The organism is Geovibrio ferrireducens (assembly GCF_026226615.1).
Classification (GTDB): domain Bacteria; phylum Chrysiogenota; class Deferribacteres; order Deferribacterales; family Geovibrionaceae; genus Geovibrio; species Geovibrio ferrireducens.
In genome coordinates this window covers 1-230,686 of the sequence record NZ_JAJAPB010000004.1, presented here as the reverse complement: position 1 = coordinate 230,686, position 230,686 = coordinate 1, and the positions used below count along the sequence as shown (strand labels likewise).

The 230,686-nt window shown below is 48.7% G+C and carries 213 protein-coding genes and 4 tRNA genes (1 of these 217 cut by a window edge); 142 read left to right on the top strand and 75 right to left on the bottom strand.

Annotation, left to right across the window (positions count from 1 at the left end; translation table 11 throughout):
- The 4 genes from OSQ85_RS06380 to OSQ85_RS06365 form a co-directional block, all read left to right on the top strand.
- On the top strand, nucleotides 1–319 hold the 3' end of the coding sequence (locus tag OSQ85_RS06380; protein WP_265822007.1) for an S-methyl-5'-thioinosine phosphorylase. Its footprint begins 467 nt before the window's first position; only the last 319 of its 786 coding nucleotides appear in the window; its start codon lies beyond the left edge, outside the window; the stop codon is at nucleotides 317–319.
- Nucleotides 316–1,176: a UDP-N-acetylmuramate dehydrogenase gene (gene murB / locus OSQ85_RS06375; RefSeq protein WP_265822006.1), complete on the top strand. Its 861-nt coding sequence runs from the start codon at nucleotides 316–318 to the stop codon at nucleotides 1,174–1,176. Before OSQ85_RS06380 ends, murB begins: the two co-directional genes overlap by 4 nt.
- A gap of 30 nt (nucleotides 1,177–1,206) precedes the next feature.
- A complete protein-coding gene (locus OSQ85_RS06370) occupies nucleotides 1,207–1,539 on the top strand; it encodes a hypothetical protein (RefSeq protein WP_265822005.1) in 333 nt (110 codons plus the stop codon).
- 197 nt (nucleotides 1,540–1,736) lie between these two features.
- On the top strand, nucleotides 1,737–2,621 hold the full coding sequence (locus tag OSQ85_RS06365; protein ID WP_265822004.1) for a hypothetical protein: 885 nt from the start codon (nucleotides 1,737–1,739) through the stop codon (nucleotides 2,619–2,621).
- On the opposite strand, the gene OSQ85_RS06360 is transcribed toward OSQ85_RS06365, so the two are convergent.
- The 8 genes from OSQ85_RS06360 to gspG are packed head-to-tail and all read right to left on the bottom strand — an operon-like array spanning nucleotide 2,614 to nucleotide 7,398.
- On the bottom strand, nucleotides 2,614–3,318 hold the full coding sequence (locus tag OSQ85_RS06360) for a hypothetical protein (protein ID WP_265822003.1): 705 nt from the start codon (nucleotides 3,316–3,318) through the stop codon (nucleotides 2,614–2,616). The genes OSQ85_RS06365 and OSQ85_RS06360 overlap by 8 nt on opposite strands.
- Nucleotides 3,315–3,797: a hypothetical protein gene (locus tag OSQ85_RS06355; protein WP_265822002.1), complete on the bottom strand. Its 483-nt coding sequence runs from the start codon at nucleotides 3,795–3,797 to the stop codon at nucleotides 3,315–3,317. Before OSQ85_RS06355 ends, OSQ85_RS06360 begins: the two co-directional genes overlap by 4 nt.
- Nucleotides 3,794–4,795 carry a hypothetical protein gene (locus OSQ85_RS06350; RefSeq protein WP_265822001.1) on the bottom strand — a complete coding sequence of 334 codons (1,002 nt, stop codon included), beginning with the start codon at nucleotides 4,793–4,795 and terminating at the stop codon, nucleotides 3,794–3,796. The genes OSQ85_RS06355 and OSQ85_RS06350 overlap by 4 nt, the downstream gene beginning before the upstream one ends.
- A complete protein-coding gene (locus OSQ85_RS06345) occupies nucleotides 4,779–5,687 on the bottom strand; it encodes a type II secretion system minor pseudopilin (protein WP_265822000.1) in 909 nt (302 codons plus the stop codon). Before OSQ85_RS06345 ends, OSQ85_RS06350 begins: the two co-directional genes overlap by 17 nt.
- A complete protein-coding gene (locus OSQ85_RS06340) occupies nucleotides 5,684–6,235 on the bottom strand; it encodes a PulJ/GspJ family protein (protein WP_265821999.1) in 552 nt (183 codons plus the stop codon). Before OSQ85_RS06340 ends, OSQ85_RS06345 begins: the two co-directional genes overlap by 4 nt.
- Entirely contained in the window at nucleotides 6,225–6,551 is a 327-nt protein-coding gene (locus tag OSQ85_RS06335) for a type IV pilus modification PilV family protein (protein WP_265821998.1), read from the bottom strand. The genes OSQ85_RS06340 and OSQ85_RS06335 overlap by 11 nt, the downstream gene beginning before the upstream one ends.
- Nucleotides 6,548–6,964, bottom strand: coding sequence for a prepilin-type N-terminal cleavage/methylation domain-containing protein (locus OSQ85_RS06330; protein WP_265821997.1), 417 nt, complete (start codon nucleotides 6,962–6,964; stop codon nucleotides 6,548–6,550). The genes OSQ85_RS06335 and OSQ85_RS06330 overlap by 4 nt, the downstream gene beginning before the upstream one ends.
- Nucleotides 6,964–7,398 carry a type II secretion system major pseudopilin GspG gene (gene gspG, locus OSQ85_RS06325; RefSeq protein WP_265821996.1) on the bottom strand — a complete coding sequence of 145 codons (435 nt, stop codon included), beginning with the start codon at nucleotides 7,396–7,398 and terminating at the stop codon, nucleotides 6,964–6,966. Before gspG ends, OSQ85_RS06330 begins: the two co-directional genes overlap by 1 nt.
- 166 nt (nucleotides 7,399–7,564) lie before the next feature.
- Here gspG and mrtJ point away from each other — a divergent pair, with 166 nt between their 5' ends.
- The 25 genes from mrtJ (at nucleotide 7,565) to pseB (ending at nucleotide 34,287) form a co-directional block, all read left to right on the top strand.
- Nucleotides 7,565–7,963, top strand: a complete 399-nt coding sequence (gene mrtJ, locus OSQ85_RS06320) for a JDVT-CTERM system glutamic-type intramembrane protease MrtJ (RefSeq protein WP_265821995.1) — start codon at nucleotides 7,565–7,567, stop codon at nucleotides 7,961–7,963.
- A gap of 64 nt (nucleotides 7,964–8,027) precedes the next feature.
- Nucleotides 8,028–8,897: a hypothetical protein gene (locus OSQ85_RS06315; RefSeq protein ID WP_265821994.1), complete on the top strand. Its 870-nt coding sequence runs from the start codon at nucleotides 8,028–8,030 to the stop codon at nucleotides 8,895–8,897.
- Nucleotides 8,898–8,904: 7 nt separating this feature from the next.
- Nucleotides 8,905–10,740, top strand: a complete 1,836-nt coding sequence (gene gspD, locus OSQ85_RS06310) for a type II secretion system secretin GspD (RefSeq protein ID WP_265821993.1) — start codon at nucleotides 8,905–8,907, stop codon at nucleotides 10,738–10,740.
- Nucleotides 10,737–12,194, top strand: coding sequence for a GspE/PulE family protein (locus OSQ85_RS06305; protein ID WP_265821992.1), 1,458 nt, complete (start codon nucleotides 10,737–10,739; stop codon nucleotides 12,192–12,194). Before gspD ends, OSQ85_RS06305 begins: the two co-directional genes overlap by 4 nt.
- The gene (locus OSQ85_RS06300) at nucleotides 12,194–13,390 is read left to right on the top strand and encodes a type II secretion system F family protein (RefSeq protein WP_265821991.1); all 1,197 of its coding nucleotides are present in this window, start codon (nucleotides 12,194–12,196) and stop codon (nucleotides 13,388–13,390) included. The genes OSQ85_RS06305 and OSQ85_RS06300 overlap by 1 nt, the downstream gene beginning before the upstream one ends.
- Before the next feature lie 167 nt (nucleotides 13,391–13,557).
- The gene (gene lepA, locus OSQ85_RS06295; RefSeq protein ID WP_265821990.1) at nucleotides 13,558–15,360 is read left to right on the top strand and encodes a translation elongation factor 4; all 1,803 of its coding nucleotides are present in this window, start codon (nucleotides 13,558–13,560) and stop codon (nucleotides 15,358–15,360) included.
- Between the two features lies 1 nt (nucleotide 15,361).
- Nucleotides 15,362–16,033 (top strand): signal peptidase I, encoded by a 672-nt coding sequence (gene lepB / locus OSQ85_RS06290; RefSeq protein ID WP_265821989.1) that lies wholly within the window; start codon nucleotides 15,362–15,364, stop codon nucleotides 16,031–16,033.
- A 91-nt stretch (nucleotides 16,034–16,124) separates the two neighbouring features.
- The gene (locus tag OSQ85_RS06285; RefSeq protein ID WP_265821988.1) at nucleotides 16,125–16,448 is read left to right on the top strand and encodes a hypothetical protein; all 324 of its coding nucleotides are present in this window, start codon (nucleotides 16,125–16,127) and stop codon (nucleotides 16,446–16,448) included.
- Nucleotides 16,448–17,170, top strand: a complete 723-nt coding sequence (gene pyrH / locus OSQ85_RS06280; protein WP_265821987.1) for a UMP kinase — start codon at nucleotides 16,448–16,450, stop codon at nucleotides 17,168–17,170. Before OSQ85_RS06285 ends, pyrH begins: the two co-directional genes overlap by 1 nt.
- Nucleotides 17,163–17,720, top strand: a complete 558-nt coding sequence (gene frr, locus OSQ85_RS06275) for a ribosome recycling factor (RefSeq protein ID WP_265821986.1) — start codon at nucleotides 17,163–17,165, stop codon at nucleotides 17,718–17,720. Before pyrH ends, frr begins: the two co-directional genes overlap by 8 nt.
- Entirely contained in the window at nucleotides 17,720–18,442 is a 723-nt protein-coding gene (locus OSQ85_RS06270) for an isoprenyl transferase (RefSeq protein WP_265821985.1), read from the top strand. The genes frr and OSQ85_RS06270 overlap by 1 nt, the downstream gene beginning before the upstream one ends.
- Before the next feature lie 130 nt (nucleotides 18,443–18,572).
- Nucleotides 18,573–19,367 carry a phosphatidate cytidylyltransferase gene (locus tag OSQ85_RS06265; protein ID WP_265821984.1) on the top strand — a complete coding sequence of 265 codons (795 nt, stop codon included), beginning with the start codon at nucleotides 18,573–18,575 and terminating at the stop codon, nucleotides 19,365–19,367.
- Nucleotide 19,368: 1 nt separating this feature from the next.
- A complete protein-coding gene (dxr, locus tag OSQ85_RS06260) occupies nucleotides 19,369–20,472 on the top strand; it encodes a 1-deoxy-D-xylulose-5-phosphate reductoisomerase (protein WP_265821983.1) in 1,104 nt (367 codons plus the stop codon).
- 7 nt (nucleotides 20,473–20,479) lie between these two features.
- Entirely contained in the window at nucleotides 20,480–21,550 is a 1,071-nt protein-coding gene (gene rseP, locus OSQ85_RS06255) for an RIP metalloprotease RseP (RefSeq protein WP_265821982.1), read from the top strand.
- 207 nt (nucleotides 21,551–21,757) lie between these two features.
- Nucleotides 21,758–24,163, top strand: a complete 2,406-nt coding sequence (locus OSQ85_RS14060) for a flagellin N-terminal helical domain-containing protein (RefSeq protein ID WP_322874087.1) — start codon at nucleotides 21,758–21,760, stop codon at nucleotides 24,161–24,163.
- Between the two features lie 45 nt (nucleotides 24,164–24,208).
- Complete coding sequence (locus OSQ85_RS06240) at nucleotides 24,209–24,376, top strand: hypothetical protein (RefSeq protein WP_164885376.1); 168 nt, start codon at nucleotides 24,209–24,211, stop codon at nucleotides 24,374–24,376.
- 548 nt (nucleotides 24,377–24,924) lie between these two features.
- The gene (phsA, locus tag OSQ85_RS06235; protein ID WP_265821981.1) at nucleotides 24,925–27,201 is read left to right on the top strand and encodes a thiosulfate reductase PhsA; all 2,277 of its coding nucleotides are present in this window, start codon (nucleotides 24,925–24,927) and stop codon (nucleotides 27,199–27,201) included.
- 12 nt (nucleotides 27,202–27,213) lie between these two features.
- Complete coding sequence (locus tag OSQ85_RS06230; RefSeq protein ID WP_322874086.1) at nucleotides 27,214–27,753, top strand: 4Fe-4S dicluster domain-containing protein; 540 nt, start codon at nucleotides 27,214–27,216, stop codon at nucleotides 27,751–27,753.
- An 11-nt stretch (nucleotides 27,754–27,764) separates the two neighbouring features.
- The gene (phsC, locus tag OSQ85_RS06225) at nucleotides 27,765–28,517 is read left to right on the top strand and encodes a thiosulfate reductase cytochrome B subunit (RefSeq protein ID WP_265821980.1); all 753 of its coding nucleotides are present in this window, start codon (nucleotides 27,765–27,767) and stop codon (nucleotides 28,515–28,517) included.
- A 179-nt stretch (nucleotides 28,518–28,696) separates the two neighbouring features.
- Nucleotides 28,697–29,845 (top strand): UDP-4-amino-4,6-dideoxy-N-acetyl-beta-L-altrosamine transaminase, encoded by a 1,149-nt coding sequence (pseC, locus tag OSQ85_RS06220; RefSeq protein WP_265821979.1) that lies wholly within the window; start codon nucleotides 28,697–28,699, stop codon nucleotides 29,843–29,845.
- The gene (locus OSQ85_RS06215; protein WP_265821978.1) at nucleotides 29,830–30,648 is read left to right on the top strand and encodes a glycosyltransferase family protein; all 819 of its coding nucleotides are present in this window, start codon (nucleotides 29,830–29,832) and stop codon (nucleotides 30,646–30,648) included. Before pseC ends, OSQ85_RS06215 begins: the two co-directional genes overlap by 16 nt.
- Nucleotides 30,645–31,586 (top strand): PseG/SpsG family protein, encoded by a 942-nt coding sequence (locus OSQ85_RS06210; protein ID WP_265821977.1) that lies wholly within the window; start codon nucleotides 30,645–30,647, stop codon nucleotides 31,584–31,586. Before OSQ85_RS06215 ends, OSQ85_RS06210 begins: the two co-directional genes overlap by 4 nt.
- Entirely contained in the window at nucleotides 31,583–32,173 is a 591-nt protein-coding gene (locus tag OSQ85_RS06205) for a formyltransferase family protein (RefSeq protein WP_265821976.1), read from the top strand. Before OSQ85_RS06210 ends, OSQ85_RS06205 begins: the two co-directional genes overlap by 4 nt.
- Entirely contained in the window at nucleotides 32,170–33,225 is a 1,056-nt protein-coding gene (gene pseI, locus OSQ85_RS06200) for a pseudaminic acid synthase (RefSeq protein WP_265821975.1), read from the top strand. The genes OSQ85_RS06205 and pseI overlap by 4 nt, the downstream gene beginning before the upstream one ends.
- 60 nt (nucleotides 33,226–33,285) lie before the next feature.
- Nucleotides 33,286–34,287 (top strand): UDP-N-acetylglucosamine 4,6-dehydratase (inverting), encoded by a 1,002-nt coding sequence (gene pseB, locus OSQ85_RS06195; RefSeq protein WP_265821974.1) that lies wholly within the window; start codon nucleotides 33,286–33,288, stop codon nucleotides 34,285–34,287.
- A gap of 11 nt (nucleotides 34,288–34,298) precedes the next feature.
- Here pseB and OSQ85_RS06190 read toward each other — a convergent pair whose 3' ends face one another.
- Nucleotides 34,299–36,218, bottom strand: coding sequence for a motility associated factor glycosyltransferase family protein (locus OSQ85_RS06190; RefSeq protein ID WP_265821973.1), 1,920 nt, complete (start codon nucleotides 36,216–36,218; stop codon nucleotides 34,299–34,301).
- Nucleotides 36,219–36,821: 603 nt separating this feature from the next.
- Here OSQ85_RS06190 and OSQ85_RS14055 point away from each other — a divergent pair.
- The 3 genes from OSQ85_RS14055 (at nucleotide 36,822) to OSQ85_RS06170 (ending at nucleotide 42,506) form a co-directional block, all read left to right on the top strand.
- The gene (locus OSQ85_RS14055) at nucleotides 36,822–39,206 is read left to right on the top strand and encodes a flagellin N-terminal helical domain-containing protein (RefSeq protein ID WP_322874085.1); all 2,385 of its coding nucleotides are present in this window, start codon (nucleotides 36,822–36,824) and stop codon (nucleotides 39,204–39,206) included.
- Between the two features lie 61 nt (nucleotides 39,207–39,267).
- Nucleotides 39,268–39,657, top strand: a complete 390-nt coding sequence (locus OSQ85_RS06175) for a flagellar protein FlaG (RefSeq protein ID WP_265821972.1) — start codon at nucleotides 39,268–39,270, stop codon at nucleotides 39,655–39,657.
- A gap of 464 nt (nucleotides 39,658–40,121) precedes the next feature.
- Nucleotides 40,122–42,506 (top strand): flagellin N-terminal helical domain-containing protein, encoded by a 2,385-nt coding sequence (locus OSQ85_RS06170; RefSeq protein ID WP_265821971.1) that lies wholly within the window; start codon nucleotides 40,122–40,124, stop codon nucleotides 42,504–42,506.
- Between the two features lie 114 nt (nucleotides 42,507–42,620).
- Here the strand turns inward: OSQ85_RS06170 and argJ are convergent, their stop codons facing one another.
- Together argJ and argC are read right to left on the bottom strand one after the other, a co-directional pair.
- Nucleotides 42,621–43,820, bottom strand: a complete 1,200-nt coding sequence (argJ, locus tag OSQ85_RS06165; RefSeq protein WP_265821970.1) for a bifunctional glutamate N-acetyltransferase/amino-acid acetyltransferase ArgJ — start codon at nucleotides 43,818–43,820, stop codon at nucleotides 42,621–42,623.
- Between the two features lie 379 nt (nucleotides 43,821–44,199).
- Complete coding sequence (argC, locus tag OSQ85_RS06160; RefSeq protein WP_265821969.1) at nucleotides 44,200–45,204, bottom strand: N-acetyl-gamma-glutamyl-phosphate reductase; 1,005 nt, start codon at nucleotides 45,202–45,204, stop codon at nucleotides 44,200–44,202.
- 103 nt (nucleotides 45,205–45,307) lie between these two features.
- Here argC and OSQ85_RS06155 point away from each other — a divergent pair, with 103 nt between their 5' ends.
- A complete protein-coding gene (locus tag OSQ85_RS06155; protein ID WP_265821968.1) occupies nucleotides 45,308–45,574 on the top strand; it encodes a DUF167 domain-containing protein in 267 nt (88 codons plus the stop codon).
- Here OSQ85_RS06155 and OSQ85_RS06150 read toward each other — a convergent pair.
- Nucleotides 45,555–46,475 carry an AEC family transporter gene (locus OSQ85_RS06150; RefSeq protein WP_265821967.1) on the bottom strand — a complete coding sequence of 307 codons (921 nt, stop codon included), beginning with the start codon at nucleotides 46,473–46,475 and terminating at the stop codon, nucleotides 45,555–45,557. The two genes, OSQ85_RS06155 and OSQ85_RS06150, sit on opposite strands and share 20 nt — an antisense overlap.
- Before the next feature lie 169 nt (nucleotides 46,476–46,644).
- On the opposite strand from OSQ85_RS06150, the gene OSQ85_RS06145 reads away from it, so the two are divergent.
- The 3 genes from OSQ85_RS06145 (at nucleotide 46,645) to OSQ85_RS06135 (ending at nucleotide 50,904) form a co-directional block, all read left to right on the top strand.
- Nucleotides 46,645–46,896, top strand: coding sequence for a hypothetical protein (locus OSQ85_RS06145; protein ID WP_265821966.1), 252 nt, complete (start codon nucleotides 46,645–46,647; stop codon nucleotides 46,894–46,896).
- A gap of 61 nt (nucleotides 46,897–46,957) precedes the next feature.
- Nucleotides 46,958–48,760, top strand: a complete 1,803-nt coding sequence (recJ, locus tag OSQ85_RS06140; RefSeq protein WP_265821965.1) for a single-stranded-DNA-specific exonuclease RecJ — start codon at nucleotides 46,958–46,960, stop codon at nucleotides 48,758–48,760.
- Nucleotides 48,757–50,904: a RelA/SpoT family protein gene (locus OSQ85_RS06135; protein WP_265821964.1), complete on the top strand. Its 2,148-nt coding sequence runs from the start codon at nucleotides 48,757–48,759 to the stop codon at nucleotides 50,902–50,904. The genes recJ and OSQ85_RS06135 overlap by 4 nt, the downstream gene beginning before the upstream one ends.
- A gap of 179 nt (nucleotides 50,905–51,083) precedes the next feature.
- Here the strand turns inward: OSQ85_RS06135 and rpmB are convergent, their stop codons facing one another.
- On the bottom strand, nucleotides 51,084–51,272 hold the full coding sequence (gene rpmB / locus OSQ85_RS06130; protein ID WP_265821963.1) for a 50S ribosomal protein L28: 189 nt from the start codon (nucleotides 51,270–51,272) through the stop codon (nucleotides 51,084–51,086).
- 575 nt (nucleotides 51,273–51,847) lie between these two features.
- Here rpmB and OSQ85_RS06125 point away from each other — a divergent pair.
- The 4 genes from OSQ85_RS06125 (at nucleotide 51,848) to OSQ85_RS06110 (ending at nucleotide 54,316) form a co-directional block, all read left to right on the top strand.
- Nucleotides 51,848–52,054 (top strand): DUF1858 domain-containing protein, encoded by a 207-nt coding sequence (locus OSQ85_RS06125; RefSeq protein WP_265821962.1) that lies wholly within the window; start codon nucleotides 51,848–51,850, stop codon nucleotides 52,052–52,054.
- Between the two features lie 82 nt (nucleotides 52,055–52,136).
- Nucleotides 52,137–52,823 (top strand): tRNA (guanosine(46)-N7)-methyltransferase TrmB, encoded by a 687-nt coding sequence (trmB, locus tag OSQ85_RS06120; RefSeq protein ID WP_265821961.1) that lies wholly within the window; start codon nucleotides 52,137–52,139, stop codon nucleotides 52,821–52,823.
- A 16-nt stretch (nucleotides 52,824–52,839) separates the two neighbouring features.
- A complete protein-coding gene (locus OSQ85_RS06115) occupies nucleotides 52,840–54,072 on the top strand; it encodes an NfeD family protein (protein ID WP_265821960.1) in 1,233 nt (410 codons plus the stop codon).
- Complete coding sequence (locus OSQ85_RS06110) at nucleotides 54,056–54,316, top strand: HP0495 family protein (RefSeq protein WP_265821959.1); 261 nt, start codon at nucleotides 54,056–54,058, stop codon at nucleotides 54,314–54,316. The genes OSQ85_RS06115 and OSQ85_RS06110 overlap by 17 nt, the downstream gene beginning before the upstream one ends.
- 35 nt (nucleotides 54,317–54,351) lie before the next feature.
- On the opposite strand, the gene OSQ85_RS06105 is transcribed toward OSQ85_RS06110, so the two are convergent.
- Nucleotides 54,352–55,443 carry an NADH:flavin oxidoreductase gene (locus OSQ85_RS06105; RefSeq protein ID WP_265821958.1) on the bottom strand — a complete coding sequence of 364 codons (1,092 nt, stop codon included), beginning with the start codon at nucleotides 55,441–55,443 and terminating at the stop codon, nucleotides 54,352–54,354.
- Nucleotides 55,444–55,714: 271 nt separating this feature from the next.
- Between OSQ85_RS06105 and OSQ85_RS06100 the strand changes: the two genes are divergently transcribed.
- Nucleotides 55,715–57,511 (top strand): methyl-accepting chemotaxis protein, encoded by a 1,797-nt coding sequence (locus OSQ85_RS06100; RefSeq protein ID WP_265821957.1) that lies wholly within the window; start codon nucleotides 55,715–55,717, stop codon nucleotides 57,509–57,511.
- Here the strand turns inward: OSQ85_RS06100 and OSQ85_RS06095 are convergent.
- From OSQ85_RS06095 to OSQ85_RS06080, 4 genes are read right to left on the bottom strand one after another with little or no spacing between them, the layout of a single operon-like run.
- Nucleotides 57,474–58,067, bottom strand: a complete 594-nt coding sequence (locus tag OSQ85_RS06095; protein ID WP_265821956.1) for a D-glycero-alpha-D-manno-heptose-1,7-bisphosphate 7-phosphatase — start codon at nucleotides 58,065–58,067, stop codon at nucleotides 57,474–57,476. The two genes, OSQ85_RS06100 and OSQ85_RS06095, sit on opposite strands and share 38 nt — an antisense overlap.
- Complete coding sequence (locus OSQ85_RS06090; RefSeq protein ID WP_265821955.1) at nucleotides 58,039–58,914, bottom strand: lysophospholipid acyltransferase family protein; 876 nt, start codon at nucleotides 58,912–58,914, stop codon at nucleotides 58,039–58,041. Before OSQ85_RS06090 ends, OSQ85_RS06095 begins: the two co-directional genes overlap by 29 nt.
- Nucleotides 58,898–60,121: a 3-deoxy-D-manno-octulosonic acid transferase gene (locus OSQ85_RS06085; protein ID WP_265821954.1), complete on the bottom strand. Its 1,224-nt coding sequence runs from the start codon at nucleotides 60,119–60,121 to the stop codon at nucleotides 58,898–58,900. Before OSQ85_RS06085 ends, OSQ85_RS06090 begins: the two co-directional genes overlap by 17 nt.
- The gene (locus OSQ85_RS06080) at nucleotides 60,096–60,740 is read right to left on the bottom strand and encodes a lysophospholipid acyltransferase family protein (protein ID WP_265821953.1); all 645 of its coding nucleotides are present in this window, start codon (nucleotides 60,738–60,740) and stop codon (nucleotides 60,096–60,098) included. Before OSQ85_RS06080 ends, OSQ85_RS06085 begins: the two co-directional genes overlap by 26 nt.
- 225 nt (nucleotides 60,741–60,965) lie before the next feature.
- On the opposite strand from OSQ85_RS06080, the gene hslV reads away from it, so the two are divergent.
- The 10 genes from hslV to OSQ85_RS06030 all read left to right on the top strand — a co-directional run bounded on the left by hslV (nucleotide 60,966) and on the right by OSQ85_RS06030 (nucleotide 75,515).
- Nucleotides 60,966–61,496 carry an ATP-dependent protease subunit HslV gene (gene hslV / locus OSQ85_RS06075; protein ID WP_265821952.1) on the top strand — a complete coding sequence of 177 codons (531 nt, stop codon included), beginning with the start codon at nucleotides 60,966–60,968 and terminating at the stop codon, nucleotides 61,494–61,496.
- A gap of 2 nt (nucleotides 61,497–61,498) precedes the next feature.
- Entirely contained in the window at nucleotides 61,499–62,854 is a 1,356-nt protein-coding gene (gene hslU, locus OSQ85_RS06070; protein ID WP_265821951.1) for an ATP-dependent protease ATPase subunit HslU, read from the top strand.
- A gap of 8 nt (nucleotides 62,855–62,862) precedes the next feature.
- Entirely contained in the window at nucleotides 62,863–64,467 is a 1,605-nt protein-coding gene (locus OSQ85_RS06065; protein WP_265821950.1) for a hypothetical protein, read from the top strand.
- 651 nt (nucleotides 64,468–65,118) lie between these two features.
- Nucleotides 65,119–66,372, top strand: a complete 1,254-nt coding sequence (locus OSQ85_RS06060; protein ID WP_265821949.1) for a hypothetical protein — start codon at nucleotides 65,119–65,121, stop codon at nucleotides 66,370–66,372.
- Between the two features lie 597 nt (nucleotides 66,373–66,969).
- The gene (locus OSQ85_RS06055) at nucleotides 66,970–70,341 is read left to right on the top strand and encodes an SLBB domain-containing protein (RefSeq protein WP_265821948.1); all 3,372 of its coding nucleotides are present in this window, start codon (nucleotides 66,970–66,972) and stop codon (nucleotides 70,339–70,341) included.
- A gap of 9 nt (nucleotides 70,342–70,350) precedes the next feature.
- Nucleotides 70,351–71,877, top strand: a complete 1,527-nt coding sequence (locus OSQ85_RS06050; RefSeq protein ID WP_265821947.1) for a capsule assembly Wzi family protein — start codon at nucleotides 70,351–70,353, stop codon at nucleotides 71,875–71,877.
- A gap of 278 nt (nucleotides 71,878–72,155) precedes the next feature.
- Nucleotides 72,156–73,145: a glycosyltransferase family 4 protein gene (locus tag OSQ85_RS06045; RefSeq protein ID WP_265821946.1), complete on the top strand. Its 990-nt coding sequence runs from the start codon at nucleotides 72,156–72,158 to the stop codon at nucleotides 73,143–73,145.
- Nucleotides 73,146–73,389: 244 nt separating this feature from the next.
- Nucleotides 73,390–74,127 carry a nitrilase-related carbon-nitrogen hydrolase gene (locus tag OSQ85_RS06040; protein ID WP_265821945.1) on the top strand — a complete coding sequence of 246 codons (738 nt, stop codon included), beginning with the start codon at nucleotides 73,390–73,392 and terminating at the stop codon, nucleotides 74,125–74,127.
- Between the two features lie 4 nt (nucleotides 74,128–74,131).
- Nucleotides 74,132–75,094, top strand: a complete 963-nt coding sequence (gene galE / locus OSQ85_RS06035; protein ID WP_265821944.1) for a UDP-glucose 4-epimerase GalE — start codon at nucleotides 74,132–74,134, stop codon at nucleotides 75,092–75,094.
- Nucleotides 75,095–75,104: 10 nt separating this feature from the next.
- A complete protein-coding gene (locus tag OSQ85_RS06030) occupies nucleotides 75,105–75,515 on the top strand; it encodes a hypothetical protein (protein ID WP_265821943.1) in 411 nt (136 codons plus the stop codon).
- Between the two features lie 22 nt (nucleotides 75,516–75,537).
- Here the strand turns inward: OSQ85_RS06030 and OSQ85_RS06025 are convergent, their stop codons facing one another.
- Nucleotides 75,538–76,371 carry a DUF4405 domain-containing protein gene (locus OSQ85_RS06025; RefSeq protein WP_265821942.1) on the bottom strand — a complete coding sequence of 278 codons (834 nt, stop codon included), beginning with the start codon at nucleotides 76,369–76,371 and terminating at the stop codon, nucleotides 75,538–75,540.
- Between the two features lie 215 nt (nucleotides 76,372–76,586).
- Here OSQ85_RS06025 and OSQ85_RS06020 point away from each other — a divergent pair, with 215 nt between their 5' ends.
- The 7 genes from OSQ85_RS06020 (at nucleotide 76,587) to OSQ85_RS05990 (ending at nucleotide 79,593) form a co-directional block, all read left to right on the top strand.
- On the top strand, nucleotides 76,587–77,150 hold the full coding sequence (locus OSQ85_RS06020; protein ID WP_265821941.1) for a response regulator: 564 nt from the start codon (nucleotides 76,587–76,589) through the stop codon (nucleotides 77,148–77,150).
- Nucleotides 77,151–77,837: an RluA family pseudouridine synthase gene (locus tag OSQ85_RS06015; protein WP_265821940.1), complete on the top strand. Its 687-nt coding sequence runs from the start codon at nucleotides 77,151–77,153 to the stop codon at nucleotides 77,835–77,837.
- A gap of 12 nt (nucleotides 77,838–77,849) precedes the next feature.
- A tRNA-Ser gene (locus OSQ85_RS06010) sits at nucleotides 77,850–77,938 on the top strand.
- Nucleotides 77,939–77,955: 17 nt separating this feature from the next.
- A tRNA-Ser gene (locus tag OSQ85_RS06005) sits at nucleotides 77,956–78,048 on the top strand.
- A gap of 26 nt (nucleotides 78,049–78,074) precedes the next feature.
- Nucleotides 78,075–78,305 carry a hypothetical protein gene (locus OSQ85_RS06000; RefSeq protein ID WP_265821939.1) on the top strand — a complete coding sequence of 77 codons (231 nt, stop codon included), beginning with the start codon at nucleotides 78,075–78,077 and terminating at the stop codon, nucleotides 78,303–78,305.
- A 29-nt stretch (nucleotides 78,306–78,334) separates the two neighbouring features.
- Nucleotides 78,335–78,868, top strand: coding sequence for a hypothetical protein (locus OSQ85_RS05995; protein WP_265821938.1), 534 nt, complete (start codon nucleotides 78,335–78,337; stop codon nucleotides 78,866–78,868).
- Between the two features lie 278 nt (nucleotides 78,869–79,146).
- Nucleotides 79,147–79,593, top strand: coding sequence for a hypothetical protein (locus tag OSQ85_RS05990; protein ID WP_265821937.1), 447 nt, complete (start codon nucleotides 79,147–79,149; stop codon nucleotides 79,591–79,593).
- A 143-nt stretch (nucleotides 79,594–79,736) separates the two neighbouring features.
- Here OSQ85_RS05990 and OSQ85_RS05985 read toward each other — a convergent pair whose 3' ends face one another.
- Both OSQ85_RS05985 and OSQ85_RS05980 read right to left on the bottom strand, forming a co-directional pair.
- Complete coding sequence (locus tag OSQ85_RS05985) at nucleotides 79,737–80,318, bottom strand: FumA C-terminus/TtdB family hydratase beta subunit (protein WP_265821936.1); 582 nt, start codon at nucleotides 80,316–80,318, stop codon at nucleotides 79,737–79,739.
- Nucleotides 80,311–81,177 (bottom strand): fumarate hydratase, encoded by an 867-nt coding sequence (locus tag OSQ85_RS05980; protein ID WP_265821935.1) that lies wholly within the window; start codon nucleotides 81,175–81,177, stop codon nucleotides 80,311–80,313. The genes OSQ85_RS05985 and OSQ85_RS05980 overlap by 8 nt, the downstream gene beginning before the upstream one ends.
- A gap of 279 nt (nucleotides 81,178–81,456) precedes the next feature.
- On the opposite strand from OSQ85_RS05980, the gene fumC reads away from it, so the two are divergent.
- A complete protein-coding gene (gene fumC / locus OSQ85_RS05975; protein WP_265821934.1) occupies nucleotides 81,457–82,848 on the top strand; it encodes a class II fumarate hydratase in 1,392 nt (463 codons plus the stop codon).
- Nucleotides 82,849–82,881: 33 nt separating this feature from the next.
- Here the strand turns inward: fumC and OSQ85_RS05970 are convergent, their stop codons facing one another.
- The 3 genes from OSQ85_RS05970 to OSQ85_RS05960 all read right to left on the bottom strand — a co-directional run bounded on the left by OSQ85_RS05970 (nucleotide 82,882) and on the right by OSQ85_RS05960 (nucleotide 85,917).
- On the bottom strand, nucleotides 82,882–83,241 hold the full coding sequence (locus OSQ85_RS05970; protein ID WP_265821933.1) for a response regulator transcription factor: 360 nt from the start codon (nucleotides 83,239–83,241) through the stop codon (nucleotides 82,882–82,884).
- Nucleotides 83,242–83,336: 95 nt separating this feature from the next.
- Nucleotides 83,337–85,493: a S8 family peptidase gene (locus OSQ85_RS05965; RefSeq protein WP_265821932.1), complete on the bottom strand. Its 2,157-nt coding sequence runs from the start codon at nucleotides 85,491–85,493 to the stop codon at nucleotides 83,337–83,339.
- A 43-nt stretch (nucleotides 85,494–85,536) separates the two neighbouring features.
- Nucleotides 85,537–85,917 carry a helix-turn-helix domain-containing protein gene (locus OSQ85_RS05960; RefSeq protein ID WP_265821931.1) on the bottom strand — a complete coding sequence of 127 codons (381 nt, stop codon included), beginning with the start codon at nucleotides 85,915–85,917 and terminating at the stop codon, nucleotides 85,537–85,539.
- 107 nt (nucleotides 85,918–86,024) lie between these two features.
- On the opposite strand from OSQ85_RS05960, the gene OSQ85_RS05955 reads away from it, so the two are divergent.
- Complete coding sequence (locus OSQ85_RS05955) at nucleotides 86,025–86,282, top strand: helix-turn-helix domain-containing protein (protein WP_128467472.1); 258 nt, start codon at nucleotides 86,025–86,027, stop codon at nucleotides 86,280–86,282.
- A gap of 319 nt (nucleotides 86,283–86,601) precedes the next feature.
- Here OSQ85_RS05955 and OSQ85_RS05950 read toward each other — a convergent pair whose 3' ends face one another.
- Both OSQ85_RS05950 and OSQ85_RS05945 read right to left on the bottom strand, forming a co-directional pair.
- A complete protein-coding gene (locus OSQ85_RS05950; RefSeq protein WP_265821930.1) occupies nucleotides 86,602–88,719 on the bottom strand; it encodes a carboxypeptidase-like regulatory domain-containing protein in 2,118 nt (705 codons plus the stop codon).
- A 26-nt stretch (nucleotides 88,720–88,745) separates the two neighbouring features.
- Nucleotides 88,746–89,444, bottom strand: coding sequence for a Crp/Fnr family transcriptional regulator (locus OSQ85_RS05945; protein ID WP_128467470.1), 699 nt, complete (start codon nucleotides 89,442–89,444; stop codon nucleotides 88,746–88,748).
- 781 nt (nucleotides 89,445–90,225) lie between these two features.
- On the opposite strand from OSQ85_RS05945, the gene acnB reads away from it, so the two are divergent.
- The 9 genes from acnB (at nucleotide 90,226) to OSQ85_RS05900 (ending at nucleotide 101,719) form a co-directional block, all read left to right on the top strand.
- The gene (acnB, locus tag OSQ85_RS05940; protein ID WP_265821929.1) at nucleotides 90,226–92,781 is read left to right on the top strand and encodes a bifunctional aconitate hydratase 2/2-methylisocitrate dehydratase; all 2,556 of its coding nucleotides are present in this window, start codon (nucleotides 90,226–90,228) and stop codon (nucleotides 92,779–92,781) included.
- Between the two features lie 989 nt (nucleotides 92,782–93,770).
- Entirely contained in the window at nucleotides 93,771–94,745 is a 975-nt protein-coding gene (gene mdh, locus OSQ85_RS05935) for a malate dehydrogenase (protein WP_265821928.1), read from the top strand.
- Nucleotides 94,746–94,872: 127 nt separating this feature from the next.
- Nucleotides 94,873–96,090: an ADP-forming succinate--CoA ligase subunit beta gene (gene sucC, locus OSQ85_RS05930; RefSeq protein WP_265821927.1), complete on the top strand. Its 1,218-nt coding sequence runs from the start codon at nucleotides 94,873–94,875 to the stop codon at nucleotides 96,088–96,090.
- Nucleotides 96,087–96,968 (top strand): succinate--CoA ligase subunit alpha, encoded by an 882-nt coding sequence (gene sucD / locus OSQ85_RS05925; protein WP_265821926.1) that lies wholly within the window; start codon nucleotides 96,087–96,089, stop codon nucleotides 96,966–96,968. The genes sucC and sucD overlap by 4 nt, the downstream gene beginning before the upstream one ends.
- A 151-nt stretch (nucleotides 96,969–97,119) precedes the next feature.
- Entirely contained in the window at nucleotides 97,120–97,317 is a 198-nt protein-coding gene (locus OSQ85_RS05920) for a 4Fe-4S binding protein (RefSeq protein ID WP_128467465.1), read from the top strand.
- Nucleotides 97,318–97,329: 12 nt separating this feature from the next.
- Nucleotides 97,330–98,463 carry a 2-oxoacid:acceptor oxidoreductase subunit alpha gene (locus tag OSQ85_RS05915; RefSeq protein ID WP_265821925.1) on the top strand — a complete coding sequence of 378 codons (1,134 nt, stop codon included), beginning with the start codon at nucleotides 97,330–97,332 and terminating at the stop codon, nucleotides 98,461–98,463.
- Nucleotides 98,463–99,269, top strand: coding sequence for a 2-oxoacid:ferredoxin oxidoreductase subunit beta (locus OSQ85_RS05910; protein ID WP_265821924.1), 807 nt, complete (start codon nucleotides 98,463–98,465; stop codon nucleotides 99,267–99,269). Before OSQ85_RS05915 ends, OSQ85_RS05910 begins: the two co-directional genes overlap by 1 nt.
- A 13-nt stretch (nucleotides 99,270–99,282) precedes the next feature.
- Nucleotides 99,283–99,825, top strand: a complete 543-nt coding sequence (locus OSQ85_RS05905; protein ID WP_265821923.1) for a 2-oxoacid:acceptor oxidoreductase family protein — start codon at nucleotides 99,283–99,285, stop codon at nucleotides 99,823–99,825.
- Nucleotides 99,826–100,084: 259 nt separating this feature from the next.
- Entirely contained in the window at nucleotides 100,085–101,719 is a 1,635-nt protein-coding gene (locus OSQ85_RS05900) for a PAS domain-containing sensor histidine kinase (protein WP_265821922.1), read from the top strand.
- On the opposite strand, the gene OSQ85_RS05895 is transcribed toward OSQ85_RS05900, so the two are convergent.
- Nucleotides 101,694–102,791: a Fic family protein gene (locus OSQ85_RS05895; RefSeq protein WP_265821921.1), complete on the bottom strand. Its 1,098-nt coding sequence runs from the start codon at nucleotides 102,789–102,791 to the stop codon at nucleotides 101,694–101,696. The genes OSQ85_RS05900 and OSQ85_RS05895 overlap by 26 nt on opposite strands.
- Nucleotides 102,792–102,839: 48 nt before the next feature.
- Complete coding sequence (locus OSQ85_RS05890) at nucleotides 102,840–105,179, bottom strand: PAS domain S-box protein (RefSeq protein WP_265821920.1); 2,340 nt, start codon at nucleotides 105,177–105,179, stop codon at nucleotides 102,840–102,842.
- Between the two features lie 581 nt (nucleotides 105,180–105,760).
- On the opposite strand from OSQ85_RS05890, the gene OSQ85_RS05885 reads away from it, so the two are divergent.
- Nucleotides 105,761–107,236, top strand: coding sequence for a DEAD/DEAH box helicase (locus OSQ85_RS05885; RefSeq protein ID WP_407649326.1), 1,476 nt, complete (start codon nucleotides 105,761–105,763; stop codon nucleotides 107,234–107,236).
- Here OSQ85_RS05885 and OSQ85_RS05880 read toward each other — a convergent pair.
- Together OSQ85_RS05880 and OSQ85_RS05875 are read right to left on the bottom strand one after the other, a co-directional pair.
- Entirely contained in the window at nucleotides 107,226–110,579 is a 3,354-nt protein-coding gene (locus OSQ85_RS05880; protein ID WP_265821918.1) for an AAA family ATPase, read from the bottom strand. The two genes, OSQ85_RS05885 and OSQ85_RS05880, sit on opposite strands and share 11 nt — an antisense overlap.
- A gap of 65 nt (nucleotides 110,580–110,644) precedes the next feature.
- Nucleotides 110,645–112,597 carry a methyl-accepting chemotaxis protein gene (locus OSQ85_RS05875; RefSeq protein ID WP_265821917.1) on the bottom strand — a complete coding sequence of 651 codons (1,953 nt, stop codon included), beginning with the start codon at nucleotides 112,595–112,597 and terminating at the stop codon, nucleotides 110,645–110,647.
- A gap of 225 nt (nucleotides 112,598–112,822) precedes the next feature.
- Here OSQ85_RS05875 and ftsY point away from each other — a divergent pair, with 225 nt between their 5' ends.
- Genes ftsY through OSQ85_RS05855 form a run of 4 tightly spaced genes read left to right on the top strand, consistent with a single transcriptional unit; the run spans nucleotide 112,823 to nucleotide 116,507 of the window.
- On the top strand, nucleotides 112,823–113,860 hold the full coding sequence (gene ftsY / locus OSQ85_RS05870; protein WP_265821916.1) for a signal recognition particle-docking protein FtsY: 1,038 nt from the start codon (nucleotides 112,823–112,825) through the stop codon (nucleotides 113,858–113,860).
- Nucleotides 113,841–114,623 (top strand): hypothetical protein, encoded by a 783-nt coding sequence (locus tag OSQ85_RS05865; protein WP_265821915.1) that lies wholly within the window; start codon nucleotides 113,841–113,843, stop codon nucleotides 114,621–114,623. The genes ftsY and OSQ85_RS05865 overlap by 20 nt, the downstream gene beginning before the upstream one ends.
- Nucleotides 114,610–115,635, top strand: a complete 1,026-nt coding sequence (locus OSQ85_RS05860) for an SPL family radical SAM protein (protein ID WP_265821914.1) — start codon at nucleotides 114,610–114,612, stop codon at nucleotides 115,633–115,635. Before OSQ85_RS05865 ends, OSQ85_RS05860 begins: the two co-directional genes overlap by 14 nt.
- The gene (locus tag OSQ85_RS05855) at nucleotides 115,635–116,507 is read left to right on the top strand and encodes an ROK family protein (protein ID WP_265821913.1); all 873 of its coding nucleotides are present in this window, start codon (nucleotides 115,635–115,637) and stop codon (nucleotides 116,505–116,507) included. The genes OSQ85_RS05860 and OSQ85_RS05855 overlap by 1 nt, the downstream gene beginning before the upstream one ends.
- Here OSQ85_RS05855 and OSQ85_RS05850 read toward each other — a convergent pair.
- The gene (locus tag OSQ85_RS05850) at nucleotides 116,504–118,360 is read right to left on the bottom strand and encodes a sensor domain-containing diguanylate cyclase (protein ID WP_265821912.1); all 1,857 of its coding nucleotides are present in this window, start codon (nucleotides 118,358–118,360) and stop codon (nucleotides 116,504–116,506) included. The genes OSQ85_RS05855 and OSQ85_RS05850 overlap by 4 nt on opposite strands.
- A gap of 209 nt (nucleotides 118,361–118,569) precedes the next feature.
- On the opposite strand from OSQ85_RS05850, the gene OSQ85_RS05845 reads away from it, so the two are divergent.
- The 10 genes from OSQ85_RS05845 (at nucleotide 118,570) to OSQ85_RS05800 (ending at nucleotide 131,734) form a co-directional block, all read left to right on the top strand.
- The gene (locus OSQ85_RS05845; protein ID WP_265821911.1) at nucleotides 118,570–121,374 is read left to right on the top strand and encodes a ChaN family lipoprotein; all 2,805 of its coding nucleotides are present in this window, start codon (nucleotides 118,570–118,572) and stop codon (nucleotides 121,372–121,374) included.
- Complete coding sequence (locus OSQ85_RS05840; RefSeq protein WP_265821910.1) at nucleotides 121,374–122,318, top strand: transglutaminase-like domain-containing protein; 945 nt, start codon at nucleotides 121,374–121,376, stop codon at nucleotides 122,316–122,318. The genes OSQ85_RS05845 and OSQ85_RS05840 overlap by 1 nt, the downstream gene beginning before the upstream one ends.
- A 7-nt stretch (nucleotides 122,319–122,325) precedes the next feature.
- Entirely contained in the window at nucleotides 122,326–123,942 is a 1,617-nt protein-coding gene (locus tag OSQ85_RS05835; RefSeq protein WP_265821909.1) for a molybdopterin dinucleotide binding domain-containing protein, read from the top strand.
- A gap of 58 nt (nucleotides 123,943–124,000) precedes the next feature.
- Nucleotides 124,001–126,073, top strand: coding sequence for a sensor histidine kinase (locus OSQ85_RS05830; RefSeq protein ID WP_265821908.1), 2,073 nt, complete (start codon nucleotides 124,001–124,003; stop codon nucleotides 126,071–126,073).
- Complete coding sequence (locus OSQ85_RS05825; protein WP_265821907.1) at nucleotides 126,070–127,899, top strand: sensor histidine kinase; 1,830 nt, start codon at nucleotides 126,070–126,072, stop codon at nucleotides 127,897–127,899. The genes OSQ85_RS05830 and OSQ85_RS05825 overlap by 4 nt, the downstream gene beginning before the upstream one ends.
- Nucleotides 127,900–127,988: 89 nt before the next feature.
- Nucleotides 127,989–128,408 carry a hypothetical protein gene (locus tag OSQ85_RS05820; protein ID WP_265821906.1) on the top strand — a complete coding sequence of 140 codons (420 nt, stop codon included), beginning with the start codon at nucleotides 127,989–127,991 and terminating at the stop codon, nucleotides 128,406–128,408.
- Nucleotides 128,398–129,780, top strand: a complete 1,383-nt coding sequence (gene terL / locus OSQ85_RS05815; protein WP_265821905.1) for a phage terminase large subunit — start codon at nucleotides 128,398–128,400, stop codon at nucleotides 129,778–129,780. The genes OSQ85_RS05820 and terL overlap by 11 nt, the downstream gene beginning before the upstream one ends.
- A gap of 13 nt (nucleotides 129,781–129,793) precedes the next feature.
- Nucleotides 129,794–130,909: a phage portal protein family protein gene (locus OSQ85_RS05810; RefSeq protein WP_265821904.1), complete on the top strand. Its 1,116-nt coding sequence runs from the start codon at nucleotides 129,794–129,796 to the stop codon at nucleotides 130,907–130,909.
- 69 nt (nucleotides 130,910–130,978) lie between these two features.
- The gene (locus OSQ85_RS05805; RefSeq protein ID WP_265821903.1) at nucleotides 130,979–131,299 is read left to right on the top strand and encodes a hypothetical protein; all 321 of its coding nucleotides are present in this window, start codon (nucleotides 130,979–130,981) and stop codon (nucleotides 131,297–131,299) included.
- 63 nt (nucleotides 131,300–131,362) lie between these two features.
- On the top strand, nucleotides 131,363–131,734 hold the full coding sequence (locus OSQ85_RS05800; RefSeq protein WP_265821902.1) for a PilZ domain-containing protein: 372 nt from the start codon (nucleotides 131,363–131,365) through the stop codon (nucleotides 131,732–131,734).
- On the opposite strand, the gene OSQ85_RS05795 is transcribed toward OSQ85_RS05800, so the two are convergent.
- Together OSQ85_RS05795 and OSQ85_RS05790 are read right to left on the bottom strand one after the other, a co-directional pair.
- The gene (locus OSQ85_RS05795; protein ID WP_265821901.1) at nucleotides 131,731–132,252 is read right to left on the bottom strand and encodes a helix-turn-helix domain-containing protein; all 522 of its coding nucleotides are present in this window, start codon (nucleotides 132,250–132,252) and stop codon (nucleotides 131,731–131,733) included. The two genes, OSQ85_RS05800 and OSQ85_RS05795, sit on opposite strands and share 4 nt — an antisense overlap.
- 98 nt (nucleotides 132,253–132,350) lie before the next feature.
- A complete protein-coding gene (locus OSQ85_RS05790) occupies nucleotides 132,351–133,160 on the bottom strand; it encodes a helix-turn-helix domain-containing protein (protein WP_265821900.1) in 810 nt (269 codons plus the stop codon).
- A gap of 229 nt (nucleotides 133,161–133,389) precedes the next feature.
- Here OSQ85_RS05790 and OSQ85_RS05785 point away from each other — a divergent pair.
- From OSQ85_RS05785 to OSQ85_RS05765, 5 genes are all read left to right on the top strand, one after another.
- A tRNA-Pro gene (locus OSQ85_RS05785) sits at nucleotides 133,390–133,463 on the top strand.
- 241 nt (nucleotides 133,464–133,704) lie between these two features.
- Complete coding sequence (locus OSQ85_RS05780) at nucleotides 133,705–134,304, top strand: LexA family transcriptional regulator (protein ID WP_265821899.1); 600 nt, start codon at nucleotides 133,705–133,707, stop codon at nucleotides 134,302–134,304.
- Between the two features lie 99 nt (nucleotides 134,305–134,403).
- Nucleotides 134,404–134,832, top strand: a complete 429-nt coding sequence (locus tag OSQ85_RS05775) for a DUF2062 domain-containing protein (RefSeq protein WP_265821898.1) — start codon at nucleotides 134,404–134,406, stop codon at nucleotides 134,830–134,832.
- A 22-nt stretch (nucleotides 134,833–134,854) separates the two neighbouring features.
- Nucleotides 134,855–135,739 (top strand): P-loop NTPase, encoded by an 885-nt coding sequence (locus OSQ85_RS05770; RefSeq protein ID WP_265821897.1) that lies wholly within the window; start codon nucleotides 134,855–134,857, stop codon nucleotides 135,737–135,739.
- Between the two features lie 11 nt (nucleotides 135,740–135,750).
- A complete protein-coding gene (locus tag OSQ85_RS05765) occupies nucleotides 135,751–137,637 on the top strand; it encodes a chemotaxis protein CheW (protein ID WP_265821896.1) in 1,887 nt (628 codons plus the stop codon).
- A gap of 1,277 nt (nucleotides 137,638–138,914) precedes the next feature.
- Here the strand turns inward: OSQ85_RS05765 and rpsI are convergent.
- The 9 genes from rpsI to OSQ85_RS05720 form a co-directional block, all read right to left on the bottom strand.
- The gene (gene rpsI / locus OSQ85_RS05760) at nucleotides 138,915–139,304 is read right to left on the bottom strand and encodes a 30S ribosomal protein S9 (RefSeq protein WP_265821895.1); all 390 of its coding nucleotides are present in this window, start codon (nucleotides 139,302–139,304) and stop codon (nucleotides 138,915–138,917) included.
- Between the two features lie 10 nt (nucleotides 139,305–139,314).
- Nucleotides 139,315–139,743 carry a 50S ribosomal protein L13 gene (rplM, locus tag OSQ85_RS05755; RefSeq protein ID WP_265821894.1) on the bottom strand — a complete coding sequence of 143 codons (429 nt, stop codon included), beginning with the start codon at nucleotides 139,741–139,743 and terminating at the stop codon, nucleotides 139,315–139,317.
- 84 nt (nucleotides 139,744–139,827) lie between these two features.
- On the bottom strand, nucleotides 139,828–140,184 hold the full coding sequence (gene rplS / locus OSQ85_RS05750; protein WP_265821893.1) for a 50S ribosomal protein L19: 357 nt from the start codon (nucleotides 140,182–140,184) through the stop codon (nucleotides 139,828–139,830).
- Nucleotides 140,181–141,485: a tRNA (guanosine(37)-N1)-methyltransferase TrmD gene (trmD, locus tag OSQ85_RS05745; protein WP_265821892.1), complete on the bottom strand. Its 1,305-nt coding sequence runs from the start codon at nucleotides 141,483–141,485 to the stop codon at nucleotides 140,181–140,183. The genes rplS and trmD overlap by 4 nt, the downstream gene beginning before the upstream one ends.
- The gene (gene rimM, locus OSQ85_RS05740) at nucleotides 141,472–141,984 is read right to left on the bottom strand and encodes a ribosome maturation factor RimM (protein WP_265821891.1); all 513 of its coding nucleotides are present in this window, start codon (nucleotides 141,982–141,984) and stop codon (nucleotides 141,472–141,474) included. The genes trmD and rimM overlap by 14 nt, the downstream gene beginning before the upstream one ends.
- Nucleotides 141,985–142,158: 174 nt before the next feature.
- Complete coding sequence (locus OSQ85_RS05735) at nucleotides 142,159–142,392, bottom strand: KH domain-containing protein (protein ID WP_128467429.1); 234 nt, start codon at nucleotides 142,390–142,392, stop codon at nucleotides 142,159–142,161.
- Nucleotides 142,393–142,420: 28 nt separating this feature from the next.
- Nucleotides 142,421–142,687, bottom strand: a complete 267-nt coding sequence (gene rpsP / locus OSQ85_RS05730) for a 30S ribosomal protein S16 (RefSeq protein WP_265821890.1) — start codon at nucleotides 142,685–142,687, stop codon at nucleotides 142,421–142,423.
- 18 nt (nucleotides 142,688–142,705) lie between these two features.
- The gene (gene ffh / locus OSQ85_RS05725; RefSeq protein WP_265821889.1) at nucleotides 142,706–144,055 is read right to left on the bottom strand and encodes a signal recognition particle protein; all 1,350 of its coding nucleotides are present in this window, start codon (nucleotides 144,053–144,055) and stop codon (nucleotides 142,706–142,708) included.
- Between the two features lie 154 nt (nucleotides 144,056–144,209).
- Nucleotides 144,210–145,877, bottom strand: coding sequence for a SulP family inorganic anion transporter (locus OSQ85_RS05720; RefSeq protein ID WP_265821888.1), 1,668 nt, complete (start codon nucleotides 145,875–145,877; stop codon nucleotides 144,210–144,212).
- A 195-nt stretch (nucleotides 145,878–146,072) separates the two neighbouring features.
- Here OSQ85_RS05720 and OSQ85_RS05715 point away from each other — a divergent pair, with 195 nt between their 5' ends.
- The 3 genes from OSQ85_RS05715 to OSQ85_RS05705 all read left to right on the top strand — a co-directional run bounded on the left by OSQ85_RS05715 (nucleotide 146,073) and on the right by OSQ85_RS05705 (nucleotide 148,276).
- Entirely contained in the window at nucleotides 146,073–146,414 is a 342-nt protein-coding gene (locus tag OSQ85_RS05715) for a hypothetical protein (protein WP_265821887.1), read from the top strand.
- Between the two features lie 166 nt (nucleotides 146,415–146,580).
- Nucleotides 146,581–146,919 carry a P-II family nitrogen regulator gene (locus OSQ85_RS05710; RefSeq protein WP_128467424.1) on the top strand — a complete coding sequence of 113 codons (339 nt, stop codon included), beginning with the start codon at nucleotides 146,581–146,583 and terminating at the stop codon, nucleotides 146,917–146,919.
- A gap of 28 nt (nucleotides 146,920–146,947) precedes the next feature.
- Nucleotides 146,948–148,276: an ammonium transporter gene (locus OSQ85_RS05705; protein WP_265821886.1), complete on the top strand. Its 1,329-nt coding sequence runs from the start codon at nucleotides 146,948–146,950 to the stop codon at nucleotides 148,274–148,276.
- Between the two features lie 92 nt (nucleotides 148,277–148,368).
- Here OSQ85_RS05705 and OSQ85_RS05700 read toward each other — a convergent pair whose 3' ends face one another.
- On the bottom strand, nucleotides 148,369–149,511 hold the full coding sequence (locus tag OSQ85_RS05700; RefSeq protein WP_265821885.1) for a sensor histidine kinase: 1,143 nt from the start codon (nucleotides 149,509–149,511) through the stop codon (nucleotides 148,369–148,371).
- A gap of 227 nt (nucleotides 149,512–149,738) precedes the next feature.
- Between OSQ85_RS05700 and OSQ85_RS05695 the strand changes: the two genes are divergently transcribed.
- Nucleotides 149,739–150,182 carry an Hsp20/alpha crystallin family protein gene (locus OSQ85_RS05695; RefSeq protein ID WP_265821884.1) on the top strand — a complete coding sequence of 148 codons (444 nt, stop codon included), beginning with the start codon at nucleotides 149,739–149,741 and terminating at the stop codon, nucleotides 150,180–150,182.
- 141 nt (nucleotides 150,183–150,323) lie between these two features.
- On the opposite strand, the gene lon is transcribed toward OSQ85_RS05695, so the two are convergent.
- The 7 genes from lon to OSQ85_RS05660 form a co-directional block, all read right to left on the bottom strand.
- Nucleotides 150,324–152,741, bottom strand: coding sequence for an endopeptidase La (gene lon, locus OSQ85_RS05690; protein ID WP_265821883.1), 2,418 nt, complete (start codon nucleotides 152,739–152,741; stop codon nucleotides 150,324–150,326).
- Between the two features lie 18 nt (nucleotides 152,742–152,759).
- A complete protein-coding gene (locus tag OSQ85_RS05685) occupies nucleotides 152,760–153,170 on the bottom strand; it encodes an Hsp20/alpha crystallin family protein (protein WP_265821882.1) in 411 nt (136 codons plus the stop codon).
- A gap of 4 nt (nucleotides 153,171–153,174) precedes the next feature.
- Nucleotides 153,175–154,044 (bottom strand): UTP--glucose-1-phosphate uridylyltransferase GalU, encoded by an 870-nt coding sequence (galU, locus tag OSQ85_RS05680; protein ID WP_265821881.1) that lies wholly within the window; start codon nucleotides 154,042–154,044, stop codon nucleotides 153,175–153,177.
- Nucleotides 154,045–154,059: 15 nt separating this feature from the next.
- Nucleotides 154,060–154,851 (bottom strand): AmmeMemoRadiSam system protein B, encoded by a 792-nt coding sequence (gene amrB / locus OSQ85_RS05675; RefSeq protein WP_265821880.1) that lies wholly within the window; start codon nucleotides 154,849–154,851, stop codon nucleotides 154,060–154,062.
- Nucleotides 154,830–155,645, bottom strand: coding sequence for a hypothetical protein (locus OSQ85_RS05670; protein ID WP_265821879.1), 816 nt, complete (start codon nucleotides 155,643–155,645; stop codon nucleotides 154,830–154,832). Before OSQ85_RS05670 ends, amrB begins: the two co-directional genes overlap by 22 nt.
- Nucleotides 155,646–155,647: 2 nt before the next feature.
- Entirely contained in the window at nucleotides 155,648–156,649 is a 1,002-nt protein-coding gene (mqnE, locus tag OSQ85_RS05665) for an aminofutalosine synthase MqnE (RefSeq protein ID WP_265821878.1), read from the bottom strand.
- 88 nt (nucleotides 156,650–156,737) lie between these two features.
- Entirely contained in the window at nucleotides 156,738–157,694 is a 957-nt protein-coding gene (locus OSQ85_RS05660) for a tetratricopeptide repeat protein (RefSeq protein ID WP_265821877.1), read from the bottom strand.
- Nucleotides 157,695–157,856: 162 nt separating this feature from the next.
- Here OSQ85_RS05660 and OSQ85_RS05655 point away from each other — a divergent pair, with 162 nt between their 5' ends.
- From OSQ85_RS05655 to OSQ85_RS05575, 17 genes are read left to right on the top strand one after another with little or no spacing between them, the layout of a single operon-like run.
- Nucleotides 157,857–158,540: a hypothetical protein gene (locus OSQ85_RS05655; RefSeq protein ID WP_265821876.1), complete on the top strand. Its 684-nt coding sequence runs from the start codon at nucleotides 157,857–157,859 to the stop codon at nucleotides 158,538–158,540.
- A gap of 12 nt (nucleotides 158,541–158,552) precedes the next feature.
- Complete coding sequence (locus OSQ85_RS05650; RefSeq protein WP_265821875.1) at nucleotides 158,553–158,915, top strand: hypothetical protein; 363 nt, start codon at nucleotides 158,553–158,555, stop codon at nucleotides 158,913–158,915.
- Between the two features lie 13 nt (nucleotides 158,916–158,928).
- A complete protein-coding gene (locus tag OSQ85_RS05645; protein ID WP_265821874.1) occupies nucleotides 158,929–159,915 on the top strand; it encodes a major capsid protein in 987 nt (328 codons plus the stop codon).
- Between the two features lie 4 nt (nucleotides 159,916–159,919).
- The gene (locus OSQ85_RS05640) at nucleotides 159,920–160,264 is read left to right on the top strand and encodes a hypothetical protein (protein ID WP_265821873.1); all 345 of its coding nucleotides are present in this window, start codon (nucleotides 159,920–159,922) and stop codon (nucleotides 160,262–160,264) included.
- 13 nt (nucleotides 160,265–160,277) lie between these two features.
- Nucleotides 160,278–160,667, top strand: a complete 390-nt coding sequence (locus OSQ85_RS05635) for a hypothetical protein (RefSeq protein WP_265821872.1) — start codon at nucleotides 160,278–160,280, stop codon at nucleotides 160,665–160,667.
- Nucleotides 160,668–160,671: 4 nt separating this feature from the next.
- Nucleotides 160,672–161,328, top strand: a complete 657-nt coding sequence (locus OSQ85_RS05630; RefSeq protein ID WP_265821871.1) for a hypothetical protein — start codon at nucleotides 160,672–160,674, stop codon at nucleotides 161,326–161,328.
- Nucleotides 161,329–161,338: 10 nt separating this feature from the next.
- A complete protein-coding gene (locus OSQ85_RS05625) occupies nucleotides 161,339–161,713 on the top strand; it encodes a hypothetical protein (RefSeq protein WP_265821870.1) in 375 nt (124 codons plus the stop codon).
- 8 nt (nucleotides 161,714–161,721) lie between these two features.
- A complete protein-coding gene (locus OSQ85_RS05620) occupies nucleotides 161,722–162,681 on the top strand; it encodes a hypothetical protein (RefSeq protein ID WP_265821869.1) in 960 nt (319 codons plus the stop codon).
- A 3-nt stretch (nucleotides 162,682–162,684) separates the two neighbouring features.
- Nucleotides 162,685–164,355, top strand: a complete 1,671-nt coding sequence (locus tag OSQ85_RS05615; RefSeq protein ID WP_265821868.1) for a hypothetical protein — start codon at nucleotides 162,685–162,687, stop codon at nucleotides 164,353–164,355.
- Nucleotides 164,356–164,859 carry a hypothetical protein gene (locus tag OSQ85_RS05610; RefSeq protein ID WP_265821867.1) on the top strand — a complete coding sequence of 168 codons (504 nt, stop codon included), beginning with the start codon at nucleotides 164,356–164,358 and terminating at the stop codon, nucleotides 164,857–164,859.
- Nucleotides 164,860–164,862: 3 nt separating this feature from the next.
- Nucleotides 164,863–165,579 (top strand): hypothetical protein, encoded by a 717-nt coding sequence (locus OSQ85_RS05605; RefSeq protein ID WP_265821866.1) that lies wholly within the window; start codon nucleotides 164,863–164,865, stop codon nucleotides 165,577–165,579.
- Nucleotides 165,579–166,454 (top strand): hypothetical protein, encoded by an 876-nt coding sequence (locus OSQ85_RS05600; protein ID WP_265821865.1) that lies wholly within the window; start codon nucleotides 165,579–165,581, stop codon nucleotides 166,452–166,454. The genes OSQ85_RS05605 and OSQ85_RS05600 overlap by 1 nt, the downstream gene beginning before the upstream one ends.
- The gene (locus OSQ85_RS05595) at nucleotides 166,454–167,467 is read left to right on the top strand and encodes a hypothetical protein (protein ID WP_265821864.1); all 1,014 of its coding nucleotides are present in this window, start codon (nucleotides 166,454–166,456) and stop codon (nucleotides 167,465–167,467) included. The genes OSQ85_RS05600 and OSQ85_RS05595 overlap by 1 nt, the downstream gene beginning before the upstream one ends.
- Nucleotides 167,448–167,876, top strand: a complete 429-nt coding sequence (locus OSQ85_RS05590) for a D-Ala-D-Ala carboxypeptidase family metallohydrolase (protein WP_265821863.1) — start codon at nucleotides 167,448–167,450, stop codon at nucleotides 167,874–167,876. The genes OSQ85_RS05595 and OSQ85_RS05590 overlap by 20 nt, the downstream gene beginning before the upstream one ends.
- Nucleotides 167,873–168,082, top strand: a complete 210-nt coding sequence (locus tag OSQ85_RS05585) for a hypothetical protein (protein WP_265821862.1) — start codon at nucleotides 167,873–167,875, stop codon at nucleotides 168,080–168,082. Before OSQ85_RS05590 ends, OSQ85_RS05585 begins: the two co-directional genes overlap by 4 nt.
- An 11-nt stretch (nucleotides 168,083–168,093) precedes the next feature.
- Nucleotides 168,094–169,272, top strand: coding sequence for an NHL repeat-containing protein (locus OSQ85_RS05580; RefSeq protein WP_265821861.1), 1,179 nt, complete (start codon nucleotides 168,094–168,096; stop codon nucleotides 169,270–169,272).
- A gap of 8 nt (nucleotides 169,273–169,280) precedes the next feature.
- Nucleotides 169,281–169,559, top strand: coding sequence for a hypothetical protein (locus OSQ85_RS05575; protein WP_265821860.1), 279 nt, complete (start codon nucleotides 169,281–169,283; stop codon nucleotides 169,557–169,559).
- 70 nt (nucleotides 169,560–169,629) lie between these two features.
- On the opposite strand, the gene OSQ85_RS05570 is transcribed toward OSQ85_RS05575, so the two are convergent.
- The 18 genes from OSQ85_RS05570 to OSQ85_RS05485 all read right to left on the bottom strand — a co-directional run bounded on the left by OSQ85_RS05570 (nucleotide 169,630) and on the right by OSQ85_RS05485 (nucleotide 188,940).
- Nucleotides 169,630–169,714, bottom strand: a tRNA-Leu gene (locus tag OSQ85_RS05570).
- 151 nt (nucleotides 169,715–169,865) lie between these two features.
- On the bottom strand, nucleotides 169,866–171,503 hold the full coding sequence (locus OSQ85_RS05565; protein WP_265821859.1) for a bacteriohemerythrin: 1,638 nt from the start codon (nucleotides 171,501–171,503) through the stop codon (nucleotides 169,866–169,868).
- 191 nt (nucleotides 171,504–171,694) lie between these two features.
- Complete coding sequence (locus tag OSQ85_RS05560; RefSeq protein WP_265821858.1) at nucleotides 171,695–172,747, bottom strand: glycosyltransferase; 1,053 nt, start codon at nucleotides 172,745–172,747, stop codon at nucleotides 171,695–171,697.
- A 15-nt stretch (nucleotides 172,748–172,762) separates the two neighbouring features.
- Nucleotides 172,763–173,899, bottom strand: coding sequence for a cell division protein FtsZ (gene ftsZ, locus OSQ85_RS05555; protein WP_265821857.1), 1,137 nt, complete (start codon nucleotides 173,897–173,899; stop codon nucleotides 172,763–172,765).
- 18 nt (nucleotides 173,900–173,917) lie between these two features.
- The gene (ftsA, locus tag OSQ85_RS05550; protein WP_265821856.1) at nucleotides 173,918–175,153 is read right to left on the bottom strand and encodes a cell division protein FtsA; all 1,236 of its coding nucleotides are present in this window, start codon (nucleotides 175,151–175,153) and stop codon (nucleotides 173,918–173,920) included.
- The gene (locus OSQ85_RS05545; protein ID WP_265821855.1) at nucleotides 175,140–175,829 is read right to left on the bottom strand and encodes a cell division protein FtsQ/DivIB; all 690 of its coding nucleotides are present in this window, start codon (nucleotides 175,827–175,829) and stop codon (nucleotides 175,140–175,142) included. Before OSQ85_RS05545 ends, ftsA begins: the two co-directional genes overlap by 14 nt.
- 4 nt (nucleotides 175,830–175,833) lie before the next feature.
- Complete coding sequence (locus OSQ85_RS05540; protein ID WP_265821854.1) at nucleotides 175,834–176,721, bottom strand: D-alanine--D-alanine ligase; 888 nt, start codon at nucleotides 176,719–176,721, stop codon at nucleotides 175,834–175,836.
- On the bottom strand, nucleotides 176,711–178,105 hold the full coding sequence (gene murC, locus OSQ85_RS05535; protein ID WP_265821853.1) for a UDP-N-acetylmuramate--L-alanine ligase: 1,395 nt from the start codon (nucleotides 178,103–178,105) through the stop codon (nucleotides 176,711–176,713). The genes OSQ85_RS05540 and murC overlap by 11 nt, the downstream gene beginning before the upstream one ends.
- Nucleotides 178,098–179,135, bottom strand: coding sequence for a UDP-N-acetylglucosamine--N-acetylmuramyl-(pentapeptide) pyrophosphoryl-undecaprenol N-acetylglucosamine transferase (locus tag OSQ85_RS05530; RefSeq protein WP_265821852.1), 1,038 nt, complete (start codon nucleotides 179,133–179,135; stop codon nucleotides 178,098–178,100). Before OSQ85_RS05530 ends, murC begins: the two co-directional genes overlap by 8 nt.
- Before the next feature lie 127 nt (nucleotides 179,136–179,262).
- Nucleotides 179,263–180,348 (bottom strand): putative lipid II flippase FtsW, encoded by a 1,086-nt coding sequence (gene ftsW, locus OSQ85_RS05525; RefSeq protein WP_265821851.1) that lies wholly within the window; start codon nucleotides 180,346–180,348, stop codon nucleotides 179,263–179,265.
- A 1-nt stretch (nucleotide 180,349) separates the two neighbouring features.
- Complete coding sequence (gene murD / locus OSQ85_RS05520) at nucleotides 180,350–181,609, bottom strand: UDP-N-acetylmuramoyl-L-alanine--D-glutamate ligase (protein ID WP_265821850.1); 1,260 nt, start codon at nucleotides 181,607–181,609, stop codon at nucleotides 180,350–180,352.
- A gap of 6 nt (nucleotides 181,610–181,615) precedes the next feature.
- Nucleotides 181,616–182,701 (bottom strand): phospho-N-acetylmuramoyl-pentapeptide-transferase, encoded by a 1,086-nt coding sequence (gene mraY / locus OSQ85_RS05515; RefSeq protein WP_265821849.1) that lies wholly within the window; start codon nucleotides 182,699–182,701, stop codon nucleotides 181,616–181,618.
- Nucleotides 182,691–184,046, bottom strand: coding sequence for a UDP-N-acetylmuramoyl-tripeptide--D-alanyl-D-alanine ligase (locus OSQ85_RS05510; RefSeq protein WP_265821848.1), 1,356 nt, complete (start codon nucleotides 184,044–184,046; stop codon nucleotides 182,691–182,693). Before OSQ85_RS05510 ends, mraY begins: the two co-directional genes overlap by 11 nt.
- A 20-nt stretch (nucleotides 184,047–184,066) precedes the next feature.
- Nucleotides 184,067–185,518 (bottom strand): UDP-N-acetylmuramoyl-L-alanyl-D-glutamate--2,6-diaminopimelate ligase, encoded by a 1,452-nt coding sequence (locus OSQ85_RS05505; protein ID WP_265821847.1) that lies wholly within the window; start codon nucleotides 185,516–185,518, stop codon nucleotides 184,067–184,069.
- On the bottom strand, nucleotides 185,499–187,178 hold the full coding sequence (locus OSQ85_RS05500; RefSeq protein ID WP_265821846.1) for a peptidoglycan D,D-transpeptidase FtsI family protein: 1,680 nt from the start codon (nucleotides 187,176–187,178) through the stop codon (nucleotides 185,499–185,501). The genes OSQ85_RS05505 and OSQ85_RS05500 overlap by 20 nt, the downstream gene beginning before the upstream one ends.
- On the bottom strand, nucleotides 187,168–187,479 hold the full coding sequence (locus OSQ85_RS05495; RefSeq protein ID WP_265821845.1) for a hypothetical protein: 312 nt from the start codon (nucleotides 187,477–187,479) through the stop codon (nucleotides 187,168–187,170). Before OSQ85_RS05495 ends, OSQ85_RS05500 begins: the two co-directional genes overlap by 11 nt.
- A gap of 75 nt (nucleotides 187,480–187,554) precedes the next feature.
- The gene (gene rsmH, locus OSQ85_RS05490; protein WP_265821844.1) at nucleotides 187,555–188,487 is read right to left on the bottom strand and encodes a 16S rRNA (cytosine(1402)-N(4))-methyltransferase RsmH; all 933 of its coding nucleotides are present in this window, start codon (nucleotides 188,485–188,487) and stop codon (nucleotides 187,555–187,557) included.
- 12 nt (nucleotides 188,488–188,499) lie between these two features.
- Nucleotides 188,500–188,940: a division/cell wall cluster transcriptional repressor MraZ gene (locus OSQ85_RS05485; protein ID WP_265821843.1), complete on the bottom strand. Its 441-nt coding sequence runs from the start codon at nucleotides 188,938–188,940 to the stop codon at nucleotides 188,500–188,502.
- Between the two features lie 275 nt (nucleotides 188,941–189,215).
- Between OSQ85_RS05485 and OSQ85_RS05480 the strand changes: the two genes are divergently transcribed.
- Nucleotides 189,216–189,938 carry an acyl-[acyl-carrier-protein] thioesterase gene (locus OSQ85_RS05480; RefSeq protein WP_265821842.1) on the top strand — a complete coding sequence of 241 codons (723 nt, stop codon included), beginning with the start codon at nucleotides 189,216–189,218 and terminating at the stop codon, nucleotides 189,936–189,938.
- Nucleotides 189,939–189,942: 4 nt separating this feature from the next.
- Here OSQ85_RS05480 and OSQ85_RS05475 read toward each other — a convergent pair whose 3' ends face one another.
- Both OSQ85_RS05475 and mazG read right to left on the bottom strand, forming a co-directional pair.
- On the bottom strand, nucleotides 189,943–191,046 hold the full coding sequence (locus tag OSQ85_RS05475) for a Fic family protein (RefSeq protein WP_265821841.1): 1,104 nt from the start codon (nucleotides 191,044–191,046) through the stop codon (nucleotides 189,943–189,945).
- 32 nt (nucleotides 191,047–191,078) lie between these two features.
- Nucleotides 191,079–191,861: a nucleoside triphosphate pyrophosphohydrolase gene (gene mazG, locus OSQ85_RS05470; RefSeq protein WP_265821840.1), complete on the bottom strand. Its 783-nt coding sequence runs from the start codon at nucleotides 191,859–191,861 to the stop codon at nucleotides 191,079–191,081.
- A 287-nt stretch (nucleotides 191,862–192,148) separates the two neighbouring features.
- Here mazG and OSQ85_RS05465 point away from each other — a divergent pair, with 287 nt between their 5' ends.
- The gene (locus OSQ85_RS05465; RefSeq protein WP_265821839.1) at nucleotides 192,149–195,412 is read left to right on the top strand and encodes a PAS domain-containing sensor histidine kinase; all 3,264 of its coding nucleotides are present in this window, start codon (nucleotides 192,149–192,151) and stop codon (nucleotides 195,410–195,412) included.
- Here OSQ85_RS05465 and OSQ85_RS05460 read toward each other — a convergent pair.
- Both OSQ85_RS05460 and OSQ85_RS05455 read right to left on the bottom strand, forming a co-directional pair.
- A complete protein-coding gene (locus tag OSQ85_RS05460; RefSeq protein ID WP_265821838.1) occupies nucleotides 195,388–195,552 on the bottom strand; it encodes a hypothetical protein in 165 nt (54 codons plus the stop codon). The two genes, OSQ85_RS05465 and OSQ85_RS05460, sit on opposite strands and share 25 nt — an antisense overlap.
- A gap of 179 nt (nucleotides 195,553–195,731) precedes the next feature.
- Complete coding sequence (locus OSQ85_RS05455; RefSeq protein ID WP_265821837.1) at nucleotides 195,732–196,451, bottom strand: response regulator; 720 nt, start codon at nucleotides 196,449–196,451, stop codon at nucleotides 195,732–195,734.
- 105 nt (nucleotides 196,452–196,556) lie between these two features.
- Between OSQ85_RS05455 and OSQ85_RS05450 the strand changes: the two genes are divergently transcribed.
- Genes OSQ85_RS05450 through OSQ85_RS05440 form a run of 3 tightly spaced genes read left to right on the top strand, consistent with a single transcriptional unit; the run spans nucleotide 196,557 to nucleotide 198,422 of the window.
- On the top strand, nucleotides 196,557–196,991 hold the full coding sequence (locus OSQ85_RS05450) for a C-GCAxxG-C-C family protein (RefSeq protein WP_265821836.1): 435 nt from the start codon (nucleotides 196,557–196,559) through the stop codon (nucleotides 196,989–196,991).
- Nucleotides 196,988–197,473 carry a DUF523 domain-containing protein gene (locus OSQ85_RS05445; RefSeq protein WP_265821835.1) on the top strand — a complete coding sequence of 162 codons (486 nt, stop codon included), beginning with the start codon at nucleotides 196,988–196,990 and terminating at the stop codon, nucleotides 197,471–197,473. Before OSQ85_RS05450 ends, OSQ85_RS05445 begins: the two co-directional genes overlap by 4 nt.
- 4 nt (nucleotides 197,474–197,477) lie before the next feature.
- Nucleotides 197,478–198,422, top strand: coding sequence for an AEC family transporter (locus OSQ85_RS05440; protein WP_265821834.1), 945 nt, complete (start codon nucleotides 197,478–197,480; stop codon nucleotides 198,420–198,422).
- A gap of 653 nt (nucleotides 198,423–199,075) precedes the next feature.
- Here the strand turns inward: OSQ85_RS05440 and OSQ85_RS05435 are convergent.
- From OSQ85_RS05435 to OSQ85_RS05425, 3 genes are read right to left on the bottom strand one after another with little or no spacing between them, the layout of a single operon-like run.
- A complete protein-coding gene (locus tag OSQ85_RS05435; RefSeq protein WP_265821833.1) occupies nucleotides 199,076–200,515 on the bottom strand; it encodes a sigma-54-dependent transcriptional regulator in 1,440 nt (479 codons plus the stop codon).
- 7 nt (nucleotides 200,516–200,522) lie between these two features.
- Nucleotides 200,523–201,656 (bottom strand): sensor histidine kinase, encoded by a 1,134-nt coding sequence (locus tag OSQ85_RS05430; RefSeq protein ID WP_265821832.1) that lies wholly within the window; start codon nucleotides 201,654–201,656, stop codon nucleotides 200,523–200,525.
- Complete coding sequence (locus tag OSQ85_RS05425; protein WP_265821831.1) at nucleotides 201,632–204,253, bottom strand: tetratricopeptide repeat protein; 2,622 nt, start codon at nucleotides 204,251–204,253, stop codon at nucleotides 201,632–201,634. The genes OSQ85_RS05430 and OSQ85_RS05425 overlap by 25 nt, the downstream gene beginning before the upstream one ends.
- A 177-nt stretch (nucleotides 204,254–204,430) precedes the next feature.
- On the opposite strand from OSQ85_RS05425, the gene OSQ85_RS05420 reads away from it, so the two are divergent.
- The 27 genes from OSQ85_RS05420 to prfA all read left to right on the top strand — a co-directional run bounded on the left by OSQ85_RS05420 (nucleotide 204,431) and on the right by prfA (nucleotide 230,525).
- Nucleotides 204,431–205,318, top strand: coding sequence for a chemotaxis protein CheV (locus tag OSQ85_RS05420; protein ID WP_265821830.1), 888 nt, complete (start codon nucleotides 204,431–204,433; stop codon nucleotides 205,316–205,318).
- A gap of 14 nt (nucleotides 205,319–205,332) precedes the next feature.
- Complete coding sequence (ybgF, locus tag OSQ85_RS05415; protein ID WP_265821829.1) at nucleotides 205,333–206,076, top strand: tol-pal system protein YbgF; 744 nt, start codon at nucleotides 205,333–205,335, stop codon at nucleotides 206,074–206,076.
- A 1-nt stretch (nucleotide 206,077) separates the two neighbouring features.
- Complete coding sequence (locus OSQ85_RS05410; RefSeq protein WP_265821828.1) at nucleotides 206,078–207,067, top strand: LysM peptidoglycan-binding domain-containing protein; 990 nt, start codon at nucleotides 206,078–206,080, stop codon at nucleotides 207,065–207,067.
- A 337-nt stretch (nucleotides 207,068–207,404) separates the two neighbouring features.
- Nucleotides 207,405–208,595 carry a branched-chain amino acid ABC transporter substrate-binding protein gene (locus OSQ85_RS05405; RefSeq protein ID WP_265821827.1) on the top strand — a complete coding sequence of 397 codons (1,191 nt, stop codon included), beginning with the start codon at nucleotides 207,405–207,407 and terminating at the stop codon, nucleotides 208,593–208,595.
- An 85-nt stretch (nucleotides 208,596–208,680) separates the two neighbouring features.
- Nucleotides 208,681–209,583: a branched-chain amino acid ABC transporter permease gene (locus tag OSQ85_RS05400; RefSeq protein ID WP_265821826.1), complete on the top strand. Its 903-nt coding sequence runs from the start codon at nucleotides 208,681–208,683 to the stop codon at nucleotides 209,581–209,583.
- Nucleotides 209,584–209,587: 4 nt separating this feature from the next.
- A complete protein-coding gene (locus OSQ85_RS05395) occupies nucleotides 209,588–210,814 on the top strand; it encodes an ABC transporter permease subunit (protein WP_407649325.1) in 1,227 nt (408 codons plus the stop codon).
- Nucleotides 210,801–211,604 carry an ABC transporter ATP-binding protein gene (locus OSQ85_RS05390; protein ID WP_265821824.1) on the top strand — a complete coding sequence of 268 codons (804 nt, stop codon included), beginning with the start codon at nucleotides 210,801–210,803 and terminating at the stop codon, nucleotides 211,602–211,604. The genes OSQ85_RS05395 and OSQ85_RS05390 overlap by 14 nt, the downstream gene beginning before the upstream one ends.
- The gene (locus tag OSQ85_RS05385; RefSeq protein ID WP_265821823.1) at nucleotides 211,597–212,304 is read left to right on the top strand and encodes an ABC transporter ATP-binding protein; all 708 of its coding nucleotides are present in this window, start codon (nucleotides 211,597–211,599) and stop codon (nucleotides 212,302–212,304) included. Before OSQ85_RS05390 ends, OSQ85_RS05385 begins: the two co-directional genes overlap by 8 nt.
- Nucleotides 212,305–212,313: 9 nt before the next feature.
- A complete protein-coding gene (locus OSQ85_RS05380; protein ID WP_265821822.1) occupies nucleotides 212,314–213,072 on the top strand; it encodes an NlpC/P60 family protein in 759 nt (252 codons plus the stop codon).
- 75 nt (nucleotides 213,073–213,147) lie between these two features.
- A complete protein-coding gene (gene flgB, locus OSQ85_RS05375) occupies nucleotides 213,148–213,555 on the top strand; it encodes a flagellar basal body rod protein FlgB (protein WP_265821821.1) in 408 nt (135 codons plus the stop codon).
- Between the two features lie 7 nt (nucleotides 213,556–213,562).
- Nucleotides 213,563–213,967 carry a flagellar basal body rod protein FlgC gene (gene flgC, locus OSQ85_RS05370; RefSeq protein ID WP_265821820.1) on the top strand — a complete coding sequence of 135 codons (405 nt, stop codon included), beginning with the start codon at nucleotides 213,563–213,565 and terminating at the stop codon, nucleotides 213,965–213,967.
- A gap of 433 nt (nucleotides 213,968–214,400) precedes the next feature.
- Complete coding sequence (gene fliE / locus OSQ85_RS05365; protein WP_265821819.1) at nucleotides 214,401–214,712, top strand: flagellar hook-basal body complex protein FliE; 312 nt, start codon at nucleotides 214,401–214,403, stop codon at nucleotides 214,710–214,712.
- 12 nt (nucleotides 214,713–214,724) lie between these two features.
- Nucleotides 214,725–216,389: a flagellar basal-body MS-ring/collar protein FliF gene (fliF, locus tag OSQ85_RS05360; RefSeq protein ID WP_265821818.1), complete on the top strand. Its 1,665-nt coding sequence runs from the start codon at nucleotides 214,725–214,727 to the stop codon at nucleotides 216,387–216,389.
- A 1-nt stretch (nucleotide 216,390) separates the two neighbouring features.
- Nucleotides 216,391–217,392 (top strand): flagellar motor switch protein FliG, encoded by a 1,002-nt coding sequence (fliG, locus tag OSQ85_RS05355; RefSeq protein WP_265821817.1) that lies wholly within the window; start codon nucleotides 216,391–216,393, stop codon nucleotides 217,390–217,392.
- A gap of 21 nt (nucleotides 217,393–217,413) precedes the next feature.
- Nucleotides 217,414–218,298 (top strand): FliH/SctL family protein, encoded by an 885-nt coding sequence (locus OSQ85_RS05350; RefSeq protein WP_265821816.1) that lies wholly within the window; start codon nucleotides 217,414–217,416, stop codon nucleotides 218,296–218,298.
- A complete protein-coding gene (gene fliI / locus OSQ85_RS05345) occupies nucleotides 218,261–219,568 on the top strand; it encodes a flagellar protein export ATPase FliI (protein WP_265821815.1) in 1,308 nt (435 codons plus the stop codon). Before OSQ85_RS05350 ends, fliI begins: the two co-directional genes overlap by 38 nt.
- Before the next feature lies 1 nt (nucleotide 219,569).
- Complete coding sequence (fliJ, locus tag OSQ85_RS05340; protein ID WP_265821814.1) at nucleotides 219,570–220,007, top strand: flagellar export protein FliJ; 438 nt, start codon at nucleotides 219,570–219,572, stop codon at nucleotides 220,005–220,007.
- On the top strand, nucleotides 220,000–220,482 hold the full coding sequence (locus tag OSQ85_RS05335; protein WP_265821813.1) for a MotE family protein: 483 nt from the start codon (nucleotides 220,000–220,002) through the stop codon (nucleotides 220,480–220,482). Before fliJ ends, OSQ85_RS05335 begins: the two co-directional genes overlap by 8 nt.
- On the top strand, nucleotides 220,483–221,109 hold the full coding sequence (locus OSQ85_RS05330) for an O-methyltransferase (RefSeq protein WP_265821812.1): 627 nt from the start codon (nucleotides 220,483–220,485) through the stop codon (nucleotides 221,107–221,109).
- Nucleotides 221,110–221,493: 384 nt separating this feature from the next.
- Nucleotides 221,494–222,687: a peptidase U32 family protein gene (locus OSQ85_RS05325; RefSeq protein WP_265821811.1), complete on the top strand. Its 1,194-nt coding sequence runs from the start codon at nucleotides 221,494–221,496 to the stop codon at nucleotides 222,685–222,687.
- Nucleotides 222,675–224,642, top strand: coding sequence for an NAD-dependent DNA ligase LigA (gene ligA, locus OSQ85_RS05320; RefSeq protein WP_265821810.1), 1,968 nt, complete (start codon nucleotides 222,675–222,677; stop codon nucleotides 224,640–224,642). Before OSQ85_RS05325 ends, ligA begins: the two co-directional genes overlap by 13 nt.
- A 2-nt stretch (nucleotides 224,643–224,644) precedes the next feature.
- Complete coding sequence (locus OSQ85_RS05315; protein WP_265821809.1) at nucleotides 224,645–225,451, top strand: pyruvate, water dikinase regulatory protein; 807 nt, start codon at nucleotides 224,645–224,647, stop codon at nucleotides 225,449–225,451.
- A gap of 209 nt (nucleotides 225,452–225,660) precedes the next feature.
- Complete coding sequence (rho, locus tag OSQ85_RS05310; RefSeq protein WP_265821808.1) at nucleotides 225,661–226,902, top strand: transcription termination factor Rho; 1,242 nt, start codon at nucleotides 225,661–225,663, stop codon at nucleotides 226,900–226,902.
- Nucleotides 226,903–227,332: 430 nt separating this feature from the next.
- Entirely contained in the window at nucleotides 227,333–227,545 is a 213-nt protein-coding gene (gene rpmE / locus OSQ85_RS05305; protein WP_265821807.1) for a 50S ribosomal protein L31, read from the top strand.
- 53 nt (nucleotides 227,546–227,598) lie between these two features.
- Nucleotides 227,599–228,306, top strand: a complete 708-nt coding sequence (gene thyX / locus OSQ85_RS05300; protein ID WP_407649324.1) for an FAD-dependent thymidylate synthase — start codon at nucleotides 227,599–227,601, stop codon at nucleotides 228,304–228,306.
- 74 nt (nucleotides 228,307–228,380) lie between these two features.
- Nucleotides 228,381–229,277 carry a DUF1385 domain-containing protein gene (locus OSQ85_RS05295; protein ID WP_265821805.1) on the top strand — a complete coding sequence of 299 codons (897 nt, stop codon included), beginning with the start codon at nucleotides 228,381–228,383 and terminating at the stop codon, nucleotides 229,275–229,277.
- 177 nt (nucleotides 229,278–229,454) lie between these two features.
- On the top strand, nucleotides 229,455–230,525 hold the full coding sequence (prfA, locus tag OSQ85_RS05290; protein WP_265821804.1) for a peptide chain release factor 1: 1,071 nt from the start codon (nucleotides 229,455–229,457) through the stop codon (nucleotides 230,523–230,525).
- Nucleotides 230,526–230,686: the final 161 nt, after the last annotated feature.

Here is a 230,686-nt window from a genome sequence, read left to right as displayed (position 1 = left end):
CACTAACGGTCCCAGACTTGAAACGGCAGCGGAGATAAAATACTTTGCTTCCATAGGCGGCGATACGGTGGGGATGACGCTCTTCCCGGAGGCTCCTCTGGCGCGTGAGAAGGAGATATGCTACGCCAATGTGAGCATTATCACCAATTACGCCGCAGGCACATCAGATGCCAAGTTAACAACGGTGGAAGTGGTGGAGACCATGAAGGGAGCGACAGAGAGGATCAAGGCGATCGTCAGTGCTCTGCCCGATTCATACACAGTGAACAGAAAATGCTTCTGCAAAGATGCCCTTGAAGGAACAAAGATCAGCAAATGAGAATCCGAGAAAACGTATCACTTAAAAATTACTCAAGCTACCGCACCGGAGGTACGGCAAAATTTCTTGCCGAACCGTCCACAACTGAAGAATTAGTTGAATGTCTCGATTGGGCGAAAAAAAAATCGGTTGAACATTTTATAATGGGCGGCGGCTGTAACCTGTTGATCTCAGATCAAATTTTGGATCATCTTGTAATAGTTCTCAGTAATCTTAATCGGCACATTTTAAAGAAACATAAGAAAATTTATGCAGGGGCAGGAGTTCTTCTTGACTCAATGATCGTTTATACGATAAGATCTTACATGACCGGAGCCGAGAATATGAGCGGCATTCCCGGCACTGTGGGCGGTGCTCTTGCTATGAACGCAGGTGCATTTGGAACTGAAATCGGGATGTTAACTGACGAGATAGATCTCCTCGGTTCTGACGGTTCGGTTTTCACAGTGAAGGGTGCTGAGGCCGGTTTCTCATACCGCAGAACCGCGGCAGTGAGCGGAAGCATAGTTCTCGGCGGAAAATTCCTCCTTGAAGAAGGGGACAGGACGGAAAGCGAGCGTATAAGGAAGGAGATTCTCCGTAAAAGGGTGCAGAAGCAGCCTCTGGAATACCCCTCCTGCGGTTCTGTTTTCAAACGGCCTGAAGGTCACTACGCCGGAGAACTCATAGAGCGGTGCGGGTTAAAGGGAAAACGCATCGGCGGTGCTATGGTTTCTGCGAAGCACGCCAATTTTATTGTTAATGTCGGCGGCGCTACCGGTTCAGATATTAAGAACCTGATTGAAGAAGTTAAGTTAATTGTTTTGAAAGAAACGGGCGTTCAGCTTGAGGAAGAGGTGAAATACCTCGGCTTCTGACGGCGTTAATGTGCGTCCGGGGGAATTTAGGTGGAAAGAAGAGACTGCGAACTCACTTTTGATGAACGTAAGGCGCTGGAAACGGAAGTATTTTCGAAACTATGCTGCCCCGGCTGGATAATCAGATTCCTGAAACTAGTCATCCCCTCACTTGCTCTTGTCATCTCCTGCACAACCGCCGCACCCGTACAGCAGGCTGCTGTAACTCAGAAAAATCTCTTCACAGGCAGCAGCTACATTCAGGAGCTTAAGGCGGAGCTTCACGCATCCGACAGCACGGCGGAGTTTGAAGCGGCAATGCCTCAGAGCGGCTTGCTTCTCGGTGCGCTTGTGAGCTTTGATAAAAAAAAACATCAGGGGTAATCGCGCAGAATGTAAGGGACTTTGTCTATGAAGACGGGCTTATTGCTGTCCTTACAGATACTTCTGTCAATATCTCCACCTCTGAGTGCCCCTCCCTTATTTCCGATAATTACACATCAATAAAACTTAAAGGCGGCTTCCTGCTTGCTGAGAATGAGAAAGGCATAAGCATTTTCAGCCTGTCCTCCTGCGCTGAGGTGACGGGCACAAACAACAAACCGGGCAAGCCTGCTTTTTATCCTCCGTATTTTGCTTTTGCAGAAGGCAGATCGTTCAGGGTGTACCGCATAGATTCCAATGACGAGGTAATATCCGGCCAGCTTAAGGAAACCATACGTGATGTTTTTCTGGATGACGGATTTGCAGTATTTATCCTTGATGAGAAGTTAGTAACCCTCGATTTTGCTCAGAGACGCTTCACCGGGCTCAGCCCGCTGCCTGTGGACTTCTCATCGCCGTATATAGCGGGAGGAAGGCTCAACGGCTACGGAAGGGACAGGTTTTACAGCATAAACTATCAGGATGTCAACAGGGGCGGTGCTCCTGAGATACTGGACTTTCCTGCGGATAATATGACTGACTGTGTGGCGGTTTCCGGCAGTGCTGATGCTTACTGCGGCGGCAGGTTCGTGAGAGCCGGAATATACAGCGGTCTGCCTTCGGAAAAAGCAGCCGTGGCGGACGGCTTTACCCTGCACCTTGAAGACGGTGCATTGACGGCGCTCTCAACTGAGGATTCGTTTAACAAAGAGATTTTCATAAACCGCGATGAGTTGAAATTCTGCTCTGCCGGCAGAAGAGTCTGCTATACGGATTTTGACGGAAGGAAATACTGCACCGAGAACAATGTCACTCTGGAAATGAAAGGCTTCCCTGACAACTGCGTCCCGAAAGAACTCAGACACGGCAAGATTGTTGACAATGAAGAAAACGTTCTTCTGGATTTTGCAGAAGAGGTTAATTCCTCGGCAAATCACATTATGCTGAAAAGAGAGCATGAGGGCGGGGTGTATTACTTCTTTATGCCGAAGACACCGGAAGAGACGGAGCAGGGGACAGAGCCCGCCCCGGCTGTTAATTGACGGTTATTCTGGGCTCCATAACAGTTCCTGTGATGGTTATCCGTTTGTTCATTCCTGCCACACCCAGAGTTCCCGTGAGTGCGATTACGCTTTTGCCTGCGTTCACCTGATTTATTCTGATATTGCCGTTGAGCTTAATTTTTGCTGCGCCCTGTGATGTAAGGTTGCTTATGCCTATCATCTGTTTTTCAATCAGCAGGTCACCTGTTACATCGTTAAAGGTAATGGGCCCCAGTTCGGAAGGGATGATGAGTTTGGGTGCGGAGATTTTCCCGGCTCCCTTCCAGTCCTTGACAGCCAGATCAAATGCCACTTCGCCGCCCATGCCGCTTTCCGTTATCTGCGGTATTTTATCAAGCTCAATCATAGCCTTTGCCTTAACTTCGCCGCCGCTGTGGCTTGCTTCGCCTGTGATGATCTCTGAGTTGATTTTGGCAGAGACTGAATGCGTTAAGACGGAGAGGGGGGTATAGCCGAGCACCAGCTTGTCCGCGGTGAATTCGCTGAGTTTTATGGAGGCGAGTTCCGCTCCGAAAGGCCCTGCGTCCGCAGAACCGATTGAAAGGGTCACATTTGCTTTTGCCGCGGCCTTTTCCGCATAAAATTCAAGCACTTTTGCATAGGGAAAGAATACAAACAGGAAAAGAACAGAGCATCCAACGAATATTGCCGCATTTATTAAAATATTTCTTATCATCTGTTTTTCACAAGCTCCAGTGTTATATCTGCCAGTGTGGGGTCATCAAATCTCTTTTTAAGTGAGAAGTTTTTGATTGTCAGGTTCTGGTAGCCCTCCACAAGACCAAGAAAAGAGTTGAGCTCGTTAAGATTAAGCGCCTGAATACGCAGTGAAACAACCTCAGCGCCGGATGCATTGGAAACGGGCTTAAGGTCGAGAATGCGTCCTGCGATACCTGTTCTTGCCGCAGTGTTCTGTATGAATGAGAGAAGCCCGCTCTCAACCCTTTTGGTGGAGTTGGCGCCGCTTGATACTTCCGATATGAGTTCGGCTGTTTTGGCTATCTGCTCAGTGTATGATTTCTGGCGCTGGGTATATGAGTTTGCTCTGGAAGCGAACAGCATATGTGTCCAGTAAAAGAGAAAAAACACGGCGAAGAACGCAACGAACCATATGAGTATTTTTTCTTTCAGTGCCTGATCCACTTTTATGTTCATAAGCCGAACCTCACTGAAAATTTGATTATTTCACCCTGTTTGTTTGTGTCTTCTATATTAACCCTCTGGGCTCCGGCTTCCTGAAGCTTCTGTTTGAACTCCTCAACAGCCTGAAAATCTGTTGAGGTTCCGGTACAGTTTATCGTAGTGTCCCTGACTGTTACGTCTTCCAGCTTTATTTTGCCTTTGTCAGCAGCTTTGCTCAGTGTTTCAAAAACATTGAGAATGCTTATTCCCTGAGATGTTTCCCTGCCGCCTCTGGCTTTGAAAAGCAGTGTGCCGTAAGGGTCGTTAGAGCCGCTGACTCCTCCGAGGGTGTAAAGCTCCTGCAGCTTATTTTCCCTGAGTTTGAGTGCGGAAGCATATCCCTTGAGCCGCAGGTATTCCCCGCCTATGAAAACAAGGTAACACACTGCTAGAACAATCGCCGGAACCTTAAACGCTGAGGGGATGAAGGATTCCTTCTCCACTCCTTTAATGCTCATGGAGATTTTTGCAGGAATTACCCTGTTCAGAACCTTTTCCGCCGTGTATGCGTCTTCAGGTTCATCAAAAAGCTGGTGTATCTCGCCGCCGGAAACAGAGTAGCACTTGTTTCCGTCAGAGTAGTCAAATGAGGCTTCCCTCACGAACATTTCTATGAAAGGGGTTGTTATCTTCGAAGCTTTCTTAAGCAGCGGAAGGTTTTCCGCAACAAATGATGCAAATTCTCCCGTGGGGAGGTAGATAAGCGCCGAGCCGCCATGGAGAACAAATCCGAAATTTTCCGTCATGTATTCAGGGAAAAGTGTGCTCAGATAGTTGTTTATGAACCCTTTGGCCTTTTTCCTGTTTGATGAGGGGAGATCCATGGACAGATAAAAGAACATCGAATCATCCAGAAAAAGCGTGTAAGCTCCGGTCTGTTCGGTGCTGGCAGGGAAATCCGCCCGCCCGTTTTCAACATTGTAAAGCCTGTTGTTTTTAATAAATAAATTTTTGTCAGAAGAAGATGCCATCGTTCCCTTCTATATATTTCACTACGGATGTGCGCGAACCGTTTCTTTCCAGAAGTACATGGTAAAAACGGGACTTGTCATTCAAACTTACTTCAGTCTTTACATAAAATAAAGAACTTTTTACCGTGAGATAGTCCAGCGACGTATTGTATATATCCTGCGGAATGCTTGCTGCGTTCATTATATTTGACACGTCTTTGTATGTGTTTTTCGTTCTGTACTCTATTATGCTGTCCGCGTATGAGGCAATTCCCGGAACCAGCCCGATGAGCGCTTCCTTGGTCACGAAGTTCAGGTTCAGCTTGCCGTCCCCCTGATTGGTGAAGTGCTGGGCAAGCACATCATAATGATCCTTGGCTCCGTTTATGAAGCTGAGTTCCCTGAGGGTTTCCAGCGAGCCGTTTTTGGTGGAGTAGGTTTTTCCGTCAATATTATAGTCTACATTTTCTTCACCCAGGTCTGAAACCTCGCCATCGGTGTCTATCCAGTCTTTTATGACGGAGCAGATCGATTCCTGAAGCTCAAGCTCTTTCAGCGTGTTCCTGCATCCGGTCACGTAGGCGGCGGATTTGTTGTCCCCGTCCATCATGTTCAGCGGTATGCGGCCGTTGGTGGGGGTTACTGTGATGGATATGAACCCCATGGGAACGGGAAAAGGGGGTATAATCGCCCATGATTCCCCGTCATAGTCGTAATTATTGTCATCATCCTCAAGAACTTCCCTTATGGCTTCTATGGCTGACATGGCATAAATAGATGACTGATATTCAAACTGGAGCCCTGCGCTGTCCGCCAGAGAGTTGCCCGCCCGCTGATGCATAAAGGTCACTATGCCGATGGTGAAGGCGACAAATATAAGCACGAAAACAAGAACGCTCCCCTTATTGTTCATTCGCCTATCCCCAGTGAGTTGAACATTGCGTTCTGGTGGTAGCTTCCTGCAATTGCCTCAACCTGTATGCCTGATGTATTGAGCTTAACTTTTATCATGTTTGTTCCGAGGATAGTTCTGTCGTGGTATTCGCCCGCTTCATAGAAAAGCACGGTGAAATTGTCCGCATCGGGAAGGATCTGCATCCTCTGCTCAAAGTCCATGAGCGGCAGTTTCTCCTCCCTGAACAGGTATTTGTCTTCAATATAGTAAAGAACTTCCACAGGCATTGCCCCCTGAAAATAGAGGGAGTTGTGGGTAAGCAGCCTGAGAGCCACCCTGTCGCTCAGAGACTGTATTTCAGCGGTATTTCTCACCGCCTGTCTGAAATCGGCAGAGAGCAGAGAGGCAAGCTTCGCGTTTACAGTCACTGCGTCCCCAGCCCTGACGGAGACATCCCGCGAGGTGATTATTGTATTGAATATTGCGTATGCTCCGGTGAGCACTATCCCGGCCAGAGCAACCGCAATTATTAATTCCGCCAGTGTAAAGCCTTTGTTATCTTTCATAATAAAACAGAGTCATCTCCGCTGTTCCGTCAGACACTCTCAGCTCGCAGGCTTTGATGCCGGCCAGTCCGGTGTCCTTCTTTTCCAGCTTATAGGTGTATGTTGTGCCGTTGTCGCTTATTATCTCTTCAAGGGTTTTGCGCTCCGCCAGTGTGAGTATCACTCTTTCGTACCCTCTGCCCAGCAGATCAAGCTTCCTCTTGGCGTAGTCGTTCATATCCAGCGATTGCCTGACAAGGGTGAAAATGCCCATCATGCCGATGGAAAGGACAACCATTGCTATAAGAAGCTCAAGGAGGGTGAAGCCTTTTTTCATTTCAGCCTCGTCTGCATCAGGAGTGGGATTGATTCTATGATTTCCGTGTCTGATACCCGTAAAAGAAAATGATCGCAGATTCCCTTGGGGTAAACCATGATCACATAGTCAAGTCCGGACTGTTCCTCGTCATTGATTCTGGCTGAAAGAACACCTGATATGCCGGGGATTTTAACTGTTTCACCGCCATGGAGAAAAAGAGAGTTTGAACCTTTCACCCCCAGTATGGGAAGGGCTCTGCCCAGTTCCGCCGCCTCATCCGCGGTTTTCCTGAGCAGATCATTCAAAAAGGCTGTTTCTTCCGGTTCTCCCGTGGCTTTTTCAATCATGACAGGGGCTACAGTCATAAAGCCTATGCCGATGATAAGGAGAACAATAATAAGTTCTACAAGAGTAAAGCCTCTGGCAGACATTATCTTATTTCATAGCTCTTGATGTCTGAGTTGAAGTCTTCCCCGCCTTCCACACCGTCGGCTCCGAGGGAGATTATTTCATAGTCTCTGTCGTTTTCGCCGGGGCTTCTGTAGATGAAGTCGCGATCCCACGGGTCAAGGGGCTTTTTGGAAGTGTCCAGATAGCCGCCTTTGCGGTAGTTTTTGGGGATGGGCTCAATTGTGGGCGCCTGAATAAGGGACTCAAGCCCCTGCTCTGTGGTGGGGTAGTAGCCGTTGTCAAGCTTGTACATCTTAAGAGCGGATTCAATGGCAAGTATATCGTTCTTTGCCTTGGCTACCCTCGCCTCATCAGGCTTGCCCATTATTTTAGGGACCATGAAAGTGGCAAGAAGGCCGAGGATAACGATAACCACCAGCACTTCGATGATAGTGAAACCTTTGCTGTTCATCATATCTGCTCCATGAAATAAATTTTGCAGGGATTATAAGACAACATGACCCGCCTGCACAACAGTTAATACATGAAATCATCAAATCATATATATTTCCCTTAATCTGATGACATCCGGCGGATGCAAAGGTTTGTTTTTTTCTCCCTTACGTGGTATTTTTTCCGGTATGGACAGAAAACATCTCATTCTTCTTGCCGCTTTTGTTCTGGGCAGTCTTTATTTCTCCCTGAGAATACTGTTTTTCGGAAGGAGCGTGGTTTTTGACTCCTCGCTGGTGTTCAGGTATCTGATCCTTGCGCCGCTGGCGGAGGAGCTCTTTTTCAGGGGAGTGGTTCAGGAGTGGCTTGAAAGGCGTAAATGGCCGTCTTTTTATTCTGTTTCCGCGGCGAATATCGCAGTTTCCGTGCTGTTTGCTGTTTTTCACCTCTGGGGGAGCGGGCCGGCACAGGCTTTTCCGGTGTTTTTCCCTTCCGTGGTGTTCGGGTGTCTGTACACGGAATACAGGTCAGTGCTGCCCTGCGTGCTCTGCCATTCCTTTTACAATCTCAATGTGATGATAGTGTAAATATTACCTCCGCTGTCCCTGATTTTAATTTGATTTTTCCTTTATTCATGCTATTTCTATTCTCATGAATACTATAAAGATTCCATGGTTTATTTATCCGGTTCTTGCGGCTTTTTCCTTTGCATGGCTGATTACGGGGTTTATCTCATACAAACACACCCCGACTGTGATGGAGGGGATTAAGCTGGGCGGCAAAAAATCCGCGGCAGTGAAAACTGCGGATATTGCAATTATTACTGAAAAGAACATCTTTTCCCTCAAAACCGCATCAGCCGCACCTTCCTCTGAAACACTCGTCACGGAGAGCGGAGAAATCATAACCGCCCCTCCTCCAAGAAATATAAAACTGATCGGCATACTTTTAGGTCACCGTCATAAGTCCTACGCTTTTTTTGATCTGGACGGCGAAAAGGTGCTCCTTGCCGTCGGTGAAACCTTCTCCGGCGTGAAGCTTGAAAGCCTTGATAAAACCAGCGGAACTGTTGTTACCGCCACGGGTAAGACAAAGCTTGAGCTTTACAGCGCAGGCTCCGTTCTCCAGTCCTCCCAGCCGGGCGCTGCTCCCGCAGGGGATGAATCAGGGGACGATGCCGAACCGGGGGACATGACCCCCACAGAAAAAGTCAGCATGACCCGCGCTGATTTCGTAACCAACCTCGGAGATATAAACAACATAATAAAGTCGGTTCTTATGCGCCCCTATGAAAAAGAAGGGCATATAGTGGGCTTCCGTCTCTCCCGCATGACGAAGGATTCGGTGCTGCGCAGTCTGGGGCTTAAAAACGGCGATGCTATTATGCGTATAAACGGGGAGGAGCTGAAAAGCCCCGAAGTCCTTTTCAGCATGCTGAGCTCAGTTGAAAATGTTTCAGCGGTGACTCTGGATCTGGAAAGAGCAGGACAGAAAAAAACAATATTCGTGGAAATAAATTAGGTGTGAGATGAAGCGTTTTATAGTTATAGTTTTATTATTAGTCTCCTTTAATTCGTATGCGCAGTACGATGTGAACTTCAATAATATGTCCATGAAGGACTTTGTTAAATTCACGGCAGAATTTACCGGGAAAAACTTTGTCTACGATGAAAACGATCTGAGGGGACAGGTTACGGTTCAGACCGGAATGAAGATGAACTCCAAGGACGTTATGGACATCTTCTACGCCACGCTCGAACTGAACGGGCTTACTGCTGTTGACAAACAGCGCTACATCCAGATTGTAAAAAGCGGTGATGTGAAGTTCTACGGCGACAATTACATAAACAACATGACCGGCAAGGAGAACGGGTTTCTCACCACCGTTGTTTCCCCGAAAAACTTCAATGTGCGCATGCTTGTTTCAGTGCTCAAAAACCTCAGTTCCAGAAGCGGCAACGCAGATATACTGGTGGGGATGAACGCCATAGTTATCCGTGATTCGGCAGACCGCATCCAGAAAATTATGAGCATTCTCGACACCCTTGAGAGAGAGGCTGCCGGATACACTGTAAAAAGCATAGTGATCAAAAACGGACTTGCCTCAAATGTGGAGAAAATCGTCTCCAAACTTTATGCGGAGCTCCAGAAAAACTTCATGACCGCCGCCGACCCGGTAATAGTCGCGGATGACTATTCCAACGTGCTTGTAATCGCGGCCAAAGAAGGCGACTTTGAAAGAATAAACTACATCATAAATCAGGTTGACAGTTCAGCTTCGTCAGCCCATAGCCAGCCCAAAGTTTTTTATCTCAACAATGCCAACGCGGAGGATGTGGAAAAAGTGATGAACAAGCTCCTCTCCTCTGTTACAGACGCAAAAACTCAGGCTGTAGTGAAGTCTCAGGTTGCGGCGGACAAGGCTACTAACTCCATAATAGTTGTGGGTGATCAGGAGCTTTACCAGAAGGTTGAAGGGCTGATCGAAAAGCTCGACATACCCAGAAGACAGGTTTATGTGGAAGCGCTTATTATAGAAACCACTCTGGACAGCGGCAACAAGTTCGGTGTTGAGTGGCAGACAGCTTTGGGCGGCAAGAACGGCGTGGGCACTGTGGGTTTCGTCAATGACAACGGCGGACTCAACAGCTTTCAGAGTGCTGTGCTCGGCGACGGCAACACTCCTTCACTGGCGGGCGGCTTCAACTTGGGTATTCTTGGAGACATCATCAAGTATGACGGAGTGAGTTTTCCCTCTCTCAGCCTCCTTGTGAATGCCATCAAATCAGCATCCGGCGTGAATATTCTCTCAAACCCGCAGATACTTACTCTTGATAATGAAGAGGCGGAAATCTTTGCCGGTGAGAACAGGCCCTTCCTCACAAGTACAAAATATGACTCCAACAACAACCCCGTACAGTCTTATGACTACCGTGATGTGGGTGTTAAGCTGAAAATTCAGCCCCAGATATCCGCTAACGACTATGTTACTCTCTCCATAGAGCAGGAAGTCAAGAAGGTAAGTTCTGCAACCTTTGATTCCACTCAGCCTGTTACACTCACTCGTAACACCAAAACGAAGGTTAAGCTGAAAGATGGCTCAATGGTGGTTATCAGCGGCCTCATGAAGGACGACTCCTCGGAAGACCGTTCCGCAGTTCCCGGACTCTCAAAGATTCCGCTTATCGGATGGCTGTTTAAAAACACCAGCAAGTCTTATGAGAAAACAAACCTCATGGTGTTTATTAACGCGCAGATTATAAGCAGCCATGAAGAAGCAGAAGAGCTTTCCGAAAGGAAAAGACAGGAATCAGTAGACTTTAAAAACGAATCGAAGAAAACAATAGATAAGAGCTTTAAATGACAGCCTACGAAAAGGTACTTGAGCATTACCTTAAATTTCCAGACAGAAGCGACTTTGTGCCCGTTGCGGGCGGCGAAGACGAAGTGTCTCTTTTATACAGCGGAAGCTCCGGACTTGCAAAAGCCCGCTTCCTTACATTTCACCTCGGCGTGAACGCAAAGCTGGTATCTTCCGAGAAAGAGAAGATATTCGAGATTCTCGAAACCCTCGGCGGTGATGTCAGCGGCGAGGAATACGGCAGTGCGGAAGAAATTCTGGAGGACGCTGAGGGGAACATTCTCTCCGCGTCATATGACGATGCGCCCATCATCAAGCTGGTTAACCAGCTTATGATTCAGGCTGTTAAGAACGGAGCCAGCGACATTCACTTCGAAGGCAAGGACAACGCCTTTGCGGTGCGTTTCAGGGTGGACGGCAAGCTCAGCACAATCCGCCAGTTCCCTAAAAAAATGCAGGATTCCGTGATTGCACGTATAAAGGTTATTTCATCCCTTGACGTTGCAGAAACAAGGAAACCGCAGGACGGCAGGATAAACATGAAAATAGGCAACCGCACCATTGACGTGCGCGTTTCCACCGTCCCTTCCGTTACCGGCGAGAAGGCCGTTCTCCGTATCCTTGAGCGTTCAAAAAGCATGGCCACCCTTGAAAAAGTCGGCATGAGCGGACATAATCTGGAAATTTACAGGTCTGCCCTCAAACGCCCCAACGGGATTATACTTGTCACCGGACCCACCGGTTCCGGTAAAACCACAACGCTTTATGCCTCGCTCCTTGAGCTTGTTTCAGATGACACCAACATAGTCACAATAGAAGATCCGGTGGAATACCAGATGGAGAAGATAACACAGGTTCAGGTGAACCCGGCGGTTAATATAACATTCGCCAATGCTATCCGCTCCTTCCTCCGTCAGGACCCGGACATTATACTCGTGGGCGAGATCAGGGATGAGGAGACGGCGCAGGCCGCTGTTCAGGCCTCTCTCACGGGACACCTTGTGCTCTCAACTCTCCACACTAACGATGCGCCTACGGCTGTTGCCAGGCTCATAGATATGAATGTGGAGCCGTTCCTTATTTCGTCATCACTCCTCTGCACCATGGGGCAGAGGCTTGTGCGTAAAATATGCCCCAACTGCAAAACCGAGGTTGAGTCTGACGACTATGTTAAAAACTACTTCGCGGCAGAGGGCTTCAAACTGCCTAAGCACTATATGGGCAAAGGCTGTGACCAGTGCTTCAACACAGGCTATAAAGGCCGTACAGGTATATTTGAAATTATGACCGTGAATGACCCGCTCCGCAAAATGATCAATGACCGCGCCTCATCCACCGACCTGATGAAGGAGGCCAAGAAGCACGGCTACCAGCGCATGTTTGACTACGGCTACAGTCTGGTTAAGGAAGGGGTCACCACTCCGTGGGAGCTTATCGCTGTAACAAGGATTGATTAATGCCTACTTTCACATACACGGGCGTAAACAAAAGCGGAAAGAAGGTCAAAGGCGTTCTGGAAGGGGACACGAAAAACTCCGCCGTGGCGAGGCTCATGGCGGAAGGGGTTCTTGTTTCAGAAATCCGTTCAGTGCGCGATAAAAAGGGCTTTCTCTCGTCATTCCAGCTTTTCAGCGGCAAAGGCGCCGTGCCTGATATTTTCTTCCAGCTTTCCCTGCTGCTTAAAAGCGGCATTGCCCTTGTTCATGCCCTGAAAGTAATGGCAGGCTCCTCCGCAAGGGGGCGCATGCGCAATGTGGTCATGGATGTTGCGGGAACAGTTTCGGAAGGTAAAAGATTTTCCGATGCCCTCGCAAAATATCCGGACACTTTTGAGGAAATGTACATAAACCTCATCAGAACGGCGGAAGAGGTGGGCAGGCTGCCCGAAGTCCTCATGGATATTGCCCGTTTTGAAGAGGAAAAGAAAAAGGTGAAAGGCAAGCTCACCAGCGCGCTCATGTATCCTATGGCGGTTCTCATAATGGGCTTGGGTGTTGTGGGCTTCCTGCTCAGTTATGTCGTCCCCAAGCTTGAGGGGATCTTCGCTGCCGCAGGGTCGGACATTCCGGGAAGCACCAAGGCGCTGATAGCCATCTCCTCCGTGCTCCAGTCGTACGGTATTTTCATATTCATACTGATACTGGCCGCTGCCGTCGGCGTGCGCTGGTATTACCGCAACAACATTAAATTCAGAATGAAGGTGGATTCAAGACTGCTTGAAATCCAGTTTATAAACCATGTGCTCATCGCCCGCTTTGCCCATGTAGTGGCGTTTCAGGTCAGTGAGGGGCTTCCGCTTACCGAGGCTCTGGATAACGCTGCCAAGGTTTCTTGGAACAGGGCTTTCACTGCCAAGGTGGACGCTGTGGCGGATAAAGTGCGTTCCGGGGACAGGTTCTCGGATGCGGTCAAAAGGGTCGGCGGTTTTACTGAGCTTTTTGAAGCGGCTGCCACAACAGGGGAGCAGTCCGGAAATGTCGCCGAGCTCCTCGAAAGGGTAAGCTCATTCTTCGGCAAAAAGTCAGAGGAACTCACATCAAGGTTCGTATCAATTATCGAGCCTCTGTTTATAATGTTCATAGGTGTGATAATCGGATTCATCGTGATTTCGATAATGGATCCGCTGTTTTCGCTTAACACCCTCGTCAGATAATTTTTTACATTTGCACAGTTTTGTAGTATGAACATATTCGTTTGAATGAAGGTGTGTTCTGCTTTCATTTAAAGATGCAGCCCCGGCGGAACAAATCCTGCCTGCTCGGACGGGAAATTTTTCCGACTTTGAATAAGAAATTAAAAATACCCATATAAAAGGTTTAGATGAAAAAAGAGCTTATACGCAATTTCAGCATTGTAGCCCACATTGACCACGGCAAGTCCACCATTGCCGACCGTCTCATTGAGTTCACCGGCGGTCTTGACAAGAGGAACATGAAGGAACAGGTTCTGGACAGCATGGACATTGAGCGTGAGCGCGGAATTACAATCAAGGCGCAGACCGTGCGTCTCTTTTATAAAGCCGATGACGGCATAACATACCAGCTTAACCTGATCGACACTCCGGGGCATGTGGATTTCACATATGAGGTATCCAGAAGCCTTGCCGCATGCGACGGCGGCCTGCTTGTGGTGGATGCGGCACAGGGTGTGGAGGCGCAGACCATCGCTAACGCCTATATGGCGATAGATCAGGATCTTGAGCTTATCCCCGTGCTGAACAAGATAGACCTCCCCAGCGCTGACCCTGAAAGGGTCAAAAAGGAGGTTGAGGATATAGTGGGGATAGATGCCAGTGATGCAGTGCTGTCCAGCGCTAAGGATGGCATAGGGATCAAGGAGATCCTTGAAGCTGTGGTCAGGCGCATTCCCATCCCCAAAGGGGATGAAAACGCCCCGCTGAAGGCCATGATATTCGACTCATGGTACGACAGCTATCAGGGTGTCGTGGTGCTTATCAGGATAATTGACGGCACAGTGAAAGCGGGCGATAAAATAAAGTTTATGTCCACAAACCAGCACTACCTTATAGACAAGGTAGGGGTGTTCACTCCGAAACCACTTATGGTTAATGACCTTTCAGTGGGTGAGGTGGGTTTCTTCACCGCAGCCATAAAGGATATAAATGATGTAAACATCGGGGACACAGTTACTCTGGCACACAACCCCACTAAGGAGCCCTTTCCCGGCTTCAAAACTGTAAAGCCGGTGGTGTTCTGTGGCCTTTACCCTGTGGATTCGGCAGATTTTGAGGATGTGCGTGACGCTCTGGATAAGCTGAGGCTGAACGACAGCTCCATCACCTATGAAGCTGAGAGCTCTGTTGCTCTTGGCTTCGGCTTCCGCTGCGGCTTCCTCGGTCTGCTCCATATGGAGATCATTCAGGAAAGGCTTGAGCGCGAGTTCAACCTTGATCTGGTTACCACAGCCCCCACGGTTGTTTTCAAGGTGATGAAGACAAACGGAGAGATGATAGAGGTGGACAACCCTGCGGATCTGCCCGAACCTTCTGAGATAGATTTCATAGAGGAGCCTATAATAGCGGCGACCGTTATTCTGCCTGAGACGTATGTGGGCGGGATAATCCAGCTGATGGTTTCAAAACGAGGCACTCAGAAGAATATGCGCTACCTCACGCAGGGCAGGGTAATTCTGGAGTATGAACTCCCCCTCGGCGAAGTTGTCATGGACTTTTACGATAAGCTTAAATCGATTTCCAGAGGCTACGCCTCCTTCGACTATGAGTTTGCAGGTTACAGACAGGCAAACCTTGTTAAGCTTGATATACTTATAAACGGCGAGGCAGTGGACGCACTGAGCATCATAGTCCACAGGGATCATTCTTTCTACAAGGGGCGTGATCTGGTGGAGAAGCTGAAAGAGGTTATCCACAGGCAGATGTTCGATATAGCTATTCAGGCTGCGATAGGGAACAAAATCCTTGCCCGCTCAACAGTCAAGGCGTTCAGGAAAAACGTTATCGCAAAATGCTACGGCGGCGATATAAGCCGTAAACGCAAGCTTCTTGAAAAACAGAAGGCAGGTAAAAAACGTATGAAGCAGGTTGGCAATGTGGAGATTCCGCAGGAGGCCTTCCTCGCAGTTCTTAAGATAGGACAGGATTAAGATGGCAGAAAAAGAAGAAGTAAAGAACGCGCCGGAAACTACTGAAGAAAAACCTAAGAAGAAAAAGGACGGTTTTTTTGACTCCCTTGTTGTGGCGGTGGTCATTGCTCTGTTCATAAAAACTTTTCTTATACAGACATATACAATCCCGTCAGGCTCAATGCTGGACACTCTTCTCATAGGCGACTACATAATAGTGAACAGGCTTGCCTATAAGTTCGGCGATCCCGAAAGAGGGGATGTCATGGTTTTCGAATATCCTCTTGAGCCTGCAAAAAGCTTCATAAAAAGAGTTATAGGCGTCCCCGGCGACAGAGTGACGATCAGGGACAAACAGGTGTTCATTAACGGTGAACCCTATAACGAGGACTACAAGCAGATTAAGGACGATGCCTACTTCCCCTCAGAGCTCACCAGCAGGGACAATATAGATGAATTTACAGTGCCCGAAGGCAAATACTTCATGATGGGCGACAACAGGGATGCCAGTTATGACGCCCGCTTCTGGGGCTTTATATCGAAGGATATGATCAAGGGCAAGGCGCTTCTGATCTACTGGTCCCTCGAAACTCCGGAGTACGGTTCCCCTTGGTCTAAAATGCCTCTAAAGGCGCTGAGATTTCTCAACCCCAAGTATGACCGCTTCGACAGGGTCTTTAAACTCATTCATTGAATTTGAGTATGTTTCATGCAATAATCATTAGGATGGAAAGCGCCCGCACAGCGGTACTTTACGCCCGAAATGCGCATGAGGCGGTGAAGGTATGGGAACTTTTATAAGGGTTATTATTTTTATCATCGTGCTTTACGTGGGAGCAGCGGCGGCCTTGCCCTGGGTCAAATATAAAATGTTTGAAAACGCGTTTAATAACGCCGTGGATTCCTCCAAGCTGGAAAATATTCCGGTAAACATTTTAAAAGCTGCCGAGGACGCAGGCATCCCAATCACTCAGGATGATGTCATCATTGAAGAATATGTTGATAAACGCAAGTATTCCGTAACCTATGAGGCTGAGGCGGAGCTTCCGTTTAAAACACTTAGATTTACATATACTGTAGAAGGCTATAAAAATATCGAGGCTGAATAATGGAGCTTAAATACAAACGGGTGCTGCTTAAACTGAGCGGCGAAGCCCTCATGGGCGAAGGCGAATACGGAATAGATGTCGATACGGTGAATTTTATCGCCCGTGAGGTAAAAGAGGTTCAGGAACTCGGTGTAAAGGTCGGCATAGTTGTCGGCGGCGGCAACATTTTCAGAGGCGTTTCAGAGGCTTCCAAATCAATGGACAGAGTCACTGCTGACTATATGGGAATGCTCGCCACGGTGATCAATGCCCTTGCATTACAGGATGCCCTCGAAAACCACGGCTGCGCAACCCGTGTGCAGACCTCAATAGAAATGAGACAGATAGCCGAACCCTTCATCCGCCGCAGAGCTATGCGCCATCTGGAAAAAGACAGAGTGGTGATTTTCGCTGCGGGAACCGGCAACCCGTATTTCACGACTGATACGGCGGCAACCCTGCGCTCCTCGGAGATCAATGCGGAAGTCGTGCTTAAGGCAACCAAGGTTGACGGCATATACGACAGCGACCCGAAGAAAAACCCGTGCGCTGTGAAATACGAAAGCATAAACTACCTTCAGGTGCTCAACGAAGGGCTCAAGGTAATGGATTCCACAGCGATTTCCATGTGCATGGATAACGCTATGCCCATAATAGTTTTTGACATATACGGCAAAGGAAACATGAAAAAGATAATAACAGGCGAAAAGATAGGAACAATAGTGGAGGTTGATAATGCTTAACAAAGCGCTTAACGAAGCATCATCTAAAATGGAGAAGGCTCTTAACCATCTTAAGGATGAGTTTAAGGCAGTGAGAACAGGCAGAGCCTCCGTTTCCGTTTTTGACAACGTAAAGGTTGACTACTACGGAACACCCACACCCTTAAGCGGTGTAGCTACCTTAAGTGCGCCCGAACCCAGACTTATCCTCATCCAGCCTTGGGACGCAAGCCTTATCCCTGCTATAGAGAAAGCGATTATGGCCAGCAACCTCGGCTACAACCCCCAGAACGACGGTAAAGTAGTGCGCATCCCCATCCCCCAGCTTACGGAAGAACGCAGAAAGGAATTTGTAAAGCTGGTCAAAAAAATGGGGGAGGACACCAAGGTTGCAGTGCGCAACATCCGCCGCGATGCCAATGACGAGCTGAAAAAGCTGGAAAAAGATAAAGCCATCTCCGAGGACGACTGCAAAAAAGGGCAGGATAAGGTTCAGGAAATCACAAACGATTTCGTTAAGAAAATTGATGCCGCTCTTGATCACAAAGAAAAAGAGATAATGGAGATCTGATGCCCGACATACTGCCCGTTCATCTTGCGATAATCATGGACGGAAACGGCAGATGGGCCAAGCAGCGGAAAATGCCCCGCATAATGGGGCATAAAAAAGGGGTGGATGTTGTCAACAAGGTAGTGCGCCACGCCTCAAAACTCGGTATAAAATACCTCTCCCTGTTTGCCTTCAGCATGGAAAACTGGCAGCGCCCCGGCGATGAGGTCAGCTTTCTTATGCGCCTTCTTGATGAATATATCGAAAAAGAGCTCAATACCATACTGAGAGAGAATATCCGTTTCACCGTAACAGGGAACATGGAGATGATACCCGAAGGAACCCGGAACAAGCTTATGAATGCCTCGGACAGATCTGCGGATAATACAGGCATGACACTGAACCTTGCCCTCAGTTACGGCGGCAGGGCTGAGATAGCAGATGCTGCGCGGCAGATAGCCAGACTTGCAGCGTCAGGAAAACTCAGGCCGGATGACATAAACGAGGATAACTTCCTCCAGTTTATGTATCATCCGGAAATACCCGATGTGGATCTGCTGATCCGCACCAGCGGCGAACTGCGCATAAGCAACTTTATGCTCTGGCGCATAGCCTACAGCGAGCTGTACTTCACAGGCAAGCTCTGGCCGGACATCACGGAAGAGGACATAGACGAAGCCATAGAGGACTTCGCCGGACGTACCCGCCGTTTCGGCAAAACTGACGATCAGGTAGATATTTAACGGCTTCCGTGCCGTGCGCAGCGAAGGGCGGTTTATCCGCCCGCGAGTGTGTGCGTTAATCCGACAGGATGTACGGATTAACGCTATCAGGATAGACTGTTTTATTTTTTTTTAAACAAGGTAGGTTTTAGTGAGCAACAGGCTGACACGTATTTTAACGGCACTTGCCGTTATGCCCCCTGTGATAGCGGGCATAATATGGCTTAATGATATAATGTTTTTTCTCATACTCCTTCTGCTGATTATGGGCGGAACATGGGAGTTTTACAAGCTGCTCACAGCAGACGGAAAGCCGCTTCTCGCCTTTCCTGTGATGACCGGAGCGGTGCTTATCCCCACGGGGTTCTTCCTCGGCGGGACATCAGGCGCGCTCTTCGGGCTTTACCTCGCCTCTGCCATGGTGTTCGTTATCAAGCTGTTCGGCAGGGCTCCCCTTGACGACACATACGAACACCTTTCAGTCTCCATGATCGCAATAATGTATTATCCGTTTTTTATGTCTTTCTTCATCCCTCTCAGGGAAATAGATTTCCACTGGCTTTTTTATCTCTGTGCAATAATCTGGTTCAGTGATTCCTTCGCCTACTTTGTCGGTGTTATGTTCGGCAAAAGGAAGATGTACGAGCTGATCAGCCCCAAAAAAAGCATGGAAGGGCTTGCCGGTGGTTTTGCCGGGGGCATAGCCGGTGCGTTTCTTTACACCCGCTTCTTTATGGAAGTTCCTTTTATCCATGTGCTGGTATCCTCTGTTCTCCTCACAGGGGCCGGTGTGGTTGGTGACTTAGTGGAGTCCATGTTCAAACGCAAAAGCGGAATCAAAGACAGCGGCACTGTTTTCCCCGGTCACGGCGGAATATTGGACAGGACGGATTCCATAGCCTTCGCAGCACCGATCCTTTATTTTTATGTGATACTGGCGGTGTAGTGTGAAAAGGATTGCGGTAATAGGTTCCACAGGGTCGGTTGGCAGGCAGACTCTGGATGTTGTCCGCCGCAACAGGGAGCTTTTTGATGTGGTTCTGCTTTCGGCAAACTCCAACAAAGAGCTTCTTGATTCCCAGTGTGCCGAATTCGGCGCGAAGAAATCATGCCTCACACAGGGAAACAGCGAAGGGCTTGTCGCCCTGCTGAACGAAACGGAGGCGGATCTTGTTCTCATCGCCGCTGTGGGCGCTGCGGGGATATTACCCGCATATGAAACAGTGAAGAAGGGGACTGATATAGCCCTCGCAAATAAAGAGTCCATAGTAGCCGCGGGCAGACTGATTCTGAACGCTGCCAAAAAAAGCGGTGCAAGGGTCATCCCCGTTGACAGCGAGCATTCAGCCATTTACCAGTGCCTCATGGGGCAGAAGAAGGAGCATGTGGCGAAGATTATTCTCACTGCTTCCGGAGGTGCTTTCCGCAAGACTCCCAATGATGCCCTTGAGTTTATGGGGGTTGAGGAAGCGCTCAGACACCCCAACTGGAGCATGGGCAGCAAGATCACTGTGGATTCCGCAACAATGATGAACAAAGGGCTTGAGCTTATCGAAGCCCGCTACCTTTTTGATATAGAGCCGGACAGGCTGGATGTGGTGATACACCCTCAGAGCATTGTCCACTCCGCAGTGAGCTACACCGACGGCAGCATGCTGGCGCAGATGGGCTATCCGGATATGCGCACCCCCATCTCCTTTGCTCTGGGTCTGCCGGAGAGGATAGAGAGCGGGGTCAGGCAGCTTGATCTGTGTGAAATATCCCGGCTTGATTTCTTCAAGCCCGATCCGGATAAATACGGATGCCTCAGAATTGCGTTTCAGGTATTGAAAAAGGATATGAACGGTCCTATGATTGTAATGAACGCGGCAAATGAAATTGCTGTTGAACATTTTCTGCGCAAATCAATCAGTTTCATAGACATAGCTCCGGTTATAGAAAATGTGCTGGACTCCTTCGGCGAATGCACAGCGGAAGGTATGGATGAAATACTGGATCTGGACGGAGCCGCCAGACGCAGGTGCAGTGATTTAATAACGGCTCGGAGATAATTGCGAAATGATTCAGGCGATAATACTTTTGGGACTGCTCATTTTCTTTCATGAGCTTGGCCACTTTCTGGTTGCGAAATACTTTAAGGTATATGTTGAGAAGTTTTCCATAGGTTTCGGCCCCAAGCTTTTCTCATGGAAAAGGGGCGAGACAGAATACATGCTTTCAGCTATCCCGCTGGGCGGTTACGTTAAAATGTACGGCGACGGACCGGACTATAATTCAGAAGGCGACACGGAAGGCGCACCTGAAATGAAAGCGAGAGCATTCAACAACAAGCCTCTTTACGCCCGCGCCCTTATTGTTTTTGCAGGGCCGCTTGCCAACTTTCTTCTGGCTGCCGTGGTTTATGCGCTGATCTTTATGGCGGGTGTTCCCCGCTCCACCGCTGTCATAGGCGAAATAATGCCTGATATGCCCGCGGCTGAGGCCGGGCTTCTGGAAGGGGACAAGGTTGTCTCAGTGGACGGAAACCCTGTGGTCTTCTGGGATGAAATGAGCTCTTACGTTGTGGAGCGTCCCGGAAGGGAGATAGTTTTCGAAATCCAGAGGAACGGGGAGCGTATGGAAATCGTCGTTACCCCGAAAGAGAGCATGCAGAAAAATGTTTTCGGTGAGGATGTGAAGGTTGGGCTGGTCGGTGTCAGGGTATCCGGCGATTATATAAGGGTCAACTACGGCTTCTTCCCCTCACTTAAGATGGGTGTGGAGAAAACAGCGGAAGTCACAGGGCTGATCATCACAGGTGTTGTTAAAATATTCCAGAAATCCGTTCCGGCTGATTCCATAGGAGGTCCTATCATGATCCTCCAGATGGCAAAAACGTCAGCGGATGAAGGGGTGCTTATGCTTCTGGGGCTTATGGCCGCCATAAGTGTCAACCTTGCCATACTGAACCTGCTGCCTATCCCTGTGCTGGACGGAGGCCATCTTCTTTTCTACGCAGTCGAGGCTGTCACCAGAAGACCCGTGAGCATAAAAATCAGGGAATATGCCAATATGGCGGGGATGATGCTGATATTCGGGCTGATGTTCTTCGCCTTCTATAATGACATAGTCCGCATAATAAAAAGCTGACAAAACCGCAGAGCGGTAAATATATTTTAAAGGGCGGGGGTTTTCCTCCGCCTTTTTTTGTATAGAAAAACGATTGCGGTTCAGTCACTTACAAAAAATATTATTTTTTATGAGTTTTTTTTCTAAAGATCTGATCAACTCTGTACGATTGTGAATATGCGCAAGGAAGCGCGAGATGCCTCTATTGAAAGAATCAAGGAGGATGACATGGCACTCACAATTTATCAGAACGTGATGTCTCTGAATACGCAGAGATACCTCGGACAAACTCAGAACCAACTCAGTAAGTCTCTTGAGAGACTCTCATCAGGTCTGCGAATCAACCACGCAGCGGACGATGCTTCCGGCCTGGCGATATCCGAAAAACTCAGAGGACAGATTACCGGTCTCAAAAGAGCGTCAATGAACGCTCAGGACGGTATATCAATGCTCCAGACCGCAGAAGGCGCCCTCGGCGAAGTAAGCTCCATGCTTCAGCGCATGAGAGAACTCGCTGTTCAGGCCGCGAACGGTACGTACACTTCAAACGACAGGATCGAAATCCAGAAAGAGGTTGATCAGCTTAAAGACGAGATCGACAGGATCTCCACATCAACCGAATTCAACACCAAGAAACTTCTCAACGGTGACGGAACCGCTCTCTGGTCTTCAAGCAGCGACAAGATCAAAGCTATCATCAGAGACAACGTAGCCGAAGGGAACTACAAAATCGAGCTTAACACTCAGGCCGGACAGAACCAGGTTTTCAAAACCGATATTATGACCCTGAAAGACGGGATAATCGGCGCTGAAATAGTAACCTCAGGCGCATCCGGCGGAAACCTGACAAACGTATCTTTTGTCAGCGATCCCGAAACTATGCCCACTACAGGCACTGCGTACTTCAGTGTTGTAATCAGCGGCAACGGAGTTGTAGCAACATCATCAAGCACAGTCCAGACTCTGGCATACTACGGACAACCCGGCTCTTCCTTCCTTGTGAGCAACGTAACGGCAGCCTCTACAGGCGGCAGAAGCGGTTATATCGAAGTTGAATTCACCTCCGGCGCAGAAGCGGGTGATACAGCGAGTGTAACCCTTAATGTAAGATTCATTGATGCCCTCACAGGCACAGTGGGTCAGTGGGTCAAAGTAACCGCAGCCTACACGGCGCTCACATCATCAACATATACTGTGGACACAGCCGCAGCGGGTCTTCAGAACTCAGCCGGCAACACCATAGACATAGACTTCAGCTTCACTCTTTCAGCCAGCGGCTCAGTGCAGACTGGAGATAAGGTTCTTTTCTCCCTCTCCGGCGGTGTCGCGGCAGACGGCAACTATGCGGGCTCAGGCGGCGGTTCTATTCAGATTACCGGCGGCCCCGTAGGGCAGAACGGCCCGACTATTTACTTTACAGCTCAGAACTCGCTTACGCCTCCCGATAACGGCGATACCATTACCGACTATAATCAGGTTAAGGTTTATTATGCTCAGCTTAACACGCAGACAGGCAACCTTGACCTCGGTAATATCACGCTGAACTTCAAAGAGCTCTCAAACGATCAGGCGACCCCGAACGGGCGCACCATGACGGATGCCTTTGACCTTGATGTCACAGGTGCGGGTGAAGCAGCCACAACCACTACCAAGCTGAAAGACATAAGCGTCTTCACTGATGCCGACGGCAATAATATTTTCAGCAACAAGCAGGAACTTACCCTGTGGGGCAATGGCAAAAGCACCACCATATACCTCCAGGGCGATGATACAATAGCCGACCTTGAAAAGAAACTTGAGGAAGCTATTGTTAAACTCGGAATGGGTTCCGATTCCGCCAGTGTAAACAGCCACCTCGTGGATTATGTTTCCATGCCCTCAAACAGCGGCCCCAGAAGTGTTAAGGGTACATTCATAATCCAGACCGCTCTCACGGGCGAGCAGGGTGAACTGGCTTTCAGCGGCGATCAGGCTCTTATAGACGCTTTTTCTCTCGCTCAGATTCAGGAATCCAAAAACAACACAACAACTGTGACAGTGAAAGATGCTCACACAGGAAAGCTCATCGGTGTTGATGAAACCAGTGACGACAGGGTTTACGGTATAATCGACGGAGTGGAAATCGTTATAGATTCCCGTGCCGGCGTGACAGAAGTATGGAACCCCGTTACACAGAAAATCGAATTTGCGACCGACACCAGTGCCGCCGCGAAGGAACATTTCCTCCATGTTGTTGATAACTCCACCGATCTCCAGATCGGAGCGAATCAGGGACAGGCTCTCTCTGTTTCCATTCCCCAGCTTGATGTAGTGGGGCTTGGAATTGAGAATATTACCCTTGTTTCCCAGTCGCTTGCGCAGAGAGCTATACCCGATATAGATGCCGCTCTTAACAAAGTGGTTACTGTAAGGGCTACAATCGGTGCGCAGATCAACAGACTTGAATACACCATCACGAACCTTGATACGGCAAGAGAGAACATGACTGCCGCCGAATCACGCATACGCGACCTTGACGTTGCGGATGAAATGGCGACATTCACAAGGTATCAGATCCTCAGCCAGTCAGGCACAGCAATGCTTGCACAGGCTAACCAGATACCCCAGATGGCTCTTCAGCTTCTTCAGGGTTAGTCATTGAAAACATGGATGTAGTTTCTTAAAACATGGAGGTGTGCTATGGCTGCAGTGAGTGTGCAGAAAACAAAGGGTGAAAATTCTCAGCTTAATCAGCTTCAGGAACTCTTGAGAGAGATGTTCCAGAGTAACTTCTACGGATCGGTGGAAGTGAAGTTTGAAGGCGGAAAAGTCACTATAGTTAAAAAGACTCAGTCATTGAAAATATAGTAAATTAACAGCAGGGGGATGCATTGTGCTCCCCCTGCTTTATTTTTGTTTATTCATCTTTCACCGGATTATCAATCAATAAAATTGAACATAATATTCAGTCTTTTGTTTTATTTTTAAATTTAAGTGTCTTAGAACCCTTTCCGGTAAAGGGTTATTTTCATATGCTCATTTTTGCACTGTAAACAGGCAAAAGCGTTATATTTTGACTAATTTAACGCAATGTGTCCGGCGTATAGGAAATGTCACATTATTTTACAGATAAAATATATAACTTTTGTTCACTACAGATAAAACATATTAAATGACTATGAATTTCAGAAGACATTGATATGAAAGATAACTCACATATTCCCTCCCTTAAATCCTGAAAAATAAGCCTGTAAATTAAGTCTATAAGGCATTGTAAGCGTTACCTAAATTTTACAAATACCGTTGACATGATAAACCATGTCAATATAGCCTTTCCAATAAAGATTATCGGTTTATTAAATAGTCATGAGACTATGTTCATTAACAAAGAGTAAATATCTAAAACGAGGGAATCTATGAAAGTAACTCGTAGACGTTTTATGCAGGGTGCTGCTGCCGCCTGTGCCGCCAGCACATTACCGCTTGGGGCTGTTGCCTTTCAGGATAATATCAAGGTTGAGGGTGTAACGCCTGAGACTAATACAACCTGTGAGATGTGTTCTTACAGGTGTCCTGTCAGGGTGCATGATCTGGGAGGCGGTAAAATCTTTATCGAAGGGAATAAAAATGCCGGGCATCAGAAAACAAGAATCTGTGCCAGAGGCAGCAGCGGCTACAGCCTCCTGAATGACCCGAACCGTATTGTTAAGCCTATGAAAAGGAATGGAGAAAGAGGTGCGGGCGAATGGGAGGTTATAAGCTGGGAGCAGGCCTACAGCGAAATAGCCGCAAAAATGAATGAGCTTAAAAGCAAGTTCGGCCCTGAGACAGTGGCTTTTTCTGCCAAGTCAGGCTCTCTTTACAGCCAGTTCACTCATTTTGCGAAGGCCTTCGGCTCTCCTAACACCTTTTCTCACTCCACAATGTGTCCGGGTGGCAGATACGTCACTGCGGACATTATGCTCGGAGATGACATGGTGTGGGATCTCAAGAATACTAAATATCTGATAGTATTCGGCCACAACCTGTTTGAGGGTGTTGAGGTGGGCGATACTTACAGAACTGCGGATCTCCAGAGTAAAGGCGGCAAGCTGGTAAGCTTTGACCCCCGTATGTCCGTGGTGTCCAGCAAGGCTGATGAATATTTCTACATAAAGCCCGGAACGGATATTGTTGTTGCTCTTGCGATGTGTAATGAGCTCATAAAAAATGAGTTGTATGACAAAGAGTTTATAGCGCAATACGCCATAGGCTTCGATGAGTTCGCAAGAAGCATAGAGAACATAACCCCCGAATTTGCGGAGATGTATTCCGGTGTGAATGCCGGGGCAATAAGGCGCATAACAAGGGAATTTGCCGCTGCTGCTCCTGCTGCGGTTGTTTCTCCCGGCCACAGAACGACTTACTCATTTGAGGAGTTTGACACACGCAGAGCTCTTTTTGCGCTCAATGCGCTTGTGGGGAACTTTGAGCGCAAAGGCGGACTTTACAGCAAGAGGAGCCCGGAAGCTTATAACAAGCTTGCCGGTGTTCAGGTTGCTCCTGAGCTGAAAAAGATCAAGATCGAATACCCCAAAGCTGCTCCCAGACTGGATGCTCTGGACGGCGAAAGATTTAAATACAGCATAAAAAGAGGCGGAATCTACCAGAGAATCCTTGATACCGCCCTCACCGAAAAGCCGTACCCTGTAAAAGGCTGGGTAATGACAAGAACAAACCCCATGCAGACTCTGGCGGACTATCCGAAAATGGCAGAGGCCATGAAGGCCATGGAACTGGTCGTTGTCTGTGATGTGTACATGACTGACACTGCCGCTTTTGCAGATTATTTCCTGCCGGAAGTCACATATCTAGAAAGGTTTGAGCCCATCGAAAACAGATCCGGACAATCCCCTGCGTATTCACTCCGTCAGCCGACTGTCAAAACAATCGGTGATGCGAAATCCAGTGCCGAAATATGGTACGGTCTTGCTGAGAAACTCGGTCTTGCGGAGTATTATCCCTGGGGCGGGAGCATGGAGAAATATATCGAAATGCAGACAGCGGGGAATCCTGAATTTCTTAAGGAAATCAAGGAAAAAGGCTTTGTTTCATACGGAGTGTCCTTCCTGCTGAGAGAGCCCTCCATGATCGAAAAATTTGTTGAAAAATATCCCGAAGCGGCAGCCAGCCTTGACCCTGACGGAACCTTTGCCAGTCATATGAAGTTTAAGACAAAAAGCGGCAAAATCGAGTTCTTCTCCGAAGATGTTGAGCAGCTCTGGCCGGGCTACGGCGTACCCAGATTCAGAAATATCAAAATAGCAGGTTCAAATGAGCTCCTGTTTATTCAGGCAAAAGCGGCTGTCCACACCAATGCTGCCACAGCTTTTGTTCCCTCGCTTTCTGCTCTTATGTCCGAGAACCCCGTGTGGATCAACACAGAGACAGCCAAAACCCACGGAATAAAGCACGGAGACAGAATATCTCTCGAAAACGCCACAGGAAAAGAGACAGGAACAGCCCATGTTACGGACGGTATCCGCCCGGACACTGTGTTCACTTACATGGCGGGCTTCGGCGTGAAAAACGGCTACAGGCAGACAGCAGCAGCTTCCAACGGAATAATGTGCTCAAACCTGCTCCCTCATGCGGTTAATGATGTAACAGGCATGGCGGTTCATACCAGCGCCGTAAAAATTTCCAAGGCTTAGGGGGTTTTGATTATGAAATCTAACTACGTGATGTTTCACGATGAAAAAAAATGCATAGGATGTCAGGCCTGTACAGTGGGATGCGCCAATGTGAACGATGTCCCCGCAGGGTTCGGACGTGTTCAGGTGCAGATCAAACAGGACAAGGACAGGTATCAGTTTTACAGAGTTTCATGCCAGCACTGCGAAAAAGCCCCCTGCGTGGGCGTATGCCCCACCGGAGCTTCATATGTTGACGCTGAGGGAATAGTTAAGGTCAATAATGCAAGGTGCATAGCCTGTTCATACTGTCAGTCCGCCTGTCCTTACAGCGTGCGCTATATGGACCCGGACACCCGCTGCCCCGATAAGTGCGACTTCTGCGCGGAATCAAGGCTCGCCAAAGGGGAGCTGCCCGTTTGTGTGGCAGTATGCCCCACCGATGCGCTTTCTCTGGTGAAGGCGGATTCCGGGGAAGCTGCCGAATGGATTGAGAAACACCCTGAAGCATACAGGGAATCAAAAGGCGGGGCAGGGCTTGCCAGCGTTTACCGCCGTAAAGAAATACACTAAGGAGTTCAGGCATGATCAATATTTGGGGTTCCGATATAAATTACACACCGGATTACTGGCCTCTGTGGCTTGTTATCCTTGCAGTGCTTGCAGCTCTTACACTTGCAGGTGTTGCGGGGCATTTTATGCTGAGAAAGGTATTAGCGCCGAAGCGTGAGGCAGCTGGAGAGCATAAGCTTTATCTCTACAGCCTTCCCGTCCGTGTGTGGCACTGGCTTAACGCTCTGCTGTTTGCGGTGCTTCTTGCCACAGGGCTTACAAACCATTTCGGCCCTTCGCCCATGCTGGTGAAAATACACCACATCGCAGGACAGGTTTTTGTTGCGGTATGGATATACTTCATAGTCATAAACATATTTACAGGCAACGGAAAGCACTACCTGATACAGCTCAGCGGCTTCACAGGCAGAATCATCAGACAGGGTATGTTCTATCTTTTCGGAATAATGAAGGGTGAACCGCATCCTTTTCATTCCTCGGAAACATGCAAGTTCAACCCGCTCCAGCAGGTTGCCTACGCAGGTGTGGTATATGTGCTTATGCCCATTCTTGCCGTAAGCGGACTTCTTGCTCTTTATCCTGAGTTCATGGGGCTTGCCGGAATGAAAGGGATGGCGGTCAGGGTGCACCTTGCTTTCGGCGTAATTTCGCTGATATTCATCATAGCACACCTCTACCTCTGCACATGCGGCGGGTATATGACACAGCTTCTCAAAGGCATGATAGACGGTTACCACAGGGAAGACAGTTCAGAGAAACACTGATGCTCTCTCCGGAGTAATACTCCTTCATAAATGTACCAAGCTCCCCTCCGGAGGTGTAGCCGCAGGGGAGCCTTGGTTCTTTGTCTATGCGTTTCTGCTTTCTTCCGAATCATTACATCACTGGACATTTCCCTTTCTTGAAGCTATACAGATCATATAAGTAACTTCAGGTGAATACAGTGTCCCTAAAAAGAATCATCCCCTACGGAAGACAGGAAATCACGGAAGAAGATATAAAAGCCGTGGCAGAAACCCTCCGCTCGGACTACCTCACTCAGGGGCCGAAAGTTGCCGAGTTTGAGGAAAAGCTTGCATCATACTGCGGTGCAAAGTTCGCTGTGGCTTTCTCCAACGGAACAGCAGCTCTCCACGGCGCATATTACGCCGCAGGGCTGAGAAAAGGCGACAGCTTCATCACCTCCCCCATGACATTCGCAGCAACAGCAAACGCAGGGCTTTACCTCGGCGCTTCCCCTGTATTCTGCGATATAGAGCCTGACACAGGCAATATCGATTCAGACCGAATCCCCGCCCTTATCAATAAATCAGTTAAACTCATCGCCCCTGTCCATTACTCCGGCATGCCTGCTGATATGGCTGAGATACGCGCCATAGCAGATGAAAGGAAACTCATGGTGATTGAGGACGCATGCCATGCTCTGGGCGCAGTATACAAGGGTGAAAGAATAGGGAACTGCGCTTATTCGGATATGGCGGTTTTCAGCTTCCACCCGGTAAAGCATGTTGCAACCGGTGAGGGGGGAGCCGTTCTCACTAATAATAAAAATCTGCGTGATACGCTCCTTATTTTCCGCAGCCACGGAATCACAAGGGATAATCTGATAAACGAACCCCACGGCGGCTGGTATCACGAGATGCAGGAACTGGGCTACAACTACCGCATGACGGATATTCAGTGCGCACTGGGAATAAGCCAGCTTTCAAGAGCCGAAAGCTCTTTGGGGAAGCGCAGACTCATGGCAGCAAAATACGATGCCGTTTTCAGTGATGTTAAAGGGGTGAAAACCCCTCCTCACAGGGAAGGCAGACAGAACGCATACCACCTTTATCCGCTTCGTATGGAGCATGGGCGTAAAGAGGTTTACGACCTGCTCCGGGAAAAGGGGGTACACGCTCAGGTGCATTATCTGCCGGTGTATATGCACCCGTACTACAGGGCGAACGGATTTGAAAATTTCACTCTGCCGGAGGCGGAAAAATTCTATAAATCAGAGCTCAGCATACCCATGTTTCCGTCACTCACGGATGAAGAGCAGGACTATGTAACAGAATCTGTCAGGGAGGCGCTGAAATGCGTCTTGGGATAATAATTCAGGCACGCATGGGCTCAAGCAGGCTGCCCGGCAAGATACTTAAAAAACTGCCCGAAAAAGGCGGCAGAACAGCCCTTGAGCATGTGGTGCGCCGCTGCCTTATGGTTAAGGAAGCATCGGAAGTAATAGTGGCAACCACCACCGAAGAGGCTGATCTCATGGTGGTGAACGAAGCTGCAAGGCTTGGAGTCCGCTCCTTCCGGGGGAGCGAGGATGATGTTCTGGAACGCTACTATCTTGCGGCAAAGGCGGCAGGGCTGGAGGCTGTTATGCGCATAACCTCAGACTGCCCGTGCCATGACCCCGAAGTGCTGGGTGATATGGTAAGGAAGTTCACCGGAAGCCGGGCGGATTATGCTTCAAACACCGTAACCCGCTCTTACCCCCACGGGCTGGATGCGGAGGTGTTCACCTTTGAGGCTCTTGAAAAGGCGTATAAAGAGGCGGAGCTTAAACAGTACCGTGAGCATGTGACGCCCTATCTGTATAAATCAGGCATATTTAAGACTGTACAGCTTGTTCAGGATAAAAATACATCAGACATAAGAGTAACTCTGGACACACCGGAGGACTACGCCCTTCTGACAGCGGTTTTCGAGTTTCTTGGGGATGATTTCGGACTCCGGGAGCTTGAGGAGCTCTTTGCTGAGAAGCCGTGGCTCTCATATATCACTAAGCCTGTTGTGCAGAAGGCGGTTTTCTCAGGTGAGAAGGAAGAACTGGAAGCCGCGGTCAGGCTCCTTGAAAAGCAGGATATGTTCAGGGCGGCGGCTGTTATTAAAAGAGAGATAAATTGAAAACAGGAATCTTTACCTCCGCAGGAAAAGGGATAGGCTACGGCCACTACGGCAGATGCCGCGCGCTGAAAGAAGGCTTCGCGGAAAAGAGCATTGATGCGGATCTGTTCATTCATGGAGAATGCGACAGAGGCATAGCGGGTGAAGATTCCGTCATAACCGACTGGATAAAGGATGTAAGCCTCTGCAAGGGCTATGATGTCTGCATTGTGGATTCATACCTCACAACGGAGGAGCAGCTTAATAAAATCGCCTCATACGGTGCATTGTGCGTATTTATTGACGACTGCATGCGGCTTGACTATCCGGAAGGGATAGTGCTCAACGGCTCTGTTTATGCGGAACAGCTTCCCTATGCTGGCAAGCCGTCCCAGATGATCCTTGCAGGAAGCAGATACGCCATGCTCCGCAGACCATTCTGGGATTTTGATGACTACGGTGAGAACAGAAGCGGAATATTCTTAAGTGCGGGCGGCTCCGGAGCAGAGGAAATTTCCGCTCATATATGCAGATTGCTCCTTGATAACACAGACGCGGATATATTTATTATAAGCGGGAGCAAGCCTGTGGATTCACCCCGCGTCCATGCATTTTTCGGTCTCAGCGCCGCAGAGATGGCGGATTTGATGTCCGCCCGGCTGTTTGCGGTTTCCGCAGCGGGGCAGACATCATACGAGCTGGCGCGCACTGCGGTTCCTTCTGTTCTGTTCGGGTTTGCCGAAAACCAGAGGATTAATCTGGAAAACTGGGAGAAAACAGGCTTCGCTTTATCAGTGGGCTTTTACGGGAATAAAAATTTTGATAATATTATGAAACGGGCACTCACGGATATACAAGATACGGACAAAAACCGCGCTATGTCGGCCCTCGGTCCTCTTTATGTAGACGGGCAGGGGGTGCGCAGGGTGGTCAGTATGATTGCGGAGGTGACGCAGTGAAGGTTGCCGTTCTTACAAATAATGAGGTTTCAAGACCGCTTATAGACTGGCTCAGGGAAACAGGCGAGGATGTGGAGGTGATCAGCGAAAAGATCGATCTCCACATGCTGGAAAGGATACAGCCTGATCTCATAGTGAGCTACAGCTACAGATACATAATCGGGGAGGATGTGATCAGCGCCATGAACGGCGGGATCATAAACCTGCATATATCTTACCTGCCGTGGAACAAGGGGGCAGACCCCAATATATGGAGCTTTCTGGAAAACACCCCGAAGGGTGTGACCATACATAAAATAGACGAAGGTCTGGACACGGGCGAAATCCTTGTTCAGGAGGAGCTGGTGTTCAACGAGGCGGAGGAGACCCTTGCCAGCTCATACGAAAAGCTGCATGAGGCCATGCTGGATATGTTCAGGGCAAACTGGAAATACCTGCGGGAAAAAAGGATCATCCCCGCCAGACAGAAAAAGGGCGGCTCCTGCCATAAATCAGCAGACCTTGATAAATACAGGCATATAATAGCTGAGCATGGGTACACAATCCCTGTGAAAGAGTTTAAGAGACTCTGTGCGGAGATAAAATGAACAAGGCTGTAAACATAGGCGGACACACAATATCTGAGGACAGTCCGGCTTTTATCATAGCGGAGCTTTCCTGCAATCACCTCCAGAACTATGCTCTTGCGGAAAAAACAATCATAGCGATCAGGGAAGCCGGAGCGGATGCTGTTAAGCTCCAGACCTACACGCCGGATACCATAACCCTTAAGTGCTCTGATGACATTTTCCGCATATCCCACGGAACACTGTGGGACTCTAAAACCTTCTACGAACTCTACGGGGAGGCTTACACCCCTTGGGAATGGCAGCCGAAGCTGAAAAAGCTTGCGGATGAACTGGGGATGGTGTGCTTCTCCAGCCCGTTTGACTTTACCGCGGTGGACTTTCTGGAGAAGATGGATGTTCCGGCGTATAAAATCGCTTCTTTTGAAATAAACGATATACCCCTTCTGGAATATGTGGCTTCAAAAGGCAAGCCTGTCATAATATCCACGGGGATAGCTCACCTGGATGACATAGAGCTTGCTGTCAATACGGTGCGCAATGCGGGCAATGAGCAGATAATACTGCTGAAATGCACCAGCGCATACCCCGCAAAGCCTGAGGAGGCCAACCTGCTCACCATGCCGGACATGGCTTCCCGTTTCGGTGTCATAGCAGGTGTCAGCGACCACTCGGAGGGTTCCCTTGTGCCTGTGGTATCAGTGAGCCTCGGCGCTAAGGTGATAGAGAAGCACTTCATTCTGGACAGAAAGCTCGGAGGGCCTGACGCGGCTTTTTCCATGGAGCCTCAGGAGTTTAAAAAGATGGTGCAGGATGTGCGCACCGCTGAGGCCTCCCTTGGCAGGGCGGACTACGTGCTCACGGAGAAGGCGGAAAAAAACCGTATTTTCTCCCGCTCACTCTTCATAGCGGAGGATGTGAAAAAAGGTGAGGAGATCACCCCCCGGAACCTCCGTTCCGTCAGACCTTCAAACGGGCTGCACACTAAGCACTACAAAGAGCTTTTGGGGAAAAAAGCTGCAAAGGACATCAGGAAAGGCACTCCCGCATCATTTGACCTTTTTACCGGGTAGGCGTGGAATATTATTTGCTAAATTACAGGCATAAGGTAAATTTTTCTCACCGGAGAGATTATGAACATTGACGGCAAAACGGTTCTTGTAACCGGAGGAACAGGTTCCTTCGGTAAAAAGTTTATAAGGTATATTCTCGAAAACCATAGTCCCAGAAAGGTTATTGTATATTCCAGAGACGAGTATAAACAGTATGTCATGCAGGGTGACTTCGCCTCGCATCTATCCAAAATGCGCTTTTTCATAGGCGATGTGCGGGACAGGGAAAGGATGTACCGTGCCTTTGACGGTGTGGATATTGTTGTTCATGCTGCCGCACTGAAACAGGTTCCCGCTGCCGAATATAACCCTATGGAAGCAATAAAGACCAATATAACCGGAGCAGAAAACGTTATTGATGCCGCAATTGACAGAGGCGTGGAGAAAGTTATTGCTCTTTCCACGGACAAGGCTGTCCACCCGGTCAACCTTTACGGAGCGACCAAGCTTGTGTCTGACAAACTGTTTACATCAGCCAACGCTTATGCGGGCTCAAAAAAAACCAAGTTCAGCGTTGTGCGCTACGGAAATGTAGCTGGCAGCCGCGGCTCGGTTATTCCCTTTTTCAAAAAGCTCATAGAGAGCGGCGAAAAGACCCTCCCAATAACCGACTTCCGTATGACCCGCTTCTGGATCACCCTTGAAGAAGGGGTGCAGATGGTTATGCGCGGAATAGAAGAGGCGAAGGGGGGTGAGGTTTATGTGGCTAAGATCCCCTCTTTCAATGTCACTGATCTGGCAAAGGCTATGCTGCCCGGCGCTCAGCTTAAGGAGATCGGCATACGCGAAGGGGAGAAGATGCATGAGGAGATGATAACCGTTGAGGACGCTCCCATGACTTACGAATACGGAAACTACTACATTATATATCCCAACTATTCATGGTGGTCGCTGGAAAGGCACTTCACGGAAGGCGGGAAAAGAGTTCAGCCTGAGTTTTTCTACAAGTCAGACACCAATGTGCATTTCCTCTCCGTTGAGGAACTCAGTGAGTGGACTGCGAAAATAGGCACAGTGGACTGATAGAGGGAGGCTTATGCCTCCCCGTTTTCTTCCTTCATCTTTTTCAGGTTGGATTCAAGGAGAGCCTTAAGAACATAAAGCATGTTCAGCATCTTTTTAATCAGCTCCACCATAACAGCCAGCATATCCTTCATAACAATCATGATTGCGTTGTTTTTATCCTCCGCCTTGTCATGGTTAGCCCGAATACCCTGAACCTCCACCATAGCCCTGATGTAGTAGGCCTGCACATAGTGCATAAGTATGTAAAAGAACTGTCTTTCGGAGAATATGGAGTTCAGCGATTCCGTCTGTTTGATGAGGGGAAATCCCTTTTCGCTGTCGTAAATTCCGCTCTCTTTATAGGGATCGGCGATTTTTTCCTTATATTCCACACACAACAAATAGCCGTCGTAGAATCTCTTCATGGCGCTTTCACAGTAGTCTATACTTTCCTGAACCTTGGCGAGTGTTTTTTCATAGTAGCCCGTAGCCTCAGCCTTATCAGGCTTGTGGAGAAACCCTCTGATCAGTGATGGTATATCGGCAGGCTGAACATCCTTTATATGCCTGTCTATGGCCTCTGCAAAGGTCATAAGCTCAGCGCCGTGAATTTTGGCTCCGCCCTCTGTGGCGTTTATGACCTTGCCTTTGAATCCGGCGATGTCCTTCATGTAGAACTTACGGAAAGCATCCCACACATTTGTGGTCTTTATCTGGGGAATATAGTTTCCTTCCACCATAAGGTTCTTTCTCTGAGTGAGGTACTGCTGCTCCTTTTCTCCGTATGTGCTGCCCGTGGCGTGGGTTATATCATCCTCGCCGAAGGCGAGATCCTGCCCGATGAGAATAATCGGGTTGCAGCCGAGGTGCTCCAGAACCTTAAATGCCATATTTGCGGATGATGGGCCAATATTAAGCGTTCCCTTCGGTATATTAAGCCATTCAAATGTGGAGAAGTTCCTGTAAACAACTATCCGATCCCCTTTGAAGTTTTCATAGGTCAGCGGGTGAATTACCGGGCAGGCGGCAAGGAACACATCCTTCACGTCCTCTTCGCTGAGGCCTTCAAACAGCCTGCTGGTAGCCTCAACCCTTTCAAGTGATGTGGTGAGGTGGGGTTTGAATCCGTGTTTTTTCATTACCCGGACAGATGCATCCACCGCGCAGATAACCGCCTTGTCATAAAGTCCGTCCAGAAGATGAATATTTTTGTTAAGCGACGGCCCCGTGGCGACTACAATGCCCGGCCTTCCGCTGAATTTTCCCGCAAGGTCGTCAATGCCCGGATATTCTATTATTTCTTTGATATTTACGAAGGTGTGGTCAATACCTATGAGTGAATCGAGGGGGTCGTTTCCGTAAAAAAGCATTACTTCTTTAACCGCATCATTCATTGTGCGTACTGCGCCAAGGTAGTAGTCCTTTGCGGAAACAAATGCCACAGGTTCTTCTATATAGTTTATTGCTTTTGCGAAAAACTTGTTGCTGCCTATGTTCATCAGCGAGTTCATTATAGGGTAAAGCTCCTCCGGTCTCTTTCCTATAACAAGATAGACGCGCTCATCGCGGATGTATTTTTCAAAGTCAATGTACTCTATAACAAGCGCAAAAAGCTCCGGGTCTTTCTCTATCACAATTAAGCAGGAGTCCGGCTGCGCTGCGAACATGTCCATATAGTTCATCAGGTTGTACAAAAGCCCCATGCCGAGAAAAACAGCAAGGTTAGGCACATTTATCCTTTTGTCGGCTATGAGTTTTCTGGAGCCTGCCAGCGGGTCCTTGTTGTCATAGAAAATCATCCCTTTTTCACTGAATATAAGGTTGGGATAGCGTTTCTGGTGCTCGGAATGTATCAGTTTGTATTTAGATGACTGGGAAGTGTTCATCACAAGGTTGTAAAGTTCGGGGCGGCGTTCTTTGAGCGCCTGCATATTTTTTTGTTTTATCATTAAGTTTACCCCCGTCAATGTTAAACGATTCTACCTAAAAAGAACCCGTGAGTCAACGGAGCATGGGGGCTCTCAACCGCCTGCGTATGATAAAAAAAATATGCTTTTTCTGTAACTTTCCGTAACTGTCTGATGCTGATCACAAAATAAATGAAGCATGACACGGGCGTACAGCTTTTTTATTTGTTTGGGTTTATGGCTGAATAGTATTGTCAAATAACAATAAATTTTTTGGTATATGCGTCAGGGAATAAATTTTTAAAAAAAGATCTTAAAATAATTAAAGTGCGGCAAATTTTTTCCGATAAAGACATCAGTGGATTCTAATCAGAATCCGGAAGACGAATAATTAGAATAGAAATAAATGAATCGGTACTGAAATAATCGGGCCGGCGGAATCAGAAAATGATACCGTCGGCCTTTTTGTTTTGAGGAGGTGGCAGAGAGGCTGTTTTGAACAATTTTTAAAATCTTTCGACGCAAAAGGAAGATAACAAAACACTTTCGACGCAGAAATGAAAGCCCCTTTCGACGCAGGAAAAAGGCTTTCAGGAACCACCCCGCAGGCAGGGAAGCCTGGGGTATGCCAACAAGGAGGACAGTATGGCAATGTATATCAATACTAATGTTCCGTCTCTCACCGCGCAGAGATATCTGGGACAGACAAACAACGACATCTCAAAATCTCTTGAAAGACTCTCAAGCGGTCTTAGAATCAACTCGGCATCGGACGACGCATCCGGTCTTGCCATTTCTGAGAAATTAAGGGGACAGATAAGCGGCCTCAAAAGAGCCTCGCTGAACGCCCAGGACGGTATTTCACTTCTTCAGACCGCAGAAGGCGGTTTGCAGAACATTCAGGACATGCTTCAGAGAATGAGAGAGCTCGCTGTTCAGGCGGGCAACGGTGTTTACACCACGAACGACAGAGCTGAGATCCAGAAAGAGGTTGACCAGCTCAAGGAAGAGATCAACAGAATATCCTCTTCTACGGAGTTCAACACCAAGAAGCTTCTTAACGGAAACTCAACTGCTCTCTGGTCTTCAGACAGCTCTTCACTGAATGCCATTGTTAAGGGTGCAGTCGCCGAAGGCAACTACAATCTTAACGTCACTGTAGACCCCGGTAAAAACTATGTCTACAAGTCAGACGTTATGACCCTTAACGAAGACGCTATAGGAGCGGAAATTGTAACTGCAGGCGGAAACGCCAACGGAACCAACGTGGGTTTTGTAAGTGATCCCAACACACTTGCCTCCACAGGCACAGCTTACTACACAGTAACAGTGGGCGCGGGTGCGGACACAGGCTCTGCTGTGGTTACTCTCAGCGCGTACAGGCAGGCTGGCTCTAACTTCAGCACAGCAACCACGTGGGCAACTGGCGGTGGTACAGTGGGCGATTCCGGTTACCTCCTGCTTGAAGCCAAAACAAACTTCACCGTGTCAGGTACTACAGCGAACTACACCTTTAAAGCCACCTTCATCAATGCGAAGACAGGTGCTGAAACTTCGGTTGAAATTCAGGGCGGAGATGACGGTGCGGGCAACCTTGTTTTTGATCTTGCCGACATCACAGGTGCAGGTTTCTCAGGCGAACTTTCCTTCGCAATAGGAACAGATGCCAAGTTCCAGTCCGGGGACAAAATACTCCTCAGCACAACAGAGGCAGTTGATACTTCAACTACTTCCGGCGGCGGTACTATCCAGCTTTCCGGCGGCGCTGCGGGGACAACAGGACCGACTCTGTCCTACGGCAATAATGAACTGACTAAGGCCGACAACGGCGACACCACAATAGACTACAACAGCGTAACAATTTATCACGCCGTTCTCAACGAGACCACAGGCAATCTTGATGTGGGCAACCTGACTCTCAACTTCAGAGAGAACACAGGAACACTGACAGCTTACGGTTCAACCGATGCCGGAACTTTTGACCTTCAGATTCTCGGAGGCGGCGAGGCTGCTGCGAGCACCACAAAGCTGAAAGATATAGCCAGATTCACAACTGATGACGGTGTTAATATCTTTGCAGCCGGTCCTCAGGAACTGACAATTTACGGTAACGGCAAATCAGCTACCATTTATATCGAAGGTGATGACACAATCTCCGATTTTGAAACAAAGCTTTCAGAAGCTATAGTGAACGGTCTCGGCATGGGTGCAACATCAAGCACAAGTGATGAAGCCACAACCGTAAACAACAACCTCGTGAACTATGTTTCAACCGGGGATGACACTGCCAACACTAATGAAGCTCTTGAAGGAACTTTCGTTATTCAGACTGCACGTCTGGGTGAAGAGAGCAAGCTTTCCTTCATCGGCGACCAGAACTTCATTAATGCCCTTTCGCTTGCCACAATCCAGAAAGGTGAAAACAGCGAAATGACAATTAAAGTCACTGATGCACACACAGGCAAGTTCATCGGCTCCGATAAGGTTAATGACGGAACTCTCAGAGGAGTTATTCAGGGTGTTGATGTCAAAGTGGACAGCAATGTAGGTGTGGATATAAGCTGGGATTCAACCAAAAAAGAACTTAGCTTTACGGCAACAGGCGAAAGCGAGGACATCAAGCTCCATCTTGTTGATAACGCCATGAAAATGCAGATCGGTGCTAACGAAGGGCAGACTATCCTTGCGAACATACCGCAGATAAATACTACCTCTCTCGGTATAGATGACATTCTCATGGTTGATCAGGATCTTGCTCAGAAAGCTATCACTAAGCTGGACAAGGCTCTCGGCAATGTTTCCGGTGTCAGGGCGACGATCGGTGCTCAGATCAACAGGCTTGAATACACTATGACAGGCCTTGACACAACAAGAGAAAACCTGACAGCAGCTGAATCAAGGATACGCGACCTTGACATAGCTGATGAGATGGCCAGGTTCACTAAAAACCAGATTCTGGCTCAGTCGAACATTGCCATGCTTTCGCAGGCTAATGCTCTTCCGCAGATGGCTCTTTCGCTTATAGGGTAATAAATCAATTTCCTAAGAGGTGGTGAAAGCCGTCTCTTAGGATGCTATTTAAGGTGTAGTCATGATTGAATTTGTAAAGAACGTTCAAACTGGTACACCCGATGCGGGCAGCGGAGCAAAAGTACAGGCTACTCAGAGTGTTTCGCAGTCAATAAAACTGGTTAATGAAAAACTCTTCGGCAACGCTGCCGAAAAGGTGGACACTGAGAAGGAAAAGAAACAGGTAAAACAAGAGGAAGTTGAGTCTGCTGTCGAAAAGCTTAACGAAAGTCTCAAAAGTATGGACGTTAAGCGTGAGTTCAGTGTTGAGAAACAGCTTAATGCTGTGATAGTGAAACTCATAGACAGAGAAAAGGGCAGTGTAATCAAGCAGATCCCGTCTGAGGAGGCCGTCAGGCTTTCCCGGAACATCAAAGAGATGGTGGGGCTTATGCTGGATGAAAAGTTCTGAAAGATTCAGTAAGTAAATTATAACAGAGTTCAGTATATTTCCGGAGGGCGGCTGAGTTCGCCCTCCTTCATCCGGAACGGGTTTCTTAAGGAAGAGGATGAAATTACTCCTTTTCCCTCAATGAACTAGTGCCTTCTTTCGATCTTTTTTAAATTTTTTTTCTAAAGATCTCTTTTGTATTTTCGATACTACATTCATGCAGAGGAAGACACCAAAGGCGACATATAAAATGAGCCTCATCTTCCCATAAATGCCGAAGTTAAAACTTAATAGGAATTGGTACTGAAATACTCAGGCCGATGTCAGGTTTAATCCTGTCATCGGCCTTTTTTTTTCGAAAAATTTCAGCCCCTCTTCTTAAAAGCTGACCACAAAACTCCCGTCAGGGAGCCGCTGGAACTTTCGGTAAAAAACAAGAGTAAAAACGGCAAGGATGCCGGCCATGAAAACACGGAGGTATTACAATGGCAATGTATATCAACACGAACGTCCCTTCTCTGACGGCTCAGAGATACCTGGGACAGACAAACAACGCGGTAGCTAAGTCACTTGAAAGACTCTCAAGCGGTCTTAGAATCAACTCGGCATCGGACGACGCATCCGGTCTTGCAATTTCCGAGAAATTAAGAGGCCAGATAAGCGGTCTCAAAAGAGCTTCACTCAACGCCCAGGACGGTATATCACTTCTTCAGACTGCTGAAGGCGGCCTGCAGAACATTCAGGACATGCTTCAGAGAATGAGAGAGCTTGCTGTTCAGGCGGGTAACGGTGTTTACACCACGAACGACAGGGCTGAGATCCAGAAAGAGGTTGACCAGCTCAAGGAAGAGATCAACAGAATAGCTTCCTCAACAGAGTTCAACACCAAGAAGCTTCTTAACGGAGATGCAACCGCTCTGTGGTCTTCCGACAGTTCAGACCTCAGCGTTATTGTTAAGAGTGCAGTGGCCGAAGGCAACTACAACCTTAACGTTACTGTAGACCCCGGTAAAAACTATGTCTACAAATCAGACGTTATGACCCTGAACGAAGATGCTATCGGAGCCGAAATTGTTACCGCAGGCGGAAACGTTAACAACACTAACGTTGGTTTCGTAACAGACCCCAACACACTTGCCTCCACAGGCACAGCTTACTACACCGTAACAGTAGGCGCAGGTGCGGACACAGATTCTGATGTTTTAACAATGAGTGTGTACAGACAGGCCGGTTCTAACTTTGGCTCCGCCGCGACATGGGCACCTGGCGGTACTGTGGCTGAGTCCGGTTACCTTCTGCTTGAAGCACAGGAAAATTTCACCGTGTCAGCAGGTACTCCAGCGAACTACGCTTTCAAAGCAACCTTTGTTGATGCGAAAACAGGCGAGAAGTCAACTTATTCAATTCAGGGTGGATATGACGGTGCAGACAACCTTGTTTTTGACCTCTCAGGCATGACCGGCTCAGGTTTCTCAGGCGAAGTTTCCATCGCTATCGGAACAGATGCCAACATGCAGTCCGGAGACAAAATACTCCTCAGCACAACAGAGGCAGTTAATACTTCAACTACTTCCGGCGGCGGTACAATTGCTATCTCCGGCGGGACAGCAGGCACAACCGGGCCCACTCTGTCTTACGGCAACAACGAACTGACCAAAGCCGACAACGGCGATACCACTATCGATTACAACAGCGTAACTGTTTACCATGCTGCTCTTAATGTTGAAACAGGCAACCTTGACGTTGGTAACATGACACTCAACTTCAGAGAGAACACAGCAACAAGCGGCGCTACAATAGGAGCAACAAAGTATGGTTCTTTTGACCTTCTTGTTGCGGGCGGCGGCGAAGCTGCAACCAGTACAACGAAACTCAAAGACATCGCAAGATTCACAACTGACGACGGCGTAAACATTTTTGCAGCCGGTCCTCAGGAACTGACTATCTTCGGTAACGGAAGCTCAGCTACCATCTACCTTGAAGGGGATGATACAGTCTCCGAATTTGAGAAAAAACTTACCAGTGCTATACTTGAACTCGGCATGGGTGCTACAGCCGGAACCAGTGATGAGTCCGCAACTGTAAACAACAACCTCGTGAACTATGTTTCAACAGGTGACGTGACCGACAATTCAAACGAAGCGCTTGCAGGTACTTTCGTAATCCAGACCGCACGTCTTGGCGACGACAGCAAACTGTCCTTCATCGGCGACCAGAACCTTATAAACGCCCTCTCTCTTGCTACTATACAGAAAGGAGAGAACAGTGAGACAACAATTAAAGTTACTGACGCTCACACAGGCAAGTTCATAGGTTCCGACTCCGTTAACGACTCAACCCTCAGAGGAGTAATTCAGGGTGTTGACGTTAAGATAGACAGCGATGTCGGCGTAAGCATAAGCTGGAACTCCACTAAGAAAACAATGGAGTTCTCCGCAACAGGCGAAAGCAAAGACATCAAGCTTCACCTTGTTGACAACGCCATGAAAATGCAGATAGGTGCTAACGAAGGCCAGACTATCCTTGCGAACATACCGCAGGTTAACACTGCTGCCCTCGGTATAGACGATGTTCTGATGGTTGATCAGGATCTTGCCCAGAGCTCAATCACCAAGCTTGACAAAGCTCTGGAAACAGTGTCCGGCGTGAGAGCCACAATAGGTGCTCAGATCAACAGGCTTGAATACACCATGACAGGCCTCGACACTACAAGAGAAAACCTGACAGCAGCAGAATCAAGGATACGTGACCTTGACATAGCAGACGAGATGGCTAAGTTCACTAAGAACCAGATTCTTATGCAGTCAAACATCGGTATGCTTGCTCAGGCAAACAGCCTTCCGCAGATGGCTCTTTCACTTCTCGGTTAAGGAAACGTACAACCATAAAACAAAAAGGCGGTGGTTTAACCACCGCCTTTTTTTATCTGAACGGATATTGAAAACTGTCTGAACCCTCACGGGATAAAGACTCTCAGCAATTTCCTAGCTTCTGTAATCCGCGTTGATGGATATGTACTCCTTCGTGAAGTCGCAGGTGTAAACCGTTTTCGAAGCCGAGCCCTCTTTCAGATCCACAGTGATCTCTATATCCTTCTTTTTCATGATCGCAGCAGCCTTCGGTTCAAGGGCATAGTCCACTATCACGCCGTTTGTCGCATATTTCAGGTCTTCAAAATACAGATCAACATTGTCCTGTCTGCACGCTATGCCGCATGCACCCACCGTTGCGAAAATTCTTCCCCAGTTCGGGTCTTCCCCGTGGAGCATGGTTTTCACCAGAGGCGAATTGGCAAGGGCAAAGGCACACTTCTTCGCATCCTCTTCTGTTGCCGCGTTCACGACCTTAAACGTGCAGAACTTGGTAGCGCCTTCGCCGTCCCTCACGATCATTTTTGCAAGTTCAACACACACGGTCTTCACCGCCTCGAAGAACTCCTCCCTGTTAGGGATGATGCCGCTCATGCCGTTTGCAAACAGGAATACCGTATCATTGGTGCTCATGTCCCCGTCAACGGTGATGCAGTTGAAGCTGTCAGCCACTGCGTAATTCAGCGCTTCCTGCAATGCGTCTGTCTTCACCGCCGCATCTGTTGTGATAAAGCCGAGCATAGTGGCCATGGACGGGGCAATCATCCCCGCACCCTTCGCCGCACCCGCAACAACATAAGCGCCGTTCTGCGTCTCCACCAGCACGGCATATTCCTTTTTCACCGCATCAGTAGTCATGATCGCTTCCGCAAACTCATTCGAGTTTGAGGAATCAAGCTCGTCTATCAGCTCAGCCGCCTTAGCCGTCATTTTTCCCGCAGGAAGCTGAACGCCGATTACACCCGTGGACGAAATAAGCACAGCCCTTTCATCAATCCCAAGCTCAGAGGCAAAAGACTTCGTTATCTCACCGCAGGCCGCAAGCCCCTTCTCACCTGTACAGGCATTGGCGTTGCCGCTGTTTACAACTATCGCGCTGAATTTACCCTTCTTCCCGATAAGCTCCCGCCCATGAATAACCGGAGCAGCACAAAATTTGTTGGATGTGAAAACAGCCGCCGCATTAAACGGAACCTCGGAATAAAGAAGAGCCATGTCCTTCCTCCCCCTGCCGTTCCCCTTAATATCCGCAACCGCACTCGATGCCGAAAATCCCAAAGGTGCGCATACTCCTGCGCCTTTTATATGTTCCATGATAAATTCTCCTTAATCTGTAATTTGTAATGCGCACCTTTTAAGTTCCCATGGATGGAAACACGCCGTGCGAAGCGAAGGGCGGTTTACCCGCCCGCGAGCATGTGGCGAGGAATTACACGGATGTGAAATCCGAGCCGGTAAAACAAGAGCCGCATACTCCTGCGCCTTTTATATGTTCCATGATAAATTCTCCTTAAATATATTTTTATTATGATTTTCTTAGGGAAACTTTTTAGGAACAAAGTATCCCTAAACCCCTTCAAAAACTCACTTGTTTCTCAACACAAATTCAGTTTCTTTGGGAGAGAGTTTGAGAGAACCCGTTCTTTTCTGTTAAAGAAAGGGTTCTTTCAATTATAAAAGAAAAAACCGAAACTTATATCAGTCCTGTTGTTTCATCCAGTCCGCACATTACGTTCATGGTCTGCACTGCGGCTCCGCTTGCGCCTTTCACGAGGTTATCAATGGCGGAGGTAATGACGAGTTTATCTGCTTTTTTAAACAGTGCGATGTCTATGAAGTTGGTATCGCGGACATTTGCTGTGGCGGCGACGTTCCCGAAGTCGAGTATTCGGACGAATCTCCTGCCTTTGTAGAATGTTTTGAGGCATTCAGCGAGTTGGAATATATCTGTGTGTGACCGTGCGTATATGGTGCTTTCGATACCTTTATTTATAGGTGCGAGGTGGGGTGTGAAGGTTACGTCCACGGGTTTGCCCGCTTTGCCGAGAATGAAGTTAATTTCGGGGTTGTGCCTGTGGCTGAGTACGCCGTATGCCTGAAAGTTTTCCTGCACATTGCAGAAGTGTGTTTTTTCTGAGGGTGTCTTGCCTGCGCCGGTTATGCCGGATTTGCTGTCCGCAACTATGAACTCTCCGTCTATAAGTCCTTCTTTCAGAAGGGGAAACAGGGGCATAATCACTGAAGTGGGATAACAGCCGGGTATGGCTGCCAGTTTTGCGGTTTTAAGCTGCTCACCAAATATTTCGGGCATGCCGTAAACGGCTTCTGCGAAGAGTTCCTCTTTTTTGTGTGGCACTTTGTACACAAACTCGTACAGGTCTTTGCTACCCAGCCTGAAATCGGCGCTGAGGTCAGCTACTTTTTTCCCTTTGGAGAGGAAGAAGGCAGCCGCTTCCTGACTTGCCGTGTGGGGCAGGCAGAGGAATACCGCATCGATTTTCTGAGCGCATTTTTCATAGTCATCGGCTTCTATGATGTTATCGACAACGCCTCGGAGCTGGGGATAAACTGAGGAATAGGGCGTACCTGCAAGGGTGGTGCTGGTAAGTGCCGTTATTTCAAATTCAGGGTGTTTCGCAAGAATTTTCACCAGTTCAAATCCGGTGTACCCGGTGGCTCCGATAATTCCGATTTTCAAAATAGACCTCCGAAGGCTTGTCAGTGCAGGATATTAGCACCCGTTATATTAAATGTAAAGATACCTGTTTTATCCGCAAGGGGTGATGATGTATTATATTTGTATGAAATTTCATGTTTATATCCAGCCCGGCGCGAAGAAGAGCGGGTATGCCGGGGAGTTTGACGGAAAGGCGAAGATAAAGGTCGCAGCACCGCCTGTTGAGGGTGCGGCGAATGAGGCGGTGGTTCAGTTTTTCGCTAAGGCGCTGAAGCTGCCCAAGTCATCGGTGAGGATATGCGCGGGCGGGCTTTCACGGCATAAGACCATTGAGATAGATGCTGATTTGACTGACGGGGATGTTCTGGAGGCTATACGCCGACTATCATAATCCACATGATGAATGTGAGGATAGAGAAGCTGTGTGTGGTGACTATGGTGCTTGCGGTGAGGCGTGTGTTACCCCCCATTGCTGCGGCGAACACGTAGTTTACCGTTCCGGAAGGGGAGGAGAGCAGAACCACTAGTGCCTTAGCGCCGATGGTCATCTCAATCCCCCATGCTTTCAGCATGAAGAAGGCTATGGCGGGTCCGACGAGCATTTTGAAGAACGAGCTCAGGGAGCTGAGGAAAAAGTCATTCTTCATTGATTCCAGCGTGATTGTGGAGCCCACGCAGAACAGTGCGAGGGGGAGCGTAACGTCACTGATAATGGAGATGGACTTGTTGATGAATGCGGGCATGGGTATGCCGATGTATGAATAGAGCAGTCCGCCCATACAGGCAATGGCGAGGGGGTTCAGCACCGCGTTTTTCATCATGGGGGCTATCTTGGTTCTGTCGCCGGAGGTGAGGCTGAGGCCGATTATCGCCAGCATGCTTACATAAGGCACAATGAACGCCATGAGGACACTGGCGTACATAAGTCCTTCCTGCCCGAAGACATAAAAGAACACGGGCAGCCCCATGTTCGCGTAATTGCCGCGGAAGTTGTTCATGGCGAATGTGCCTGTTATATCCGGGCTGAGGCGGAGGATTTTTGCCGTGATAAAGCTCAGAACGGCAACAAGGAAGACAGATGCGAAAATTATTGCCACAAGCCGCCAGTCAAACACAGCCTTGAGGTTTGAGCGGGAAATGCTGAGAAAAAGAAGTGCGGGGAGTGTGACCTTGAAGATAAGCGTATTGGACGAGGCTATGAACCTGTCGTCAACTATCTTCATTCTTTTAAGCAGGTTTCCGGTTGCAAGCACTATAAAAACCGGAAGCACGAGAAAGAAAATTTCGCTCATAAATATATATAACCCGATTCCTGTATTAAACACAATGATGGTTTAACGGTGAAATAATTAATATATAAACGGTAAACCGCGGTTCATTTGAAATTAAACTCCCTAACCATACTTGTATTTTTACTTTCATTGAAGTATAAATAAAGTATTAAATTTCGGCGGTGGAATAATGCCTGAATTAAGGGATATTTTCGGCGGAGCCAGCATGAAGTACTGGTACGTCGCATTTATAATCAGTATGGCATGGCTTGTGGCATCCCTTGTGAACAGCGCTGCTGTCAGTCAGTATGAACTGACTCTGTATGACAGCGAGGGAAAGGTTATCGAAACCAAAATAGTTGACAAATACAGACTTCAGACACCTGAAAGCCTTCCTGTTACCAAGTCATACAAGCCGATAAAGCCGGTGAGCTTCCTTTAGGCACGTTCTTCTGTTCGGAAAGTGTTTTTTCCTGCAATGATATGCAGGGGTCGCAGGCGAGTTGATTAAACGTCTGAGCACGGAGATGCTTTTGAACCCGAACAGTTTTGAAACCTACATGAGTTCTAAGTATAAGTGGATCTACAAAAGGGCGGATACTCTTCCGCACCTTGAGGTTCTGCGAAGAATCGGGGTTCCGGACTGTCTCTGCGAAGTCTTTGTCAAAAAACATCTTACTGATGACTCAACCATAGAATGCTTTCTGGAAACACCCCTTCGGGAGCTCAACAGCCCCTTTAACCTTAAGGGGATGAAAATCGCTGTGGAGCGTATACGCATTGCCCTGGCAAAGGGTGAGCGGATATGCATTTACGGTGATTATGATGTGGACGGCGTTACCTCTGTTTCGCTGATGTTCCTTTTCCTGACCGAAATAGGAGCTAATGCGGATTACTATATTCCCAACAGGCTTGAGGAGGGCTACGGCCTCAACTGCGAAGCCATGGACGAGATAGCCTCAAGGGGAACCAAACTCATAATAACAGTGGACTGCGGCATAAACGCCGTGAATGAGGTGGCCTATGCCGCCTCTCTCGGAATGGATGTCATAGTAACTGACCACCATCAGCCCGCTGAGGTCATGCCTGAAAAAGCCTTGTGTATAATCAACCCTCTCCAGCCCGGAGATAATTACGAGTTTAAAGAGCTTGCCGGGGTAGGTGTAGCTTTCAAACTTGTAATGGGTCTGCGCTACTACCTGCGGGAACAGGGGTGCTTCGGCAAGGGCGCTCCTAACATAAAAAAATACCTTGATCTTGTAACCCTCGGCACTGTGGCGGATGTTGTGCCCATTGTGGGGGAGAACAGAATTTTTGTACGCCACGGGCTTGAGCTTCTGTCTCAGAAATCCACAAGGCCGGGTGTCAGCGAGCTTAAAAAAATCACCGGACTGGACGGCTCCCGCGTGGGTACGTCACAGGTGGGTTTTGCCCTTGCGCCGCGCATAAATGCCGTGGGCAGAATGGGCAGCAGCGACAAAGGGCTCCGTCTTCTCATAACAGATAACAGGGATGAAGCACGTTACCTCGCCCGCGAGCTTGATCAGGAGAACAGATACCGCCAGACCATAGAGCGAGAAATTATCCTTGAGTCATACCACATGATAGAAACAGAGCAGCTTAACGAGAGATACAAAGGGCTTGTGCTCTACTCCGAAAGCTGGCATCAGGGCGTGATAGGGATAGTCGCCTCAAGGGTGGTGGAAAAATTTCATAAACCCACCATCATAATCACTTCCGAAAACGGTGTGGGCAAAGGCTCCGCCCGCAGTATTCCCGCATTTCATCTTTATGAAGGGCTCAAAAAGGTCGAGAGCCTGCTCATAACCTTCGGCGGGCATAAATACGCCGCCGGGCTCAAGGTTCAGATGGATAATATTTCCGAATTGAGAGAAAAATTCAACGAAGCTGTTGACACTTTGCTTTCTGAGAATGATTATATACCGGAGCTGGTTATTGACGCTTTTCTGGAACCGGAGGACGTTAATAAGGAACTCCTCGGCTGGCTGGACAGGATGCAGCCTTTCGGAGCGGGCAATAAGGAGCCCGTGTTCTGTATGAGGAATCTGAGGAAATCCCAGCCCTTCTCCTACGTGGGCAAGGAGAAAACACATCTTAAGATATATCTTGAGAAAAACGGCAGAGTATTTGACTGCATAGGCTATAACATGAAGGATTCTGAGGAGATGCTAAGTTCCTCCAGCTCATTTGATATAGTTTTCACCCCCGTTCTCAACGGGTGGTACGGCGGCAAGTTCATTCAGCTTAATCTCAAGGATATTCGCCCCGCGGATGAAAATATATGACACACAAGAAAATTATTCGCCTGATGGATATTCAGGACAAAATGATAAAAAACGGTGTCACAACCGGGCTTGAAAAAGTGCACAAGGCATATGTCTATGCCGCGCAGAAGCACAGGGGGCAGTTACGCCACAGCGGCGAACCCTACCTTTCCCACCCGCTGAACGTTGCCTACATCCTCGCAGAGATGAACATGGATGTGGACACGGTGATAGGCGGTCTTCTCCATGATACTCTTGAAGATACGGACGCAACCTATGAAGAGGTGGCCTCGCTGTTCGGGGAGGATGTGGCGTTTATCGTCAATGGTGTCTCCAAGATAGGGCAGATCGAGTTTAAATCCAAAGAGGAGAAGCAGGCGGAAAACTTCCGCAAGATGCTGGTCTCCATGTCAAAAGATGTCCGCGTAATACTCATCAAACTGGCCGACAGGCTTCACAATATAAGCACAATAGACTCCCTGAGACAGGAAAAACAGGAACGCATAGCTCAGGAAACCATGGATATTTATGCGCCCCTTGCCCACAGGCTGGGTATAGCCTGGATCAAGTGGGAGCTTGAGGACCGCTGCTTCCGCATCCTGAACCCCAAGATGTATTATGAGATCTACGAGAAGGTTAAGTACAAACGCGGTGAGCGTGAGCAGTACCTCCTTGAAGTAATGCAGAAAGTGATGAAGGAGCTTGAGGTAAACGGCATAAGAGCCGAGATTCAGGGTAGACCGAAGCATTTTTACAGCATTTACAATAAAATGGTGAAAAAGGGCGCAAGCTTTGAGGAGATATATGACCTTCTCGCCCTGCGCATTATGGTGGATAACGTTCCCCAGTGCTACGCTGTCATGGGCATAATCCATAATCTGTGGATGCCTATACAGTCAAGGTTTAAGGACTACATCGCAATGCAGAAGTCCAACCTTTACCAGTCGCTCCACACAACAGTTGTGGGGCCGAAGGGTATGGCAGTGGAGTTCCAGATCAGAACCCACGAAATGCACAAAGTGGCAGAGGAAGGGATCGCCGCCCACTGGAAATATAAAGAGGGCAAGGTCTTCGACCCGCAGGAGGATAAGACCTTCCGCTGGCTCAGGGGGCTTCTTGAGCAGCATGATCTCAAACGTCCCATTGACCTTGTGGAGGCGCTGAAGGAGGACATCCTTCCCACACAGATCTATGTTTTCACCCCGAAGGGGGATGTGGTGGAGCTTCCGGTCGGTTCAACGCCCATAGATTTTGCTTACTCCATCCACACTGACATAGGGAATATGTGCACCGGAGCGAAGGTTGACGGCCGCATGGTTCCGCTGAAATACCGCCTGCGCAACGGTGACAGGGTAACGGTTCTCACCTCGCCCAACCACAAACCCAGCCGTGACTGGCTCGGCTTTGTAAAAACAAGCAGGGCAAAGGTCAGAATACGCAACTTCATCAGGAAGGAAGAGCGTGACCGCGCACTGGCGCAGGGTATCGACTTTCTGGACAGGGAGTTCAAACAGTATTTTATGGACTACCGGGAGATCTTCAATAAGGAGGCCAATGTCCGGAAGATCGCTTCCCAGTATAAGCTTAAGGATCTTGAGGATATATATGTCGCCGTAGGGTTCGGCAGGGTATCGCCGAGACAGATAGTTCATAACTTTACAGAAATTAAGGATAAAAAGAAGGACGCTGTTGAAAGCATGGAGGCTCCGGCTCCGAAGAAGAGCGAGGAGCCCTTTGTAATTGACGGTATAGATGATGTGCTGGTGAAGGTCGCCAAATGCTGCATGCCGCTTCCCGGAGACGATATTATCGGTTATATCTCAAGGGGCAGGGGTATTGTCATCCATAAAAAGGACTGCGAAAACATCCTGAACGGCAGCATAAACGAGGAGAGACTCACTCCTGTTCAGTGGAGCGATAAAAAGGTGTTCAGAATGCCTGTTGCCATAAAAACAGTGGTTATCGACCGTCCCGGCGTTCTTTTTGATATTGCAAATATCATGAAGGAGATGGGCATAAATATCTCAAACCTTTCATCCGGCAAGGCGCCGGACGGACTGTCCAAGCAGGACTTTACCATCGAGGTTCAGGATAAAAAAGAGCTTAAGACTGTCATCAACAAGCTTCTCAATATAGACGGTGTTCAGGAAGTACGCAGCAACTGATTTGATAAGATCAGTCGGCGCAGCAGTTGTCTGCGTCATTGCGAACGCATGGGCGCAAAAATATCCGCTGAAAAATTTTTGAGAAAAAATCTTTTGAAAGTCCGGATTTTTAGAATGAAGAAAGGGACAAAACCGCCTGCGGACTAAAAAAGCCGCAGGCAGGGTTCAATGTCTGTTGATTAGGCTTTCTGAACTTTGCCTGCTTTAAGGCATTTTGTGCAGACTTTTTTTCTGACAACCTGTCCGTCTTCAATAACTCTCATCTTGTGCACGTTAGGAAGGAAAACCCTTCTTGTAACGTTGTGAGCGTGGCTTATGTTGTGACCGAACATCGGTCCTTTACCGCAAACCTCACATCTTCTGGCCATGTTAATCCTCCGAATGTATGATAATTCTAAACCTTTACAATGTTCAATAGTCTTGATCTAAAGAGCTTGAAATGCTAACATAACCCATATACCTGATCAAGAGTTTTTTTGCTTAGACCTTCTTTTTTCGTGGAAGAGGTAAACGCTCCCATGGAAGGGAACACGCCGTGCGCAGCGTAGCCGAACTTGTTTCGGCGTGAGCGTGTAAGTGAAAAACACAGGATGTGGTTTTTCACTTGGTAAGTCGGCTCAAGAGTTTTTTTGCTTAGGCTCTCTTTTTTCATGGGAACACGCCGATCTGCGTCACTCTGAGCCTCAGGCGAAGAGTCTCTGATTAATCCTCCCCGACTCTCCTTTGCCAAAGGAGGGTGGGCGGGCTTCCCCCTTTAGGAAAGGGGGACAGAGGGGGATTTATGAACGCTGTCCGGGATGCTTCACTGTGTTCAGCATGACGGGTATATAACCGGACAGTTCCCACGTACGGAAAATTCTGGATAGTAAAAATGGAAGGCAGGCTCTTCCTGCCGCAAGTGTACAACAGTATTTATTTTAAATCAGCAATGAGGTTAAATATTATGGAAATAACAGCAAAAACAATAATAGCGGATGTTCTGAAGGCCTGTCCGGCTTCGGTGGAAGTTTTTGATAAATTCAACATGGGCTGCATGAGCTGCATGGGCGTTGCCAATGAAAGCATTGAAAAGGGTTCACGCATGCACGGACTTGATCCCGAAGAGGTTCTGACGGAACTGAGGAAGTTTGTTGCCGGCAGCAAAGCTTAACAAATACAGTATCTTACAGTTATAGACAGAGCACATGCGCACCCCCTTAACCGGGGGTGTTTGCGCTGAATGCGCATTATTTTTGTCAGGGAGGTTTCTTATTAAAAAGTTAGAGCTTAATTTTCAGGAAGATATATACATATACGCCAAAGACCTGCGCCCGCAGGTCGAAAGATTTCAGAAATTTTCCCACGGAGGCGGGTTTGAGGGGTATGAAAGGCTCACCCCATCGGACTTTTTTGAGAAGACCGCTCCGTTTAATGTGGAGATAGGCATAGGCAACGGCGAGTTTATAAGCGCTTTCGCCACAAAACATCCGGAGCAGAATTATCTGGGCTTTGAGGTAATGAAGCGTATTTTCGACAGGGCGATAAGAAAAGTGCGCACCGCTGAGGTGAAAAACGCAAAGATAATCCATTTCGATGCCACTTTTTTCATAAGCCTGTTCAAAGACGGCAGTGTGGACAACTTTTACGTGAATTTCCCCGATCCGTGGCCGAAGAAAAAGCACAATAAGCGCAGGCTGCTTAAAACATCCTTTATAGAAATTCTCACCTCCAAGCTTAAGAAGGGGGGCAGTCTGTACATGGCGACAGATCAGGTCGACTACGCCGAAGAGATTGTCCTGAACCTGAAACCAGTGGAAAATTTGAAGAGTGCGTACGATACTGTATTTATAAACGAACTGGTGGATTACCACGAAACAAAATATTATCGTAAGTTTTCGCCTGAGTTGGGCGTTTACTTTTTCAGGATGATAAAACAGTAGCCTGACGGAGGTACTGATGAGGTTTTTGCTTGCTTTTCTGATGCTGTTTGCTTCCGTTGCCGCAGATGCAAAGGAGTATTTTTTCGTTGAGATAGACGGCGTAATCAGCGGCTATACCGAGAAATATATAGAACAGTCCCTTGACAAAGCTTCCGGTGCGGACGGTGTGCTGGTTATTAAGCTTGATACTCCGGGCGGTGTGCTTGATTCCACAAGGAAGATAGTCCAGCTTATACTCGAAAGCGAAACCCCGGTAGTCACCTTCGTTTCCCCGCAGGGAGCCAGAGCTGGTTCCGCGGGCACATTCATCACCCTCGCCTCCCATTACGCAGCAATGGCAGAGGGGAGCAACATAGGCGCCGCCCACCCGGTCAATATTACCGGGCAGAACATAGAGGGCGAGATGGGTAAAAAGATAGAGAACGATACCGTGGCCTTCATCCGCTCCATAGCTGAGAAAAGGGGCAGAAACCTTGATATATCAGTGCAGATGGTCACAAACTCACTGAGCCTTACCGCTCAGGAAGCCCTTGAGGCAAACCTGATAGACTCTGTTGTGAACAGTGATGACGGCCTTGTTGCCCTGCTGGCTGAGAAGTACGGTGAACAGACGGCAAGGACTTATCTCGAACCCACGGTTCTGCAGAGGGTGGCATTTTTCTTAAGCGATCCCAATGTGCTGATGCTGATGCTTTTTATCGGGATAGGCGCCATTTTCCTAGAATTTAAGATGCCCGGCACGTTTGTTTTTGCCGGAATAGGCATATGTGCCATTCTGCTTTTCCTCATGGGTATTAATATAATACCTGTAAACTGGCTCGGTCTGCTGCTGATCATCGCGGGCTTTGCGCTTATGTTTGCCGAGGTCTTTATTCCAAGCTTCGGTCTTTTGACCCTTGGCGCGGTTGTGGCATTGGGCTTTGGAATGTATCTGCTTTTCAGCAGGGAAGGGAACGTGGGCATAAGCGTTTCATGGGGAATGATAATCGGTGTTCTGGCTGTGGTTATCCTCGTTGTCGGGCTCATAGGCAGGCTGCTTGTAAGGGATTTTCTCGCAAAACCTGCCACAGGGGCGGAGGGGATGATAGGCGAAACAGGCACTGTCATGTCATGGAACGGTTCAGCGGGCAAGGTATTTGTCCACGGGGAAATATGGAGCGCTGAATCCGGCTCGGCATTTGAAAAGGACGATAAGGTCAAAGTCACGGAAATTAAGGGGATGGTGATAAAAATTGAGCGAGCAGAATAGTTTTACGGAAATGATATACCCCGCCAGATTCACATACAAGATGATGGGGGACGATACGGACTCTTTCAGAGACAGCGTGAAGGCTGTTTTTGTACTGAAAGAGGTCATTGACATTCAGGAAAGAAGGAGCAGCAGCGGAAAGTATGTTTCGATCTCCATTACTGTGGATGTGGAAAACTACAATGAGCTGAGAAGCTTTTACGAAATGATAAGCCGTATAGACGGGCTTAAATACCATCTTTAGAAAAAAGTGCGCCCCGCATCCGGCGGGGCATCTGCCTATTTATTGATAACGCACCTGATCAGCCCGTCTTTCAGTCCGGGTTTGAAACATCCGTTGCATGAAATGCAGTCCGAAGGCGCTGTGTTTCCGCTTTCCCATCTTTTTATGATTGAGGGCTCCTTTATAAGCGGCCTAGAGAGTGAGACAAAGTCCATGCCTGCTTCAAGCGCCCTGAGGCATTCCCCATAGCTTCTGTATCCGCCCACTGTCATCAGGGGCAGAGAGACGGCAGCGCGTATTCTTTTAGCGTATTCAAGGTTATAAGCCTCTCCTGCACCGGCTTTAACCCCTGTGCGTACTGGTGCGCCGTCTTTGCCGGAGGCAGGGGTTCCTGCGCTTATTTCGATAGCATCAGCGCCCGCTTTTTCAAGGAGGACTGCCGCCTGAACCGCATCCTCAATATCAAGCCCGCCCTCCAGATTGTCTGAACCGTTAAGTTTTACCATCACAGGGAAATCCGCCCCAGCGGAGATTTTCACTTCCGCAAGAACTTCAAGCATGAAGCGGGCTCTGTTTTCAAGGGTTCCACCGTATTGATCCGTGCGCTTGTTCAGTGCAGGGGAGAGAAACTGATTCATCAGATACCCGTGGGCGGCGTGAAGCTGCACAGCGTCAAACCCTGCCTCTTTGCAGAACCTTGCGGTTTCTGCGAAAGCCGATTTTATCCTGATTATTTCCTCAGTGCTCAGCTCTTCCGGTACTGCGGAGTACTGCGGAGCCTCCACTGCTGAGGGGGCAAGGGGTTTTCTGCCCGCCATGCGCTCAGAGGACTGTCCGCCGCAGTGTACAAGCTGCCCTGCAATTTTTGCTCCGGAAGCATGCACTGCGTCAGTGAGCTTTCTGTAGACTTCCACAGCTGCCTCATCTTTCAGCATCATCTGTCCGGGGGTCTGCCTTCCGTCAGTGCAGGGAACTATGTACCCGGTTATTATCAGGCCTGTTTCGCCCTCCGCCAGTTCTTTATATAAATTTATCTGCTTATCAGAGGGGATTCCGTCCGCATCCGCGCCGCCTTCCCATGTTGCGGATCTCACAGCTTTGTTTTTGAGTACGAGTGACTTGATATTGGATTTCTGAAATAATGTCATTGATGAACCTCATGCTATTTCGGGTAATTATGGGAAGTATCAGCTATTTGTCCAGTATTTAATTTACTTCTTTACTGAAAGATGTTGTTTTGAAAAACAAAAATTAAGGATTGCGGATAAAAAATATCCTATGTTTTATTATTGATACATGCTCTTAGTTGAAAAATTTTCTGTTTTACCGCAATTTATAAATATTTTTATTGACTTGCAAAAAAATTCAAAAAATTTTATTTTACACAATGGTTATTTTATAAAAGTGTTATGGTGAGCTATGGCTATTTTCTACAACATATACAAGTGGCTGGAAAAGAATATTTTCAACAGCCTGACCAAAAAAATCTTCGGTAATATACTGGGCATCGTCTGTTTTCAGATTCTGCTTATGACGGCGTTCTCTTTTTATCAGCGCAGAAGTATAAGCGGTCTTATCTCGGCAAAGGACCCTGCACTGGCAGAGAGTATCGGCGGTGCAATAATGAGCCAGAGCCTCTGGAATATTGTTTTCTTTGCAGTATTTTCAGTCACAGCGGCTGTTCTGACAGCCATTTTTATGCGTATGCTTATTGTCAGGCCGGTGAAAAGGCTCTCAATTCTTCTTGAAGAGGTAAGCGAAGGGGAGGGGGATCTCTCTCTGGATATGCCCCAGCTTACATATGATGAAATGAGCGAACTTGCCGGAAACTTTAACAGATTCATGGAAAAGCTCCGGGATATTATAAGGCAGGTTCGGGTTCTTGGAGTGAATATAGGGGTGGAATCAGCAAAGGTTGTGAAAAATGTGGATGCCGCCTCTAAAGATGCCAAAACTCAGGATGTGCTCGCCAATACGGTTTTCGAAGCCAGTGAGCGGGTTACGGATGCCATAGAGACAGTGGCTGCAAACTCAGTGCAGATAAGCACCACAACGGTGAACAACCTTTCCCACGCGCGTGATTCCTACAGAGAGCTTGAAAATGTAACGGAGAAAATACAGGAAGTTAGCCTGATGATAGGCTCATTCCTCACCACCGTGAACGGGCTTGCGGAAAACTCCAGACATATCAGAACCGTTGTGTCGCTCATAGAGGATATTTCCGACCAGACAAACCTGCTTGCGCTGAATGCGGCTATTGAAGCAGCCAGAGCGGGTGAAGCCGGAAGAGGCTTCGCCGTGGTGGCGGACGAGGTGCGCAAGCTGGCGGAAAGAGTGAAGACGGCGACGGAGGAAATATCCAAAAACATAGACAGCATAGTCGGTCAGGTGCAGAATACCGCAACTCAGACCGAAACCATAAACCAGCATATGGGGCTCACCAAGGATGTTGTTGAGCGTACATCTGTCAAGTTCATGTCCATGGTGACTGATTTTGAACAGACATCAGCCGGGCTCCAGAATATCACAAGCTCCCTTGATGATCTCACAAAAGTCAATGACCGGATCAATGAGAATGTTTCTGACATACACCGTATAGCTAACGAAGTAACACACCGGATGGGTGATTCCAAGTACTCAACGGATGATCTCAACGGCAAAATCGAGATAATTCAGGAGCTTGTTTCCCGTTTCAAAATAGGGAAGGGTACTTTTGAGCAGATAATTTTGAAAGCGGATGATTATAAAAGTGCCTTTGAGTCAAAGCTGACCGCTTACGCCGCTCAGGGTGTTAATGTTTTTGACAGGAACTACCGCCCCGTTAAAGGAACAGATCCTCAGAAATATTCAACCGATTACGACAAGAGGGTGGAGGGTGAGTTTCAGAAAATGTATGACGAAGCCCTGAAAACTGTGAAAGGGTGTATTTTTGCCCTGTGTGTTGATGCCAACGGCTATGCGCCGACTCACAACAGCAAGTTTGCCAAACCTCTCACGGGGAACCATGATGCTGACATGCTCACCAGCAGGGATAAAAGGATTTTTAATGATCACACAGGCATAAGAGCGGCGAAAAACACCAAGAAGTTCCTGCTTCAGGCCTATGTGCGTGATACGGGCGAGGTGGTGAACGACCTCTCGCTCCCCGTATATGTCAACGGGAAGCATTGGGGTGCTTTCAGGCTGGGGTTTGATCCGGCTGTGCTTGCTGACTGATTTTCAGAATATCCAGAACGGCGGAAAGGATATTATCAGTTATGACATCCGCACCGCCGGGGTTTTTCTCGGCCTCTCTGAGGCCGTAGCCGGTTTTTACAAGGTATGTGCGGCAGCCTGTTTTCCTGCCGAGCTTAATATCGCTCATTTTGTCACCGATGATGAACATCCTTCCGGTGTCCACGGGCAGTTCGCTTAATGCTTTGTCAATCATCCCTGTCCGGGGCTTCCGGCAGTTGCAGTCCACTGCGTATTTCGGGTCTTTGGATGAGGTGTGGTGGGGGCAGTAGTATACGGCATCAAGCCTTGCTCCGCCTTTACTGAGTTCGGAGCGCATTTTTGAGTGGAGGGTTTCCACATTATCCTCCCCGAAATAGCCTCTGCCCACTCCGGCCTGATTAGTGAGGACAATGACAAGGAATCCGTGAGTGTTGAGAAGGCGCACTGCCTGCGGAACAAACGGGTACAGATTGAAGTTGTCCGGGTGGTCAATATATCCGGCCTCGATGTTCATTGTGCCGTCCCGGTCAATAAAAACTGCGGGAAACTTTTCCATTCTCATCCTCTGTCTTTTTAAACCGTTTATGGAGCAGATACCACTGTTCGGGGTTCTGTTTTATCACTTCTTCAAAGGCGCTGTTGATTCTCACAGCAATATCATTTATGCGTTCTTTGGGTTTCAGGTTAGGATCAGGCAGAATCTGCTCAAGAAAAATCAGTTCAGCTCCGTCTTCAGTCCTTTTCATAAACGCAGGACGTATTGGGATATTCCTGCGGACTGCTATCATAGGCAACCCTTTGTTAAAAGTGGTTTTGATACCGAAGAAGGGAATGAAGATCGAATCCTTTTCCGTAGAAGCATGATCCAGAAGGGCTGCTATGTGGGCGTTTGAGGCCAGAAGTCTGTTGACTTCATCCGCACAGTCCCTGTGGTGCAGGTATATGAGCTTGTCGGAAAAGCCGCGTCTTTTTTTAACAAAATCATCGATCTTGGGGTCTTTCATTTTTCTTGCCAGAAGCCCTATTTTAAGCGGACTTATCAGGGCAAGCACAGGTGCTGCAAGCTCCCAACAGCCGAAATGAGCTGAAACTATAATCTCCCCTGAAACGGGTTCCGGTTTTATTCCGCGGCAGGAAATTTTAATATGCTTATCCATAAACGCCTGATCCACTCTGCCTATGCAGAATGCTTCCATGTAGCTCATGAATGTATGGCGGAATGATTCGCGGGCGCATTTCACAGGGTCTTTTGCCCCGATAATTTCCGCGTTTACGATTGCCGTTTTCCGTCTGGAGGGCAGAATATACCAGAAAACTGAGCCCAGCAGCCAGCCGATACGTCTGAGGAATTTCAGGCTCCGCTTTCCGAAAAGAAAATAAAAAAACTTAATCAGCAAGTGCAACTTTTATTGCCTCCAGGAACTTAGACAGTCTCTCATCGGCGGAAGCCTGCACCTCCGCCCTGAAATCTCCGAAGCTGCCCTCCGGTTCAGGTGCGGCAAAAAATGCGGCAAGCTCTTCTTCGCCTTTCACTGTTGTTACGAGGTTGTATTTAATGGCAAGTTCATAAATTTCTCTGAAATTCTGCATATTGGGCCCAACTGCAACATGGCGTCCGAAGCGCAGAGCCTCAAAAATGTTGTGTCCGCCGACATTTGCGATTGAACCGCCGATGAAGATTCTGTCTGCGGTTCTGTAAAGCGCTTCGAGCTGGCCGAAAACATTTACAACAACAGCATCACAGTCCGGATTAAACTCTGTCAGGGTGCATGCCCTCAGGCCGGAGCTTTTCAGGAGCGCGAGGCATTCGTCAGTGCGGTTAAGGTGTCTGGGTGCTATGATAAGCCTTCCTGCAAAGCCGCTTTTTCTGAAAGCCTTTACCGCTGCTTCCTCTTCGCTTTTGTGAGTGCTGGCTGCGGCGATGAAGGGTCTGTCATTGAGCGGTTTTATCACTGAAAGATCCGGCTCACCGTCAAATTCGCTGAATTTTATATTTCCGAGGGTGGATATTCCCTCCGAACTGCCCTTGAGTGCGGCAAATCGTGCGGTATCCTCTTCGCTTTTGGTAAAGATATGCTCAAATTTATGGAGAAGCGGGGATATAACCCTGCGTATCTTCATGTATCCGCCCAGGCTGCGGTCTGATATTCTTGCGTTTACAAGGAAAAGCGGAGCATGCTTTGAGGTGCTTGATATGAAGTTCGGCCAGAGCTCCGTGTCTATAATCACTGTTGCTTTCACATTCATGCAGTACAGAATGTAGGAAATGGCAATGGGGTTTTCTATGGGGAGCAGAAAAGCGAAATAGGGCTTGAGCTCCTTTTCCGCGATGGCTTTTCCTGTTGCTGTGGTGGTGCTTATCATGAACTCCGCATCGGGATAGCGTCTGCGGAAGGCGTTTATAAGCTGCTTAAGGCTGCGTACTTCTCCCACGCTTGCGCAGTGAAACCATACGGTTTTCGCGGGCGGCTCAGGGAAGGTTATGAAGCCGAACCGCTGAAAATAGTCCGCATCCTCCTTTTTTCTGAGCGCAATGAGAAACCCAATAGGCACGGCAAAGGGAATAAGTATAATTATAAACAGGTTATACAATATTCGGAGAATAAACAAGCGTCTGCTCCATTGTGGATTTCTCTATTTCGGCCATTTCTGCTTTCATGGTTTCCGGTGATGTGTCTTCCGAAACATAAACAGGGTCACAGTAATGGACATCTATCCTCGCAAAGGGGTAAGGAAGGATGAATCCGTCCCAGCTTGCGAAGCGTTTAAAGCTTTTGCAGTCAAATATGACAGGCATCATAACGCCGTGGGTGTTTTTCGCAAGGAAAAGCGCACCGGGCTTCATTTTATATTTAGGCCCTTTGGGACCGTCCACGGCAATGGCGGCGTGCCATGTGCCGTTCATCAGTTTTTTTATCTCAAGGAGAGCCTTGGAGCCGTTGCGGCTGGATGAGCCTCTCACGGCTCTGTAGCCGAAAGATTCCGCCACATGCGCCATAATGTCTCCGTCCTTACTGCTGGAAATTATTATGGCGAGGTTAACCCCTTTGTGAAAGTGGAGTATGGGGAAAATCTGATTGTGCCATGTGAAAAACACGACACTTCTGCCGCTGTTGAAAAGTTCATCAAGTTTTTCTTTCCCGGTTACGCGGTAGCGGAAAGTGTTTCCGTACAGCATCATAAATTTACCGAAGAGCCACAGGGCAAAGGGGAAAAGTCTTTTTTTCATTATCCGACCGTAAAAGCGCGCATTTATACCGCATCTCCTCAAACCCTAACTATACTTTTATTCATGTTGAAAGTAAACCGCTGATTTCAGACGGATTCTGAACATAAATGCTGCCCAAATTTCCTATATTGTATATAACGGCTTGTCATAAGATGCGGTTTTTTGTACCTTATTAGGGCTTGTCAAAATCTCAGGAACAGCTTTTAACTCAGCAGGGAACGGATTATGGAAATTAGAGGAACAACGGTCATAGCGGTCAGAAAAAACGGCAGAACCGCCATAGGTGCAGACGGACAGGTCACTTTCGGAAACACCGTGATGAAGCACAATGCGAAGAAGGTAAGAAGAGTCTATAACGATAAAGTGCTGTGCGGTTTCGCAGGCTCCACGGCGGACGCTTTCACTCTTATGGAGCGTTTCGAGGCTAAGCTTGAGACATTCGGCGGTCAGCTTCTGCGCGCAGCAGTGGAACTCGCCAAGGACTGGCGCACGGACAGATACCTCCGCAGGCTGGAGGCGATGATGGTTGTCGCCGGAGGGGACGCAGTGTACATAATCACCGGCAACGGCGATGTTGTGGAACCGAATAACGGTGTGGCTGCCATCGGCTCAGGCGGGCCTTTCGCACAGTCCGCAGCCGTTGCGCTCACGGAAAACACGGAACTTTCCGCCGCGGAAATAGTCAGGAAGTCATTGGAGATAGCGGGCGACATCTGCATCTACACCAACAGGAACATAATAGTTGAGGAATTATAGATATGAAAACCGATCAGAGTCTGATGGCAGCGCAGGGTGCGCTTACGCCGAAACAGATTGTGGAAGAGCTTGATAAATACGTAGTCGGCCAGAAAAACGCCAAAAAGGCCGTGGCTGTTGCCCTGCGCAACAGATGGCGCAGGCTTCAGCTTCCTGATAAGCTTCAGGAGGAGATTTCACCGAAAAATATAATCCTCATCGGCCCCACAGGTGTGGGTAAGACCGAGGTCGCCAGAAGGCTTGCCAAGCTTGCCGGAGCACCGTTTATGAAGATCGAGGCCAGCAAGTTCACCGAGGTGGGCTATGTGGGGCGTGATGTTGAGAGCATGGTGCGCGATCTGGTTGAGATAGCCATCGCCATGGTAAAGGCTGAGAAAAAGGACGCAGTTCTGGAAAAGGCCAGGCGCAACGCAGAGGAGCGGCTCCTTGACATTCTCCTGCCCAAAAAGCCCGGCTTCTCGGAGGAAAGCTCAGATTCATCCACCCGCGAGAAATTCCGCAGAATGCTGGCTGCGGGCGAGCTTGACGAACGCGAGATCGAAGCTGATGTGGAGGAGCAGGGCCCGCAGGTGGAAGTGCTCACTAACATGGGCATGGACGAGCTTGGGATGAATATAGGGGACATGATGAAAAACATGTTCCCGAACAGGAAGAAAAAACGCAAAATGAAGGTTAAGGAAGCCAGAACCGTTATCGAAATGGAAGAGGCGGCCAGGCTTATAGATATGGAAGATGTGAAAAAGGATGCCCTGCGCCGTGTGGAGCAGACGGGCATTATCTTCCTTGATGAAATAGACAAGATCTGTGCCCGCGAAGGGGCTGCCCACAAAGGGGGCGATGTCTCCCGCGAGGGTGTGCAGAGGGACCTGCTCCCTATTGTCGAGGGCTCCACAGTGAACACCAAACACGGCATGGTCAACACCTCTCACATACTTTTCATCGCAGCGGGAGCTTTCCACATGGCGAAACCTTCCGACCTTATCCCTGAGCTTCAGGGGCGCTTTCCCATAAGGGTTGAGATGGATTCACTGGAAATGGAGGACTTCATCCGCATACTGAAAGAACCGGAAAATGCCCTCACAAGGCAGTATGAGGCGCTGCTCAGGGCGGACGGAGTGAGTGTTGAGTTTGCGGATTCCGGCATAATGAAAATAGCTGAGATAGCCACTGAGGTCAACCGCTCACTGGAGAACATCGGCGCCAGAAGGCTCCACACCATACTTGAAAAGCTTCTGGAGGAGATCTCCTTCGAAGCTCCGGACACATCGGAAAAAGATATAATGATAGACGACACATATGTTGAGAATCACCTCAGGGGTATAGTCGAAGACAGGGATCTCAGCAAATACGTTTTATAGGATAACTCATGAGAAAATTACTGGTACTTATTCTTATCCTCTTACCCTTAGCCGCTCAGGCAAGGTTTGAGAAAGTCGCCTCGGATGTAAATTCGCTTTTCAGCAGGATGGGCGGATATGTGGTCAGCGTTGACGGCAGCGTGATCTATTCGGATCTGGGCTCTGCCTCAAACGTTTATCCGGGGCTTGTCCTGAAAGTTTACAGAGAAGGCGAGGAGATAACGCACCCTATAACCAAGCAGGTTCTTGGCAGGAAAAAAGTCCTGATCAGCGATGCGGTTGTGAAAAACGTGTTTGAAGGCTACTCCGAGCTGGAGCTTTCCGATAAAAAAGCAGTGGTAAAAGTCGGCGATGCCGCAGTGCTTAATCCTCCGGTTGAGGTTGCCGTAAAAACGGTAAATATTCCCACCCGTATCGAGCTCCTGCTTAAGGAGGATGTGGCGAAGGTTCCTAATATCACCCTTAAGGATTCCGCAGCGATAGCTCTTGTATTCACTCAGGATGAAAAAGGCGGCATATCCCTTGAAGCGAGGGACACGAAATCCGGAACCCTGATAGCAAGCGCCTACTACGCTGATATTGAGGCGGCTGATTCCGGCAGACTCACCAGAGACTCCTTCCAGAGCGAGTTTCTGGAGGCGGAATATGACACCATGACAGTCGGTCATATGATTAACAAGGAAGAGATATTCGCCGCTGTTTCGAGTAAGACTCAGGTGGATTTCTATAAATTCACCGGAAAAGCCTTTGAGAAAAAGGCAGAACTCAAGCCCGCAGGGATAACTTTCATTGTTTCTGTGGACAGTGCGGATCTGGACGGCAACGGCATAGAGGAAGTGCTGGTTTCATGGCTTGAGTATGACAAGTTTGCGAAAACAAACGTTTATGAGTATGACGGCGCAAGGTTTGTTCTGAAAGCAGAGAAGCTCCCCTTCTTTTCCAGAGTCAGCTACGACAAGGGCAAAAAGGTTGTCCTCACACAGAGACTCGCTACCGACGGAACATTTGTCGGACAGATTCAGAAGCTTGAGTATAAAGGCAGCTACGTGAGAGGCGAGTCAATCCCTGATTCGGCGAATAAAAAGCTTTTCGGCTTTGGTTACGCGGATGTCAACAGGGACGGCAGTGTCAACCCTGTATATATTAATGATGATTATAAGGTTGTTGTGGAGAAGGACGGTGAAGAGGTTTTTGAAAGCGTTGAGCAGTTCAGTCAGACCCCGAAGTTCATCAATCTTCAGGAAGAGCAGGAAAACAGGAAGGTCAATCAGAAGATCAAGGATATAGACGCTTTTGAGGTTATGGAGCAGAGGCAGCATCTTAAAGGGCGCATCTTTGTAAATACCGACGGACGGCTGTATCTTATAAAAAACCAGTCTATGTCCAACATGCTGCCGAACACCTTTTCATACAAGGGCTCCGCTTTCGCGGTCTACGGCTGGGAAGGCAAAACCATGTCAAAAGTATGGGAATCAGACCTGAAAGAGCCCGTTATTGTGGATTATTACATGTATGAGGAATACGGAAGGACATATCTCTTCATGCTCCGAAACATCGCTGGCGGAGTTTTCCGCAAGGCTACCAGCCAGATAGAGTATATAGAAACAAAGTAGCAATTTTTAATAAATCCCCCTCAGTCCCCCTTTGTTAAAGGGGGAAGTTTTTGGTAATAAAGCTAAAACCCCCTCCTTTAATAAAAGGAGGGTCGGGGAGGATTTGTTCAGGACTCTTCGCTGTCGCTCAGAGTGACGGTTGACTCCGGTCATCCTGATTCGCACCGCCAAGTCATCCTGAACGCAGTGAAGGATCCCCTGTTTGCCAGCCACAAACTGCACATCCTGTCAGTTTAAGGCACACTCTCGCGGCTTGCAAAGCAAGCCTTCGCTTCGCACGGCGCGGCTCCATCCGTGGAGCCGTGACAGTTTCATCCTGAGCGCAGTGAAGGATCTTCTGTATATTTTCTCTAAAGAATCAAATATCCCTGCCGAAGTGTATCAAAGCGGTTTAACACTGTGTTCAACAATAGACACTGCAACTTCACATTAATTTGAATTGTGGGAGACTTAAGTTTGGGCTAAACTCCCCTGTAAACGTGTCCTGACCAAAAAAACGTTGACTTACAAACAGCGTATGTGGTAGTTCTTGTTAGTGTTGACATTACTCAAATGCTGTGCTAGTTTTTAACAGTATTTGAGTTTGAGTTAATGGTGTGGAAGTAAAAAGGGTAACCTTTTAAACAGTAAAAACCTACAGGAGGAAAAAGAATGAGGAAACTTTTAGTAGTTCTCATGGTTGTGGCTTTTGCCGCAACAGCATTCGCAGCCGATGTCAAACTCAGCGGCTACATGGAAGTAAAGGGTATCTACGTTGAAAACGGCGGAGCTAACGAAGACTCACTCGGTGAGAAATCATGGTGGGAGCAGGACGGTAACGTTCAGGCTAAATTCATCGTTGACAAAGGCACAGCCTTCACAGTAAGAGGCGATTTCCACGATGGTACTTGGGGCGATCCCGAAATGAAAGCCAAAACAACCGGTGACGGCGAAGCTGGCTTCACTATCCAGAGAGCCTTCCTTGAGCACGACTTCGGTAAAGCAGCTATCCATGCTGGTCTTATGGCTACTGGCGGCTGGGGTACAGCTTTCGGCAACGACGTTGAAGGCAACTACAGAGTTAAACTTATAGTTCCTGTTGCAACCGGTAAACTTACTTTCCAGACAACTAAAAACTACGAAGCTGGCGATTACGAAGTTGAAGATTCTGAAAAAGATGACAACGACGGTTACGGCGTTGACTTCGTAGGCAAAACCGGCGCTTTCACTTACGGTGCTAACCTTACTTACGCTAATAACTCTTATGTAACAAACAGCGGCGGCGTTCAGTATCCTAGTACTGTTAATAACAGTGATGGTACTCAGCAGGTTAAACTTGAAGTTATGCTTAAGGGCGACCTTGGCATGTTCGGCTTCGAGTCTGAATTTGCTTATGCTGATGTAACAAGCGACATACTTGTTTCCGAGTCTGCTACTGCTAGTCAGGACTACAACCTTTTCGGTGCATATGTTAACGGTTTTGCTAAGCTTGGCAAAACAACTGCGGGTCTTGTGTTCCTTTACGGTTCCACTGACGAAGATGCTAACAAAGGTTACGCTTTTGCTGACGACTTCGATACTACTTACATAGTTGACGAACTTGGCGGCAACGCTCTTGCACCCGGAAAAGGACATGATGACCTTACTGGTTACACTGCTTTCAAACTGTATGCTGACTATGCTCACAGCGATGCTCTTACTCTTGGTGCAGCTTTCGTTTACGCATTCTCCAACTGGGATGATGCTGATTATGAAGACATTAACCTGTACGAACTTGATGCGTATGTTTCATACCAGATCAACAAAGCTCTTAACTACACAGTTAAAGCAGCTTACCTTCAGGTTAACGAAATCGGTTCAGGCGCTGATCAGTACGATGCAGACCCCATCTATTATGCTTCTCACATGCTTAGTGTAGCTTTCTAATCTACTCTGAACTGAGAAAAGCTTAAAAATTACCCAAGCCCGCCGGGGAAATCCGGCGGGCTTTTTTCGTTTCCAGTCATGCTGAACGTTGCGTTTATCTTGAGACTCTTCGCTTCCGCTCAGAGTGACGGTGTTCATTGCGTCATTCTGAGGCGTAGCCGAAGAATCTTCTTGTTTGCCAGCCTCAAACCGTACATCCTGTCAGTTTGAGGCACACGCTCGCGGCTTGCAAAGCAAGCCTTCGCTTCGCACGGCGCGGCATCTTGTCTTAACAATCTAAAATCCTCCATCCATGGGAATTTTAGATACACGCTCGCGGCTTGCAAAGCAAACCTTCGCTTCGCACGGCGCGGCTCCTTCCGTGGAGCCGTGGGAAAATTCCGGTCTGAACATTGCTTTATCTTGAGACTCTTCGCTTCCGCTCAGAGTGACTTTGCTTTTGCATCACTTCATTTGCAGTACGAGAGTTATAATCCTGTTCCCATTCTCATGAATTTAATACATCATTCTTGTCCCACTATTGTTTATCACCATTTTCAGTTGTATTAAGGTAGTTTATGGGCTAAAAATGAGTTATTGCTTATTTTCGGAGGAACCATGACAGCCAGACTTTTAAAATCATTTGTTCTTATTTGCGTGTCTATTGTCTGCTTCACTAATGCTTATGCTTTGGATATGGCGGATGTCAGCCCCGAAACCCTCGAAATTATGCGCAATAACCCCAGCTTGCTGGAGAAATATCAGGAGCAGTTAAACAGCGGCAAAACTCAGACTGATAACAAAAGCAGCAAAACAAACGCTTCCGACAGAAATAACCAGATAAAGAACAGCCAGCTTCCGAAGAACATGGACAACCTGACTGAAGAAGACTACAGGCGTAATCCGCACCTCCGCAATCTTCCGAGATATGACAACGGAACTATCTTCCCTCTGCAGGATAATGCAACATCAATCTTTCCGCCTAAGCCCCCGGTTTCCGATCCTTTTGTCAAAAAACAGCTCAGATACATGAGTGACAATGAGACAAAAACAATAGGTGTGTTCGGTTTTGTTAAGTATCCTAATAAATATAAAGTGGATAAAAACTTTAATATCCTTGATTCAGTGGCGGAAGCCGGCGGCCCCCTTGAACTTGAAAAGCTCCAGAAGATCTCAGTTTACCGCAGAGGCGCTGAGGTTGCCGACTTCACCTATACACCCAAGAACACCTACCGCATGTCACAGTATCAGCTGCTTGATAATGACACGGTAATCCTTGAAGGCAGATACGAAGACCTGACTGATAATAAAACAGAAGAGATTAAACCTCTTGAAAACTTCGGGCATAACATATTCAACAGCACGGAAAACTTCATCCCCGATCAGAATGCTGTAAACTTCTCTGAATATGTTCTGGGGCCGGGCGACAGACTCCAGGTATATATCTGGGGAAGGTTAACTAAAACGCTGAGCCTGCCTGTTAATGCCGACGGCTCTGTCATTTCACAGGAAACAGGAAGAGTACAGGTTTCCGGCAAAAGGTTTGAAGAGGTTCAGTACATAATAAAAGGCATACTCGAAAGCATGGAAGGCGTTTACGCCGAAGTGCTTGTTGAAAATGTCCGCAGCATCAGGGTGCTTGTTCTGGGCGAGGTTGCCCGTCCGGGATATTACACCGTCAGCAGTTTTAATAATATTTCCAGCGCCATAGTTATGGCCGGGGGGCTTACCGACCGTGCCAGCATCAGGAATGTTCAGGTTAAAAACGGCGGAAACACTGTTGGGAATATAGATTTCTACAACCTTATAATACACGGCGACAGTTCGGGCGATTTCCTGCTCCGTCCCGGTGATACGGTCTTCGTGCCGCGCACAGCAATGCGTGTCACCCTTGAGGGCAAGGTGCGCACTCCTGCATTTTTCGACATGAAAAGCGGGGAAAGTCTGTCCGATCTGATTCGCTTTGCAGGCGGAATAGAGGCCAGCGGCTATAAAAAGAATATATTTTTAAGAAGCTTCGCAGATGACGGAAAGGTCGTCACAAAATCATACGTTTACGGAACAGCACTCAAAAATGCAAAACTGAGGGACGGCGACAAGGTTTTTGTTATGGAATCAGACATTCCTGATTCAAACTCGGTTGAGCTTAAAGGGAATGTTTATTTCACCGGGATGTACTCCATTGAAAAAGGGATGAGACTGTCAGACATTCTCAGCAACAGAGATATGCTCAAACGCAATACAGCCCTTGAATACGGATATATAGAGCGCTACACAGGCGAAGGAAAGACAAAGCAGATAATAGGTTTCAACCTCGGCGAGGTGCTTAAAACCCCGCAGAATCACGGAAACAACGTGGAAGTTCAGCCTATGGATGTAATAAACATTCTCACGGCAGAGCAGGTTAAGGCGCAGAATTTTGTCAGTGTCAGCGGTGAGGTAAATGCGGCCGGCAAATACAAAATGCCCGAAATAGCAAATGTTATGGATGCGATAATGAAGGCCGGAGGTTTTGCGGTCGATGCATCAATGGAAAATATTGAGGTTGTCCGTAAAATAGGCGGCAAGTTCTACACAAGGTTTATAGATGCGGAAGCAGCAAGAAAGCTTGAACTCAATGCTGATGACAGTGTGGTTGTTCATTCCAAGTACGCCGATTCGCCCAAAGGCTATATAGAGGTGGACGGCGAGGTCAACAACTCAGGCTCCTACCTCCTGAGCGAAAACCTCACGGTGAACGAACTCATAAAGAAAGCAGGCGGACTGAAAAAAGAAGCATACAGAGACATTGCCCATCTCTTCCGCATTAAAGACGAAAGCTTTAACTATGCGCTCACCAGAATCTCCCTTGCTGATGCCATGAACGGAAATTCTGAGAGCAACCTGATACTTAGAGACGGTGATAAGCTTTTTGTGCACTCTGTTTTTGAGTTTAATCCCAAAAAGACAATCAGCATAAACGGTGCTGTCAACGTGCCCGGAAAATACATATACGCAACAGACATGAACATAAAAGATCTGATAATCTCCTCCGGAAACCTCAAGGACAACGCCTACTATGATTCCGCTGAGATAGTCCGCATGGAAATTGTTGACGGGGTAACCAGATACAGCGTTATTGATGTCAATCTCAATGAAGTGATGAAGGATCGCTACAGCGTTAAGCTGCAGCCGTATGATCAGGTTTATATCAAGGAAGTAGCCGGGTTCAGGGAAAACATGCTTGTTAAAGTTACCGGCGAGGTGCTTTTCCCCGGAGAGTATGCGATTACCAAAGGCGAAAGGCTGTCAAACCTCCTGAGAAGGGCGGGCGGAACAACAGATTACGCTTACCTGAACGGGATGAAGTTCCTGCGCGAATCCACCAGACAGATTGAGGAAGAGAATCTCAGGGAAATGAAAATGAGGCTGGAGAGCATGATTGCAGCCATGTCCTCGCAGGAGATAGCTTCATCTCTCTCTGCTCAGGATATAGCAGCTAACGAGAGCCTCAGTAAGAACCTTGAGAATACCATCAAAAAGCTGGATGAGCTTAAGCCTGAGGGAAGAGTGGTTATTGATGCGGTAAATATTGATGAACTGAAAAAGAGCAACTATGACTTTGAGCTCGAAAACGGCGATGAACTGTTTATACCTGCCAGAAAGTCAACAATCACAGTTGTCGGAGAAGTATTCCGCGCCACCAGCTTCGCTTATGACAAAGATAAAAATAAAGTGGCGGACTATCTCAACCGCTCCGGCGGCATGACAGAGTCTGCTGATAAGAATAATATTTACGTTGTCAGGGCAAACGGCAGCGTGGTCTCAAACCAGTTTGTAAAAAGTAATTTCTGGTGGAAGGACATTCATGACGTAAAACTGAACGCCGGGGATGTTGTGGTTGTTCCGAGAAGGCTGAAATTCCCCAGTTATATGCGTGATATAAAAGATGTGACGCAGATTCTGTACCAGATAGCGACAACGTTCGCCGTCACAAAACTGATGTTTTAGGAAACTGCCATGAAGAGATCCGCTCTGCTCCTTGCCTTTGTGCTTGTTCTGTTTTCATTGCCCGCATTCGGTGCAGGGCGCTACGCAACATCAGACATACCGCTGACAAACAGGTATTTCTACCGCCTTGCGGAAAGAAGCATGGCAGTAAATCCCAGCATACATTACACGGATAACTTTAAGCCTGTCTCAGTGCGGGAGGCCGAGGTTCTTTTCAGCAACAGCAAGGAGATGCGCGATCTTTTCGGAAATGAGGAAGATACGGAGGAATTTGCTCGGAAGGCTGGAAAATACTATGGAACAGACGAATTCGGCAAGAGCGGGTTCAGATTCATACCTGTGAGGGAGATAACCCTCAAAAACAGGTATGTCTCCGATGAGGGAATGCAGGTTACAGGCGATTTCGGCGAGGATACAGGGGACGATGTATTTAACCGTGCCAGCCTCAGCGGCAGTGTGTATCTGACCAACTTTCTCTCAGCTGATTATACTCTGGGAGTTTACAGAAACTCGGATGAAACTGAGGTGGAGATCGAAAGGGCAAAGTTTAAGCTTGCCGGAAAGCATAACGCCTATGTAGGCGCGATAGATAACCTCCAGATAGGTCCCGGCTATTTCGGCCAGCTTATCATGAGCGACAACATCCGCCCGCAGAAATTTGCTATGATAAAAACCGAATTACCCTATAACTGGGGCTTTCTGGGACAGTTCAGGTATTACATATTCAATTTCTGGTTTGACGATGATGACCGCAAAAATAAAGATCCGCAGCTTATCGGGATCAGATTTTCATTAAAACCTGCGGACTGGCTTGAACTGGCAGTCAGCAGGGCAAGCTTTTACGGGGGCAGTGAGATGCCTTCATACGGCCTGTCCGATTACTGGGATATGCTCACAGCGAAGGATGAAAACAGCGGAACAGAGCACGACACAGACCAGTTTCTGGGTGCTGAGATGTCTGTTTACCTGCCGTTATTAAAAAAGACGGGGATACTCAAAGGCGGAAAGCTTTATGTGGAGTACAACTGGAATGATATTGTTGCGCCGTGGCAGACAGAGGATAAGGGCAAAAGCCTCAAACTCCTCGGCGAATCATACATTTACGGACTGTTTCTCACAACAGGGAAGACTGATTTCCGGTTTGAAACAGCAAGAATATCAAGGTCAACCTACCTCCACGTAAACTACATACCGGAAGGCTACAGCGTTGAGGACTATATAATAGGTCACCAGCTTGGTAAAGACAATGAAGGTTATTATTTTGAAATTTATACAGAACTGAACGATAAGGTTCATCCTTATTTTAAGGCATCTTATGTGAAGAAAGGGACAAGGAACAGCGCTGTCAAACAGAAGGAGCAGCAGTACTCCGCAGGGGCTGAGGTCTTCATCGGCAGTGATTATGAACTTAATGCTTTTGTCCGCTATATCAAACAGGATAAGGAAGATATGGATGACAGATTATTTTATTATGATTTTTCAGGCAGTTCCGTTAAAAACTATATTGCGGGATTTGATTTAAAATATATCTTTTAATCGGTAGTTATTAGCTCAGGCAAACTTATATTTGCTGACTTATGTTCAGAAAGCTTGCGGTAAAATTTTTTCTTTTTACAAGTCCGAATGGTAATAATTACTTTCTGTGCTCACTAAATAGTTGTATATAGTGAGTATAGACAACTGGATGCTTGTGACAACAAAGTTGTTTTTTGAAAAGGACATACCGGACATGTCACTTAAAAGCGTAAAAACCTCATGCAGAAAACGGGTTTTGATTAATGCGCACAATTTACGGGTAACGTATGAAATATTTTATGGTCTTTTTAATTTCGCTGGCAGTAAATATGGTTATTATTGTGCTGGCCAGAAAATATCAGTTTATGATGGATTGTGAGAACAGCACTAAGCCGCAGAAGTTCCATTTTGCGGCTACACCCAGAGTAGGCGGAGTGAGCATTATGGCCGCCGCTCTTTTTATGCTTTCAGACCCTTTGGGAAGAATGATTCTGCTTGCTTCGTCACCGATATTTCTCATCGGACTGTTTGAGGATATTTCAGGCGCTGTTTCCCCTAAAATCCGGCTGCTTTTTATGATAATAGGTTCCATCATCGCAGTGATGACTCTTGATGTTCTGATAAGCCAGATAGATTTTCTGAAATTTCCTTATTATATAGCAATGTTATTCACGTTGTTTTCCCTTGTCGGGGTTACAAATTCCATCAATATTATCGACGGGCTTCACGGTCTGGCATCCGGGGCATCTATAGTTGCGCTGTTTGCTCTTTTCACTGTTGCTTATAATGTCGGCGATGTTCAGCTCAGCAGGCTTATTGCCATAATAATTATAGGTGTCTGCGGCTTTTTTGTCTGGGTTTATCCATGGGGCAAAATATTTCTCGGTGACGGCGGCGCGTATTTTCTGGGTTTTATGCTCGCTGTTTTCTCCACCCTGCTTGTTAACAGAAATGAGGAAGTTTCAGTTTGGTTTCCCCTTGCAGTACTCATTTTCCCGATATGGGAAGTCATCTTTTCGATTTTCCGCCGTAAGGTAATAAGAAAAGGGGATGCCTTAAGTGCGGACAGGCTTCATCTGCATTCTCTGCTTTATAAAAGAACAAGATTTTCCAACTCTGTGGCTTCCGGCATACTTCTGCTTATTTATATCGCATACCAGCTTCTCACAGTTCACTTTTATAAGTCATCACCGGTGCTTGTGCTTTTCATTATTGCTTTTATCATAGGCTATCACTTTTCATATATAAAGCTGGTAAGATTCGGATTTTCACTGAAAAGCACAAAGTAGCAATAAGAGAGCGGCTGTATTGTCTGCCCGGCAGAATTAGTGTTTTCCATAATAATGCAGACAGCTTTACCTGCCTTTTATTGAGCAGGTCTGTGAACACTCCGGGAAAAGCTGTTTACTATTAGTCAGGAAAAAGCTAACCTTGTCTGAACTATGTTAACGGACCTGTAATTGGGTGCTGTGCCTGGCTTCTGCTGAAAGACAGCGCAGCAAAATAAAAAGACTGCCGCGGAAGAAGCTTAATATGAAAATCTCCCTCGTCCAGCCTGATATGTGCTGGGAAGATAAACCTGCAACAAAAAAACGGATAGAGGCCCTTCTGAGTGCCGCCGATATTGATGCGGATCTGATGATATTTCCCGAAATGACTCTTACCGGATTTTCCATGGACAGTGCGAAGACAGGCTGTGACGAAGCGGACAGAGACTTTTTTGCCGCCATAGCAAACCGCTTTTCCTGCGCCGTGACATATGGCTCAGTCGAAAACGGCTTTAACTGCCAGCACACTTTGGACAAAAACGGAAACGACATTGCCTGCTACAGAAAAATCCATCTTTTCAGCTTTGCCGGTGAGGATAAGTTTTACTCAAAAGGGGGCGAAACCCTGACTTTTGAGCTTAACGGAGCAAGGATAACACCGTTCATATGCTATGATCTCCGATTTGCTTACCTATTCTGGGATAAGGCTGCGGAAACAGATATATTTCTGGTAAATGCAAGCTGGCCAGCTTCAAGAAGCCTCCACTGGAAAAGCCTTCTGCGCGCCAGAGCCATAGAAAATCAGGCCTTTGTCATAGGTGTGAACAGAACGGGCAGCGATCCGAAAGCGTCATACTCCGGCGATTCTGCCGTTTACAGCCCTCTGGGTGAGGCTGTGCTTGAATGCGGAAGCGCCGAAGGGGTATTCAGCACCGACATTGACTTTGCAGCAGCAGCCGAAACAAGAAGCTTTTTCCCTTTCGGACGTGACAGGCTGAGGTAATCCTATGCAGAATATAATTGTTGCCGGAGGAGCAGGCTACATAGGCTCTCACATGGTGAAGATGCTCAGCAGCGCAGGGTTTAATCCTGTTACCGTGGATAATCTTTCCACCGGACACCGTGATTCGGTTCTGTACGGCGATTTTGAGGAGTGCGATATAGCCGATTCGGTGCGGATGGGCAGAATATTCGAGGAATACAATCCGGCCGCGGTGATCCATTTTGCCGCATTTTCCCTTGTGGGTGAATCTGTAAGCAAGCCTGATAAATATTACCGGAATAACGTATCCGGCACTCTGAGCCTTCTGGATACAATGCGCAGACACGCCTGTGACAGATTTATATTCAGCTCCACAGCGGCAGTTTTCGGAAACCCCGAATACCTGCCCATAGACGAACTGCACCCGAAAACCCCTGTCAACCCATACGGCAGAACCAAGCTGATGACAGAGCAGGCGCTGGGTGACTATGCTGAGGCTTACGGGCTCAGGTATGTGATATTCAGATACTTTAACGCCGCCGGACATGATGAGTCAGGTGATCTTAAGGAACGGCACAGCCCGGAAACCCACCTGTTGCCTCTTGTGGTTCAGGCTGCCAAGGGTGAGAGAAGCCATATAGCTCTTTACGGTGACGACTACGATACGCCGGACGGAACCTGTGTGCGCGACTATATACACGTAAATGACCTCTGCGCAGCCCATCTGGCAGGGATAAAATATCTTGAGAACGGCGGGGAACCGGCGGATTTCAACCTCGGAAACGGTAACGGGTTTTCGGTCAAAGAGATTATAGATAAAGTTAGGCTTGTCAGCGGCACGGATTTTGAAGTAAAAACCGAAGGCAGAAGAGCGGGCGATCCGGCTTCGCTGGTAGCGGACAGCTCCAAGGCCAGACATGTTTTAGGCTGGCAGCCGGAATATACCGATATTGAAGATATAATAAAAACTGTTTGGAAAACGGTTTAACGGGGGATAAATGCAGGGAGCGGATGTTACACAGTTTACACTGGGCTTTTTTATTATTCAGGCTCTTACGGTTTTAATGGCGGCGTGGTTTTTTGTTTTCTTTTTATTGAGAAGCAGAAGGCGCAGAACAGAAACTCTCAGGCTTTTTACGAAACTTATTGCGAACTGCGGGGATGATGCCGGGCTTGATTCTCTGGTGAACGACTACACAGACAAGGCTCTTAAGTATATGGAATCTCTGGTTTCGCCCGGTATTGACGTAAAGTATGAAGAGGAGCTTCTCGCATCCTTAGCGGCGCTTGATGCGTATATCAAATCCAGAGGCTACACTCCTTTCATAAGCCCTTCTCTGGCGGATAAAGGCAAGCTGTATAAGTCAACCCTGCTTATGAAACAGATATACCACGCTAAAGCGGGATAGCCGCCCCGGAGGGCGGCGGCCCTTACATATTTTCTTTCAGATAATCATAAACATCCATAGGCAGCATGCCAGCTTTTTCGGCTATATCTTTTACCTTTTCATCAGCCGAGGCCTCAATACCTTTTACTTTAAGAAGTTCCACAGCCTTTTCCGGGGACATGCCCATCTTGTTTGCCAGAGTGCCAAGCCCCATTCTGCCCAGCCCCGACAGAGGTTCCTCCTGCGCAGGCTGAGGTTCGGTGCTGTTCTGCTCTTTCTTTGTTGTTTTGATTATTCCGTAAATTTTCGCAGGGCTTACCCTGTTTTCCGCTGCAATCTTTTTGAGAGTCGATGAAGGGCTTTCAACTTTTATCCCTTCCTTCTCAAGAAGTATGAGTGACTGCTCCTGATCAAAGCCCATTCTGTTAATCAGGCCGTCAAGGGGGGCAAGCTCCGCGTGACCGAACGGAGGATTTTCTATGGTGTCCTCATAGTGATCCAGATAATTTTCCAGCGCCAGAAAACCTGTGCTGAAAGGCGGCAGGTAGGCAAGTGTGCCCCATATGACAAATGCCGTGAGGACAAGGGAGAACAGAAGCTCCCCGCTGGCTTTTACGGCGCTTCTGCCTTTGATATATGCCCATATGGACTTCCAGTTAAGCCAGATGTGCAGAATCATGGTGATAATAAAGAGACAGGCGGCAGCAAGGTGTATATTAGTGTGCTGCTCCTTTGTGAGACCCAGCACCCGCCAGACTGCCCACTCTGCCAGACGCCCCGGAGGGGTTAGCATAATCACTGTTCCGCTGAATGCCACAATAATGAATGAAAATAAAGCTGTTAATGAAACCGTTTTCCGCAGTACCTTTTTAAACATAAGAACATTCTCCTTAAAGTTTCTGTAGCATATTAAAAGCAAAAACTGTGCACAGAACAGAATCGTTTATCTATTAACAATTTTACATCAGGTTATAAAAAATTAACTGTGAAATGATGTGACAAGTGAGAAAAAGCTGCTCACTGCCTTAAGTTATATTTGTAATTTTAATATCCATAGACTATTTTATGGATAATTCAGAAAAGCGGTGAAGAATGTACGAAGTGAGCGACCTTCTGGAAGAAATGAACGAGCGCAAGCCCCTTGTGCTTATTGTGGATGATGTCCCGAAAAATATTCAGCTTCTCAGCCTGATTCTTTCGCGGAAGAATTACGAAATAGCCTTCGCGGTCAGCGGTGAACAGGCCCTTGAAATGCTTGAGAGCATAAGCCCGGAGCTTATACTCCTTGATATAGTTATGCCCGGTATGGACGGCTTCGAGGTATGCGAGAAGATCAAGGCGAACCCGGTGACAGAAGGGATTCCTATTATTTTTCTTACCGGCCGCGCAGCCGCTGAGGATATAAAAAAGGGCTTCCAGACCGGAGCGGTTGACTATATTTCAAAGCCATTCAACTCCGAGGAGCTCCTCGCCAGAGTGAAAACCCATATAGAACTCAAGCGGAATCAGGATGTTAAGGATGCGCTGATAGCGCTGCTCCAGAAAACTGTGGCGCGCTTCCGTGATATAGCGGACATAGTGCCCGGTGCTCCGGCGGCTTCCGGAACTGATGAGATAGCCTTGATAATCGAAAAGTTTGTCAGAGAAAAAATATAGATGATTGATTTCAGTACGGACATCATAGCTGAAACGGAAAACTGGGTGGCGGTGAGCAAACCCCACGGCCTCCACGTTCTTCCGGACAGATATGACAGTTCGATTCCGACAGTTCACGATATTCTCCATGAGCGTTACGGAAAGCTCTACACTGTCCACAGGATCGATTCCGGCACAGGCGGGATTCTGCTTCTTGCAAAGAATGCAGCCGCCCACCGTTATCTTAACATTCAAATGGAAGAGAGCAGGGTGGATAAAGCGTATTTAGCCATTACCAAAGGAATATTCCCGCATCCTGTCTCACTGATGCTGCCCATCGCTGCCAAAAATCAGAAAGGGCGCTACCGCATCAATTTTAAAAGCGGCCGCAGCGCCAGAACTTCCTTCTTCCCTCTGGGGAATGGCGGCGGAGCCTCGCTTGTCGCTGCGCAGCTTCACACCGGGAGAACCCACCAGATCAGGGTGCATCTCAGGGCGCACGGGCATCCTCTGGCATCTGACTGGCTCTACGGAGACAGGTCTGACGACAGACAGCTGACTCTTTTTGCAAAATATATGAATTTTATTGACATAGACGGCACTCGTGTTATCCTATACGCCGAACTTAGCCGATTTATGACAGATACCTTAAAAAAATTCGGGATCGATAAAGATACCGCTTGCAAAATAAGGGAAGTTGTCTTATAAAGCTTGTTCTTTGGAGGAGTGTCCGAGTCTGGCTTAAGGAGGCGGTCTTGAAAACCGTTGATGGTGTGAGCCATCCGTGGGTTCGAATCCTACCTCCTCCGTTTTGTACGTAAGGAAAGGAGTGGTGGCCGAGTTAGGTCGAAGGCGCTCGCCTGCTAAGCGAGTGTACGGTGTTTATACCGTACCGAGGGTTCAAATCCCTCCCCCTCCGTTACTTTAATAAAGGAGAGAGAAACTATGTTGAAAGCAGTCTATGTACTACTCATTTCGGCTGTTATCTTCGCTTGCTCACAGAAAGCCGAAGAAACAAAAACTGAGGAGCCGGCAGCTCCCGCAGTAACTCAGGAACAGGTTGCAGATAACTACACTGCAGTTGACAACCTTACCGTTGAGGAACCTGCTATGGCAGACAACGCTTCAGAGGGAATGGCTGTAGAAGCACCCGCTGATAACGCTTCTGCTAACTAATTCTTGAATTAGCATAAGAGGGAAAAACTATGTTAAAAGCACTCTATCTGGTACTCGTTTCTTTTGTCATCTTCGCTTGCTCACAGGGTGTTGTTGATGAGAAAAAAGAAACCGGCGCTCCTATGGCGCAGGGACAGCAGTCTGAAAACGGCAGCACAGGCATGCCGGCTGACGCAGATCACGGCATAAAAGTTTCCAAGGATAAGAAAGTATCTATTCCTAAAGAAATTGCTGACAAGTTCAAAAGCGTCATTATCGGCGTAAAGAACGAGAAACAAGGTATAGATGTGCAGACGGAAGTCCTCATCGGTCAGAAATCCGAAATTCAGGGAACTCCCTTTACCATCCTTGTTGAACATTACATGCCCGAATTCGTCATTGACGCGGACGGCACGTACACAACAAGATCCGGCGAAGAGAACAACCCCGCTGTGAAGATTAAGGTTTTTGAAGGCGAGCAGGAAGTTTTCGACGGCATGCTTTACAAAAATTTCCCCGATATGCACGGTTCATTTGCACATCCCGATTATGTGCTGACCCTTATCAAATCCGTAGTAAAGTAAGTTAACATTCATTTGTTAACCCAGAGGGGTGCTAAACCCCTTTTATATATGGAAACCCCCCGTCTCTGCCGAGGCGGGGGTTTTTTTTATCTGTAAATCTGTTCTTTTGAGCTTTTTCTGTGTTTTATCTTGATTATCAGGCATTTATCCGGTTTCTTTTGACATCCGCCCGCCGCCTGCTATAATCAGATACCCGCAAGTCTGCACGCTTACGGGACGATGTTTGAAAACCCGTAAAATCGGCAGAACCCGGAGTAACAGGTGTCAGGAGGTGGACATTGGGTTTGCTGACAAGTATTGGCGGAATGCTCTTGATGATAGTGGTAATGGGTTTTATTTTTGTGTATTTGTACAGCAATGTTCTGCTTATCTGCAAACTTTGCAGGAAGCTTTGCAGCTTTGAGCCGGACAAATACGCAGCTTTCAGAAAGATAACCCTCACAGCAGGCGGAATATACGTGGCCGGAGCCACCGCCGCCCACTATTTCAAAAAGCATTTCGCAGGTGAGGAAGTTTCGGAATACGCAGTGAAAGGGGTGATGTTTTTGACTTTCTGTCTGCTTATTCCGGTCGGGGGATGGATATACGGCAGGGCATTCAGCCGTGATGAGACTTCATCTCCCATCGGTTTCAGCAAGGGACTGACAATTTTTGCGGTTCATTTTGCTTATGTTATTGCAGTGGTTATCCCCATAACCATAGTGACGGTGCGTTTTTCATCATAAGCCGTCAGTTATCATACGGTTATAGGTATAACCAGACAAAGGATTGGCGGGTTCTTTCATTATGAAGAACCCGTTTTTTCCGTAAAAAAAGCCCTGCTCAGGTAAACTTAAGCAGGGCTTTGCAGTATATCTTCCGCTGATTTTTATTTTTCCATGAGTTCTTTGGCTATGCTGCCGGACATTTCCATAATGTCTTTGTGGAGGCTGCCGCCATGGGAGTCCATAGTCACAACGCAGGGGAAGTCCTCAACCTGAATAACCCAGAAGGCCTCAGGTGTTCCGAATTCCTCAAGTTTGTAAACAGTGTCAACGCTGGTAACTTTCTTAGCGATAAGAGAACCCGCGCCGCCCACTGCGTGGAGATAAACAGCGCCTGTTTTTTTGAGGCCGTCTGCTGTTTTGGGGCCCATACCGCCCTTGCCTATTACGGCGCGGACTTTGTATTCCTCTATAACATCAGCCTGATAAGGCTCTTCCCTTGAAGAAGTGGTGGGACCTGCCGCTACGAATGAGTAGCTGCCTTTCTCATCTTTTTTCACAACAGGGCCGCAGTGATAGATAACGGAGCCGAAAAGATGCTCTCTTATGAAATCGGGTCTTTCCTCAACCATGAGTTTGTGTGCGGCGTCTCTTGCTGTAACTATTGTTCCGGTGAGAAGAACCTCATCGCCGACTTTGAGGCTTCTTGCCGTTTCCTCAGAAATAGGAGTTTTCAGCTTAATCATAGCTCACCTCGCTTCCTTTGATAATCATGGTTTTCCTGCGGTAAGCCCAACAGGTGTATGATATTGCAACGTAGTAGGTGGCGGGGTGTCTGTGCTGAAGGCCTATGTTTACTCCGAGAACCGTTGTTTTGCCGCCGAAGCCCATGGGGCCGATTTTCAGCTTATTCAGATCCTCAAGGAGGCCTTCCTCAAGCTTGGCGAGTTCGGGGTTATCGCTCTTTTCGCCGAGTGTGCGGAAAAACTGTTCTTTTGAGAGGGCATAGCTTGTCACCCTGTCGCCGCCGATTCCGACACCGATTATTCCGGGTGCGCAGCCGTAGCCTTGTGCTTTGTGAACTGCGTCGATGATTACTTTGCGAACGCCTTTAAGGTCGCGGCCTGCTTTAAGCGCAGCATCCGGCAGCCTGTACTGAGCGCCCACGTTTTCGGAGCCGCCGCCTTTGAGCATTACTCTCACTCTTACTTCTGGTTTGTCCCACTGGTGAAAGTGCATGTAGGGGGCGTTTATGCCGATGTTGTTGCCTGTGTTTTTGCCTGTGATGGGATCAACCGCATTGGGGCGGAGGTACTGAAGCTTGGTAGCCTCAATTGCTGCCCACTCAAGAGCCTCACGGTATTTCTTTTCGCTTTCGCCAATGGGAAAGTCAACATAACAGATTATCGAACCCGTGTCCTGACAGAGGGGCGTGGATGCTTCCCTTGCCAGTTCGATGTTTTCGACGATAGTGCCGAAAACGTTTTTCGCGGATGTTCCCTCGTCCTCATTTTTGTAGGCCTGCCTGATCGCTTTCTCCACATCCGGTGCAAGGTCAGTGGAGGCTCTGCGGAGCAGTTCCAGCATAGCGTTTTTAAGTTCCATAGCCACCTCATTATTTAGCTATTGAAAAAATTAATAGCATTATTTTGCGCTTATACTCATATGTAACCCAAAAAATGTTATATTTCAAGAACGGCTTTAATCAGGTATTAATTTATATTATAAACATAGTGCTCATAAAGCGCATACAAGCTTTTAAAACAATGCTTTTTATTGTGTTAGAGGAAACTAAGTGTGATAAAATTCATGTATGGCAGATAAGTATTGTTTTATGCGGAAACAGGTATCAGATTTTTTATAATAAAACATCGGAGGAAAACAATGAGCTTCAGAATCGAAAAAGATACAATGGGAGAAATCAAAGTTGCCAATGAAAATTACTGGGCAGCGCAGACTCAGAGAAGCCTTCAGAATTTCCGTATAGGCACGGAAAAGATGCCCGCGGAACTTATAAAGGCTTTCGCTGTTCTGAAAAGATCTCTGGCAGTGGTGAACAACAAGCTGGGCAAGCTGGATGATGAAAAAACAATGGCGATTGTTAAAACCTGCGATGAAATACTGGAAGGAAAGCTCGCAGACCAGTTCCCCCTTGCTGTATGGCAGACAGGCAGCGGAACACAGACGAATATGAATCTTAACGAAGTCATAGCCAGCAGGGCAACGGAGATCCTCGGCGGCGATTTCCGCACTAAAAGGCTGATCCACCCCAATGACCATGTAAACATGTCCCAGAGTTCCAATGATACCTTCCCCACAGCCATGCACATTGCTGCGGTTGCTGAGGTTGAGGATCTGCTTCTTCCTGCTGTCAGACGGCTGACAGAGACTCTGGCGAAGAAGAGGGATGAATTCGCGGGGATTGTGAAAATCGGCCGTACCCACCTTCAGGACGCTACACCTCTCACCCTTGGGCAGGAGTTCAGCGGTTATGTGGCCATGCTTGAAACCAACTACACGCAGATTGAGCGTTCGCTGGAATATGTCCGTGAGCTTGCGATAGGCGGAACAGCGGTGGGAACAGGGATCAATGCTCACCCGAAACTCGGCGTGATGGCATCCGAGGAGATAAGCTCATTCACGGGAAGGCGCTTCGTCTCCGCACCGAACAAGTTTCAGGCGCTCACATCCCACGATGCCCTTGTTTATGCCAGCGGTGCGGCAAAGTCTCTGGCTGCAAACCTCATGAAGATAGCGAATGACATCCGCTGGCTTGCCTCCGGCCCCAGATGCGGAATCGGAGAACTGACAATACCCGAAAACGAGCCGGGAAGCTCAATAATGCCCGGCAAGGTGAACCCCACTCAGTCGGAAGCAGTGACTATGGTTGCGTGCCAGGTATTCGGTAATGATGCTGCCATAGCCTTCGGCGCAAGTCAGGGGAACTTTGAGCTTAATGTATTCAAACCTGTGATAATTTATAACTTCCTCCAGTCTGTGAGGCTGCTTGCGGACAGTATGGACTCCTTCAACGAGCATTGCGCTGTGGGGATAGAGGCTAATAAAGGGGTTATAGACAGCTATCTGAAAAACTCGCTGATGCTTGTGACCGCCCTTAATCCGTACATAGGGTATGAGAACGCGGCTAAGATCGCAAAAACTGCTTATAAGGAGAACTCAACTCTGAAAGAAACAGCTGTTAAGCTTGGTCTTCTGACCGCAGAGGAGTTTGATAAGTACGTTATACCGGAAGAGATGGTTACGCCGAAGGAATAAACACAGCAGGGGGGGGGGCAGACCCCCCTGATTTTATTTTGAACAGTGCTCGATTTTTTCGAAGAGAGTGTCTTTGATAACAGGTTTGACTATGGAATCGCTCACGGTGCAGTCACTGTTGTCGTACTCATAGGCGGATATGACAATAATGGGCACGGACGGAGCAACCTTGCGTATCTCCGAAATCATTTCCCAGCCGTCCATAACGGGCATCTGGAGATCTGTCAGCACCATATCCGGCCTGTGCTCCAGAAACATGGAGAGCCCCTCTTTTCCGTCCTTGGCGGGGTAGATACTCCCCACACGCTTTTGCAGGACACGGGTAACCGCCATCCTTGTGACGGATTCATCTTCGACATAAAGTATGCTCAGGTTTGATAAGTCTTTTACCATCCATCACTCCAAGTGATATGTTTCACAATTGTAATATGGAAATACGAATATATCAACGATATTGCAACAGAGCCCTGTCTTTTATATTAATACTATTATATCCCTAAAAATGAAAAATCGTCAGTGTTCTCTTCCATGATTTTTTTAAACCTGGGGTAATTCTGCTTGCTGCCGCATATGAAAGAGATCACAGCGGCATAAGGAACGGCTGAGGTCTCTTTCCAGAAATCGCGCCTTGATGCTGATATTCTCAGGAACAGTTTGTCAGAAGCACAGGCTGTGTTCAGCTCGGCCTGATAGTCCTTCAGCGGCAGCCAGAGAAAATCAGCCCTGCTTTTCGCCTCCTCCGGAGCGAATTTCATATCCTTGTCAGTTATGAGGCCTGTCCATCTGCCGTTTTTGTAGAAGCCGAGGGATGCCCGCAGGTTCATGCATGTATAATAGCCTGAGAAGCTAATGCTCACCGGAGGCCGGTAGGAAAGGGTGATTCGCACTGTTCCGGTAAGGCGGCCGTTCAGCATCATCTCCGGGGGTACGGGGACAGGTTGGGTCTCAATGTGGCTGCCTTTTTCGTATGTTCCTGTGTGTATTATGGTAATTGTGCCATCGTCAGTTCTCATCATCTCTTCCGGTGTTTCCGGCAGCCCCCAGCCTGTGTATATGCCGTCGCCGAAACCGCCGTATGCCTTGTGTATAATCAGCGCTTTTACCGCATCCACACTGGCCGCCCTGCCCAGAAGCTGATAAAGCTTTGCAGCAATCCCGGCTATGACGGGGGCTGCATGGCTTGTTCCCGTATCTTCCGCAATTTCATTATTCTTCCCTATCGAGAAAACGCCTTTGGGTATGCTGCGTCCGAATTTCAGTTCATGGGTTCCTCCGTAATACACAAGCTCAGGCTTCACGGAGGAGAAGGCTCCCCTGCCCCTGCGTGTGAAGAGGGAAGGGCTGTGAAGCGGCGTGAGGTTGGTGTCCATATGACTTACGGAGCCTATTGTGAGTGCCAGCAGGCTCTCCGCGGGGACGGTGATTAAATCATCCGTCTGCAGTTCATCCGTACTCCATGTGCGCAGAGGGAAGCAGTTGCCGGCAGGCAGCACAAACAGCACATCCTGCTCCCGCTGAATACAGTCCAGCAGATAGGCAAACAGGCTGATGTTCTCTCCTGCCCGTATGTTCGTCCCCAGAGAGAGGTTCCATATTTTTATCTTATTCCTGTATTTGGGGATCACAATGCGCAGTATTTCTGCAAGCCGTGCCAGATCCGGCGGAGTACCCGCCCGTCCCGGCATAACGGTTACATCAAGAAATTCCGTGCCGCCGAAACATTCCCCGCTGGCAAGGGCGCGTCCGGTTACGAAGGTTCCGTGGGCTGTGTCCAGAAACGCAGGCTCCACAAAAAGCTCACGTCCGGTTTCCCACCTGCGCAGAAAGGAATTTTCCGCTACGCCGGAATCTATTATCCCCACAGCCGGATATGCCGTGCCGGCGGATTTTTCCATTACGCAGTCTGCAAACAGATCTTCATGGCGCAGGTAATGCTCTGTTATTTCGACAGTTTCCGGTTCAGAAACCTCGCTTATATAGCTGTGGTTCAGTATGGCGGTGAGTTTGGGTTTGTAGTCGCTGAGGTATGCCTCTATGAAGACCGAATCGGTTACGAAGGGGTGTACCCTCACGGAGGAAGCACCGAGATTATTGAGGAAACAGGCGACTTTTTCCGCTGTGTCATGGAAAGGGAAGCATCGCAGGCGTATAAGCCTGCCGGGAGATTTGTCAAATACCGCCTTCTGAACAAAGCTGCGGGAAAGCTCCAGCTTTTCGTTCGGGTAAAATCCGCCGATGCTTTCAATATGGGTAAGGGACGCCTCAAGGGATTTGCTCCTGCTGAACCGGAGCACAGTGCATATTCTCGAAAGTTCGGAATCATCCGCAACAGGGAAAAGGAAGCCTGACTGCCCGACTGAGCCTATGAGAGAGATTTTTGCTGTTTCCAGAAAACTGTAGCGAAGGGATTTTGCCAGTGAGTTTTCCCGCAGCACAAACTTTTCCACAACAGGCAGACCCCTGTTGTACTCAAAATTTCTGTAAAAACCGAACCCTTCCTCCATCATACGGACAATGGTTCCCCTGCTCAGGGGCGGATGCCCGGATGTTCTCGGCTTAAGAGGAACACCGGAGGCAGGGCGTGTTTTTACAAAGTTTTCAGAAAACTCCATGAATAGTATGGGGTTTTTGAAGATGTTCCCCATTATTCGGACTCCGGCAAAAATGCGGCTTCAAAGCGGCCGGGTTTTATTCTTTTGAACCCTCAAAGACTTCCACCAAAGGTACTATAACTTTTTCTATGTTTTTTATATTGGCGTAGCTCAGGCGGCTTATCCGTTCCAGAAGACTGTCCCAGCCTGCGGGTACAACAGGGCCGCCGGAGGCTGAAAGCTGGCGGACTGCCTGTCTGTTGGAGTTGAGATAGTACTCCAGAGGCGCTTTTTCGTAAAAAAACTTTATATCCAGACCGAAGTGGTCTGCCAGCACCTCAAGCTTCGCGGCATCGATATTGCCGGACTTTTCATAGTGAGATACAGCCTGCTGACGCACTGAGAGTATGTCTCCAATATCGGACTGGGAAATCTTGAAATGTCTTCTGAGGGTTTTTAATCTTTCTGCTAAATCCATAAAAATTAAGATACATGAAATTTGCGTAAAATTATAACAAAAAATTATTGTTGATTTTTACGCACAATTTGTGTAATAACAAATATTATTTGTGATTATGGAGGCGGATGGTGTACAGGGAGCTTGAGTGGGAGGAAAAAAGTATAAAAGAGGAACTGGCGAAGATACCGCACGGTTTTTTATCTGTGTCACAGGCGGCTGAGATTCTTCAGGTGAACCCCCTTACTGTTAAAAGATGGATCTGGCGGGTGGAGCTTCCTGCTTGGAATACACGGACAGATGGCAAGGGGCACTGGCGCATAGCGAAACAGAGCATAGCGGAGTTTGTGCAGAAAAGGAATTCAATGAATATAGATTTTTACTGACTTACCGCTTAAAATTTGCCTTCCATGGAAATTTTGTATATACGCTCACGCCCTGTAAGACAGGTCTTCGCTCCGCACGGCGCAGTGTCTTGTCTTGATAATCCAAAATTTGCCTTCCATGGAAATTTTGTATATACGCTCACGCCCTGCAAGACAGGTCTTCGCTCCGCACGGCGCAGCTCCATCCGTGGAGTTGCTATGTCAGAGAGCTGTGAACGTCGCTGTGTCTTTCTGAATCTCATACTTAACATCACACTGTGCATAAGGTAATAAAAGGCGCGCTGCCCGAAGGAGGGCGGACAGCGCGTAAATTTAGGTTTTATTTAAGATAATAACGGCTGCTTTTATGGCATTTACCGCATGAGGTTGGCATTACACTGCTCCATCTCGTGAGAGGTGCGGCCTTTTTCTCTTCCACTCCTCTGAACATGGAATACACATCGGCAGGACACACCACATCACCCACATGAGACACGACATCTCCCTCAATCATTGCTCTTGAGGAGTTCGTCTTATCATCATCATAAGTATAGTCGCCCATCATACCCGTATTCGGCATGTGACAGCTCTGGCATCTGCCCACAGGATTGGACTCATCTAAAGGGTTATAGGCGGCAGTGACCATGCCTGCCTTATCCTTCATATGTTTGATTACCGCTGCGGCAGTCTTGTTCTGCGCCTTGCCTATTCCTGCTGCGCCGACTTCGTAGAGAGGCTTGGCATCACCGTTTAGGAACGTGGGCTGACCGTATCCTGCGCTGAGCAGGGCAATGTCATTTTTGGAGAGGGATGCAAAGCTGCCTGATTCCGCATGACAGGCGAGGCATACCGTATTATTATTAAATTTGGTGTTGCGATAGTTATATTCCTTTCCGTCTATTGACATTTCCCGTCTGTTTTCAGGTCCCTGATAGAGACTGTGCGAGGAGTGACAGGCTGTGCATGTCAGAGGTCTGGTTGTGTTGTTTACATGTACGGAGAGCTCAAACTCATATGACTGCTGCTTGTGGTGTCTGCCGTGCACTCCGTCCCAGCTGAAGAAACCTTTTCCGTTTTCCCACCCGGGCATAAAATCAGCGAGCTTATGGATTCCGGCTATGAAGTTGCCGTGACCCACGGAACCTGCGTATTTATCATTCCACGGATAAAGGAGAGCATTGGCGGGGCTGGCGCTGGCGGGCAGAGCGAGTCCGTGGCAGCGGGCGCATATCTCTCTTTCATCAGTTGCAGTGAGTGCTGCGGGATTGATTATGTGTTTGCTTTTTCCGGGATCTTCAGTGTGCTGTGAGCCGGGTCCGTGACAGTTTTCGCAGCCGACACCGAATTCAAGGAAGTCAAATTCGGAGGTGTAGACCCCTTTTTCCCCGCCGGTTTTTATCTTAATGCCGAGAACATGGCACCCCGCACATGCCTGTGAATACTGCTGCCCCTGATCAACCCATGCGTTCCGGAGATTGCCTGTTCCTTTGGCACGGAAGGCTTGTACAGCGTCGTTCTGGACTGCTTTGGCCGCACCGCCGGCACGTACTGCGCGGAAGGGCTTGAATTTCGGTGAATCAGTTCCAGACTGAGCCACATAAAGCGGAAGCATTATAAAATCCTTATCTGCGCCCGGATAAGGATACATTTCCCAGCTGGAGGTAGCCGGAACATCCTTGAGTTTGGCGAGATAGTGCTGTTTGAATACTCCTACATTCGTGTGCATCTCGTCTGTCCCGGGCATAATGTATTTATCACCCTGTCCGCCGACTGTGGCGGCTATGGGTATAAAAACACCTGTAACACAAGGGTTCTTTCCATTTCCGCCGAACGCGAAGCCTTTGATTCCTTTTTTGGTACATGCGGTTACCGGCACAGGGTCATTGTCGCTGCCGTCAGGGGGAGATGCCGAAACGCCTGTTTTTTTACCGAGCGGATCATTATCCGCTCCCCAGCCGCTCATTGGTTCAATGACATCTTTCTGACCGGGCATTATGATTCGCATATGTGCGGATGCTGAGTGACCGGATGCCATATCGTGGCTTTTATCCATGTCCATATGGCAATCCATGCAGATTTTATTTCCCACATATTCCGCCTTGTCACCCGGTCTGCCGGAAAGCTGAATGTTTCTGAGGGAAGCGGTGTTTATTCCGGCTTCCACCGACATTCTCAGCCCGCCGCGTATGTATTTGCCGTCTGCGGATTTGTCTGTCTGTACAAAGTACTTTGTTCCGGACATAATATTTTTGAAGGTGTAGTTTCCGTTTTTGTCTGTCATTGCTGAGGCAGCAACGGAGTTATCTTTGGCATTAATCAGCTTTACTGTGATTTTTTCAATAGGCTCTCCCGCTGTGTTGACCACTTTGCCCGCTATGGGGTACTGTGCCGCGTAAACGTCAGATGAAAAAATAAAAAGTGCTGCTACGATCAGAATGAAAGCTTTCAGTTTGAACATGCGTAACCTCCTGTTCAGAGAAAAAATTAACTTCGGTAAACATAAAGAGTTTTACCTTCTTTTTTAACCAATCCTGTTTTTCTCAAAGCTTTCATTGTTTTGGTAATGCTTACACGGTGAGCGCCGAGCAGAAATCCAAGCTCTTCGTGGCTGAGATGTATATTGATCTCAAAATGATCACTGTGATTTGTTCCGTGCTCGTTTCCTATATTCAGAAGCAGGTTGTAAAGCTTCTCCTTCAAATCCCTGATCAGCAGATAGCAGTTTCTTGAGCTTAGAAATTCGATATGCTTGCTGAGGTTTTTAACAACATTAAGCCCGATGTTAGGGTTACTCAGCACCAGCTTTTCAAAAGCGTTCTTTGAAAAAGTGCATATGAACGAGTCTTCCACACAGACCGCCGTTCCGGGGTACTCAAAATCGTCCCAGAATATCTGCTCACCCATGAAGTCACCCATTTTTCTTATATCAAGTATCATCTCACTGCCGTTTTCAGAGACCTTGGAGATCTTCACGAGCCCGGCTTTAATCAGGAACATCTGATCCGCAGTATCCCCCTGAGAAAAAACGACTTCGCCCTTTTTGTACTCCTTTCTCACGGCGAAGGAAGCGAGAGAGGATTTCTCATCAGGAGAGAGATTCTGAAAAATCCATGTGCTGCCGATACATGCTTTACTGTGACTGTGGTAACCGGAAATAAAATTGTTGCAAATACAACCTGCCATAAATGAATGCTCCTTAATAAATATGTCTGCTTATCTAATATTTCACTATGTTTGAAATAATCAAATACTTTCTACCTCCTTAAATATACGCAGACAGAGCTTTTTTACAGGTTGCTGCTGTTTAAAGAGAAACATTTTACTGTTTCTCTTTGCAGGCAGAGCTAGTTTTCACGGTTAACCTGTATAAAAATGAAAGCTTTTGAGATGTGCATTTTAAATAAAGTGCAGAAAATTATAGTAGCTTGGACTACAAATTCAAAAATTTTATTATGAATAAAATTTCTCTAATAAAATCCGGTAAAAATTATAAACGCACTATCTTTTTCTTTGTTAAAATACCTGAATGGTTTTAAAATATAATATAAGGCGGTAATTGTTTTACAATTAAAAGGAAAGATGTCGCGAATACTGTTTATCTCCGTTGATGTTCGGTCTGTTTATGAACAATAGGCTCTCATTTCTTCTGATAGTTATTGCAGGTTAAATATGCGTCGTTGTACAAGTAACCGCAGTTTTCATTTGCGTGTGCCCGGTAACGCCTTATATTAAAGGGTTTCGCATTGTATTTACTGGGAGTCTGATTTATGCTTAAGCTTATATATGGCGCATACGAAAATATGTTCTAAAATATTTTGACAAAAAGCGCTCAAAATTGTATACAGAATACAATCTTAAATTATGAACGGTTCCGCTCCGAAAGCTTGCGGGTTCGGAATCATTAATATGAAAATGAGCGGAGCTGAGGCTGCGCAGAGAATACCTCTACTAAGGAGAAATATTTATGATGCAAGACTATCTTAAGCATGTTGAAGAAAGAAAGGCTCAGGGGATACCTCCTCTTCCTCTGTCGCCCGAATTTACCGCAGAAGTGTGTAAAATGCTGGAAAATCCGGCGAAGGAGCAGGCGGATTTCCTTAAGGAACTTATAGTTAACCGTGTTTCTCCCGGTGTTGACCCCGCTGCGGAAGTCAAGGCAGCTTGGCTTGAAAGAGTCGCCAAAGGCGCTGTGAAATGCCCCGTAATCACAAAAAAAGATGCTGTGTTCTTCCTCGGAACAATGCTCGGCGGCTACAACGTAAAACCCCTTGTGGATCTTCTCACTGACGCCGAACTCGGTGCTGATGCCGCCGAAGCTCTTAAACAGACCATACTCATTTACGGCTCTTTTGAAGATGTGCTTGCTCTTTCCAAGTCCAACGCCAATGCCAAGGCTGTTATTCAGTCATGGGCGGATGCTGAGTGGTTCACATCCAAGCCCGAATTTCCCAGATCATTCAAGTTGAAAATATTTAAAGCAGACGGCGAAACAAACACGGACGATTTTTCCCCCGCTAAACACGCGTGGAGCCGTCCGGACATTCCGCTGCATGCTCTCGCCATGGGTGAAACCTCATGGCCTCAGGGGAACGCCACCATTGACAAATTCCGTGCGGAAGGCTTTGAAGTCGGCTTCGTGGGCGATGTTGTGGGTACTGGTTCATCCAGAAAATCCGCATGCAACTCTGTTATGTGGAAAATCGGTCAGGATATACCCTTTGTTCCCAATAAAAGGCGCGGCGGCGTAATACTCGGCGGCGTAATAGCCCCCATTTTCTTCAACACCACTGAGGATTCCGGCGGTCTGCCCATCACCTGCGATGTGAACAGCATCAAAACAGGCGACCTTATAACTGTTGATACAGAAAAATGCGAAGTCAGGGACGAGGCCGGCAAGGTTATTTCCACCTTTAAGCTTACCCCCTCCACTATAAAAGACGAGTACAGGGCGGGCGGACGTCTTAACCTTATAATCGGCCGCCAGCTTACCGCAAAAGCCCGCAAAGCACTCGGTCTTCCTGAAAGCACAGTCTTCACCGCAACGGTAAATCCTGTTCCCAAAAAAGGTCAGGGCTTCACGCTTGCGCAGAAAATTATCGGAAAAGCATGCGGAGTGGAAGGCGTTCTTCCCGGAACCGCTTGCGAGCCCGTAATGACAACTGTCGGCTCTCAGGACACCACCGGACCGATGACAAGGGATGAAATCACAGAGCTTGCCTGCCTTGAGTTTCAGGCGTCTATGTTCATGCAGTCCTTCTGCCACACTGCCGCTTACCCCAAGAAAGCCGATGTGGCTATGCACAAATCTCTCCCCGATTTCGTCACCTTAAGAAAAGGCGTGGCGCTTCGCCCCGGTGACGGTGTTATCCACTCATGGCTTAACAGGCTTCTTCTTCCCGATACTCTGGGAACAGGCGGCGACTCTCACACACGCTTCCCTATAGGGCTTTCTCTCCCTGCGGGCTCAGGTCTTGTCGCTTTTGCGGGCGCTCTCGGCTTTATGCCTCTTGATGTTCCCGAATCCGTGCTTGTGAAGTTCAAGGGCAAGTTCAACCCCGGCATAACTCTCAGGGACGCAGTAAACGCTATCCCCTACTGGGCGATCAAGCAGGGGCTGCTTACTGTTCCCAAGCAGAATAAAAAGAACATTTTCAACGGACGCATTCTTGAGATGGAAGGTCTGCCGGATCTTACAGTTGAGCAGGCGTTTGAACTCACTGATGCTACAGCGGAAAGATCAGCCGCCGGCGGTACGATAAAGCTCAGCGAGAAGTCTGTTTCCGGTTTTCTCAGAAGCAACATAGCGCTGATGAAAAAGATGATTGCGGCAGGGTACAGGCATGCGGACACGCTGAAAAAACGCATTGAGGACGCTGAAAAATGGCTTGCCAATCCCGTTCTTCTTGAAAGAGACGAAAACGCCGAATATGCGGCTGTTATAGAAATCGACCTTGCCGAAATCACTGAGCCGATTCTCGCATGCCCCAACGACCCTGACGATGTTAAGCTTCTCAGCGAAGTCGCGGGGAACAAAATAGATGAGATCTTTATCGGTTCCTGCATGACTAACATAGGTCACTTCCGCGCCGCAGGTAAAATCTGGGAAGGCGCAGCTTATCCCAAAACAAAAATATGGCTCACTCCTCCGACACTTATGGATCAGATGCAGCTTATGGAAGAGGGCTACTACTCAATCTACGCCAGCGTGGGCGCAAGAACGGAGATTCCCGGCTGCTCACTCTGCATGGGCAATCAGGGGCGTGTACAGCCCAAGGCTCATGTTCTTTCAACATCAACAAGGAACTTCCCCAACCGTATAGGGGATGAGTCTCAGGTTTACCTCGGATCTGCGGAACTTACGGCAGTGACCGCTCTTATGGGCGAGCTTCCCACCCCGGCGGAATACCTCATGCTGTATAAAAGCAAAATTGAGCCGAAACAGGCTGAGGTGTACAAATACCTCGAATTCGACAAAATGGGGGATTTTGAACTCTCATACATCGAAAGAGTGGCATTCTAAAAGGATTTTGATACAGGGGGCTCTTGGGAGCCCCCTTTTTTTTGCGGCACAAAACAGTGATGCGTCACTCTGAGCAGAGCGAAGAGTCTCAGGTTCTGTTAAATGAGAGATTCTTCACTGCGTTCAGAATGACCGCAGGGGGAATCGTTTTTCCATCTTTTTGGGTGTGTATTTTGTGTCTTGCCGCATGGCGCAGTAATGCTGTCAGCGTCACTCTGAGCAGAGCGAAGAGTCTCAATGTTCTGTTTAATGATAGATTCTTCACTGCGTTCAGAATGACCTCCGGGAAAACATGTGTATTTTGTGCTTTTTTCTTATGGCGCAGTGATGTTGTGATGCGTCACTCTGAGCAGAGCGAAGAGTCTCAATATTCTGTTAAATGAGAGATTCTTCACTGCGTTCAGAATGACGGCAGGGGGAGTCGTTTTGTTATTTCGTTATGCTTCAAATGCATTTATGTTCATAAAATAGTGTTTGATAAATTCGATAGATAAAAGTGATATGCGTATTTGAATAATCAATCAGCAGATCGGTGAAAGCAATCCTAAGCCCGCTAACAGAATGCGGCGGAGGTCATCTGGAAATTTTTAAACCGATATATCGAAAAATAAGCAAAAAGGCACTCCTGTGCTATTTGTTCTGAAAAAGCGTATTTTCAAGGGTTCTGAAATGTCGTGAACCATGAGCTATTTTTTTTGTCACTTATTATATGCAAAAAAATCTATTTTTAGCTTTATCAAATTTAAAAAATGTTTTATTATCGGCGTTGCCAATAATACTTGACAAAAATCCGTGTATAATTATAACTGTATACAGTATACATCAGAAAGGGGTTCTAAAAACGCTTTTCCGGTGTGAGTGCGCGGTAACGAAAACGGACTTTTATAGGGCAGGTTCAGAAAAACTGCTGATTATAGTCTTAAAAGCGTGTACTATGAAGAGATTGGAGCTTCGATGCTCTGAAATTATAACTTAAACAGGAGTTTGATATGTGCTTTACCAGACCTAAAATAGCCCTCATAGGCGGCGGCCAGATCGGCGGCGTTCTCGCTCAGCTCAGCGCTCTTAAAGAGCTCGGTGATGTTGTTCTCTTCGATATAGTTGAGGACATGCCTCAGGGTAAAACCCTTGATATAGCTGAAGCTTCCAGAGTGGATGGCTTTGATGCATGCCTCATGGGAACAAACGACTACAAAGACATAGCAGGCGCAAACATAGTTATCGTTACCGCAGGCCTCCCCAGAAAACCCGGAATGAGCAGAGACGACCTGCTTACAACAAACGCTAACATCATCAAAAGCGTTGCCGAAAACATCAAAAAATATGCTCCCGATTCATATGTAATAGTTATCTCCAACCCGCTTGACGCTATGGTCACTCTTATGCAGAAAGTGACAGGTTTCCCCGCAGAAAGAGTTATCGGCCAGGCCGGTGTTCTTGACTCCTCAAGGTTTGCTTCCTTCATCGCATGGGAACTCGGCGTATCCGTTAAAGACGTAAACGCCATGGTTCTCGGCGGTCACGGCGACACAATGGTTCCCCTTGTTCGCTATGCAAACGTAAACGGCTGCCCCGTTATGGAGCTCCTTGAGAAAAAATACAACGACAAAGCCAAAGCCAAAGAAGTTATGGTTGCAATGGTTGAAAGAACAAAACAGGCTGGCGGCGAAGTCGTGAAACTTCTTAAAACAGGTTCAGCGTTCTATTCTCCCGCTTCCTCTGCAATCCAGATGGCAGAAGCCATTCTGAAAGATGAGAAAAGAGTTCTGCCCGTATGCGCACTTCTCAAAGGCGAATACAGCGTGGATAACCTCTATGTGGGCGTGCCTGTTGTTCTCGGCAAAAACGGCGTTGAAAAAATTATCGAACTCGATCTTGATGCTGAAGAGCAGGCTCTGATGGATAATTCTGTCAATGCAGTAAAAGATCTTGTTGAGGCTATGACACGCCTCGGTTTCCTTTAGAATAACTGTTATATTTTAAGGCTATATTAACATGGCTCACCAATTAAGGCTTGAAGTTAGCATTGGTTTGGAATACTATTTTCGTGTTTTAAGCCCGAAGTAAAACAAAACAGCTGGAAGGTGAGCCATGTATTTACACGAATTTCAGGCTAAGGGTCTTCTCCGCGAGTACGGTCTTCCCGTACCGGACGGAGGAGTAGCATCCACAGCCAGCGACGCGCTTCGCGTTGCAAAAGAGTTGAAAGGAGAAAAATGGGTCATTAAGGCTCAGGTACACGCAGGCGGAAGGGGAAAAGCCGGCGGTGTTAAGATTGTTCAGTCATTCTCGGATGTCTATGATGAGGCAACCCACATGCTCGGTATGAAGCTGGTTACACACCAGACCGGGGAAGAGGGTAAAATCGTCCGCAGGATTCTCGTTGAGAAGGCGACTAACATCAAACAGGAAATCTACCTGAGCTTCATGGTCGACAGAGATAACGAGCAGCACATCTTAATAGCAAGCGCAGAAGGCGGAACAGAGATTGAAACTCTCGCTGAAAGCAGACCGGACGCTATTATAAAGGAGAAACTCTCCGCTATAAAAGCCATGGGCTTCTATCAGGGAAGGAAAATTGCCAAAAAACTTGGGCTTAAAGGCAATCTTCTCAATAAGTTTTCCGCGGTTGTGGTTAAGCTGCATCAGGTCTTCATGGATTATGACTGCATGCTGCTTGAGATAAACCCCCTTGTTGTAAACAGTGACAATGAAATCGTCTGCCTTGACGCAAAAATCACTGTGGACGACAACGCACTCTTCCGTCACTCCAAGATAGAAGAGATGAAGGACTACGGCGAAATGGAGCCTCAGGAAGTAAGGGCATCCATTTACGACCTGTCATACGTGAGCATGGAAGGCAATATCGGCTGCATGGTAAACGGAGCCGGTCTTGCTATGGCCACTATGGACATCATCAAGTCCTTCGGCGGACAACCCGCAAACTTCCTGGACGTTGGCGGCGGAGCGGACGAAAACAAGGTAAGGGAGGCTTTCAGAATCATCCTTACCGACCCGAATGTGAAGGTTATCTTCGTGAATATTTTCGGTGGTATTGTCCGCTGCGACTTAATAGCCAAAGGCGTTCTTAAGGCAGCAAACGAGGTTCCGGGCGATAAGCACGTGGTACTCAGACTTGACGGCACAAACGTTGCTGAAGGCAAAAAAATCATCAACGAAGAAGCCAAAGCATCAGGACTGAATATCTACGCCGCAGACACGATGGCAGACGCCGCCCAGCTTGCCGTCAAACTTGCGAACGAACCCGCACCCGATGCTCCTGCAAGGAAGAAAGGGGGTAACAAATGAGCATACTTATAAATAACAGAACCAAGGTGATTGTACAGGGCCTTACAGGCAGTCAGGGAAGATTCCACGCAGCCAAAATGAAAGAATACGGAACCAACATCGTAGCCGGTGTCGTTCCGGGCAAAGGCGGAGAAAGTGTAGACGGCACTCCGGTGTTTGACACCATAGAAGAAGCGGTGAGAGCAACAGGAGCCAATGCGTCTATCATCTATGTTCCGCCCGCGTATGCTGCTGACTCCATTATGGAAGCGGTGGATGCGAACCTTGATGTTTGTGTGTGCATTACCGAAGGCATACCCGTGAGGGACATGCTTGCGGTTAAGAGAATGATAAAAACCACAGGTTCAAGGACAATGCTCATAGGCCCCAACTGCCCCGGTGTAATCACACCCGGCGAATGCAAGATGGGGATTATGCCCGGTGAAATACATACTCCCGGAACAGTGGGAATTATTTCAAAATCAGGCACACTGACTTACGAAGCCGTTAAGCAGGTAAGCGCATACGGTCTCGGTCAGTCAACTTGTGTGGGAATAGGCGGAGATCCTGTTATAGGTCTTAAATATATCGACCTGCTGGAAATGTTTGAGTACGACGCGCAGACGGAGCTTGTGGTTCTGATCGGCGAAATCGGCGGCCAGGCAGAAGTTAAGGCAGGGGAATGGATTAAAAACAACTTTACGAAGCCCGTAGTCAGCTTCATAGCCGGACAGACCGCGCCCAAAGGTAAAAGAATGGGACACGCGGGAGCAATAATCTCCGGCGGAGACGACACGGCGGCCTCCAAAATGAAAAGGCTTGCCGAGTGCGGTGTTCATGTTGTGGAGTTACCTTCGGACATCGGTAAAAAAGTTGCTGAGGTTCTTGGAAAAATTTAGAAATAAAAGGCCGTCCGTATGGGGTATGCGGACGGCCTAAATATAAAAGTAGAGGATACGTACCGGAACCCGATCTCAGCGGCTCAGGGAAGGCTGCGTATTCTGAATGCGGCAGATTGATAAGTTGCCGCAATTACAAAAGGAGAAGTTAATGGGTAAGGCAGAAAGCATTAACATTATTGTAGAGTACTGCAAAGGTTGCGAAATCTGCGTGGAACTCTGTCCTACCAAAGTCCTTGATATGAAGGACTTTAAAGCGCATGTCGCCGACCTTGACAAGTGCATAGCTTGCATGCAGTGCGAGCTTAGGTGTCCCGACTTTGCAATCGAAGTTTATAAAAAAGGCTAACAGGAGGAATTTGTGGCTAGAGAAATTAGATTCCTTCAAGGAAACGAAGCAGTATGTGAAGGTGCCCTTTATGCGGGCTGCAGATTTTATGCAGGCTACCCTATTACGCCTTCAACCGAAATTGCAGAAGGTCTTTCGGCTTCACTGCCCAAGGTAGGCGGACGCTTCATCCAGATGGAAGACGAACTTGCTGCTATGGCAGCGACAATAGGCGGCTCAATCGCAGGTAAAAAATCACTGACGGCAACATCAGGCCCCGGTATGTCCCTTAAAATGGAAAACCTCGGCTATGCGTATCTTACAGAGGTGCCCTGTGTTATCGTTAACGTTATGAGAGGCGGCCCTTCAACAGGTCTTCCCACAGGACCCGGTCAGTCCGACGTTATGCAGGCTAAATGGGGAACTCACGGAGACCACCCCGCAATAGTCCTCACTCCTTCAACAGTACAGGAGCAGCTTAACGAAACAGTGCGCGCATTCAACCTCTCAGAAAAGTACAGAATGCCCGTAATCGTTCTCACTGATGAAATTATCGGTCACATGAGGGAAGCCATCGAAATTCCCGAACCCGGCGAGCTTGAGGTCATTGACCGCAAGAGACCCACATGCGATCCGAAAGACTATAAACCCTACAGACCCGACGCAGACCTCGTACCCCCGATGGCTGATTTCGGCTCAGGCTACAGATACCACATCACCGGTCTTAACCACGCTGAAGACGGTTTCCCCTCCAACAACGGTAAAATGGCTCAGGCCGATGAAATCCGTCAGGAAAACAAAGTAATGCACCACTATGACGACATAGTGAAGGTAGAAGAGTTTGAGTGCTCAGATGCGGAAATCATCATTTTCGCATACGGCAGCTCAGCCCGTTCCGCTAAAGAAGCCGTTATCAAGGCAAGAGCCGAAGGCATAAAAGCCGGTCTTTTCAGACCCCTTACCCTGTGGCCTTTCCCTGAGAAACATCTTGAGAAATATGTCGGCAAAGCCAAAAAGTTCATCGTTCCTGAGCTCAACCTCGGTATGATGAAGTTTGAGGTCGACAGAGTCGTGAAAGGACAGGCGAATGTTGTGGGAATCAATAAAATTGACTCCGACCCGATTACGCCCGTTGAGATCATCGATGAAATCAGGAGGGCTAAGTAATGGCTTACGATTACAGCAAATACCTCAGATCAGGTAAAATCCCCCATATATGGTGCCCCGGCTGCGGCTACGGCATAATTATGAAGTCCCTCATCAGGGCGATAGATGCCACAGGTCTCAACAAGGACGAAATAGTCCTTACCTCAGGCATAGGCTGCGCAAGCCGTCTCCCCGGCTACATGGACTTCAACACCCTGCACACAACACACGGACGCTCACTGGCTTTCGCCACAGGCGTGAAAGTGGCAAACCCCAAGCTGAAAGTTATCGCTCTCGGCGGTGACGGCGACATGACAGCCATAGGCGGAAACCACTTTATCCATGCGTGCAGAAGAAACATTGACATAACATGCTTTGTTTTCAACAACTATATATACGGAATGACAGGCGGTCAGTACTCACCTACCACGCCTAAAAACTCCAGAGCTACAACCGCACCTTACGGCAACGCGGACAACCAGTTTGATATAGCACAGCTCGCAATAGGCGCAGGCGCAACCTTCGTTGCAAGAACGACTACTTACCACGCTGTTCCTATGGAAAAGCTTATCAAACAGGCTCTTGACCACAAAGGCTTCAGCGTTGTGGAAATCATGGCCGGCTGCCCCACAGGCTACGGACGTAAAAACAAACAGGGCTCACCCGCAAACATGATCCTCTGGCAGAAAGAGAACGCGATTCCCGCTAACAAAGCCAAGGAAATGAGCGCGGAAGAGATGGAAGGCAAATTCGCCATCGGTGTTCTGCATGAAGTTCAGAAACCTGAGTACGTCGAAGCTTACGACGCTCAGGTCGGTTTGAAGTAAGGAGTGATTGAAAATGGCTAGAAGTGAGATAAGACTTAGCGGTTCCGGCGGACAGGGTATGATTACTGCCGGTATTATCCTTGCCATGGCTGCTTCCGTTTACGAAGGCAAAAAAGCCATTCAGTCCCAGTCATACGGACCTGAAGCAAGAGGCGGAGCAAGCAAGGCAGAGGTTATCATCAGTGATGATGCGATATACTACCCCAAAGTAATGTACCCTGATGTTGTAGTGGCTCTGACTCAGGAAGCTGCTGATAAATACTGCAAAGACCTGAAAGACACCGGTCTTCTCATAGTAGACAACCTTATGGTTAAAAAGGCTCCCGAAGGGAAGTTCAAAGTTGTCGGCCTCGATATAATCGTGACCGCTGCTGAGAAAGTCGGCAAAGCTATGGTTGCAAACGTTGTAACCCTCGGCGCGCTTAACACTTTCTGCAACCTTGTTGACCCTGCTACCCTTGAGAAAGCGGTTCTCAGCCGTGTTCCCAAAGGAACAGAAGAGCTTAACAGAAAAGCACTCGCTGCGGGCGCAGAACTCGCCAAAGCGGCAATGTAAAATTACACAGGCTCATGCCTTAAGAGGGGTGTCTTCGGACACCCCTCTTTTTTTCTTGAAATTCCGGACTCATCTCTTATTTTGTAATCGGCATGCATTCTTTTCATTTCTGTTTTAATTTGAAATCGGAATTACCTCCTTGTCATAAAATGTTTTTATGAAGTACAAAAAATTCATTATATGCAATTGAAAAACCTGTACATCAGGTATAATGTTGTTATAATAATGTGAAATCAGCTTTCGGGAAGGATCATTTTTAATGATTGGTGAAAATTGTTCTTCAGGCAGCAATGCTGCTCTGCTTATTTCTATACTTGATTCAATAGGTAAGGGTATCCTTGTTTTTAACGGCAGGGTTATTTACTCCAACTCCATTGCCGAAACTTCTCTGGGTTATCCTGCCGGAAGCCTTGAGGGCAAAGACCCCAGCGAAATTTTCCCTGTAGATTCAAAACTTTTGAGTTCATGCCTTTTCGAGGAGATCTATGACTGTGAGATGGCAGGCGAGTTCAATTTTCAGACCGCTTCCGGCGCTCTTATTGCTCTTAAAGGTGAGATCAAAAGCATAGATTTCGAAGGAAAGAATGCCTGTATGGTGATATTCGACCCTAATACTTCTCTGGACAGGCAGGTTAAAAAACTTGCGGAAACTGAGCAGCTTTTCCGCATTCTGACCGAAAATTCATTCGCCGGAATCTACATTTATAAAGATAAGTATATCTACGCCAACCCTGAATACCTCTCCAAGACAGGCTACACGATGGAAGAACTCAAGCAGATGACTCCGTGGGAGATTGTGCATGAGGACGACAGGCGGTTTGTTAAGGAAAATGTTCTCCGCAGACTGGCCGGAGAGGTTTTTGATCAGAAGTATCACGAACGCAAAATAATTACAAAATCAGGTGAAATCCGCACTGTCCGCGTAGCTACCAACACCGTTATGATTGACGGCGAGTTCGCGGGGATAGGCAGCACAATAGATATATCAGACCTTAAAGAACTCCAGAACAGCCTTGAGGAAAAGGTAAGGGAAGAGACCATCAAACGTTACGAGCAGGAACAGCTTCTTGTTCAGCAGTCAAAACTGGCGGAGATGGGCGCTATGCTCCGTTCCATCGCACACCAGTGGAAACAGCCTCTCAGTGCTGTCAGCATGCTTTTGCAGGATCTGGTGCGTACATACGATGCCGGAGGGCTGGATAAGGAATATATCGACTGGGTGCATAATACTTCCACTGAGCAAATCTCCTATATGACGGAAACTGTTAAGGATTTTATGGATTTCCTCCGCCCGTCGAAGGAGAGGAGCCTGTTTACCATTGAGGATGCCCTCTGGCCGACATTGAAAATTTTCTCGCATCAGGCTATTTCCCATGACCTCCGTATAGAGATGAAGTGCGACTGGAAAAAAGGGAAAAACGGCTCAGATGTGAAGCACGTGAAGAATATCGGCAGCCCCAACGTGCTTATAGATTGTGAGAACTGCGGACGCAGCGATGTGCACATAGAGGGTTACAGAAATGAGTTTATGCAGGTTCTGCTGAATATATTCAACAATGCAAAGGATGCCATAGAATCATCAAAAAAACAGGGCAGGCTCACTGAAAGCGGCAGAATATGCGTACACATAGGCGACAGTAACGGGCGTATCTCCATAGATATAGAAGACAACGGCGGCGGAATCCCTGAGCATCTTCTCAATAAAATATTTGATCCTTACTTCACCACCAAAAGCTCCGAACACGGCTCAGGAATCGGGCTGTACATGGTGCGGGCAATTGTGGAGAACAGCATGGGGGGAAAAGTCTGTGTGCGTAACGGAGAGTCAGGCGCTGTTTTCAGCATCATACTGGACAGACACGCGAAGTCTATCTCTGCGGCAGGTTCCTGTTAAGCTCAAAGCCGCCTTCGAGCCTGAAAATTATTCCTGTATCAGCGAGATTCCTTAAATCTCCCTCTCTCTCCTCCGCTGAGTCGGTTTCGTAGAGCCCGGAGAAAATCCTGTTTCTGAAAAGCTCCTCCTCTGAGACAGTTCTGTCCGCTTCCAGAAGTGCGTGAAGCAGTCGGTACTGGCGCTCTGTAATTTTATTTTCAGATTTAAGCCATTCAAAGAAGTCCTTCACGGCGCTTATTCTTAATCCGGCAAGCAGAATATCGGTCACTGTCACAAATGATCTGCAAACCCCTTCCAGAAAAAAGCATATAAACGGCGTAAGGTCAAAGCCGCCTGTCTTTTCGCTTTTGCGGAAGCTGCGGTAATATTCGGTTCTGTTCTCTTTGTAGTAAATGCCTATGGAGCGGTAAAGGTATCTGTAGCCGGCTTTTTTAAGAATCGCAGCCTCAACGCTGCGCGCAGTGCGGCCGTTTCCGTCACCGAACGGGTGAATAAGGCTGAGGTGGTAATGAGCCAGACATGCGCGTATGAGCGGGTGAACTGATTTCTGCTCTGTATTGAACCAGTCGCAGAACTCCTTTACCAATCGGGCAATATCCCTTTCCGGCGGCGCAAAGTACTTAATGTCCGCCGCCTTGGTCCTGAAACTGCCCGGAATATTCCCTTCGGTGCGCACATCAAATGTGATGTGCATGTGCAGACGCTTTATGAAGTCCGGGGTGAGTATAAAAGGCTCAGGGGAGGGGACAATTGAGTCAATCAGCCCGTAGACTATCCGCAGGTTGGCAAGTGCTTTTTCCGCTGCGGGGCGGTGGTAGCTGTCCTGAAGGATGCGCAGAAGGTGGAGTGCATCCTCGCTTTTGATGTTGTTCTTCTGCACAGTGAGGGATGAGTAAATGCATCTGCCGCAAAGGTCGTCCAGAAAAGGGTATGCATATGGCGTGACAGGCAGTCCGCTGAGAACGGCAAAGCGTGCGTCAGCCTCTTTCAGCAGGGGAGCTGCGGCCTTCTCATCATATTTCCCGCTGAAAGTTATACGCTCAAACCGTTCGGTTATTATCTGCCTTATCATCCGCCCCCCGTGTAAATGAGTACAAGTCTCTAATTATAACAGAAAAAACTAAACTTCCCGCGAGGCTTTTTTCAGGCGCAGGGTGAAAACTGCGCCGCTGTCTTCATTATCAGCGTATATGCTGCCGTGCATGTGGGTTTCTGTGATTAATTTCGATATATAAAGCCCTATGCCTGTTCCGCTGTTCCCTTTTGTGGTGAAGTATGATTTGAAAATACTGTCCTTAACATTTTCCGGTATGCCGCCGCCGTTGTCTTTTATTCTGATGATCACTTCCTGAGCGGTTTCCGCGCAGCTTACATGAATCAAGCCTCCGGAAGCCCCTCCTGAATGGGCAGTAATGGCATCCTTTGCATTGGCAAGAAGATTGAGTATAACCTGCTTAAACTCATTTCTGGAGCCGTGGACGGGGGTGTCAGCGGCGCAGGTGAGTTGGTGACGTATTTCGATTCTGCTGTTGGCGTAATGCACAGAGACGAGGTCTATTATCTCCTCCAGAGCGGAGACAGGCTCAAATCTGTCATCAGTGCGGCCGGGTTTGAAAAAGTTCCGGAAATCCTTCTCTGTCTGAGACATGAAATCAAGCTGGCTCATTATGGCCGCTGTGTACTCACGCAGGTTTTCAGCGTTCAGATCACTGCTTTTAAATTCCGATTCGATAAGCTGGCTGAACATCCCCACAGCGTTCAGCGGCTGCTGCCACTGGTGGGTTATTACCCCTATCATTTCACCGAGAGCAGCCATTTTTGACTGCTGAATGAGCATCGCCTCCTGCTCAATCTGTTTGTTGTGGAGTTCACTGAGCTCAGTAATATCAGACGCGGTGATAAGTGTTACCGGATCATGGTCTGTCTTGGGCACGGCAACGCTGATGGTGAGTATTTTTTCCCTGCCGGAAGGGAGTGTAAATCTGTATTCCATTCTTGTCGTAGGCGTTTTTGATCTTAAGGCATCACAGAGGGCTTCAGCATCGCTGCTGTTTAAAATCTCAGGATAGGCATCCGTAAAAAGACTGCCTGCGCCTGTTGTCCTGCGTCCGAATATTTTCTCGAACTCAGGGTTCACCATCTCAACCCGGCAGTCGCCGTCCAGAACGCATATACCGACATTAGCCGAAAGCAGTATGGAGCTGAGAAGTTTTTCATGCTTTTCTATGCGTTCTGCCGTGCGGATCTTTTCTGTCTGGTCGTGGTGTATGCCGTTTATTCTGTATGGTTTTCCGTTTGAGTCAAAATCGTATGAATATATGGAGGTGATGATCCGCTCCTCACCGCCGGGCTGTATTATTCTGAAACTGAATTCCCTTTCCGGGGTATATCCGAACAGGGCTTCAAGCCATTCTCTCACCTTATCGCGGTCTTCCGGATGGGTGGCGGTGAGAATTTCCTTTACAGTCGGTGCTTCCGGTCTGCGCTCTATTCCGAAGATGGCAAACGCCTCATCAGTCCAGTAGCCGCGTCTGGTTCGCATATCACGCATCCAGCCGCCCATTCTGGCGACTTTCTGCGTTTTTTTAAGCAGGTCTCTGTTCTCTTTGAGGCGGATGTAGGCTGTACGGAGCTTCTCCGTACGTTTGCGCACTGTGGCCTCAAGCGCCTGATTGGATTCCTCCAGAAGCTCATGCAGACGTTCCTGTTCGGTTATGTCTGTTTTAATGCCGATGTAGCGTACTATTTCACCGTTTTCAATTATTGGGGCAATTTTGGCATCTTCTATGTATTTGGAGCCGTCTTTCTTTTTATTGATGAACTTGCCTGTCCACACCCTGCCGCTTCTGATCGTCTGCCAGAGATCCTTATAAAACTCTCTGTCATGCTCGCCGGATTTGAGTGCATTAAATCCGAGGCCTATTATCTCCTCCCGTGAAAATCCGGTAAGCTCTTTGAAAAACGGGTTAACATATTCTATGGTTCCGTTTCTGTCTGTAACTGCAATTGATATAGGGCTCTGTTCGACAGTGGCGTAAAATGTACGGAGCATGCGGACATTGTCGCAGTACAGGTCGGAGTGAGCAGCACTGACCAGATTGTCCGCAAGGCATCCCTGAGTGAGGGTGGAGACATAAGCGGCAGCGGATTTAAGTCTGCCCGGTTCAATATCGCTTTCGGAGTAAACAGCAGAGAAGATTTTCGGAAAATTATCAATTTCTGTGGAATTTATGGCGAATATCCCGCCGTTTTTTGTCCGCAGAATACCTTTTATTATGTTATCCGCCCCGGCCTTCGCAAAAACTGCCGGGAGCATTTCGGCAAATGTATTACCGTCAGCTTTTACGAGGATTTCCCCGTCAGCACCGTGTACGCTGGCAGGGAAGCCTGAAAAATCCGAAAACTGCTCCAGCTGCTTTTTCAGTTTGTCCGTATTCACAAGTTCATTTAAATTAGCCATTCAACATCGCAGAAATTGGTTATTTTTTTGATAGATATAGTTCAGAACTATTAGTTTAGGAAGTTATTTATTTTTTTAAAGGGTATATTTGTAAAAGTTATCGTACTGCGGATCGTATAAAATCCTTTGCTTTTTCTTCATATAGTTTTACACTCCTGCTGGATTATTTTGTTATTTGAAGTCTGCGGTCTCCTGACGGCGGGCTGCGGCATAAACCGGGATCGGGAATACGATTTATATAAGCTCACAAACTTCCATGGAAGGAAGTCCGCCGTGCGAAGCTGGAACTTGCCTGATGTGCATGGAGGCACACGCGGAGTGCGTACCGCAGCGTATGCGGGAGCAGCAAACGTAACAGAGAACGGAATACGATTATATATAGGCTCACAAACTTCCATGGAAGGAAGTTCGCCGTGCGAAGCGCAGCCGTGTTCATCACGGCGCGAGCGTGTGGCGAGTGTTTCCATGGACGGTAAACACGAGCAGTAAAGTAGAGGTGGCATTTGCTAAGACGTTTAAAACAAAAAATCCGCTCCCTTTTCGGAAGAAAGAAGGCAGCGGCGATCCGCGTGAGAGAAATCATGCCGGATGCGAAAAAAGAAGTGCAGCAGTATCATAAACCTGCTGTAAAACCGACAAGGGAGAAGGTGAGAACTGCGCCTCCTAAGGAAAAAATCAGGGTTGTACAGGCTCAGCCTAAGCCCAAAAAAGAGCCCAAGGTATTTGAACCGTGGGATCCTTCGTCATTCACTGTGGAATCTGCTGAAGGAAAAGTCCGCTTCCATGATCTGGACATTTCTGAACAGCTTTTAAGAGCTATTTATGATCAGGGCTTCAAGTACTGCACGGACATTCAGGCGGAAATACTCCCGCAGGCTTTCGAGGGCAGGGACGTAAGCGGAAAAGCGCAGACAGGAACAGGCAAAACAGCCGCATTCCTCCTTTCGGCTCTCAGGCACATCCAGAAAAACCCCATCGAAAACCGCAAGCCCGGAAACCCCAGAGTGCTTGTGCTCGCACCCACAAGGGAGCTTGTGCTGCAGATAGAGAAGGATGCTCTCGGCCTTTCCAAATATACCGACATCGAGGTTCTGGCTGTATTCGGCGGTATGGGGTATGAAAAACAGAAAAGAGCCCTTGAGGAAAAGCTTGTGGATATAGTTGTGGCCACACCCGGCAGGCTCCTTGATTTTCGCCAGAACAGCAAGGTTAATCTCTCCAAAGTGGAGATACTTATCATTGATGAGGCGGACAGAATGCTGGATATGGGCTTTATTCCGGACATCCGCAGGATAATCAACTACCTTCCCCAGAAAGAGAACAGGCAGACAATGCTTTTCAGCGCAACTCTCACCCCCGTGGTGGCGGAACTTGCTTCCAGATGGACCAAGGAACCTTTCACAGTGGAGATAGAGCCTGAAAACGTGACCAACATCAGGATAGAGCAGCTTGCCTACATAATCGAAAGCGATGACAAGTTCAAGGTGCTTTACAACTATATCAGACACTACGACCTCAAAAGCGTCATAGTGTTCTGCAACAGAAGGGATCAGACCCGCAACCTCACAGACAAGCTTTATTCTCTTGGGCTTGAGTGCAGAATGCTTTCCGGTGATGTCAGCCAGACAAAGAGGATCAACACCCTTGAAGAATTCAGAACCGGCAAAATACAGGTTCTGGTGGCGACTGATGTTGCTGCGAGGGGAATCCATGTCGAAGGCGTTACCCATGTCTTTAACTACAACCTGCCTGAGGACCCTGACAGCTATGTGCACAGAATAGGCCGTACAGCAAGGGCTGGAGCATCCGGCATATCCGTTATATTCGCCTGTGAAGAGGAATCAATGCTTATTCCCGCTCTGGAAGAACATACGGGCGTTAAAATGAACTACATCTACCCTGATGAGGAACTTCTGGCGGAACTGCCTGAACAGGTAAGGAAACCGGAGAAAAAAGAAAGACCTGTCATAAAAACTTCCGGCAGAGCAGGGAACAAGCCCACTAAGCCCGGCGGAAGAAAACCCCGCAGAAAAAACGCGGGAGAGGCTAAAGCTTAAGGTCGCTGAGGCGCACCGAGAGCATTTTTGAGACACCCGGTTCCTGCATCGTCACTCCGTAGAGGCTGTCCGCCTCGGCCATTGTCTTCTGACTGTGGGTGATTATGACAAACTGGGTGTCCCCCGAAAGGGTTTTAACCACCTTCATGAATTTATCTATGTTAGCCTCGTCCAGAGGCGCATCTATCTCATCCAGGAAGCAGAAAGGCGTAGGTTTGTAAAGGAACAGAGCAAAAAGGAGTGTGCACGCGCTCATCGCCTTTTCTCCCCCTGAAAGAAGGTTCATATTCACAAGTTTTTTGCCCGGCGGCTGAACAAAGATCTCCACACCGCTGGTGAGGAAGTTGTCCGGCTCGCTGAGGCGGAGTTCCGCCCTGCCGTCGCCGAAGAGAATGTCGAAAACCTTCTTGAAGTTGTCGCGCACTCCTTCAAATGTATCCCTGAAAAGGGCTGCCGTGCTGTCGTCTATTTCGCTTATAAGTTCATGTATGCTGGCTATGGCATCCTCAAGGTCGGTTCTCTGCTGGGTGAGAAATTCATTTCGCTTGCATACTTCGTCATGTTCCTGCTCAGCGGCCATGTTCAGCGGCCCCAGCTCATCAATGAGCTTAGTAACGGCGTCCAGCTCGGCTTTTGCCTTGTTCGGCTGAAATGAGGAAAGATCAGGCTTTTCGGTGTTAATATCCGCCTCGAACTTCTCGGTGAAGTTTTCGGACAGGCTCTGCATCTCAGCTAAAACACGCTCACGCTTAATTTCGGAATCGGTGACCACGCTGCGGAGCTTCTCAACCTCACGGTTGGCTTTCTCTATCTCTTTCTTGAGAGTTTCAAGCTCCTTTTCCTGCTCAGCCACTTCCCTGTCAGTGTTTAATGCGCTTGAGCGGAGCTCCTGCTGCTGTTTCATAAGTGAGGCGTACTCGCTCTTTTTAGCCTCCAGCCGCTCGCGGAAGTTGATTATATCAACAGTGAGCAGCTTGCTGAGGCGCTGCTTGGCTTCGCCTGTTTTCTGTGTGGTTTCGCTTATTTCCCTGTCAGTGAAGTGAAGCTCGCGGGTGAGGGCGCTGATCTGTTCGGTGAAGCCCCTTTCTTCTATTTTAAGAGCGTTAAGCTCATCCTTTGCATCTTCATAGAGGGTATTCACATCTTCAAGACGTTCATCCAGAAGCTGTTTCTCATCCTCTTTCTCTCTCTGCTCCTCCGCGGTTTTCTCACGCTGTTCTCTGAGGGATGTGAGCTCTTTTTCCATGCGCTCAAGCTCACGGGCAACGAACTCTGTCTCCTTGTCGATTATCTCGCCCCGGCGGGAGAGCTTTTCCTTCACCGCCACAGCCTCGTCAAGCATGCGTGATGTGTTTTTCGCCTCGGTTTCAAGGGTGGACTTGCGGGTCTCTTTTTCTGAAAGAATCTCAGCGGTCTCGGCAGTTTTGGCGGCGAGACCTTCGTATCTGGCTTCCGCATCCTCAAAATCAGCCGTGACAGTTTCCAGCTTATCTTCGGCTGTTTTAAGCTCGGTCTTGAGCTTAAGGATCACCACGCCTTTGTCATCGTCACCTATCTTCCGGTAGAGGCTGCCTGTCTTTATGATGTTTTCTGTTATTTTTTCCTGTTCTGTGAGTTCGTTAATCAGTTCATCCGCACTGTCTGAAAAGGTGAAGCGGAGTGAGCCGGTCATCTCCCTGACAGTCGCCAGAACCATGGATTTCTGCTCCGCCCTGAAAACAAGTATGTCTGCGGCGTGCATGGGCGGTTCGGCGGATTCATCAATCATATCAATAAGAAGTGATGATTCAAATCTCTTGAGGTATTCCCCGCTGTCCCCCACTGCGGCGTTTTCTATCTGCTCTTTCAGGACAGCGGTTCTGCTTTCAAGGGAGTTTTTCTCAAGGCGCAGTCCGTCAGTTTCAGCCTTGGCATCCGCTTCAAGGGTCTTTATTTCGCTGAGTTCCGCCCTGATTGATTTTATCTCGTCTGTCAGGTGCTTAAGTGCGTCTCTCGTTTCCTCGAATTCTCTTTGAGCGTCTTCGGCTCTCTGAACGGCTTTGGCTATCTCAGCCTCAAGGTCATCCTTTTCAAGGGTAAAGCGTTTCCTGTCGGCCTCAAGGCGGTTGATGGTTGTCTCTTTTTCGAATACGGAATTGTTGATGGATGTAAGCTTCTGCGTAAGCTCAAGGTATTCGTCCTCAAGCCCGTCAATATCGTATTTCAGGTCGTCCCGCATGCGGGTATATTCTTCGATTTTCTCTTCGAGTTCCTCAAGGCTCTCCCTGAGTTTGGCCTTGTTTTTCTCTGTTTCTTCCTTTGATGAAAGTATTCTCACGCGGGAGGAGGTAAGCTCCCTGAACTTGCGTTCAAAGTCCTCTATCTCCCTGTGAAGGCGCTCTTTTGTGCTTTCTGCCCCGGCTATTTCACTTTCCAGAAGCCGCACATCGCCTGAGATATTCGCTATGGAATCACCGAGGAAGAGCATTTTTTCATTTGTTTCCCTGAAACTGCCGCGGAGGGAGTTGAGCTTTCTTTCCTTTTCGGTTTCGGTTTTTACAAGGTTTTCAAATTCGGCGATTATGCCCGCCATGCCCACCTTTTCGCGGTTTATCTCTTCCGTGAGGGCGGATGAATCTTCTTTAAGCTTTATGTATTTGTAAAGGATGATGTTTTTGTCAAGTTCAGTCTTCCGCCCTGCAAACTCACGGAACTTCTTAACGGTTTCCACCTGTCTGGTGAGTGTGTCTATATGGCTGCGGATTTCGCTGATTATGTCGTTTACGCGTCCGAGGTTATCCTTTGTCTGATGAAGTCTGCGCTCGGCTTCCTTCTTGCGTTCCTTGAACCGCACCACACCTGCGGTTTCTTCCAGAAAGAGGCGTAGTTCCTCCGGGGTGGCCTGAATAATTTTCTCCACTTTCCCCTGTTCGATTATGGATATGCTTCTGGCTCCCATGCCTGTATCGTAAAAAATTTCACGGATGTCTTTAAGGCGGCACTTGCGGTTGTTGATTTTGTATTCACGCTCGCCTGTGCGGTAAAACTTTCTTGTTACAGTAACTTCGGAGAGGGTTCCCCATTTTGCCGTCACACTCTCCGGCAGGTCGCTCACCGTCAGGGACACTTCTGCGAAGCCGGATGCCTTGCGCTTGGCGGAGCCGCCGAAGATAACATCTTCCATGTCATTCCCGCGGAGCTCTTTGGGGCTCTGCTCGCCGAAAACCCAGCGTATGGCATCCATTATGTTGCTTTTGCCGGAGCCGTTCGGCCCAACAACGCAGGTAATGCCGTCGGGGAAATCCACGGCGGTCTTGTCGACAAATGATTTAAAACCTTGGAGTGTGATGGATTTAAAGCGCATAGAGAGATTGTAGAGTATATTGCGTTAAATTCAAACTGTTTTCACACTTGGAGTCCGTTGCTCTGCTAAACCTTAAACCTTGCTATAAGCATTGTGAGGTTCTCAGTCTGAATCTGAAGGTTATTCACCGTCTGGGTGACTTCTGCAAAGGCTGCTGAACTCTGCTCCACTGCTGTCGCCACACCCTGAAGGCTCTCATTTACGTTCATTGTGGAGCCGGTCTGACGCTGAACAAGCTCCATGACTGATGAAGTTTCGTGGTGAATCTGCTCCGCTGCGGTGACGATTTCATCAAATACGTGCCTTGTCTCCTCAGCCGCGCCGATTCCCTGATCAACGCTTTTCTCAGCCTGCTGCATGCCCGCTTCCGCCATTTCGGTTTCTTTCTGGAGTGAGGCTATTATATCACCCACTTCCTTTGTGGCGTTCTGTGTGCGTTCAGCGAGTTTGCGCACTTCATCCGCAACAACGGCAAAGCCTCTTCCCGCTTCACCTGCTCTTGCTGCCTCTATTGCGGCATTAAGGGCAAGCAGGTTGGTTTGGTCTGCTATATCGTTTATCACACTGATAATGTTCCCAATCTCCTCGGATGATTTGCCAAGTTTTGATATTGTTTCGGAGAGTCCCGCTGTTGTTGTTTTTATGCCTGATATTCTGCGCACTGTCTGCTGAACAAATTCTTTTCCTTTTTCAGTGACAACAAGTGCTTCCTCAACCTTCTTGCCGGTGGTTTCAACATGGAAAACCACTTCCTCCGCGGAATGTGTAACATCTCTCATGCCGTTTGCTATATCGCCCACCTGTGCCGACTGGGAGTTTGCTGTGGCGGAGAGTTCCTCCGCTGTGCTGGAAAGCTCATTAGTGGCCGAGGCAACGGTGTTCGTTGCATCTTTGACGCTGAGCATGGTTTCACGTATATTATCCACGAAGATGTTAAATTCACGGGCAACAGTGCCTATCTCATCGGTGGATTTCACCATGATTTTCTTAGTGAGATCCCCTTCGGCTATCTCTCTGAAAACTGTGACGAAACCGAGCAGCGGCCGGGTTATTGTGGAGGCGGCGAAGTAGCTGGTAAGGATGAAAAGCGCCAGAATGATGGGCGTTTCTATCATTATCATATTCCTCATGCGGATAAGGGGGGCCTCAAGCTCCTCTATGTAACTTCCGGCGGCTATTATCCAGTCGACTTCGGGTATGTATTTGTAAATAACTATTTTGTCTCTTGCGTTGGTCTCGTTCGGGTTTTTCCAAGGGTAAACTATTTTGCCGCTTTTATTGGTCACTATCTCTTTTATAAACATTCTGCCGTCTGAGTCCCTGCTGTCTATGAGGTTTTTGCCTTCAAGGGCGGGGTGAACCATCAGGGTTCCTTCTGCGTCAAGCACATAACCGTAGCCGGTGTCGCCTATTTTTACAGAGAGGATATAGTCTCTGAAATCTCTGGGGTTGAGCATTGTTTTAAAGTCTGAAACAGGTACTGTTCCCAGTACTATCCATCCCCACTCTTCAAAGTAACCTGCCGCGCCCAGTGACGGGACACCGTTCAGTGTTACGTGCGCATAGCCGCTGCGCTCTTTTATCAGTTCTGCAAATCCTTCAGCGTTTGAAAGGTTTTTGCCGATTTCATCCCTTTTTCTGTCGTAAATGACAACTCCCTCACTGTTGAGGATTATGAAGTAGCCATGCTCAAGTATATCCTGCTCCAGAAGAGCCTGTGAAGCGTCATACATAGCCACTTTTTCGCTGTAGCCGCCTCTGAGTGAGTTCATGTAGGTGAGGTTTATGGTGTTCAGCCCGGAATCCACAGCCCCTTCGATGTAGCCTTTTGCAGACGCGTTTATGGATGCCAGAACGATGGAGGCAAAAGTGTCTGTGGTGTGTTTGAGGTCGTTTTCAATCATGGAGTATGACATTTTCTTTGCGTTGCTGTAGGTTGTGATGGCCAGAAAAAGAATTGTAACGAGCGAAAGAAGGCTGAACGCAACGATTATCTTGTATTTTATAGTAAGTTTCATATGCACACTCCATCGGCTGTGTTATCTATAAATTATGAATAATATTTCAGTTCAGGCAACAGAAATCGGGCATATTATACCCCGGTCGGTCTTATTTATAAACAATTAATATTTAAGAAAACATCATTTTTCAACTGACTATTGAACCAATAAATCATATTGACAAAAAACTGGCAACAGTTTTTACTTGTGTGGCTTGAAAAAAAGTCTGCGGAGCATTAATTAATGGCATTTTTTGATATATTCAGGAAGAAAAAAAACAGCACACCGGAAACGGAAGCACCATCAGTGCCGGAAGCAGCCCCGGTGGCAGAGGCGGAATCATCCCAAAGCTTTCTGGGCAAGCTTAAAGCCGGGCTTTCCAAAACATCCGATAAATTCACAGGCGGACTTGAGAACATTTTTCTGGGCCGTAAGACAATAGATGAAGATCTGCTGGAAGAGCTTGAAGAGCTCCTCATAACCTCCGACATGGGTGTTCAGACTTCCATGAAGATAATAGAGAGCGTCCGTGAAGAGGTTTCCAGAAAAACACTGAAAGACCCGGCGGAACTGAGAAACAGCCTGAAAAGGAAGATTCTGGAAATCATCAGCATGGACAACAGCCTGAATCAGGTGGAAGAAAAGCCTTACATGGTCATAGTTGTAGGCGTGAACGGAACCGGGAAAACCACAAGCATAGCCAAACTTGCGAAAATGTTTAAGGACTCAGGCCTTAAGACTGTCCTTGCTGCCGGTGACACATTCCGTGCGGCGGCGGTGGATCAGCTTGCTGTCTGGGCGGAAAGGGCAGGTGTGCCCATAATCCGTCAGGCAGAGGGTTCTGACCCGGCGGCAGTTATATACGATGCTGTGCAGTCGGCAAAGGCAAAGGGTTTTGATGTGCTCATAGCGGACACGGCAGGCAGGCTCCATAATAAGTTCAACCTTATGAAGGAGCTTGAGAAAATATTCAGAGTAATCAGAAAGGAGATGCCCTCAGCGCCCCACGAGGTGCTTCTGGTGCTGGATGCCACAAGCGGTCAGAACGCTCTTGCACAGGCCAAGAAGTTCCACGAGGAGGTCGGGATTACCGGCATAATCCTCACCAAGCTGGACGGAACAGCCAAGGGCGGGGCTATTATAGGCATTGTGGATGAGCTCAGGATTCCCGTCAAGTTCATCGGCTTCGGCGAAGGCATGGACGACTTGCGTCCGTTTGATGCCGAAAGCTTTGTGGAAGCGCTCTTCCGCACGGACAGTGATGAAGCTGATAAAGGCTGATTATAAAACGGCCGATTTCCGCTGGAAGGACAGAGAGCAGGAAAGCCCGTTTCCCCCTGTCACGGCTGAGATAAACGGCGTGATGTACAGACTGAGCGGATTCGGCAGAGAGGCTGATGCGTTTTTTCATGCGGGATTGCTGAATATCAACGAAGCCTTTGATCTTTCCCTCAGTCTCCACGGCGAGCCTGATATTGCTGATCTGGGGCGCATGATTATCCTTGCCGAGGGCTTCAGTCAGCCTGATAAAATCAAAGCAGTGTCAGACCGGGTAAAGGGCGCGAAAAATGCCTCATCCCTGAAAATATTATGCAGCGCGCCGGAAACCTTCCTTGAGTATGTAAGAGCGAAGGAGCCGTCCATGAAAACAGCCGGAATGTATGCCTCGCTGCCTGAATCCCATAAAGAGTTCCTTCATATTTTTTCCAAGTCCCAGCCTTCCGTATCCGCATTCAGGACAGCGGCGGAGATCCTGACTGACTACGCGGACAGGGACATTGACCCTTCCGATATGTCACTGATAAACAAGCTCGAAACAGAACGCAGAAGCCTGAGAACAGGCTTTGAGGAAAAGTTCCGCGGGCTGGCTTCGGGTTTAGGCGCAGAGGCCTCAAGCCGCTGCGGCTTTGAAACACCGGAAATAACCTTCACCTTCACAGCCTCCTCCTTCGGCGAGTATGCTGAAAAATGCGAAAGGCTCTTTGAAAACAGAGCTAAGGCGGATGAGCTTTTTAAGTTCCTGAAAGATAATGATATATATTGAGAAATCAGCAGAAAACCTGCCCCTTGCCCGTAAAATCGCGCGGGAAAATGAAGTGGTTTCAGTTGAGGACGGCTTCATCCCGGATGACAGCAAGAAGAATATCCTCATATCTTCCTCCCGCAATAATTACGTGCACAGATGCCCCGCCACCAAGATATACCGATGCTGCAATTATTACGTCACGGATGCGGCGGAGGGCTGCCCGTTCGACTGTTCATACTGCATACTCCAGTCATATCTTAATCACTCGTACATAAAGGTTTACGGGGACACTGATGCCATAGTGTCTGAAATAAGAGATCTCGGAGCGAAGGGTGAGCGGGTGCGCCTCGGCACGGGTGAGCTTTCGGACAGTCTCGCACTGGACAATGTGCTTGGACTGAGCGAAATTCTTGTGCCTGTGGTGAATGAGTATGACAACATACAGTTTGAGCTTAAGACCAAGTCCGCAAATGTTTCAAAACTCTTTAACTTAAACCCGAAGAATATTGTGGTAAGCTGGAGTCTGAACCCTGAGCATGTGATAAAGCTTGAGGAACACGGGGCAGCGCCTCTGAAAGCGCGGCTCAGTGCGGCAAGGGATCTTTCCGCATACGGCTACAGGGTTTCCTTTCACTTTGACCCGGTGATATATTACGAAGGGTTTGAAAAGGATTATGACGCACTCGCTGAACAGCTTGCCGGATATGTTGATGAGTCTGCCGTGCAGTTCATAAGCGTTTCCACATTCCGCTTCATGCCGGAACTCCTCCCGACAGTGCGGGATAAGTTCGGCGGCAGCATGCTGCTCAAAGGGGACTACACAAAGGGGCTGGACGGCAAGATGCGCTATTTCAAACCTCTTAGGGCGCATATGCTTGAAAGTGTGGTAGGATCTTTAAGGAAGAGATGGAAAAATGTTTTCATATACTTCTGCATGGAGCATTCATCTCTCTGGGAAAAACTCATGGGCTTTGACCCCGGCGAAAGGGAGGAGCTTGAATCCCTCTTTCCGTTTATCAGGATGAAATAATGAAATACGCTTGCTTTGATATAGGCGCCACAAACCTTAAAATGGGCGTGGTGGACGAGAACGGAATCTTCCTTGAATATGAGTCCGAAAAAACACCCCAGACCTATGAAGAGCTCATAAAAGCTATCCGGGATTTTTCCCTCGGCAACTCCTGCTCCGCTGTGGGCATAGGCATTCCCGGCAATGTCAGTGACGGCAGCGCATACTGCCCTAATCTCCCGGTTCTGAACGGGCATCCCCTTGAGGCGGATATAGCCGCCCTCACTGAGCTTCCGGTGAGTATAGAAAACGATGCGAACCTTGCCGCTCTGGGCGAATATATCTTCTTTGAGACCGAAAGCACCGGAAACATGATACTGCTCACGCTGGGAACAGGTGTCGGCGGCGGGCTGATACTGGACGGAACCCTTGTTACATCAGAGTCTGCGGCATTTGAGGTGGGGCACATCACCCTTAATTTCAACGGCGAGAAATGCGGCTGCGGCAAGCGCGGCTGCTTTGAGTATTACTGCAGCATGAGCGGCCTTGTGCGCAGCTACAACGAACTCAGCGCTGATGTGAAGTTCCTCAAGGCGGCAGATGTGTATAAGCAGTTTAAGATGGGTGACAAGGTGGCGGAGCTGGCCTTTGAAAAATATGCAAACAGCCTTGCCCACGGGATGGCGAGCATTGCCAATCTGTTTGCCCCGCTTAAGATAAAGATAGGGGGCGGGCTTTCGGAAATGTCGGATGCTTACCTGCACACCGCTGTGAAGGTGTTTTCAAAGATAGTCTTCCCCGCACTTAAAGACAAGGTTGTGATAGAAACCGCCGCCGCAAAGAACAGGGCAGGGCTTTTGGGAGCCGCCGCCCTGTGCATGGTTCAGGGTTAATATTCAGTATCGTGCGTCCACATATCCTTGGTGAAGCGCATTACCCTGTTTCTGCCCGCCTCTTTTGCCTTGTAGAGTGAAATATCCGCAAATTTTATAGCCTGCCAGAAGTTCTCCGTATCCTTGGGGAAAATGGAAACGCCTATGCTCAGGGTCTTTTTCAGTGTCACATTCGGGCTTATGCGCATTTCGTGGGCTTCCATATTCTGCCTGATTTTCTCAGCCACGCTCATAACGCTTTCGTCATCCTCAGCATCTTTTATGATTATCAGGAACTCCTCGCCGCCGTAGCGGATTATTATGTCTGATGAGCGGACGGAACCCTTCATGATAGTCGCAAGGATCTGGAGTACCCTGTCTCCTGTTTCGTGTCCGAGGTCGTCATTCACCTTTTTGAAGTAGTCGAGGTCACACATAAGTATGCCCATGTTTTTCTGCCTGCGTTTGGTGTCTGCGGTGAGAATTTCCGTGTATTCCTCAAGGAACCTGCGGTTGTTGAGCCCCGTCAGCGGATCTTTCAGCGTGGTTTCACGGAGGTTTTTCAGCAGTTTCTTGCTTTCTATGACAGGGGATGCGTTTTTAAGGTAATCCTGAAGCAGGGGCAGGGCATTTTTCAGCATCTCTTCATTTTCCGGCTTCACGGTGACATGCACAACCTCGCCCACCGAACCCGCTATGATAATGGGCATGCACATGTGCTTTCTCCCCGTTTCATAACCGAGAAACTTGGGACAGGCTCTGAAATCGGCTGAACCGAAAACAGTCTGCGCCAGTCTTTTGCACCTGCACTCCTCCGGGCTGATCAGTATGTCGTCCGAGCAGGGCATGGGTTCAAGGGTGCAGACATCGCCGCAGACCTCGTGATTGAGATAGTTTATCTTGTTCTTGGCCTCGTCCACTTCGTATATGGCGAAATCATGGAATCCGAAGCTGTTTAAAAGGCCGAAAACCCTGACATAAACGTCATATATGTTTTTATCCTCTTCTATAAGCTGCTTAAACTGTTCCATGTTGAGCCGCTTCTGTAGATAGTCGTTGAATGCGGCTATCATTCGTCCTATTTCATCCCTGTTCACAGCCTCCAGCTTGGTTTCTATTATTCCGGCCGAGCCCAGATCCTGTATGCTGCGGGTTATCCTGTTGATATTTTTGGTCATCCCTTTGAGATAGGTGTAGAGTATCCCCACCACAACCGTTGTGGCGGCAAGACCGAGTATAAGGCATATCACTACGGATTTTATGATGCGCATCCGCTTTTCGTGGAGTATGGCGTCAATATTTTCTTCCGTTCTCTGGGTTTTATCCAGAGAAAGAATGTAGTAGTCCAGCGGCTCAAAGTACATGGTGTTTATGAAGTAGCTTACGGTTCCGCTTTCCGAGGTGAAGTCGGCGAATGCTCCGTGCATGCGGGATTCAAAGGCTCTTTTTATGAGTCCGTTCAGCTTGGTTCTGTTTTCGCTGTTTGATTCCATGAGCTTTTTAAAATCGCTTCCGTTCGCCGCTACAAGGCTGCCGTTGAAGTCGAATATGGCGAATGAGTAGCTGTCGTCACTGAGTATGAGCACATTGCTGATGAACTCCTTGACTATGTTCTCCTTGTTGTTCGCCGGATCCCCCGCAGCGGAGTACAGGCGGGTGAGTATGCCGTGCAGATCCATGGTGTATTTCATATGGCGGAACGATTTTTCCTGAAAATACCTGCCCTGCGAGCTGAAAACGGATTTGTCCGTGTAATAATTCTGCACTTCGGTATAAATAAAAAGCCCGTAACCCACCACTCCGAGCATAATCAGCCCGAAAAAATAAATGCCCAGAAGCTTAACCCTGAGAGAAACATCTCTGAAAAACTGCATTTACGACCCCTGAAATAAGATTGAGTATTTCTTTACTTATTTTTTACTCAAAACCGATTCTTTGCAAGCTGAATTTAGCCCTCTTAATTTTATAAACTTCTGCAAAACAAAAATAAAAAAAATCAAAGTATTAATGTGATGAAAATTGTCTTTGATCTGACATTTAAATATGTGAAACTAACAGATACTGTTCGGTCAAAAGGTGGAAAATGAAACATATTCTTGCTCTTATGGTTGTTTTTGTATCTCTTAATGCTTTTGCGGCAAACATATACAGCCTTGAGCTGACATACTCCGGAACAGAGGTGAAAGGCAGAGCGGCTTGGAAGTCGGATAAACCTGCCGGATTTGATGCAGCAGGTCTCAGCATCAAAGGCGCTGAGGTGACGGACGGAACTTTCACCCTCCCTGCGGGCAGAACTGAGATAAGCTTTGAGGGTACACCGCGCAGTGCCTTCGGTTCATGGTTCCCTGCACCGAAAGACGAAGCCTATTATATGCTTAAACTCACCCTTCCAAAAGGCTTATACCCGGTTTTTGAAGGAGAGGAACTGTCGGCTCTGAACGGAGTATTTACTTTCAGAAGCAGGGGCGCGGCAGAACAGCCGGCACTTGTGATAGTAAAGGATGCCGCCATGCGGAGCATCAAGTCAGAAGGTGTGACTGTCAGGACAGTATTTTCAGTGAATAACGCCGCTTTTGCGGAGGAATATCTGCGTAAAAGCGCTGAATACATAAAAATGTACACAGAACTCATCGGGAAATATCCTTACGAGGCCTTCACCGCGGTTGAGGTTCCCTATCCGGTGGGATATGCGTTTGAAGGGTTCACAACTCTGGGTTCCGCTGTAATACCCCTGCCTTTCATAACAGAAACCTCTCTGGGGCATGAAATACTCCACCAGTGGTTCGGAGGCTCAGTGGGCATTGATTACGATAAGGGCAACTGGGCTGAGGGCATAACCACATACATGGCTGATTACTACTATGACGAGCTTAAGTGGAAAGGGAAGGAATACCGCAAAAACGCACTGATCTCTTACGCTGCATACACTGATAATAAGACGGATTTTCCGCTCACCGAGTTCCGTTCCCGCCACGGAAAGGCCGGTTCCGCTGTGGGCTATAATAAGTCGATGATGTTTTTCCATATGCTTAAACGCACTTACGGAAACGACAGGTTCCTTGAGGCTGTCAGGCTGTTTGTGAAGGAAAATACAGGCAGGAGAGCCTCATGGGAAGACTGGAAGAGCGCATTTTTGAAAACCTCAGGGGAAGAGGCGGGTATTCTTTTTGATACATGGATAAGCTCAAAAGGTCTGCCGGAATATTCGGCTGAGAAAATTGACATAAAATCGGAAAACGGGCGCTACATTACCTCCTTTAACCTCGTGAGGAATGGGGGCGGCTTCATAGCCGATGTGCCAGTGAGCATCAAGACAGTCACAGGGCAGAAGGATTTCATTCTCCGCAGCGACAACGCAAGCAAACTGTTTGAGCTTGCCACAGATACGGAGCCGCTGAGCTTTGCGCTGGACCCTTACTATGATGTGCCCCGTGTTCTCTATGCCTCTGAGATACCGCCTGTGCTTGCCGCATATCTGGGTGCGTCAAAAAAAGTGTTTGTCACAGGTGCAGACGGGTTTGACTGCCTTGCGGATGTGAGTGAGCAGGGCGAAGTAAAGCGCGTTTCCTATGACGGGTTCAGGCTTGAGGATTATAAGGATCATTCCGTAATGCTTGCCGGAGTGCCGGACAGTTTTTACGGAAAATACTTCGGCCGTGCGCCTGAAAAGGGTGCAGGACTGCTGATAAAGGCTTATAAAAACCCTTTCAGTGCGGATAACTCGGTGATTTCTGTCAGCGGTGATAAGGACGGGCTTGAAGGCGTATGCCGCAGGCTGCCGCATTACGGAAAATACAGCGAGCTTGTTTTTGTTAAGGGGCGCAATGTGAAAAAAGAGACTGAACGCACTGAAGACGGCGTTATCTATGAGATAAAGAACAGGGAGTTCGCTTTCAGAGTCTCCGCAGCCATGAGCCTTGAGGAGATAGCGGCGGAAGCTGAGGGAACAAGGCTTGTCTTCATCGGCGAGAAGCATGACGAGCACTCCCACCACGCAAACCAGCTTGCCATGATAAAACTCCTGCATGAGAAATACGGCAGAATCACAATAGGGATGGAGATGTTCCAGCGTCCTTTCCAGAAGGCTCTGGATGATTACACAGAGGGACTTACAGACGAACGGATGATGCTGAAACAGACGGAATATTTCACCCGCTGGCGGTATGACTATCACCTGTATAAACCGATCCTTACCTATGCCAGAGAGCACGGCATAAGGATAATTGCGCTGAATGCTCCTACGGAGGCGACCAAGAAGACCGCCTCTGACGGCCTCTTCACGCTCTCCGCCGATGAACGGGAGCACACGGCATCTGAATTGGACTACACAGACCCACGCTACAGGGAGGATCTCAAATGGATATACAATATGCACCCCTCAAGGCAGGTCTTCGAGAATTTCCTTGAGGCGCAGCTTCTCTGGGATGAAACAATGGCCGAGACAGTGGCGGATTACGTGAAAAATAATGAGGGCATAGTTGTTGTCCTCGCCGGAAACGGCCACATAAGAAAGGGTTACGGTGTGCCTGAAAGGGTTAAAAGGCGTACAGGGATGAAATATATTTCCATAGTTCAGGACGAGCCCGCAGAAAAAGGCATAGCAGATTTTGTGCTTTATCCCGGCAGGCTGGACGGCGCGGCTGCTCCCAAGCTGGGTGTAGCTGTGAAAAATCCCGAAACAGCGCCGGAGGTTACCGACATAGGCGATGATACCCCTGCGAAAAAGGCAGGGCTCAGGACAGGGGATGTGATAATCGGCATAGACTTCTTTGAGGTTAACTCCCTTGAGGATCTGAAAATAGCCCTGTTTTATATGAAGCCGGGGAATACTGTTACCCTGAAAATCAGGCGTGACGGCAGCGAAATGACTGTGGATATGGAGCTTTAATGCGCCCTAAAATGCTTGGTCTCTCGCTGGTGCTTTTTCTTGCAGCATTTGCCGTATTTTTTCTCGGCGGCAGGAAAGAAATTCCGGTATATAAGGGTGAAATGCCTGAAAGATATACGCGGAAAGGGTTTCAGCCTTATGTTAAAGCAGTGGATAAAAACAGCCCGCAGCTAAGGGCTATTGCCGCGGAGCTCACTGCCGGATGTGCTGATACCGAGTGCAGAGCGGCGAGGGTTTACGCCTTTGTTCAGCAGAAGGTCAGCTATCTGAGCGACCCGGCAGGATTTGAGCTTATTCAGAAACCGGAGGAAACTCTCGCACTGATGGCGGGTGACTGTGAGGATCTGGCTATCCTTGTTTCATCCCTGCTGTGGAACATAGGTGTGGAGAGCCAGCTTGTGGCGACCGACACCCACATGTACTCCAGAGTATGCGGAATAGACCGTGTAAGGTTTGAAAACACAGTGGCGGAGGAGTATGGAAGCAGACTCACCGTTTCTGACACAAGAACATTTCTGCCCGCAAACACCGCATGGGCTGTCTCATTTGAAGGAGGAAGCGGCCGGAGCGAATACACTGTGGAGTTTTCCGCGGCTGAACCTCTGAATATTTACCTTTTTCCTGACAGGAAAGAGTTTGAAAAGATGACAAAGAATATGGATTATAAATATTACGAAGCCTGCTCCGCAGAGAACAGCAGGGGCGGAACCCTCACATGCTATATCGAGCAGGGGAATGTGATAGGCGTGAGAACATTCAAGGCCTCTGTCCTCACATTCAAGGCGGTTAAATCAGCCTCACTTTCTGCGGCGCTGCATTTCGAGGAGGAGGGCGGGGAGCTCTGCATACCGCTTGACGCTGCCATACGAGGGGCGCAGGTTCTGCCCGGTATGGGTATGAACGAGGACAACATAACCGAAAAATACGTGATTGATATAAGGTAGATAATTTATGAGAACATTTTGCTCCAAGGACTGCCCCGATCTCTGTGATTTTTATATTGAGGAAAAGGACGGAGTGCCTGTTTTTAAGCCCGCCGAAGAAAAAGACGGACGCAACGGCTTTGTCTGTTCCAAGCTGAAAGGCTTTTACGAAAGGGAGATAACCCACGGGGCGGAGTTTGAGCCTGAATCACTGAAAAAAGCGGCGGAGCTCATAAAATCCCTCAGCGGGAGGGAATTTCTGTATATGCGCGGTTCAGGCAGCCTCGGCTACGCCATGGGCTGGTGGGATGTTCTTTTTTCAAACATAAAGGGAGCAGTCTTCATAGACGGCAGCCCCTGCGACATAACCGGGGAAAGCGCCCACGAGCTTGACTTCGGCGTGTGCGAAAACCCTCCCGTCCGGAATCTTGAGGATGCGGACAATATCATCATTTTCGGCAGAAACGCAAAGGCGGTCAGCCAGCACTTTTTCTCTTATCTTCTCAAGCTTAAAAAAGCCGGGAAACGGATTCTCTATATAGATCCCATACGGACGGAAACTGCACCCTCCGCAACTGATTTCATACGGATCAAGCCTGCCTGTGACGGACTTCTGTGCGAGGCATACCTCGCCGGAGATTCTGACAGACGCAGGGAACTGGTCAAAGAAACAGGGCTCACGGATGAGGAGTTCGAGCTCTTCGCGGGCTATATAAAAAGAGGCAGAACGGCATTCATAACAGGCTTCGGGCTCCAGCGCTACAAAAACGGAATGGCTGCGGTGCGCTGGATAAACAGGCTGGCGGCGGAGACGGGGAACGAGCACCTGCTTTTTTATGGCAGAGGCTCCAAGATGGAGCTTGCCGGAGTCCCGAAGGAGCCCGTGCGCAAGGTGAATATCTCTCTCCTGCCGGATGCTCTTGAGCGGTTCCCGGTGATGGTGATAGTGGGCGCAAACCCTGCCGTGACCTTCCCTGAGGCTGAAAAATGGCACAGGGCTCTGGAAAAAGTGAAGCTGATCAGCATAGATACCAACATAACCGAGACCTCAAAGCATGCGGATGTGTTTATCCGCGCCGGGGGCATGTTCGCCCAGAAGGATATTATGGGCAGCTACTTTTTTAATGACAGACCTTCAGTGCGGGGCAAATTCGCCGGTCTCCCTTCCGACAGCGAGCTTGCGGCGGAACTGGCGGGGCTTCTCGGTGTGAAAATGGATGTCACAGAACCTGACAGGGTGGAACGCAAAACTCCCCCGGTGCGGAAATATTCGGTAAAACCTCTTGAGAGCGCAGTTCCGTATGAGCACAGCGGCTACAGGCTGATCACAGGCTCCCACACTGCTTATCTCAATTCACAGATCCCTCCGTCTCTGGGCGAGAATGATTCCCGCGTGTTCATATCCCCCGAAACTGCGGCAAAGGAACAGCTTGCAGAGGGTGACCGTGTTGAAATTTCCGGCCTGCCCGGCTGTTTCACCGGGATTGCGGGCATAAGCGGAGACATACCGGACAATGTTGTTTTTGCTTATAAAAACCGCAGAATGACAGAAGGTTATATCAATAATGCAACTCCTTTCATCCTGACTGACAGCGGAAACGGAATAGCCTACTATGATACTTTTGTAAATATAGTTAGAAAATAAATCTAAATCTGCTAATATTTATTATCGTTTTTAGTTAAGTTTATTATTTCGGAGAAATATGTCTGCTGGTAAACAGAAGGGGATAAGCCTCCGCAAGCTTTTGACTGCAAACTGCCTGATTCTTGTGCTTGCGGCAGTATCTCTGATTCTCGTTAATTATTTTTTAAACTACAGGAACTTTGAGCTGAACGTCCGCAGCATAACGGCGGAGGCTGTGCGGATGGTCGATGAAAATATCGGCTACTACAAGGAGTTCCAGTCCCCTGCAAATATCCATGTGCGTCTTCATATGGTGCAGGATCATCAGAAACTGCACGATTTCATAGCCGAATACGGCATACCCTCCTACGAATATCTTATGAACCGTAAACAGGAGCACGAGGAAGAGCTTAACACCGAGATAGAGATAGCCATGCTCACAGGTGAGGGGGTTATTTTCACCACCACGTACCCCACCGAACTGGGGCTTGATATAAGCAAGTTCCCCAACGCCAAGGAAACCCTGCGCAGGGCTAAGGAGAAAGGGGGCGTTCTGCTGGACTATCCCGTGTACGAGCGCTCAGGCAGAGTGCTGCGCGCCTACACCATGTCTTATATAAAAGAGCGGGACATATATCTCCAGACCGCGCTTTTTCTGGCGGACCTCAAAGTGGTGCGTGAAAGGCTGGAGAAAATAGTCGGCCTGTCCGAGTACATAAAGTCAGTTGATGCCATTCTGGTTTTTTATAACAGGGAAGGGGGCAGCAACCTCATTTTCAATATAAGCTCAGACAACCCGGAGAAGGATACTGACCCGGACATTGTTCTTGAAACCATAAAAAACGGCCGGATGACAGAGAAAACATCCGGCAGCCTGCTCACCGGAACAAGCAAAAGCTACTATGTGGCCGCCCGTGTCCCCGATTCCGCGGCAGAACTGAAGGATCTGGATCACCGGATAGTCTACCGGATAATTTTTGACACCACTGATGAGCGCCGCTACGGGCTTTTAAGCTTTTTCATTAAGCTTTTCTCCGTGGTTGTGGCAGTTGCGGCCCTTGTCCTCTTTTACAGGCGGCTGAACTCCCGCTTTGTAATCCCCTTCGGCAATATGATAGCCAAGGTGAAAAACTCAGAGAAAATAACGGAGAAAAGCATTCTGTCCGGTGAAAAGGATCTGGCGCATCTGGCCGAGCTTTATAACGGTCATCTGGACAGGCAGCAGGAGCTTCTGTCCTATGCTGAGAAATTTAATGAGGAACTGGAGCAGAGAATTAAGGCTGAGGTTTCCACAAGAAAGGCGAACGAACAGCTTATAATCCGTCAGTCAATGCTAGCCACAATGGGCGAAATGACCCACTCAGTGGCTTATCTCTGGCAGCTTCCCCTTAAGGTTCTGGGGCAGTATGTGGAAAATATATCCGCCATGACCGGAAACTTTGAGGAGAACAGGGAAAAGCTGGAGAAAATAGCCTCGGAGTGTATGGAGCAGGTGCTTTATATGTCCTCGACCATAGAGGGTTTGCGTGACTTTTTCAGACCTTCGCTGGAAAAAAAGCTTTTCGATCTCCGCCAGACTCTGGAAGACACCATGCGTATGGTCGCCCCGCATATGCTTTCGGGAGACATCCATTTAAGCTTCACATGCCGCCTTCAGGGATATGATGAGCCGGTGAAGGTGGATGTGATGAAAAATCTGGACAGATGCTGCGGCGCGGGTTATCCGGAGTGCGTTCCGGAATGTCCCAGCTTCGGTTTTACCATATGCGGCTACCCTGCCGAGTTCAAGCTTGCTGTGCTGAGTGTTTTCCACAACAGCAAGAGGCTGCTTGATGAAAAGAAAGCGGGGGATTCCGCCTTCATACCGTTCATCTCAGTTGTTATGTACGATGAAGGCGAGGCTGTGCGCATCAACGTGAGCGACAACAGCGGCGGCATGTGCTCAGATGAGATCAGGGCGGTCAATGACCCCTATCTGTCAGATTCAAAAGGCAGCATGGAGTATTTTAATCTCTACATGGCTGTGGAGCTTTTTAACACGGTCATGAAGGGCAGAACAGAAATCACAAGCTCTGCCGAAGGGCTGAACATAGATATTTATCTGGATAAAAACACTGCTGCCTGCGGGCTTGAGAAGAGTGTGCCGAAATGAAGATACCGCTGAAAAAACTTCTGGTTCACAGCTTTATTTTTCTTTTCTTTTTCCTTGTCTGCCTTGTCATTGCGGATCATTATCTGAGTGTCCGCCTTGCCGTGGCCAAAACTGAGGACACTTACAAAGGGCTGGCGGGGCTTCTGGAAGAAACGGTCAAATCAGCCGCAGACACTTTCAGCATAAGGCTTAACGCCGTTTCAGATGTAACCAGACACCATGTGCGCGATGTGCTCCACAGCTTTCCTGCGGACGGCAGAGAGGCATCCATACTGGCGGACGGCTATTCAGCCTCAACAAAGAGGCCTTACGCCATAATGATTTTCGGCATGGACGGACGCATGCTCTACAGCGGAAAGAGTGCGGGAGCCTCCGATGACTGGGCTCTCACACCGGCTGCAAAGGATTTTGACACGGCAAGGGAGAACCCCGGCGGAGTGACACGCATAAGATACTCGTACTCCAAAAAAGCTTCGGAGATAATGAGCTTTGAGTGGTCGCCTGAGCAGGGAAAATACGCCGCAGTTATGACAGAGTATTCCTTCGGTGATGAAATAGCCTCCCGTATGAAGAATATACACGGAGAAAGCAGTCTCTTTACAGACATAGGCGTGTACTCTCTGGGAACATCGGCGGTGGATTCTGCGGCGGTTTACGGAGCAGAGCTCAGCCCGGATGATTTTGCCGTGTTCGCTGACGTGCACGAGGAGCAGACTTTTTTTATGGAGGATTCTGTTTATAAAACATTCAGGTGCGATGCGGAGCAGCTTTTCCCGTGGGAGAAGATAGGGATCAAGGCCGTTCTTAACCCGGAAGGCATAAACAGAATGAAGCAGGGCTCAATGATGCTTGCGGCTATGACACTCCTTTTCTCCGGTCTGTTCATGTACTACGTATTCGGAATTTTCCGGCGCAGGTTTGAGATCCCCTATTCTGAGGTTATGCGCCTCTTCGGGGAATCCAAAAAGATCAGTCTCAGGGAAAACAGCGGTTATGTGGCAGAGCTTAAGGAGCTTATACTTGAGTATAACAGACACCTTGAGGAAACTGACGGTGTGCTTCTCAGGCTTGAAAGCTGCAAGGAAGACCTGAAAAGGAGATCAGAGGAGGAGGCTGAAAGGCTTGAAACACAGAAGGAGTTTATGATCCAGCAGATGAAGCTGTACTCCATAGGCGAGATGGTGGCCTCTGTCTCACACCACTGGCGTGAGCCTCTGAGCCTTGTGCATATCAACATGCAGAACATCAAGGAGGAAATTTCATCCGGCATAGAGGATGAAAAATACCTCGCAGAATGCATAAACACATGCAGAAACCAGATAAAGCTTATGATGGAATCCGTGGACAGGTTTCTGAGCTTTGTAGCCACTGATAAAAGCGGGGAGGATTCATTCGAGGTAATGCCTCTGCTTGATGAGGTGCACTCTTTTGTTTCGACTTATTATGAAAAAGACGGTGTGGGCTTCGTTTTCTACAGTGATACATCAAAAAGACAGGTCACAGGCTCAGCCTCGGTACTCAAGCAGGTGCTGCTTAATATTCTCATGGTTTCCCGCGAACTGGTTGAAACAAACGGCGTAGGCGTGGGTACAATCACCCTCGGCATGGGTGAGGAGAACGGCGGCTGCGTTATAGCAATTGAGGACAGTACGGGCAAATTCCGCGAGGCATGCGTTTCTGCCCTGGAAGATCCGCTGAGCACTCCGAACCTTAAAAAGGGTATGGGGCTTTATATTTCCAGCAAACTGATCGAGAAAAATTTCAACGGCAGGGTGGAGGCTGTTCCTTCGGCCAAGGGAACCCGTTTCAGAATAATCATTCCTTAAAAATCCTTATCAGTCACACGGCGTAACAACGCATCCTCTTTTATACGCTATATTTCTGTCCGTAACAAAATGCTTGTTTCGGTGGGGAGATGGGGTTCGACTGGGTAAAAATCAGAGAAGAATATGAAACCGGAAACACTGAACCGGACAGCCTCGCAGGTCTGTTCGGATGCAGTGCGGATGAAATCAGAAAACGCATAAAGAAAGAAAAATGGGAAAACAGTCTGGAAGCAGGGCGCAAAAAGCGTATCAGAATCCTTAAGGCCGTTCAGGATGTTGCCCTTAAGGGTGTGGAAAAGGCGGACAGCATGCTTGAAGAGTGCAAAAACGTCCGGGATCTGGAGACACACTCCAAAATGCTTAAGGTCTACAGGGATGTGGGGCTCACAAAACCGGACGACATCATCGGCAAGGTGCAGGTGAACAGTGCCCTTGATGATATGTACGAATGCACAAAGGAAGACGCTGAAAGGGTAATGGGGGATGATGCGGACGGATTTGAGAAGTGAGGCCTGCCGGAAAGCGAAAGGCTCACTGATTTCCTACTGCATGCTGAGTTTCAGGGATTTTATGCCGAACTGGCATCACAGGCTGCTAGCCCGTGAGCTTGAGCTTGTGGAAAAAGGCGAAACGGACAGGCTGGTGGTAATGATGCCGCCACGGCACGGCAAGAGCGAAATAACCTCAGTCCGTTTCCCCGCATGGTTCATGGGGCGCAACCCCGGACTTAATGTCATAGCCTGCTCATACAGCGCAGATCTGGCGGAAAGCTTCGGCAGAAGAGTGCGGGATCTGGCTGCATCCGGACTGTTTGTGAATGTTTTCGGCGGCAGAGGGGTAAAGCCGGGTGTACGATCCGCCTCAAGATGGGAACTGGCAGATGGCGGACGTTACCTTGCCGCAGGAGCCGGAGGGTCGATCACCGGTCAGGGGGGGCATCTGATTATCATTGATGACCCTGTGAAAAACGCAGAGCAGGCTTCCTCCGCGGTATACAGGGACAAACTCTGGGATTGGTACAGATCCACCCTGTTCACACGGCTTGAGAAAAACGGAAGGATAATTCTTGTTCAGACCAGATGGCATGAGGATGATCTGGCGGGCAGGCTTCTGACGGAATATCCGGAAGAATGGAAGATACTGAAGCTGCCTGCGGTTGCTGAGTCGGATGAACCGTTCCGGAAGGCGGGGGAACCGCTGTGGCCTGAAAAATACGGTGAGCATGCTTTGGAGCGCATAAAGCAGTCCGTGGGCTCAAGGGTGTGGAATGCTCTTTACATGCAGGAACCGTCACCGGATTCGGGAACGGTGCTCCGGCGTGAGTGGTGGCGTTACTACAGAACTCTTCCGGCAGATCCGGACATCTGGTTTCAGTCATGGGACATGAGCTTCAAAGGGGGCGAAGGTGCGGACTATGTGGTGGGGCAGGTCTGGGCTGTGAAAGGCTCATGCAGGTATCTTGCAGACATGGTGCGGGACAGGATGGATTTTTCCGCCACTGTCCGTGCGGTAAAAAACCTCACCGCCCGCTGGCCGCAGGCTAAGGCAAAGTATGTTGAGGACAAGGCGAACGGTTCGGCAGTTCTCTCAGCACTGAGAAAAGAGGTTCAGGGGATGATCGCTGTGGAGCCGAAGGGTTCTAAAATTTCGAGGGCTTACGCAGTTCAGCCTCTGCTTGAGGCGGGCAATGTTTACCTGCCGGAGGATAAGGCTTTCTCTGCGGAGCTGGTTGAGGAGGCAGCGTCCTTTCCCTTCGGCAGGCATGACGATATGGTTGATGCTATGACTCAGGCATTGAGCGAAGGGGGGGCAAGGGCTATGCCCGAAGGAGCGCACTCCGGCACACTGAGACAGGCGGGTTCAATATTCAGAGGATATTAAAGGGGGGAAACATATGAATAATCTTACAAAAAATATTTCTGCGGCAGCGGAGTTTTCAGCATTTTTAAATTTTATGCCGAATCCGGACATAATTTTATCAAAGAACGGTCTGAGACTGTCGGTTTTTGATGAAATGCTCACCGATGCGCATATATCTGCGAAGCTGGAGCAGCTGAGGCACGGTGTTCTGGCATATGAATGGAGCATAATTCCGGCGGATTCCACTAAAGAGGCCTCCAAAGCGGCGGAATTTGTGAGGAAAAATCTCAAAGCCATGCCTAATTTCCTTCAGGAACTGGAGGAGATGCTTTCCGCAGTGGAGTACGGTTTCTCTGTCACTGAAATAGTGTGGAAAAAGGACGGAGCACACTGGCTGGCGGACAGACTTCTGAACCGTAACCCGGCAAGGTTCGCCTTTGATTCCGAAGGAAATCTTTTTATGACGGACGGCGGCAGGAGCGTGTCATTGGATGAGCAGTACAAGTTCATCATTCACAGACACATGCCCAGAAATGAAAATCCTTACGGCAGCCCGGTTCTTTCCAAATGCTACTGGCCGTGGATGTTCAAGAAAGCGGGTTTCCGTTTCTGGCTCACAGTGGCTGAGAAATTCGGCGTACCCACTGTTCTTGCCATGTTCAGCTCGGACGGAGGGGAGGAAACGCGGCGCAGGGCTCAGATTCTGGCTGATTCACTGAGCGGAATCCAGAATGATGCGGCTGTGGCGCTTGCCAATGTGGACAGCGTTCAGGTGCTTGAAAGCAGGGGGAGCTCTGATGACTTCGCGAAGCTGATTGAAGTCTGCAATGCCGAAATCTCCAAGGCTGTAACAGGGGAGATACTCACAAGCGATACAGGCTCCGGGGCTTCGTATGCCCTCGCCAGGGAACATTCAAAAACATTCGGCATAAAAGCGGCAAAAACAGCCGCATCACTGGCCGACACAGTCAGCTCAACCCTTGTCAGATGGATTGCGGAACTTAATTTCGGCAGCAGGTGCAAGCTTCCTTCATTTGTTTTTGAAGAGAAGGAATATGCCGACTGGGCAACAATACGGGAAGCGGCACAGGCCGGAATGGATGTGGATTTCGCCGAAGCGGCAAGGAGATTCGGAATACCGCTGAAATAAACGGGCATACAGACTTTTTTCCTTCACAATATGCTTCTGTCATGCTAATTTTGGGAGATTATGAAGAGAATGATTATTTTTTGCGCGGTGTGCGTTTTGCTGTTTTCCGCGGCGGCATTTGCCGATATTAAGTTCGAAAACAGGTCTGAGGTGCTTCTCGGAGTAAGAGTGCAGACTCAGTTTAACAGAAATGAGGATTACGTGCTGGTTAAGCCTAAGCAGTCTGTGAACATAAAGGGCACAGCCGGAGGGCTTAGCATCAGCGCGCAGCTAATAACAGGCAGCTATGAGATCAACTGTTGCGAATGGTTCTCCGTTCCGGACGGTAAAAGCCTTATAGTCAACTTCGCAAAGGGGAGCAGCTCAAGCTGTTTCTGTGAGGTTAAGTAAGGCTGTGTTCTTGAAGTCTGTGCTTTATCAGGGTAATATTTTTAAACAGTTATCAGGTGCGGTATGATAGAAAGAAGAAGATTCCACAGGTTTGAAGATGTTCCCGTAAGTGTACGGCTGAGAAAAGAGGACGGCTTCTCTTTTATCGATGCCGAAATAAAGGATATAAGCATAGGCGGGATTAAGATCCGCACTGATGAAGCTATAAATATATATGACTTTTATGAACTCCGGATCTGCTTTCAGGGTTGTGCGGATAACAGCGGCATAACCGCAAAGGCTAAAGTCTGGCGCATTGAGCCTGATACTGAAAGAAACAACGACATATCAAGATTCGCCGCACTGGAGTTTGTGAGTTTTGAAGAGGGTGAGCGCAGGGTGTTTACCAAGTTCCTCGCCGGGTTTCTCATGGGGAGCGGAACAGAAGTGGTCTAGGGAGATACTGCCGAGAAAAGTATCTTGTACAGCGTTGTTTTGCTGTGTTTTTTTATTTCAAGGGGCATTTCGGTTTTTCTGAACGGTATTAGTATAGCCCCTCTGTTTTTCACCAGAAATCTGTAAATCTCCGGTCTGCCGCTGTTTATGACCAGTGTGCAGTCTCTGTGATTTATTTCCGCTTCTTTATCAATGAATATAAGCGTTTCTCTGCGGAATGCAGAGGAAAAAGCATCAGTGTCAATCTTTACCCAGAATCTGCCCGCAGTGTTCAGAGTATTTTCACTCAGAGATGATAAAAGTCTGGGTCCTGAGCGGGCAACAGGTGCTTCTGACACAAAAGAATCAATATTAACAGAGAAATACCCGGCAATGCGTGAGAGAGTCTCAAGGCTGGGATTCCTCTGGTCGTTTATAAAGTTGGACATATTTCCCGGAGAGATGCCCAGTTTCCTGCAAAGCTCGGCTTGCGTCATGTTGTGTGAGGCTAACAGTTGTCTCAGTCTTTTCCCAATCATGCTGGAATTATGGCTCAGGATAGACTGTTTGTCAATAAAGATTCTCTTAGCGTGAATGAAATGTATGCAAAAAAAGGAGCCTAAAAGGCTCCTTATTATCAGTCGGGTTTTTTGGCAATCCAGTGAATTTTGTAGCAGCGGCTGCCGGGTTTCATTTCCTCATTTTTATTAAGGCTTATGGGTTCGCCGGCCTTTGACTCAGGCGCAAGGAGCACCGAATCAGGGTACTCAAAACAGCGCATAAGCCGCAGCGTGCCTTCCGAAGCAAAAAATACTGATTCCCTGTCAGCGGGAAAGCCCGTTATCTTTTCAACGAAAACAAGCTCATTCTCGTTGATTTTCGGAGCAAACCTGCCGTCTGTAACCACTGTCCAGAAAGGTGTTTTAAGCGCCTCTGTCCTGGCGGATGCTATGTCGTCCAGGTGGTACTGTGTTTCCGGAGAAGCGGGGAAGTAATCCACAACCTCATTCTCCATAACAGCGGAAAGGGCTTCCGTATTCTGTTCGCAGCTTCCTATGAGCTCATCAGCACCGTACTTAAGTATCTGTGCTATGGTTTCGATAGTTTCTCTTTCAAATTCACCGTGCCCTAATTCAAGAGCGGCAAAGAAGGTGAGGTCATACCCGGTGGAATCAGAGAGATCTTTTTTGGTAAGTCCTCTCATTTCACGGATTTTTTTGATTCGCTCGCCTATTTCCTTGGTGTTCTTGATGGAGTCGCCAAAGGCGAAATAATCAAGCTTAACTTCGAGAAAGCGTGCAATTTTTGAAAGAGTTTCAAGATCGGGCTCTCTGCTGCCGCTGAGGTAGTTGGAAAGTCTGGAGGGTGAAAGTCCCACGGCTCTGCATACCTCAACCTGCTTGATTCCTTTACGTTTAATTAGTCTTCTAAGTTTTTCTCCAATCATAGCCTAACATTACCTTATAATATTTTTTGTGTAAATATACTAGTTGTTATAGGCAGTCGATTGCATCCACATAGCGTCAATTAGGTTAAAAGTACAGGGATGAAGATATCAGATAAACAAAAAAAGTTTTCTGTTTGTCCTGCCGATATCAAATATATATTTACACATGGTCTTTTCTTCGTATATATTCTTGCAAAAGAAAGAGAAAATGTGCTAAGTTATCACTCAACGGGATGTAGCGCAGCTTGGTAGCGTACTGGTTTCGGGAACCAGGGGTCGGGGGTTCAAATCCCCCCATCCCGATTTTTTCCGGTGTTGTTGCTGAAGCTGAAAAACTTACCGTCTCAAAAAATTAACACAACCGTTTTCCGGTTTTTTTCTGCCTTACGATTCCTGAAATGTGAACAGACTATTGCCTTTTCTCATACCGCAAGCTATTCTCTTGTAAAAGTTTTCATTTTGCAATAATATATATTTTTGCTATGGTGTTAATGTGTATAAGGTACACCCATGAGTGTAGGGTGTCAAGGAATAAAACGAATAAATGTGTCGAAAAAACAAGGAAATCGGAAAAAGAATTAAGCAGCTAAGGACTTTTCTGGGACTCACCCAGAGGGAGTTCGCCGAGAGAATTTACTCATCTTACAGATCCGTCCAGAACTGGGAATCGGGCGACAGATTCATCAGTGAGAGCAATCTGCGCCTCCTTATGGATGAGTACGGCGTATCGGCGGACTGGATTTATCACGGTACGGGCGAAATGTTTCAGCCTCTCTTCCAGAAATCTGAGTATGACATTTTCCTCCCCGCAGCAGAAATCATTAAGACTCCGTTTACTCTGAACAATCCGGACAGATATGCCCATATAGTGGTCTGCGATGCTATGCACCCTGTAATATCGGAAGGGGATATCGCTTTATGGATCAAAGACAGCGGAAAACTCAGAAACGGAAGCTATGTTCTCTTTATAGGCGCTGAAGGGCGGCCGTTTATCCGCAAATATTTGCTGAAAGACGGAGAAGGTCTTCTTGTGCCTGAAAATAATGCCTATGAGACTATCAGTGTGGGTGAGCCCGATATAAGGCATGTGGGTACAGTTACAGAGATATTCAGTAAAAAGTCATTGCTGCCGCAGAAAATATAGTTTTAAAATCTGCTCTGCTCATCTATAATCTTCAAGAACTGCGTCTGTGCGCAGTTTTCTTACAGATAACAGCGGCGGTTAAAATATATGGCGTTCAATATGATTCGCAAGAAGTTCAGGAAGCTGTTTCAGCTTGACTGTTCCCCTCAGGTTCTTGCCATCTCATCAGCAGTGGGGGTTTTCATAGGTTTTTCCCCATACGTGGGGTTCCACACTGCGCTGGCCATAGGCATATCCTTTATATTCAGCCTGCCGATGTACCCTCTGCTTCTGGGTGCTTATATCACCAACCCTCTGACCATTGTTTTTGTATACGCACTCTGTTATAGGTTCGGCAAATGGGTTCTGCGCGATGATACCCCTATAGATATTGACTGGGCAAACATTTCACTGGCGGAAATTTTCGAGGCGGCAAGGTCAATACTGCTCCCTTTTTTCGTGGGGACTCATCTGGTAGGATTAATATTTGCTGTTATAACATATTTTGTGATATATTACATTGCTGTGAAATACAGAGAAAACACCTGAAATACATTTGTTGCGGGGAGTTATGGCCGAGATAATTTCCGTTGCCAGCGGTAAAGGCGGGGTAGGTAAGAGTTTTTTTTCCGCGAATGTGGCTATGTCCCTCACTGCTGCGGGGAAAAAGGTTCTTCTTGTTGATGCGGATTTAGGCGGTGCAAATCTTCATGATTTTGTAGGGCTTAAGCTTCCGGGCACAGGGCTGTACAATTTTCTCAAGGAAAGCTTCCGCATTGGTGACATAATACAGAAGAGCCCTGCCGGAGTTGATTTTATCGGCGGCACAGGCGATGTGCTCGGTATGGCTCATATAACCAACTATGAGAAGCTGAAAATACTCAACAGACTCAAAACCCTTGATTACGAATATGTTGTTATGGATCTTGGCGCAGGAACAAGCTATAACATGATAGATTTTTTCAACTCTGCCGATAAAAAAGTCATGATAATGAACAGCGAGCCCACCTCTCTGGAAAACTCGTACGGCTTTCTTAAGATAGCTCTGTACAGGAAGGTCGAGCAGCTTTTGAGAAAAGATTACCGGTTCGCCGATATATGCAAAAAAATACGCAGCAAGAGTATGAACTTCCCCAGCCTCGCATCCATAAGGGAAGCAGTAAGGGAGATTGACCCTGCATATGTTGCAAAAACAGAAGAAGTGGCCTCCTCATACAGGGTCGGCATCATTCTGAATATGCTGAAAACCAAAAAAGAGCTTAATGTTTTTTATGGTTTTGAAACAGTTGCGAAAAAATACCTCAGCATAGATATTGAAAAAATAGGGTTCATACCTTATGATGTTAAAGTAAGCGAGAGCATTAAGCTCTTAAAACCTTTCTACACAAGCCTCGTCAGCAGGGAACTTAATTCCTGCATTGATGACGTAAGACAGCAGCTCGTTTCAAAGCTGTAAAGGGGTGTTCAATGAGCAATCTTAAGCCGGTAAATCCAGCGGGATTGGATGAAGAGTTTGATTCACTTGAAGAAGGAGAAATAGTCCAGCTTGTCGGACTCAAACTCGGAGACGAAGAATATGCCATAGATGTTCTCAAAATTCAGGAGATCATCCGCACTGTTGAGATCACATCCGTTCCGCGGACGGATTCCTTTGTACTCGGAGTTATGAATCTCAGGGGCAAGGTTATTCCCGTTGTGGATCTCAGGGTGAGGTTCAATCTCGATAAAATGGATTTTGACAAGGAAACGAGAATTATCGTTGTCCGCTTTGAGAGCGAGCACATAGGCTTCGTTGTGGATGAGGTTACGGAAGTTATCCGCATCAGCAAAAACATGGTAGACCCCACACCCCCGCTTGTCGGTTCCATAGGTCAGGAGTACATCCTGGGAATCTGCAAGTACGATGACAGACTCATAATCCTCCTTGATATAGACACAGTTATAGTTGAGGGCAAAGCCGCAGTTGAGAGTGACCTGAGAAGACGCTTCATGGGTCAGGCTGCTATTGAGGCTAAACCCATGATAAACTATGACGATGTGGCCGAAACGGTTGAGAATGAGATAGAAGATGATGAAGACTCTGAATCAGAGGATATTTCAGCCTCCGATGAATCCTCTGCCGGTGATGATCTTGACAATATTGACGAGCTCATCGCAAGGGAACTTGCTAAAAGAGAACAGGAAACGGATGAACTCAACAAAAAAAAGGTGACGCCCGAATTCCATGAAGCTGAGGGGGATGCGGACGTAGAAGATATACTTAAAGATGCACTCAGCCAGAGCGACCATGTGATCAACGGTGACGAAGGTCATGTGGTGCAGGACGAGCTTGACGCTCTCATAGCGATGGAACTCGCTAAGAGAGAAAAAGAAACAGAAGAACTCAACAGACAGAAGAAAGAGCAGGAAAAAAAAAATGAAAAATTAGAGGATGAGGAGTTCAATGTCTCCTCATTCTTCGCTGATCAGGCGGCTGAAACCGTAGATACGGAGTTTGAAGCCGCAGATGAGCCTGCTGAAGAAGAACTTTTCGGACCTTCAATGGAGGAGCTCCTCACCGCTCAGAGCACCACAGTTGCTCTTGATGATCCCGAAGCCATCCTGACAGAAGATATAGACGATATTCTCCGCGAGGCGGAATCCTTCGATGTGCAGGCAGAACCTGAGCCTGAGGTATCATATGAACCTGAAACAGTTACTCTCAAAGCGGAACCTGAGCCTGTGCAGACCCCTTCCAGGGGGAAGGGGCTGTTCATTGAGGCTGATTCCCTTGAAGAACTGAAAGATCTCTCCCGCAAAATAATCAATGGTGATGCGATTGATCTCGGTATTGACATCAAAGGCGAGATCGGCGAACTTCTCAGATTAATTCTTGATACCAAAACAAAAGTGGATGAAGTCGACCCGACAATCATAATGTCTAAAGACAGCATGCCCGTTGTTGTACAGTCCCTTGTGCAGGTAAATGAGAAGACAGAGGAAGCTACCATGAACCTTATGGAAGCTGCCGATAAAATGACCGCTTTCTACTCTCAGTTCCTCAGTGACATAGAAGATTATGAAGATCTTGTTTATAAAAAGGATGCGAAAAGCCTGCTGAAAAAGATAGACAGAATTGAGTCCGATATAGAACTGGCTGAAAGCCTTGGCTTCGGAATACTCCACGCCCTTGAGTTTCAGGATATAACTGAGCAGAAATTAAGAAAGGTCATAAAGTCTGTGGAAGAAGTCGGAGCGCGTATCGGCGCTATTCTTGGCATTATCAAAGCCAAAAAAGATGAAACAGGGGAAAGCATAAGCGGGGCCTCGCAGGACGATATAGACATGCTGCTGGCTGAGTTCGGACTCAACTGACCGGTAAGATAATAAATGAAAATACGAAGCCGCGGGAGACTGTTCCGCGGCTTTTTTTATGCCCGGATATGGAGAGGAGGCTGTTCCGGCGACTGACGGGCACTTGTATTGTATTGCCGCAAAGGCATTGCAGACAGGCACTTTGAGCGGATAAAATAACCTGAATCTGTTTTTTCGTGGTTAAGATATTTTAAGCTTAATTTTTTTTAATCAGGTTTCAGGTGTCTAAAAAATAACCGATCAGCGGGAAGCCTTTTCCTGAGCAAATCCGCAAAACGAATGAGAGTGATCTGCACAACTATTCCACAAATCTGTGGAGAAAAAAGTGCTTGACACCCTAAACCCTCTTAGAATCAGGTCTTCCGCTATATGCTTGATATAAAAGGATATATTATGTTATATTCTGTAATTGCTGTATACAGGGCATCAGCAGCAGAAATTTTTCCACAAACTTTCAACATCGTTAACCTGTAAATATCATATTAAAAAAATGCAGTTTAATGAAAAAACCTATCATTAGAAAAAGCAATAGTATTCTATAATCCGAATATATGTATTATCGGGACAGAGTTGAAATTATTTTTTCGCCGGTTCTATGATGTCTAAAAATTAAACACTTTAGCTCAAACCCGGATTTGAGAGGGTTTTCACATAGGTCTGACATTAATTTCAATACAGATTCCACAAATCTGTGGAGAAAAAAATGCTTGACAGCGGAAAACCCAAGTCAATATTGAAAATGTTATAAGTTACGGATAACATGTGGAAAAATCCCGTGTTAAGTTATGTTAAGCAGAACTCATTGTTGATTTGAGATTTTTTTATCCACACTCTTTCCACATCCTGATTGTTGAAAACTCGACAAAATTTGTTGCGTATTTTTTGCCTTTAAAATGCGGTAAAAGTCACATTTTTTATAGAACTGTCCGGGGAGCCTTTCCTGTATCTATTGATAAATGTAATCATAAAACCGAGCGTTTTTGTCTGTTGAAAATCGGTGAATAAATAACGGAACGCTTACCTTAACTTAAGACTATTACACCGGGCTTGTTACATAGAATGGAGTGTTTCTTGGAAATTATGCTGTGCGGGCTGCGGGAAGAACTGCATGAAATTAAACGGAAAAATGTTTATAGAGTGATGGCGGCCGGCATGGATTAAGAAGTTTACAGGAAGCTGCGTCAACGGGAAGCTTGTTTACATCTGCTGTTTCCCCTGCGTTATCAACAAAAAAAAGGAGCCGTTTCCGGCTCCTTTGAGTATCTTGCGATAATTGATTAACGTTTGGAGAACTGAGGGCTTTTCCTTGCTTTGGGAAGGCCGGGTTTCTTTCTTTCCACAGCTCTTGCATCCCTTGTGAGGAAGCCTTCTTTTTTGAGGGGAGCTCTGAATTCACCATCGAACTCAGTAAGGGCTCTTGCGAGTCCGTGTCTGATCGCTCCGGCCTGACCGCCTTTGCCGCCGCCTTTTACAGTAACAAGAACATCGAATTTCTTTTCAACATTAAGTTTTGCAAGGGGCTGAAGGCTGATCTGAATCAGTGAATCCCTCTGGAAGTAAGCCGCAGGCTCTTTTCCGTTGATAGTAACAGTGCCATTTCCGGGTTTTATGAAAACTCTTGCAATAGAGGTTTTTCTTCTACCGGTTCCGTAGTTGTATCCAGCCATGAACTGCCTCCTAAAGCTCTAATTTTTCAGGCGTTTGAGCCTCATGGGGGTGAGCTTCGCCGCTGTAAATTTTAAGCTTCTTAAGCATGGCGCTGCCAAGTTTTGTTTTAGGAAGCATACGTTTAACGGCAAGTCTGATAACTTCTTCAGGTTTTTTATCAAGCATTTCTTCGAGTCTTCTTTCTTTAAGACCGCCGATGTAGCCTGAGTGTCTGTAGTATTTTTTGTCGACCATTTTGTTGCCTGTAACAGCGAATTTTTCGGCGTTTACAACAACAACAAAGTCTCCCGTGTCAATAGTGGGAGTGTACTGGGGTTTGTTTTTCCCCATAAGGATCATGGCTATATTGCTTGCGAGTCTGCCGAGAACGAGTCCGTCAGCATTTACAAGGAACCATTTTTTTTCGAGGTCATCAGGTTTTGCCCAATAGCTCTTCATTTTAACATCCTCTTTATTACAGCCGCCTGTGTTTTTAAAAAGACAGGCATTTGCGGAAATTCGTTAATTTTTCCAAGCCTGAGCTTAGAAGCCTTTCCTGCGTTCTTTGATTCTCGCAGCTTTGCCTTTGAGGTTTCTCATGTAGTACAGACGAGCCTGTCTTACTTTACCTGTGCGGGTAACCTCAACGCTTTCGATTCTGGGTGAGTAGAAGGGGAAAATCCTTTCCACGCCGATGTCGCCTACCATCTTTCTGACTGTGAAAGTGGATGAAGCGCCGTTTCTGTGAATTCTTATTACAAGTCCTTCGTAAGGCTGAACACGTTCCTTGTTGCCTTCCACGATTCTGAAGTTTACCTTAACAGTATCGCCGGGGCGGAACGAAGGGAGTTCCTTTTTAATCTGTTCAGCTTCGATTGACGCGATCAGTTTGTTCTTCACAACAGACCTCCTGAGTTCCTGTTCAATCTGTCCAGTATAATTGCCACAGCGCTCCGCACGGAAAGGTGATTAAACTCACCTGTACCGTCAATCGGCTGGAGGATGTTGTCAGCGAGACGAAAAACATCTTCCGTAAAGCCCCAACCCGTTCCGAACATGAGAAGGCATGGTTCATCAAGGGAGGCTTGCGCCAACTGCGGATAGCTTATATTGGCTCTATCGGTGCGCGCGGTAGTGGCTACGATGCGGGGTCGCTGACCCTCCGCGCGTTCGATTTCTTCTAAAACTTCCATAAGGCTTTCTTTCAGGGCTGTGCCCATGAACGCCTGTTTCCGGTTTGCGTTGTAAGTCGCGCCGTAGCCTTCCAGCCAGTGGTCTATGACCCTGGATGCGATTTCACGCTGGGCTGAGAGGGGGGTGACTACAAAGTATTTTCTGACACCGTAGGTGGTGCAGCTTCTGGAGATGTCATGCAGATCCATATTTGTTATGGAAGTGGCAACGACATCCTTCTCCTTATCTTTCATCGGATAATGAAGAAGAGCTACATATAACCTTCTGGATTTTATTTTGTCAAGTGTTAGTTTGCGTAAAAATGCTCTGTCATGATCATTCAGCGGGGCTTTGCGCAGAAGTTCCGGTCTTCTGTCAAAGGTGAGCTTAAGCGACTGCTCCCTTCTCCAGCGGTCTATCTCTGCGTGGTTGCCGTTCATTAAAACTTCCGGCACGCTAAGTCCTTCGTATTCTGCGGGTCTTGTATAGTGCGGATATTCCAGCAGCCCTGTGGAGTAGGAGTCCTCAACAGGTGAGTTCTCATCCCCAAGCACACCGGGGATAAGTCTTGCCACAGCATCAATTATTGTGATGGCGGCAAGTTCGCCTCCGGTGAGAATGAAGTCACCCAGAGAGAGTGATTCATCCGCAACAAGATCATATATCCTTTCATCCACACCTTCGTATCTGCCGCAGATGAATGTTAGGCTATCATATTCAAGGAGCCTTTCGGCCTCTTTCTGATCGAAGGTTCTGCCTCTGGGATCAAGCATTATAACCCGTGTGGAAGGGTCTTTCGCCTTAACCGCCCTGACAGACTCCACAACAGGCTCAGCCTTCATAACAAGGCCGTGACCGCCTCCGTACTGACAGTCGTCAGTGGAGCGGTGCTTATCGTATGCGCATTCTCTTATGTCAACGGGGTTTATTTCAAGAATCCCTTTGTCCGCCGCCTTGGAGACAACTCCGAAAGCGAGGGCGGATTCAAACATTTTCGGGAAGATTGTGAGGATGTTATATCTCTTCACTTACAAGTCCTGCTCTGTCGACGGTGATCCGTCTGTTTGCCGTGTCTATCTTAAGCACGTGATGTTCGTTGTTGGAGATCATCCAGCTTTTCTCACCTTCGGTGATAATGAAAACATCATTGCTGCCTGTTTCAAGATAATCTGTGAGTCTGCCTATGTAGTTTCCGTTTTCGTCAACCACTTCGGCGTTTTCGATTTTATGCCAGTAGATGCTGCCCTCGTCCTCCTCAGGCAGAACATCCTCAGGAATTACGACCTCCAGCCCTTTGAGAGCATTAGCCTTTTCCTTTGTATCGATATTTTTGAGCTGCACGAGTATGGCGTTGCCGTGCTCCTGCAGATATTCTATTTCGTATGAGCCTTTTATGGCTCCGTTTTTTGCGGTCATAAGATATTCCATATCCGCGTAAACCTGCGGGTTGTCTGTGTTGGGCGCTATCTTAACTGTTCCGTCCAGTCCATGCGAACCGGTTATAAACCCGACTCTTACAAAATTCATTATTAACCTTGGAAATATAAAAGACTTTAGTTTCTCAAAAGAGGAAGCCGCTTAACTTAAGGAAAAAAATTCAGCCGGAGGTTTCTCCGGCTGAATTACCGGTATTGTTCAAATGCTGTAATCTCTTTTTTCCGTATGTCCCGCCGACAGTCCGGATGAAAGAGAAATTCGGTGTTAATCTTCGAGGATTTCAAGAACCACTTTTTTGCCCGCCTTAACACCGGAGGCGTTAAGGATTGTTCTTATGGCTTTTGCGGTTCTGCCCTGCTTTCCGATTACCTTGCCGAGGTCGCCGTTATCCACGCGAAGTTCAATGATAGAAGCTTTTTCCCCTTCAACTTCTTCGATTCTGACGGCGTCCGGTTTGTCCACGAGCGATTTGACGATGAATTCTACGAGTTCCTTCACGGCTTCACCTCTTCTGATATAAATTTACTCAGGCACCGGTTTCGTGGAATTTTTTTATAATGCCTTCTTTTGAAAGAAGATTTTTAGCTGTGTCAGTGGGCACTGCGCCGACTTTAAGCCATTTTATGGCTTTTTCTTCATCAATTTTCACTTCTGCGGGTTCTGTGATAGGGTTGTAGTACCCAAGAATTTCGATGAAGTTTCCGTCTCTTCTTTCTCTGCTGTCTGCCACTACTATTCTGTAGAAAGGTCTTTTTTTGCGACCCATTCTCATGAGTCTGATCTTTGTTGCCACTAGATGTACCTCCGTGATTTACATATTTTTAAAAATATCTTTCATATTCATTTTGCTCAGGTCTTTGCCGGAGCCTAATTTTTGCTTCATGCGCTTCATCATTTTATTCATCTGCTCAAGCTGAGTGCAGAGTTTGTTGATTTCGTTGACAGATGAACCGCTTCCCCTTGCAATACGCTTTTTCCTGCTGGAGTTGAGGATTTTTGCATTTTTGCGTTCCAGTGGTGTCATAGACTGGATGATGGCTTCGATACGCTTAATCTGTTTTTCGTCCACATTCATCGGACCCGCAGCCGAGAGTCCGGGTATGAGCCGCATAATGCTTTCGAGGGAGCCCATACGTTTTATCATCTTAAACTGCTTCAGCATATCTTCAAAATCCATACCTTTCTTCTGGATCTTGTTTGCGAGATCATCCGCCTCATCAGGGTCTATGGCGTCCTGAGCTCTTTCAACAAGGGAGATAACATCGCCCATGCCGAGTATTCTGGATGCCATTCTGTCCGGATAGAACTGTTCAAAGTCTTCCAGCTTTTCGCCTATGGCTATGAATTTAAGGGGCTTGCCCGTAACTTCCTTGATAGAGAGTGCAGCGCCGCCTCTTGCGTCACCGTCCATTTTGGTAAGGATTATGCCTGTCGCATCAAGTTTGTCGTTGAATGTCTTGGCAACTGTCACAGCGTCCTGACCGGTCATGGCATCAGCGACGAAAAGGATTTCGTCCGGATTAACTGCGTCTTTTGTTCTCACAAGCTCGTCCATGAGTGTTTCATCAATATGAAGACGGCCTGCGGTGTCTATGATCATAAGATCTTTTGCTGTCTTTTTTGCGTATACTAGGGCGTCCGAAGCTATCTTCACCACGTCCTTAGTGCTTCTGTCAGTATAAACATCAGCCTTGATCTGCCTGCCCAGAACTTCAAGCTGGTCTATGGCTGCGGGTCTGTAAACATCCGCCGCAACAAGAAGAACCGACTTGCCGCTTTTCATAAAGAAACGTGCCAGCTTGCCGGAGGTTGTTGTTTTACCCGCACCCTGCAAACCTGCCATCATTATTATTGTGGGCGGTTTAGAGTTAAGGTTTATTTTAGCGGCAGGGTCATCGCCGCCCAGAACATTAACCAGCTCGTCGTGGACTATCTTTATGAAAACCTGATCGGGGGTGAGGCTTTTCAGAACCTTTTCACCGAGGGCTTTTTCGCGGACATTTTCTATGAATCTCTTAACAACCTTGAAGTTAACATCAGCTTCCAGAAGAGCGATACGCACCTGCTTCAGAGCTTCCTGTATGTTCTCCTCAGATATACGGATCTGCTTGCGCATACCCTTGAATACCGCGTTGAGTTTTTCATTCAAAGTGTTGAACATTGTCCGTTTTTACCTTCCTGATGCTTAAGGGCGTAAAAATACGCACCTTCCCCGTGTGTATGCGGGAACTAAAATTTATATGTGAAAGGGGCGTGTCTGTCAACCGCTTTTTATGCCGCCCTTCTCAGAGCGGCATTTGCGGTTAAGGGCGGGTTTACTCTTTATTTATGATCGCCTCAGCCCTGATGAGCGCCTTGGAGATATGGTCTGTGACATTCTCCTCGCCTATTTCATTCAGAAAGCCGAACTTTCTCAGAGCCTTGTGAGGCTGCTCCTGAACACCGGAAAGCACGAGGGGCACATTGTGATTCATACACTTGTGATGAAACTCCTCAAGGGCATGTATTCCTGTGGCATCAATTGCCGGAACCTTGCGCATCCTCAATATAAATACCTTGGGCGATTTCTGGAGATATGTGAGCATCCCCGCCAGCCTGTCTGCCACACCGAAAAAGAAGGGGCCGTCTATTTCGTATATCTCAACACCTTTGGGAACATTGTAGAGAGATATTCTGTCCGGATCGTTTTTATTCTCTGCCGCATCTTCTCCGGTGAGATAGTCAACATGGGTTACGTCGCTCATGCGCTTCATAAAAAGGAGAGCAGCCAGAACAACGCCGACCTGCACGGCAACGGTGAGATCCACCAGAACAGTGAGAAGAAATGTCAGCACAAGCACGCCGCTGTCGCTTTTCGGCGCGTTGAGCAGCCTGCGGAAGCTCTTAAGCTCGCTCATATCCCACGCCACAACAAAGAGAACGCCGGAGAGAGCGGCAAGGGGGATTCTTTCCGCAACGCCGGAGAGGAACAGGATAAAAATAAGCACTGTAAGAGCGTGGATTAAACCGGAAACAGGAGTTCTCGCCCCTGTTTTAATGTTTGTGGCAGTTCTGGCTATTGCGCCTGTGGCGGGCATTCCGCCGAAGAATGCGGACATTATGTTCGCGGTTCCCTGCGCCACAAGCTCAGTGTTTGACCTGTGTCTGCTCCCTGTCATACCGTCTGCAACCACTGCGGAAAGGAGTGACTCAATCCCTGCCAGAAGAGCTATGGTTATGGCATCGGGGAACACAGCACGGACTTTTTCAAGGCTCCATGCGGGCAGCTGCGGCATAGGGAAGCCGGAGGGGAGTGTGCCGAAGCGGTCGCCTACGGTTTCGGCGGGAATGCCGAATATCCATGCTGCGGCGGTGAGTGTGAAAATTGCAGCCACATGGGCGGGAATTTTCGGCGCAAACCTGCGGACAGAAACAATGATTGCCACTGTCGCAATGCCCACTGCCGTTGCCGCTGGGCTGAATGTGTTGAAATTGATGAAGTATTCCATCCATTTTTCATGGAACTCAGGCGGCAGTTTTTCAATGGAGAGTCCGAAGAAGTCCTTGACCTGAGTGGAGAAAATCACCAGCGCTATGCCAGCGGTGAAGCCTGTTGTGACCGGGTAAGGGATAAACTTGATGTATGACCCCACCCTGATAAGCCCCAATATAATAAGGAGTACTCCCGCTATTATAGTGGCGAGTATCAGCCCGTCGTAGCCGTGCTTCTCTATCACGGCATAAATAATAATGACAAACGCTCCGGTGGGGCCGCCTATCTGATAGCGGCTGCCGCCCAGAAGCGAGATGAAAAAACCTGCGATAACTGCGGTAAAAAGCCCTTTATCGGGCGTGGTTCCGCTGGCGATTGCAAACGCCATGGCAAGGGGGATCGCAACGATGCCTACAGTGAGACCGGAGAAGAAATCCCGTCTCAGTGTCTCTGCGCCGTAACCTTTCTTAAGTTCGGTGAGCAGACTGGGTTTGAGTGATGTACTGTCCATACCTGCACCTTAAGTTGTATTATAAGTTGAGAAGCATACTCCTCATTATCCGAAACTGCAATATTTCTTAAAGAGTATAATCTCAAAACACCCCTTGAAAAAGACAACTTGAGTATTATTTTTATACCCATGAGAAAGTTTATATTTTTACCGATATTCTTAATGCTTCTGTCGTGCGCTCCCAGAGAGCCTGAAATGATAAGTAAGGGAGCGGTTTATGATATTCCCGGCTTCGCTCTGAAGCTTGAGGAAGAGGTTCTCAGTGTGCGGAACACTTATTTCGAGAAGGTTTCCCGCCTTCAGGTAAGTGCTGAATATATAAAGGATGATGCCGTCATCGGCTCTTTTGCCAGTGTGGGTCTTGCGCTGGAACCCGGAGATGAGAGAGCATATAAGCTTGTGATCCCTCAGGGCACGGAAAAAGTAAAGGTAACCTACAGGGAATACCCCTATTCAGAAAGCGATACGGCGATGTTCATAGCCAACACAGGCAAGCTTGGCAAAACAGGCGCAGTTTATTTTATGCTTAACGAATAATCAATTTTTTCAGTTCTGTTTTTAGTCAGTGAGTGGTTATTTTTTAATCACTCTTTTTGCGTCATTATTTTTCAATAATCAGTAAACCATTCCTGCTAATCGTAAAACCATTCTTGGCACATCTGTTGCTTCCTTAAAAACATCACCGGAATAAGGAGGAGTTTTTATGAAGCTGATAAAAGCGATCATCAAGCCTCACATGCTTGAAGAAGTTAAGGAAGCTCTCGCTGAGCTTGGAATCACGGGTATGACCGTATACGAAGTTAAAGGCTACGGCAGACAGAAAGGGCACAACGAACTTTACAGAGGCGCGGAATACCGCATAGATTTCGTTCCCAAAATCATGATGGAAGTAGTGGTTTCCTCCGACATCGCGGCGAAGGTCGTAAAAACCATAAACGATTCAGCTAAAACAGGCAAAATCGGTGACGGCAAAATATTCGTAATCCCTGTTGAGGAATCCGTGAGGATCAGAACAGGCGAAACAGGAATAGAGTCGCTTTAATCCGGCTATACAGGTGCAAGGAGGATATATGAAAAAAATTATTATAATGCTCGGACTTATGCTTATGGCAGCGTCCGGCTTCGCAGATGACGAACCCCTGACTCTTGAAGGGGTTCAGGCTTCCGTTGATGCCGTTCAGGCAAATGCGGACTGGCTCTGGACACTTATTGCAGCATTCATGGTCTTTTTTATGCAGCTTGGTTTCGCAATGGTCGAGACAGGCTTCACCAGAGCAAAAAACGCCGTTAACATAATAATGAAAAACCTTATGGACTTCTCGATGGGCGCGATCGGATACTGGGCTGTAGGTTTCGGTCTTATGTTCGGCGCTACCACGACAGGCTTTTTCGGTACGGAAGGTTTCTTTCTTTCAAACTGGGATATGCAGGACAACTGGACACTGGCTTTCTGGATCTTCCAGACAGTTTTCTGCGCCACAGCGGCTACAATAGTTTCAGGAGCTATGGCAGAGAGAACTAACCTTAAGGCTTATCTTCTTTTCAGCCTTGTTATGACAACGATTATCTACCCCATAGCAGGAAGCTGGTACTGGGGTTCACTTTTCCACGGCGAAGGCTGGATAGAGGCTTTCGGCTTTATAGATTTCGCAGGCTCCACGGTTGTTCACTCAGTGGGCGGCTGGGCAGCGCTTGCGGGTGCTATAGTTGTGGGACCCAGAATCGGTAAATATGCCAAAGACGGTTCCGTCAGAGCCATCCCCGGACACAACATACCCCTTGCAACAATAGGCGTTTTCATACTCTGGTTTGGCTGGTACGGATTCAACGTCGGTTCTGAAACTGCTGCAGACACAGCTCTGCCTCTCATCGCGGTCAACACCACACTTGCTCCGGCGGCAGGCGTTCTTGTGGCTCTTTTCACAACTGTAATCCTTTACAAAAAGTTTGATGCGGGCATGTCTCTCAACGGTGCTCTTGCTGGTCTTGTCGGTATTACGGCAGGCTGCGCAAACGTCACACCGGCTTTTGCGGTGCTCATCGGCGCTATCGCGGGTTTTCTGGTTGTGTTCAGCGTAATATTCTTCGACAAAATCAGAGTTGACGACCCGGTGGGTGCAATTTCCGTTCACGGCGTATGCGGTGTATGGGGAACCCTCGCTGCCGGTCTCTTTAACTATGACTTCGAAGCAGGCGGACTCAGCCCCGTTATACTGCCTCAGATCATCGGTATAGTTGCGGCATTCGTATGGGCATTCGGCGTATCCTTCATCGCTTTCAAAATCATCAATATCTTCATCAAAATCAGAGTTTCCGAAACAGAAGAGCTTGAGGGTCTTGATAAGCACGAACACGGTGTGGATGCTTACCCCGAATATGCCAAATCACTTATAAAATAGTAGGAATCAAATAGAATAGTCTGCCTGAGGGCAGACTACCTGACCGTTACATTGCCCTCTTTCCGCCACGGGAAGAGGGCTTTTTTTGTTTTCTAAACAAAGGGGAGTATTATTGTGAACGAAGCGCCGGAGGCTGAACTGCCGACACTCAGCCTGCCGTGCATTTTGTTTTCGATTATGGTTTTTGAAAGGTAGAGGCCTATGCCTGTTCCGTTATCATTTTTTGTGGTGAAATAGGGTTTGAAGAGTTTTTTCATCGCATCAGGGCTTATCCCCATGCCGTTGTCCTTTACGCTAAGGGTGCAGTTTTTATCTGTGCATGAAATGTTTATTTCGATTATTCCCTGTCCGGTTCTGAATCTCTCATCCTCTTCCCGTCTGTGGATTATAGCATCCTTGGCGTTCACCACGAGGTTGAGGATAACCTGCTTAAACTCGTTTCTGTAGCCCAGTATCTCCCCGCAGTTTTCTCCCGCACTGAGCCTGACATCTATATTGCAGGCTTTGAGCTGAGGATTGATCAGAGAAACTATCTCTTCAACAGCGGGCATCACACTGAACCTGCTGGGTGTCTTCTGCGGGATGAAGAAACGTCTGAAATCATCCACTGTCGTGCTCATAAACAGAATCTGTGAGTTGATTGAGTCTATGTGTTCCTCAACGGCTGCCGAATCGAGGTCTCCGTGGTCAAAGTCATCGCCTATGGTCTGGGCTATGATGGCAAGGTTGTTCAGCGGCTGCTTCCACTGGTGGGCTATAACACCCAGCATTTCACCCATTGCAGCCATTTTTGACTGCTGTATAAGAAGCTTTTCCTGCTTTTTCTGTTTCTTTTTCAGCTCTTTTGTTTTGGTGACATCCTCAAAGAACAGAAAGAATATCCCGGTGCTGTTCTCCGGCGCTGAAATGCGTACTTTTAGGTGCAGCTTTCTGCCCTCAGTGTCAAAGGCTTTCAGCTTTGCTTTGCCTTTTTCAGGTTCTTTGAGGAGTGCCTTGAGGACAGCAGCGCTTTTCCGTGAGAGGAAACTGCTGATATTGTCGAATGAAAGCGGATCTGCTTCCTGAGCGAAGATTTCGCGGAAGCTGCGGCTTGCACGGAGGATGTGCCCCTTTTTATCCAGAATACAGAACGCAGGGCTGAAGAGACGGAAATATTCATCCGCCAAAGCCGCCGTAAAAGTGTCAGTCATATTTTCTGAATATCTGGAACCGGTTGCGTCCGTGTTGCTTTTCAATTAATGCTCCGCTTGGTATCGGATAGTTAGATACATGCTAACTTATTATTTGTAAATATCATATATTCAGTTTAGCAATATAGCGCAAAGTGCAAAATTAGCCAGAATATAATTATTTGTTTCGAAAAAAAGTCAGATATGACTTATTGATATAAAATAACTTGACACGATAGGGCTAAGATATATTTTGTATATTGTTAAAACACATTACCTATGGAGGTGGAAAAATGCTTAAAAAACGCGATGAACTTTTCTTTTCTCCCTTCAGAAGCCTTCTGGATCTCAACAGGGAGATGGGCAGATTTATGGACAGGTTCGGTGACGGTGAATCTATGCCCGGCGGGTTCAGACCTGATGTTGACATTATTGAAAAAAACGGACAGTTGGTTGTGACCGCAGACCTTCCCGGAATGGAGGAGAAGGATATTGAAGTCACCATTAATGATGGTATTCTTGCCGTCAGGGGTGAGAGGACAGAGGAAAAAGAGGAAACCGAAAAAGGATTCCACAGACGTGAAAGAGTTTTCGGCAGATTTGTCAGACAGTTTGCCCTGCCCAAGGGTACGGACGCTGAAAATGTCAAAGCCGTGTTTAAAAACGGCGTACTCGAAGTCAGGATTCCTCTGAAATCAGTAATCGAAGAAAAGAAAATACAGATCGAATCTAAGTAAACCAAATAAGCCCCCGTTTCCGGGGGCTTTCTGATGTCTGCTCAAATGCTTAAAAACCGGAGACTGCCGCGCAGCTTTGCTCCTTGCAGTAACGACCGCTGTCATTGCGAACGAAGTGAAGCAGTCTCTCCCATACTTATTTTATGCCTGTTTTTCCGCAGGCTTTCTTTTAGCTCTCGGTTTTTTCTCCGCAGGAGCCGCAGTTTCCTCAGCGGGTTTAGGCGGAGCGGGAAGCAGGGCAAGTTCCGCCACCTCCTCGAACTTCTCCACCGGGACTATCTCAAGGGAGCTTTTCACATATTTAGGCATGGTGGTAATATCCTTCTCGTTCTTTTTGGGGATAATTACCTTGGTGATACCGTGCCTTTTGGCGGCGAGAAGTTTTTCCTTAAGTCCGCCTATTGGCAGCACCTTGCCGGTGATCGTTATCTCACCGGTCATAGCGACCGATTTGTTTACAGGTCTGCCTGTCAGCGCAGAGAGGAGGGCTGTTCCCATTGTAATCCCCGCGGAGGGGCCGTCCTTGGGGATGGCTCCGGCAGGGACATGCACATGGATGTCAAACTTGTTGAAATCCTCCGGGTCAATACCGTATCCGGCGGCGATTGTGCGTACATAAGTATACGCCGCACGTGAGGATTCCTTCATAACATCGCCAAGCTGCCCTGTCACAAGCAGGTTCCCCTTGCCCTGATATTTTGTGCACTCTATGAAGAGGACATCACCGCCTACGGGTGTCCATGCGAGGCCTGTCGCCGTGCCGACTTCGTTGTCCTTAAGCTCATCTTCACCGAGGTATTTCACAGTGCCGAGGAATTTTTCGGCAAGTTTCGGTGTAATCTGGAAGCTGCTGCCGTTTCCTTCCACAATTTTGCGGCCAACCTTGCGGCAAACCGTTCCTATGCTGCGTTCAAGATTCCTCAGGCCGGATTCGCGGGTGTAGCTTTTTATTATGTGCATCACAGCCGCTTTTGAGAACTTTATCTGCTCCGGAGTGAGGCCGTTCTCTTTTATCTGTCTGGGGATGAGGTATTTTTCTGTTATTTTCAGCTTTTCTTCCTCTGTGTAGCCGGGAAGCTGGATTATCTCCATCCTGTCACGCAGGGCGTGGGGAATCGGGTCAAGGTAGTTCGCAGTGGTGATGAACAGCACCTTGGAGAGATCAAAAGGCACTCCGAGGAAATGATCCACAAAGTTGACATTCTGCACCGGGTCAAGGACTTCAAGGAGGGCTGATGCCGGATCCCCTCTGAAATCGCTGCCGAGCTTGTCTATCTCGTCCAGCATGATAAGCGGGTTGTTGGTTCCTGCGGTTTTCATACTCTGTATTATCTTTCCGGGCAGAGCGCCGATGTATGTTCTTCTGTGGCCTCTGATCTCCGCTTCGTCTCTCATCCCGCCGAGACTCATGCGGACATATTCCCTGCCCATAGCGCTGGCGATTGATTTTCCGAGAGATGTTTTACCAACCCCCGGAGGGCCCACAAAGCAGAGTATGGGGCTTTTCATATCTTTTTTCAGCTTGCGCAGAGCGAGGAAGTCCAGAATACGCTCCTTCACCTCTTCAAGTCCGAAATGGTCGTCATTGAGTATCTTTTTGGCGGTTTTGAGATCCAGCTTCTCTTTGCTTGCCTTGCTCCAGGGAAGCTCCACAAGCCAGTCAAGGAAGGTTCTCGCCACTGTCGATTCTGCCGAATCAGGGTGCATACGGGCGAGACGCTTAAGCTGCTTGTCTGCTTCCTCTGCTATTTCCTTCGGCATTTTGGCTTTTTTGATCTTCTTTTCGTATTCTTCTATCTCGATCTGAAAATCGTCCTCTTCGCCGAGCTCTTTCTTGATCGCCTTAAGCTGTTCGCGGAGGAAATATTCCTTCTGGCTTTTGTCTATCTCGCCGCGCGCCTCGTTCATTATCTTCTGCTGAACCTCAAGGATAGAGATCTCGCGGGTAAGGAACTCGCTGACTTTTTTCAGGCGCTCTATGGTGTCGTCCTCTTCCAGAACCTCCTGCGCCTCTTCCATTTTGAGGCCGAGGTTGGAGACTATGATGTCGGCGAGCTTGCCTGCATCGTCTATTGTCTCTATAACGGCGAGGAGATCGGGCAGCATGGGCTTTCCGAGGCTTACCGCGTTATGAAGCTGTTCCTTAACGTGCCTGATGAGCGCTTCCGATGCGAGGTTGTCTTCCCCCGGTTCCTCATTGAATGTGCTCACCTTCACCTTGGCGAAGGGCTTCATCTGTATGTATTCTTCTATTGTCGCTCTTTTAACGCCCTGAACAAGAATCTTTATGCGCTCATCAGGCAGTTTCAGCATTCTGAGTATAACCGCCACTGTGCCTATGCGGTTTATCTCGTCCTCTGCCGGTTCCTCCTGCGAGGCATCCTTCTGGCAGGCGAGGAATATAAGCCTGTCTGCGCTGAGCGCGTCATTCACTGCCGCAATGCTGCTTTCCCTGCCCACAAACAGCGGCAGAACCATATAGGGGAAAACAACTATGTCCCTTACAGGCAGCAAGGGCAATTGTTCCGGTATTTTCACATCCGATTCAAACTGTTCCACTTTACCCTCTCCTGTATCTTAATTTTCTGTTTTTCTCAGCGTAACTGTAAGAACACCGTTCTTCAGTACAGCCTGTGTGTTGTCTTTATCCACGGGGAACGGAAGCTGCATTATCCTTTTAAAAGGTGCGAACTCTCTCTCCGCGCGGATGAAAAAAATCTGTTTGTCCGTACAGTATCGTTTTCTTATTCCTTCTATTATAAGAAGATTTTCGTAAAGATATACAGTAAAGTCATTAGATGTCAAACCGGGTAATTCCGCGGTAATAATAACGTCATCCCCTCTGATCATGGTGTCCAGAGGCGGTGTTCCGGTTTCCGTTATGGGGCTTTTGGTACGCTCCATAAGCTTAAGAAGCTCCTCCACCTCCTTTTTCATAAGGCCGTGGATGAATCGTATCTTTGATATAGAGTCGTTTTCACTGCTCATTGTTTCACCTTGTTCTGCAAAGAACCGACATTAAATCCATCATGGCATCTCTGGTGTCATCCCTTGAAAGGGCGAAATGGACTGTGGCCTCTATCAGGCCGTGCTTATTGCCGCAGTCAAACCTCTGCCCTTCGAAGCGGTAGCCGTAGACACCGCTTTTTTCCGCAACCGCATGTATGGCATCCGTAAGCTGGATCTCGTTCCCCGCACCTGCTGCGGTGGTTTCCAGCTCATCCATTATTTCCGGAGTCAGTATGTATCTGCCTATAATGGCAAGGTCGCTCGGCGGGTTGGTCTTTGGTTTTTCAACCATATAGCCGAGTTTGTACAGTCTTTCATCTATCTGCTTTTCAACTTTGACTATTCCGTATTTGTGGGTATCGGTGAGGGGAACCTGCATTATGGAGATCACGGGCGCCTTCACCTTGTCAAATTCCTTTGTCATTTCGCCTATGACCGATTTTTCTGAGAGGATAATGTCGTCCGGCAGTATCACTGCGAAAGGGTCACGCCCCACAATATCCTTCGCGCACAGCACAGCATGCCCCAGACCTCTGGGCTCCTTCTGGCGGATATACACTACATCGCACATATCAGAGATCTTGCGCACTTCCCTGAGCAGTTCTTCCTTGCCCGCCTCAGCCAGTGCCGCCTCAAGGTTCGGATCACGGTCAAAGTGGTCTTCCATGGATTTTTTTGTGCGTCCTGTGACAAAGATAATGCGTTCAATACCGCCGTTCAGCGCTTCTTCCACCCCGTACTGGATAAGGGGTTTATCGATCAGCGTCACCATCTCCTTGGGGATCGCCTTTGTTGCCGGCAGGAGCCTTGTTCCGAAACCTGCCACGGGGAAAACAGCGCTTTTGACTTTCATTGCATCATCCTTGATTTATTTATGAAAAATAACACCGGCATAGCCGACAACCCTGTCATAGTCGCCGCTTACGTAACCGCTGTGGGTGTGCTCGGTGAGCTCAGTTTTTGTGCAGCCTTTCAGTTTGCAGTAACAGATGGCGGCAGCGGCGGGAACAGCCCCGCACATAGAAATATTCATCCCGGACACAGTTCTTGCAAGCGCTTTTTCATCAAGCGCGAGAACAGCTTGAAGAGCGGCAGCATCCTTCCTCTCCGTAACGGACGCATTCTCAAAATGGTTCATGTCAGAGCTTACGGCAACAAGTGTTTCATCATCGCAGACGGAAGCCAGAAGTTCCCCAAGCGCAGCGCATGTCTCCATACTCAGCCCCATTACTGTAACGGGGGTTATCCGCACATCAGGGTTTAAGTATTTCAGTATGGGGACAATAACTTCCAGAGAATGCTCATTGATATGCGCAGCTGTGTCTGCGGTACAGAGCTTGGAGGATGTTAGTTTGGAGGCTGTTGCGGCATCAATCAGCACATCGCCGAAGGGGGTTTCCCAGCTTCCATCCGGATAAACGGAGATGCGCGCGCCCATGCCTGTGTGGTTGGGGCCGATTAATATTACCTTGTCCGGGATTTTTACCATTGACGCAGTTTTGACCGCCGTTCTGCCGGAATACACCCAGCCCGCATGGGGGAGCATAACCGCCAGAGCTTCAGCGGGAGGCGCATCTGTCAGGTTTTCTGAGATGAACCTTTCTGCTTCCTCTGAGGATGACGGGTAAAAAAGTCCTGCTACCGCAGCTTTTCTGAACATAACAGCCTGCCTGCCTTTTCATACCATAAATCCGGCAGCTTGAGGGAAAGGCTGAAATAGCTGAAATCGTTCAGCAGAATTATGCGCTTATCTATCACCTTGTACGCCCATGGCTGCCTGTTTCTTGATATTACCAGTTCTTTAACTCTCTTGAAAGAGAACTGTTTCAGCATGGGGAATGTTTCCGCCAGTGCGTTGATATGCTCGGTGTTTTTTCTGCCCACTGTTATAAGCCTGTTTCCGTGGGCACAGACCTCTATCCTGTCATTTTTGGTGAAGACCACAAAAAAATCATTCCCGAAGGCTTCACGGAGGCTGAAATCAGTATCGTACATCTGCATTTTTTCAGTTCCGCTCAGTGATTCCATGTAGCCGGTCACAATGAACGAGTTAGGGTATTCGTTCAGGAGAGTCTGGTGGGTGACGGATTCATCCTGAGTGCTTTTTATATCGTGGGAATAAACTCCCTGAGTTTTCATCAGGCAGAGGTCGGTTATATTACCCTGGCCGAAGCTTTCGCCCAGTGCGGCAAGTTCGCTGCGGATTTTTCTTCCGTAGAGGAAGTTGAAGATGTTTTTCTTCATTTTCATGCAGAAATCCGCAGGCACTTCCTTCGGGTTCGGGCTTTTTCTTGCTGTGGAGTATGTTCCGCCGTGGAAAAAATGGATATTGGCGGAGGTTATGGGCGGAAACTGGTTGTTGGAGGCGATCCGCACGCTTCTTCCGGAGAACTTCACATAGTCCGCAACTTTCAGCAGGTTAGGGGTGGGGTTGAGGAAAATGAACTCGGCCATCGTCAGCTTATCGTCCTGTAGAAAGCATCGCGTTTCACAGGCTCAAGCCCCGCTGAGATTATCATATTTTTCAGTTCGTCCTCCGTGAGCCCTGCGCTGCTTGTTGCGCCGGCGGCGTGGGTAATGTTCTCTTTTATTATGGTTCCGTCAAGGTCATCCGCGCCGAAACGGAGGGCGACCTGTGCTGTCTTCTCGCCCAGCATAACCCAGTATGCTTTTATGTGGGGCACATTGTCCAGAACAAGGCGGCTGACAGCCACTGTCATGAGGTCGTCCATGCCTGTTGAGGGTTTTATATGGCTCAGGAAAGTGTTCTGCGGGTGGAAAGAAAGGGGTATAAATGCCAGAAAGCCGCCCGTTTTCTCCTGAAGTTCACGGATTTTTTCAAGATGGCGCATCTTGTCCTCTCCGGTTTCAATGTGACCGTAGAGCATGGTGGCGTTGGTGAAAATCCCTTCCCTGTGGGCTGTTTCATGCACCTCAAGCCATCTTTCCGCAGGTATTTTTTCAGGGCATATCTCTTTACGCACCCTCGGTTCAAATATCTCAGCCCCGCCGCCCGGCATCATTTCAAGCCCTGCGTTTTTAAGATTTCTCAGCACTTCAGTCAGAGAAAGCCCGGATATGGACGCAAAATAGTCTATTTCAACCGCGCTGAACCCTTTGATCGTTTTTTCGGGGAAAGCGGTTTTCAGCCCTTTTACCATATCTGTGTAGTAGCTGAATTTTTTTGAAGGGTGCAGACCGCCGACAATATGAAGCTCGCTTGCGCTCGGAGCCTTGGCGGCGACATATTTTATAATGTCATCCACATCCATGAACACGGCTGTTTCATCGCCTTCATCCTTGGCAAAGGCGCAGAAGCGGCACTTACTCACGCATATGTCAGTGTAGTTTATATGGAGGTTATTGACATAAAAAACCTTTTTGCCCCACATCTTCTGCCGGAGCATATCGGCTTTTTCGCCCGTAACCAGAAAATCTTCTTTGAAAAGATCGTACATACGGCTTAGATTTCCTTATCAGCAGATTATCTTACGGAAGAAAATAATACAGTCTGAAAATTAACACAGCTTGCCGTTTCGGGCAACCCTATTTATCTCGTCTGTATTTTATTCCCTTGCCGTACATTTCCTTCCAGACCCTGAGTCCGTCCACCTCCACAAGATCCTTTTCCCCGGAGATTTGTTCATCAATGACTGAGACAGCTTTGTCAAATTCGTCATTTTCCGCATAAGCGGCGGCAAGCCTGATTGCGTTTTCGTTATCCGGTTTCAGTGCGTAGGCCTTGCGTCCGTAGAGCACAGCCTTTGCCCCGTTCCTGAAATAGGGGTCAGGGTGGGTGGAGAGAACCCATGCAGCCTGAGAAAAGGCTTTTTCCATAGTATGATCCAGAATAATTGCCGTTTCCAGATCCCTGATTCCGTCACCGGTTTTTGAAACAGCAAAGAGCACCTGCGCCCGCAGGAAGTAGCTTTCGGCATTTTTAGGGTCAATCTGTATGGCGCGGGTCACGTCCACTATGGCCTGTTCGGGGCTTCCGGATTTCATATATGCTTTTGCCCTGCCGAGGTAAGCCTCAGCACTTTCGCCCTGAGCTTCTATTCCTCTGTTCAGGTAGAAGAACGCCTGTCTGGTGTTCCCCAGTTCGGCATATGCAAGGCCTGTCAGGGTATTTGCCCGTGCATAGGTCTTCGGCTTCTGAGTCAGCGCTTCATCAAGTTCCATGACAGCGTCATTGTATTTTCCGAGTAAGAAAAGGATTTCCCCTCTTCTGTAGTGGAGGTAGGGGGTGTTTTTATTTCTGCCCAGTGCTCTGGTGTATTCGTAAAAGGCTTTGTCATATTCCTTCATGGCAAAGTAGGCATCCCCCAATAGGGTTCTGTTTTCGCCGGAATCGTGCTCCTGCACGGCTTTTTCAAAATACCCCGCAGCCAGAGCGGCATTACCGGATTCGAGGGCTTCCTGTCCGTTTTTCTGAAACTCAACAGCGGCTTTTGGCGCACATGCTGCAAGGGCTGCCGCCGTGATCAATATATAAAGTCTCATAATATCTCCATATTCGGCTTCATTAATAATATTACCCCTTGTTCACAAATAACAGAAGTTTTTTATAAGAATTTATACAGTTAATTTTTGTAATTATTACACGCTATAACAAGTATTGTTTGTTAAATGTTTATATTCCCTCATCGGCTAAGGAGGAATGTGATGATTCTTGAAATGGCTAAAACAGGCAGATACGGCGAGGTGACCCTTACCGAGGCGGATCTGGAGCAGATGGAGAAAAGCTTCGGCGGTAAAGTGCCCGTAACTGTGGGGCACGAGATAGCCGGAAATATGCCCGCGGCCGGATGGGTGAAAAATATCTGGGCGGAAAAAGGGGTTCTCATGGGGGAGGCGGAGCTGGGGGACTGGCTCACGGAAGCCTATGAAAAAGGGGAGTACCGCAACTGGTCAATAGGCGCAAAGAGGGACGCAGACGGCAGGCTTTACCTGCACCACCTTGCGTTTCTGGGTGCTCTGCCTCCTAAGATACGCGGCCTTGAGGTTGTGGAGATGGGGGACAGCGGCGATTTCCTGACCTTTGCAGGAGCCATACCCGCTTATTTCAGCGAGCTTGAAGCACTCCGCAGGGAAAAGAGGGAGAAAAAACTCAGCGATCTCAGATGCGCATGCGAGGGGAAAATCCCCGCCGCCAAGCTGGAGCTTGTGATGGAGTTTGCGGAAAACCTTGAGGGTACTGTGAACTTCGCAGACGGGCACGAGGCGGACGCGGTGAGTGTGCTTAAGGATGTTTTTTCATCCCTGCCGGAGCCTGTGAAAGCGGGAAAAATGAACCTGCCCGAAAGGGGCGTTTCGGCAGAGCCGAAGGGAATTTTCGGGAAAATTTAAGGAGGGGAGAAGATGGCAAAGTTTGACGGAGTAATCGACAGGCGCGACATGGGTTCCGCCGGGATAATTGACGGCCGCCACCCTGCGGTGGTGAAGGTAATGCCTTTTAAGGCGGACAACGGAAAAATCGAAGCCGGGGAGATAGTTGCCCTCAATGCTGACGGCAGGGCGGACTTTTATGATGCACAGGACGAAGGCACGCTCTCTGTTCCGGTGGGGGTGAGCATCTTCACCGTTGATACGGCAAAAGACAGCCTCGGAAGTGTTCTTGTACACGGAACGGTTATCAGGAGCGCACTGAAAAACGGCGGCGCCAAGGCTGAGACGGCTGCGGTGAAGGCGCTGGAAACAAATACGCAGATCTGGGCGTTTTAAGGAGGTTTGAAACATGCTTCAGTTTGATATAAGCAGCTTTTTTTCAAGGGATTCGCTGATAAGAACCCTTACGGACATGCCGGAGCTTAAATCTCCCGTTCTTGACTCGGTTTACAGAACGGAGAAGAGGAGAAACCACCCCCTGCCCACAGTTGCGGTGAGTGACCTCCAGCAGCCCATAACAAATATAGCGGTAAGCAGAAGAGGCTCCGCGCCCACACCTCTTTACGGTGACACCGGGCAGATAACCCACATAGAGCCTCAGCCGTTCAGACCCTCAGAGAGGCTTAACGGCGTTGAGGTTAATAACTTCAAGCTACTTGACAGGACAGGGGTTCAGCTTCTCATCAATAACAAAATCGACAGACTCAGAAGAGTTGTGCGCGCCTCCACCGAGGCACTGGCCGCTCAGAGCCTCACCGGAAAAATAAGCTACCCGATGGTTATGGACGGCGGCTACGGAACATACGAGGTGGATTTCGGCTCCACGCTCTCCTACACCCCGTCAGTTCTCTGGGACCATTCTCAGGTTGCGATCGACGACATCCTTGAAACCCTCATCGAAATGGAAGCGGACATTCAGGAAACCAGCAGATACGGCGAGGGAGTAAGGTTCTGGGCCGGCAAAAAGGCGTTTATGGCGCTTTCCAAGCTTGTTCAGGCATTCGAGGGCAGAAACGTGATCGCCTCCATGGATGAAAAATCAATTCTTATCGGCGGTTACAGGATAGAGCTGATGAACTCCGCCTACATCGACCCCGCAACCGGCAGCCCCGTTAAGGTGGTGGATGACGGAAAACTCCTCGCTGTTGCGATGGATGCTCCCTTTGAACTCATTTACGCGGTTCTGGACGATCTGGACAGCAACCTTGTCTCAATGCCCTTTTTCGTGAAGCCCGTTGAGGACAAACGCACATCCTCAATCGAGCTTGTGGCTGAGAGCAAACCCCTCCCCGTGCCTTACACTAGGGCAATAAACTGGGCAACGGTAACGGAATAGCGCCATGGAACTGACGGTTGACGAACTGAAACAGCATATTCAGCCGGAGGACTTTGACGCGATAACAGGCGGGGATGACGCAGTGGCCGAAACCTTTCTGGAAAACGGAAGGGAGAGAGTGAGGGGGATAACAGAGGGCTACGGTGTGGACTTTGACGAATCCGACTCCGTTATACGTCTCGCCGTGGTGAAGGCCGCGCTGAGCGAGCTTTATTCCTACTCGGCTGACTGGGTGACGGCGGAGCAGTACCGTGATGAGGCTGTCCTTGTGCTTAAACCTCTCGCCCCTGCTGTTTATCCCGATGCGGCTTCGGCTCAGGGGAAAGAAAGCTGGAAAGGCTTTGACTGATAAAAGGTGAGGTTTGGGAACTATGGTTTATGAAACGGCACGGATGACAGCGGAGCTTCTGGAGGCTACAGGCATATTCAGGCATGTGCTTATCCACGGCGGGCCGCCTGATAAGGCGGCGGAGGATATTTTGAGGGAACCGGGAGCCGCCGTGGTCTACACAGGGGAGGAGGGGCAGCCTTCGGGAAGTGCGCTCAGGCGTGAACCGGTCTTTTCCGTGGTTCTTAAAACCTCTGCTCCGGGCAGGGGGGAGAACTCAGTGAAAACAACGGGTGAAGTTCTGGATGCGGTTTTTGGTGCATTGAGAGAACTCTCCCCTGCCTTCTGGCGGGTTTCCGGCCTCTCCTCCGGCAAGGGGGCGAACCTCTGCCGGATAGATTTCAGACTGAGACTTAAAGGATAAAGAAATGGCAATTGTTCTGAAAAATACCAACTTCGCCGTGAGCACTCTGGCATATGAACTGAACCAGACGGTGCAGCCTGCGCAGCTCACAGTCACGGATTATGCGGGCTTTTCCCAGTCAGGCAGTTTCAGGGCTGTGATATGGGGCGGAGGAACGGCTTCCCCTCTGGACGATCCTGAGCGGGAGATTGTTGAACTGGTTCCCTTCGGTTTTGAAGGCTTTGAAAGCTCCTTTAACTGCTACGGCGGAAAAGAGGGGACACAGAAGCGGAACTGGCCTGCGGGCAGCCGGATAGCCCATGTAATAACCGCCGGGAAGCTGAACGAGCTTGAGGCTGAGATAGAACTCAAGGCAAATGCGGCACAGACGGAGCGCGTCGGCACTGTGAGCGTGAAGGCGGCAAACTACGCCATGACAGGTGCGGAAAGGGCTGTGATGGTTAACGCCGGAATAGCGGACATAAAAATAACCCTGCCCGCGCCGACAGCAAATGCCGGGCGGGTGTTTATGATAAAGCGCATAGACGCAGGCGGAGCGGCGGTGCGTGTGTCCGCCGGTTCCGGTGAGCTCATAGACACCCAGAGTGCGGATATTCTGCTTTCCGCCCAGTGGGACAGGGTGCAGATAATTTCAAACGGCACAGACTGGTACACGGTTTAAGGGGGCGGGGATGGTTTATCTGTGCGGCATACCGCTTGAGGGGATGGTGTGGACAAATGAGTTTTCGGCGGGGCTTCCCTCCGCCGTTTCCGTTCCCTGCGCGGACGGAACATCGGCAGTCTTCACTGAGGCCGGAGTGAGCTTCGGCATAGATCTCGAATCCGCAGAGGATGACGGATGGCTCAGCCCGTATGAGGCGCAGCAGCTTAAGGATGCCGCCTGCGCCGCGGGCGGGGTGTATCTGTTCTCACACAGAGGCAGGGAGTTCAGAGTCCGCTTCCGTCATGAGGATGCGCCCGCTCTGGAGCTCAGGCCCGTCCGCCCTGCAAGCGGCTGCGGGGAGAAGGACTGCTTTTACGGAAAAATAAGGCTGAAAACAGTTTAGGGGGAAATATGCAGACCGGGGACATAAAATTCTACCGCTCAAAAACCGTCACTGATACGGCGGAAAACGGCGGGCATATGGATATATCAAGGGAGGTTGTGAGCGGGGTGAAGTTCAATCTTTTTCCCAGAGTGACCGCCTTTGAGCGCACGAACGGAAAAACACGCCTGCGCAAGGCTTACATTGCCAACAGGGCAGCAGGGGCGGAACCCGCTTTTGATGCGGCTGTGGCGCTCACAGTGCCCAGTGCCGGAGGGGACAGGTTTTACATAAAGGCAGCATTGAACCATGCGGAGACCGAAGGGGAACTCACCGCGGAAGGCTGGACAGGCGGCGGAAGGCTGTATGCGGACATCACAGCGGGGGATGCCTCTGTTCAGGTGCTTTTTGAACACAGCGACTACGCAGTACCCGCGGGCGCGCTTCTCATGGTCAAGGCGGATTCAGGCGGCATGTTCACCGCAAGGATAACAGGAGCGGACTGGACAGGGAATGTTGCTCTGATAGGGCTTGCCTCTCAGGCGCCGGACAATTTTGCCGCATCAGAAACCTATGCGGGGGTATGCGTTGAGCTTGGAAATCTGGAAGCAAAGGCAGAGAACGTAAGCGCAGTGTCATCAGGCGGAACCTTCAGTGCGGACGGGATAATAGTTTCCAACCGCGGTGCGGCGGAGGATGAATGGACAGTTACGTTTGTTTCATCATCCGCTTTCAGTGTTTCGGGTGCGCAGGCAGGCAGCCTGCCTTCCGGAAGCATAACGGCAAACTATCAGGCTATGAATACGGCTGCGGGGGATTTCTATTTCGCTGTGCCGCATCAGAGCTGGGGCGGCTCATGGCAGGCGGGGGACAGGCTCACGTTCAGCACACGCGCCGCTGCGAAGGGTTTCTGGCTTAAGGAGATTGTACCCGCAGAAACGGAACGTGAGGCGGATAACTTCATCCGTCTTGACTGGATAACGGACTAGGCCATGTACAGGGTGGCGGGGGCGCTTGTTCCCGGAACAGACGGTTTTTCATCATCCGGCCTGAGCTTAAGCGGCGCAGTGTCTCTGCGGCTTTCCGCCGGATGCGGGTCATCATCAGATCTGAAAGGGGCTTTATCCTCCGGCGGTTTGTCCGTGATAGCGCAGTCTGCCGGACTGGATGATTACTGTTATGTGTCAGGTTCATACAGTACAGACCTGAGCGGATGGATCATCATTTCCGGCGCAATGACTGACGCTGCTGGGGGAAACCTGAAAGCGGCAAATGCCGTCTCTGCGGGAAGCTCCCTGAAAGCGTGTCTGAGTATTTCAGGCGGGCTTTCGGGGCAGGTGAGGAGCGCAAGCACCATAGGCGATTCCGGGCTTTGCGGATTTATGTCCCTGAGAGGCGAGATCTCCTTAAACTCCCTCAGCAGTTCGCTTTTTATCAAATCATCAGCAGATGATGACATAGGCATTATTCAGTGCTCCTTACGCTTTATGCTGAACGGAAAGGAGCTTACAGACAAACTCGTAAGTGCTGCAATCGGTTTTTACGGCAAAGATCCTTTCCCTTCATTCAGCGCTGTTGTCACAGAGCCCGCAGAAAAGGGTTCAGAGGCGGAATTTGTCATGGAGGGCTCCTCATACTTTTTTGTGATCGAAAAAATAAAGAGAGCCGGACACACGGTGAAAATCAGCGGGCGCGCTGCCGGGATTCTGGATGAACCGCCCTATGCGGGCAGGAGATCGGTTTTCAGGACTGATTCATCCGCATCGGCTCTGGCAGGGAGCGCTGTCTGGAGTGTGCCGGATTTCTCTGTTCCGCTGATAAGGGGCAGTTTCTCAGAATCTGAGCTTCTGCGGGCGCTTGCTGATGAGTGCGGAGCATCGGTGCGCATGGGTGCGGACGGGCTTAACCGAGTTGTGAATCCGTATTCGGCGGAAAACAGCCTTCGTCCGGGCACATTTTTTGAGGCGGTGAGAACCTGCGAGCCTCCGAAATACAGCGGAATCAGGGTGGTGTCAGGCTTCTCGACAGACCCTGTGATAGAACCTGATGAGAAGAAGACTGCCTACGGGAACTTTGCCTCCGCATCGGTTTATGCGAACGGGGATGTGAAGATAAGTACGGATGCGGCAGTTTTTAAGTCTGCCGTGCACAGGGTCACTGAATATGAAGAAAAAATCCGCTTCTCCGGCGGCGCGGGCAAGGCTTCCTACCCTGTTCTCAGACTCTTAAACGGAGCGGACGCGGCGGAAGGGCGCAGTGTTTATGTGCATGACGGGGGCAGCTTCGTCAGGAATGTCAGGTATGAAACCATCCGGCATGACTGCCTGCTGTATGAAGGGGCTGAGAAGGATGCGGTTCTGCAAGCCGAAGCGGTGAAAACCGTCTTTTGCGCAGGTTCCGGCACGGCGGTAAAGGAGTTCCGGCAGAAGCTGACCGATGACCCGTCCGCTGCGGCAGCAAGGGCTCAGAATCTTAAACGCAGCCTCTGCGGAGGGGCATATCTGGAAGTTACACACCTTTTCAGCCCGGCTGCGGCTTCGGGGGATGCGCTTCTGATGCGGACATCAGCGGGCGAGGGGTACTGTGTTGCCTCATCAGTTGAGATAACATCCGCCCCGCTGAAGATAATCCAGAAAACAAAGCTTTACCTGAGGGAGGAATAAATGGCTGAGGTAACAGTTAGTTTTGTCACACCCGCAAAGGGCGGGGAGAAAACGGTAATAGAGCTGGATGAAGATATGAATCTTGATTCCTCCGGCAGTGTGAAGAAGTTTTTCCGCTACGGAGAAACGGCATATTTCAGGGCTTACTCCCCTTTGCCCGCTTCTGTGCGGGCTGTCTCATCTGACGGAAGCATCACAGAGCACGGACTGGGCACGGAAACCGTGAGCGGCGAGTTCATTCCGTTTACCGAATCAGACGAGGCAGGGGCGAAATACCCCGTGAGGGAAATAGTCTCCTCCGTATGGCTTGGGAAATCCCTCGGCAATGTTAAGAAAAGCGGTGCGTACTCGGTCTCATGCGAAATTGAACCGGATGCCGCCGGTGAGAGCGGTGTAGGGCTTCTTGAACTGACATATTCATCAGGCTTCAAAAGGTTCGGCATAACACTGCCGAAGAAAAGCAGACCTGAGTACCCCGTGCTTATTTACGTCTTTCAGGAATAGATTATGGGTTCACTCATTGTTGGCTTCGGCACGGAAAGCAGGGAAGGGGAGCTCCTCCTGACAGAGGATTACGAACGGGGCGGAAACAAAAGTCTCTATTCAGCCGGAGAAAAGTCATACGTGCGGATATATCCCGCCGGGCTGAATGCGGAGATCACAGTCTCCGGCGGTTCGTGGAAATATTCGGCTTACGGTCTCAGCGAACTGCACATGGAACATATCCCTTTTGCGGATCAGTCTTCCGGCAGGCTGAAATATCCTGTGGTGCGTGTTCTGAATGTTTCCCGTGCGGCGGATGGCTCGTCCCCCTTTGTGGGCGGCCGTTCAGTGAGGTTCCGGGAAAACAGGCTGGACTCCGTTTCCGTTGAATATGAAACGTCATATGATCTCATCGAGATCACAGGGTTTTCCGCACGGTACGTGATTCTGAAAGCTTCCAGCGCTAAAGGGGCAGCATACTGCGTACTCGACTACACAGGGGATGAGACTGATCTCTCCTCCCGTCTGGTGATACTCACCGCAAGAGACGCTGCCTCAAGGGAGATTATTCCCCATGCGCAGGTTTTCATGAACGGCACTTTCAGAGGCGTGACAGACGGCGGCGGAATGCTGAATCTGGGCAGACTGAAGAAGGGGCAGTACAGCCTCCTTGTGCGCAAGGACGGCTATCTGGACACTGATAAGGACAACCTTAAAAATGACAGTTTCAGGATCGAATAATGGAACTGAACCTATATCTCAGCAGGGAAAACTGGCGGCCGGAGGGGCTCTGCACCGTAAAAGGGCGGAGCACGGGGATTGAGTTTGATGATACGGACGGGATTCAGGGGCTGGCTTTGCCCCTGTTTATGGATGCGTACATGGATCAGGACGGCACAGCACATGCGGATGCTATGACTGTTCTCCTCTCTGACGGAACGGAGAGTGATGAGTTTCTCCTGCATAACCCGCCATGCGCCAAGTCGCCCCTGCGCAAGGGGGCACTGAGCTATTCTGCGGAGGAGGGAGAGCTTGTTTTCAGCTTTCCCCGACTGGCGTTCAGCGGGTTCGGCGGTTATGTGATACGTATGGGCGGAGGCTCTGTCAGCTACATTACTCCGGGGAGAATAGGGGAGATAAGCCGGACTGTGCCGGAGTATACGGGTTCAAGCCCGGAAAATTTCAGGCTGATGTTCAGTGATACGGGCGCTGCTCCGGGGGAAACTGTGTCAGTGATGTTCACCCTTGCAGGAAGTGCTGAGGAGTTCATGTACCGTTCGTCCGTATTTGAGACATCAGTGTGGACATCGGCAGTGATTGCCGGATGCGGCCTTTACAGTGACGGAGCCTTTTACGAAGGCGGGGAAGGGACAGAGTTTGAGCCGGAAAGGTTTGCCCATTCTGATTTCCGCTGGGCTGTGGAGTTCAGGGGGCAGCCTTATGCTCTGAAAGCGGCGGACTTCACCCGCTTCTTAATCGGGGAGCGGGCGGCAGTGGTGAAAAAAGGGCTGAATGGAAATGCACTGACCACAGGCAAGGCTTCTCTGGCTTCCTCGCGGGATTCCCTTGATGAGGATGACATCATAGTTCCGTTCAGCTTTTACGGAGGGGTGTGATGGAAAAATATCCTCTGCGGAACATAGGCGAGGCAGTCTCCGGCACTGAGTTCAGGAAAGGGGTGATCCTCTCCGTTAATACAGAGACGGATAAGGCTGACGTGGACGCGGACTCGGCAGTGTATCAGGGCGTGCCTCTGTTCTACCGCTGCAAAGGGGACGAGGAGGCTTCTCCGGACGGCTCAGTGAAAGGCTCCGGCGGTGTATTCACAGCCGGGGATGAGGTTATCGTCTGCTTTATCGGAGGTGTGCCTCTGGTTATCGGCTTCGCAGGGGGGGCAAGGCCCTGTTTCACATACAGGGTGGCATACCCGGCTGAGGGCGGCTGGTACATAGCGGATGACGGAGAGATAGTCCCCTGTGAATTTGTCACGGAGGCTGAGTTTGAGGACAGCTATATAAGGGTTGAGCCTCTTGCGGAGAGCGGCGGCTACGGAATCGAATCCGAAAAAGTTCAGCAGGATGCGTGCCTGAGCATAACCTCACACAGGCTCAGCCTGAACGGCGGGTTAATTTCAGCAGACAGCGAATATTACGATTTCTGCGTGCTGGATACATGGGGAGGCTGGTTCACTCTTTTCAGCCAGTCCGCATACGCCGGATTCAGCGCATGTTTTTATGAGCATACAGCTCAGGCAATCATAGACGGGGACAGGTGGACGGTGGAGCGCTCATACCGCTTCGGTTTCGGTTCGGAATATGACGAAACCGCCCGTTTTCGGGAGGACTGGTTTGTTTACCCGGTCTACAGCGGGGAGAAGATACGCTCATTCGGCGGGTTTTACGGCGGGAGAAACAGCGGCGGCGAATTTCTGCTGGCTTCCTGCGTAACCGGAACAGACGCGGCAGATACCGGATTTGCGGTGTATCTCTGCGGCAGGGAATGGCTGAGAAAGCATGTTTTTCCATGCTCAGATGGAACTGTAGATCTCGGTATGGGTGCTGCGGCAGCGGACGTTGTTCTTATTAAAGTAAAAAACGGGGGAGGAAGTAATGATATGGAAGAATCTTAAGTATTTTACCGAGAACGAAAAATGGGGAAAGGCAGAGAGGATGAACCCTGCGCTGCTCCTGCTCCTTGACAGGCTCAGGGAGAAGGTGGGCAGGCCGTTTGTAATCCACTGCGGCTATGAGGAAGGGGGGCACGCTTCCGGCAGCAGACACTACAAAGGTGATGCCGCGGATTTCCATATCGAAGGGATGAAGTTTCCTGAAGCCGTGGACAGCCTTCTCAAAGCACTGCACGGGACAGAGATTCTGGGACAGGTGAGTGCGGCTTATGTGGGGCTTGGGATTTATCCCGACTGGAACACGCCGGGCTTCCATCTTGATATAAGGGGCTATTCCGCCCGCTGGGGCAGGATAGGCGGGGAATATGTGAGTTTTGAAAAAGCGTATAAACACGCGGGAGGGGGAAAATGATTCCAATACTGGTTAAGATGTTTTCGGGCGCAATGCTCGGTGTGGCAAAGGCTTTTCTTACGGAAAAAATAATTACTCTGGTTGTGATCGAGGTGCTTAAGGAGCTTGCCGCCTCAACAAAAACTACAATCGATGACCGCATAGTGAGTGAGGTTGCCGCTTCTCTTGGAATGGTGGATCTCGGCGAAGTTAAAAAGAAGCTTTAAGGGAGGACAGCATGGGGAAGAGAAAAACATCCGCTGAGATACTGAACAGCGTTTTTGATTCTGCTGATCAGCGTCTTAAGGCAAAATATAAAACAGAGGATGAGGTGCTGAATCTTGTTTTTGACAGTCAGTCGGGCAGACTGAAGGTTAATCTGGATGGTGTTGCGGCGGCAGGGAACACGCCGTACTCCAATCCCCTTGAAGGTTACGCATCAACAGATCCTGCGGGAGCATTGGGCGGCGGACTGCTGTTCGGGAATCTGAGCGGAACAGGAAAATGGGGAGGCGGTGTGCTTGCACCGAACGGAAAGATATATTGCCCTCCTTACAATGCCAATTCTGTACTTGTTATAGACTCCTCAGGTAACACTACAGAGCTTATTGGCAGTTTCAGCGGTTCTGCAAAGTGGAGGGGCGGAGTGCTTGCACCGAACGGAAAGATATATTGCCCTCCATTCAATGCTGATTCTGTACTTGTTATAGACCCCGCAGATAACACCACAGTGTTAATAGGGGGTTTCACAGGTGCAAAAAAATGGGCCGGTGCTGTTCTTGCACCGAACGGGAAGATATACTGTGTACCTTACGATTACCCGCAGATACTCACCATTGACCCTACAGATAACACTACGGAACTCATCGGCAGTTTTGCGGTAGGCGGGTCAAAGTGGTTCGGAGGAGCCTTAGCGCCGAACGGGAGAATATATTGTGCACCGCTGAACTCAGCACAAATTTTGGTTATAGACCCGACAGACAACTCCGCCGAGCTTATCGGCAGTTTCATCGGTTCTTCAAAGTGGTACGGATGTGCTCTTGCTCCGAACGGAAAGATATATTGTGTACCGGGCTCTGCTTCAGAGATTCTTGTGATTGATCCGACAAATGGCACTACAGAGTTTATCGGAAGTTTTAGCGGCTCTGCAAAGTACTTCGGCGGTGTTCTTGCTCCGGATGGAAGGATATATTGTGTCCCTTACGATGCCGGCTCTGTGCTTGTTATTGATCCGTTAGTGAATACCGCAAAGCTTACAGGAAGTTTCAGCGGTTCGGGCAAATGGTTCGGATGTGTGCTTGCTCCGAACGGAGTGGTTATCGGGGTACCTTACAACCATACGAAGGTGCTTGAGATTCGTCAGGGTGCGCACGGCAATCAGTGGTGGGCGCTGAGCGCTTATACTAATAAACTGTAAGGGGGCGGATGATGGAAGCTTTTGAAAAATGGCTTGAGAGGCTTGCGGCCTCAATGACTGATGAAGAGATAAACGGGGCAATTGCGGCGCATCTGACGGAATATGACGATGACGGGAATGTTGTTTATGAGCCGACAGCGGAGGAGATTGAGGATGTGCGAATCAGACACTATGCCGCTCTCCGCAGGGGGGCATACGGAATCTGGCAGCAGCAGCTTGATATGCAGTATGCCGGAACATGGGAAAGCCACGTGGCAGAAGTGAAGGCGAGGTTCGGGAAAATGTAAAAAGGTCGCAAAATTGATTGAACGCTGTAATAAAAAAAGCCTCTGACAAAAATCAGAGGCTTTTTCTAAGTGCCGGGGGGGGGACTCGAACCCCCACAGGATTAACTCCCACAGGATCCTTAGTCCTGCGTGTCTACCAATTCCACCACCTCGGCGAGTTATAATCTCTCAAGCGAGAACGAATTTTTATCAGCTTTATCCTTTCGTGTCAACAACAAAATTTAAAAAAAATTTCAAATGTTTAAAGCGTTTTTTTTATTAACAGACTTAACAAAAAACCCCGCCTGAAAAGCGGGGTCGGTGCTCTTATTTTCTGTTCATTTTTGAAGCAAGGTGTTTGCCGTATTCCTTATCCTCGTGCATTATGTGGTTTTTCAGCCAGTCCTGCAGGAAGCTCATCAGATTAAAGCCTATTACCTCTTTTCCTTTCTTATAATTATCAAGGAACTGCCCGACAGCATCTTTCAGCTTATCGTGGGATTTTATGTGGTTTGCGCTATGGGGAAAGCCGTGTGCCCGGAAGGCTTTTTCCTCTGAGTCAAAGTGGTAGACAGTGTACTCCACAAGCTCGTTAAGGGTGCGCTCAAGCATCTGTTTGCCTTTGTTTTCCCTTATGGCGTTGTAGAGGTTATTTATAATGCCTACAAGCTTTTTATGCTGCTCATCAAACTGGTGTACACCTGTTTCAAGCGCTTTTGACCATTTAATAAACTCATCCCCGCCGGATGTCTTGAAGCCTGATACGCTGCCTGCAAGTCCTTTGGTTACGTCAAGGAGGTTGCTGCCCGCTATGACTGACTCGTTAGCCATATGGAGAATGTTAGCGGACATATCAGAGATTTCCACTGTGCTGCCTGAAACTTCTCCGAGGGCGAGGTTTTCCTCCTCCATGGCGCGCACAATGCCGTTAAGCTGGCTTGTGAGTTCGTTTATGCTGTCTGCTATTATATTGATGGAATTGACCGATTCTCCGGAAAACTCTATGCCTTTCTCAACGTTTTCAACACCTTCCTGAACCTTGCCGAAAACATCGTTTATCTTGTACTGGAGCTCTCTGATAACCGCGCCTATCTGCTCTGTGGAGTCGGTGGTTTTACCGGCAAGCTTGCGCACTTCGTCTGCAACAACTGCGAAGCCTCTGCCGTGTTCACCTGCTCTGGCGGCTTCAATTGCGGCGTTGAGAGCAAGAAGGTTTGTCTGGTCTGCTATTTCTTTGATGGAGACGACAATATTCTCTATTTTCTCGGACTGTTTGAGGAATTCCTCCACAACTGCGGAGATTGAGGAGATGCTTGAGGATATGTTTTCCATGCTTTTGCGGTTGCTGGTGATTATGCCGATGCCGGTTTTTACCCTCTCACTGCAGTCCTCCACAAGCTCAAAGGATACTTTGCATGTGGAAAGAACGCTCTGTCCTGTGGAGGTGAGCTCTTCTGCGGCGCTGGAAACGTTGTTTACGTTGTCATTTATGATGTTTATCTGTCCGTTTACTTCGGCGTTTACAGATGAGAGGTTGTCTGCGAGGCTTCTTATGTTGTTTGCGGCGTGATAAAACTCTGAGATGGTGTTGTCCAGCTTATCCAGAAGTTCGTTGAGCCCTATGCCCAGTTCCTTCATCTCGCCTGTGCATTCGTTGATGGGCACTCTTCTGGTGAGATCCCCGCCGAGGGCCGCCTTCAGAGTGAGGCCGAATTCCCGGACACCGCTGCTTACCCGCCTGAATGCCGTAAAAGGGATCACAAATGCGAGAACAAGTGTGGTGAGAATGCATATGACTGAGATTGTAAGCCCTGTTGAAGCAAGCTCAAGTGCATGAGTACTATCTTCGCCGCCGGGCATTATCTGCCTGAAAAAAAAGTAGTTTTTGATTCCGATGAAACCTGCCGTCATGCCGGGCACAGCGGCTATAATGATAAGTAGAACTGTCCTGATGGAAAGGCGCATAAGGTAGACCCCCGAATAATCTGCTAAGCTGAATAACCCCAGTCTGTTCAGATTGTTCTTACATCCTTTAAAAGGTAAATTAAAATAGTTCCCGACTTTTCTCAGGCAACACAAATATTTGATAAATTGTGTTTAAAATAACCCTATCGGGATGATATATTTTCAATTGTTATGCCTAATCATAACAATTGTCAATTGAAAAAAGCGGCAAAATGCTCAGCAAAGTCAATGTAATCGTAGCTTTTGCTGTAAATTTTGTAATCTCTTATCCGGTTTTTGATGGACTGCACATCACCGGCCTTGAATATATTTGAAGGGGGGATTATCTCAGGTATTACGCCTATGTCTGAGCCGATGACCGGAACCCCGCAGGAGAGCATCTCCATCCCCACGCGGCAGACAGCCTCAGAGCCGAGGGAGGGTATAACGCCCAGATCCATGGCACTTATAACATCAGCCACATCGTCTCTTTTGCCCGTAACGGCGGTTATGTCTCTTATTCCTCTGTTTTCCAGCATTAATCTGATGTCGGATTCATTCATCCGGGCGTCCACTCCTGCCACAAGGAGGCGCAGGTTGCTCATCCCCTCATTTCTCAGCTCACTGACAGCGCGGAAGAGGGATTCGTGCCCTTTAACCGTGTCGTATCTGCCGAGAATGCCAAGAACAAGGTCATTTTCGTTAAAGCCGAATTCACGTCTGACTCTTTGCCTTCCTTCCTCACTGCGGCTGAAAAGTCCGGTGTCTACGCCTCCGTAGAGTGTGACAACCTTCTCAGAGGGGAGTTTAAGATTTTCCAGATGAAACCTGCGCATGGACTCGGAAGATGTAACAACCTTGTCCACAGCGTTGTGGTACAGCCAGCGGGAGAGGGCATCCGCCTTGGGGGGTCTGCGGTCACCCCTCACCCTGACCAGCTTCCACTTCGGTCTTTCCCAGAAACGCACGTGGGTGAAGTAGAAGAAAAATTCGCCTCTGTGGCATACCACCACATCGGGCTTGAATTCCTTAACAGCTTTTTTGAATACCGCTGCGGACTGTGCTAGTTTCAGCGGGTTCAGGCTGTTCAGTTCTGCCTCATAGGTCTGAAGTCCTGCTTCTCCTGCCTTTATTACAGGGGGTGTGCCGGGCAGTCCGAGGACTGCTGTCCGGTGTCCCAGAGCCTCAAGTCCCAGAGAAAGCATGTGTGCATACCATGCGGTGGCGTTATACCACCGGACGTTTGTGACATTCAGAACTCTCATCAGCCGATTCTTTCCTTAATCCTGCTGATACCTGAGATACGCCGGAATATCAAATTCCTCTTCTTTAGCATCGCTTACTGTTTTGAGGGAGTGATCCCTCTCGGTAATTTTCGCAACTTTCTCCTTAAAGCTGGAGACATGCTTGGGCTGTTTATTCAGGAAGCTTTCAAGCTCAGGGCTTTTAGCCTGCTTCTTTTCCTTTTTGCCGAGACCTGTAGCCACAACCGTAACTCTGATGGAGCCGTTGAAGTTGGGGTCTATTACCACTCCTTCATAAATGTTGGCATTATCTCCTGCGCTGTCATGTATTTTGGTGGCGATGTTCTGCACCTCGTGCATTTTAAGGTCTTTGCCGCATGCTATGTTAACAAGCAGACCCTCAGCGCCGTTTATGCTTATATCAGCGAGAAGGGGAGACTTAAGCGCGCGTTCTGCGGCTTCTATATCCCTGTTTTCGCCTGTGGCTTCGCCTATACCCATGAGAGCCATGCCTTTTGACTCCATTATTGAGCGTATATCAGCGAAGTCCACGTTGATGTAGCCGTTTCCGTTGATAGAGTCGCTGATACCCTGAACGCCCTGCCTGAGAACATCATCAGCCATTCTGAACGCATCCTCAAAGAGGGTGTTGTCCTTGCATTCCGCTGTGATTCTGTCATTGGGAACCACAATGTAGGTATCAACATGGTTTTTCAGGAATTCCAGCCCCTGCTCAGCATTGCTGTTTCTCTTTTTTCCTTCCCATGAGAAGGGTTTGGAAACAACAGCAACTGTGAGCGCGCCGAGTTCCTTCGCCACGCTGGCTATTACGGGAGCAGCACCTGTGCCTGTTCCGCCGCCCATTCCGGCAGCTATAAACACGAGGTCGGCTCCTCTGAGCTGTGCTTCTATAGCCTCTAAATCCTCAATGGCGGCTTTTTTACCCTGTTCGGGTATTCCGCCTGCGCCGAGCCCTTTGGTCAGCGTTGTACCGAGCTGGATTTTGTTCGGAGCTTTATTGCTGCGCAGCGCCTGCTGGTCAGTATTAGCCACGATAAATTCCACGCCTTCGATACCATGTTCGATCATGTTGTTGATTGCGTTTCCGCCTGCTCCGCCGACGCCGATCACTTTGATGCATGCGCCCTGCTTGACATCTACGAATTCAAACATACAAACCCCCTGATATGCTTAAAAGAACTCTTTTAACCATCCTTTCATTCTTTGAAAAATACTTGTAAAAACCTTGTCCTCGTTACCTTTGGAGAGCTTAGCCCCCGCCTTTCCTTTTCTGGTGGCGTATATGGCAAGCCCCACGGCAGTGGCGTATCTCGGATCTGAAACCAGATCGGTGAGTCCGCCTATATTTGTGGGTCTGCCGACCCTTACCGGCGTGTTGAAAACATTTGTGGCGAGCTCTTCTATTCCTTCAAAATTGCTTAAGCCGCCTGTAACCACTATGCCTGCGCCCATGAGTTCAAGGAGCTTATGCTTCTGGAGCTCACCCTTGAACATCTGGAAGATCTCCTCGCCTCTGGCCTGAAGAATCTGCGTGAGCACGGGCTTGCTTATTTTGCGGGGCGGCCTTCCGCCCACTGTGGTAACGTTTACCATTTCGTCATCGGAAACCAGAGGCATCCAGACGCAGCCGTGCTTAATCTTAAGCCTTTCAGCCTCAGATTCCGGCGTGCTTAAGCCTATGGAGAGATCCTTGGTGAAGTGGTTGCCGCCTATCTGGAGGATTGCGGTGTGGTAAACCGCACCCTGTTTGTAGACAGCCATATCGCATGTTCCGCCGCCGCCGTCGATGAGGCAGACGCCTATCTCCATTTCGTCCTCGTTGAGGACAGCTTTTGCGGATGCGAACTGCTCAAGTATTATATCATCAACCACCAGCCCTGCCTTCTCGCAGCATTTAACAATGTTGGTGGCGGAGGAAACCTGCCCGGTCACGATATGCACATCCACTTCCAGCCTTACGCCGCTCATGCCTACGGGATATTTTATCTCAGTCTGTCCGTCCAGTATGTACTGCTGGGGGATAACATCGAGTATCTCCTCGCCGAGCTGCATGTTGTACGCAGAGGCGGATTCTATAACCCTGTCCACATCCTGCTGGGTAACTTCCTTGCTCTTAACCGCAATGGTTCCTCTGGTGTTGAAGCTCTTTATATGCCCGCTGGCAAGCCCGGCGGTAACGCTTTTTATCTCAACGCCGGACATTCTCTCCGCCTCTTCCTTGGCTTTCTGAATGCAGGCTACAGTCTCTTCTATATTGACGACCACACCCTTGCGAACGCCTTTGGACGGGACACTGCCTATTCCCAGAACGTCTATACTTCTGTCAGCGTTTTTTCTGGCAACGACGATGCAGACCTTTGTCGTTCCAAGGTCAAGCCCGACATAAATATTATTATCCTGAGACATTTTTCACCCCGTTCACGTATATTTTTCCGCGCAGCCTCATGTCGACATAATCCACCCTGGCGTACCTGCCGCTTATCCTGCTGTTGTATATTCTGAACATATCGGTGACGCTTTCGTCATAACCGCATTTGTACAGAACACCCTCCACCACAAGCTCAAAGTGCATGGGTTTCAGAAGGGCGCGGCTGCCGTGCATTTCCGGTGTTTTGTCGTATATTTTAAGGAAACTGACAAGCTGCTCTTTCTCCGTTCCCTTGTGCATGACCATTTCGCCTCCGGAACATTTATCAGGAATAAGCGTTCCGCTTGCTGCTGCAATGAAGCACTCCTTTCCTATCCTCACGGATGCGATCGGTCTCTCTTCAAAAATTATAACCTTCACCGTATCGGGGAAGATCTTTTTTATCTCAACCTTCTCCACCCAGATGTCATCTATGCGGCGGAGCTTTTTTTCCTCAAGCTCGAACATATTCTTTCCGGCAAGGCTCTTGGCGAAGGTATCCACCTTTCCCCTGTCAGTCCGGATAACACCCTGAACATTTACGGTTTTCACAAGGAAGTATTTGCTTCCGCCCGTCATTTTGACGATTCCCGCCGCTGCCCAGACAACGCCGCCTGTCAGAATTGCAAAAACCGCCGCAATAAGGGCTGCCTTAAGAAAACCGCTCTTTTTCATAGTATTACCTCAGTGCATCGCCTATCATAGCCGTTACGAGTTCCGGGAAACTTATTCCCGTTTTTGCAGCCGCCTGCGGAAGAAGGCTTGTCTCCGTGAGGCCGGGGAGGGTGTTAATCTCCAGAACCCATGGGGTTTTGCCGTCGTACATTATGTCAACCCTTCCGTAAGAAGCGCATCCCAGACTCTCAAACGCCTGTAGCGCCGTGCTTTTTATCAGTCTGTCCTCATCTTCCGTCATTTCAGTCTCAAATACATACTCGGTTGCCCCTTTGGTGTATTTGGACTGGTAGTCATAAAAGCCGGATTTTGGTCTTATCCATATTATCGGCAATACTTTAGAAGACAATATGCCTATTGTAAGTTCTTTTCCGTTTATGAACCGCTCGGCTATGACCCTTTCGTCATATTCAAACGCCTCTTTTTTCCCTTTTTCAAACTCTTCTTCTGTTTTAGCAACTGTAATGCCTATGGTTGAGCCCTGTCTGCACGGTTTAATGACACAGGGGAGAAAGGGTGCTCCCGTCTCTCTCGTAAGCTGCACATACTCAGGCGTGGGCACATTGTTCAGCGCGAAGATCACCTTGCTCAGGAGCTTGTCAAAGGCGATTGTGCTTGACTGGCTGTCAGAGCCGGTGCAGGGGATGCCCATGAGTTCAAGCATGCCCTGAATGCGGCCGTCCTCGCCGAATGTGCCGTGGAGGCTGTTGAAGCATACGTCAGGCTTAAGCTCAAGCAGACGTGCGGGCAGGTCATGTCCGGCATCTATGAGGGTTACGTCAGTGAACCCTGCTTCCTGTAATGCCTTTGCCGCTGCCGCTCCGCTTCTTAAGGAGACTTCCCTCTCTGCTGACAGACCGCCGTAGAGCACGGCAACCTTTTTATTTTTCATGCTTATTCTCCAGCCATGCGGCAAGCTCCCCTGAAAATCTGGTTATGCTTCCCGCCCCCTGAGTGAGTATGAGGCTGTTGTCGCAGCCCGCTTCCTCAAGGTATTTGTAAATATCATCGAAAGAGGGGAGGTAGTGCACGTCTTTGAAGCCTCTCTCCTTTATCTCCTTCACAAGCACCTGTGCGGTTATGCCCTCTATGGGTTCCTCACTGGCGGCGTATATATCTGTTATGAAGAGCCTGTCCGCATCAAAGAAGCATGTGGAAAACTCATTCATCAGCGTCTGCGTTCTGGAATATCTGTGCGGCTGGAAGACAACAACAATCCTCCTGCTGCCGTATGCCTCCCTGATGGCTTTCAGGGTGGTCTTTATCTCTGTCGGGTGGTGGCCGTAGTCGTCAAGCACTGTGCAGCAGTTGCCGTCATAGCGCACGGTGAGCCTTCTCTGTACGCCCTCGAATTCCTCAAGAGCCTTCTTGCACACCCGGAAGGGTATATCAAACTCAGTCGCCACGGCGATTGCCGCCAGAGCGTTCTGCACATTGTGCTCACCGGGGAAGTTCAGGTTTATCCGCCCCATGTTTTTGCCGTGTATCACCACACCGAAGGAAACGGCAAAGCCGTGCTTTTCAATATCCGCGCTGTGCACATCCGCCTGAGCGGAGAGGCCGTATGTCATGAAGCGGCGGTCAATGCGTTTTATGAGCTCCGCAGTGTTCGCATCATCCAGACAAAGAACGTTCAGCCCGTAAAAAGGCACTCTGGAAGCGAAGTCGCGGAAGCTGTCCTTAACCTCGTCCATTGTGGCGTAGGTGTCAGTGTGTTCAAAATCTATGTTGGTGATCACCGCCACTGTGGGCTGAAGCATGAGGAAGCTTTTGTCAGATTCATCCGCTTCTGCGATCATTATATTACTGTTCCCTTTGAGGGCGTTGGAGTCTCTTCTGTTGAGTATGCCGCCCACAACCACAGTCGGGTCAAGCTCTGCCTTGTTGAATATTTCAGCAACCATTGAGGTTGTGGTGGTTTTGCCGTGACTGCCCGCAATTGCTATGGAGTATTTCATCCTCATCAGTTCAGCCAGCATCTCGCCGCGTTTTATGACGGGGATGAAGTTTTCTCTGGCGTATATCAGTTCCGGGTTGCTGCTTCTCACCGCGGAGGAATACACCACAGCGTCCGCACCGACGGCGTTTTCAGCCAGATGCCCCACGAACACTTTTATCCCCATGGCGCGGAGGCGTTTGCAGTTTGCGCTGTCCGCTATGTCTGAGCCTGTTATCTTAAAGCCCATGGAGTGAAGGATTTCGGCAAGACCGCTCATGCCTATTCCGCCAATGCCTACAAAATGTATATTACGCACTTTCCCGAATACTTCAGTCAAGTTCCATACCTCTTGCTATTATTTCAGGGCTGTTCAGATATTTTATACCCGCCAGCCTGTCTTTTACTTCCTGTTTCTGTGACCACTCAATCAGTTCTCTGAGCCTTTCCGGGTTTGCTCCGCTCTCTGTCATAACCTTTGCTATGCCGAGTTTTTCCGCGAAGAGGGCATTGTAAAGCTGGTGTTCGTCTGCTGCCTGCGCAAAGGGAACTAATACAGCCGGGCGGCGTGCGTACATGGTTTCAAAAACCGTGCCTGAGCCTGCGCGGGCTATGACCACATCCGCCTTTTCGTATTCATCAGCCACGTTTTCTATGTAGCTCCGCACGTCAGCCTCTGCACCTGCATTGCGGTAGTCCTCAAGTGCTTCGTCATAAAGCTTCGCACCTGCCTGATGGGTTATGCTCCATCCGGCATCTGCCAGTGCTTTTGCCGATCTTGCCATGAGCCTGTTGAGAAACCTGCTCCCCTGGCTGCCGCCGAGAACCAGAATCCGCTTGGTCGGCTCAGCCTTCGGTGTGCAGGAGGCAAACTCAGCCCTTACGGGGTTGCCTGCGTGAACTGTGTTCCCTTTCGCCTTCAGCGTTCCCTCAAATGAGAGGAAAACCTTTTTGCTGAATACGGCGAATATTCTGTTGGTAAGACCCATCACACTGTTCTGCTCATGCAGGTAAAGCCTTGCACCCTTAAGCACTGCGGCTATGGCGGGTGCTGCTGCGGCAAAACCCCCTGTGAGGAGCACTGTGTCGGTCTTTTTGATTTTTTTAAGCATTCCGTAGACTTCTCTGACAAGGAGAATGACGGAGCGCACTCTGCCCGCCATGCTTATTCCCTTGAGGGGAGTCTGCGGCTGTTCGTAAAAGCTGTAGCCCTTTTCGGTGAGTATTTTTCTTTCAATCCCCCTGTCGGAGACCATGAAAAACACTTCCGCATCTTTATTTTTAAGATAATCCGCAACGGCTATGCCGGGATAAAGGTGTCCGCCCGTACCGCCGCCCGCTATGATTAACCTCACATTTTTCTCACTCATGAGCCCGCCTCAGTCTGTCCTGATAACAGTTTTCGGCACGTCCTGTCCGAAAACTGTACACGCTCGCGGTCAGCAGGCTGACCTTCGCTGCGCACGGCGAATCTCCCTCCGTGGAGTTTTTCTTCACTCATGAGCCCGCCTCCTCTGCGCTGCGCAGGAGTACGCCCACCATAAGCAGGGAGATCATCATGTTTGAGCCGCCGTAGCTGACCAGCGGGAGGCCTATTCCCTTTGTGGGGAGGAGACCGGTAACCACTGATATATGAAGCAGAGCCTGAACAAACAGGCTGAAAGCGAGCCCGAATGTGAGCAGTTTATAGAAAAGCTCCTTATGCTTAAGAGCCACTTTAACGCTTATTATAAAAAACACGGTGACTATCACAAGCACAGCCAGCGAACCTACAAGACCTGTTTCCTCTGCGATAATGGCGTATATGAAGTCCGTATGCGCCTCCGGGAGGAAGTAAAGCTTCTGGGAGGAGTTGCCCACTCCCTTGCCGAATATGCCGCCGCTGCCCACGGCAGTGAGGGACTGCACAAGCTGATAGCCTGTTCCGTAGCGATCTTCCCACGGGTCAAGGAAGCTCATTATTCTGCCTCTCCTGTAACCCATGAGAAGCCCTGCGGTTATAATAGGAGCGATGAACCCTATAACGCCTATTATGTGGCGCATGTGGGCTCCGCCTATCAGAAACAGCGTGAATGACACGCAGATTATAAGCAGTGTTGTTCCGTAGTCCGGTTCGCTCAGTATGAGTGCGCCGATTATCCCCAGCATTATGGAAGCGGGGAGGAAACCTGTGGTAAAGTCGTTGAGCCTGCCTTCTTTCTTGTCCAGATAATGGGCAAGGTAAAGTATGCAGGTGAACTTAGCCAGCTCCGAAGGCTGTAAGCTGAATCCGGGAAGAAGGATCCACCTGTGCGAACCGTTGAGCTTCGGGAAAAAGAACACGGAAATCAGCAGTATCAGTGTCAGAAAATAGAGCGCCGGCACAAACCTGCGCCATGTTTTCAGCGGTATGCTGTATGCGCCGTACATGAGCCCCAGACCTATGAAGACCGCTAAAAGCTGCTTGTTGAAGAAGTAGAGCTCGTTTTTCTCCAGCCTGAGCGCCTGTATGGAGCCCGCAGAGAACACGAATATCAGCCCCATTGTGATGAGGACAGAGGCGATTATCAGAATTTGCAGCCGTTCGTCTTTAATCTGAAACACTTTATTTTCCGCCGAGTTCCTTTACTATCTGCATGAATCTCTCGCCGCGTTCTTCAAAGTTGTTGAAGCTGTCATAGCTTGAGCATGCGGGTGTAAGTATTACGTTGCTCCCTTTGGGGGCTACGTTAAGGCCCGTTTTTATTGCCTGCTCCATGGTGGGAGCGGTCACAAAATCGCATGTGAGAAGCCCTTTGAGCTTCTCTTTTATTACTATTGCCGCCTCACCGTAGGCTATTACGGTGCTTGCAGCCCTGTTAAGCTCATCAGCCAGAAGACCGAAGTCTCCGTTTTTGTCGCGCCCGCCGAGTATTATAACGTTCCCCGCCTTTGCGCCTTTAAGGCAGGCGAGGGTGGAGTAAACATTGGTTGCCTTTGAGTCGTTTATGAAACTGACACCGTCAACCGTGCCGGAATACTCGCACCTGTGGGGCAGCCCCTTAAGGTTCTCCACCGCTGGGGTCATATCGCCTTTGAAGTTCAGCAGGCTGTCCGCCGAGACAAGGGAAAAGGCAAGATTAAGCAGGTTGTGGGTTCCGAACAGCGGGAATCTTGCCGTGTCCAGACTGTATGCTCCGAAATCCATCGTTTTCCCTGTGAGTTTCGGGAAGCCGTTCATGGCTTCGTTTATTATCACTCTTCTGCCTTTGAAGTATTCAGCGTGTTTCAGGAGCTCGGTCTCATCGGGCAGAACGGCAAAGCCGTCCTCTTTTACGAACCTGAGTACATCCATTTTAGCTTTTATGTAGGCTTCATAGCTCGGATACCTGTCCAGATGATCCGGGGCGAGGTTGGTAATCGCCGTCATGTCCGCCTTAAAATTGCGCAGAAGCTCAATCTGGAAGCTGGAAAGCTCCAGAACAAACACATCGTATCCGCCTTTCAGCACCACTTCGCCGAAGGGGATGCCTATGTTGCCGCATGCAACGGCTCTGAGCCCTGCGTTTTCCAGTATCTGCGCTGTGAGATAGGTCACTGTGGACTTGCCGTTTGTGCCTGTCATCACCATTATTTTTCCCTTTCCGGCGAGTGCTTCGTAAGCAAGCTCTATCTCGCTGGTAAGGTTATCTATTTTCAGCCCGCGTCTGACTATATCTATTCCGGGGCTCACAGCCACCCTGTCATACCCGTTTTTAAATTCGGATATGGAAGGGTACGCATTGTTTTTATCCTCAAAAATATCAACCTGCACTGCGCCTGCATGCCTGAGAAGGGTTTCAGCCGCCTTGCCGCTTTTGCCGTAGCCGAGTACTGCCGCTTTCATAATCCGTTACCTCAGTTTAAGCGTACTGAGCGCAATGAGCGCCAGAACGAAGGAAATAATCCAGAACCGCACGGTAATTTTCGTTTCGCTCCATCCCTTAAGCTCGAAGTGGTGGTGTATGGGCGCCATTCTGAAAAGACGCTTCCCGTGAGTAGCCTTGTAAAAGCCCACCTGAAGGATAACGCTTACCGTTTCGATGACAAAAACGCCTCCGACTATGGCAAGCACAAGCTCATGCTTGGAGATAACGGACACTATGCCCATCGCTCCGCCTATGGAAAGGCTTCCCACATCCCCCATGAACACGCTTGCGGGAAAGGCGTTGTACCAGAGAAAGCCAAGCCCCGCGCCGACCATCGCGCCGCAGAATACCGCAAGCTCCCCCGAACCTTTTACATAAATGATGTTCAGATAGTGCGCAAACTCGCTGTGTCCGGTGAAATAAACAAAAAAGCACAGTGTGCCGAATGATATAACCGAAGGCGCTATGGCCAGTCCGTCCAGCCCGTCCGTAATGTTTACCGCGTTTGATGTGCCCACTATGACAAACAGGGCGAACACGAAATAGAATATAGAGAGATCTATTACCGCGGTTTTCAGGAAGGGCATGGCGAGAACTGTCGCCGTTTTTCCTTTATCAACATATATGATAAGCGCTATGGCTATTACTCCGGTAAAAACCTGTCCCCAGAACTTTGCCCTTGCCTTAAGGCCTTTGGGGTTCTTTTTCACTGTTTTTATGTAGTCATCCACGAAGCCTATGATACCGTAGGAGACGAAGGTGAATATTGTAATCCATATGTACGGGTTTTTCAGATCCGCCCAGAGGAGGGTGGACACCGTGCCCGCTATAACTATCATTATACCGCCCATTGTGGGAGTGCCTTCCTTAACCTTGTGGGTGGCGGGCTCAAAGCCCTTTGACTTCATGGAGAAGGCCATCTCCTTCAGCTTCCTGATGATGAACGGAGCGATAATAAGCGTAATGACCAGAGCGGTAAGGGTCGCATACGCCGTGCGGAATGTGATGTAGCGGAAGACGTTGAATATGCTCCAAACGTCAGATAACGGAACCAGCAGGTTATACAGCACGCTTCTTTCTCTCCTGTTCCAGAAAGCTTATAAAGTCCTCGAACTTCCTTGCTCTGGACGCTTTTATAAGAACCAGACCCTCCTCAATGAGAGCCACGGTTTCGTTAGCTTTTTCCTTTGTGGGCGCTATTGTTATGTTCGCTGTTTCGGCGAATTTGCAGTAGTTCTGCCCCACGAATATGAAATTTATGTCAGTCAGTCTTTTTGCCAGCTTATAAAGCTTGAGGTAAAGCATCTCCTCGAAGCCTTCTATCTCGCCCATTTCGCCTATTATGGCGTATCTTTTGGGAGCGTTTATCTCGGCCAGGTTTTTAACCGCGCTCATTATGGACTCGAACCCTGCGTTGTAGGTGTCATCTATTACCTTGATGCTGCCGACATTTACCATAGCCCCTCTGCCCGTTACGGGTTTGAAGGCGAGTATGCCCGTCATCACATCCTGATAGTCAAGCCCTGCTTCAAAGCCTATGCCAATGGCGGCGAGGGAGTTGGCTATGAAGTGGTCATAGGGGTGGTTCAGCATAAAGCAGTAGGGCACACCCATGTAAACCGCTGTGAAGTAAAACTGCTCCCTGTTGTTGCGCCCTGCGTCCGCGAGGATCACATCTGCGTTCATCCCGCTGCCGAAGTATTTCACGTCAACAGCGCCCATAACCCGCTCATCCAGATACATGCGGCATGATTCATGCACCCAGAGGGTTCCGCCGTTCATGCCGTTTATTATGGAGAGCTTTTCCTCAGCCAGTTTTTCCATGCTCCCCATCCTGCCTATGTGGGCGTGGCCTATGCCGGTGAGCACTGCCACATCCGGCTTGAGGTACATGGAAAGCTGTCCTATCTCTCCGGGGGAGTTTGTGCCGAATTCGAAAACGGCGCAGCTTGTTCTCATATTGAGGTTGGCGGCGCAAATGGCTACGCCGAGTTCGTTGTTGTAATTTCCGTAAGCTGTATAAACCTTTTTACGGGTGCGCAGAACAGAGCTTATAAGCTCCTTGGTGCTGGTTTTGCCCATGCTGCCCGTAATGGCTATTTTTGTTCCCTTGTAGTTTTTGAGTTTATACGCGCCCAGTGCTTTTATGGCGCTCAGCCCGTCACGGACAAGTACCTTGTTTCCGTTCAGGGTTTCATATATTTTACCGTCATCCACAATGACCAGAGACGCGCCCGCGTCCAGAGCCTTCTGTGCGTACAGGTTCCCGTCGGTGTTTTCACCGGAAAGAGCCGTAAAAATATCGCCTTCCTCGACCTTTCTGCTGTCGATAACAAGTTTTTTCACGGGCAGATCAAAGGGTGTGTCTGCCTTGATTACGCCGCCGAGGGCGTTTACAATCTCTTTCAGCTTCATCCATTTCCTCCGGGTCTGTCTTAATCCTGTTTAAGGAACTTTCTGACTTCTTCCCTGTCATCAAAATGAATTTTCTCTTTTCCTATAACCATGTAGTCCTCATGTCCTTTCCCGGCTATGAGGACTATGTCGCCCGGCTCCGCCTTCACGAGGGCGGTTTTTATAGCCTCGCCCCTGTCAGGACAGATTACGACCTTTTCTGCATTTTCAAACCCTTTGAGAATGTCCTCAATAATCTGCTGAGGGCTTTCCGTTCTGGGGTTGTCGCTGGTAACTATTATCACATCCGAGTAATTCTCGGCGGCTTTTGCCATTCTGGGGCGTTTTGTCCTGTCACGGTCGCCGCCGCAGCCGAAGATTGTGGTTATCTTCGTCTTCTTAAAGGGGGTCAGCGCTTCAAGTACGTTTATAAGGGCATCGTCAGTGTGTGCATAGTCCACGAATACAAAGGCTCCGTTCACTTCGAACTTCTCCAGCCTTCCGGGAACATTTTTCAGGCTCTCTATCCCCTTTGCTATGGCATCATCATTTATTCCGAGTGCTATGGCGGCGGAAACTGCGGCGAGAATATTCTCAAGGTTGTGCAGCCCCACAAGGGTTGTGCTTATGTTAAAGGTGTTGCCCGGATAGCGCACTCTGGCTGTAATTCCGTTAAGGGTGAAGGCTATCTCCTCTGCTGAGATTTCAGCCCTCTCACTGACGCCGTATTTTATGGTGTCTATGCTTTTCTCTTTTATCAGCCTCATGCCGTAGTCATTGTCCATGTTCACCACGGCGATGTTGGCGTAATCATCCTGAAAGAGCCTTCGTTTTGCGGAGAAGTACTCTTCCATGGTGTGGTGGTAGTCAAGATGATCGCCCGAAAGGTTTGTGAACAGGGCTACATCAAACTTTGTGCCGTAGAGCCTCTGCTGGTCAAGGGCGTGTGAGGAAACCTCCACAGCCAGAGCGTTGCACCCGTCGGCAACTGCATCTGCCAGCACCTTGTAGTAGTCATATGATGAAGGCGTTGTAACGTTCGAGGGAACATCCTTGCCTGCGTATCTGTGGCCTGTTGTGCCCATTCTCAGGGGCTTTTTGCCCGCTGCCGCCATAATGGCTTCCAGCAGATAGGTCACAGTCGTTTTGCCGTTTGTTCCGGTTACGCCGACCTTTTCCATTTTTTCATCCGGTCTGCCGAAGAAGTTTCTGCATGCCAGAGCCAGTGCCTTGCGTCCGTCCTCAACTATGACAGTGGGGATATTCTCAAGTTTTCTCTCCGCGGCGATGAACAGCACCTTCCCTTCTGCGTAAACCTTCTCTGCCACGCTGTGGGAATCGAAAGCGGAGCCGGAATAGGCGAAGAACACACAGCCTTCCTTTATATCTCTGCTGTCGAAGCATACCGCCTTAACATCCGCCTCAAAGTTGACATCGGCGTCAAATCCGGTAATTGGTATTCCGTCAAAAAGGTTAAATGCTTTCATCGACATCTTTCCTCTGTAAACCGAGATAAAGCGAAGTGAGCTCAGCAAGCCTTTTAAAGGTCACTGCGGCGGTGGAGCCGCCATAAATGCTGAGTTTCGGGCTGTCATAAACGACAACCATCGCCACTCCCGGATTTTGCGCAGGGTAAAACCCGGCGAAGCTCGCCACATACTCCCTGCTGCTGTACGCACCTGAGGCTTTATCAAACTTCTGCCCCGTGCCGGTTTTGCCTGCTATCTCCACAAAGTCGGATTTAGCTTTCTGCCCGGTTCCTTCCTTAACCACATCTGCAAGAAGAACCCGCAGCGTTTCCGAGGTAGCCTCGGACATTACAGGTGTTCTCTGTGTTTCGGGTGATACCGTGCGTCCGTTTTTTTCCACCTTCTCAACTATGGAAGGAGTAACGAGAAAACCGCCGTTAGCCACGGCGGCGTAAAATCTTGCCATCTGAAGAGGTGTAACCAGTATTTCCTGCCCCATGGAAAGGGAGGGGCGCGACAGCCCCGACCATTGCTTGTAGCTTCGCAGCAGTCCGTCCTCTTCGCTTACACCGTTTATCCCTGTCTTCTGTCCGAAACCGGCGCTGCGCATATATTCGTAAAAATCTTTCCGGTCAATTTTGTCTGTGAGCTTTATCATTCCGATGTTGCTGGACTTTATCAGCACTTCCTTGGCGGTTGCCATGCCCATTGGCTTGACATCCTTTACTGTGTGACCGTGGATGCGGAACTGACCGTTTTCGCAGTTGACCATTTTAGCGAGGTCAAGCGCCTGTTTTTCAAGGAGGTAGGAGAATGCGACTGGCTTGTATATTGAACCGGGTTCAAAGAGGAAGCTGGTCACATCGTTTTTCCATGTCTTGTCGCTGTAGCGGTTGTAGTTGTTGGGGTCATAGTTGTCGCTTGAGGCGGCAAATATGATGTCCCCTGTTTTTATGTCAATGCCCACTGCTATGCCGCGCTCGGCGTTGAATTCCTCCACGCCTTTGCGGAGAAGGTATTCCGCAGTACCCTGAAGGTAGGTGTCTATTGTTACGTACAGGGCGCTTTCCGCGTGTATTTTTGCTTTGTTATCCTCAAAAAGGATAAGGTGTCCCTTGTTGTCCTTGAGTGTCACAAGGTTGATTTTCTCCCCTTTGAGCACTTCATCGTATCTGTTTTCCAGCCCCCAGAGCCCCTGATTGTCAACCCCTGTGAAGCCGATGATTGAAGCGGCGAGGTGGCGCTCAGGGTAAAACCTGTTTTCGCTGAGGGTGTACTCTATCTCAGGCACAAGCTCCTTAACCTTTCTGGCAAGTGCTATATTCACATTCCTTTCCACCCAGACGAAGCCTTCGTTTTTGAGGATCCTTGTCTGCGTGGTTTTGGAGGTTTTTATGCCCGCTTTATTCAGCCTGTTTATAAAATCCTTTCTGTTTTTGAGGTTTGAGGCAAAAACATAAAGGGACGCAACTTTTTTGTTTACCGCAAGGGGTTTTCCGTTACGGTCGTAAATTGTGCCTCTTCCTTTGAAGGCGGCGTATTCACTTTCGGCCTGTGAGCCTGCGATCTGGGCGAAAAAGTCGCCTTTAACCACCTGCAGAAAAAAAAGACGCCCGGAGATTATCACCCCCAGGACTATGGAAAGATATATAAAAAATCTTATCCTGCTTCGTTCACTGAACATTAAATGTCCTGTTCATGTCCGGCAGTACGAGACCCATGTTCTCCCCCATTTTATAGAGGCTTGCGGTGTCGCGCATTTCGGACTGTTTTTCCTGCATGAGCTGGTACTGGATCTCCATTTCGTTCAGATCCGAGGCCAGTCTGCTTATGGCATAACCTTCACGGACGCAGAGGTGTCTGACATATACTACGAGAAAGACCGAAATAATGAGCAGGGCCCACAAAAGAACCTTTCCGGTGCTGAGGGAGTTTTCGCCGTTTGATTCATAAACCTTGTCCCAATAGATCGTTTTCGCTCTCATAGGTTCCTTCCCATGCGTTTAATTTATTAAGGTTCCCCGGACGGCGTACCCCGCCCGGAGAAACCTGCCTCTAATTCAAGAGGATGACACCCTTTGTGCTGCTCTGAGCTTCGCGCTTCTGCTTAATGGATTTTCAGCCACTTCGGCCTCAGACGGAACCAGAGGTTTTCTTGTAAGCTGACGGAAGGTTCTCTTCTTTCCGCAGCGGCATAAAATCTGCTCAATAGGGCAGATGCATTCTTTTTCAAAGTAGCGGAATTTTTCTTTCACCAGTCTGTCTTCCAGAGAGTGAAACGAAATAAAGGCAGCAATTCCGCCCGTCTCTACTCTGTCCTCAAGTTTGGAGAGCATGGTTTCAATCTCTTCCAGCTCTCCGTTCACATATATTCTGACCGCCTGAAAAGTCTGCGTGGCGGGGTGAAAACCTTTTTTGTGGAACTTAGCCGGAACAGCCTTGAAAACCGTGTCGGCAAGTTCTTTTGTGGTGGTAAAGGGTTTTATCTCCCTTGCGCTGACTATAGCCCCGGCTATCCGCCATGCGAAGCGGTCCTCCCCGAACTTATCTATGATTCCGGAGATTTCCTCTCTTGAGAATGTGTTTACGACATCAGCGGCGGTTATCCCCTCTGAGTTGTCCATCCTCATATCCAGCGGACCGTCCTCCCGGAAGGAGAATCCCCTCGCTCCGTCTCTCACCTGCATGGTGGAAACCCCGAAGTCCGCCAGTATTCCGTCAACTTTTCCGATGCCCAGTTCATCGAGCACTTCGTCAAAGCTGCCGAAGTTTTTATGAAACACCTGCACGTTTGGGCAGGATTTAAATCTTTCCCTGAGCCTCGCCACTGATTCCGGGTCTCTGTCCAGAATTATGTGCCGGGCTTCCGGCTTAAGCCTTTCGTTCATTGCGGCGGAGTGACCGCCGAAACCGCCGGTGAGATCCAGAAGAACCCCGTCATCCTTAGCAGGAAGAAACGAGAGCACCTCGTTAAGCAGAACGGATTTGTGCATTTTCCGCCCTCCTTAGAAGCTGTCCGCAAATTTGGCAAACAGTGCTTCGAGTTTTTCTCCTCCGGTTGCTGATTCCCAGGCCGCCTTGTCCCATATTTCCATACGGTTGCGGAAGCCGTTTATTATGCAGTCCCCTTCGAGGGAGTTATATTTCCTTACGTCCTGTGTTATTACTATGCGGCCGTTTTTGTCTATGGAGCATTCATCCATCATCGAGTACAGACGGCGGAGAAATTCGTTTAATTCGGGGTTGCCGGACTGCTCCTGCTCCCAGCGTGCTTCCTGCTTTTCCCACTCAGCGGCGGGGTACACACGGAGATGGCTTCCCATTGAGAGCAGAACGAGATCATCACTCTGGTATTTAGAGCGGAGGATGTCCCGGAACTTGGACGGCACGCTTATTCTGCCCGTCTCGCTGATTTTGTGTTCGTATTTTCCTTTGAAGCTGCCCATCTCACTTATGCCAAATTAAACCAATTTATGATCTTATCGATCCAATCCATGCCAAACTTTAGCAGAAGCATATATATGCGTCAAGGGAAATTAAAAAAACTTTCCAGTCTGAAAGCCTCAGCAAATCAGGCTTTCAGGTAATTTTTACGTCAAGAGCATGTGTTAACCCTAAAAAAAATATCAGCATGCAAACAAAAAAATGCGCCGGGGTGTAATTTGTCAACTTGGAAAAAATGTTCATATGGAATATGATAGGCTTTATCAAAGGTGAAAAAATGAAGTACAGCACAACCGACTCGGTCAAAATAAACGATGCAGGAACAGACGGACACATTCTCCCGGACGCACTCTTCCGTATTTTTCAGGAAGCGGCGATAAAGCACTCTGACAGCATAGGCTTCACTCACGGAAGATACATGGGTATGAACAGGCTGTGGATGCTGCACAGGCTGGCCTACAAGCTCCACGACGGCATACGCCTGTATGATGTTCTTAAAACGGAAACATGGTCAAGGGGCATGCAACGCTTCAAAGGGTTCAGGGAGTTTGAACTTACCGGAAACGGGCGCACAGTCTGCACCGCGTCTTCCGTGTGGCTGTTTATTGATACTGAGAAAAAACGCCCTGCAAAGATTGAGCCTGAAATTCCGGAGGCGTACAAGCCTGTGGAGGAGATGACAAACGGAACAGTTATTGAGGACTGGAAGCCGGAATCGCCCTCTGAAAATGCAGCCGCCCACAGGATTCAGACGAGGCTCACCGATTTTGACATAAACTCGCACCTGAACAACACAGTTTACTCTGCCTATATCTTTCAGGCTTTTGCTGCGTTAAACGGGGGCAAGAGAGATTTTACGGAATTCTGCATAGAATATTCCCATGAGCTCCCCCTCGGAACTGAGGAGGCGCTGGTGAAGATCGAGCAGAAGGGCGGAGATTACCTGTTTTCAGTCTCTGACGGAACGAGGGTGAATGCAGTCGGCTTTTTCAGGGTATAGAAGTCTATTTTCCGAAGAGTATTCCCCTGTTGAGGGTGTACTCTTCATCCCCTGTCTCTGTGATCAGCCTGAGTTCAGCAAGCCTTACAATATCCCTGCGGACAGTGGTTCTGCTCACTCCTCCGTAGAGCACGGTGAACTCCTTCATGAGCTGGAGCTCGCTCTGGCGGAATGAGCCGCGTTTCTTAAGGATACCCACAAGCCCCGCCAGACGTTCGCTTATCTCCTTTGCTGCCAGCAGTCTGCGGATATAGCTGTCGAACATCTCTTCTGTTATTATTTCGAGGCTTCTCTTCTGGACTTCTCCCAGACTGCTGCCTATTATCCCGCAGACAAAATTGATAAATTCCGAAGGGTCGCCCGACTCTGTAAATCTTTCCAGTATGGGGAAGTATTCTTTTGATTCCCTGTAAATAAGGCAGAGCAGATGCGGCAGATAGCCCACCCCGGCCGCTTTGTATATAAAGCTCTCTGTCAGTCTCGCCAATGTTTCGGATGACCCGGCGAAGGGGTATATTTTCACAAGGTAAAGGTGAGCGAGGGATGCTCTCGTGATTACACCGCAGGAGACAATTTCCGGCGAATTTATCCACTCGAAGAATGACTTCATAAGAAGGTTTACATCAAGTTTTGTTTCAGGCGGACTGTACGGCCTTGAAAACTGTTTCTCAAAAACGCTCACAGGGTGATTGCGGTAGTTTGCGGGTTCTGTGTTCAGCCTTTTTTCCAGAACGGAATTAAGGGATGATACAAACTTTTCATCAATAAGGAAACTGCCGCACTCTTTCTGGGCTGCGAGGGCGGCGTAGGCTCTTCCGAGGTTAAAAATTCGCACCGCACGGGAATCCTCGCCGAAAAAAGACTCATCACCGCCGGTTATACTCATTGTCTCGGACATGTTAAGGGCGTTTCCCGCAAGCTCGGACGCGGCATAAAGCGAGCGCTGTTCAAGGTTGAGGAATAATTCTCCGGCTGTGTCCGGGAAAACAGGCAGTTTTCCTGCGAGGAAAAGTGTGCCTTCCGCCTCTGCAAGGAGAGTGGGGTTTACTGTTCTGCCGTTGGTGAATAAGAATCTGCCTGCATGAAATGTGCTGATCTCTTTGTTCATTAAGCTACCTGCCGAAAATTTAAGGGGATAAATCAGATGCTGTTTTCTGCCGCTTTTGCTTCGTCCCAGAGTCTGTCCATCTCTTCCAGAGAGGCATCCTCATAGGTCAGGCCTTTTTCGGCAAGCTTTCTGCCAATGTATTCAAAGCGTGCTGTGAATCTTTTATTGCATTTTCTTAATGCTTCGTCAGGGTTAGTTTCCAGAAATCTGGACACATTCACAAGGGCGAACAGTACATCCCCAAGCTCATGCTCTATGTGCTCTCTGCTGCCTTCGCTGACAGCCTCTTCAAACTCGGCGAATTCCTCGCGGACTTTGCCCATGCAGTCCTCAAGTCCCGGCCAGTCAAAGCCGACTTTGCGCGCTTTTTTCTGGAGCTTTTCAGCCCTGCGCAGTGACGGAAAGGATGCGGGGATTCCGTCAAAGAATGAACGGGAGAGATTCTTTTTCTCTTCCGCCTTGATTTTGTCCCAGTTTACGATGACATCTTCCGTTCCGCTGACCGTTTCGTTTCCGAAGACATGGGGATGGCGTCTTATGAGCTTGCTGTTTATCTCTTCCAGCACATCATCAAGGCTGAACTCTTCCTCATCCTCCGCCATTACGGAGTGGAACACCACATGGAATATAATGTCCCCAAGCTCCTCGCGGATGTTTTCTGTATCTTTATTATCCAGTGCATCAAGCAGCTCATAGGCTTCTTCCATGAAATGCTCTTTTATGGAGTAAAGGTTTTGCTCCCTGTCCCACGGACAGCCTTCGGGGCTTCTCAGTTTGCGGACTGTTTCCACAAGTCTGTCAAAGTTTATGCTCATAAAATAACGGCTCCGCCTGTGCAGGAAATCACTGCCTGAAGAATAGTAAATACTAAATCAGCGGTTCATAAAAATCAACGGAATAAGACACGGAACTATTTATGTTTTACCTGATGTTAACAGATTATTCTTCCGGCGGGCTATGTGGGCTTTAATAACTGCGCGGGATTACGGTAAAATGTTTAATACGCTGCAACCTGCATAAAAAAACTTGAAACCCGAAGGACTAACGTCAATACTAGATAAAGACAAAACACTGTACACAATTTTTCATTCAAGGGTCGCTTATGGGTTTTATTTCGGGCAACAGACTGTTTATGCTGGTGTCTGCTTTTTCAGTCGTGGTTATCACGCTGATAATGCTGGATTATCTGCGTATAAGAAAAATTGAGCCTGATATGTATGAGTTTGAACGCTCCAGGAATGTTCTCCGGGCTTCTGTTCTCATCGCAGAAGGTTGCGGCCAGTATCAGAAGGCTTATTTTCAGAAAGACCCCGTTGCCCTTGATAAGGCAGTGAGGAGCTTTGACAATGCGCTGTATTATCTTAAAGACACAGGCGAAGGCTATGACGGCTGCATGCTCACTGTCAGGGCAGGTATTGAGGGGTATCTGAGCAGTTTCTACGGCGGGGCTGATCTCCTCAGTCAGAATTTTGCCTCAGAAATAAACCGTTTCTCTGTATATTCATCACGCTGTATTGAGCAGTCGGAAATATCGGACTGGTCAGGCGTTCTTTCCTACATGACCGACATCAGGTCAGAACATTCAAAAGCTGACAGGCTGATGATCGCTTTTTCGTTTTTTATCAGCCTGTTCTTCATATCCGTCCTGTGGCTTTATACCTTCAGCGCCAAGACTCTGGAAAAACTGAGGAATGAAAGAACATTCAAATACCGTCTGCTTGATATGCTGCCCACAATGGTGTGTGTAACCGACGGCAAAGGGATGATCACAGCCAACAGGCGCACCATGGATTTTCTGGGTTACGCCTCTGTGGAGGCTTTCCTGCAATACCACTTATGCATCTGCGAATTTTTCATTGAGGAACCCGGCTACATCTTTAACAGGGAAGGGAGCAACTGGCTTGAACAGGTGCGGGAAAATGACAGGGAAGGGGCGGAAAGCAAGGTTAAGATGCGCGATTCTGCCACCGGAAAGGTGCGGGTACTTCTCATCAGCCACAGCGAGTTTGACCAGTCAGAAGGTACGCTGGCCATAACTTTCACTGATATAACAGAGATAGAAAGGATCAGGCTTCTGCTGAAAGAGAGCGAAAGCAAGTTCAGGGTTCTTTTCAACGGACACAGTGCAGTAATGCTCCTTGTGGATCCTGTGACAAAAAGATTATCAGATGCCAACTCCGCCGCGGTCAACTTTTACGGCTATAGTCTGGAAAAGCTTAAAACCCTCAGGGTATGCGATATAAATATAGACGAATCAGCGGATTGCAGAATGCAGCAGGCTCTCTCAGGGGAACAAAACTCCTTTGAATTTCGCCACAGGCTTGCTGACGGAGAGATCAAGGATGTGAGCGTTTTTTCAAGCCCGGTGCAGATAGAAGGCAGGCAGTACCTGTTTTCGATTATTACGGATATTTCAGATAAAAAGACGATGGAGCGTGAGCTTGAACAGAGAACTGAGCTTCTGCGGGCTGTGCTGAAAAATGCTCCGGCGTGGATTTGGTTTGTCTCCTATGACGGAAGCCTGAAAATAGCCAATGATGCATTCTGCCGCGCCACAGGAATAAGCGAAAGCGATGTCTGCGGTCTCAGGCGCTATTATGAGAAAATGCCCGCGGGTTTTGAATCCCTCACGTCTGATGATATGGAGACACTCCTGAATACGGGGTTTTCCGTGAAGGAGCATGAGGTGTGTCTGTCTGACGGGCGTACGTGTTATCTGAGTGTTACAAAAGTACGTGTGAAGTGTCCGAGCGGCCTTAACAACGGGCTTATATGCATAGCAACGGATATGACAGACCAGAAAAACCTTGAGAAGGAACTCAGGCGAATAAACGAATATCTGGCTGAGTCTGTGGAACGGGAACTTGCCGTACGGCTCGGTAACGAGATGAAGCTCAAGGGTGTGTTCAACAATATTAACGATGCCATGATAATCTTCCCCGTTTCTCAGAACGGAGCGCCGGGCAGAATAATAGATGCGAACAACCGGCTTCTGTATCTCACAGGCTTCTCCCGCCATGAGATCCATACCATGCGGCCTGATGAGCTTTATGAGGCTCAGGAGTATAAGCACGGTCTGAATGTGGCGGAACTGGTTGCGGAAGGCAAGCATTTTGTATATGAAAGCAGGCTTAAAACCTTTTCCGGAAGCAGCATAACCGTTGAGGTGGGCAGTTGTTTTGTGGAGATAAACGGCACACCTCTGTGCATAGTCTCCATGAGGGATATAGACAGCCTCATAAGGCTTGAAAAAGAGAAAAAGGACAGTGACACGCTCACGGAGGCCACATTCAATGCGGCGGGTATAGGTATATGCCTCTGCGATGAAAGCGGCATTTTCTGCAAGGTGAACGATACCTTTGCCAGTATGCACGAATACAGGGCGGACGAACTGATCGGCGTTAAATATGAAATGCTTCTCGCTGCTGAGTGCCGTGAGAGGGTAACCGGAGAGATAAGGGATTTTGCATACGGTCAGGCGGAGCATTTCAGCAGCGAACACACAGGGGTGACATCCTCCGGCAGGGAGATAACCGTTTCCGTGTATGTTTCCCGGATTATGCTGGGCGGCAGGACAATGTTTGTGTGCAGTGTGCAGGATATAACAAGCATAAAGCATCTTGAGGAGATCCGCGATGTGCAGGAGCAGATGCTTATCCAGCAGTCTAAGATGGCCGCAATGGGAGAGATGATAGGCGTTATAGCACATCAGTGGAAACAGCCGCTTAATGTGGTTTATATCCTTGCGCAGTATATTTCCGAGCTTGAAGAAGAGGGTACGGAGGAGAAGCTCAGAGAGCTTCCTGAAATATCAGAAGGGATAATGAAGCAGGTGGAATTCATGAACGAAACCATGAACGATTTCCGCAGCTTCTTCAAGCCGGGGAAGGAACCTGAGATTTTCGAAGTCAGAAGGGCAGTTGAGGAGATAGTGAGCATGCTCACGCCGCAGCTCCGCCAGAGTGACATTGAGGCAAAAGTGACCTGCGACGGTGAGTACGAGGTGCGGGGATTCAGAAACGAGTTTAAGCAGGTGGTGATGAACATCATCTCAAATTCAAGGGATGCGGTGGTGAACCGCAGAGAGGAAAACGGAATCTTTTTCAGCGGCAGAATACGCCTTGATATAAGGCGTGACGGTGAGCAAATTGCCCTCACAGTATCCGACAACGGCGGCGGCATCAGCGGCGATATGCTTGAGGATGTCTTCAAGCCTTACGTATCCTCCAAAGGGGACAAAGGTACGGGAATAGGCCTCAGCACAGCCAAAACCATCATAGAAGAGAAGATGGACGGAACCATAACCGCCTGCAACATAGGGGAGGGAGCCTGCTTTACCGTTTATCTGCCTGAATACGGGGAGTAGACCATGTCCGCAAGTTTGCGGTAGTCGTTCTGCGGGTTATACATCATTGCGCTGCCGCTTATACCGGTTTTGAAAATGCTGATCCCTGCTGCTTCCAGAATATCGCGCGCCGCCTGTGCTGTCAGTGAGAAATTTCGCATTCCGGCAGTCTGACCGACTTGTGAAGCTTGTTATATCCCTTTGCAGAAGTATTGACTCTTGCGGATGGATTAAATGGGGAATAAGTTATCGCCAGAGGATTCTTTATGCCGACAGTATTCATAGAGCTTTCTCCGTGAATATATTATCGGCAGAATGTTAAAAAACTTGAGAGCAAATCTCAGGAAAGCCTGCTGAACTCCGCGGCGAAAACAGTAAGTTTTTCCTTAAGGTCTTTATAAAGCAGCTCATAGTCGTTTGAGGAGTTTGAGCGGGCGTTCTTCTCGATGATTTCAGCCGCAGCCGCTATGTTTCTCAGCCCCATGTTTCTGGCTGCGCCCTTGATGTAGTGCGCTTCGGAGGCGGCTCTGGCCATGTCTCTGGCTCTAACGGCATCGATCAGGTATTCCAGATGGATTTTGGAATCTTCCACAAACTCGCCGAGAAGCTCCGTAACTATCTCCCTCTCAAGGCCAAGCTGGGTGAAAACATAGTTTATGCATCCTTCCACGCTGTCGCTGCTTATACTTCTTGCCGGGCTTTCGGCAGGTTTTTTGCAGCTGTTTATCAGGGCTTCAATTTTGGCAATATTCACAGGTTTCGATATGAAATCGGTCATTCCGCAGTTTTCAAGCTCGGCCGTCATGGTTTCGGAATCCGCAGTGAGTGCCACAATAGGCATGCCGTAGCCCATTCTGCGTATTTCCGCCGCTGCGTCCGCCCCGTTCATCACAGGCATGTTGACATCCATCAGGATAAGCGCGTAGCTCTCCTTCTGCACCATATCAACAGCTTCGCGTCCGTTGCCTGCCACATCGACTTTTGTTCCAAGCTTTTCAACAATCTTCCGTGTAATCATCTGATTAACGGGGTTGTCCTCCGCGAGAAGAATTCTCATCATAATCAATATTCCTTTTGAGAAAAAATGTATTTGATAATACCATAGTATAGAAAAATTTATCACCAAATGCAATTTTTTCAAAAAAAGCCTTAAGGAGGCACAGCTTTGTCCGGCAGAAAAGAAACAGCCGCGGAAATTTTCAGAAGCGGCTTTAACTGTTCTCAGGGAGTATTTACCGCTTTTGCCGCTGAGGCGGGTATGGATGAAAAAACGGCCCTTATGCTTGCCACCCCTTTCGGCGGCGGCGTGGGCGGCTGCGGGGAAACCTGCGGCGCGGTCTCCGGTGCTTATATGGTTATAGGGCTCATACACGGCAGAAGCACTCTGGAAGACACTGAGGCTAAAGAGTTTGTCTACTCCCTCATGGCGGAATTCAAAGAGAAGTTCAGGGGCAGGTTCGGCTCACTGCGCTGTTCTGAGCTTGTGGGTGTGGATATGTCAGACCCGGCTGAGCGCACAAAAGCCAGAGAGGCCGGAAAACTGAAACAGTGTGAAGAGTTTGTCGGCTACGCTGCCGAGGTTCTGGAGGAACTGCTTTGAAAAAATTTCTGCTCAGCTCCTGCCTTGCGGGCGAGAATGTCCGTTATGACGGCGGGAATAATAAGATAGAGAACGAGACTTTCAGAGGGCTTATTGATCAGGGGCTGGCTGTCTTTGTCTGTCCTGAGGTGGACGCCGGACTGCCCGCACCGCGCAGACCCTGCGAAATTAAAGGAGAGGGCGGCGGAAAAGCTGTTCTGGAAGGCAGAGGGGAAGTTTACGGTGATGACGGGCAGAAACTCACCGAACCTTTTGTGAAAGGCGCGCATATGACCCTTCAAAAGGCCTTGGAACACGGCTGTACCGCTGCGATGCTTAAGCACAGAAGCCCTTCCTGCGGCTCAACCCTCATTTATGACGGCTCATTCAGCGGGGTGAAAATCAACGGAAGAGGGGTTACGGCAGAGCTTCTTGCGGCAAACGGAGTAAAGCTTTTCAGTGAGGAAACTCTGGAAGATTTCCTGAAATATATCGAAGAGTAATTGTTTGAACTACATAGACATTTTTAAAACAGTCATGCCGTATTTCGGCGTATTCGCCGGGGGGTTCGTATTAAAGCGCGGTTTCGCTCTGCCCCCTCAGGCTGATAAATTCCTTTTCCGCCTGTTCATACACTTCTTTTTCCCGTGCCTTGTGGTTAACTTCATAACAGGCAATGAAAATCTCAGGGATATAACCTCCTCCGTCTTCCTTCCGCTGTGGGGAATGCTCTCCGTTGCTTCCGGCTTTGCCGCGGCATATTTTCTGGCTCCGTTCATAGGGCTGAGGGAGTCGAAAGAGAGACGGGCTTTCGCTTTTACAATAGGGGTTTACAACTACGGCTTTTTTACGCTGCCTGTTGTTGCGCATCTGTTCGGCAGGGACGCGGCGGGGCAGCTTCTGCTTTTTAACTTCGGCATAGACTTCATATACTGGACAGCGGGGATCGTCGTTCTCACCGGCTCTTACAGAGCGGGAATTATAAGGCTTGCCGCGAGTACGCCGTTCTATGCGCTGTTTCTGTCTGTGGCGTTTAATTCTGTTTTCTCACCCGAACCGTTCAGCGGTGCTGCGGGGAGTGCGCTTGATGTCATATCATTTCTCACTATGCCATTGGGTCTGTTCATAAGCGGGCTGGCTTTGGGTGAGGGGCTTCGCGGCTCAAGCCTCGGCGGAACAGTGAAGATAGGCGTGGCGGGCATCCTGCTGCGTATGGTCGGAATGGCTTTTCTGTTCCTGCTTACAGCAAAATACGCCGTGAACGACAGGGGGCTCAAGATTATACTCGCAGCTCAGTCCGCCATGCCTGCGGGGATGATGAACCTCGCCGTGGTGAAGTATTATATGGGTGAATCAAGGGTGACTTCCGCTGTGATAGTTTTCACCACGGCAGCGGCGCTCATCTCCATGCCGCTTTGGCTGGGTTTTGCCTTCCGCTTTGCGGGGGTATGAGGGTGCGGTATTAATACTTAGAGATTGCTTCACTGACGTTCGCAATGACAGTGAGCTTCGTCACTGCGGGGAGTCGCACGACACGGCAGTCTCAAGCTGTGTTTGTCTCCTTGCCGCTTTGCGAAGATTATGAGGATGAGGTATTAATACTTAGAGATTGCTTCACTGATGTTCGCAATGACAGTGAGCTTCGTCACGGCGGGGAGCAGCGCGATGCGGCAGTCTCAAGCTGTGATTGTCTCCTTGCCGCTTTGCCTTCCGCTTTGCGGGGGTATGAGGATGTGGCTTTAATATTCAGAGATTGCTTCACTAAAGTTCGCAATGACAGTAGTTTGCGTCACTGCGAGGAGCAGCGCGACGCGGCAGTCTTAAGTTGTGTTTGTCTTCTTGCCGCTTTGCGGGGGTATGAGGGTGCTGTTAATACTTAGAGATTGCTTCACTAAAGTTCGCAATGGCAGTAGTTTGCGTCACTGCGAGGAGCAGCGCGACGCGGCAGTCTTAAGCTGTGTTTGTCTCCTTGCCGCTTTGCGGGGGTGTGATGGTGTTGTTAATACTTAGAGATTGCTTCACTAAAGTTCGCAATGACAGTGAGCTTCGTCACGGCGCGAGCGTGTGGGTAAATCAGACAGGATGTACTGATTTACCCTGTTATATCAGTCGCTGTAATGCCCCGAATCCCTGTATTCATTGAGTTTGTTGCGCAGTGTGCGTACAGTTATGCCCAGAAGATCCGCCGCCTTGGTGCGGTTTCCGCCGACCTCATCGAGAGTTTTCAGTATAAGCTCCCTCTCCATCTCTGCAATGGTTACACCCACAGAGGGAACAGCCGGGGCAGGTCTGCATACCTCAGCGCCGGAGGCATTTTCAACGCATACTTCCGCCTGCTGAACGGGGACATCCTTCTGGAAATCGCTCTCCAGAAGAAACTGCTTTATGGTTATGCCGTGGAGGAAGAGATCGCGCTCGCTTATCACCTTATCACGGCAGAGAACAACCGCACGCTCAATGGTGTGCTCCAGTTCGCGGACATTTCCCGGCCACTCGTAATCTATGAGTGCCTGAAGCGCCTTTTCACCCAGAGAGCATGAGCCCTTTCGGTTTATTTCGGCGTATTTTGTCATGAAGAATTCTGCCAGTTCCCGCACATCCTCCCTGCGTTCACGAAGGGGCGGAAGCTCGATTGCGATAACGTTCAGCCTGTAGAACAGGTCTTCCCTGAAATTGCCCGCTGCCACCTCTTTTTTTAGCTCTCTGTTAGTGGTGGCCAGTATGCGGACATTTATCTTTTCCGGGCGCACGGAGCCGAGGCGTTCCACCTCCCGCTCCTGCAAAACCCTGAGCAGTTTGGCCTGTAAATGAATCGGAACCTCGCCTATCTCATCCAGCAGGATGGTTCCGCCGTCAGCCAGTTCAAATTTGCCAGCCTTGCGGTTGATTGCCCCGGTGAAGGCTCCCTTTTCAAATCCGAAGAGTTCGCTTTCTATGAGGTTTTCGGGTATGGCGGCGCAGTTCACCGCCACAAAGGGGCCGTCGGCCCTTGAACTGTTGTCGTGAATATAACGGGCTAATACCTCTTTGCCCGTGCCTGATTCACCGGTGATAAGCACAGTGGCCTCACTGTCAGCCACATCCTTGGCCAGCGCGAACAGACGCGCCATGAAAGCACTGCGGAAAACAGCCTTGTTCTTCTTACGTTTGCCCCCTTTGGTGAGGCTCTCTATCTCAAATGTGCGTCTTATGAGCTCTTCAATAACTTCCGGCGGGAACGGCTTGAGAATATAGTCCGAAGCACCGAGTTTGAGTGCCTCCACTGCGTTTGCAACGGTTCCGAATGCGGTTATGAAGCATGTGGGCGTTTCAATGCCGGAGGAGCGCATCATGTTGAACATGGCGAGTCCGTCAATCTCAGGCATACGCATGTCGCTTATGATCAGGTCATAGGGGCGTGAGGAGGCCTTTTCGAATCCTTCACGCCCGTTTTCTGCGGTTTCCACTGAAAGCCCCATACGCCTGACTGTTTCCCTGAGTGCCTCGCGCATGTTGTCATCGTCATCAACTATGAGAACTTTTCTGCTTTCGTTCTTATCGCTCATTCAACACCTATACCGGAACCGCCACACGGAAGGCCGTGTAGGTTTTGCCGTCACTGTCGGCCTCAATGCTGCCGCCGTGCGCCTTTACTATTTTATAGACAATGGCGAGCCCAAGTCCCGTTCCCTTTGCCTTGGTGGTCTGAAACGGCATGAAAAGCTTGCCTGTCATGGAAGGTTCGATGCCGCTGCCGTTGTCGGTTATGGAAAACCAGCTTTCGTTTTTATCCGTGCCGGCCTGAATAAGGATCTCGCCGCCGCTCTTTACCGCATCCACAGAGTTGTGAATAATGTTCATCACCACCTGCTTAAACAGTTCCGCATCGCATTTTATCTTCTGATTTTCGCCTATATTATTGATGAAGCGGACTTCCTTGTCGCGCATTATGTGCTGGAGATAGAGTATGACATCATCCACTATGTCAGAGAGGAAATGTTCCTTTATTTCAAGCTGTATCTCCTTGGTGAAAAGGAGGATGTTTGAAATGATGGCGTTTATTGTGCGCACACCTTTGATTATGGAGTGAGTGAGGCGCTTTTTATCGGGGGAATCCTCCAGATCCCGCCCCAGAAGCGATGCAAAAAGTTCTATGCTGCCCAGCGGGTTGCGTATTTCATGGGCGATGTTCGCCGCCATCTCCCCCATGAGCATCAGTTTTTCATCCCTGTGCTTCTCTTTCTCAAGGGCTTTCAGGTCACTTATATCGTCTATGACGTACACCGTGCCGGATATTCCCTCCGCGCTGAGTTCGCCGAGGCTTATTTTGAGATACATGCCGCGCTCCGGCTCATGTTCATAGAGCCCCGGCTCCATAAAGCCGCCCAGCATGGAGAGGAACTTCTCCTGCCCGAAAAAGGCGGCCATTTTTTCAGCCTCCTTGTTCAGGGTGAGGATGGAGCCGTTCTTCCCGACAGCTATTATGGCGCTGCCGGAGTTCATCAGGACACCTTCCAGAAGGTTGCTGAGTGCTGACAGGCGGCGGTTTTTCTCCTCCACCTCTTCGCGCAGCTTGCGGGCTTCCTCCTGAATCACGCTGTATGAGTCCTCAAGCTTGGTGGTGGCGAGATTAAAGGACTCCATAAGGAGTTTCAGTTCATCTATCCTGCTGTCCTGCGTCTTTATTTCGTCAGACTTTTCCGCCACTGTATCTCCTCCAGTTCCGAGCGCGCCGCGCTGGCATAAACCGAGTTCGGCACGCTTTCCAGAAGCTCCATGTAGTTTTTAACCGCGTTGTCGTTATCTTTCAGTTTGATATATGATTTGCCCATGTAGTAGAGCCCTTCTGCTCTTTTCTCGTCTCTGGGCGTGTAGTTTTTAAGGAAGGCTCCCAGAGCGTCCACAGCGGGGCGGAAGCTGTTTTTCTTGTAGTAAAGTATTCCCATGTCGAGGGAAACTTCCTCATAACCTGCGAAGCGCTTTTTAGGGTCGCTGTTTACATCCTGATATATTCTGACGAGAAGCTGCTCCCTTTTGGCATCATCTGAAATATTTTTTGATATTTTAAATTTCTGCTGAGCAGCAAGCTTTGGGTCTCTGGAATACTCATCAAGGAGCTTCACTGCGGTATCGGTATTTTTCTTTTCCGCCTCATCCGCAAGGAAGATCAGTGTTTCCGGATCAATGCTGTTCACCTGAAAGTTGATTTCTCCGTTGCCGAGGAGAAGGCTTGTGAGCCAGTAAACAGGGGTTTTCGTTTTGCCCACAGTGGCAAGCAGCTCCCCTGCCTTGTCGGGCATGGACATTTTATAGAGCGAGAAAGCCGCGTAAGCCTTTACGGTGTCCTTAAAAGGCTCCTGCGCCGATGAGTCTATTATCTGCTGGTTTTCCGAATAGGTCTGGATAACATCAAGGAACCTGTTCCCTTCAAATCTCCTGCGGATCATTGTGAGGGTGAGCCTTTCCGCCATTCCGGTTATATCCTTTATGTGGGCTCCTTCCCTGCCGAACTGGGCAATATACTGCTTGGCGTTTACCAGAGCCTGTGGAACCCTTGCCGCATCGAAATCCTTTTTCACCATGCCGAAGTAAGCGTTATCAAGCAGTCTGTTCCATTTTGCGGGCTCAATAACCTCTGTTTCATCAGTGAGAAACTGCTCGGTGAAGTCTATTACACCCTTGAAATCACCGTTGTTGTATCTGGCTTCTGTTCTGCCGTATGAAACAGCCTGACCTATGGTTTTCGCTTCGCGCCTGAAGGGTGAATCGGGAAATTCCTTAAGCAGTGTATTCACATATTCCTGAGCCTGATCAAATCTGGTTTCATCATAGGCCTGTTTTGCCTGCTGGAGGCGGATTCTCTGCTTTATCTCATAGGCTGTCGTCATCAGGGGCGAGCTGTAGCTCCGTCTGCCGAAGCGGTCTATCCTTTCCAGTGTTTTATCATATGCCTTTTCATGGAAAAGCGACTTTATGATAACAATATCCGCCTGTTCGAGTATTTCGAAGTCCTTCGAGGCGAGGGCAGAGGCGAGAAATTTTTCCCATTCCTGAGTATTTTTCTCTCCTATGTGCGAGTTGGCGTATCTGATGGAGGCCAGCAGCCCGCCCGGCTCCTTGGGGTATTTCTTTACGGTGTCAAGAAGCTGTGTATCCGCCTGCTTTTTGTTGCCCATCTTTTCATACATCTGTGCCGAGCGGTACATTGCCATGTCTGACTTTTCATACGAGGGGTAATAGCCGTAAACTCTGCGGAAGGCGTTCAGTGCCTCCTCTGTTCTGCCGCGTCTGTCAAACACTTCGCCCATTGCATAGAGCGATTCGGGGGTGAATTTCGAGTAGTCTATCTTCCTGCCCGTAAGCCCCTGGAAGTAGCGGAATGCGGTGTCAACATCCCCTTTGTTGTAATACAGCTGCCCGATTACAGCCGTCTGCGGGTCTCTGTCGTCCTTAAAGCGTTTCAGGTAGTTCTCCCTCGCTTCAATGGCGCGGTCGGTTTGTCCAAGGGTCTGGTATATATCGGCTATCTTTTTGTAAGAATTTTTCTGTATATTCTCATTCTGAACAAGGCGGATTATCTTTTCGTGGGCGAATATAGCCTCATAGTACATGTCCGCCTTTTCCTTCGCATCCGCTGATCTGACAAGCGCGTCCCTGAAAAGGTATGAATCCGGATAGAGGTTTGTGAAATCATCAAATATCTGTGAAGCAGTTATATAATTTTTGTATGAGCCGCCCCCCATGCCGTAGTATGCGTTTCCGAGGCGGAAGAGCGTTTCCTGTTTGTAATATGCGTTTATATCCGATGCAAGAAGGCCTTCGAGCACAACCGCGGCCTGTTCGTTGGCTCCTTTTGCCACAAGTTCATCAGCTATGCCCAGCTGCCTGTCCGCTTCGGCATTTTCAACTATGCCGCTCCCTTTTCTGATTATCGCATCCTCTATGCCGTAGCCGAGTTTGATGTCATCTGCTTTTCTCTTGCGGGAGGCCACAACCTTGGCATCAACACCTTCGGTCATGAATGTGAAGTCCGTATCGGGAGCAAAATCCAGTATGAGGTTCTCGCCCTTTACGGTGATTTTTGAAATGAAGCGGTCGTCCAGCCTGCCTGAAAAACCGGCCGAAAGATTTTTGGCGAACGACAGAGTGATGGTTCTTTCCCCTTTTTTAACGTCTTTGATGTTTTCCGCTGCTCCGGCTATGACCAGTTCGGTGAAAAACCTGTTCTTTTTCAGGTAAATATCCTGAGCGCCCGCGGCAAAGGCAATTAAAAGGGCAAAGACAATAAAGCCGATATTTCTCATTACAATACTTTTAGACTAACATGAAACTAATATCAATGCGATTTTGGAACGCTATACGTCTTTTAGGGGGCGGAGGGCTGTGAATTTTTTCTTATAAGGTCATACACCTGTTAACAAAGGTAATATCTCTTGAAGTGCGTTGCAAAGCGTGTTAGTTTTTAGATAACCGGAGGAAATATGGCCCTTGATCACGGTATCCTGCTTGAGACAGGAACAAACGAATTTGAAATCGTCGAGTTTATTGTCCGCGCCGAAAAGGAGCATCATTTCGGCATTAACGTTGCCAAAGTGCGGGAGGTTATCAGGTTTCCTGAAATTGTCAAGGTTCCTGACGCTCACCCCGCGGTTATCGGAACAGCCAACATAAGGCAGAAACTTGTGCCCCTTATAGATCTGGGGAGCTGGCTTGATCTTAAATTTGAGCAGGATTATGCTGCGAAAAAAATTATCGTCACTTTTTTCAACCACCAGTACAACGGCTTTCTGGTTGATGAGGTGGTGAGAATCCACAGAATTACCTGGGCCGATATTAAAGATTATTCAGCGATAACCGATTTCAGTCTTGCGGAGACAGTTCTCGGCGTTGTGGACATAGGCGGAAACCTTATACAGCTTCTCGACTTTGAGAAGATTGTTTCAGAACTTAATCCCGCCACAGCCCTCAAGGAAATGGTGATAGATTATTCAAGAAGCGCAGCCCGCAGCAAGAAGCTGGTTTATCTTGCCGAGGACTCGACTGTGATCAGGCGCTTTCTTGCCATTAACCTGGAGAACGCAGGTTACAGGGTTAAGGCTTTCGAAAACGGCAAGCTCCTTCTGGCAGCCACAGCCATTGAAACGCCGGACATAATCATAACCGACCTTGAAATGCCCGTGGCAGACGGAGCGTTTGTTGTGCGCACCCTCCGCGGCAAACCGGAACTGGCAAAGCTTCCCATTCTGGTTTTCTCCTCACTCGCCAGCGAGGAGAACGAAAGGAAGGTGCTCAGCATAGGAGCTAACATGTTTGTGGGCAAGCCCGATACGGACATACTCATAAACAGCATTGATGAATACGTGTTATAAGGAGTCTTGAAACGATGAAAAAAACAATGGCGGTAATTACGCTCTCTTTTCTTGCATTCGCATGCTCGGACGAAACTCAGGTTATTAAACAGAGTATAAACAATATAAAAGACGAAATGGTCAGCATGCAGTCGGAAATGGCTGAAATGAAGATTTCCATAGAGGATGTGGATCGTAAAACCGAAGCCAACAAAGGGAGCATCAACGCCAATTCGAACGCGCTGGCTGAAATACGCTCTGAACTGAGCTTTTTAGGCAGCGAGGTCACACTCCTTAAAGATAAACAGAAAGCACCCGCCCCCGCCGCTGCCGGAATGACAGAGATTTCAGAGCCGGGCGCACAGGGAGAGGGGAATCTTATAATAATAGAAGATGCCTTTGCCGACAAAAGCAGCCTTTACAGCTATGCCTATGAACTGTACAAAAACGGCAAATATCCGGAAAGTCAGGCTAAGTTCAATGAGTTTCTTGCGAAATATCCCGCTGATGAACTCTCGGACAACGCAGTTTACTGGCTGGGTGAAATACAGTATGCCCTGAAAGACTACGAAGGGGCGATTAAGCTTTTCCATAAGCTTGTTACGGATTATCCCGATGGAAACAAGGTTTCCGACGGTCTCCTTAAAATGGCATACTCCTACGGAAACATAGGCAAAAGAGCGGAATCTGTGGTTACATTAAAGAAGATAGTGAACGAGCATCCGGGCACACGCGCATATAATCTGGCTAAAAAGAAACTTGCCTCTATGGGGGAATAGCTTGAAACGTACCGGGGGTATAATCCTTTCCGCTCTGCTGCTGACGGTTTTACCGGCCGGAGCGGAAAACACGCATGAAGTGAAAAAAGGGGACACCCTTTGGGACATTTCCCAGAAGTATTACGGCGACAACTGGAAATGGCCCATCATCTGGAAGGGCAATGTTTTTATAAACGACCCTGATCTGATATACCCCAGAGAAAAGCTTTTCATTCCCGGTCTGCCTGACGGCGGAGAGTCGATCCGCATGGGCAACGGCGGCATGTTCAGAATCGAAGCCGGCAGGGATGCGGCAGCGGAAAAACATCCTGCTTCCGGTATTGAAACAGCCGACAGTTTCAACAGTTTCAGCCATGACAAGCTCAACGGTTTTGACTCCGCTCTGGATGAGGAGCCTGAGTTCAGTGTAATCTCCACCGAGCAGAACAGGGAAATGGTTTCCACCGGTGATTTCATAACGATTGATGCGGGCACTGCAAAAGGCCTTTCCGCAGGCGATACGGTTGTTCTTTACGAACAGCGCAGCCGGGTGGAAAAGAACAGAGCAATATATTCCTGCGTGGGCTACGCCAGAGTTGTAAAAGCCGGGGATGAAACCTCCAGAGCGGAAATATACAAGTCATTCAGTTCCATAAGCGCAGGCTACAAAGCTGCCAAAAGCGAAGAAATCTCCGTGAAAAAGCCCAAGGGCTTCAGAAGCGTTAACTCAGACATAGCCGGTGAGGTGGTCTATCTGGCTGAAAACCATAGATTTTCGGCTCAGGGGTACTCCGTGATTGTGAATATCGGTCATCCCCAGCCTGTTAAGGAAGGGGATAAATTCCGCATATTCCGCAGGCTTGAGGAGAACGGGGTGGTTAAGACCGAGCCAGTGGGCGAGGGGCAGCTTATTATTGTAAACGGCAGATATTCCACAATGTATCTCATTAATTCCGGCATGGAGATAATGAAAGGGGATATTGTACGCCTCAGCAAGGTAGCCGTCTATTAACTTACTAGCATTCTTGGTGTTTTTATATTTCAGGCGGAGCATTTCCTGCTCTGCCTCTTTCGTCTTTCAGTTTTTTGCGCACAAAAACCTTGCCTGAAATCCTCTTTTTGCCTATGTTAACTTTTGTAAGGTTTTCGACAATGAATTATCCTCTTAAAACCCCTTAATGTTTAGTGGTATTTAACTTTATTTAGTCTCATGATCGCTGTTAACCGATGATTTCCTTTTATCTTGACTAAGACCTAGTCCTTAGTTAGTATTTACATTTATTCGGGAATCGGCCTGCGCTGTTTTTCCGGATAAATGAACAAGAAAATTTTTTACACGGAGAGGGTTTATGAAGAAGTTCCTTACGTTCCTGCTTGTCATGGTCTCTGCTGTCTTCCTTATGACTGCTTGCAGCCAGAAAGCTGAAGAAAAAACGGCGGAAGCTCCCGCAGAAAATGCAACTGAGGCTGCGGCTCCCGCTGCTTCAACAGAACCGATCAGAATTGGTGTTGCCGGCGCACATTCCGGTGACCTCGCGTCCTATGGTCTTCCCACTGTCAACGCTGTTAAGCTTTATGTTGATGAAGTCAACAAAAACGGCGGTATCGACGGAAGACAGGTTGAACTTTACATCGAAGATGACGTTTGCAAGCCTGAAGTTGCCACAAACACAGCAAGCAAACTTGTTTCTGACAAAGTCGTAGCAGTTATCGGTCACATATGCTCAGGCGCTACCAAAGCTGCTCTCGGCATATACAAAGATGCTAACATCCTTGTTATATCTCCCTCTGCTACAAACCCCGCACTCACTCAGAGCGGCGAATACCCCAACTTCCTCCGCACAATCGCTCCTGACGATTCTCAGGCAAGACTCGAAGTTGACTTTGCTCTCAACACTCTTAATGTTAAAAAATTCGCAGTTCTTCACGATAAAGGCGACTACGGCAAAGGCCTTGCCGAATTTGCAAAATCCTTCCTTGACAACTCATCTGTTGAAGGTGTTAAAGTTGTTCTTTACGAAGGTGTTACTCCCGGTGCGGTTGACTACTCCGCAGTTGTTCAGAAAATTGCACGTTCAGGCGCTGAAGCGGTTATCTTCGGCGGATACCATCCCGAAGCTTCCAAAATCGTTACTCAGATGCGCAAAAAACAGATCAACATCCCCTTCATTTCTGATGACGGCGTGAAAGATGACACATTCATAAAAGTTGCGGGCGAATTTGCAGAAGGCGTTTATGCCACAGGTCCTAAAGACACGTCTACAAACCCCCTCAATATAAAAGCTGTTGAAGAGCACAAAGCCGCTTTCCAGGCTGATCCCGGCGCATTCTTCATCAACGGCTACTCTGCAGCAATGGCTATCCTTAACGCCATCGACAAAGCAGACTCCACAGATTATGAAGCTGTGAGCAAAGCTCTCAGAACTGAATATGTTGAAACTCCCCTCGGAAGCATCAGCTTTGATGAAAGAGGCGACGCTATCGGCGTTGGTTTCTCCATGTATCAGGTTCAGAACGGCGCTTACATCGAACTTAAATAACATTTCCAAAATACAAATTCCGGGGGTGCCTTCTTTCGGCACCCTCATTCCATTTCAGGGCAAATAACAGGAGCAGTCACGGATAATGGATTATTTTCTTCAGCTATTTTTAAGCGGCCTCACAAGAGGCAGCATCTACGCGCTTATCGCTTTGGGCTACACCATGGTTTACGGCATCATTCAGCTTATAAACTTTGCCCACGGGGAAATTTATATGATAGGCGCGTTTACGGCACTTATTGTCGCCAGTGTGCTTGCTATTTTAGGCTTCAGCGGCCTCAGCATACTCATTCTGGCGGGAATAGCGGCGGTGGTTTACTCATCCGCCTATGGTTTCACTATGGAAAAGATCGCTTACAGACCTCTGAGAAACGCACCGAGGCTTTCTCCTCTCATCAGCGCGATAGGAATGTCTATATTCCTCCAGAACTATGTACTTCTTGCACAGACATCAGACTTCCTTCCCTTTCCGGCGCTTATACCGGAATTTGAGTTTATCAAACCTGTATCGCATATAATGAGTTCCGCGGAGCTTGTTATCATCCTCAGCAGTGCGGTGATAATGGTTCTGCTGACTCTCTTCATAAAGTTCACCAGAATGGGCAAAGCAATGAGAGCCACGGCTCAGGATAAGAAAATGGCGCTTCTTGTCGGGATAGATGTTGACAAGGTCATCTCCATGACGTTCATCATCGGTTCCGCTCTGGCGGCCTTCGGCGGCATTCTTATTGCCTCCCACATAGGGCAGATCAATTTCTACATCGGCTTCATTGCGGGTATCAAAGCCTTTACTGCGGCGGTTCTCGGCGGCATAGGAAGTATCCCCGGAGCGGTTTTGGGCGCACTTATCCTCGGCTGGACGGAAAGTTTCGCCACCGGTTATGTGTCCAGCGACTATGAAGATGTTTTCGCCTTTGCCCTGCTTGTACTGATCCTTATTTTCAGACCGGCGGGCATACTCGGCAAATCCACGGCTCAGAAGGTGTAGCATGCTGAATGAGCTTAAAAAATCATTAATCGCGGCAGTATGGTTTATGTTTCTTACATTCCCCATACTGGTTATAAAGGTTAACACTGTCCACAACACTATAACATGGCGCTGGAACAACCTGCTTTATGTTGCTGTGGGGGCTTTCTTCGGCTCTATGCTTTGGCGCTGGCTTCACTACAAAAAGACCCATATCAGCGATAGAAACATAAGGGAAAGGCTTAAAAACGGCCTCCAGAACACCATTGTTGACAACAAGAAAGTTCTGTACACCCTGATAGCCATAGCTGTTGCCTTCACATTTGCTTTTCCGCATATGTCAAACGCATATCAGGTTAATATTATGACCACCGCGCTGATGTATATTGTTCTCGGCCTCGGCCTCAACATAGTTGTGGGGCTTGCGGGTCTTCTCGACCTCGGCTATGTGGCGTTTTACGCAGTCGGCGCTTACAGCTACGCTCTGCTGAACCACCACTTCGGCCTCGGTTTCTGGGCTGTTCTGCCCATAGGCGGAGCCCTTGCCATGATGTTCGGGATAATTCTCGGCTTTCCTGTGCTCAGGCTCAGGGGCGACTACCTTGCCATTGTTACCCTCGGTTTCGGTGAGATTATCCGTCTGGTGCTTGAAAACTGGAACGCGTTCTCTTTCGGCCCCAGCGGTATAGCAGGAATAGACAGACCTGCGTTTTTCGGGCTGAAACTTAATCTCTTCCAGTCCATGACAGCGCTTTACTATCTTGTGCTTGTGCTTGCTGTGATTACAATCTTCTGTGTCAGCAGGCTGCAGAACTCCCGCATAGGCAGAGCATGGCTTGCCCTGCGCGAGGATGAAATAGCATGTCAGGCAATGGGCATAGACAAAACAAGGACAAAACTCACCGCATTCGCACTGGGTGCGACATGGGCGGGCTTCATGGGTGTTGTATTCGCCGCGAAAACCACCTTTGTTAACCCGGCGAGCTTCACCTTCCTTGAATCAGCGATCATACTCGCCATAGTTGTTCTCGGCGGTATGGGGTCGATCCTGGGCGTTATTCTCGCCGCTCTGATCCTCATACTTCTCCCCGAATATCTCAGGGCGTTCTCCGAGCTCCGCATGCTTATTTTCGGCGGCTCCATGGTTCTTATGATGGTTTTCAGACCGCAGGGGCTCATAAGCAATGTGCGGCGAAAATACTTATTCGACAAAATGAATTTCGGGGAGGGGAAAGCAAATGAAGCAAAATGACACAAGCCTTCCCGTTCTTGAGGTGAAGGGGCTTACCATGGATTTCGGCGGTCTGAGAGCCGTTGACCATGTCGATATGGAAATACAGAACGGTGAGATTGTGGCTCTCATAGGCCCCAACGGAGCCGGAAAAACCACCTTCTTCAACTGCATAACAGGAATTTACACTCCCACGGACGGGGATATAGTTGTCCATACCAAATTCGGCGAAAAAAGGGTTAACGGAAAGAAGCCAAATCAGGTCACGGAACTCGGACTTGCAAGAACTTTCCAGAACATCAGGCTTTTCCCGAACATGACCGTTCTTGAGAACGTTATGATAGGCCGCCACTGCCGCACGAAGGCAAAGGTCATCGGTGCGCTCCTGCGTGATCCCCGCACCAGAAAAGAGGAGAGGGACGCAGCAGCGGTAAGCTACGGTATTCTGGAAAAAATCGGCCTCACAAGCCTTGCGAATGAAATGGCAAGCAACCTCCCCTACGGTGCGCAGCGCAGACTTGAAATCGCCCGCGCCCTTGCCACTGAGCCTGTTCTGCTGCTCCTTGATGAACCTGCGGCAGGTATGAACCCGCAGGAAACCGAGGAACTGACAGGCCTCATCAGGGAGATCAGGGACAAGGATAAAATATCCATCCTGCTTATCGAGCATGACATGAAGCTTGTAATGAACCTTTCCGACAGGATATATGTCATGGATCACGGGCAGAGAATTGCCACGGGAAACCCGGTCGAGATAAAGAATAATCCCGAAGTTATCAAAGCCTATCTTGGGGAGGAAGCCGATGCTTGAGATTAACGGCATAAGCACCTACTACGGCAATATTCAGGCTCTCCACGAGGTTTCACTTAAGATAAACGAAGGCGAGATAATAACCCTGATCGGTGCGAACGGAGCGGGTAAGACCACCACTCTGCTCTCCGTCAGCGGCATAGTTCAGCCCAAGCAGGGCGAAATCCTTTTTAAGGGTGAGCCCATACACAGGATGAAGCCGGATAAAATAGTTCAGATGGGCATCTGTCAGGTTCCGGAGGGAAGACATATTTTCCCCTACCTCACAGTGTCTGAGAACCTTGATCTCGGCGCATTTCTCAGAAAAGACAGGGACGGAATCAAGAAAGATCTTGAGCAGATATACGACCTTTTCCCCAGACTGGCGGAAAGGAGACACCAGCAGGGCGGAACCCTCAGCGGCGGCGAACAGCAGATGCTTGCCATCTCCCGCGCGCTCATGGCCAGACCCCGCCTGCTGCTTCTAGATGAACCTTCATTGGGGCTTGCTCCGCTGATAGTTCAGCAGATTTTTGAGATTATCAAAAGAATAAAAGAGGAGAGCGGAACCACAATCTTCCTTGTTGAGCAGAACGCTAACCTTGCCCTTAAGGTGGCCGACAGAGGCTATGTTATGGAAACGGGCAGGGTGACAATGGAGGATAAGGCTTCAAACCTTCTTTCCAACGAAGATGTTAAAAAAGCCTATCTTGGAATCTGATATAAGGTGATGATGAGGAAAAAGCATTTACTGCTGGTTTTACTGGTATTTGTGATAACGGGGTGTCTTGGCGGACGCCCCGCGCCTTATACCGGAGGCCGTGTTGACCCTTCCGATATTGAGAGGATGAAATACTCCATTCAGGTAGGTGCATTCGGTAACGTGGCAAACGCCGCCAACTATACCGACAAGCTGGTTGCTGCCGGAGTGGATGCTTACTTCTTCCTTGATGATTCGGGGCTTTACAAAGTCCGTATAGGCGACTTTCCCTCATATGACAGGGCGGTGAGATACGCCGTAAACCTGCGCACCAGAAACCAGATAGAGGACTACTTCATCATCCGTCCCGAAGACTATGACTATAACTTCCGCCCGGAAGATCTGGAGCGAAAAGGGATCAGGACTAACCTTGTGAAAACTGCCCATAAATACATCGGCGTGCCTTACAGATGGGGCGGAGAGAGTGCTGCGGGCGGGTTTGACTGCTCCGGACTCACTATGGTTATTTACAAGCTCAACGGTCTTAATCTCCCCCGTGATTCCAGAAGTCAGCACAGCCACGGAAAATACATCGCCAAAAGCGATCTCAAACCGGGCGACTTGGTATTTTTTGCCACCGGCAGAGCAAAAAGAGTTTCCCACGTAGGCATTTACATAGGCTCCGGAAAATTCATCCATGCACCCGGACGCGGGCGCAATGTCACAATAGCCGATCTTAACGACCCCTACTTTGTCCGCACATATATGGGCGCGCGCAAGTATATCTGAACTCCGGCTTAATCAGCAAAAACTTCCCCCTCAAACTGGCACAGTCTTTGTTATTAAATCAGCAAGAGGTGTTGCATGAGAAATATTTTCAGCATGTCCAATGTAGATAAGCTTTCCTACGGAATGGACACTGCATCCGTTAAAAACAACGTGATCGCGGAAAACATAGCTAATGTTGACACGCCAACATATAAGGCAAGCAAGCTTGAGTTTGACGAGGTAATGCAGGATTTTCTCGGAACAGGGAAAAAACTTCCGCTGGCTCAGACCAATGAAAAGCACTTCGCAACAGGCGGATTCAACGGCATACCGGCTGATTATGTAAGGTTTCAGAACAACCCCTCTCTCCGCAACGACGGCAACGATGTTAACCTTGATTATGAAATGAGTGAGATGGCTTCAAACTCAGTTCTTTATCAGGAACTCAGTCAGATAACTGCGGGCACTTTCACCAAACTTAAAACAGCTATACAGGGAAGGTAACAGTTAGATGAGCTTTATGCATGTGATGGATGTTTCCGCGACGGGGCTTTCCGCGCAGAGAATAAGAATAGGCGCAATCTCCTCCAACCTTGCCAACGCGCAAACCACAAGAACGGCGGACGGCGGCCCTTATCAGCGCAAAGATGTTGTTTTCGAACAGGTTATGAAAGGCGAATACGCAGGCGGCGTACGCGTTCAGAGAGTTATAGATGACGAGAAACCGCCTGTGCTGAAATATGAACCCGACCACCCCGATGCGAATGAGGAAGGCTACGTGGCATATCCCAACGTTAACCCCATCGAGGAGATGGTAAATATGCTTGAAGCGTCAAAAAGCTATGAGGCGAACGCAACGGTTTTTGAAACAGCCAAACAGCTTGCCTTAAGGGCACTTGAAATAGGCAGGGCATAGGTTTAGACGGCATTTTGTCAGACTCAGGGCAATGCGGCAGTTTCCGGAAGGATAAATCCCCCTCATTCCCCCTTTGCAAAGGGGGAGGTTGTTGCGGCAGAGATAAAGCTTGTTTATGGTCATTCTGAACGCAGTGAAGAATCTCATAGTATTGAGATCCTTCGCTCTGCTCAGGATGACACAGTGCGGACTTTAAAGCATTCGAGCAGATAATCCGGCAGGACGCGCGGATTGTTCTTATAAGGAAAGCAAAAGACGTGGAACCCCAAACGGTTCCATGGAAGGAACCGCGCCGTGCGAAGCGAAGCCGTGTTCACCACGGCGCGAGCGTGTAGAACAATCCGGCAGGACGCGCGGATTGTTCTTATAAAGTTAGATAAAGGTTGTAAAATACCCCTGATATACTATATATTCAGTTAGGGAGACACTGAAAATGGCAGAGATAAATAATATCAACTTCCTTTTGCCGAACAAGCTTGATGACAGCTCATCCTCCAAGCCTGCGGGCACTCAGAGCGAATCCGGTGCGGACTTTTCCGCCCTGCTCAAGGATGCCCTCAGTAGCGTTAACGACGCTCAGCTTGAGGCCAATGAGGCTGTGCAGAAAGTGCTCAGCGGCGAAACGAAGGACATTCATTCCACAATGATTGCTCTCCAGAAAGCAGATGTTTCCCTCAAACTCATGCTCGAGGTTAAGAATAAAATCGTTGAAGCTTACCAAGAGGTTATGAGAACTCAAGTGTAGTATTAGGGGCAAATGGCACTTCAAGACGTCGTAACTCAGTTTAAAGATATTTTTGAGAAACTGACTCTTGTTCAGAAAATTTCCATCGGCGCCGCATTAGCAGCGGTGCTTGTTACTCTGGGTGTCCTTATCATCTGGGCAAACAGACCCGTCTACAAAACCCTTTATGCCAATATGAACTCTGACGATGCCCCTTTGGTTATTCAGAAACTGAAAGAGGGTAATGTTCCGTACAGGCTTAAGGAAGGCGGAGGCACGGTGGAAGTTCCGCAGGAGCTGGTTTATGACACGAGGCTGGAACTCGCCCGTGAAGGTCTGCCCAAAGGCGGCGGAGCAGGGTTTGAGCTTTTCGACAAGTCATCCTACGGAATGACCGAATTCCTGCAGGATGTAAACTATCAGCGTGCGCTTCAGGGCGAACTGGCCAGAACGATCAGCAGCCTTAACGAAATAGAAGAGGCAAGAATACACCTTACCATTCCCAAAAACAGGCTTTTCATATCCGAAGAGGAATCCGCCAAGGCCGCAGTGGTTATTAAGCTCAAAAGAGGGGCTGAACTCAACCGCGAGCAGGTTAAGGCGATAAGCTCCCTCGTCTCCGGCTCCGTGAAGGGGCTTATTCCTGAAAATGTGCAGGTTGTGGACACCACAGGAAGACTCCTGAGCGATTTTCTCGGTGAGGAAAACTCACCCGTGATGATGACTCAGACTCAGCTTGAATATCAGAAAAGGATTGAACGCGAGCTTGAATCCAAGCTCTACGGCATTCTCAGCAGAACACTCGGTGAAACCGGAGCGGTTGCCAAAGTTACCGCAGAGATTGACTTCTCCAAAAGGGAAACCAGCAAAGAGGAGTTCGGGCGCGAGCCTGTTATCCGCTCATCCGAAAACATAGAAACCATAAGCACAAATGCTCCCGGAGGCCCGCAGGGTGTGCCGGGGGTTGAGTCAAACCTCGCCGAGCCGCAGGTGCTGGGCGGAAACACCAACTCATCATACGAACATACGGAAGAGCGCTCAAACTTTGAAATAGACAAAACAGTCACAAAGGAAATCAAGGCTTTCGGAACAATCAAGAAGATTTCCGTTGCGGTTGTTGTGGACAACAAGAATGTGTTCCGCAAAGACGAGGCAACAGGAAACCAGATAACCGAAAGTGTTCCCAGAACGCAGGAGGAACTGAACTCGATCCGCGCACTTGTCGCCACCGCTGTCGGCTTTGATCAGGCAAGGGGCGATCAGGTAGAGGTCAACAACATATCGTTTGATACCTCCGCACAGCAGCAGGAGCAGCTTCTGCTCCAGAGAGAGAAAACAGTGGAACTCATAACCATAGCATCCAAATATGCCCTTGCGGTCATTATTCTGCTCCTGTTCTACTTTGCCGTGGTCAGGCGCATACTCAAAAAACTGGACAAAACTGTCACCTACAACGACGACGGCACAATCACGGTTACCTCCGCGCTTGATTCTGTGGATGTAACCCTGAAAGGCAGCGCCGGATTCCCCAAAACCCTCGAAGAGCTTGAGCGTGAGGTTGAACAGGAGCTTGACGAAAGCATACCAATGAATACTGACGCCGTTAAGTCCAAGGTAATGCTTAAGAAGATAGAGGAATTCTGCGAAGAGGACCCCGAAGGCGCGGCAAATATTATAAAATCCATGTTGAAAGGTTGATATGAGTCTTTCCAGTTCAGGCATCAGAAAAGCCGCAGCGGTGCTTATAGCCCTCGGCGAGGAAATTTCATCCTCTATTTTCGCTCATCTTGATGATGACGAGGTGCAGGAGATCTCAAAAGAGATCGCCATGACTAAGATCATCCCCCCTGAGGAGATGGACGAAACCATAGAAGAATTTTACAACATGATGCTTGCTAAAAAGTTCATCGCCAAGGGCGGTCTTGAATACGCGAAAAGCGTTCTTGTCAAGTCTCTCGGTCCTGAACGCGCAAGGAAGATTATTGACCGCCTCACCAAAATGATGGAGCAGTCCAGCGGCTTTGAATTCCTTACTAAAATCGATCCCAAACAGCTTGCAAAATTCATACAGACCGAACACCCGCAGACAATCGCGCTTATCCTTGCCCACCTTGACCCCAGCCATGCCGCGGAGTCTCTGGCGCAGCTTCCGGAGGAGCTGAAGGCGGAGATAACGCTGAGGATAGCGAACCTTCAGGATATTTCGCCCACGGTTGTAAAAACCCTGTCCAGAGTGCTTGAGGAAAGGTTTGAATCCCTGTCCTCATACAATGTTGAAGTGGGCGGTGTTAAGTCTGTGGCCGAAATATTCAACCGTATGGACAGAGTGACCAGCAAGGCCACGCTGGAAAAACTGGAGAAGGAAGCGCCGGAGCTTGTTGCTGCGATACGCGATATGATGTTCGTATTCGAGGATATCAGAGAGCTTAACGATGTTGCCATTCAGGAAATCCTTAAGAAAGCTGATAAAAAGGCTCTTACCCTTGCCCTCAAGGGTGCTGATGATGATACTAAGGAACGCTTCTTCAGAAACATGTCCAAACGCGCCGTGGAAACAATGCGCGAAGAGATGGACTACATGGGCCCTGTCAAGCTCAAGGAAGTGGAAAAGGCTCAGCACGAGATTGTCGCCATTGTACGCGAACTCGACGAAGAAGGGGTTATCAACCTCGGCGGCGGAGAGGAAGAGCAGTACGTTTAACAAATCCCACCGGATTGAATTATGTCCAGAAAAATCGTCGGCAAAAACAGACAGAAAGGGCTCAAGGAAATGGACATCACCAGTTTCGGTGATGTGGAGCGCGGAGAAAAGGTTTTTACGCTTGAAAAGCTTAAGGATACTAATGCCGTCAGCGGCGAGATCCCGTTTCTTTTCGCCAGCTTCGACACAGCAGTCAACCTCGGCAAGGCGCGCATAGTCGGCGATTCGTCTGTTTATCTGGACAAACATCATAAGCCCGACCCTGAACCCGAAGCCAAGCCTGAACCCGGAAAAGAGGAGCCCAAGGAGTTTTCCGAAACCGTTTTCAAAGAAGCGGAGATAAAGGAAGAGCCTCCGGTTATGGATGAGGAGAAGCTTCAGGAACTCCTGAAAGCCGAATACGAAAGGGCATACAATGACGGCTACAAAAAGGGTATGCTTGAGGCGGCGGAAAACTCCAGAAAGCAGTATAATAAAGAGAAAAACGACTATATAGAAATGCTTCAGGGCGCTTATAAAGAGGTAATATCCCGCGCGGGTGTCTTTTCTTCCGCTGTGAAGGAACTGGACAGCGCACTGCCCGAAATGCTCACTCACTTCCTTGAAACCCTTATCGGTGCGGAAAGAAAAGTGAACGGGCGGCTTATCGTCTCTGTCATTAAAAAGAGCCTTGACAGTCTGCATGAGCTCAGCCGTGTGGTTTTCAGGGTAAACCCCGATGATCTGGATACGGTGAGGCAGGCATTTCCCGACTATGATTCCGTGGCTGACCCTGCAATAACTCAGGGCGGACTCAGGATAGACACCAGCATAGGGGAGATGGACTACACTATAGAAACCATGCTGGAGAATTTTAAGAAGCTGATCTATGAAGAACTTGAATCGACTCAGACAGATAAACGCTAAAGAAGAGATAGTAATCTCCGGCAGGGTAACAAAGATAATCGGTCTCACCATAGAGGCTGACGGACCCCTGCTGGGAATCGGAACCAGATGCGCCATAGAGGGCAGCGACGGCAGAACGGTTCTCTCTGAAATAATCGGCTTTAATGATAACAGAATAATTCTGATGCCCTACGGCGACAGCGAAGGAATAGCCCCCGGAAGCAGGGTGCACAACACTGCACTGGGAAACACCGTCAAGGTTTCCGAAAATATGCTGGGGCGTATTCTTAACGGCCTCGGTGAACCCATAGACGGCAAAGGCCCGATACAGGATTACGAACTGGTCAAGGTCTACTCCTCTCCGCCGCTGCCGCTGGAAAGGGAAATCATACGCGAATCAATCTCCACCGGAGTTAAGGCGATAGACGCACTCATGACCTGCGGCTCAGGGCAGAGGGTGGGCATATTTGCCGGTTCCGGCGTTGGTAAGTCGGTTCTTCTCGGCATGATAGCCAGAAATACCGAGGCGGATGTGAACGTGATAGCGCTCATAGGCGAACGCGGCAGAGAGGTACGCGAGTTTGTGGAGCGGGATCTGGGGCCTGAGGGTCTGGCGAGAAGCGTTGTAATAGTCGCCACCAGTGATCAGTCCGCCCTTGTGCGTAAGCTGGGCGCATTTGTTGCCACTGCCGTTGCGGAGTATTTCAGGGCAAAGGGCAAAAATGTCATGTTCATGATGGACTCTGTGACAAGGTTCGCAATGGCGCAGAGGGAAATAGGCCTCACCGTGGGTGAGCCGCCCACCTCAAAAGGGTACACGCCCTCAGTCTTCGCTCTATTGCCCAAACTTCTGGAAAGAGCAGGCACAAAGAGAGGCGAAGGGGCTGTCACCGGGCTTTACACAGTCCTTGTGGAAGGGGACGACATGAACGACCCCATCGCGGATTCAGTGCGTTCAATAATAGACGGCCACATAGTGCTGGACAGGCTGCTCGCAGCCCGCAACCATTACCCCGCTATAGACATCCTCATGAGCGCCAGCAGACTCATGAAGGAGATAATAACGAAAGAAGACTTCGCCTCCGCAGGGCGTTTCCGCGACCTGCTCAGCGCATACCGCGAGGCGGAAGACCTAATCAACATCGGAGCTTATGTCAGGGGCAGCAACCCCAGAATTGACGAAGCCATAGCGAAGATAAACCGCATAAACGAATTCCTCCGTCAGGGGATAGACGAAAACTTCACCCTTGAAGAGGCGCGGACAAAGCTTAATGAAATAACGGCGGGATGATATGAACGCCAAATTCAGGCTGGAAAAGGTTCTGGAGCACAGAGAACGCATCTTTGAACTGGAGAAGAACAAGCTGGCGGAGTTTGAGTCAAGGCTCCGCACACTTACCGCTCAGCTTACTGATATGCTTGAGACCGAAAAGCAGAAGCATGCCGAAAAGGAAGAAGCCAAAATAAGCGGACAGATGCAGTTCGTGCGCATGTACGATGCTTACATCCTCAAGCTTGAAGGGCACAGAAAAACCATGGAGCGCATGGTGCATGATGCCCGTTTAGTGGTGGAGCGGCAGAAAAAGAAAACAGTTCAGGCCATGAACAACCACAAAATTATGCTGAAACTCAAGGAAAAGCATGTCAAGGACTACTCCGCCTATCTGGATAAGGAAGAGATGAAGATGATAGATGAACTCATAGTTTCAAGGAGCGGCAGAAATGAATAAACCGTTACTCACGGCGCTTTTGGTATTAACCGCTGTGCTCACCGCACAGGCACAGAGCATTGTGGATATTCAGAGCCTCGCTGCAAGGCTTGAGGCTAAGGAGCAGGAACTGAACAAAAAAGAAACTGCTCTGGCGGATAAGGAAAAACGCCTGAAAGCCCTTGAGGAAGAGCTTATCGCAAAAGAGAACGAGCTCAACGCCATCAAGGACACAATAAGCAAAAGGCTGAACGAGGTTCAGTCCAGCGAGGATAAAAACCTAGATGCCCTCGCCAGAATATACTCCTCCACCAAACCGAAATCAGCGGCGGAAATTTTCGTGAAGATGGACACGGACAAGGCTGTTCAGCTTATCCGCAGGATTCCCCCCATGAACGCAGGCAAAATAATGGCCGCTCTCGGCAAAATTGACGCTGAAAAAGCATCCCAGATAACGGAAAAACTCACTCCAGAAAAGGTAAATCTCGGTCAGTAAATGAGAAATGATATACTAATCCCCGGTATTCTCGAATACATACGCTCCACCGTAAGGGCGAAAAATGAAGACATGCACGACTATGCCAAAAAACACGATGTCCCTTCCGTGGAACCGGAAACAGGGGAGCTGCTCCGCCTGCTGGCATCTGTGCTGAAACCCGCCTCCGTACTCGAAATAGGCAGCGGAATAGGCACATCCACAACCTATATCAAACAGGGCTGCCCGAAGGCGAAAATAACCGGCATAGACCATAACCCAAACCGAATTGCTGTGGCGAAAACCCTGTGCATCGAACTGGAAAATGTGGAATTCATAAACGAATCAGCATTTACATACCTGAACCGGACAAACGATAACTACGATATGGTGTTCATCGACTCCGTAAAACGGATCTACCCGCTGATGTGGCAGACTGTTAAAACCAGAGTCAACAAAGGCGGACTCGTCATTTTCGATGACGTGCTCCTCTTCGGCATGCTCGCAATGGAAACAGCGGAAGTCCCCCGAAAATACCGCCAAGGCCGCGACGAACTCCTCAGCTTCATCGAGGAAATAAAAAATGATATGCCTGCATCATCAACGCTGCTGCCCGTTGGTTCGGGCGTACTTTTGGTGAATTTCTGATTTCCATGGACGGAAATCCCGCCGTGCGCAGCGAAGCCGTGTTTACCACGGCGCGAGCGTGTATTAAAATTTCCACTGAAGGAAATTTTAATCAGTAAATCAGATATGCCTGCATCGTCAACGCTGCTGCCCGTTGGTTCGGGAGTTTTGTTGGTGAATTTCTGATTTCCATGGACGGAAATTTTAATCAGTAAATCAGACATGCGAAGCAGTTAAAAATTTTTGAAGGGGTTTGGGGAAAGCTTTTTATAAAAAGTTTCCCCGTGACTTAAAAATGAGAAACCCTTTTTTAACGGGAAAAAAGTGTTTCTCAAACTCTTCCCAAAAAACCGAATTTTTTAAATTTTAGTATTTAGTAACTCAAAAAAGGAAAAAATAAAAACAATGTCAGTTGAACTTTTAAGCCCTGCGGGGAATTTTGAAAAATTAAAATATGCTGTCCGTTACGGTGCTGATGCGGTGTATCTCGCCGGGACGGGTTACGGTCTGCGCGCCAAGGCGGGCAATTTCGGCATGGACGATTTGGGTGAGGCTCTGAGTTTTCTGCACAGTCAGGGTAAGAAGGGTTATGTCACTGTTAACGCTTATCTTCGTAATGCCGAGTTTGACGGTTTGAGGGAGTATTTATACAACCTTGAGTCTGTGAGGCCGGATGCTATGATAGTGTCTGATCCGGGTGTGTTTAAGGTTATCAGGGACATGAAGCTTAAGACCCCTGTGCATATCAGTACGCAGTCAAATGTGACGAACCTTGCCGCTGTGGATTTCTGGGCGGAGCTTGGCGCGGAGAGGGTTATCCTTGCCCGTGAGCTTTCCGCTGAGGAGATAGCGTATATCTGTAAAAATGCCAAGGCAGAGATAGAGGTTTTTGTGCACGGAGCTATGTGCATATCCATGTCCGGCAGATGTCTGATAAGCAATTACATGACGGGCAGGGACGCCAACGCCGGGATGTGCACACATCCATGCAGGTGGAAGTATTCGCTGGTGGAGGAGACAAGACCGGGCGAATATTTCCCTGTGGTTGAGGATGAGCGCGGAACATATTTTTACAACAGCAAGGACTTATGCCTGATAGAATACATCGGTGAGCTTGTGAAGGCCGGTGTTAAGAGCATTAAGATAGAGGGCAGAATGAAAAGCGTTATGTATGTGGCGCTTGTTACAGGCGCATACAGACAGGCGCTGGACTGGGCCATGGCCGATCCTGACAGCTACGAAGCCAGAGAGGAATGGGTGCGGATGCTGAAAAGCGTCACCCACCGCAGCTATACGGCGGGCTTTTACAAAGGGGACACTGACAGCAGTTCAATGAACTATGCCAACGCAAACTATATTCAGGAGAGCGAGTTCCTCGGTTCGGTGGAAAACGGGGAGATGCTGGCGAAGAATAAGTTTCTGGCGGGTGAGGAGCTTGAGTTTGTGACACCTTTTCTGGAGGTTCTGCCTTATAAGGTGACTAATCTGACGGATGAGCAGGGCGCGCCTGTTGAGGGCACAAGGCCGAACTACCGCTACAGCATGGAACTGCCTGACGAACTGCCCGACGGGAGTATTCTGAGAAGATGGAAAGTATAAAGGAACAATACGACAGGCTTGTCGAAGAGATTAAACAGCACGACACAAATTACTATGTCAATGACGCTCCGGTGATCACGGATTTTGAATATGATCAGCTTTACAGAAGGCTTCTTGATATGGAAGCGGAGCATCCTGAGCTTGTGCGGGATGATTCGCCCTCGAAACGTGTGGGCGCTCCTCCTGTGGAGGGGCTTGAGAACATCACCCACGAAGTAAGGATGATGAGTCTTAACAACACCTACAGCGATGCGGAGCTGGACAGCTTTATCGCCACTGTTTACAAAGAGACGCTGGAGGAGCCGCAGTTTGCTGTGGAACCGAAGATAGACGGTGCTTCCGTCAGCCTTGTGTACGAAGGCGGCAGACTGATAAGCGCTGCCACAAGGGGGGACGGCGCAGTGGGGGAGGATATTCTCCACAATGTCAGAACCATAAGGGCGGTTCCGCTGAAGATAAAAGATGCGCAAAGGCTTATTGTCCGGGGCGAGGTCTACATGCCTGTGGAATCTTTCAATAACCTCAACGAAAAGCGGGAGGAGGAAGGACTTCCTCTGTTTGCAAATCCGCGTAATTCCGCTGCGGGGAGCCTTAAGCTTCTGGATTCAAGAGAGTGCGCAAAAAGAAACCTGAGCATGTTCGCCTTCGGGCTGGACAGGGGGCAGGGGGACGGACATTTTGAAGACCTCATGCGCCTGAAAAAACTCGGTTTCCGCATCAATGACATGGTGAAGCTCTGTAAAACAGCGGAAGAGGTTAAAGAGCATGTGGCATTTATCCGATCAAAAAGGGAAAGCCTCAGCTACGAGATAGACGGAGCGGTCATTAAGGTGGATAACTACCGCCTCCGAGACAGGCTTGGGATGACCATAAAAGCCCCGAAATGGGCAATAGCATACAAATATCCGGCGGAAAAAGCCGTTACAAGGCTTCTCGGAGTTGAGTTTCAGGTCGGCCGAACGGGAACAGTGACTCCGGTTGCCATACTTGAGCCTGTGAAGGTCAGCGGAAGCACAGTCGGAAGAGCCACGCTCCACAACATGGACGAGGTGGAGAGGCTGGGGATCAGAATCGGCGATTATGTGAGCCTCGAAAAGGGCGGTGACGTTATCCCGAAGGTGACGGGCGCATTGGCGGAGAGAAGAACAGGGGCGGAAACGGAGATACCGCTCCCTGAAAAATGCCCTGTCTGTCACCATGAGCTTGTGCGGGAGGATGTGGCGTTCAGATGCGTCAACCCTGAGTGCACAGGCACTGCGAGGGGCGCACTGAAGCACTTTGTCGCACGTAATGCCATGGATATACGGGGTTTCGGCGAATCTCTCATAGACAGGCTTATGGAATCGGGTATGCTGAAAACTCCGGCGGATATTTACACCATGGATTATAACTCTCTGAGAACTATGGAAGGTCTTGGGGATAAATCGGTGGATAACCTCCTCGCCGCAGTTGAGGAGAGCAGGAACAAGCCTTTCGAGAAGGTGCTTTTTGCCATAGGGCTTCCCTCCGTGGGTGTGCGCACGGCGGAAATACTCGCGCAGGAGTTCGGCAGCATAGACAGGCTCAAATCTGCAACTGAGGAAGAGCTCACAGCGGTTTACTCCATAGGCGCACTTGTGGCAAAGGATATAACCGAGGCACTGAAACAGCCGAAATATATTAATCTTATCAGTTCCCTGCGTGATGCCGGACTCCGCTTCGAGGCGGAAAAGAAGGAAACAGGCGGAATATTCGAGGGGCAGACATTCCTGATAACCGGAACTCTCAGCCGTCCGAGGACTGACTTTGAAGAGCTTATAAAATCGCTCGGCGGAAAAATAGCAAGCGGAGTGAGCAAAAATCTGTCATATTTAATTGCGGGTGAAAAGGCCGGAAGCAAGCTGGAAAAGGCGGAAAAACTCAGTGTCAAGGTTCTGACAGAAGATGAGTTTATGAACATGGCCGGACGGAGCTGATATTGAAGCGTATTTACATACTGTCTGACGGAACAGGGCAGAGCGCCCTTAATATAATGAAGGCGGCACTCCTCCAGTTTGAGGATCCGCAGGTGAAGTTCACCATATATTCCATGGTGGACAAGCTGGACAAGCTTAAGGCTATTCTGGAGCATGCGCGGGTTGATAATGGTTTTGTGGCTTTCACAACTGTTATCAAGGAGTTCCGAGAAACTATCCATAAATTCTGTCATGAAAACGGTATTCTTCATTACGATATTCTTGGGCCTCCCATCGACAAGCTTGAGGAGTTCCTCGGAAGAAAGGCAATGGAGAGTCCCGGTGTTCTCCGCAAGGTGGATGAGAAGTACTTCAAGCGTATCGATGCGGTGGAGTTCACCCTCAGCCATGATGACGGTAAAATAGTCACCGGGCTGGATGAGGCGGATATAATAGTCCTCGGCCTTTCCAGAACATCAAAGACACCCACCTCCTTCTTCCTTGCTCAGCAGGGGTTTAAGGTGGTCAATATACCTCTCGTGCCGGAAGTGCCTATCCCTGAGGAGGTTTTTAAGGTTGACCCTAACAAGGTCGTCTGCCTCATCATGGACCCGGAAGTGCTCCAGAAGGTGCGCACGGCAAGGCTTAAGCATTATAAGACACAAAGCAAGTATAACGATATGCGCAAGATCTTCGAGGAGGTTGAGTTCGTCTATGAACTGATCCGCAAAAACAGAAGGTGGCATATTGTTGACACGACAAATAAATCAATCGAAGAAACGGCAAGGGAGATAATCCACTCCGTCTTCGGGCGGGATATGGAGCTTTAGGGCTGTATGAACCGCCCGCGCAGACGCTTTTTGCCCTAAAAAACTCTTGACACGGGTTAAAGCTGTCTATAAAGTTTGGTGTACACAGCCTTCATGGCATGTCTCACCCTATTTAACTTAGCGGAAAAATCACACTGAATCCGGGTTATTAATTTACAAATCAAATTATTTCAACCTGAGTATTATGTATAAAATTATGAGGTGAATAAGTGAACCTGAACGATTTGAAGAAAAAATCGATCGAGGATCTTGTTGCCATTGCGAATTCCGTGGAGATAGAGAACTCGGCTAACCTGCTGAAACAGGAGCTTATTTTTGAGATTCTCAAATCCACCAGCGCAAGGAACGGACACATTTTCGGACAAGGCGTACTTGAAATTCTTCCCGACGGCTTCGGCTTTCTCAGATCGACGGATTACAACTACCTGCCGGGCCCGGACGATATATACGTTTCTCCCGCTCAGATAAGGAAATTCGGTCTTCGCAACGGCGACACAATAGCGGGGGAGATCAGACCCCCGAAGGACAATGAGAAATACTTCGCACTGCTCAAGGTTGAGCAGGTCAACTTTGAGGAACCCGCCAGACAGAGGAACCTCTTTGAAAACCTTACGCCCCTTTTCCCTGAGGAAAGGCTGGAGCTTGAGGCCTTCCCCACTCATTACGACACGAGGATAATGAACCTCATCGCCCCTGTGGGTAAAGGACAGAGGGGTCTCATCGTTGCCCCCCCGAAAACGGGTAAAACGATGCTTCTTAAATCCATCGCAAACAGCATTACCAAAAATCATCCCGAAGTCTACATGATCATCCTTCTTATAGATGAACGTCCCGAAGAGGTTACGGACATGCAGCGTTCCGTTAACGCTGAGGTTGTGAGCTCAACATTCGACGAACCGGCATACAGACACGTGCAGGTTTCCGAAATGGTTCTCAATAAAGCTAAAAGGCTTGTTGAACACGGCCGTGACGTATGTATCCTTCTGGACTCTATAACAAGGCTTGCCAGAGCCTACAACTCCATCGAACCGCCCAGCGGCAAGGTTCTTTCAGGCGGTGTGGACTCTAACGCGCTTCATAAGCCCAAGAGATTTTTCGGCGCAGCCAGAAACATTGAGGAGGGCGGCAGCCTTACCATCATAGCCACTGCCCTTGTTGACACCGGCTCCAGAATGGACGAGGTTATCTTCGAGGAGTTCAAAGGTACGGGCAACATGGAGCTTCACCTTGACAGGCGTCTCGTTGAGAAAAGAACTTTCCCCGCTATCGACATCAACAAGTCCGGAACCAGAAGGGAAGAGCTTCTCCTCGGCGAAAACGAGCTCAACAAAGTATGGATTCTCCGCAGATTCCTCAGCAACATGAACGCTGTGGACGCTATGGAATTCCTGCTTGATAAAATGAAGGGCACTAAGAATAATATCGGCTTCCTTGAATCTATGGGTAAGTAGGCGTTGCAGGCCGCATGATGCGGCTCGCGCAGCGGAGCAAGCCCGAAGTTTCTTCGGGTGAAGCGATAAGAAAAAACAGCAGGATGCTGGTTTTTTCGACTATGTAAAGAATCTATGGGTAAATAGGCGTTCCAGGCCTGTAATTTCCGAAAGTGTCGGGATTACAGGTTTGATCTTGAAAAGGGTTTGCGGTTGTGATATAACCTCTACCCTTGACCTATAGTTCGGTGCGTCTTATTTTATACAGACTGCGCCGATAAAGGAAAATATATGCAGGCCGTGCGCAGTTTTGTGCATGATGCGGTTAAGATACGGTTTCAGGAAGAAACCGCGCCGTGCTCAGCGAAGCCGAACTTGTTTCGGCGCGAGCGTGTATGCAAAAACCGCAGGACGCTGGTTTTTGCATTATAAAATATAGAGGTACATTAAGATGAAAAAAGGTATCCACCCTGATTACAAAGAAGTGTCTTTCAGATGCGCATGCGGTAACGAGATTAAAACAAAATCCACAGTTAACCCTGCTAAAGCAGCCGTTGCTATCTGCTCTGAGTGCCACCCCTTCTTCACCGGCAAACAGAAATTCCTCGACACGGCAGGCCGCGTTGAGAAATTCATGAAGAAATACGGTAAAGCACAGGGTTAATTTCACATATGTGCGGGCAGAAAAGCGGTTCTGCTGATTTCCAGCCGGCGGAAATAAACGTCCGCCTGCTGAACTGCACCGCAGAAGGTGAACTTACGGCAGCTATGGCTGCCAAGCTCTGCTATTCCGATGCAGGTATTGATGATCTCTTTGAAAAAGTCTCCTCCACCGAGCAGACAAAATTCATAGAGAAAATCGTTTCCATCGGTCACCATTCCGTTCTTGAGCATGTCTCATTCACTTTCGGCATTGAAGGTGTATCCAGAGCGCTCACCCATCAGCTTGTCAGACATCGCATAGCAAGCTACTCCCAGAAATCACAGAGATACGTTAAGCACGGCGGCGGGTTTGAATATATTATTCCCGAAACCGTTGCGGCTGATTCTGAGGCAAAGCAGGAATTTGAACGCATAATGGGAGAGGTGGCAAAGGCTTATGACCTCCTCGCCTCAAAAGGTGTTCCCGCTGAGGACGCGCGCTATGTTCTCCCGAATGCCTGTGAAACCAAAATCATAGTCACTATGAATGCCCGTGAACTCATCCACTTTTTCCGCATACGCTGCTGCAACAGGGCGCAGTGGGAAATAAGGAAAATGGCCGAACTTATGCTTGTCGAATGTATGAAAATTGCTCCGTCCATATTTAAGGACTCAGGCCCCGGCTGTGTTTCAGGCGCATGCCCTGAGGGGGCTTTCACCTGCGGCAAGGCAAAAGAAGTCAGAGAAAAATACAGAACCCTCCTTTCAGAAAAAGAGCGCTAGCGTATTTTTTAAACCTTTAAGTATCTCAAAAATCGTATATATTATCCCATGATATTTTTTATAAGGAATGTTTAATGGCAAAATTTGACGTAGGCGGACAGGCGGTTATTGAGGGTGTAATGATGCGCGCGCCCAGCAGATTCGTAATCGCAGTAAGAAAACCGGACGATAACATAATAATCAAAAAACAGGACGTGAGTCTGGACAGGAATAAATGGCTGAAAAAGCCTGTGCTCAGAGGACTTATTGCCCTCTATGACGCTCTTGTTCTCGGCATAAAGGCGCTTAATTTCAGCGCATACCACTCCACAGGCGAAGGAGAGGAGCAGGTAAGCAAAGTCGGCATGTTTTTCAGCATGGCGGGCGGACTGGGTCTCGGTCTGCTGCTGTTTGTATATCTGCCTCTGCTGCTTACGGATCTCTCCAAACATATACTGCCCGCTGTTGAAACCTCATCCCTGCTGTACAACGCGATCGACGGCGTTATCAGGGTGATTTTCTTTGTGCTGTATGTGTGGATAATATCCTTTTTTAAGGATATTCAGCGTGTTTTTCAATACCACGGCGCTGAGCATAAGGTTATCTACACCTTTGAGGCCGGGCAGGAACTTACGGTGGAAAACGCACGTAAAATGGGCAGACTCCACCCCAGATGCGGAACAAGCTTCATAATAATAGTTATGGCGGTGTGCATACTCTCGTTCTCACTCATACCGAACGATTCGCACTTTTTAATCAAACTCGGCGCAAGGGTCGTGTTCATCCCGCTTATTGCAGGCATATCTTACGAAATACTGAAATTCAGCGGCCGCCACTGCGGAAACCCGCTGCTTAAAATATTCATCACCCCCGGCCTCTGGGTGCAGAAAATAACCACCAGAGAACCCGACGACAAACAACTCGAAATAGCGATCATCTCCCTGAAAGCAGCCTTGGATCAGGAACTTCCGGAAGGGATAGAGGTAGTGTAAAAATTTTTTTAAATAATTTATAAGGGGAAACTTTTTCCGGAAAAAGCTTCCCCTTACCCCTTAAAAAAGCGTGATTGCTCCGCAGGAAATTCGATTTTTGGAAGATAGTCCGATAGAACGTTTTTTCCCTAAAAGTTCCCTCGGATACAACGGATTATTAAATAATAGGAATAAACAATGTTCGACAAACTGGAAGAAGTAGTCATCAGGTATGAAGATCTTACGCGCAAGGTAAATGACCCTGCGGCGGCGAAGGATCCCAAAGCGTTTCAGAAGCTTGCCAAAGAGCATTCCGAGCTTCGCGGAGTTGTGGAAAAGTATGAGGAGTACAAGGGTGTTAAGACTTCGATAGCTGAGGCTAAGAGCATTCTTGAAACTTCAAATGATGCTGATCTGCGTGAGCTTGCGGAGATGGAGATTGAAGAAGGCAGGGAAAAACTGGAAACCTTGGGTGAGGAGCTTAAGCTTCTTCTCGTTAAGAAAGATCCTTACGATGATAAAAACATATATGTGGAAGTCCGTGCCGGAACGGGCGGGGATGAGGCTTCGCTTTTCTCTGCTGCGCTTTACAGGATGTACACCCGCTATGCGGAAAACCAGCGCTGGAAGACCGAAATAATCGATTTCAATGAGACAGGCGTGGGCGGTTACAAGGAGATAGTCTTCATGGTGAAGGGTAAGGGCGCTTACAGCCGCCTGAAGTATGAATCCGGCGGTCACAGGGTTCAGCGTATCCCCGAAACCGAGTCCGGCGGACGCATACACACATCAGCGTGCACTGTGGCGGTTCTGCCTGAGGCGGAGGATGTGGAGATAGATGTGAACCCGACAGACATCAAGGTGGATGTGTACCGTGCCAGCGGTGCAGGCGGGCAGCACGTAAACACCACTGACTCAGCCGTGCGTATGACCCATATCCCCACAGGGATTGTGGTCACCTGTCAGGATGAGAGAAGCCAGATAAAAAACCGTGAGAAGGCGCTTAAGCACCTTAAATCAAAGATACTTGAGATAGAGATCCGCAAACAGGCTGACGAGCGCGCCGAAAGCAGAAAGCTTCAGGTGGGCTCCGGCGACAGAAGCGAAAGGATCAGAACATACAACTACCCTCAGAACAGGGTGACAGACCACCGCATCAACGTAACCTCATACAGCCTCGACCGTTTCATGGAAGGCGAAATGGACGACATTTTGGATGCTCTGTTCTCCTTTGATCAGGCAGAGAGATTAAAGGAAGCCGGATTATAACAGTTCCATGGATGGAACTGCGCCGTGCGCAGCGAAGGCTTGCTTTGCAAGGCGCGAGCGTGTGGCAAAATCTGACAGGATGTGCAGATTTTGGTTGTTAGTCAGCTCAGGCAGAGAGATTAAAGGAAGCCGGATTATAACAGTTCCATGGATGGAACTGC

Bases quoted from the DNA above. Each gene is read 5' to 3' on its own strand.
- OSQ85_RS05860 (WP_265821914.1), top strand. From the start codon at position 114,610: ATGATATATATTGAGAAATCAGCAGAAAACCTGCCCCTTGCCCGTAAA.
- OSQ85_RS05970 (WP_265821933.1), bottom strand. From the start codon at position 83,241: ATGGTAAAAGACTTATCAAACCTGAGCATACTTTATGTCGAAGATGAA.
- OSQ85_RS05480 (WP_265821842.1), top strand. From the start codon at position 189,216: ATGAAGTACAGCACAACCGACTCGGTCAAAATAAACGATGCAGGAACA.
- OSQ85_RS05770 (WP_265821897.1), top strand. From the start codon at position 134,855: ATGGCCGAGATAATTTCCGTTGCCAGCGGTAAAGGCGGGGTAGGTAAG.
- OSQ85_RS05825 (WP_265821907.1), top strand. From the start codon at position 126,070: ATGAAGATACCGCTGAAAAAACTTCTGGTTCACAGCTTTATTTTTCTT.
- OSQ85_RS05715 (WP_265821887.1), top strand. From the start codon at position 146,073: ATGATAAGTAAGGGAGCGGTTTATGATATTCCCGGCTTCGCTCTGAAG.
- OSQ85_RS05800 (WP_265821902.1), top strand. From the start codon at position 131,363: ATGATAGAAAGAAGAAGATTCCACAGGTTTGAAGATGTTCCCGTAAGT.
- frr (WP_265821986.1), top strand. From the start codon at position 17,163: ATGCTTAACAAAGCGCTTAACGAAGCATCATCTAAAATGGAGAAGGCT.
- OSQ85_RS05500 (WP_265821846.1), bottom strand. From the start codon at position 187,178: ATGTTCAGTGAACGAAGCAGGATAAGATTTTTTATATATCTTTCCATA.
- OSQ85_RS06065 (WP_265821950.1), top strand. From the start codon at position 62,863: ATGAGAAAATTACTGGTACTTATTCTTATCCTCTTACCCTTAGCCGCT.
- OSQ85_RS06040 (WP_265821945.1), top strand. From the start codon at position 73,390: ATGAAAATCTCCCTCGTCCAGCCTGATATGTGCTGGGAAGATAAACCT.
- OSQ85_RS05335 (WP_265821813.1), top strand. From the start codon at position 220,000: ATGAATAAACCGTTACTCACGGCGCTTTTGGTATTAACCGCTGTGCTC.
- OSQ85_RS06030 (WP_265821943.1), top strand. From the start codon at position 75,105: ATGCAGGGAGCGGATGTTACACAGTTTACACTGGGCTTTTTTATTATT.
- OSQ85_RS05350 (WP_265821816.1), top strand. From the start codon at position 217,414: ATGTCCAGAAAAATCGTCGGCAAAAACAGACAGAAAGGGCTCAAGGAA.
- OSQ85_RS05605 (WP_265821866.1), top strand. From the start codon at position 164,863: ATGGGTTCACTCATTGTTGGCTTCGGCACGGAAAGCAGGGAAGGGGAG.
- galU (WP_265821881.1), bottom strand. From the start codon at position 154,044: ATGAAAGTCAAAAGCGCTGTTTTCCCCGTGGCAGGTTTCGGAACAAGG.
- mrtJ (WP_265821995.1), top strand. From the start codon at position 7,565: ATGGACAGAAAACATCTCATTCTTCTTGCCGCTTTTGTTCTGGGCAGT.
- OSQ85_RS05530 (WP_265821852.1), bottom strand. From the start codon at position 179,135: ATGAGTGAGAAAAATGTGAGGTTAATCATAGCGGGCGGCGGTACGGGC.
- OSQ85_RS06045 (WP_265821946.1), top strand. From the start codon at position 72,156: ATGGTCTTTTTAATTTCGCTGGCAGTAAATATGGTTATTATTGTGCTG.
- OSQ85_RS05795 (WP_265821901.1), bottom strand. From the start codon at position 132,252: ATGATTGGGAAAAGACTGAGACAACTGTTAGCCTCACACAACATGACG.
- OSQ85_RS06175 (WP_265821972.1), top strand. From the start codon at position 39,268: ATGATTGAATTTGTAAAGAACGTTCAAACTGGTACACCCGATGCGGGC.
- rplM (WP_265821894.1), bottom strand. From the start codon at position 139,743: ATGAAGAGCTATTGGGCAAAACCTGATGACCTCGAAAAAAAATGGTTC.
- OSQ85_RS05950 (WP_265821930.1), bottom strand. From the start codon at position 88,719: ATGTTCAAACTGAAAGCTTTCATTCTGATCGTAGCAGCACTTTTTATT.
- OSQ85_RS05595 (WP_265821864.1), top strand. From the start codon at position 166,454: ATGGAAAAATATCCTCTGCGGAACATAGGCGAGGCAGTCTCCGGCACT.
- OSQ85_RS05900 (WP_265821922.1), top strand. From the start codon at position 100,085: ATGATTGGTGAAAATTGTTCTTCAGGCAGCAATGCTGCTCTGCTTATT.
- OSQ85_RS06015 (WP_265821940.1), top strand. From the start codon at position 77,151: ATGATTGATTTCAGTACGGACATCATAGCTGAAACGGAAAACTGGGTG.
- OSQ85_RS14055 (WP_322874085.1), top strand. From the start codon at position 36,822: ATGGCAATGTATATCAATACTAATGTTCCGTCTCTCACCGCGCAGAGA.
- OSQ85_RS06060 (WP_265821949.1), top strand. From the start codon at position 65,119: ATGAGGAAACTTTTAGTAGTTCTCATGGTTGTGGCTTTTGCCGCAACA.
- OSQ85_RS05625 (WP_265821870.1), top strand. From the start codon at position 161,339: ATGGTTTATCTGTGCGGCATACCGCTTGAGGGGATGGTGTGGACAAAT.
- OSQ85_RS05465 (WP_265821839.1), top strand. From the start codon at position 192,149: ATGGGTTTTATTTCGGGCAACAGACTGTTTATGCTGGTGTCTGCTTTT.
- galE (WP_265821944.1), top strand. From the start codon at position 74,132: ATGCAGAATATAATTGTTGCCGGAGGAGCAGGCTACATAGGCTCTCAC.
- rseP (WP_265821982.1), top strand. From the start codon at position 20,480: ATGATTCAGGCGATAATACTTTTGGGACTGCTCATTTTCTTTCATGAG.
- fliJ (WP_265821814.1), top strand. From the start codon at position 219,570: ATGAACGCCAAATTCAGGCTGGAAAAGGTTCTGGAGCACAGAGAACGC.
- OSQ85_RS06285 (WP_265821988.1), top strand. From the start codon at position 16,125: ATGGGAACTTTTATAAGGGTTATTATTTTTATCATCGTGCTTTACGTG.
- OSQ85_RS05560 (WP_265821858.1), bottom strand. From the start codon at position 172,747: ATGAGAGTTCTGAATGTCACAAACGTCCGGTGGTATAACGCCACCGCA.
- OSQ85_RS05855 (WP_265821913.1), top strand. From the start codon at position 115,635: ATGAAATACGCTTGCTTTGATATAGGCGCCACAAACCTTAAAATGGGC.
- hslV (WP_265821952.1), top strand. From the start codon at position 60,966: ATGGAAATTAGAGGAACAACGGTCATAGCGGTCAGAAAAAACGGCAGA.
- OSQ85_RS05995 (WP_265821938.1), top strand. From the start codon at position 78,335: ATGTTAAAAGCACTCTATCTGGTACTCGTTTCTTTTGTCATCTTCGCT.
- OSQ85_RS05965 (WP_265821932.1), bottom strand. From the start codon at position 85,493: ATGGGGAACATCTTCAAAAACCCCATACTATTCATGGAGTTTTCTGAA.
- sucC (WP_265821927.1), top strand. From the start codon at position 94,873: ATGTATTTACACGAATTTCAGGCTAAGGGTCTTCTCCGCGAGTACGGT.
- OSQ85_RS05600 (WP_265821865.1), top strand. From the start codon at position 165,579: ATGGAACTGAACCTATATCTCAGCAGGGAAAACTGGCGGCCGGAGGGG.
- ligA (WP_265821810.1), top strand. From the start codon at position 222,675: ATGGAAAGTATAAAGGAACAATACGACAGGCTTGTCGAAGAGATTAAA.
- OSQ85_RS05710 (WP_128467424.1), top strand. From the start codon at position 146,581: ATGAAGCTGATAAAAGCGATCATCAAGCCTCACATGCTTGAAGAAGTT.
- OSQ85_RS05905 (WP_265821923.1), top strand. From the start codon at position 99,283: ATGGCTAGAAGTGAGATAAGACTTAGCGGTTCCGGCGGACAGGGTATG.
- mqnE (WP_265821878.1), bottom strand. From the start codon at position 156,649: ATGTACGATCTTTTCAAAGAAGATTTTCTGGTTACGGGCGAAAAAGCC.
- OSQ85_RS05640 (WP_265821873.1), top strand. From the start codon at position 159,920: ATGGAACTGACGGTTGACGAACTGAAACAGCATATTCAGCCGGAGGAC.
- OSQ85_RS05780 (WP_265821899.1), top strand. From the start codon at position 133,705: ATGTGTCGAAAAAACAAGGAAATCGGAAAAAGAATTAAGCAGCTAAGG.
- prfA (WP_265821804.1), top strand. From the start codon at position 229,455: ATGTTCGACAAACTGGAAGAAGTAGTCATCAGGTATGAAGATCTTACG.
- OSQ85_RS05660 (WP_265821877.1), bottom strand. From the start codon at position 157,694: ATGAGACTTTATATATTGATCACGGCGGCAGCCCTTGCAGCATGTGCG.
- OSQ85_RS05475 (WP_265821841.1), bottom strand. From the start codon at position 191,046: ATGAACAAAGAGATCAGCACATTTCATGCAGGCAGATTCTTATTCACC.
- OSQ85_RS05805 (WP_265821903.1), top strand. From the start codon at position 130,979: ATGATTATTTTTTGCGCGGTGTGCGTTTTGCTGTTTTCCGCGGCGGCA.
- OSQ85_RS06125 (WP_265821962.1), top strand. From the start codon at position 51,848: ATGGAAATAACAGCAAAAACAATAATAGCGGATGTTCTGAAGGCCTGT.
- OSQ85_RS05615 (WP_265821868.1), top strand. From the start codon at position 162,685: ATGTACAGGGTGGCGGGGGCGCTTGTTCCCGGAACAGACGGTTTTTCA.
- OSQ85_RS06000 (WP_265821939.1), top strand. From the start codon at position 78,075: ATGTTGAAAGCAGTCTATGTACTACTCATTTCGGCTGTTATCTTCGCT.
- OSQ85_RS06360 (WP_265822003.1), bottom strand. From the start codon at position 3,318: ATGATAAGAAATATTTTAATAAATGCGGCAATATTCGTTGGATGCTCT.
- OSQ85_RS05580 (WP_265821861.1), top strand. From the start codon at position 168,094: ATGGGGAAGAGAAAAACATCCGCTGAGATACTGAACAGCGTTTTTGAT.
- OSQ85_RS05495 (WP_265821845.1), bottom strand. From the start codon at position 187,479: ATGAGAGCGAAAACGATCTATTGGGACAAGGTTTATGAATCAAACGGC.
- argJ (WP_265821970.1), bottom strand. From the start codon at position 43,820: ATGGAACATATAAAAGGCGCAGGAGTATGCGCACCTTTGGGATTTTCG.
- OSQ85_RS05960 (WP_265821931.1), bottom strand. From the start codon at position 85,917: ATGGATTTAGCAGAAAGATTAAAAACCCTCAGAAGACATTTCAAGATT.
- OSQ85_RS05705 (WP_265821886.1), top strand. From the start codon at position 146,948: ATGAAAAAAATTATTATAATGCTCGGACTTATGCTTATGGCAGCGTCC.
- OSQ85_RS05455 (WP_265821837.1), bottom strand. From the start codon at position 196,451: ATGATGAGAATTCTTCTCGCGGAGGACAACCCCGTTAATCAGATGATT.
- ftsZ (WP_265821857.1), bottom strand. From the start codon at position 173,899: ATGTTTGAATTCGTAGATGTCAAGCAGGGCGCATGCATCAAAGTGATC.
- OSQ85_RS14060 (WP_322874087.1), top strand. From the start codon at position 21,758: ATGGCACTCACAATTTATCAGAACGTGATGTCTCTGAATACGCAGAGA.
- OSQ85_RS05400 (WP_265821826.1), top strand. From the start codon at position 208,681: ATGGATTATTTTCTTCAGCTATTTTTAAGCGGCCTCACAAGAGGCAGC.
- fliE (WP_265821819.1), top strand. From the start codon at position 214,401: ATGGCAGAGATAAATAATATCAACTTCCTTTTGCCGAACAAGCTTGAT.
- OSQ85_RS05810 (WP_265821904.1), top strand. From the start codon at position 129,794: ATGAATAATCTTACAAAAAATATTTCTGCGGCAGCGGAGTTTTCAGCA.
- OSQ85_RS05720 (WP_265821888.1), bottom strand. From the start codon at position 145,877: ATGGACAGTACATCACTCAAACCCAGTCTGCTCACCGAACTTAAGAAA.
- OSQ85_RS05325 (WP_265821811.1), top strand. From the start codon at position 221,494: ATGTCAGTTGAACTTTTAAGCCCTGCGGGGAATTTTGAAAAATTAAAA.
- lepB (WP_265821989.1), top strand. From the start codon at position 15,362: ATGGCAGAAAAAGAAGAAGTAAAGAACGCGCCGGAAACTACTGAAGAA.
- OSQ85_RS06355 (WP_265822002.1), bottom strand. From the start codon at position 3,797: ATGAACATAAAAGTGGATCAGGCACTGAAAGAAAAAATACTCATATGG.
- OSQ85_RS06340 (WP_265821999.1), bottom strand. From the start codon at position 6,235: ATGAAAGATAACAAAGGCTTTACACTGGCGGAATTAATAATTGCGGTT.
- phsA (WP_265821981.1), top strand. From the start codon at position 24,925: ATGAAAGTAACTCGTAGACGTTTTATGCAGGGTGCTGCTGCCGCCTGT.
- OSQ85_RS06100 (WP_265821957.1), top strand. From the start codon at position 55,715: ATGGCTATTTTCTACAACATATACAAGTGGCTGGAAAAGAATATTTTC.
- OSQ85_RS05590 (WP_265821863.1), top strand. From the start codon at position 167,448: ATGATATGGAAGAATCTTAAGTATTTTACCGAGAACGAAAAATGGGGA.
- OSQ85_RS05295 (WP_265821805.1), top strand. From the start codon at position 228,381: ATGGCAAAATTTGACGTAGGCGGACAGGCGGTTATTGAGGGTGTAATG.
- OSQ85_RS05630 (WP_265821871.1), top strand. From the start codon at position 160,672: ATGGCAATTGTTCTGAAAAATACCAACTTCGCCGTGAGCACTCTGGCA.
- OSQ85_RS05655 (WP_265821876.1), top strand. From the start codon at position 157,857: ATGATTCTTGAAATGGCTAAAACAGGCAGATACGGCGAGGTGACCCTT.
- OSQ85_RS06230 (WP_322874086.1), top strand. From the start codon at position 27,214: ATGAAATCTAACTACGTGATGTTTCACGATGAAAAAAAATGCATAGGA.
- OSQ85_RS05820 (WP_265821906.1), top strand. From the start codon at position 127,989: ATGGGGTTCGACTGGGTAAAAATCAGAGAAGAATATGAAACCGGAAAC.
- OSQ85_RS06150 (WP_265821967.1), bottom strand. From the start codon at position 46,475: ATGAGCGAAATTTTCTTTCTCGTGCTTCCGGTTTTTATAGTGCTTGCA.
- ftsA (WP_265821856.1), bottom strand. From the start codon at position 175,153: ATGTCTCAGGATAATAATATTTATGTCGGGCTTGACCTTGGAACGACA.
- pyrH (WP_265821987.1), top strand. From the start codon at position 16,448: ATGGAGCTTAAATACAAACGGGTGCTGCTTAAACTGAGCGGCGAAGCC.
- OSQ85_RS05880 (WP_265821918.1), bottom strand. From the start codon at position 110,579: ATGCGCTTTAAATCCATCACACTCCAAGGTTTTAAATCATTTGTCGAC.
- OSQ85_RS05765 (WP_265821896.1), top strand. From the start codon at position 135,751: ATGAGCAATCTTAAGCCGGTAAATCCAGCGGGATTGGATGAAGAGTTT.
- OSQ85_RS05835 (WP_265821909.1), top strand. From the start codon at position 122,326: ATGAGAACATTTTGCTCCAAGGACTGCCCCGATCTCTGTGATTTTTAT.
- OSQ85_RS05510 (WP_265821848.1), bottom strand. From the start codon at position 184,046: ATGAAGCTGAAAGAGATTGTAAACGCCCTCGGCGGCGTAATCAAGGCA.
- OSQ85_RS05920 (WP_128467465.1), top strand. From the start codon at position 97,120: ATGGGTAAGGCAGAAAGCATTAACATTATTGTAGAGTACTGCAAAGGT.
- fumC (WP_265821934.1), top strand. From the start codon at position 81,457: ATGAGCTTCAGAATCGAAAAAGATACAATGGGAGAAATCAAAGTTGCC.
- OSQ85_RS05845 (WP_265821911.1), top strand. From the start codon at position 118,570: ATGAAACATATTCTTGCTCTTATGGTTGTTTTTGTATCTCTTAATGCT.
- gspG (WP_265821996.1), bottom strand. From the start codon at position 7,398: ATGATGAACAGCAAAGGTTTCACTATCATCGAAGTGCTGGTGGTTATC.
- OSQ85_RS05610 (WP_265821867.1), top strand. From the start codon at position 164,356: ATGGCTGAGGTAACAGTTAGTTTTGTCACACCCGCAAAGGGCGGGGAG.
- mdh (WP_265821928.1), top strand. From the start codon at position 93,771: ATGTGCTTTACCAGACCTAAAATAGCCCTCATAGGCGGCGGCCAGATC.
- OSQ85_RS06050 (WP_265821947.1), top strand. From the start codon at position 70,351: ATGAAGAGATCCGCTCTGCTCCTTGCCTTTGTGCTTGTTCTGTTTTCA.
- OSQ85_RS05890 (WP_265821920.1), bottom strand. From the start codon at position 105,179: ATGGCTAATTTAAATGAACTTGTGAATACGGACAAACTGAAAAAGCAG.
- OSQ85_RS06350 (WP_265822001.1), bottom strand. From the start codon at position 4,795: ATGGCATCTTCTTCTGACAAAAATTTATTTATTAAAAACAACAGGCTT.
- OSQ85_RS05685 (WP_265821882.1), bottom strand. From the start codon at position 153,170: ATGAGCAGTGAAAACGACTCTATATCAAAGATACGATTCATCCACGGC.
- OSQ85_RS06135 (WP_265821964.1), top strand. From the start codon at position 48,757: ATGACACACAAGAAAATTATTCGCCTGATGGATATTCAGGACAAAATG.
- OSQ85_RS05540 (WP_265821854.1), bottom strand. From the start codon at position 176,721: ATGAAAAATAAAAAGGTTGCCGTGCTCTACGGCGGTCTGTCAGCAGAG.
- sucD (WP_265821926.1), top strand. From the start codon at position 96,087: ATGAGCATACTTATAAATAACAGAACCAAGGTGATTGTACAGGGCCTT.
- OSQ85_RS06300 (WP_265821991.1), top strand. From the start codon at position 12,194: ATGCCTACTTTCACATACACGGGCGTAAACAAAAGCGGAAAGAAGGTC.
- pseB (WP_265821974.1), top strand. From the start codon at position 33,286: ATGAACATTGACGGCAAAACGGTTCTTGTAACCGGAGGAACAGGTTCC.
- acnB (WP_265821929.1), top strand. From the start codon at position 90,226: ATGATGCAAGACTATCTTAAGCATGTTGAAGAAAGAAAGGCTCAGGGG.
- OSQ85_RS06095 (WP_265821956.1), bottom strand. From the start codon at position 58,067: ATGGAAAAGTTTCCCGCAGTTTTTATTGACCGGGACGGCACAATGAAC.
- ybgF (WP_265821829.1), top strand. From the start codon at position 205,333: ATGAAAAAAACAATGGCGGTAATTACGCTCTCTTTTCTTGCATTCGCA.
- OSQ85_RS05385 (WP_265821823.1), top strand. From the start codon at position 211,597: ATGCTTGAGATTAACGGCATAAGCACCTACTACGGCAATATTCAGGCT.
- OSQ85_RS06345 (WP_265822000.1), bottom strand. From the start codon at position 5,687: ATGAACAATAAGGGGAGCGTTCTTGTTTTCGTGCTTATATTTGTCGCC.
- rsmH (WP_265821844.1), bottom strand. From the start codon at position 188,487: ATGCACAAATCCGTTCTGCTTAACGAGGTGCTCTCGTTTCTTCCTGCT.
- OSQ85_RS05985 (WP_265821936.1), bottom strand. From the start codon at position 80,318: ATGATTAAGCTGAAAACTCCTATTTCTGAGGAAACGGCAAGAAGCCTC.
- OSQ85_RS06215 (WP_265821978.1), top strand. From the start codon at position 29,830: ATGCGTCTTGGGATAATAATTCAGGCACGCATGGGCTCAAGCAGGCTG.
- OSQ85_RS06155 (WP_265821968.1), top strand. From the start codon at position 45,308: ATGAAATTTCATGTTTATATCCAGCCCGGCGCGAAGAAGAGCGGGTAT.
- OSQ85_RS06305 (WP_265821992.1), top strand. From the start codon at position 10,737: ATGACAGCCTACGAAAAGGTACTTGAGCATTACCTTAAATTTCCAGAC.
- murB (WP_265822006.1), top strand. From the start codon at position 316: ATGAGAATCCGAGAAAACGTATCACTTAAAAATTACTCAAGCTACCGC.
- OSQ85_RS06025 (WP_265821942.1), bottom strand. From the start codon at position 76,371: ATGTTTAAAAAGGTACTGCGGAAAACGGTTTCATTAACAGCTTTATTT.
- OSQ85_RS06115 (WP_265821960.1), top strand. From the start codon at position 52,840: ATGAGGTTTTTGCTTGCTTTTCTGATGCTGTTTGCTTCCGTTGCCGCA.
- OSQ85_RS06145 (WP_265821966.1), top strand. From the start codon at position 46,645: ATGCCTGAATTAAGGGATATTTTCGGCGGAGCCAGCATGAAGTACTGG.
- OSQ85_RS05875 (WP_265821917.1), bottom strand. From the start codon at position 112,597: ATGAAACTTACTATAAAATACAAGATAATCGTTGCGTTCAGCCTTCTT.
- OSQ85_RS05620 (WP_265821869.1), top strand. From the start codon at position 161,722: ATGCAGACCGGGGACATAAAATTCTACCGCTCAAAAACCGTCACTGAT.
- hslU (WP_265821951.1), top strand. From the start codon at position 61,499: ATGAAAACCGATCAGAGTCTGATGGCAGCGCAGGGTGCGCTTACGCCG.
- OSQ85_RS05895 (WP_265821921.1), bottom strand. From the start codon at position 102,791: ATGATAAGGCAGATAATAACCGAACGGTTTGAGCGTATAACTTTCAGC.
- OSQ85_RS05980 (WP_265821935.1), bottom strand. From the start codon at position 81,177: ATGGAACTTAAAAACGCTATGCTGGAACTGCTCCGCAGAGCCTCCACT.
- OSQ85_RS05405 (WP_265821827.1), top strand. From the start codon at position 207,405: ATGAAGAAGTTCCTTACGTTCCTGCTTGTCATGGTCTCTGCTGTCTTC.
- OSQ85_RS05695 (WP_265821884.1), top strand. From the start codon at position 149,739: ATGCTTAAAAAACGCGATGAACTTTTCTTTTCTCCCTTCAGAAGCCTT.
- OSQ85_RS05910 (WP_265821924.1), top strand. From the start codon at position 98,463: ATGGCTTACGATTACAGCAAATACCTCAGATCAGGTAAAATCCCCCAT.
- OSQ85_RS06240 (WP_164885376.1), top strand. From the start codon at position 24,209: ATGGCTGCAGTGAGTGTGCAGAAAACAAAGGGTGAAAATTCTCAGCTT.
- OSQ85_RS05565 (WP_265821859.1), bottom strand. From the start codon at position 171,503: ATGCGCCTTTCCATCAGGACAGTTCTACTTATCATTATAGCCGCTGTG.
- OSQ85_RS05790 (WP_265821900.1), bottom strand. From the start codon at position 133,160: ATGATTGGAGAAAAACTTAGAAGACTAATTAAACGTAAAGGAATCAAG.
- OSQ85_RS05885 (WP_407649326.1), top strand. From the start codon at position 105,761: ATGCCGGATGCGAAAAAAGAAGTGCAGCAGTATCATAAACCTGCTGTA.
- OSQ85_RS05330 (WP_265821812.1), top strand. From the start codon at position 220,483: ATGAGAAATGATATACTAATCCCCGGTATTCTCGAATACATACGCTCC.
- OSQ85_RS05670 (WP_265821879.1), bottom strand. From the start codon at position 155,645: ATGGCCGAGTTCATTTTCCTCAACCCCACCCCTAACCTGCTGAAAGTT.
- OSQ85_RS05575 (WP_265821860.1), top strand. From the start codon at position 169,281: ATGATGGAAGCTTTTGAAAAATGGCTTGAGAGGCTTGCGGCCTCAATG.
- OSQ85_RS05945 (WP_128467470.1), bottom strand. From the start codon at position 89,444: ATGGCAGGTTGTATTTGCAACAATTTTATTTCCGGTTACCACAGTCAC.
- amrB (WP_265821880.1), bottom strand. From the start codon at position 154,851: ATGTTCAGAAAAGCTGCGGTAGCAGGACTTTTTTACCCGTCATCCTCA.
- flgC (WP_265821820.1), top strand. From the start codon at position 213,563: ATGAGCTTTATGCATGTGATGGATGTTTCCGCGACGGGGCTTTCCGCG.
- OSQ85_RS06190 (WP_265821973.1), bottom strand. From the start codon at position 36,218: ATGATAAAACAAAAAAATATGCAGGCGCTCAAAGAACGCCGCCCCGAA.
- rpmE (WP_265821807.1), top strand. From the start codon at position 227,333: ATGAAAAAAGGTATCCACCCTGATTACAAAGAAGTGTCTTTCAGATGC.
- OSQ85_RS05840 (WP_265821910.1), top strand. From the start codon at position 121,374: ATGCGCCCTAAAATGCTTGGTCTCTCGCTGGTGCTTTTTCTTGCAGCA.
- OSQ85_RS06055 (WP_265821948.1), top strand. From the start codon at position 66,970: ATGACAGCCAGACTTTTAAAATCATTTGTTCTTATTTGCGTGTCTATT.
- OSQ85_RS05850 (WP_265821912.1), bottom strand. From the start codon at position 118,360: ATGCAGTTTTTCAGAGATGTTTCTCTCAGGGTTAAGCTTCTGGGCATT.
- rimM (WP_265821891.1), bottom strand. From the start codon at position 141,984: ATGAATTTTGTAAGAGTCGGGTTTATAACCGGTTCGCATGGACTGGAC.
- fliI (WP_265821815.1), top strand. From the start codon at position 218,261: ATGAAGAACTTGAATCGACTCAGACAGATAAACGCTAAAGAAGAGATA.
- OSQ85_RS05650 (WP_265821875.1), top strand. From the start codon at position 158,553: ATGGCAAAGTTTGACGGAGTAATCGACAGGCGCGACATGGGTTCCGCC.
- pseI (WP_265821975.1), top strand. From the start codon at position 32,170: ATGAACAAGGCTGTAAACATAGGCGGACACACAATATCTGAGGACAGT.
- OSQ85_RS05435 (WP_265821833.1), bottom strand. From the start codon at position 200,515: ATGAGCGATAAGAACGAAAGCAGAAAAGTTCTCATAGTTGATGACGAT.
- OSQ85_RS06170 (WP_265821971.1), top strand. From the start codon at position 40,122: ATGGCAATGTATATCAACACGAACGTCCCTTCTCTGACGGCTCAGAGA.
- OSQ85_RS05585 (WP_265821862.1), top strand. From the start codon at position 167,873: ATGATTCCAATACTGGTTAAGATGTTTTCGGGCGCAATGCTCGGTGTG.
- OSQ85_RS05645 (WP_265821874.1), top strand. From the start codon at position 158,929: ATGCTTCAGTTTGATATAAGCAGCTTTTTTTCAAGGGATTCGCTGATA.
- ftsY (WP_265821916.1), top strand. From the start codon at position 112,823: ATGGCATTTTTTGATATATTCAGGAAGAAAAAAAACAGCACACCGGAA.
- OSQ85_RS06270 (WP_265821985.1), top strand. From the start codon at position 17,720: ATGCCCGACATACTGCCCGTTCATCTTGCGATAATCATGGACGGAAAC.
- ffh (WP_265821889.1), bottom strand. From the start codon at position 144,055: ATGTTCAACACTTTGAATGAAAAACTCAACGCGGTATTCAAGGGTATG.
- flgB (WP_265821821.1), top strand. From the start codon at position 213,148: ATGAGAAATATTTTCAGCATGTCCAATGTAGATAAGCTTTCCTACGGA.
- mazG (WP_265821840.1), bottom strand. From the start codon at position 191,861: ATGAGCATAAACTTTGACAGACTTGTGGAAACAGTCCGCAAACTGAGA.
- rpsI (WP_265821895.1), bottom strand. From the start codon at position 139,304: ATGGCTGGATACAACTACGGAACCGGTAGAAGAAAAACCTCTATTGCA.
- OSQ85_RS06335 (WP_265821998.1), bottom strand. From the start codon at position 6,551: ATGAAAAAAGGCTTCACCCTCCTTGAGCTTCTTATAGCAATGGTTGTC.
- rpmB (WP_265821963.1), bottom strand. From the start codon at position 51,272: ATGGCCAGAAGATGTGAGGTTTGCGGTAAAGGACCGATGTTCGGTCAC.
- phsC (WP_265821980.1), top strand. From the start codon at position 27,765: ATGATCAATATTTGGGGTTCCGATATAAATTACACACCGGATTACTGG.
- OSQ85_RS05955 (WP_128467472.1), top strand. From the start codon at position 86,025: ATGGTGTACAGGGAGCTTGAGTGGGAGGAAAAAAGTATAAAAGAGGAA.
- OSQ85_RS06020 (WP_265821941.1), top strand. From the start codon at position 76,587: ATGTACGAAGTGAGCGACCTTCTGGAAGAAATGAACGAGCGCAAGCCC.
- OSQ85_RS05420 (WP_265821830.1), top strand. From the start codon at position 204,431: ATGGCCCTTGATCACGGTATCCTGCTTGAGACAGGAACAAACGAATTT.
- OSQ85_RS05505 (WP_265821847.1), bottom strand. From the start codon at position 185,518: ATGTCGATGAAAGCATTTAACCTTTTTGACGGAATACCAATTACCGGA.
- OSQ85_RS05775 (WP_265821898.1), top strand. From the start codon at position 134,404: ATGATTCGCAAGAAGTTCAGGAAGCTGTTTCAGCTTGACTGTTCCCCT.
- OSQ85_RS06315 (WP_265821994.1), top strand. From the start codon at position 8,028: ATGAATACTATAAAGATTCCATGGTTTATTTATCCGGTTCTTGCGGCT.
- gspD (WP_265821993.1), top strand. From the start codon at position 8,905: ATGAAGCGTTTTATAGTTATAGTTTTATTATTAGTCTCCTTTAATTCG.
- murD (WP_265821850.1), bottom strand. From the start codon at position 181,609: ATGAAAGCGGCAGTACTCGGCTACGGCAAAAGCGGCAAGGCGGCTGAA.
- fliG (WP_265821817.1), top strand. From the start codon at position 216,391: ATGAGTCTTTCCAGTTCAGGCATCAGAAAAGCCGCAGCGGTGCTTATA.
- OSQ85_RS05380 (WP_265821822.1), top strand. From the start codon at position 212,314: ATGATGAGGAAAAAGCATTTACTGCTGGTTTTACTGGTATTTGTGATA.
- OSQ85_RS05485 (WP_265821843.1), bottom strand. From the start codon at position 188,940: ATGGGCAGCTTCAAAGGAAAATACGAACACAAAATCAGCGAGACGGGC.
- OSQ85_RS06080 (WP_265821953.1), bottom strand. From the start codon at position 60,740: ATGAAAAAAAGACTTTTCCCCTTTGCCCTGTGGCTCTTCGGTAAATTT.
- OSQ85_RS06330 (WP_265821997.1), bottom strand. From the start codon at position 6,964: ATGTCTGCCAGAGGCTTTACTCTTGTAGAACTTATTATTGTTCTCCTT.
- OSQ85_RS05460 (WP_265821838.1), bottom strand. From the start codon at position 195,552: ATGCGAAATTTCTCACTGACAGCACAGGCGGCGCGCGATATTCTGGAA.
- OSQ85_RS05545 (WP_265821855.1), bottom strand. From the start codon at position 175,829: ATGAAAAAGAGCGGTTTTCTTAAGGCAGCCCTTATTGCGGCGGTTTTT.
- lepA (WP_265821990.1), top strand. From the start codon at position 13,558: ATGAAAAAAGAGCTTATACGCAATTTCAGCATTGTAGCCCACATTGAC.
- OSQ85_RS05865 (WP_265821915.1), top strand. From the start codon at position 113,841: ATGAAGCTGATAAAGGCTGATTATAAAACGGCCGATTTCCGCTGGAAG.
- fliF (WP_265821818.1), top strand. From the start codon at position 214,725: ATGGCACTTCAAGACGTCGTAACTCAGTTTAAAGATATTTTTGAGAAA.
- OSQ85_RS05830 (WP_265821908.1), top strand. From the start codon at position 124,001: ATGTCTGCTGGTAAACAGAAGGGGATAAGCCTCCGCAAGCTTTTGACT.
- OSQ85_RS05425 (WP_265821831.1), bottom strand. From the start codon at position 204,253: ATGAGAAATATCGGCTTTATTGTCTTTGCCCTTTTAATTGCCTTTGCC.
- OSQ85_RS06105 (WP_265821958.1), bottom strand. From the start codon at position 55,443: ATGACATTATTTCAGAAATCCAATATCAAGTCACTCGTACTCAAAAAC.
- OSQ85_RS05390 (WP_265821824.1), top strand. From the start codon at position 210,801: ATGAAGCAAAATGACACAAGCCTTCCCGTTCTTGAGGTGAAGGGGCTT.